Source organism: Hymenobacter ruricola, from assembly GCF_015694525.1.
GTDB classification, from domain to species: domain Bacteria; phylum Bacteroidota; class Bacteroidia; order Cytophagales; family Hymenobacteraceae; genus Hymenobacter; species Hymenobacter ruricola.
Window position 1 is genome coordinate 1 of record NZ_JADQDM010000007.1, and the last position, 230,686, is coordinate 230,686.

The window sequence follows — 230,686 nt, forward strand, 5'->3', positions numbered from 1 at the left end:
GGTCGAGCGGGGTGGTTTCGATGTCCACTTCGTAGCCCAGTGGCTCGAAGAGGCGGCGCGGCCAGTCGGGGCCGGGCGCTGACACTACGGCCACTTTCACGGCTAGCGGCAGGGCCTGGGCGGGCAGGTCGGGCTTGTCTTTGCAGGTGCCGTTCATGGCCGTGCCGTAGGCTTTGCTCAGGGCCGCGCTCAAGAAGGACGAGGCCACGTAGGGCCGGTCGTTCACGTACTGCTCCAGGGCAAAGCCCTCGCCGGATGCGCCGCCCTTGCCGCGCACGAGGCCCACCGGGTCGAGGTCGAGTAGCAGGGCGGCGGTGCAGCGCTCGGCGGTGGCTTCGGGGTAGAAGACGTGAGCCTGGCCGCCAGCTACTTCGATGCTTTGCAGGCGCGCGGGGTTCTTGTGCAGCAGGTAGCCGAGGTCGGTGGCGGGCCGGTAGGTGGTGGAGATGGTGAGGAGCATGGATTAGGTGCAAATAAGCGCCTAAAGCTACACCACAACCGTGGTGGCTTGTCGCAGGCCGTGCTGCGAAGCAACACACTCAGGCGATGTTTAAGTGACGCCGCTTGAAGAACCGACTTTCCAATATTATTGAAAATAATTCTACCAATAACGCCATTTACATTCGCGCAGCGCTATATTTACTCAGCACCTTTTCCTTTCTCCATACGCTGCTATGAAGCTCTTTTCCCGCACCATCTTCCTGCTAGTATTGGGCCTGGCTACGGCTTGCGAGGCCCAGCCCACCAAATCCACCCCGCCCGCCAAAGCGCCCGCAGCCGCCCCAGCCGCGCGGCGCGCGGCCGCGCCCGCCGCGCCCAAAACGCCGGCCTACGAGGTGCACGGCGTGCTCGACCCCGGCCTCAACAACATGGTGGCCTTTGCCTTCAAAGCGCCGTGGGCCTGGAAAATACAGCAGTCGTTCACGCGCCTGTGGAACGGCTCGGCGCCCGTCAACCAGGTGTATTTTCGGCTGACTTCGCCTGATGGCCGCGAGATGTTCGAGTCGCTGCCCTCCAGCATCTACCACTTCAACGACGGCCCCACCAGCCGCAGCCTGCGCCAAACCAGCCTCTCGATGGGCCTGCAGCAGCCCAGCAACCCCGGCGAGGCGGCGCCCGTGCCGCCGCTGGCCTACATCAAGCAGGCGTTGCTGCCGCAGCTGGCCCAGCGCGGCCTGCAGTTCCGGCCCACCGGCGAGCACGCCGAGCCGCCGAAAGCCACTGGGCCCGGCAAGTCGACGGCCGGGGCCTACGTGGATGGCGTGCTGCCCAGCGGCCAGAAGGCGCGGGTGGCCTGCGGCATCAGCTACAGCACCACCAACATGAACGGCGAAACCTACACCACCTGGGAAGTGTCGCCCACGGTCACGCTCAGCGCCCGCGATTTGGCCGCCTGCTACGCTTATACAAAGCTTGCTCTCAACTCTATCGTGCTAAACCCGGCCTGGCTGCAGCAAACCGCGCAGCTGGCCCGCAACGGATACCGCGCCAACGACGAAATCACCCGCCGCACCGCCGAGCAGAACCGCGACTACCGCGAAAATCAGCGGCGCGTGAACGACGAGGTGACCCGCGACCGCAACCGCTCCACCGACCAGCGCAACGAAGCCTTCCGCGACGCGCTGGGCAACGAGGGCAAGTTCGACGACCCCACCACCGGCCAGCGCACCCAAACCACCGACCAGTACGCCCACGTCTACAAAGACCGGCAGGGCAACGTATACGGCAGCCACACGCCCCTCGACGCCGGCCGCCTCGACTGGCAGGAGCTGCAGCGCGTGGAAACGCGGAATTACTGAGGACACAACAGTTGCGGAAGGGCCTTGGGGCTTTCCTAACCGGGGATGCGCAGTAGTTTTGCGGACCGAAAAGCCGTTTCCGCTCCTCCTTTACCAGCGCTGTTTCCTCGTGCCTGATTCCGTTGCCCCTGCCGGCCCCACCGGGCCTTCCCTGAACGATTTCGCCAGCTTTTACCTCTACGGCCTCACCAACAACCCCTACCAACAATCCACGGATGCGGAGAAGTTTGGCGAGCTGTACAACCTGGTCATCGGGGCGCACGGGGGCTTTAGCATCGCCAGCTCTTTTCACCCCTACCAGCTGGTGAACCCGGCCGGGGTGACGGTGTGGTACGCGGCCTACGCCCAGTTCTACGCCCAGCCCAACCGCATCGAGATGTTCGGCGAAATGACCCTGGAGCACGCCCGGTTCGTGGTGACGCCGCCGGCCTCGTTTGCCGAGTACCACGTGTGGCCCGACACGCGCCTTACCCACGCCGAAAACCCGGTTTTCAGCCAGTACATCCCCTTCGTGCTGCCGTTTTTGGTGCGTAAAGACCCGGCCGCCCTGCGCTGGGACGCCGAAGTATCGGCCGCAACTGACGACCGGGAGCGCCTCGGCTGGTACCACGACGCGGTGAACGAAGCCATCAAATTCGTGCAGCCCTCCCCTTCCTTCGTGCTCGGCTTTGAGGAATTCGACGAGCAGCGTCCAGAACTAGTTATTGAACGGTTTATGAGCTGCCGCGACATGCTCAAAGCTCTTTAAGCAATACGTTCGGGGCAAAAGGCCGGTCATGTCTCGGCTGCGCTCGACATGACCGGCCTCATCATCACGTAGGCCGCCTATTGCTGACGCGTAACAGCCGCCTGAACCCGCCCGTCCTCCAGCACACCGCCGCCCAGAAACTGCTGGTACCAGCGGCCCGAGTCTTTCATGGTGCGCTCCTGGGTTTCGTAGTCGACGTGAATGAGGCCGAAACGCGGGCCGTAGCCCTCGGCCCATTCAAAGTTGTCGGTCAGGCTCCAGGCGAAGTAGCCGCCCACGTCCACGCCCTCGCGCCGGGCCCGCAGCACCTGGCCGATGGCGGCCTGCAAATAGGCGCGTCGGGCGGGGTCCTGCACGCGGCCGTTGGCCACGGCATCGGGAAAGGCCGAGCCGCTTTCGGTTATCAGCAGCTGGGGCGCCTTTTTGTAGGCCGAAAACTGCTTCAGTATGTGGTAAATCGACTCCGGATAGACCTCCCAACCCATGTCGGTATAGGGCACGCCGCGTTGCCGGGCGGGCACCAGCGCGGCCCACTGCAGCGGCAGCCAGGGCGAAAACTTCACCACTTCGCGGGTGTAGTTCTGGATGCCCCAGAAGTCGAAATCGAAGGCCATGCGCTGCTCGTCGCCGGGTTTCTGGTAGCGTTCCAGCAGCCAGCGCAGGGCGGGCAGCTCGGCCGTGGGGTAGCCCAGGCCCAGGGTTGGCTCCACAAAAAAACGGTTCAAAATGGCATCGGCGCGGCGGGTGGCGGCTTCGTCGGCCGTGCCGGGCCGATGCGGCGTGAGGTAAGAGCACGAAAACGTGGTGCCGATGCGGGCCGAATCCGGCAGCAGGGCGCGCAAGGCGCGGCCGCCCTCGGCCTGGGCCAGCGTGGCGTGGTGGGCCGCCGCCAGAAACGCCCCCAGGTGCCGCCGCCCCGGCGCGTGGATGCCCAGCAGGTGCCCGGCGCCCACAAACACCATGGGCTCGTTGAGCACGGCCCACTGCGGCACCCGGTCGCCGAGGCGGCGGGCCATGAGCTGGGCATACTCCGAAAACCAGCCCACGATGCTGCGGTTGGTCCAGCCGCCTTTGGCTTGCAGGGCGCTAGGCAGGTCCCAGTGGTAGAGCGTGAGCAGGGGGCGCAGGTCGCGCTCCAGGCACGCGTCCACCAACCGGTCGTAGAAGTCAAGGCCGCGGCGGTTCACGGCGCCGGTGCCTTCGGGCAGCACCCGCGCCCACGCGGCCGAAAAGCGAAAATCGGTCAGGCCCAGAGCGCTGGCCAGGTCCAGGTCGGTCTCGTAGCGGCTGTAGAAATCGGCGGCCACGCGGCCGTGCTCGCCGCGCCGGATGGCCCCCTTGCGCCGCGTAAAATCGTCCCAGATGCTGGGGCCCTTGCCCTGGTGCTGCCAGGCGCCCTCGGTCTGGTAAGCCGCCGCGGAGGCACCCCATTGGAAACCGGGGCCGAAGTCGAGCCGGGAAAACGGCAGCGGCGCGGTGGACGGAAAAAACGCCGGGGGCAGCGGCTCGTCGTAGCAGGGGGTCAGCTTCATCATGCGCGGGGCGCGGAAGGTCAAACGGAGAAATTCATTTCACGACCGGCCGCTCGTGTTTCCGGGCGGGGCAGTTGCTCGCGGAGCAGCTGGTCGAGCACCGCCGCGGTCTGGTCGGGGTAGTCAACGGGAATTGCCTCGTTCTGGTGCAGCCACTGGTCTATTTTGTCGAGGTTTTTGTCTTTAAAGTTTTTAATGACGGGCACGCCCATCGTGGCGAGGGCCGCGGCGTTGCACTGCTGCTCGTATTGCTGCTTCATGGGCATCACCAGCAGCTTCTTGCCCAGAAACAAGGCTTCGGCCGGGGTTTCAAAACCCGCGCCGCACAGCACGCCGGCCGCCCGGGCCAGGCTGTCGAGAAAAGCCGCGCCGCTCACCGGCCACACGCGCACGTTGCCATGAGTGGCGGGCCGCTGGCTGTGCTTGCTAAACACCTCCCAGCGCACGCTGCGGCTCAGGTATTGCAGGCGCTCCACCAAAATGGCCTCCTCATAAGCCGGCAAATACACCGTGTAGTGCCCTTGGTTCACGGGGTTCAGCTCGCGCACCTGCTGCCGAATGACGGGCGTGAAAACCCCCGGCGCATACGCCTGAAAATGAAAGCCGTACTGCGCCGTGCTCGGCGCGTAGTGCCTGAGCACAGCCCGCCCGGCCGGGTCCTCTTTGTCGGGCCGCGGCGCGGCCGGGTTTAGCACGGCGCTTTGGTGGCTGAGGGCCACGCAGGGCACCTCGCGCAGCTTGCAGGCCCAGCTGCTCACCGGCTCAAAGTCGCTGATGACCAAATCGTAGCTTTCCACCGGCAGGTGGCGCACCTCGTGCAGAAACGTGGCCGACTTGAATTGCCAGAACGTTTTTACGAAGTTGATGCCGCCCTTTTTGCCAAACAAAAAGCCCATGCCCTGGGCCCGGTGCTTCACCTCAAACGGCAGGGGCAAATCGGCCGGCGGGCCGCTCACCAGCACGTCGAGCTGCTCGCAGCGGGCCTGCAGCAGCGGCACTACGTCGAGGGCCCGGCTGAGGTGGCCGTTGCCGGTGCCCTGGATGGCGTAAAGAATTCGGGACATTGCTTCTATTTTAGCACGTCCTGCTGAGCGCAGTCGAAGCATCTCTACCGGGAGAGCAAATAGTTACTGCTGCGGTAAAGCTGCTGCGGCTGCGCTGAGCAGGACGCTCTTTCAATTTATTGTCAGGTACGTTACGCCTTAATCTTAAACTCTGCCAGCAGCCCCTCTAGCAACGCTGCCGGATTGGCATTGGCCAGCACTTCGGCGGCATCGGCCACCTCGGTTTCGGCCATTTGCTGCACGGCCGGGTCTTCATTATAATAATAGAGTTGCCAGCCGGCTTCAGGGGTGTACTCCAGGGCGGTCAGGTTCTCAACCCAGTCGCCGGAATTGAGGTAGACCACCTCCCCTTTTTCGGTGGCGAGGGTTTTGATTTCGGGCTGGTGAATGTGTCCGCAGGCCACGTAGCGGTAGCCTTCGTCGGCGGCAATGGCGGCGGCGGTTTCCTCAAAGTTGCTCACGGCGGCCACGGCGGTTTTCACCCGCTCCTTCACCCGCTTGCTCAGCGCCACGCGGGGCCGGCCCAGCTTAGCCAGCAAGTAGTTGACGAAGCGGTTAAGCAGAATCAGCAGGTCGTAGCCCTGCCCGCCCAGCCGGGCCAGCCAGCGCGAGTGCCGCATGGTCAGGTCGAACACGTCGCCGTGAAACAGCCAGGTGCGGCCGTGCGGCAGGTCGAGCACCAGCTTGTTGTCCAGCCGAAAATGGCCCAGCTTCAGCCCGGCAAACTTGCGCAGCAGCTCGTCGTGGTTGCCGGTGAGGTAATGGATTCGGACGCCCTTGGCCGCCAGGCCCGCCAGGTAGCGCACCACCCGCATGTGGGCCGGCGGCCAGTAGTTTTTGCTGAACTGCCAGATGTCCACGATGTCGCCGTTCAGCACCAGCACCTGCGGCCGGATGCTCTTAAGGTAGCGCAGCAGCTCCGCGGCGTGACAGCCGTAGGTGCCCAGGTGCACGTCGCTAATCACGGCCACCTGCACCCGGCGCTTGCGGCGGAGTTTCGATTTTGCTGGCACTTCTACAGGAATTTGGCCCGGCCCGGGCATTTTGGTGGTAGCCTTGCTCATGCCGCCGACGGGGTGAAGCGGCTGCCGCGGGCCGGGCCCGCACTGCGCCGGGGCCGCACGGCCGGCCCGGGCCGGCGGCTGGTGGCGCCCCCAAAGGCCGAGCGCAGGCTGCCCAGCGTGCGCAGCGCATACGCCGCCCACAGCGCCACCTGAAACAACTCGTACACGAGCCAGCGCCCCAAACGGCGCAGCCCCGAAATCAAAGCCGGAAAGTACATGGCAGGACAATTGAAGGCGTGAAAATCCTGCTCTCAAAGTTCGGCCAATACTGTGAAGCCCTGATTACCGCCTGGTTACGCTTAAATCAAGCCTTGCCGGGCGCAGCGGCGCGTTGGGTACTGCATTCTTTTGTTTGGGAAGAATGGCCGCGCGTGCTGTTTATTTGTTGATTCAAGTATCTGAGATTCAGCAGTAATTTTCTTTTCCTTAGTTCTATTTGCACTCCCCCTTTATGCCCACTTTTTCTCACTCGCTCCGTCGTTTTCTGCCGCTGGTTTTCTTTGGTTTGTGTGCCTTCGGCGCCGCGGCCCAGCCCACGGGCAAAGCCGCCAAGGGCCGCAAGCGCTACACCTTCGCCCAAAAGGACGCCGTGTCGCCCTACGTGCAAAACGTGACCAAAAACACCGACGAGGAGCAGGACGTCGACGGCTCTTTCACCCGCCTCGGCTACCGCTCCTACGCCGACATGCTCACCGAAATCGAAGCCCTGCGCAAGCTCAAGGACTGGGCCGATACCACCTACCAGCGCCGCCTGGCCGCCATTCCGCCCGGGGGGGCGCTGCTGGTCACCGTGCATCGCCAGGGCCCCACGGGCGTGCAGCTGGCCAACCTCACGCTCACCGTCACCGACAAAGCCGGCAAGGAAGTCTTCGCCCAAACCCTGGCGCCCGGCACCGGCCGCTTCATGGGCCGCGACCTCTACCAGGCCCAACGCCTCATCCCCTTCCCCAAAATGGACCCGCAGGAGCTGACCGTCAGCATCCGCGACGCCAAGCTCTACCAGACGTTTGACTACATCCTGACGCTGCCGCGGGCAACTGCTGAGTAAGCAATTCCTTGCGGCTACCTTCGTCCGAGCGGGGCGGCATTCGCAGTTGCGGGTGCCGCCCGTTTTTTAGTCGATTATTTCCGGAGCCGCGCCCACTGCACGGCCAGCACCGTCTTGGCGTCCTGCAGCGGCTCGGCCAGCAGCGCGTCCCAGGTGAAGTCCAGCATTTCGATGTTCTCGTTTTCTTCGGCCAGTCCGCCGCCCTGGCCGGTTTTGCGGCTCACTTCGGCGTAATACACGGTGATGGCCTCCGCGCTGTTGCCCGGCGAGGGCCACATCTGCACGATTTCCTCCAACTGGTCCACCTCGTAGCCCAGCTCCTCGTGAATCTCGCGGCGCACGGCCGTTTCGGGGGCTTCGTTGCCGTCAATCATGCCGGCGGCTATCTCGGTGATTTCCGCTTCGGGGCCGATGCGGAACTGGCGGGTGAGGACGTACACCTGCCGGGCCGTGTCGTACACCAGGGCGGCCACGGCCTTGCCGGGCGCGAACTGCTCGCGCTTGAGTTGGTGCTCGCCGTCCTGCACGATGAGCTGGTTGACTTTGTAGTGGCCGTCGAAAACGCGGCTGCGTTGCACTATCTGCATAGCGGAAGGGTTGTGTAGTATCTTTGTGAAACCAGGGCCGCCGTCGGAGCAGCCCGCTGCCCGGCCGCGTCGGGCAAAGCCCCGCGCCTCGGCTGCCTCCGCAAGTAAGCGCACCTCACCCCAATTTCTCTTCGTTCAGGGAATCGGACGGCCTCCGACGAGCCGCCCAACCCCGCCCACGCCCGGCCCCGTCCGGCGTGGCCATGCCCGCCTGTGCCACACCGCAGGCTCAACCAATTTCTGCACAGCCCATTGGCTGCCAGCACCGTACCAAACTTTCGAGTACCACACCCCCACCTATGACGTTTGACGATTTAAACCTGATTGACCCCATCCTTAAAGCCCTCAAAGAGGAAGGGTATACCACCCCCACCCCCATCCAGGAGCAAGCCATTCCGCACGTGCTGGAAGGCAAAGACCTCCTCGGCGTGGCCCAGACCGGCACCGGCAAAACGGCGGCCTTCACCGTGCCCATCCTGCAAGTGCTGCACCGCACGGCCCAGGTTTCCAACCACGCGCAGCGCGCCATTCGCTGCCTCGTGCTCACGCCCACCCGCGAGCTGGCCATCCAAATCAACGAAAGCTTCGGCGCCTACGGCCGCCATCTGAGCCAGATTCGCCACACCGTCATCTTCGGCGGCGTGAGCCAGGGCTCGCAGGTAGCGGCCCTCAAGCGCGGCGTGGAAGTGCTCATCGCCACCCCCGGCCGCCTGCTCGACCTCATGAACCAGGGCTTCGTGGACCTGCGACAGGTCGAAGTGTTTGTGCTTGACGAAGCCGACCGCATGCTCGACATGGGCTTCATCAACGACATCAAGCGCATCCTGCCCAAGCTGCCCACCAAGCGCCAGACCCTGTTTTTCTCGGCCACCATGCCCGGCCAGATTCAGGAACTGGCCAGCACCATCCTGCGCCCCAACCCCGTGCGCGTGGCCGTGACGCCCGTCAGCAGCACCGCCGACACGGTGACGCAGTCGGTGTACCTGGTGGAAAACAACGACAAGCCGGCCCTGCTCCGCCACATTCTGCAGGACAAGGACATCAAGCGCGTGCTCGTGTTCACCCGCACCAAGCACGGCGCCGACAAAGTGGTGAAAGCCCTGGCCGCCAACGCCATTCCGGCCGAAGCCATCCACGGCAACAAGAGCCAGAACCACCGCCAGCGCGCCCTGTCCAACTTCAAAGCCGGCAGCACCCGCGTGCTGGTGGCCACCGACATCGCCGCCCGCGGCATCGACGTGGACGAGCTGACCCACGTCATCAACTACGAAATCCCGAACGAGCCCGAAACCTACGTGCACCGCATTGGCCGCACCGGCCGGGCCGGGGCCTTCGGCACTGCGTTTTCCTTCGTTGAAGAAGAGGAGCGCGCCTACCTGCAAGACATTCAAAAGCTCATCAGCCGCCAGATTGACGTGGAAACCGAGCATCCGTTCGTGTCGGGCCGCATTAAGCCGGTGATGCTGCACGGCAACGAGCGCATCATCCGGCCCAAAGGCCCGGCGGGTCGTCCGGCCCGGTCCGGCCCCCGCGAGGGCGGCCAGGGCGGTGGCGGCCGTTCCGGCGGCGGCCAAGGCGGCGGTCGCTCGGGCGGCGGCCAGGGTGGCGGCCGTCCCAGCGGCGACCGCAACGCCAATGGCCGTTCCGGCGGCGAGCGCAGCCGGCCGGCGGCTCCGGCCGGCAACGGCCAGTCGGATACGGCTCGTCGCTTTGGCAGCGGCGGCGCCCGCGTGAGCGTGGGCGGCAACCGCGAAGGCGGCGACCTGGGCGGCCGTCGGCGCGGCGACGCGGGCGGCTCGCGGCGCGGCTCGTTTTAAGCAGGTTTAGATAGCCAACGGAACATCCTGCTGCCCGCGACAAGACGTTTCGTTGGAAAGTATACAAACAAGAAGAGGCCCCGGAAAACTTTTTTCGGGGCCTCTGGCTTTTTAACCTGATTACTTGCTCGCATCGCGAATAATTTTTGCTTCTTATGGCTCAGCCCACGCTTCCCGTCATCCAGGCCCTGCGCGCCACGGCCCAACGCCTCACCACCCAAGCGCCCTATCAATGGGGCCACATGGGCAGCTGCAACTGCGGCCACCTCGCCCAAACCGTCACGCGCCTCACCAAAGCCGAGATTCACGCCCGCGCCATGCAGCGCTACGGCGACTGGGAGCGGCAGCTCATCGACTACTGCCCCACCAGCGGCCTGCCCATCGACCAAACCATCGACGAGATGCTGGCCCTCGGCTTCTCCCGCGCCGACCTCACCCACTTGGAAAAAATTTCGGACCCCGCCATTCGGGCGGCAATTCCGTTTGAGCGCCGCAACGCCCTCCGCCACAACCAGCGCGACGACGTGGTGCTTTACCTCCGCACCTGGGCCGACTTACTGGAGCGCGACCTACTGGATGGCATCGAATTGCCGGGCTTCGCAGTTCCCGCGCCTGTGCTTACTCCCGAGCCGGCCGTGGCCCATTAAGCCAGCGATAGCAGCCCAAACAGCAAAAGTCCCCGCCAACTGATTGGCGGGGACTTTTGCTGTTTGGGCTGTTGGGAGGTTCGTTGTAGGCCGGACTCTCATCGAGTCCAGCCGATGCTTAGTTACGGGTGACGTTGGAACGCTGAGCTTCCCGGTAGCCCTCGGCGCGATGCTCGCGCTTGTAGGCGGCGTCGGCAGAAGGGTCTTTTTCAGCGTCGGGGGCGTGTGAGCAGGAAGCCGTCAAGGACAAAGCCGCTACAGCGGCCAACCAGATAGTTGCGCGGGTCAGTTTCATGCTGCGAAGGTAGCCCAGCGCCGCCAAATGAACAACCGCCCGGCCTATCGATTGCCGGGTCTCTTCTCTGGTGTCCGAATAAATCCAGGCCGCGCACCAGGCGGAAACGTAAATCTTTCACTGGAAACGAGGCTAACAACCGCCATTTACATTTGACAATGCACCCCTTTTATGCTTGCCATGCCAGCAGGCCCAACCCGAAGCTATAGTCTTCGCCTCAGGGCTAAGGCAATGCTTCATCCTAACTGCAAAGCAACCCGTTTAATATAGAAGGCGCTTCCGTTAACCGGCCTTTGGCTGTGCTCAAACGCGCTCAGATGCTTAGCATGGCACCAATCCTACACTTTTCAAGGTTATCACTATTCAAACAGCGTGCGGTGTCAACCCAATTAGCAAGGCTCAGCTACAAACGCAGGCTTCAGCTACTTTGCGAATTCCTGAAAACCCAGGAAAGAAGCAGATAAAAAACGGTAGCCTAATGATGACAAGCCCTCACTTAAACCTTAATTCCATTGTTTGGTTAGTATCATTTAAATCCTTGATAAAAAGCATTATAAATTTAAAATTCACCTGCCTTACAATCACGTTTAATGTTTCTACAGGAATTAGCATAGGAGAGAAATGAATATAGAGCTCATTTTGATATTAATTAGCATCTGGCAACCCGAACTACAGGGCCATTAATTGAACATTAGGAATCACTGCCAAATTGAACTTTACAATAATAGCGCTCAACCACCTCGTGCGCATGCCTCAGACCTCGTGCGCATGCTTCAGCAGGATAAGCTCCCCCCTGAAGAAGTAAGCACTGGACTGCATTGCCGCCCCGATTTTAGGGCCACGATTTGCCATCAGTAGTCACGCAGTACGTACGGCTTAGCCCTACGGCAAGCCCACAATCCATGGTACCCATGTCTTGGCTAGACGCGGCTTTCTGCTATGTATAAGCCAGCCACGCGGCGGCAATGCTCGACCTCACATCGCTGACAACGAACTCATGCGGTTGGCAAAACTTACTCGGGCTGGTAATCGGCGAAAGACCCGTCCCGATAGAAAATGACGATGCGGCGAATCGGCTTTTCAGAACCAGCCAGCAGTTGCGCGGCAGTACCGGATTCGGGGGGATTACTCGGCGCGTCGGTAACCTCAGCAGTGAGCAATGCAGCCGGCCCAGGTGGCCGTGCGGTTGCTTCTTTATCCATCTCCGGCGCAGGAGCAGCGCCATGGCCAACCGGAGTAGTGTGCTTGGGAGTGAAGCGCTTGAGAGCAGGAATGTTACTGAACGAACTGGCCTTACGCGGTTCACTTCGCTCTGCGACGGCAGGTTTGCCGCTAGTTGCGGCGCTTTCGGCTTGCTTTGCAACCATTTGCGGGCTGGTGGTGGGCAGTTCGGCAGCTGGCGGGGCAGGCTCCTGTAGCGGAACGGTCGGAGCGGCAGCCGAGGCGGCCAGCATAGGGCCTGTGCCGAACAGGAGCCAGGGCATGGACAAGTCCGGCATGGCAGCCAGGATGCGCTGGACCACCTCCAGGCTGGGCTTGTTGCGGCCCGACAGGATATGGCTGACAATAGGGCGCGCGACGCCAATGGCATCGGCAAACTGAGTGGGGGAAAGTTGCCGGACTTCCAGTAGCTGCCTGATGCGCTCGACTATTTGCATTGTTTTTAATTACAAATGTAGCAAAACACAACGGTACTTGCTTGCCCAACCTAAACAAGCATGTTTACATAAAGAAACAACAGGTATATAAGGAATTTATAACAATAGTAAACAAAGCATTGGAATTTGTCCATTCATCCTCATTGCAAAACATTTGTAACGTCAGCATTAATGCCTGTATCCCGATTCAAATAATAGCAGAAAGCCCGTCTGCCATGGCAAACGGGCTTTCCTGTTTTGGTTTTCGGTAACCTGTCGCGCGCGGAGCGTAAAGGTGGCTACCAGCCGAGTTAACCGCTAATCAAAATACTCCTTAGCGAGGGCCTTGTCGTGGCCGTAGATGTCGTCGCGGAAGTGCGGGTGCCCGGCGGCATCGGCCCACGCGGTGAAATACACCAGGTAAACGGGCAGCTTTTCCTTCATCGAAATGTACTTCTCGCGGTGCGTGGCAATGGTGTCAAGGATGGTTTGCTGGTCCCAGCCGGGCTTGTTTTTCAACAGGTAAGTGGCCAGCTTGATGGGTTCTTTCACCCGCACGCAGCCATGGCTGAAGCTGCGCGCACTCTGCGAAAACAGCGCGTCGTGGGGCGTGTCGTGCAGGTAGATGTCATTCGAGTTTGGGAAAATAAACTTCACGTCGCCCAGGTCATTATCGGGCCCGGGCCGGCGGCGCAGAGTGTATTTAAAGGTTTCCTGCGTCACGTTGGCCCAGTCGACTGAGGTCGGGTCAATGACCTTGGCCTTGCGGCCAACGCCCTTCACCACCTCCATATCGAGGCGGTCGAGGGTGCCGACGGGGTCGGCCGTGAGCTTGCCGCGCAGTTCGTTCTGGATGATGCTGAAGGGCACGTTCCAGTACGGCGCGAGCACCACGTACTCCATCTTGTCGCTAAAGATGGGTGTTTCGTGTAGCACCTTGCCCACGATGACAGGCATGGAAAAGGCCTCTTTGTCGTTCTCCACCACGTGCAGTGTGTACTCCGGAATGTTCACCAGCAGGTAGCTCGGCTCGAAGCGTTTGGGCAGCCAGCGCCAGCGCTCCATGTTCAGGATGAGCTGGTCGATGCGCGTGCCGATGGGCACGTTGAGCTGGCGCAGGGTTTCGCCGCCCACCACGCCGTCGGGTCTCAGGCCGGCATCCTGCTGAAAAAGCTTGACGGCGGCCACCAGCTCGGGGTCGTAGGTGTAGGCCGCCGGGGCGGTGCCCACGCGGGCCGAATCGGCCGGCGGGGTGCTGGCCGCCTCGCCGCCGGAGCTATCCAGCAGGCGCTTGCGCAGAGCCGCCACGGCCGGCGACGACTGCCCCGGCTTGAGCTTCAGCCCGGCCGGCAAGGCGGGCCAGCCACCGGCCCGCTCTCGGTCGCGGTAGGTGGCCAGCGCCTTTTTCAGCTGGTCGTACTCGGGGTGTAGCGGGGCAAATTCGTAGTAGTTGTAACGGCTTTTGCGCTCGCCCAGAAAGGTCATCAGGGCTTTGTTGAGCTTGATTTTATTGGGTTTTACCTGCCACGTCGTGCTCTTCTTGTCGCGCGGGTTGGCCACGCCCCGGTAGTAATCCGAGGCCCATTTCATGTAGGTACCAGTCAGCGCCACGTCAATTTCGCGCTCCAACGCCGTGCGTTTGACGGAGTCAGTACGGGCCTTTTCCAGCTCACCAAACAGCGACTTAAAATCCTTAATTTTATAGTCTTTAGGGTCCAGGCCTTCATCTGTAGCTTTAGCAATAATGTTTTGCAAGGTTTGCACCTGCGAAACGGGCTGATGGTCTTTGAACCAGCCCAAACGGAATTGTCGCTCCCGGTAAAAGCGGCGGGCCTGCAGCAGTTGGGCCTTGAACCGCGGCTCGGCCCGAAAGGCGTTGATGACGTAGGTGCTGTCGATGAGGGGCTGGGGGCCTAGCTCGCGCACAGCCGCAGACGCCGCGCTGGTGCCAGCCGACTGGCCGCTATCGGAACCGCAGCCCTGCAGGGCGGTGCCCCCAATGGCGGCAGTGAGCAGCACCCAAAGCAGCGAAGAAAAACGAAGGAAGAATGTCATTGAGAGGGATGAGGCGAACGAAACAAAGGCCCCGCGCAACTGCCGGAAGCCGGGCGTTGTACTGCCAAGCGGAAGGGGAAGTTGCGCCGAAGCGGCCGCTGGCCGTCCGGCTGCAAATTACGCCCCGGCGAGGGATGGCCCGCTGCCGCCGTGCCCGAAATCGTGCCACATTCGTACCCGGGAAGGCCGGATGAAACACCACATGAGGAGAACGTGCCGGCTAAACCCCTTGCCTTCAAAGCCCTCAGTCGAACTCATGCTCAAAGGCCGAGCCGTCGGATTGGCCTGCTGAATTAACCAAACCCTTCTGTCCGGCAGCAAATACACTTGGCAGAAGCCTTGTTTTCCAGTGCTTCGCCGCCGGGATTTCTGTTTTCAACCTTTCTTTCGAATACTGTTCTGCTTACTCGCTTGCTTATGGCTTCTTCCCTTTTTACGACTGCCGCCTTGCCCGCCGACCCGCATAGCTACGCCGGCACCGGCCTCGCGCGGGTCCGTCATCTGGACCTCGACCTGGAGGTAGATTTTGCTACCCGTACCCTGGCCGGCACGGTCACCTGGCAGTTGGCCGACGCCACAGCGGCAGCCGATGTGGTGCTGGACGCCCGGGACCTGACCATTGAAACCGTAGAAGGCCTCGACGCGGCCGGTAACGCCACGCCAGCGGCCTTTGACCTTGGCCCGGCTGATGCGGTGCTGGGCCAGGCCCTGCGCGTGGCCCTGGCCCCCGGAATTTTGGCCGTCCGCATTCGCTACCGCACGGCGGCCACTGCGGCGGCCCTGCAGTGGCTGGCGCCCGCCCAGACCGCCGGCAGCCAGCCGTTCCTCTTCACGCAGTCGCAAGCCATTCTGGCGCGCACCTGGCTGCCGTGCCAGGACTCGCCCGGCATCCGGTTCACCTACGACGCCACGGTGCGGGTTCCCGCCCACCTGCTGGCACTGATGAGCGCCGGCAACCCCCAGCAGCTCGACCCCAATGGCGAGTACCACTTTCGGATGGCCCAGCCCATTCCGGCTTACCTGATGGCCCTGGCGGTGGGCGACCTGCGCTTTGCGCCGCTGAGCGAGCGCACCGGCGTTTATGCCGAGCCCGCTACCCTACCCGTGGCTAAGCACGAGTTTGCCGACCTGGAGAAAATGGTGGCAGCCGCCGAGGAACTGTACGGCCCCTACCGCTGGGAGCGGTACGATTTGCTGGTGCTCCCACCCAGCTTCCCCTTCGGCGGGATGGAAAACCCCCGATTAACATTTGTAACACCTACCATTCTGGCTGGCGACCGCAGCCTGACAAGTTTGGTGGCGCATGAGCTCGCGCACTCTTGGTCGGGCAATCTGGTTACAAATGCAACGTGGAATGATTTCTGGCTGAACGAAGGCTTTACAGTCTATTTCGAGCGGCGCATCATGGAACATTTGTATGGGGCCGAATACGCCGACATGCTGCAGGTACTGGGCCGCGCCGCCCTGCACCACACCATCGAGGAAATCGGCGTGGCCAGCCCCGACACGCATTTGCACCTGGACCTGACTGGCCGCGACCCCGACGAGGGCCTTACCGAAATCGCCTATGAAAAAGGCTGCGCCCTGCTTCTGACCCTAGAGTCGCTGGTGGGCCGGCCGCGACTCGACGCCTTTATTACGGAGTACTTCGCTCGCTTCAGCTTTCAGGCAATGGACACCGCCACCTTCCTGCACTACCTCCGGGCCGAGCTGCTGGACCCGGAGCCGGGCCTGGAGGCCCGCCTGAACCTGGCGGCCTGGGTGGAAGGCCCCGGCCTGCCCGGCAACGCGCCGGTCCCCGCCTCCCGGCGCTTCGAGGCAGTGGACCAGGGGCTGGGGCGCCTGAGTGGCGGGGCCGCGCCGGCTTCCCTCCTGCCGGCCACGGCCGACTGGAGCAGCCACGAATGGGTGCACTTCCTGCATGGGCTCCCGACCTCGCTTTCGGCGGAGCAGCTGGCGGAGCTCGACGCGGCGTTTCACTTCACCGATTCTGGCAACGCTGAAATTCTGGCGGCCTGGTTTCCGCACACGTTGCGGGCCGAATACGCGCCGGCCGAGGCGGCGCTGGAAAATTTTCTGCGGCACGTGGGCCGGCGCAAGTTTCTGGTGCCGCTGTACCGGGCCTTGCTGGCCACGCCGCATGGCCCGAAACGCGCCCGCCAAATTTATGCGCAGGCCCGGCCCAACTACCACTCCGTGACCACTGGCACGCTTGATGCACTGCTGACCGAGCGCACATAAGCCCGCGCGGCCCCAACTTTGCAGCAGATTGCCTGAAACCTCTCGTGGCAGCGGCTGTTTTGCATTTTCCAGCTATATTAAATAAGATATCCATTGAAATCCATCATTCCGCTCGGTAAGCTCATCGCCGTGGGTGGCAACGAGGACAAGGGCACGTACCCCAACCCCCGAACCCGCCGCAAGTACTACCTCAACTTTTTCGAGTTGGGCATCCTCAAGCGCATCGTGCTCGAAACCGGCAAAACGGACCCGCGCATCGAAGTCGTCACCACGGCTTCCATGATTCCGGAGGAAGTGGGCCCGATTTACACGGGTTCCTTCGCCATGCTCAACTGCCTGAACGTGGGCATCATGGACATTCGCACGCCCGAAGACGCCCGCCAGCCCGAGTACCTGGAGCGCCTGCTGGCCGCCGACGTCATCATGTTTTCGGGCGGCAACCAGTCGCGCCTGCGCGAGATGTTCGGCGAAACCGACTTCCTCGACCGCATGATGCAGCGCTACTACGCCGAGCCCCATTTCGTGATTGCGGGCACCAGCGCCGGCGCCATGGCCATGTCGCAGCACATGATTCGCGGCGGCTCGGTGCCCGACGCACTGCTGAAAGGCGCCGTGAAAATGGGCACCGGCCTGGGCCTGCTGCCGGCGGCCATTGTCGACTCGCACTTTGTGAAGCGCGGCCGGTTTGGGCGCCTGATTGAGTCGGTGGCCCTGCATCCCAAGCTCATCGGCATCGGGCTGGGCGAAGATACCGGCGTGCTCATCACCCAGGGCAACTGGGTGGAAACCATTGGCTCCAACCTCGTTATCATCCTCGATGGGCACGAAATCCAGCACAACAATGCCGCCGCGGCCAAAAAAGGCACGGTGCTTTCCATCGAAAACGTGACCATGCACGTGCTGGCCAAAGGCAACGTGTACGACATGCGCGAGCGCAAATTTTACGTCAGCAAAGACGCGCTGCCCATTCCAGCCACGACGGCCGTTAAGTCTGTCTCGGCGACCACGGCTGGCTAGCGTCTGGTTTGGCAGTTTTGAGAAGCCCATTCCTTACTAATAAGGAGTGGGCTTTTTACTATCTAAATTGCCCATGCCCGGTAGCTTACGTATGGCTATCAGGCTTGCCGCTCAAGCCATTCAACGCTTTTCTTTCCTCCATCAGCATTTTTGATATGAACCAACGCAAGCTGGGCAAAACCGGCCTTTCCGTTTCCGAAATCAGCCTGGGCACCTGGCAAGTCGGGGGCAAGTGGGGCGAGCCCTTTAGCCACGCCAACGCCGACCAGATTCTGAACGCCGCCGTGGACGCGGGCATCAACTTCATCGACACGGCCGACGTGTACGGCGACGGCGAAAGCGAAAAAGCCGTGGGCCGGCTCGTCCGCGCCCGCTCCGAGCGCATTTTCGTGGCCACCAAATGCGGGCGCCGCCTGCAGCCCCACACGGCCGAGGCCTACCAGCCCGCCGCCCTCCGCCGCTTCGTGGAAGACAGCCTGCGCAACATGCAGCTCGAAACCCTCGACCTCATCCAGCTGCACTGCCCGCCCACGGAAGTATATTACCGCCCCGAGATTTTTGAGCTTTTTGACCGGCTGCGCGAAGAAGGCAAAATCCAGCACCTCGGCGTGAGCGTTGAGAAAGTGGAGGAAGGGTTGAAAGCCATTGAATTCCCGAACGTCACCACCCTGCAGCTCATCTTCAACATGTTTCGGCAGCGCCCGCCGGAATTGCTGTTCAAAGAGGCCGCCCGGCGCGACATCGGCCTCATTGTGCGCGTGCCGCTGGCCAGCGGCCTGCTCACCGGCAAGTTCTCGCCCCAAACGGCCTTCGCGCCCGACGACCACCGCAACTTCAACCGCCACGGCGAGGCCTTCGACAAGGGCGAAACCTTCTCCGGCGTCGACTACGCCACTGGCCTCGCCGCCGTGGAAGAATTGAAGCAGGCTTTCCCCGACCAGCCGCTGGCCGACATTGCCCTGCGCTGGATTCTGATGTTTGACGAAGTAAGCTGCATAATTCCCGGCGCCTCCCGCCCCGAGCAGGTCCTGCAAAACCTGCAGGCCGCCGAGCTTCCGCCCTTAACCGCCGAGCAAATGCAGACGGTGCGGGATATCTATGACCGCCGCATCAAGCCGCTAGTGCATTATAGTTGGTAAGTTAAGAAATCGTCATAAAGAACAGAACGTCATGCAGAGCGCAGCGAAGCATCTTGCCCGCAGCAAGTAATCCAATCATCAGGAGTTACTGCTGCGGTAAAGATGCTTCGCTGCGCTCAGCATGACGTTCTTTTTTGCCACGGCCTCCAAACTTACTCCTTATATATAGCCACCAGTGCCTCGCCGCCTTCGGTGCGGCTGGCGCGGTACATGCCTTCGGAATTAAAGGGCAAAGTCACATTCCCGGCCGCGTCCACGGCGATGAGCCCCCCCTCGCCGCCGGCCGGCGCCAGCTTGTCGTGCACCACCACGCGGCAGGCTTCTTCCAGGCTCAGGCCTTTGTATTCCATCAGGCAGGCGATGTCGTAGGCCGCCACGGCGCGGATAAAATATTCGCCGTGCCCGGTGCAGCTGATGGCGCAGCGCTCGTCGGCCCAGGTGCCGGCCCCGATGAGGGGCGTGTCGCCGATGCGGGCGTAGCGCTTGTTGGTCATGCCGCCGGTGCTGGTGGCGGCGGCCAGGTGGCCGTGCTGGTCGCGGGCCACGGCGCCCACGGTGCCTTTTTTCCAGTTGGGGTCGGCGCCGTCCACGAATTTAACGGGCTCGTCGAGCGGGGCAGTGGCGGGCAACGCGGGGGCAGCGGCGCGGGCCTGGCTGTGGTCGAGGCGCATGCGGCCTTCGCGCAGGGCTTCCTGCAGTTGGTTGAAGCGGTGCTGGGTGAAAAAATATTCGGGCGGCTGCAGCGGCAGGCCGTGCTCGCGGGCCAGCTCGTCGGCACCGGGGTAGGCCAGCAGCACGTGTTCGGTCTGCTCCATCACAAGGCGGGCGGCGCGAATGGGGTTTTGCACCTGCCGCACGCCGGCCACGGCCCCTGCCAACTTGGTGTGTCCCTGCATGATGGCCGCATCCATCTCGTGGTGGCCCTCGTGGGTGAACACGGCCCCGCGGCCGGCGTTGAACAGCGGGCAGTCTTCGAGGTGGCGCACGGCGGCTTCCACGGCGTCGAGGGCCGCGCCGCCCCCTTGCAGAACGGCGTAGCCGGTGTTCAGGGCCGTTTCGAGGGCCGCGCGGTACTCGCGTTCAGCATCGGGAGTGAGGGAGGCACGGGCAATGGTGCCGGCCCCGCCGTGAATGGCGAGTGCAAACATTTTTTATGGGAAATAAGCGGCGAAAAGCGGTTGCAAAGGTAGCCGGAGGGAACGGCTAGTGGGCTGCTAGTGTTTTTTTTCGTAGGTTTGATGTTCAAGTTTATTACTACCAAAACACCCCCACTTTTATGGCATACGACGTAACCGGCCGGCTGCACGAAATCTTTGACGAACAGCAGGTAAGCGAGAAATTTCGCAAGCGCGAGTTCGTGCTGGAAGTCCAGGATGGCCAGTATCCCGAGCATATTAAGTTCCAGATGGTTCAGGACAAAACCAGCCTCATCGACCCGTTCAAAATGGGCGACGAAGTGAAGGTGACGTTCAACCTCCGCGGCCGCGGCTTCAACAAGAACGGCCAGATGCTGTACTTCACCAACCTGGAAGCCTGGAAGATTGAGCCCGCCTCGGCAGGTGGCAATGCCGGCAACAGCTACGGCGGTGGCCAGCAAGCCGCTCCCCGCCCCGCTGCGCAAAACCAGAACCCCACGCTGCGCGCCCAGCCCTCGGCGGCCCCCATCGCCAGCGACGACGACAACGACTTGCCTTTCTAAGGTCAGTTCAACGAGCCAACGGCTCGGTTGCATTAGCAGCTGAAACTTCGTAGAAATGCCGTACCTGAGCTTCAGGTGCGGCATTTTTTGTGCCCGCTTTTCGTTTGAATAGGGTATGGATTTACACGAACTGATTAAGCGGGGCGAAGGCGAAGAGCTGGAATTCAAGCAGAAAACCACGCACCCGCACCGCATTTCGCGCACCCTGGCTTCACTGGCCAACACCCGCGGCGGGCTGGTGCTGGTGGGTGTGGATGACGCCGGACGAATCCTGGGCGTGCGCGACGCGCAGGAAGAAGTATTTGTGCTGCTCGAAGCCGCCACGCACTACGTGGACCCACCCCTGACGGGGTTGCAATTCCGCGAAATCGAGGAAGACGGCCGCACCGTCCTCGTCGTGACCGTGCCCGAAAGCCTTAACAAGCCCCACCGTGCCCAGGTGGCCCCCGACGACTGGCGCGGCTACGTGCGCGTGCGCGACTCCAGCGTGCAAACCAGCGGCCTCACCGAGAAACTATTGGAGCGCCAGCAGCCCGAAGCCCGCTTCGAACACCTGCCCCTCAACAAGCAGGAGCTGGCCGTCATCGACTACCTCAAAATCCACCCCCGCATCAACCTGGCCCAGTTCATGAAGTTGGTGAACTTCGGCAAGCGCCGCGCTTTCCAGACGCTGATAAAGCTGGTGCTGCACGGCTACATCCGCCACCACGACAAGGAAAAGGAGCCCTACTACACGCTCTGATTATCTTCTTGGTGCCGTTCAAACGCTTTTGCCACCATTTCATATACTTGCTGATAGAGTGCGCTATTCAACAAAGGGTCTAACCCTTCGCCCCTATACACAGCTTCAGCAAACTTTTCAACCGTCATGGGTGGGTTATTTACAATCCGCTTCTGCAATGGCACCGGCAAGCAAAAACCCAGTTTCACACACAAGTCATAGAGCAGCCCTTCTGTTTCAGTATCAGCAAGTCTTATTTTCATTACAATCAAGCTATAAAAAACGGATGCCTTCAGCACAATGCTGAAGGCATCCGTTTTTTTGGATTATTGGATTAATAAAAGGCGTTACTCCTGCTTGCGGGCGCGGGCGACTTTCTTTTCCTCCTTCTCCGCTTTTTTCTCCTTCATCGATTTGGTGGGTTCTTTCTTTTTTTCTTTGCGGGCGTCCTGGGCTTTGGCCATGATTGAAAAGAAGTTAAGTGAGGGGTTGATTTCGGGTAATTCAACGCGCGGCCGGGCCGGCGTGTTGTGGCGGGCGAAGGTATAAACTTTGCCTCAACCTTGTAGAGAAGGCAGATACCGCTCGCGAATGATGCGGAGGTGATGCAGCTCGTGCCCGGCCGTAATGAAGAGCAAAGCGCGCACGGTGACCGGGCCGTTGTTGGCCGTGCCGCGGCGGTTCAGCTGTTCCTCGGTGAAGCTTTCGGCCAGGGCCACGGTGGCGGCGCGCACGGCGTCGTATTCGGCCAGCAGGCTGGCGAGGGGGCGGGCGTTGGCGCCGCTATAGGGCACATAGTCGTCCTGCTCAAAACCGGTCAGGTTCTGGCTGTCGCCGCGGGCAAAGCGCAAGGCCCGGTAGGTGAAGATGCGCTCGGTATCAATCTGGTGCAGGAGCATTTCCTTGAGGGTCCATTTGCCGGGCGCGTACCCCTGTTCGGTTTGCGCTTCGCTCAGGCCGGCAAATACGGCGTGGATTTCCTGCGGCTGGCTGCGCAGTGCGGCTAGTGGGTCCGTGCCCTCGGGCACCATATTGATGTAGGTGCCGAAATAAGGTATAAAATCTCCCTCGGCGGGGCGCGTGGTAGGCATGGCGAATTCGGGCAGGTGAGCAATAAAGTCGGCAATGGCGGACTCGGGTTGCGCATCGGGGGCCGCGTCTGCCGGCAGCACCAGGGCCACGGGCTCGGCCACGGGCGGGGCATCCGGCAGCACCAGGGCCGGCGCCAGTTCCGGGTCGAGTTGCAGCCGCACCACGGGCAGCGGGGCCGGCAGCGCGGCGCTGGCCTGCGGCTGCCCGAAGGCCCACACCAGGAAATCGGGCATGATGTGGCCCCAGGTGTTTTGGTGGTGGCGGCCGCCTTCCAACTGCACGTAACGCAGGGCGCGTTGCGTATCGAGCCCCTTTTTAACGAGCTCTTCGATGAGGTCGAGGCAGTCTTCGACCGAGTCGATGACGCCGTTTTCGTTGCGGTCGTTGCGCTCGTCGAGGGTGCCGGTTTGCAGCCAGAACCGGTGGCTGGGGTGCAGCTGCCCGGCCCGCACCAAGCCGTGCATGATGCGGTCGGCGGGCGTGTAGCCGGCGCCCACGGCCCGCTGCCGCCACCAAAACGAGCCCGAAAACACGCCCGCCCGCGCCAGCGCTTCCGGGTGGTGCCACACCATGTCGAAAGCCGACAGCCCGCCGAGCGAAAAACCCGCCATCACCGCTTCCAGCGGATTGGGCGACGCCTGGAACGTGGCCTGGGCAAAGGGCAGTAGCTCCTGCAGCACGAAATCAGTGTAAGCGCCGGCCCGGCTGCCGCGGCCGTTGAAATCGGCAGACGCGGCCGTGCCGTATTCCTGGGTGCGCAGTTCGTTGGCGTGCGGCGCTACGATTAGGAAGGGCCGGACGGCCTGGCGGGCGTAAAGGCCATTCAGGGTGGCTGCCAGGTTCAGGCGCTCGAAATCCTGCCCGTCATTTAAATATAATACCGGGTAGTTTTCGCCGGCTTCGGCGCCTTGTGGCGGCAGGGCAATGGTGATTTCTACGTCGCGCTCCAAGAAGCTGGACGCCAATACTTCCCGAACAATTCGGATGCTGGCTGGAGACGTAGGCGGGCTGAGGGTGTCGGGAAGCATAAAACAAAGTAACGCAGCCCGCCGGAGTTGAGTTGGAAAGTTGAAAAATCCAATCAAATATGGCAGGGCAATTATTTATGACTAGTTTGCCGTACAGCTTAAAAACTTTCGCCTTCCACCCCACCCTTTTACGCCACCCGCCGTGCAGGAACAACACCGCCGCTTTTACTCGCACCACCTCGGCCAAGACATCGACATGCTGGTTTTCGGCACCTGGGGCTACCCGGTGGTCGTTTTTCCTACTTCGGGAGGCCACGACAACGAAGCGCGCGACTTTAAGCTCATCGAGGCGGCCCGCCCGCTGATTGAAGCCGGCCGGGTCAAAATCTTCTGCATCGACAGCATCGACCAGCACTCCTGGTACGCCAAGCACTTGGAGCCGCGCATCCGGGTGCAGAACCACGTGTTTTACGACCAGTTTCTGAGCGAGGAACTGGTGCCCATGCTCCAGCAGGAATGCAACGTGGACAAGATTGGGGTGGCCGGGTGCAGCTTCGGCGGCTTCCACGCACTCAATTTTGCCTTTCGCCACCCCAACCAGGTGGCCCACCTCTTCACGATGGGCGCGGCGTTCGATATTCGCCAGTTCGTGAACGGCTACCACGACGACAACGTGTATTTCAACAACCCGCCCGAGTTCATGCCCGGCGCCCAGAGCGAGCATTTTCAGTGGATGAACATCATCTTGGGCACTGCCGAGCACGACTTCTGCAAGGATTCCACCTTTGAGATGGCGCGCATTCTCAGCGAGAAAGGCATCCATTACACGCTGGACGTGAAGCCCTTTGGCAACCACGACTGGCCCGTGTGGCGCGAAATGTTTCCGCAGTACCTGAGCACTATTGGTTAAGCATCTCCCTTTTTCTTCTCCTCACCAACAAACTTTCACACCCGCCTAACGGCAACCAATCACCCCGCCATGAAAAAAATCGGCATCCTTTTCGGACAAGAAAACACCTTCCCGCAGGCCTTTGTGGACCGCGTGAATCAGAAAGCCGTGGACGGCATCACCGCGGAGTTCGTGAAGATTGAGCAAGTAGAGCAGGCCGTGCCCTGCGGCTACGACGTCATCATCGACCGCATTTCGCAGGACGTGCCCTTCTACCGCGCCTACCTCAAAAACGCCGCCCTCACCGGCACGGCCGTGATTAACAACGCCTTCTGGTGGAGCGCCGACGAGAAGTTCTTCAACAACGCGCTGGCCGTGCAGTTGGGCGTGCCGGTGCCCAAAACGCTGCTGCTCCCCAGCAAGCACCGCCCCGACGACACCACCGAGCAATCGTTCCGCAACCTGGCCTTGTTCGACTGGGATAAGGCCTTCGCGCACATCGGCTTCCCGGCGTTTATGAAGCCCCACGCCGGCGGCGGCTGGAAGAGTGTGTATAAGGTAGACAACCCCGAGCAAGCCTGGCGCGCCTACGACGAAACCGGCCAGTTGGTGATGCTCTACCAAGAAGCCATCGAGTTCGAGGACTACTTCCGCTGCTACTGCCTGGGCGGCAAGCACGTGCTCATCATGCCCTACGAGCCCCGCAACGCCCCCCACGAACGGTACCAGACCACGATGAAAACGGAGGGCGAGGCCGGCCAAAAGCTGCTTGACACCATCAAGGACTACACCCTGCGCCTGTGCCAGGGCCTGGGCTACGACTTCAACACGGTGGAATTTGCCGTGCGCGGCGGCGTGCCCATCGCCATCGACTTCGGCAACCCCGCCCCCGACGCCGACGTCAATTCCGTGGGCGCCGAGAACTTTGAATGGGTGGTGGAGCACGCCGCGCTGCTGGCCATCGAGCGGGCCCAGGCCAGCCGGGCCGGCCGCACCAACCTGACCTGGGGCACCTTCGTGCAGGACTCCGTGCGCGCCGCCCCCAAGGGCTCGCCTACCATCGGCTCCAACGTGCAGATGGGCCAGGCCGTGCGCGAAACCAACGACCTGGGCGCCACCGGCGCCCCCTCCGCTACGGCCAAAAAGGCGGCGCCCAAAAAATCGGCCAGCGCCCCCAAGCCCGAGCCGCCCACCGGTGAAGTGTCGTCCAGCGAGCAGTCGGCCAAGAAAGCCGCGGCGCCGGCCAAGAAACCGGCCGCGGCCAAAGCCGCCCCCGCCGCCAAGAAACCCGCGCCTAAGAAAGCATAACGGGCGTTTAAGCCATTAAACCCGGTCCGGCGCGCCATCGGGGCGCCGGACCCTGCGGTTTCCTTCCTCTATTTTTCTTTCGCTCCTTCATGGCCATGCCCACGTTTACCCTCGGCATCGAGGAAGAATTTCAGACCATTGACCCCGAAACCCGGGAGCTCCGCTCCCACCTTTCGCAGATTGTGGAGGGCGGCAAAGTCATCCTGCAGGAGCAGGTGAAGGCCGAAATGCACCAGGCCGTGGTGGAAGTTGGCACCAACATCTGCCACAACATTGACGAGGCCCGCACCGAAGTCCTGCACCTGCGCCGCCAGGTGATTGAGCTGGCCGACAAGCAGGGGCTAAAGATTGGCGCCGCCGGCACGCACCCGTTTTCGCGCTGGCAGGAGCAGCCCATCACGCCCGACGCCCGCTACGACAAAATCGTGGAGGAGCTGCAGGAAGCCGCCCGCTCCAACCTGGTTTTTGGCATGCACGTGCACGTGGGCATCGAAAACCGCGAAATCGGCGTATACATGATGAACACGCTGCGGTATTTCCTGCCGCACTTGTTCGCGCTCAGCACCAACTCGCCGTTTTGGGAGGGCCGCGAAACGGGCTACAAGTCGTTCCGCACTAAGGTATTCGAGCGGTTTCCGCGCACGGGCATCCCGGGCTTCTTCCACAGCGCCAGCGACTACGACGAGTTCATCGAGCAGCTCATCAAAACCGGCTGCATCGACAACGGCAAGAAAATCTGGTGGGATATTCGCCTCCACCCGTTTTTCGACACCATCGAGTACCGCATCTGCGACATGATGATGCGCGCCGACGAAACCATTGCCGTGGCCGCCATCATGCAGGCGCTGGTGGCCAAAATCTACAAGCTCAAGGCCCAGAACCTCAATTTCCGCATCTACCGCAGCGCCCTCATCAAGGAAAACAAATGGCGCGCCGCCCGCTACGGCATTGATGGGCAAATGATTGACTTCGGCAAGCAGGAAGAAGTGCCCACCCGCAAGCTCATCCTGGAACTGCTCGATTTTATCGACGACGTGGTGGACGACCTCGGCAGCCGCCACGAAGTAGAATACGTATTGAAGATGATGAAAATGGGCACCGGCGCCGACCGCCAGCTCCAGGTGTTTCGCGAAACCGGCGACCTGAGCAAAGTGGTGGACTACATCTTAGCCGAAACTACCCACGGGCTTTACTAAACCAGTATCTTTGCCGTTGCAACGCCAGCCGCCCGGTTGGCGTTGCTTCTTTTTTCACGGGGTTCAACGCCAGGCTTTTCGCTTTGCTGACCTCCCCCGTTTATCCCGCTTTATTTGATACTTATGGAGGCTATTCGCATCGCCATTCTGGACATGTACGACAACGCGCGCAACGAAGGCATGCGCTGCATTCGGCAGCTGCTGGCCCGCAGCGCGGCCGAAAACGGCGCGGCTTTCGACGTTGACACCTTCAATGTGCGGGCCGAAAACGTGGTGCCCGGGCTGGACTACGACATCTACATTTCCAGCGGCGGGCCCGGCAGCCCGCTCCCGTCCGACGAGCCCTGGGAGCGGCAATACTTCGATTTCATTGATGCGCTGCTGGCCCACAACCAGACCCAGGACAACAAGAAGCACCTGCTGCTCATTTGCCACTCGTTTCAGTTGGTGAGCCGGCACCTGGGCCTGGGCACCGTGAGCCGACGCAAGTCCACTTCGTTTGGGGTGCTGCCGGTGCACCTCACCCCCGCCGGCTTGGCCGAGCCAGTGTTGCAGGGCCTCCCCGAGCCGTTCTACATTGTGGACTCGCGCGATTTCCAGCTCACCAACCTCGACCTGGACCGCCTGAATGCCTACGGCGCGCAGGTGCTGTGCCTGGAGAAAGAGCGCCCCCACGTGCCCCTGGAGCGCGCCGTGATGGCCATTCGCTTCACGCCCGAGGTCATCGGCACGCAGTTTCACCCCGAGGCCGACGGCGAAGGCATGCTCCGCTACATGCTCACGGATGAGCGCAAGCAGCAGGTCATCACGGCCTACGGCGAAACTAAATACCACGAAATGGTGCGCCTGCTGGCCGACCCCACCACCATCGAGCACACCGAATCGGTGGTCGTGCCTACTTTCCTGCGCCGGGCACTGGCCGAGCTGGGCCAGTTCGCCACTGCTTAACCCACTGCCTGCTCCACGCCGCCCTGCCCATGATTCCGGAACCCCGCCGCGCGTTCAACGCCGCCTTCACCCCCGCCCGCTACCAGGAAATGCTGGCCGACATCGACCAGCAGCTGCCCGGCCAACTCGATTTTCGGGTGGCCGAAACGCCGGTTTTTGTGCCGGCGGTGCTGCGCGACAAGTTGATTGCAGCCGGCGAAAGCATCATCCGGGTCATCGAGCAGCCAAATTTCAAGCAGCTAACCGAGGCCTCGATTCCGCCCCACCAGCGCGTGCCCAACGAAGATGCGCGGCCCGAGTTTCTGACGTTCGACTTTGCCGTGTGCCGCGATGCCCACGGCGAGCTGGAACCGCAGCTCATTGAGATGCAAGGGTTTCCTTCGCTGTATGCGTTTCAGTCCTGGCTGCCCGGCGTGTTTGCCCGGCATTTCCCAGTCCCTGATTCGGTGACGCCGTTTCTGGGCGTTCCAGATTTTGATTCTTATCAGGAACGGATGCGGGCCTTTATTCTGGCCGGCGAACCCGCCGAAAACGTCATTCTGCTGGAGCTATTTCCGGAAAAGCAAAAAACGCGCGTCGACTTTGCGCTAAGCAAAAAGCTCTGGGGCATTGAAGCCGTTTGCATCACCGACATCCGGAAGCGCGGCCGTCAATTGTTCTACCAAAAGGATGGCCGCGAAATTCCAATAAGGCGCATTTATAACCGCATCATATTTGATGAGTTGGCCCGCTACCCGGAATTAAACACCGAATTTCAGCTCACTGATGACGTTGACGTGACGTGGGTGGGCCACCCCAACTGGTTTTTCCGCATCAGCAAGTTCACGCTGCCGCTGTTGCAGGGACCGTTTGTGCCGCCCAGCTATTTCCTGCACGAGCTGGCGCAGTACCCGAGCGACCTGGAAAATTACGTGCTGAAGCCGCTGTTTTCCTTTGCCGGCGCCGGCGTGCGGCTGCACGTCACGGCCGCGGAGCTGGACGCATTGCCGGACAAGCAGCATTATTTATTGCAGCGCAAAGTGAGTTACGAGCCCGTGGTGCAGTCGCCCGACGGCCTGGTGAAATGCGAGATTCGCCTGCTCTACATCTGGCCCAAGGGCGAAGCCCGGCCGCAATTATTAACGGGCCTGAGCCGGCTGAGCCGGGGCGAAATGATTGGGGTCGACTTCAACAAAGACAAAGACTGGGTGGGCGGCACCACGCCGCTTTTCGAGCGCTAGCCCAACCGGGCACGCCATTTGAAAGGGGGCCGAACAACGCCCGGCAAAGCTTGCGCGTAAAGCGCAACCTCACCACTTGTCCCCGCCATTCATGTCTTCCCTCTCCGAAAAAGGCCTCAAGCTCTCCAAGAACGCGCTGTTCAACGTGTTTATCGGCCGCGCCACCAAGCTGCTCGGCCGCCCGTTCAAGGTGGTTACGGTGCTCAACGAAGCCGCCGACAAGCTCGCCGACAAAGAAAGCAAGGACAATAAGTTCCGCCAGCTTTTTGAGGTAGCCCGCACGCTGGTGCGGCTGGTGCGTAGCTACATCAGCGGCGATTACCGCGAGATTTCCAGCAGCACCATCGTCTCGGGGCTGGCGGTGCTGCTCTACGTGCTGTCGCCCATCGACCTGGTGCCCGATTTTATCCCGGTATTGGGCTTTCTCGACGACCTGAGTCTGGTGAGCTGGTTTGTAGGCAAATTCCAGGTGGAAATCACCAGGTTTCGCGAGTGGGAAGAAACCGGCCGCGGACGTGCGCTTGGCATCGAAGGCTCGTTTTCGGGCCCCGATGCAGCCGCTCGGCCCGCCCGGGGCGATGCCGCCCTGCCCAGCGTGGCCGAGTTGGGGCACTCGTAACGCCGAATGGCGCCCGGCTTCTTCGTTTGCATGCTTAACTTTCCGGCCCTGGCCGGCGTTGCCACACCGGCCTTTTAGCCTAACCGTTTTCTATGCCCACGTTCGTCGTTTCCATTCGTTTGCCGGAAACCTTCGATGAGGAATTTATTTCCCTGATACCGAGCCACCGGGCTTTCATCAACCACCTGCTGAGCGAAAAAATTGTGGAAGTGTACGCCATCAGCAGCGACCGCAGCCGCGGCTGGGTGACCATGAACGGGGACGACGCCGCGGCCGTGCAGGCGGTGGTCGAGCAGTTTCCGCTTTACCATTTTTTGCAGGGCGTGGAAATTGACGAGCTGTTCATCTTCGACAGCACCGCCTCGCGCTTTCCTCACATCAGCTTAAATTAATTACGGAGCGGCCCCGCACGTTCGGGGCCTCGTTTATTCATTATGGGCACTTTAGTATCTGGCTTCTCCTCTCTCCGGCTGGCTGGTGCCGGCGCGGCGCTGACGGCCATCACGGCGGCGTTCATAAGCCCGCCCCCTCCCCCGGCCATTACCACCGAGCAGCTTACGAGCCGGATGAGCGCGGCCATCGAGGGCCTGAAGTATTTGCGCTGCACGGTGAAGGCACAGGAGCGCATTGGCGGCAACATCAACCAGGCGCGCAGCATCATGAAGCTGACGTATAAGCCGTTGCGCATCTACATTAAAAACCAGAAAGGCGTGGAAGTGCTCTGGCTGCAGGGCCAAAACGACGGCGATGCCTGGGTGTACCCGGCCAGCTTTCCCTACGTCACGCTCAGCCTGGACCCCAACGGCAAGCTGATGCGCAGCAACCAACACCACACGGCTTTGCAAGCCGGTTTTGGCACCATTGCGGACCTGCTGCGCACCACCGGCCTGCGCCAGGACAATGCCTACAGCAAGTCGTTTCGCTACGCCGGCGACACCACCGTTCAGGGCCGCACCAGCCACGTGCTGCGCTCCGATTTCCCGCAATTCCGCTACGTGACCTACAAAGCCGGCAAAAACGAAACCATTGAAACCGTGGCCGAGCGGTTTGGCTGCGGCACCTACCGCGTGGTGGAGCGCAACGGCCTGACCATCGGCGAAAAAATCCCCGAAGGAAAAGTGCTGCAGGTGCCCAACGCCTACGGCCGGCGCACGGTGCTGTGCGTGGACCCCAAAACCTACCTGCCCACCATGGTGCAGGTGAACGACGACAAAGGCCTGTTTGAAAAATTCGAGTTCCTGGACGTCGTGCCCAACCAGCCCATTCCCCTGGAGGAGTTTACCAAGGACTATAAGGACTACAAGCTGTAGCGTACAGCCCCGTCATCCTGAGCACAGCGAAGGACCTTCTCACGCATGAACGGAAAACGTTCCGCCGAGAGAAGGTCCTTCGCTGCGCTCAGGATGACAGGAGGAGTTATCTCCGCATCGTTTTTTCGATTTGTTCCCACATGTCCGGGGTCAGCATTTCCAGCTTGTTGAACTCGCCGGCGCCGTTCAGCCACTCGCCGCCATCGATGGTGACGACTTCGCCATTGACGTAAGCCGAAAAATCCGACACCAGGTACGCCGCCAGGTTGGCCAGCTCCTGATATTGGCCCACGCGCTTGAGCGGTACGCTGGCGGCCGGGTCGAGCTTGCTGGCCAGCGGCTCGGGAAACAAGCGGCTCCAGGCGCCCTCCGTCGGGAACGGGCCGGGCGCAATGGCGTTGGAGCGGATGCCATACTTGGCCCACTCCACGGCCAGCGAGCGGGTGATGGCCAGCACGCCCGCCTTGGCCGCCGCCGACGGCACCACGAACGCCGAACCCACCGAGGCGTAGGTGGTGACAATGTTGAGGATGGTGCCGGGCTTTTTGTCGGCAATCCAGCGCTTGCCCACGGCCAGCGTGCAGTTGTAGGTGCCGCGCAGCACGATGTCCACAATCACATCAAAAGCCTTGTGCGACAGGCGTTCCGTGGGGCTGATGAAGTTACCGGCCGCGTTGTTGAGCAGCACATCTACCCCGCCAAACTCCTGAACGGTGCGTTCCAGCATGGCTTCTACCTCGTCGTACTTGCGCACGTCGCAGGCAATGGCCAGCACCTTGCCGCCGGTTTGCTGGCGCAGCTCTTCGGCGGTTTTTTCCAGCACGTCGAGCTTGCGGCTGCTGATGGTGACGTTGGCCCCCAGCTGCAGGAAATAGGTGGTCATGGCCCGGCCCAGGCCGGTGCCGCCGCCGGTCACGATGATGGTTTTGCCGGCCAGCGCGTTGTCGCGCAGCATGGGCTGGGTGTAGGGAGTGTTCATGCGGAGGTAACAATGTGGGTGCGAAGCGCGGCTCCGGCCGCCGCCCGAAGGTACTAGAAGCTGGCTCGACGGGCCACATGGCGGGACGGAAGCGGCTCATTTCGGTTGCCGAATATAGTATTTCGGCATTTTTTGCTGACCTTCGTGCTTTGTAAGCCGAATTAGTGGTTGAGGACAAGATGACAAGTTCCATTTCCGGGGGCTCCGCGAGCACGACATCGGGAGCGGAACTCCCCAAAGTATTGGTGATGGGCTGTGGGTGGCTGGGCCTGGCTCTGGCCCGCTCTCTGGCCGCCGACGGCCACCAGGTGCTGGGCACCACCACCACGCCCGAGAGCATCGCCATCATGCAGCAGGCTGGCATCGAGCCGCATCTGTTGCGCCTGGGGTCCGATTTTGGCGCCCCAGCCGAAGCGCTTCTGCTGCGCCTGCTCCAATCCGCCGACGTGCTGGTGCTGAACGTGCCGCCGCGCGCAGCGGCGGCCGGCGCTTATCCCACGCTGCTGCGCCCCGTGCACCGGGCGGTGGCCGCGGCCGGCACGCGCCACGTGCTGTTCGTGAGCTCGACCAGCGTGTATCCCGACGAGCCGCGCGTGATGCACGAAACCGACGCCCTAAGCACCCGCGATGCGGCGTCGGACGTGCTGCGGGCCGAGGGCCACTTCGTGCCGCGCTACGGGCAATGGAAAAGCACCGTGGTGCGCCTGGGCGGCCTCATCGGGCCCGACCGGGCACCCGGGCGCTTCCTGGCCGGGCGCCGCGACCTGGGCCAGGGCAACGCCCCCGTCAACCTCGTGCACCTGACCGATGCCGTGGGCGTGTTGTCGGCCATCATCAAGCACGGGGCCTGGGGACACACGTTCAACGTGTGCGCGGTGCAGCACCCGCTGCGGCGCGACTTTTATCCGGCCGCTGCCCGCTACCTTAAATTGGAGCCGCCCACGTTCAAGGACGAAACCGGCACCAGCGGCAAAACCATCGACAGCAGCCTGGTGCGCTCGGTGCTGCCGTATAAATTCCAGCACGACGATGTGCTGGCTGCATTGGAGCACTGCTAACTGAGGGCCTGGCAAAGACGCCGGCCGTACCTTTGCGCCGTGAATATTGACGCGTCCAAACCCCTGGTGGCCGTGATTGGCGGCGGGGCGGCTGGCTTCTTTGGTGCCATTGCCTGCGCCGAAGCCAACCCCGATTTGCAAGTGTTGCTGCTGGAAAAAACGGGCAAGCTGCTCAGCAAAGTGCGCGTGTCGGGCGGCGGGCGCTGCAACGTGACCCATGCCTGCGAAAGCCCCGCCCAGTTGGTGGCCCACTACCCACGCGGCAGCAAGCAGCTGAAAAATGCCTTCCAGCAGTTTGGCGTGGCCGATACCATTGCGTGGTTTGCCCGGCGTGGCGTGACGCTGAAGACCGAGGCCGACGGCCGCATGTTTCCCACCACCGATTCCAGCGAAACTATTGCCCGCGCCCTGGAAGACGCCGCTCGGCAGGCGGGCGTGCGCATCCTCACCAATGCCAGCGTTGACGAAATTCAAGCCGAGGAACGCGGTGGCTTTAGCTTAAAACTAAGCGGTGCCAATGCTCCGTTGCATGGCCCTTTGCTAGCTCAGAGCGTGCTCATTGCCACCGGTGGCAACCCCAAAAGTGCCAACTATGAGTGGCTGCGCGCCCTGGGCCACGCCATTGCTGAGCCCGTGCCTTCCCTTTTCACCTTCAACGTGCCGGAGTCGCCGCTGAGTGAGCTGATGGGCGTGAGCGTACCCTACGCCCGCGTGGTGCTGGCCGGCGAAAAGCTGCAATACGAAGGCCCATTGCTGGTGACTCACTGGGGCGTGAGTGGGCCGGCCGTGCTGAAACTTTCGGCCTGGGGCGCCCGCCGGCTCAGCGAGTTAGGCTACGTGGGAACGGCGCTCATCAACTGGATTCCGGCCCATACCGAGGAAACTTTGCGGCCCTGGCTGCAACAGTTTCGGCAGGAGAACGGCAAGAAAACGGTGGCCTCCAACCCCCAGTTTGGCCTGCCCCAACGCCTGTGGCGCAACCTGACCGAACAAGCCGGCATCGGCCCCGAGACCCGGTGGAGCGACCTGCCCGCCAAAGCCCAAAACCGCTTGTTGGAACTGCTGCTGCGCTCGCCCCTGGCGGTGCGCGGCAAAACGACCTACAAAGAAGAGTTTGTGACCTGCGGCGGCGTCGTGCTAAGCGAAGTGGACCTCAAAACCATGCAAAGCCGGCGCGTGCCGGGCCTGTACTTTGCCGGCGAAGTGCTTGATATCGATGGCATCACCGGCGGCTTCAACTTCCAGGCAGCCTGGACCACCGGCTTTCTGGCGGGCCAGGCCATGGCGCTTAGGAATCTGGAATAAAACAGAACGTCATGCTGCGCGCAGTCGAAGCATCTCTACCGCTGTAGCTCTACCAATTGCGAGGAATAGTTGCGCGGTAGAGATGCTTCGGCTGCGCTCAGCATGACGTTCTTCTGTTCTCCGGCTCCGTTCATAGTCCAGCCGCCGACGTCTGTAACCTTCCCACAACTCAGGCAGTAAAGAGAACATACTTTCCAACTTACATTTCTCTTTCCCCAATGGAAGCCAAAGCCACCACCGCCCTCCTCAACGAATTGGTTGAAACCCTCAAAGATGGCCAGAAAGGCTACGCCGACGCCATGACCGACGTGGAGGACAGCAGCCTGAAAGACACGTTCAAGAAATACGCCGCCCAGCGCGCCAGCTACATCACCGAAATCGAGGACCAGATGTTCAAGCTGGACCTCAAGCCCGACGAAAGCGCCTCGGTAACCGGCACCGTGCACCGCGCCTGGATTGACCTGAAATCGGCCCTCACCAGCAAAGACAACAAAGCCGTCCTCAACGAGTGCGAGCGCGGCGAAGACTACGCCGTGAAAGCATATCAAACTGCCCTGAAAGCTCAGGACCTGCCTTCCGCCCTCAAATCGGTGATTGAAAAGCAGTACCAGGGCGTCCAAGAAGCGCACAATACCATCAAAGGTCTGCGTGATTCTTCGAAGTAAGTTCTTCTTTCTGACTTGTTAAGGCAACAAAAAAGCCGCCCAATGGGCGGCTTTTTTGTCTTCTAACCTTCTTCTAAATTAACACACGTAAAATCGTCACCTAATCTGGATAGCCCAGTTAACCAACCGGTAATCGGCTATTCGTCGAAGCTCTCGTTGCGCGGGGCGCGGGGCGTGCGGGGCGTTTCGTACTCGCGCGGGGTGCCGTAGCTAGGCTTGTTGCCATAGCTGGGCTTGTCGCCGTAGCCGCCTTTGTTGCCGTAGCTGGGCTTGTTGCCGTAGCCGCTGCCGCCTTCACGGTTGCCGTAGCTGGGACGGTTGCCATAGCCGCTGCCGCCGTCGCGGTTGCCTTTGTAGCCCCCGCCGTAGCCGCCTTCGCGGCGCTCGCCCCCGCCGTAGCTGCTGCCACCGCGGTTGCCACCTTTATAGCCGCCCTCGCGCCGCTCGCCGCCGCTGAAGGGACGACGCTCCCGGTCGCCGCCGAAGCCGCCCGGGCCACCGCCGCTGCGGCTGAAGCCTTCCTGCTTGGCCTCGCCCTCCTGCACCGGCGTGGCAATGCTGAAGCTCACCGGCGAGCCCTGGATGCTGGTGCGGCCCAGCTTGCTCACAATCTCATCGGCAAATTCCGACGGCACTTCCACGAAGCTGAACTTATCGTAGAGGGCGATGTCGCCCACTTTGGCACCGGTCAGGTTGGTCGACTCCGAAATTAAGTCCACAATGTCGCGGGGATGAATCCGGTCCTTTTTACCCATGGTCACGAACAAGCGCGTGTAGCCGGGGCGGGCCGAGCCGGCCGCCTTGCTGGCGTCGAGGCTCTGCTGGGCGCTCTTGTCCTCCTTCATCGTCATCTTCAGCAGCGCGGCGGCGATGTCGAGCGAGGTGATTTCGTCGCCCTGGTCGAGCAGGCGCTGCACGCGGCCCACGTACTTGTCGAGGTTGCCCTTCTCGATGATTTCCTTAATTTGGTTCAGGAACAGCGTGGTTTTCACCTCCGACACGTCGGCAAACGACGGCACCTGCTCCAGTTTAATCTGCGCCTTGGTGAAGCGCATGATGTCGCGCAGCTTATAAATGTCGCGGCCGCTCACAAACGTGAACGCCTTACCCGACTTGCCGGCTCGGCCCGTGCGGCCAATGCGGTGCACGTAGTACTCCTCGTCGGCGGGCAGGTCGTAGTTCACCACGGCCTCCACGTTGTCCACGTCGATGCCGCGGGCGGCTACGTCGGTGGCCACCAGCACTTCCAGCGTCGACTTGCGGAACTTGTCCAGCGTGTTCTGGCGCTGCTGCTGGCCCATGTCGCCGTGCAGGCCTTCAGCAAAATAGCCTTTGGCTTGCAGGTCGGCCACGATTTCGTCCACCATGCGCTTGGTGTTGGCGAAAACGATAGTCGACTTCAGGTTGTACATGTCGAGCAAACGGGTCAGCACGTCCTTTTTCTGAGGGCCGCGCACCTCGTAGTAGCTCTGCTCGATGTTGGTCACCGTCATGGTCTGGTGGTTCACCTTCACAATCTGCGGCTCGCGCTGATATTTTTTGGTGAGCTCCATGATGGGCTTGCTCATCGTGGCCGAGAAGAACACCGTCTGGCGGTCCTCAGGCATCTTGGTCAGGATGAACTCAATGTCGTCGCGGAAGCCCATGTCGAGCATTTCGTCGGCTTCATCGAGGATGATTTTCGTAGTTTTATCGAGGCGCAGGGTGCCGCGCTCGATGTGGTCCATCACCCGGCCGGGCGTGCCAATCACAATCTGCACGCCGCGCTCCAGGGCGCGCAGCTGACGGTCGTAAGGGCTACCGCCGTAGATGGGCACCACCATCAGGCCGCGCTTATACTTGCCCAGCTTCTGGATTTCGCCCGACACCTGCACCGCGAGTTCGCGGGTGGGGCAGAGCACCAATACCTGCACGTCTTTGCTCTCGGTATCGATGTTGTCGATGGCGGGAATGGAGAAGGCGGCGGTTTTGCCAGTGCCCGTCTGGGCCTGGCCGATAACGTCTTTGCCGGCAAGCAGCACGGGAATAGCAGCGGCCTGAATGGCCGAGGCTTCCTCGTAGCCCATCTCGGTGATGGCGCGTTGTACTTCTTCGGAAAGGTTTAGCTCGTCAAAGCGAACTACAATTTTTTCAGCTTCCATGAATGTGGAATTGGTAAGGGGGTAAGAGACTCGCTCCGAAAACAGCCGTACTCAGCGACGTTTCCCCTCCTTCTACCTTGTCACAATCAGGCGGGAAAAACAACCAAAAAACTATGCGGCCAATGCCTTATGCCTCTATTGGGCTAGCGCGGACTTAGGGCCGTCCTCAAATGCGGGTGCAAAGGTACGGATTTTATTTCGGGAAAGCTAGGATGAGGCAAAAAGAACGTGGTAAGCAAGAACGTCATGTCGAGCGCAGCCGAGACATCTCGCGTGCAGTACTAGAGTGTGTGGACAGTTAGCGTAGCCAATCAAGTGCGGCGAGAAGGTGCGCCGCAGCCAAGAAGGATACGGCCGTCTTGTCGTAGCGCGTGGCCAAGCCCCTGGCTTCCTTGAGCCGCCCAAAGAAGCGTTCGGCTTTGTTGCGGTCGGCGTAGAGGTTTTGGTCGTAGGCGCGGCGCTCGTTGCGGCTGGATTTGGGCGGAATAACGGGCTCGGCGTGACGGCCGGCAATGGCCGCGAGCACCGCGTTGGTGTCGTAGGCTTTGTCGGCCACGACGGCCCCGGGCGCGTGGCGCAAGGCCGCCAACAACCCCGGCAACTGGGTGCAATCGGCCCAGTGGCCCGGCGTGAGCACCAGGTGCAAGCCGTTGCCCAACGCGTCGACCACGGCGTGCAGTTTGGTGGAAAAGCCGCCCCGGCTGCGGCCTAAGCTTTCGGCGCCCGGCGTGCTTTTTTTTGCCCGGCCGCCGCTTTGTGGGCCTTTGCCGTGGTCGAATCGACCAGCACCCAGGCGTAGTCGGGCTCTTGCACGGCCTGAAACAAGGCCTCCCACACCCCGGCTTGTGCCCAGCGCCGAAAGCGCCGGGCCACCGTGTTCCACGGGCCGAACCGCTCGGGCAAGTCGCGCCAGGAAATGCCGGTTCGAACGCGGTAGAGCACCGCGTTGACAAACAAGCGGTTGTCGCGCCCTCGACTCAGCCGGCCCAACGTGTGGGGTTCGACGGCTTTCCATTCAGGTTCACTTAATTCGTGGCGGCGCATGGGCCAAAACTACTGCTTACTGTCCACACGCTCTAACTCAAGTGATTGGATTAGTAATGGCACGCGAGATGTCTCGACTGCGCTCGACATGACGTTCAAAGAAGCTTTGACAAACCTTCCACCAACCACAAAAAAAAGCCCACCAAAGGCGGGCTTTCTTAGAGTTGCAAAGCTGCGGTTGGACTAAACCAACGATACTTTTACTGCGTTCGGGCCTTTTTTGCCTTGGGCTACTTCGTATTGAACTTTGTCGTTTTCGCGAATCGAGCTAACCTGGAGGTCGCTGATGTGAACGAAGATGTCTTCGCCAGTTTCGTCGTTTTTGATGAAACCAAAACCTTTGGTGTCATTAAAGAATTTTACCGTTCCGGTGGGCATGGTGGTTGGTTGTGGAGTTTCCCTAAGCGTTTGGGCCACCGTGGCTTGGTTTCTTAGGTTGCGTCAAAGATAAGCAGAATTTCCAATTGACCAAGTCGATAGGTATTTTTTTGAATGACGACGTCTGAGCCTAAGTGGAACGTCATGCCGAGCGCAGCGAAGCATCTTTACCGCGCAACGCAATCCAATCGATTGAGTCACTACTGCAGTAAAGATGCTTCGCTGCGCTCGGCATGACGTTCTAGTGGTATGACGTTCTTTCGGATGGCTGCCGACCTTTGTGCGCCCCCCTCCTCTCTATTCAGTATGCCCCACGCGCCCGCCCACGCTTTTTCGCACGAATTTCAAGTGCCGGCCGGCGCCATTGATGCGCTGGGGCACGCCAACAACGTGGAATACGTGCGCTGGGTGCAGGACGTGGCCGGGGCGCACTGGCAAACCATCTGCCCGGCTGAGGCGCAGGACCGGTACATTTGGGTGGTGCGCGAGCACCGCATCCGCTACCTGCAATCGGCCTTCGCGGGTGAGACGCTGCGGGCCACCACCTGGGTGGGCGAAACCAGTGGGGCCACGTCGCTGCGCTACACCCGCCTCACCCGCGCCGCCGATGGCGTGCTGCTGTGCGAGGCCGAAACCACTTGGGTGCTGCTCGACCCCAAGAGCGGCCGGCCCGTGCGCGTGACGGCGGAGATGGTGGAGTGGCTGAAGCCTTGATACCACTGAATTATTTTTAATACCAATAAAAAAGCACAGCACAATGACTAATAGAATACTTCTCCTATTAATTCTTGTCGGCTGCATCAGTATTACTGAAGCGACTGGCCAGAAGTCAAGCGAGGCATACCCCCTTACTGCTACCCAAGACACCTTAGTTAGCCAAATAGCAAAGGATGGAACGGTTAAAGGTCAATATGTATCAAGAATAGCTTTCACACCACAACAGTATATCCGTTTTGACTCACTGCGAAGAATATCGTCTCTGCAAGAAATGATGTCTTTAGCGAACCATCCGTCAGCGGCAGTAAGAATTTATGTCTTTAATTTCTTACTGGATAACAAGGATTGGGAAAGGGCTTTGCAAGTGCTGCAGACAAATTACAAAGATGAAACTGCATTCTACCATCTATATGGATGTATAGGTTGGGTGCATACAGTTGGCTATTTTATGGGGCTTAATTTGAAGCTGCGGCTTCAGAAAGAGAATGTTGTGCTCGACAATAAATCCCAAAAAGTATTTGAATCCATCTTAGCAAAACTTCCAAGCTATGATAAAGAGGAAAAAATTGCTAAACGCCAAATGAAGAAAGTAATGGCACAAGCAGATAAAGTTGATGGTATTCTTAACTGATTCTTGCTTATAAATTCTACTCAATGCCTCCCTCCTTCCGCATCTACTCCTCCTCCGCCGGCTCGGGCAAGACGTACCAATTAACGAAAGAATACCTGCTGCTGGCGCTGGGCGCCGACGACCCGGCGTATTTCAAGCGCGTGCTGGCCATTACGTTTACCAACGACGCGGCGGGGGAAATGAAGGAGCGCATTGTGGGGGCGTTGCGGCGGTTTGCGTACCCGGAAAGCGGGAAGACCGACGGGCTGCTGGCCGAAATCGCAGCCGAGTTGCACCTGCCGGACACGGAAGTGCGGCGGCGGGCGGCGGAGACGTTTCGACTGGTGCTGTACCACTACGCCGATTTTGGGGTGAGCACGATTGACTCGTTTGTGCAGCGGATTGTGACGGCGTTTACCCGGGAGCTGGGCTTGCCGGCCACGTTTGAGGTGGAGCTGGACACGGATGCGGTGTTGCAAAGCGCCGTGGCCGCGCTGCTTGACAAGGTGAACCGCGACCCGAACAGCAAGCTGCTCTCCCAGACGCTGGCGGAATACGCGCTGGGGCAGGCCGACGAAGGCAAGAGCTGGAGCCGGCTGCCCGAGGAGCTGGCGGGCTTCGGGCGGGCGCTGTTCAACGAAACGGTGCAGGAGGCGGTGACGCAGCTGGGCCGGCTGACGCTGGCCGATTTCCGGCGGCTGGATAAGCAGATTCGGGCGAAGCGGGCGGAGATTGAGGCGGCCTTTGCCCAGACGCGGGAGGCGGCGCTGGCGGTGCTGGAGCAGGCGGGCGCCACGGAGGGCGACTTTTTCCAGGGCAAGCGCGGCATTTTTGGCTACGTGCAGAAGGGCGTGGACTTGCTGGCCCCGGAGGCCGGGCCGAACAGCTACGTGACCGCCACGCTCAGCGACGATAAGTGGTACAGCGGCAAAATCAAGACGGCTGCCGACCGGGAGCGCATCGACGCGGTGAAGGAGCCGCTGCGGGCCGTGGTGGCGGCCGTGGGGCAGCTGCGGGCGGCGTATTTGTCGAGCTACGTGCTGCTGGCGGCCATGCAGCCCTACTTGTTTCACGCCTCGCTGCTGAGCGAGCTGAACAAGGTGGTGGAGCAAATCAGCCGGGAGCGCAACGTGGTGCTGATTTCGGAATTTAACCGGCGCATTGCCAGCATCGTGCTCACCGAGCCGGTGCCGTTTTTGTACGAGCGGCTGGGCGAGCGGTACGAGCACATTTTGATTGACGAGTTTCAGGACACCTCGGTGCTGCAGTGGAACAACCTGCTGCCGCTGGTGGAAAACACGCTGGCCAACGGGCACAGCAGCTTGGCCGTGGGCGATGCCAAGCAGGCCATCTACCGCTGGCGGGGGGGCGAGATGGAGCAGATTCTGCGCCTGCACCAGAACAACACGGCCGCCCTGGTGGCGCGGGCCCGCGAACCCGAGATGCGCGAGCTGCTGCGGCTGCGCTACGAAACCCTCGACCCCGTGCTCGAACCCAAAGCCCTGCAGGTGAACTACCGCTCGGCCCGCGAAATCGTGGATTTCAACAACGCGTTTTTCAAGGCGGTGAGCGACCGGCACGCCACGCTGGGGCTGGTGGCGGGGATATTTGATGCGCATTTTGGGCAGCAGGTGCCGGGGGGAGTTAAGAGTGAAGAGTTAAGAGTTAATACAGGCGATAATTCACAACTCTTAACTCCTAACTCTTCACTCTTAACTCCTTCCGGCCACGTCGAACTCCTTTTCACCCAAAAAGACGCGCCGGCCCTGCGTTACGACGCGGCCACCGGCGCCTACACGGCCGAGGCCCTCCCCGGCCACCTGCCCGAGGCGGTGCTGGGCTACGACGAAAGCACCTGCTACCTCACGCTTCAATTAATAGAGCAGGCGCTGGCCGAGGGCTACGCATTGGAAGACATTGCCGTGCTGTGCCGCACCCGCTACGCCAGTAAAATCATTGCCAAGTTCCTGAAAGAGCGGGGCTACGCCATCATCTCGGCCGACTCGCTGGCGCTGGAATTTGCCGAGGTGGTGAACCTGCTGGTGAGCATCCTCAGGGTGCTGCACCAGCCGGCCGATACCCTGGCGCGGGCCGAGGCCCTGCTGCTCGTCGACAAGGTAGTGCGCGGGCTGGCCCCCACGCCGGCGCGCGCCCGGCACATTGCCGAGGTGGCCAACACGGCCGGCGGCCACTCGTTTTTCGACGAGCTGCGGGCGCTGGGCTACGACGTGCGCGAGCAGGAAACCGGCAACCTGGGCCTCTACGAGCTAGCCGAGCGGCTGCTGAACCTCTTCGGCCTGCTGGGGCGCAACGGGGAGAGCGACTACCTGTTCCGCTTCCTCGATTTGACGCTGGAATACAGCCTGCGCTTCGGCAACAACCTGGGCAACTTCCTCACCTATTGGGAGGAGCGCAAGGGGCGCATCAGCATCAACGCGCCGGGCGGGCGGGCGGCCATCACCATCACCACGGTGCACAAGGCCAAGGGGTTGGCCTACGGCGTGGTCATCGTGCCCTTTGCCGACTGGAGCCTGGAGCCGCACCGGGGCACCCTGCTCTGGGGCCACCTGGAAGCCGGCGAAAAGCCCCTCGAAAACATGCCGGAAGTGGCCGTGGTGAGCCTGCAAAAAGGCATTCAGCAGACGGCGCTGGCGGCCCAATACGACGAGGAGCGCGAGAAAACCTTCCTCGAAGGGCTCAACACGCTGTACGTGGCCTTCACCCGGCCGCGCCACCGCCTCTACGTCATCAGCAAAAAGCCCGACGACAAGAAGGCCGCCAAACCCGCCGACGAGCTGGACCCCGCCGCCCCCACGGCCGCCGCCCGCTCCGTGGCCGACCTGCTGCACGGCTACCTCCTGGGCCAGGGCCAGTGGCAGGAGGAACAAATCTCCTTCGTCCTCTCCCAAGGCTCCCAGGCTAAGGGTAGAGCTCAGAACGTAGAGCCTAGAGCTCAGAATTATGAGCTAACGAACCTCGCCGCCGCGCCCTGGGAAGACCGCCTCAAGCTGCGCCGGCACGCCACCACGCTCTTCGATTTTGACGAGCAAAAGGAGCTGAGCGAGTGGAACCGCAAGCTGCACTTCGGCCTGCGCCGCCTGCTCACGGCCGCCGACGTGGGCCGCGTGGCCAGCCAACTCGTGGCCGAGGGCATCCTCAGCGCCCGCGAGCGGCCCCGCCTCGTCGACAGCCTCGAACGGCTGGTGCTCGACCCGCGCCTGGCCCCCTACTTCGCCCCGCACCTGAGCGTGGAAACGGAGCGCGAAATCCTGGTGGGCGGCGTGAAGCTGCGCGACTACAAGCCCGACCGCATCGTGCTCGAACCCTCCCTGGAAGAACACCACCGCCTCGGCGGCCGGGTCACGCTGCTCGATTTCCGCCTGCCCCCGCCGCAAGAGAAACACCGGCGCCTGCTGCGGAATTACGCCACGCTGTTTGAGCAACTGGGGTACGCGGAGGTGAAGGGCCTTATTTATTATTTCGGGACGGGGGAAGTGGTGGAGGTGTGAGTTATTTTCTAAATTAATTTGCCTTTAAATCAATAAATCATGAGTACGCGAATAGAAATCAATGGGGGTTTAGCAATTGTTAGCATTAGCGAAGGATACAGCACTGAGGATATCGGGGTAGTTTTCGATTTCTATCATAGTGACGTTATCAAAACCGTGCGTCACTTTCTAATTAATTGCAAAGAATGGAAATGGGTTGACAGTATGGGAGCCGAATTGTGCATACTACAAGACAAATCGATGAATAAGGACAGTCATACTGTTTTTTGCGGATTGGATGAAAGTATAAAGACCATCATAACAGTGTTAAATGAGGGGAATACCTCTCGGGAACCTATCTTTTTTGATACACTAGAGGAAGGCTTGAGTTTTATCGGGAGAAAGCTTAGCTGAAGCCCACTGTGGCCCCCGCAACTTTTCGCCGCCCCGGCGTGTATATTTGCCATACCCGAAAAAATAAGGGGCCGGGCACTCGGCCCAACCCCTTACCAAAGCTACCGGAGTAGTTGCGAGATGAGCAGCAGGCCCAAGCCTTTTGCCACACCTTTCAAGAACTCCAGCAAGAGCGGGTTACCCAGCACTTGCAGTAGCTTTTTCGCGCGTTCCCTTTTCATTTGGACTGAAGTAAGGGTTCCTATAAACCCCGCTTCATGAACCCTCGGTGTGTCGCAAACGCCGGGGGTTCGCCTTTTTAGGGGCAACCGCTGGCCGGGGACTACCTACGCGTGCGGCGAAGATAGCCGGCCGCGCCACCCGGCTCGGAAAATCCCCCACTGCCCTGGTCACCGGGTGCCGGGAGCAGTGCGGAGTCCCCGGGGCCGTCGGCACGGGATGACGGAAGCCGCGGGGAGCCCCCGGGGCCGCGAAACCGAGGTGCCAGGGGCAGCGGGGAGCCCCCGGAGCCTCCGGCGCACCGGGCCGGAGCCGGTGGGGACTCCGCCCGGCCAACGGCTGCGGCACCCCGGCCCGGCGTCGAAATACGAGGCCTTCCCAAAATTTTACGCACCTTAGCCGGGCCGTAGTCCTACGGTGCTTTCCAACCCTCATTCTTACTTGTTTACCTCATGGCAGACCAAGCTACCACGCCCGCTACGGCCGGCGCTCCTACCCCCACGCCCGCCGCCGACGCGGTGGTGAACCCCAAACTGCTCATCCCCAAAAAAGACGGCCCATTGGCCGAGGTAGCGCGGCTCGTGGCCGAGGCCTGGGGCAAGGAAACCTGGTTTGCGCTGCGCTGGAAAACGCAGGCCGATTTCGCCAAGCTGGTGTTGGAGTTTTCTGCCAGCATCACCGAGAAACGCAGCGCGGCCACGGCCCGCACCCCGCAAAGCCAACGCCTGCAGGAATTGGACGACCAGTTTGACGAGGGCCTGCGCATTCTGAAGAAGTACATCAACGAAGACAGCGGCTACGACAAGGCCCGCACCGATGCCCGCCTGCCCGGGTTCGGCCTGCTGGCCAATAAAAACGGCGGTTTTAATCTGAGCCGCGACCGCGACGAGCGCCTCAAGGCCCTGCGCGACCTGCTGCTGCCCGCCGTGGCCGCCGCGCCCTTCGCCGCCCGCGAATTCGGCACCGCCTACTGGCAAACCCGCTTCGCGGAATACGCGGACCTACTGGGCAAAGCCGACGGCCTGGCCGGCAAAGTCAGCAAGTCGGTGAGCCAGAAAGACACCGCGAAGCAGGAGCTGCGCAAGGTGCTGCAAGCCGTGGTATACGCCCTGAAGGCCAACTACCCCGACACGTTCGAAGCCGAGTTGCGCGCCTGGGGCTTCCGCAAGGAGAGCTATTAGGTTGTAGCGCGGACTTTGTAGTCCGCGTCCCCGCGCCGTTCGGCGTCATCGTTCAACGCCAAGGCGCGAATACGCGTCTCTACCCCCAAACAGGCCCCGCCGGAACGGTTCCGGCGGGGCCTGCTGCCTTCTGGCATTCCCTTATTTACTCAGCCAGCCGTTGGCATCCAGCCAATTGCGCAGGCGGTCGGTCCACACGTCTTTGGTGGTTTTGTTGTTCAGGCCGAAGCCGTGGCCGCCTTTGGGGTAGAGGTGCAGTTCGGCGGACACGCCGTGGCGCAGGCAGGCCTGGTAAAACACGATGCTGTTGTTCACGGGCACCGTTTTGTCGTCCTGGGCGTGCACCAGAAAGGTGGGCGGCGTCTGGGCCGTCACCTGCAGCTCGTTGGAATACTGCCGGATTTGGGCCGGCGTGGGGTTTTTGCCCAGCAGATTATCCCGCGAGCCGCCGTGCTTGAGCGTGTCGCTGAAGCTGATGACCGGGTAGAGCAGCACCAGAAACGCGGGCCGCACCGACTCCGGGCCAGCCTTCTCCCCCACCGGCCGCGCAAACTGGGTGCCCGCCCACGCCGCCAGGTGCCCGCCGGCCGAAAAACCCATCAGGCCAATGCGTTCGGGGTTGAGATTGTACTTGGCCGCTTGCCGGCGCACCAGGCGCAGGGCCTGCTGGGCGTCGAGCAGCGGCGCGATGGACTTGTCGGGCTGGGTTTGGTCGTTGGGCAGGCGGTATTTCAGCACGAAGGCCGTGATGCCCATCTCGTTCAGCTGCTTGGCCACGTCGTAGCCCTCGTGGTCGATGGACAGGCGCGTGTAGCCGCCGCCGGGGCAAATGATGACGGCCGTGCCGTTGGCCGTGCCGGCCGGCGGCAGGAAGGCCGTGAGGTTGGGCTGCACCACGTTGGAGACGCGCACGCCGCCGTTGGCCAGCGTGAGGCTGGTTTCCTGCACCTGGCTGGGCTTGGAATCCGGGATGGTGCCGGTGTAGAGCGGGAAGGTTTGTTGGGCCTGCACGCGGAAAGCCGGCGAAGCGGCGAGGGCCAGAAGGCCGAGGAAGAGGGTCTTTTTCATAAGCTGGGCAATTGTACGCAACGTTTCGCTTACTGGCCAAACGCTGGCACAATATGACAGTGAAGTAGAATTATTCGGCGAATTTACCCCGATTTGTAACCTAAAGTGAACCATGCCGTAGCCGCCGGGGTCTGGGTAGCATGCGAAAGACCACTCTGCTGGCCGCCGCCGCCCTGCTGGGCAGCCCCGGCCTCACCCTGGCCCAAAACACCGCCGAGGAAAACAACCCCAACGTGGACGCCCCCTTCGTGCGGAACATTCGCGCCGACCGTCCCGGCCAAACCATCACCGCCCAGGTCCTGCAGCCCGGCCGCATTCAGCTCGAAACCGGGTTTCAGCGCCGCTCCGGCGGCCCCGACTTCGCCCAGAGCCTAACCGCCGCCACCCTGCGCATCGGCTTCTTCAACAGCATGGAGCTGCGCGTGACGCAGGGCTACGCGCACAACGGCCCCACGGCGCTCACCGAAACCGGCGCCGTGCAGGCCCGGGGCTACGCGCCGGCCGTCATCGGCACCAAGCTGATGCTGTCGCCCAACTACGACACCCGCACCCAGGTGGCCCTCCTGGTCGAGTCGGCCGTGCCCGGCACGGGCAGCGCCGCCCTGCGCGCCACCACCTGGGCCCCCGCCGGCCGCCTGCTCGTGAGCGAGCAGCTCGGCGAGCGGTTCGGCCTCGAAGCCAACTTCGGGTTCAGCCAGCCCGGCATCACCACCGCCGACATCAGCAAAGGCCAGTTCCTGGGCACGCTGGCCCTGAACGGCCCGCTGAGCCAGAAAGCCGGCTTCTTCGTGGAAGCCTACGGCTACGGCCGCGCCGGCCTCAACACCGGCACCACGGCGGGCCTCTACCTCCGCCCCGTGCCCGCCGTGCGCGTCGACGTAACGGCCGGGCAGGTGCTGGGCGGCCTGGCCGCCGGCACCAGCACCGTGGGCGCCGGCCTCACGTTCAAAGTGGGCCGCTAGCCCGCGCCGCGCGCCTACGGTTCAGCAACACTTAGCAAAAAGCCTGCGTACTTCACGCAGGCTTTTTGTCGTTAGCAAGAGCTTTTCACCCAGAAATACATGCGCGCTTCCCTTGTGCTTTTTTGCTTGCTGGCCGCCAGCTGCCAAACCCGGCCGGCGCCGGAAACGGCCACCACGGCCCCGCCCGCCCGCACCGTGCCCGATGCTCCTCTGCGCGAAACCCGCTGGGTGTTGCGCCAGCTGGGCACCCAGGCCGTGAGCGTGCCGGCCAATACCGCGGAGGCCTTTCTGACCTTGCGCGCCGAGGGCCAGGCCGAGGGCAACGGCAGCTGCAACCGCTTCCGGGGCAGCTTTTTCAGCGAAAAGCCCGGCGAGCTGCGCTTTAGCCCCCTGATGAGCACCCGCATGGCCTGCCCGGCCCTGGACACCGAGAACGGATTTACCCGCGTGCTGGCCCAGAGCAGCCGCTACCGCATCAGCGGCGACACGCTGCGGCTTTTCGACGCCGCCGATGCGCCGCTGGCCCGGCTGGAAGCGGTGTACTTGCACTGAACCAAATGAAATTCTTCTACCTTTAGCTAACCATGGCAACAAACACTGGAAAAGGCCACCGCGTAGGAGCCGTCCGGGGCAAAACCCAGACGTTTAACCCCAGCACCGGGCAGTACATCAAACGGGACGCCGACACCGGACGGTTTGAGGCCGTCAAAAAAGACGGCACGCCCTTCAAAGGGGTTACCAAAGAGAAGCTGGCCGCGCGGCTGAACCCCAACATTCCGCCGGAAACGCTGCTCAAAGCCCAAAAAGCGGTGGCGTTGGTAATGAAGCGGCGCGCGGCCTGAGCGAGCAACGATGGCCGTTTCTGCGTCTGCCCCTTACTTCCGCAGCGTCTTCATCAATTGCCCTTTCGACGCCGATTACCGCCTTTTATTCAACGCCATTGCCTTTGCCGTGGCCGATTGCGGCTTCATTCCGCGGTGCGCGCTGGAAGCAGAGGATTCCGGCGACATCCGCATCCTCAAAATCCTGGACATCATTGAGCAGTGCGGCTACGGCATTCACGACATTTCCCGCACCGAATCAACCCCATCGGCCAAACGCGACGGCACCACCGAACTGCTTCCCCGGTTCAACATGCCCCTGGAGTTGGGCTTGTTCATCGGCGCGCAACGCTTCGGCCACGGACAGCAGAAGCGCAAAAACTATCTGGTGTTTGATGTGGAGCCGCACCGCTATCAGCGGTTTATTTCCGATTTGGCGGGGCAAGACATCAAGGCGCACCACTGGCCGGGCATGGCGGCCACGGCCGAAGCCCGCGACCGCGCGGTTAGCCAACTGATTCTGGCCATTCGCAACTGGCTGACCACTAAAATCGACGGCGACCTGCTGCCCGGGGGCAACCGGCTCACGGCCCGGTTCGGTCAATTTCAGGCGGAGCTGCCCGACATGGCCACCGAATTTGGCCAGCAGGTCATGGATTTATCGTTCTACGACTTATTGGCCCTGATTGCGGGCTGGCAAAAAGCCAACCCGCATTCGTAAGCAACGGTATGGGTGGGCTAGGAACCCATTTAAACGGTCATGCTGAGCGCAGTCGAAGCATCTCTACCGCGCAAGTATCATTTACTATTGCGGTAGAGATGCTTCGACTGCGCTCAGCATGACCGTTGCCAGTCGCTGGTGAGCACCAGCGGGCACAATCTATCTTTTGTCGTCGGTGAGGGGTGGAATGCGCTTGGGGGTTTGCTTGCCGGAGACGATGCCGGTAGCGCTTTGGGCAATGGCCTGGATAACGGCCGTCATGTTGTTCAAATCGAGGGTTTCCACTTCGTCGTCCACCGAATGGTAGAGGCCATCGGTGGGAATCTGGTCGGTGCTAATGGTGTGGGCGGGCACGCCGAGGCGGGCCAGGGTGGCGTTGTCGGAGCGGTAAAACAGGTTTTGCTCGGGGTACGGGTCGGGCTCGAAGCGAAACTTGCTGCCGGCTAGGCTGGCTTGCAGCAGCTGGCCGAAATCGGATTTGTCGTAGCCGGTGATGAAGGCGGTGTTCGGGCCAAACTTGGCTTCCTTGCCAATCATCTCGATGTTGAACATGGCCGCCACCTGCTGCGGGTCGAGCTGTTTGGAAAAATACTGCGAGCCGAACCCGCCGATTTCCTCGGCCGCGAAGGCCACGAAAATAAGCGGCCGGGCGTTGTCGTTGCGCTTCTTGAAGTACTCGGCCAGGGCCACCACGGCGGTGGTGCCGCTGGCGTCGTCGTCGGCCCCGTTGGCAATGGAATCGCCGGACACGGACTTGAGGTAGCCCAGGTGGTCGTAGTGGCCCGCAAAAACGACGTTTTCCTTGGCCCGCTTGGGGTCGCGGCCCGGCAGCTGGCCCACGATGTTGCGCAGCTCCACGGGCGCCACCACGGTGCTGGTGCTGATGCGGTAGGTCAGCGTGGCCGGGCGGGCGCCCAGCACAAACACCGTGGCGAACGGCTTGGGCGGCTCGGGGCTGGTGGTGCCACGGCCCAGGTAGCCCGCCAGTTGGCGGAAGGCTTTGGTTTGGGCCGTATCGACGAACACCAGCGTGTTGGCCGTGGGGTTGGCGTAGCCAAATAGCTTGCGGCGCTCGGCCGGGTCGGGGCCGATGACGGCCACGGCCGGCGCCTGAGCGTCTTCGCTCGACCAGTTCAGATTGGGCTGGCCGGAAACGGCCACGACTTGGGCCGGGGCCTGGGTCTGGCCGTTGATGGTAGCAGCCACCGGGCTGGTCAGGGTTTGATAGACAGTAAGCTTTTGCTCGAAACCGGTCTGGCCCGGTAGCGGCTTCAAGCCAATGCGCTTGAACTCGCCGGCCAGGAAATCGGCGGCGCGCTGGCCGCCGGGCTGGCCGGTGCCGCGGCCCTGCATGTCGTCGGCGGCCAGGGTTTGCACCACCCGCTTCACGGTGGCGCTGGAAACGGCGGCCACTTTGGCGGCCGGCTTGGGGGCGGGTTTGGCGGCTTTTTTCTGGGCGGCAACGGGCAAAGCGGCCAGTACGCAGCCCAGGAGCAAGAATGACTTCATGTGCGTTAAAGAAGATTGTGGGGCTAAAAATAGCGCGGACTTGTAGTCCGCGTCTCCGAACGTCTGGCTGACAGTGCGGGGACGCGGACTACAAGTCCGCGCTACGGGTTGGCTTAGCTCAGGGTCAGCACCAGGTCGTCGGCTTGCACGCGGGTGCCTTCGGGCAGGTTGATGTCGGCCACGGTCAGGTCCTGCGGGGCGGTGATGGTGGTTTCCATCTTCATGGCCTCGATGACGAAGAGCGGCGTGTTTTTGGGCGCGGCCTGGCCGGGCTTCACTAGCACTTTGCTGAGCATGCCCTGCAGCGGCGCGCCCATCTGGCGCGGGTTGGCTTTGTCAATTTTGGCGTTGCTCACTTTGGTGACTTCCACCGACTGGTCGCGCACCTGCAGGTTGCGGGTCTGGCCGTTCAGGCTGAAGAAGATGGTGCGGCAGCCCTCCTCGTTCAGCGGGCCCACCGATTCCAGGCGCACAATCACCGACTTGCCGCGCGCGATTTCGATGATGGTTTCCTCGCCCGGTTTCAGGCCGTAGAAGAAGACGGACGTGGGCACCTTGCTCACGTTGCCGTACTTCTCGCGGTGCGCCCAATATTCCTCAAACACTTTGGGATAGAGCAGTGAGGAAAGCATGTCGGTGAACTTTGCGCCGGGGAATTTCTCCTGAAAGCCCGCCCATTCCTTGTCGAAGTCGATGGGTGCAAGGTGGTCGTTGGGCCGGTCAGTGAAGGGCGTTTCGTTTTTCAGAATGAGCTTTTGCAGCTCGGCGGGCCAGCCGCCTTCGGGCTGGCCAATGTCGCCGCGGAACAGCTCGCGCACCGATTCCGGGAAGTTCAGGCCTTCGCCCTTTTCCATCACGTCCTGCGGCGTGAGGCCGTTGCTAACCATGAACAGGGCCATGTCGCCCACCACTTTGCTGCTGGGCGTCACTTTCACGATGTCGCCAAACATCTGGTTCACGTCGGCAAAACGCTCCTTCACTTCCTCAAACTTGTCGAGCAAGCCCAGCGAAGCCGCCTGCGGGCGCAGGTTGGAGTACTGCCCGCCCGGAATCTCGTGCTGAAATACCTCCGAAGTGCCCGCTTTCAGGCCCGACTCAAACGGGTAGTACATCTCGCGCACGGCTTCCCAGTAATTGCTGAACTCGTTGAGCGAGTGCTGGTCGAACTCGCGGTGGCGCGGCGTGCCCCGGAACATTTCCACCACCGAGTTGAAGTTGGGCTGCGAGGTGAGGCCCGAGAGCGAGCCAATGGCCACGTCGATAACATTCACGCCGGCTTCCACCGCTTTGGCGTAGGTGGCGGGCTGTAGCGACGACGTGTCGTGGGTGTGCAGGTGGATGGGCAGCTTCACCGTGTCGCGCAGGCCCTGGATGAGTTCGGTGGCGGCGTAGGGTTTGAGCAGGCCAGCCATGTCCTTGATGCAGAGAATGTGGGCACCGGCATCTTCCAGCTGCTTGGCCAGGCGCAGGTAGTAGTCGAGGGTATATTTGGTGCGGTTGGGGTCCATAATGTCGCCCGTGTAGCAGATGCAGGCTTCGGCCAGCCGGTCGGTTTTGTTGCGCACGAACCCGATGCAGGACTCCATACCTTTCAACCAGTTCAGCGAGTCGAAAATGCGGAAGACGTCGATGCCGGTTTCGGCGGCCTGCTGCACAAACCGCTCGGTGAGGTTATCCGGGTAAGCCTTGTAGCCCACGCCGTTGGCCCCGCGGATGAGCATTTGCAGCAGGATGTTCGGGATGGCTTCGCGCAGCTTGGCCAGGCGCTCCCAGGGGTCTTCGTGCAGGAAGCGCAGGGCCACGTCGAAGGTGGCGCCGCCCCACACCTCCATGCTGAAGGTTTGGGGGTGCTGCTGGGCGTAGGCACGGGCCACTTTCAGCATGTCCCAGGAGCGCATGCGGGTGGCCAGCAGGCTCTGGTGGGCGTCGCGCAGGGTGGTATCGGTGTAGTGCACCAGGGGCTCGTTGCGCAGCCACTGGGCAAATTTCTTGGGGCCCAGCTTGTCGAGCTTCTGCTTGGTGCCGGGCGCGGGGGCCGTGTGGTCGGAGTGCGGAATGTGCGGCCGGCGCGGGTTGGCGCGCGGGTCGAGCTGGTTGCGCACGTCGGGGTTGCCGTTCACCACCACCTCGCCGATGAAGCCGAGCAGGCGCGTGGCCCGGTCCTGCCGGGTTTCGAACTTGAACAGCTCCGGGTGGTCCTTAATGAAATCAACGGTGGCTTTGCCCTGCTGAAATTCCTCGTTGCCAACGATGTTCTTGAGGAACTGAATGTTGGTTTTCACGCCGCGCACCCGGAATTCGTCCAGCGCCCGCAGCATTTTCTGGGCCGCGCCATAGAGCGTAGGCGCGTGAGCCGACACCTTCACCAGCATCGAGTCGAAAAACGGCGACACCACCACGCCCTGGTACACCGAGCCCTCATCGAGGCGGATGCCGAAACCGCCGGCCGCCCGGTAGGCCACGATGGTGCCGTAGTCGGGCTTGAAGTCGTTTTCGGGGTTTTCGGTCGTCACGCGGCACTGCATGGCAAAGCCGGCACGCAGCGGCTTTACGTCGGGCCCGAGGCCGATTTCGGGGTCGCTGAGCTGGTAGTTGGCGGCGATGTAAATCTGGGTTTTAATCAGGTCGACGCCCGTAATCATCTCCGTTACGGTGTGTTCTACCTGGATGCGGGGGTTCACTTCGATGAAGTAAATGCGGTCCTGCTCGGGGTTCACCAGGAATTCGACGGTGCCCACGTTGTCGTAGCCCACGGCCCGGCCGATGCGCAGGGCGTACTCGTACAGGAGGTGGCGCTGGTGGTCGGGCAGGTTGAGAGCGGGCGCTACTTCCACCACTTTCTGGAAGCGGCGCTGCACTGAGCAGTCGCGCTCGTAGAGGTGCACGAGGTTGCCGTGGTGGTCGCCCACGAGCTGCACTTCGATGTGTTTGGGCCGCTCCACGAATTTCTCCAGGAACACGGTGTCGTCGCCGAAGGCGTTCAGCGCTTCGTTGCGGGCTTCGAAAAAGCCTTTTTCCAGCTGCTCGTCGTCGCGGATGACGCGCATGCCACGCCCGCCGCCGCCCGCCGCCGCTTTCAGCATCACGGGATAGCCAATGCGCTGGGCCTCGGTTTTGGCGGTTTCGAAGTCGACCAAATCAGCCTCGCTGCTCTCGATTTGGGGCACCTGGCATTGCATGGCCACTTCCTTGGCGCGCACCTTGTCGCCGAGGGCTTCCATCACCTCGGGGCGCGGGCCGATGAAAATGATGCCTTCTTCGGCGCAGCGGCGCGAAAGCGTGGCGTTTTCGGACAGGAAGCCGTAGCCGGGGTGAATGGCGTTGGCGCCGTTTTCCTTGGCCACGCGCAGAATGCCCTCGATGTCGAGGTAGGGCTTGAGCGGGTCGTCGTCGCGGCCGATTTGGTAGGCTTCGTCGGCCTTGTAGCGGTGCAGCGAGTACCGGTCCTCATAGGTGTACACCGCCACCGTGGGGATGTTGAGCTCGGTGGCGGCGCGCATGACGCGAATGGCGATTTCGCCGCGGTTGGCGACCAGGAGTTTAGTTATGTTCATAGATGCGAATGGTGGGATGAGCGCGCTTACGGCGAAACTACGCGAAAGGCTGCTAGAACGCTATTTTTTGATTCTTTTGCGCAAGTGGCCAGCGCAGCAGCCCGCTCATTGCCCGCTGATTAGCTGCCGGCAACGTCGGCCAGGCTATTTGCAAAGGCCAGCCATGAAACGGCCAAACCTTCGGGGAGTGTGGGCGTTGTGCAAAGACATTTCTTCGTTTCAGCACTCTTTCGCATGAATTTTACCGACAAGAACATTCTCCTCGTGGGCGCCTCCTCGGGCATTGGGCTGGCCACGGCCCGGCTGCTCAGCGGCCTCGGGGCCCACCTGTTCACCGCCTCGCGCCACCTCTCGCCGGAGCTGGCCGGGTTGGGCACCACCCACGTGGCCTACGACGCCACCCAGCCCGTGGGCGCCGCCTTCGAGGCCCTGCCCGAGGTGCTGCACGGCGTGGCCTACTTCCCCGGCAGCATCAAGCTGCGGCCCTTCGAGCGCATCCCCACCGAGGATTTTCAAGCCGATTTCGACCTCAACGTGCTGGGGGCGGTGCGGGTGCTGCAAGCCACCATCAAGCGCCTGAAAAAAGCCGAAGGCGGCGCCTCGGTCGTGCTGTTCAGCACCGTGGCGGCCGACACGGGCATGAGCTTCCACGCCAGCATTGCCACCGCCAAGGCGGCCGTGGAAGGCCTCGCGCGGGCGCTGGCGGCCGAATACGCCGCCAGCGGCGTGCGCGTGAACTGCATCGCGCCCTCGCTCACCAACACGCCACTGGCGGCGGCGCTGCTCAACTCGCCGGAGAAGGTGGAGGCCGGCGGCAAGCGCCACCCCTTGCAGCGCATCGGCCAGCCCGAAGATTTGGCGTACACGGCGTCGTTTCTGCTGTCGGACCACAGTTCGTTCGTAACGGGCCAAGTGTTGGCCGTGGACGGCGGCATGGGCAAACTGAAATAGCAGCAGCCCGTCATGCAGCGCGCAGCGAAGCATCTTGCCCGGCACCGGTAATTAGCATTAGCACGCGAGAGGCTTCGCTGCGCGCTGCATGACGTTTCATCTGGAATTACCTCTTTTGACCCCATGAAAATCTGCCTCTTCTGGCACCGGCGCGACCTGCGCATTCACGACAACGCGGGCCTGGCGGCGGCGCTGGCCAGTGGCCTGCCGGTGGTGCCGCTGTTTATTTACGACCAGGACATTCTGGATTATCTGCCCAGCAAAGCGGACGCCCGGCTCACCTACATTTTCGATGCGGTAGAGCGGCTGGCGGAACAAACCGCAGCGGCCGGCGGCACTTTCCTGGCGCGCTACGGCCAGCCGCGGGCGGTGCTGGAGCAACTGGTGCAGGAATTTGAGGTGGCTGCCGTGCACACTAACGAGGACTACGAGCCTTACGCCCGCGAGCGCGACACGGCTGTGGGCGAAATGCTGGCCGCGCACGGCGTGGATTTTTTCCTCTATAAAGACCAGGTCATCTTCGCCAAAGACGATATCATGACGAAATCGGGCACCGTGCCCAAAGTATTTGGGGCTTACCACAAAAGCTACCTGGCCAGGCTGACGGACGAGTTGCTCCTGCCCTACCCATCGGCGGATGGTTTCAAAGCCGACAACCTGCACCGGATTTCCGCCGCGCAAGCCGGCCCGCGCCCCACACTGGCCGACATGGGGTTTGAGCGGTTGGCGCAGTACGTGCCCACGGCCGACCTGCCGGCCGACGCCGTGGTGCGCAACTACCACCACACCCGCAACACGCCCGCCCTGCAAAACGGCACCACGCGCATCTCGGTGCAGCTGCGTTTCGGCACCCTGAGCGTGCGGCAGGTGATGCGCCAGGCCAAAGCCCTAAACCCCAAGCTGCTGGCCGAAATCATCTGGCGCGACTTCTTCATGATGCTGCTTTGGCACTACCCCAACACCGCCACCGAGGCCTACGACCCCAAGATGCGCCACGTGCCCTACCGCAACCAGGAGGACGAATTCCGGGCCTGGTGCGAGGGCCGCACCGGCTACCCGCTGGTCGATGCCGGCATGCGCGAGCTCAACGCCACCGGCTACCTGCCCAACCGCGTGCGCATGACCGTGGCGGGCTTTCTGGTGAAGCACCTGTTCATCGACTGGCGCTGGGGCGAAAAATATTTTGCCGACAAGCTGCTCGACTACGAGCTGGCCAATAACGTGGGCAACTGGCAGTGGATGGCCGGCACCGGCGCCGTGGCCGCCCCCTGGTTTCGGGTCTACAGCCCCGAAAGCCAGCTCGCGCAAGTCGACCCCGAGCTGAAATACGTGAAGCGCTGGGTGCCCGAAGTCGGCACCAACCGGTACCCGGCGCCCATCGTCGACCACAAATTTGCCCGCGACCGCGCCGTGGCGGCCATTCGGGCCGCCCGCATTGCCGCGTCGTAGCGTGGACTCTGCGAGTCCGCGCCGGAGTGAACGTTTTATCAACACGCGGACTCGCAGAGTCCACGCTACGGCTCGAACCTACCGTGCACACAGGCGGTTGTACAGCTATGGAAAAGGACCGCATCAAACAAGCCTACCTCAGCTTCGTGCTCGGCGAAGGCCACCCGCCGCAATCGGTGTTCAAGCTCACGCAGCAGTTGGGCCTGGCCGAGGAGGAATTTTACCGGCACTACCCCAATTTTGAGGCCATCGACCGGGAATTGTGGGCCGATTTTGGCCGGCAGGCGCGCAGCACCGCGGCCGCCGAGCCGGTGTGGGAAGGCTACGGCAGCCGCGAAAAGCTGCTGGCTTTTTATTACACCTTGCTGGAAATTCTGAAGCAAAACCGGTCTTATGCCCTGATGAGTTTGCGCCGCTCGCTGCACCGCATCCCGGCCCTCTCGCCGCGCGTACTGGATGATTTCCGGCAGGATTTCGAGGTTTTCGTGACCGATATTCTGGCCGAGGGCCGCGTGAGCGGCGAAATCGCCAACCGCCCGCTGGTGCAGGACGGCTACCCGCGCTTCTTCTGGCAGCAGGCCCTGTTCGTGCTCGGCTACTTCGCCAAAGACGACACCGTGAACTTCGAGCGCACCGACGCCGCCGTGGAAAAAGCCGTCACGCTCAGCTTCGATTTGGTGGGCCGCAACTCGCTCGATTCGGCCGTGGATTTTGTGCGGTTTCTGGTCAGGAAATAGATGTAGGGGCGGGGCTTGCCCCCGCCCGGAAAGTCGCGCCATTTCCAAAGTACCGTTCACTGACGGGCGGGGGCATGCCCCGCCCCTACCCCTTATGTCCGACGAACCCCAAACTTCGCTGCCGACCACCAAGGTGGCCCGTGCCGCCCGCTTCGCCAAAACCGGCCTCAACGTGGGCGCCAACTACATCAAGCACTACGCCCGGAAGGCCGTGGGTGCCGACTCGACCACCGAAGACCTGCACGCCGCCAACGCCGCCGAGCTCTACGGCACGCTGAGCGAGATGAAGGGCTCCGTGCTGAAAGTGGCCCAGATGCTGGCCATGGAGAAAAACATGCTGCCCACGGCCTACGCCGAGCAGTTTGCCCAGGCCCAGTACTCCACGCCGCCGCTCTCCGGCCCGCTGGTGGTGAAGGCGTTTCGCGATGCGTTTGGCCAGTCGCCGTTTCAGCTGTTTGACGAGTTTGAGCCCGAGGCGCGGCAGGCGGCCAGCATCGGACAGGTGCATTTTGCCCGTCAGGCTGGCAAAGCGCTGGCTGTGAAGGTGCAGTACCCCGGCGTGGCCGACAGTATCAAGTCCGACATCCGCCTGGTCAAGCCCATTGCCCTGCGCGTGATGGGCCTCAACGAAGCTCAGGTGCGCCCCTACCTGGAGGAAGTGGAAACGCGCCTGCTCGAAGAAACCGACTACAAGCTAGAGCTGCGCCGCGGCCAGGAAATAGCGGCTCAGTGCGCCGGATTGGCCCATTTGGAATTCCCGGCTTATTACCCAGAATATTCCACCGCCCGCATCCTGACCATGGACTGGCTGCCGGGCCAGCACCTGAAGGAGTTCCTCGCTACCAACCCGCCCCAGGAAGTGCGCAACCAAATCGGCCAGGCGCTGTGGGACTTCTACCAATTTCAATTTAATACCCTGCACCGCCTGCACGCCGACCCACACCCCGGCAACTTCCTGCTGCGCGCCGACCACGGCGGCACCCTGGGCGTGCTTGATTTCGGCTGCGTGAAGGAAGTGCCGGCCGACGTGTACCAGCTCTTCACAGCCCTGCTGGCTTCGGAAACCCTGGCCGACGAAGCCCGCCTGACGGCCCTGCTCACCCAGGGCGGCGTGCTGCGCCCCACCGATGCACCGGCCATGCGGGCGCTCTACCTGCGCACCATGCACGCGTCGCTGGAGCTGGTGGGCCGGCCCTTCCGCCAGCCCACGTTCGATTTCGGCGACCCGGCCTACATGGCGGCCCTCTACGCGCTGGGCGACGACCTGATGGCCGACCCCGAGCTGCGCAAGCAGCGCGAGCCGCGCGGCTCCGAGCACTTCATTTACCTCAACCGGACCTACGTGGGGCTGTTTGCGCTGCTGACCGAGCTAAAAGCAGCAGTGCAGACGCAGCCCGCGGCCTAACTTAGGGCGGCCTTCTAAAACCGCCCGCCCGTGTCCCTCTTTTCCTACTTCCGCCCCAAGGATATCCCGTCAGCCCTTCCCACAGCCCAGCATCGATTTGACCTGAACTTAGTTAGGGAAGTTGCGCAGCATGGTTCCGGCAATTTCACGGTATCGCCGCTGGGCGTGCTGGCAGCCCTCTCCTTGGCCATGAACGGGGCCGGCGGAACCACCCACCAGGAATTTGGGAACGTGCTATTTGGCTCGCTAGGCGATGCTTCGGGGGCCGTTGCCGCCGTTGCGGCCTGGCTTCGGCAACTGCTTACGAAAGATGCACGCGAAAGCGCCGAGCTGACGCTGGCCACGAGCTTGTGGGCCAACCAGCACTTTACCCTTGCGCCTGCGTTTATCGAACAAGCCCACGCCTTGTACGAGGCCGAAGCGGGCACGCTCGATTTCACCACGGCTGAAGCCGCTTCCACCATCAACAACTGGGTTCGGGAGCACACGCAGGGCCGCATTCCGACCATGGTGGAGGCCCAGGCGCTGATGAATGCCCCGCCAGCGGTGCTGCTCCTCAACGCCGTGTACTTCCGGGCGAAATGGGACAGCCCATTTTATGAAGGGAACACGCGGCCAGGCCCGTTCCGCCTGGCCGATGGCCGCCAGCAGGAAGCCCAGCTCATGCACCAGGTCAGCGCGCACTTTGGCTACCTGGCGGGCCAGGGCTGGCAGGCGGTTTCGCTGCCGTATTTCGGGTATCCGTCCCGGTTTGCGATGCTGGTTTTCGTGCCCCATGCGCCCAGCGGCTTGCCCGCTTTTCTCACCGCCCTCAACGCCACAACCTGGGCCCAGTGGCTCCCCTCCTTTTCTGAGCGCGATGAGTTGGAGGTCGACCTGACCCTGCCGCGCTTTCGCGTGGAGTGGGAAGCTGATTTGGTGCCCGTGCTAGATGCAATGGGCCTGCGCGCGGCCTTCGCCCGCGGCGCTGATTTTGCTCCCATGGGCTTTCGCGCCGAAGACGGCGGGGGCTTTGTCTCGGCGGTGCTGCACAAAACTTTTCTGGAAGTTGACGAGGAAGGGACCGAGGCGGCGGCCGCCACCGCGGTTCTGATGATGGCCGGCGGGGCCCCGCCGACGCCCAAACGACGCGTAGAAGTCAAAGTTGATTCGCCCTTCTTCTATGCCATTGTTGACCAACAGGATGGCGCAGTGGTTTTTGCGGGCACCGTCAACGAGTTAGTTTCGGATGGAGCTCGGCCATGATGAACCTCCGCGAGGAATTACTGCGTGAACATTCGGCCCGCCAGACCCGGCGGCTCACCGACTATGCCTGCGCGCACCCGGCTCAGCTGGCGGAGCTGCTGCAGCTGTTTTGGTACGGCACGCCGCGCGAGCGCCAGCTGGCCGCCGACGTGCTGGGCTGGGCCGGCCAGCGCAAGCCGAAATGGCTGCTGCCGCACCTGCCGGGCCTGCTCGCCGCCGGGCAGCCGGGCCAGGGCCAGCACCCGGCCATTCGGCGGGCCGTGGCGCGGGTGCTGCAGTTCGTGCCCGTGCCCGAAGACTGGCAGGCCCTCGCCTTCGACACCTGCCTGGGAATGCTCACCAACGCTACCGAGCCGGTGGCCACCAAGGCTTATGCCATGAGCGCGGCGGCCCGGCTGGCCGCACCCTACCCCGAGCTGGTGCAGGAGGTGCTGACGGCCAGCGAAAACCTGTTGAGCACCACCCGCTCGGCCGCGCTGCACGGCCGGGCCGCCCGCGAGCTGCCGAAACTTCGCAACGTATTGCGGGAAGTTTTGCCGGATTAGCTGTTGAGGTTGCTCATTCGTTTCAATCCTCACAACTTCCATGAAAAAACTCCTTACCCTCGGCGCCGCGCTGCTGAGCCTGACTTTTTCCGCGTCGGCCCAAAAAATGGCCAGCTGCTGCGCCCGGCCCGCCGGCAACCTCTCGGCCTCGGCCACCGAAGCCTTCGCCATGCTGGCGGCCGACAAAGATTTTTCGGGCGGGCACGACGCGCCCCTGCCCTTCACGTTTGAAGGCGAAGGCAAGGCCATTACGTTTAAAACCCCCGACGGGCAGACCGGCCGCGGCTACGAAATCAAGAGCGCTACGCCCAGCACCAAGTACTTGTTCGTGATTCACGAGTGGTGGGGCCTGAACGACTACATCAAGAAGGAAGCCGCCACCTTCGCCAGCGAAATGCCGGGCGTCAACGTCATCGCCGTGGACCTCTACGACGGCAAAGTGGCCACCACGCCCGAAGACGCTGGCAAATACATGGGCGAAGTGAAAACCGAGCGCGCCGCGGCCATCCTCAAAGGCGCGCAAATGTACGCCGGGCCCAAGGCGCAGCTGGCCAGCATCGGCTGGTGCTTCGGCGGGGGCTGGAGCCTGCAGGAGGCCCTGCTGGGTGGCAAGCAGACGGTGGGTTGCGTGATGTACTACGGCATGCCCGAGAAGGACGTGGCCAAACTCAAAACCCTGAACACCGACGTGTTGGGCATCTTCGCGGCGCAGGACAAGTGGATTAACCCCGAAGTGGTGGGCCAGTTCCAGAAAGACATGGCTGCCGCCGGCAAAAAAGTAACCATCGAGAGCTACGACGCCGACCACGCCTTCGCCAACCCGTCGAACCCCAAATTCAACAAGGAATACGCCGCCAAAGCCCACGGCCAGGCCCTGGCCTACCTGCGCGGCAAGTTCAAGGTGAAAGCCTAGCCCCGCCGGCCGTGCGGGCCACCGCTGTTCGGTCACAGAAAAAGCCTTCCTCCTGCGAGGAAGGCTTTTTTGCTAAATTGTGGGCCCGATGCTCTTCATCCCACCCGCCATGGCCGCCGCCCTTGCTTCCCTCCTCGCCGAGTACGGCGAAAGCCACCAAAACCCCGCCAACAAGCTGGTGCACTGGGTGTGCGTGCCGCTGATTATGTTCTCGCTCATCGGCTTGCTGTGGTCCATTCCGGTGCCGATGCCCGTGCGCGGCATCAGCCACTTGTTCAACTGGGGCAACCTGGTGATGCTGCTGGCCTTGGTGTACTACGTGCGCCTGAGCCCGCGCCTTGCGCTGGGCATGGTGCTGGTGTGGGTGGCCATGGCAGCCGCGCTGAGCCTGGTGGTCAGCTACGCGGCCCTGCCGCTGTGGACCATTTGCCTCATCATTTTCGCCCTGGCGTGGGTGGGGCAGTTCTGGGGGCACAAGGTGGAGGGCAAAAAGCCCAGCTTCCTCAAGGACCTGCAGTTCCTGCTCATCGGCCCGCTGTGGCTGCTGCACTTTGTGTACCGCCGGCTGGGCTGGGGGTATTGAGGCACAACCCAGGGATGGCCCGTTTCAGGAGCCAGGCGCCCAAGCAGTAAAACGAAGGGCCACGTTTCTCCTGTCGTCCGGCGGGCTGCGCTCCAGCCCATTATTTGGGCCGCGCAATTTCTCCCGGGGTGCGCCCTGTCAGCTTTTTGAACACCCGGTTGAAGGTGGATTTCGAGTTAAACCCCGACTCTAACGCAATGCCAACCAGCGAGTAATGCGCCAGCCGCGGGTCTTGCAGCTTGCGCTCGGCCTCGGCCACGCGGTAGCTGTTCACGAAGTCGTTGAAGTTCTGCCCGCAGCCGGTATTGATGACGTGCGAGAGCAGCGAAGTGTTGGTACGCAGGCGGTGGGCCAGCTCGGCCAGGGTTAGTTCGGGCTCCAGCCAGGGTTGGTCGTCGGCCATCAGGGCCAGCAGCTTGTCGCGCCACGCATGAAGCTCGGGCGCCAGCGAAGCAGCGGGCGCGACGGGGCTGGAAGCGGCTGCCGGCGACTCCGGCGGCGCGCCGGGCAACGGGGACGGCGCTTCGGCAGGGGTTGTTTCGGCCGCTGCAAGGGCAGGCGCGGGAGTAGCGGCCGGGGCAGCTTCGGGGCCGGCAGCATCCGGGGGCAGCGGCAGCGCTTCGGCGGTTTCGGGCTCGAAGCGGAGCGGCGTGACGGCGGCAAAATTGGCCTGCAGGCCCACAATGCTCAGGTAGTAGATGAGCGCGCCGTTGGCGAAATAGGCGTACCAATAGTCGCCGTAGCCCAGCGGGCCAATGGCCCGGTTCACCACCTCAAAGCTCAGCCACAGCACCAGGCCAAGCAAGGCAACCACCAGCAAATCGCGCAGCCCCCGAAACCGCAGCCGCGCCGTGTCGGAAAAGTTGTCGTCGAGGTAGCGGCGGTAGCGGCGGAAGAGCCGGAGCGTGGCCAGCCCGTAGCCCAGCATAAGGGCGTAGCCGAGCCAGCCGGCGGGTGCCCCCAGCATATCGAGGAAGTTGGCGGCTTCGCCCTTGGTACCGTAGTGATGCGGCAACGCCTGCCCGTGCAGGGCGCGGCTCCAGCCCAAATCATAGAGGGCCGCCCCGGCATAGAGCCCCGCATACAGCAGCCCCGGCAACAGGTGCAGCCAATGCTTGCGCAAGGCAAACTCCCGGTTGGTCAGGCTGCGGAAGTACAGGTAGAACGTTGGCCCCCAGGCCAGCCAGGGCTGCCACGGCACGTAGAACATGGTGGTGGAATAGCCGTCGTGGCTGTCGTACCACCCGGCGTAGCCCAGCATCCACTGCGCCACGGGCAGCACGTTCAGCAGCAGCAGCACCGCCAGCAGGCCGTCGGGCAACGAGCTTTGGCGCGCGGCCCGCACGAATAAGTGCGCAGCCAGCGCCGTGCCCGGCACCACAAAAGGCAGCAGCAACCCGCTGTAAGCGTTGAAATCGAAGAACACGGCGCGAAGCTACGCACCGCCGCCGTCCGCATTGCCCTGAAGGCCAGCGCTTGCTACGCGGTGGCCAGCAGGCCCGCCAGCTCGGCCACGCAGTCGTTGAGCTGCTCCCAGGCGGGCAGCACAAAATACTGGTTTTGGTAGCGGGCGCCGGTGACGGGCGTGCGCAGCACGGTGGCCAGGTCGAACACCGGCCGGGGCGTGTTCTCGTTCACGCAGTGGTGGATTTCGCCGGCCGACGACAGCAGGCCCGCGCCGTAAAGCAGCGGCTGGCCCTCGTGCTGCACCAGGCCAAATTCGGCCGTGAAGAAGTACAGCGCCCACAGCTGCTCGCGCGCCGGCGAGCCCTCGGGCTGCGCGCAGTAAGCCTGCCCCAGCCCGTGCAGAAAATCGGCCAGGCCCTCGTCCAGCAGCATGGGCACGTGCCCAAACAAGTCGTGGAACAGGTCGGGCTGCGGGCTGAAGTCGAAGGCGTGCATGGGCCGGATGCGCGTCACAATCGGAAACTGCCGTTCGGCCAGGAGCTCGAAAAAGTGGTTGGGCTCGAAGGGCCGGCCCACCGGGGCCAGGCGCCAGCCCGTGTGCGCCTGCACGGTAGCGCTGAGCGCGGCAATGTCGGGAAGGGCGTCGCGGCGCATTCCCAACCGGGCCAGGCCCTGGCCGAAGGCCGGGGCGGCGCGCTTGTGCAGCAACGCAGTTTGGCGGTCAAACAGGATTTTCCACACCAGTTGGTCCTGGCTGGCAGTGGCGGCGATGGGGCGTTTGGTGAACATAGCAACGGGTCAAAAAAAAGCCCGATATCCTGACGGATTCGGGCTTTTGGAGGTTTCTAGTGAAGAGCGGGTTTCATGCCTTGTTCTTCCTTTTCGCCAATGGCAGCCCGTGCCCGCCCGGTTTGGGGCAAGTATACAGGGTGCTAAAATTGACGAGTTGGTGACGCATGATGGAAACGAATGTAAGGCTTGATTTTTAGAAAACAAGTCAATCGGGGCATTATTTTTTTACTTCTCCAGCTCACCGCGGAGCTTATACACGCGCCGCAGGTTGCGAATGAGCTTGGCCGACTCGTCGAAATTGAGCGTCTGCTGCCCGTCCGAGGCGGCCGTTTCAGGCGTTTCGTGGGTTTCGTACACGATGCCGTCGGCGCCGGCCAGCACGGCGGCCAGCGCCATGGGCGGCACGTGGTCGCGGATGCCGATGCCATGCGACGGGTCCACGATGACTGGTAGGTGGCTTTTCTCTTTCAGGATGGGCACCGCGTTCAAATCCAACGTATTGCGGCTGGCCGTCTCGAACGTGCGAATGCCCCGCTCGCACAAAATCAGCTTCTCGTTACCGCCCGAAAACACGTACTCGGCCGACGACAGCAGCTCCTCAATGGTGCCCGAAATGCCGCGCTTCAGCAGCACCGGCTTGTCCACACCGCCCAGGGCGTCGAGCAGGTTGAAATTCTGGGTGTTGCGGGCGCCCACCTGAAACACGTCCACGAAGTCGTGCATTTCCTCCACCTGCGACACCTGCATGACTTCGGTCACAATTTTGATGCCGCGCGCCCGGGCCATCCGGTGGAAATCCTTCAGCCCCTCCATGCCCAGCCCGCGGAAAGCGTAGGGCGACGAGCGGGGCTTGAACACGCCGCCGCGCATGAGTTGCACGCCGTTTTCCAGCAGGTGCGTCATCACCTTTTCCATCTGCGCCTCGCTCTCGATGCTGCACGGGCCGGCGCACAAGGCCAGGGTGCCCTCGCCTATTGTCACGCCGTCGCCGAGGTCGAGCACGGTGGGCTGCACGCGCCACTTGCGGCTCACCAGCTTGTAGTCGTCGCTCACGCGGTGCACGTCGCGCACGCCGGGCAGCTGGCCGATGGTGCGGATGTCAAAGTCCGCCTTCCCAATGGCCACCAGGTAGTGCGCGTGCTGGGTCGTGACTTCGGTGGCTTTGTAGCCCTGCTGCTTCAGGTGCTCGGTGATGGGCGGCACCGCGGCGTTTTTTTCGAGTTGAATTATCACTGTGTTGTTCGGAAATGGGATTCAGCACGTCATGCAGCGCGCAGCGAAGCATCTTTACCGCGCAAGTAATTTAACTAGCATCGAGGTAAAGATGCTTCGCTGCGCTCGGCATGACGGTATTATTTGTAAGAATCAACCTTGATGCCCCGTACAAACCGGACGGCCGTGCCGGAGGCATCGCCGTCGGCGTCTTGCAGCGCGCGAATGAGCGCGGAGCCGATGATGGCGCCCTGCGCATGGCCGCAGGCACGGTCGAAACCGGCCTTATCGGCGATGCCGAACCCGATGAGGCGCGGCGTTTTCAGGTTCATACTTTCGATTCGCTCGAAGTAGGCTTGCTGAGCGTCGGCGTCGGGCAAGGTGGTGCCGCCGGTGGTGCCGGGACCCGAAACCAGGTACAGAAAAGCTTCCGACAGAGAATCGAGCCGACGAATGCGGTCCTCCGAGGTTTGCGGCGTGATGAGAAACACCGCTTTCAGCCCGTATTGCCGGAACAGCGCGTGGTACTGCTCCTCGTATTCGTCCAGCGGCAAATCGGGCAGAATCAGGCCGTCGACGCCCACGGCAGCAGCTTTTCGCAGGAAATTCTCCATGCCGAACTGCAGCACCGGGTTGAGGTAGCCCATGAGCAGCACCGGCGTTTCGGGCACTTCGGCGCGCAGGCGCTCCAGCTGCCCAAACAGCACCGGCAGGTTCATGCCATTGGCCAGGGCGGCGGCGCTGCTGCGCTGAATGACCGGCCCATCGGCCAGCGGGTCCGAAAACGGCATGCCGATTTCGAGGATGTCGGCCCCGGCGGCCACCAGGGCTTTGGCCAGCGGCAGGGTGTCGTGCAGGCCAGGGTAGCCGGCGGTGAAGTACATATTGAGCAGGTTTTTTCTGCTCTGGAAGGCTTGGGCAATTCGGTCCATACGAAGGTTCCCGCAGAGGGCGCAGAAGGTTTTCGCTGAAGTCGCAGAACGTTCTGCGTCCTCTGCGAATGCTTCTGCGCCCTCTGCGGGCTAAAATTTTAAATCAGCTTATCCAGGTTCTTGAGGTAAGTTTCCAGGTCCTTGTCGCCGCGGCCCGAGAGGTTCACCACCACCACGTCGTCGGGCCCGGTGCCCAGCTGGCCCAGGGCGGCCAGAGCGTGCGCCGTTTCCAGGGCCGGGATGATGCCTTCGAGCCGGCTCAGTTCCGAAACAGCGGCCAGGGCTTCGTCGTCGGTGATGCCGATGAATTCGGCCCGGCCCGAGGCCCCCAGGTGCGCGTGCAACGGCCCAATGCCCGGATAATCCAGCCCCGCGCTCAGCGAGTACGGCTCCGTAATCTGGCCGTGCTCGTCCTGCATCAGCAGCGTGCGGCTGCCGTGGATGATGCCCGGCGTGCCCAGCACCGACGTGGCCGCCGAATGCCCGGAGTGGATACCGTGGCCGGCCGCCTCCACGGCCACCAGCCGCACCGTGGGCTCATCCAAGAAATGATAAAAAGCCCCCGCCGCGTTGGAGCCGCCGCCCACGCAGGCCACCACGTAATTGGGCAGCTCCGAGCCGGTTTTTTCCAGCAATTGCGCCCGCATTTCTTCGCTGATGACGGCCTGCAGGCGCGCCACCAAATCCGGGTACGGGTGCGGGCCCACCACCGAGCCGATGATGTAGTGCGTATCTACGGGGTTGGCAATCCAGTCGCGGATGGCCTCGTTGGTGGCGTCTTTCAGGGTTTGGCTACCACTTTCGGCGCGGCGCACCTCGGCCCCGAGCAGGCGCATGCGGGCCACGTTGGGCGCCTGCCGCTCGATGTCGACGGCGCCCATGTACACCACGCAGGGCAGGCCCATGAGGGCGCACACGGTGGCCGTGGCCACGCCGTGCTGCCCGGCGCCGGTTTCGGCAATGATGCGCTTCTTGCCCAGCCGCTGGGCCAGCAGAATTTGCCCCACGGTGTTGTTGATTTTGTGGGCGCCGGTGTGGCACAGGTCCTCGCGCTTCAGGAACACGCGCGTGCCGTAGCGCGCCGACAGCCGCCGGGCCTCAAACAGCGGCGTGGGCCGGCCCACGTAGTCGCGCAGCAACAGCTGCAGCTCGGCCCGAAAGCCGGGGTCGGCCAGGATATCCAGGTAGCGGGTGCGCAGCTCTTCCACGTTGGGGTAAAGCATTTCGGGGACGAAGGCGCCGCCGAATTCGCCGTAGTAGCCGCGCGCGGTGGGGATTTGATAAGAAGTCATAAATCAGGAGATTATATAAAAAGGCTTACACGGCCTGCCGGCTGTTGCGCCCGCTACGGCCCTGCCGCAGCCGGGCCAGCGCCGTGCGGAGCCGCTGCGGGTCTTTGAGGCCGGGGGCGGTTTCGAAGCGGCTGTTCAGGTCCACGCCCACCAGGCCGGGCAGGTGCAGCTCAGTTAGTTCGACGGCGTGCTCGGGGCCCAGGCCGCCGGCCAGTAGGTAGGGCGTGGTTAGGGTGTAGTTGCGCAGCAGCTCCCAATCGAAGGTGAGCCCGTTGCCGCCCCGCGCGGGACCGTGCGTGTCGAAGAGAAAATAGTCGCAGGAACCCTCGTAGGGGCGCAGGCTTTCGAGCTCCAGCACCTTGCCCACCGAGAAGCTTTTGATGACCAGATAGCCGGCCGCGCGCAGCTGGGCGCACTGCGCGGGCGTTTCCTGCCCGTGGAGCTGGGCGCCGTCGAGCCCGAAGCTGGCCAGCGTGGCCAGCACGCGGCCTATGGGCTCATCCACGAACACGCCGATGGTGCGCACGCTGGCCGGCAGCGCCCGCAGCAGCTCGGGCCGCAGCGTGGCGCCGGCGTAGCGCGAGGAAGGCGGATAAAAAATGAACCCCAGGAAATCAGGCTCCAAATCGGCCACGGCGGCGATATTGGCGGATTCGCGCATGCCACACACTTTAATAAGCAACGATTTAGAAGAAACCTGAGAAGTCATGGGGCTGAACTGTTGAAATTTAGCTTCCAACGGCGACCTGCGTACGCGGGGTTTCGGCCAGCGCCTGCACCAGCGCCGCGCAAGCGCGCTCGGGCCGGGCGTGCCGCATGAAGGCTTCGCCCAGCAGGAAGCCGCGGTAGCCCGCTTCCCGCAGCTGCAGAATGGCGGCCGCGCCGGAAATACCGCTTTCCGAGACTTTAACGAAGTCATCCGGAATGGCGGCGGCCAGGCTCAGCGAGGTGTCGAGGCTAAGGCTGAAGTCGTGCAGGTTGCGGTTGTTGACGCCGATGAGGTCGACGGCGTCGGCAGTGGCGGCGCGGGCCAGCTCTTCGGCGTCGTGCACTTCGAGCAGCACTTCCAGGCCCAGGGAGCGGGCCAGCGTGCCCAGCGCCGTGATTTCGGCAGGCGTGAGCACAGCGGCAATCAGCAGCACGGCATCGGCGCCGATGCTTTTGGCTTCGATAATCTGGTACTCATCCACCACGAAATCTTTGCGCAGAATGGGGCAGAAGTTGAAGCGGCGGGCGGTGGTCAGGTCCTCGTTTTTGCCGCCGAAAAACTCGGCGTCGGTGAGCACCGACAGCGCCGCCGCCCCGGCCTGCATGTAGCCCAGCGTGGTGCGTTCCACGGGCGCGTACTGGTTTATCCAGCCCCGAGAGGGCGACTTGCGCTTGAACTCGGAAATGAGGCCACTGCCATTTTCGCGCAGCAGGTACTGGCGCAGCGACAGCGGCTTGGCCTGAAAATACAGGCTGTTTTCGAGCAGCTTCACAGGCACCAGCTCGCGGCGCGTGGCCACTTCTTTCCGCTTGTGCGCGACGATGGTTTGCAGGATGGTGGACATTTTTTGAAAGTGAGATGGGAAAGAAGTGCCGACGCCTTCTCCTTAATTGATTGAAAGCATGACCTCAAAGGCCCGGCGGGCGGCGCCCGAATCCAACGATTCGCGGCTGTGAGCCAGGGCGTCGTCCCAGCTCAGGCCGGGGCCGGCGCACTGCAAGGCCAGCGCGGCGTTGGCCGTCACCACGTTGCGGTGGGCGGGGCGGCCCGCGCCGTCCAGCACGTGTTTGAACAATTCGGCCGCCTCGGCCACGGTGCTGCCGCCGGCCAGGTCGTGGGCGGCGCAGGCGGCCAGGCCCAGGGCTTCGGCGGTCAGCAGGCGTTCGCCTTCGAAGGAGGAAACCACTTTGGCGGGCCCGGTGAGGGCCAGTTCGTCGTAGCCGTCCAGGGCGTGCACCACGGCGTAGCGCGTGCCGGTGGCCTGCATCAGGTAGTGGTACACGCGCTGCAATTCGAGGCTGAACACGCCCAGGAGCTGGGCCGCGGGCCGGGCGGGGTTCACCAGCGGGCCCAGGATGTTGAAAAACGTGCGCAAACCAAGCTCCCGCCGCACGGGCCCGGCGTGCCGCATGGCCGGATGAAAAGCCGGCGCGTGCAGAAAGCAGATGTTGGCCCGGTCCAGTTGCCGGCGCAACTGGTCAGAGGAAACCTCAAAATCGTAGCCAAAATGCGCCAGCACATTGGAGGCGCCCGACACCGACGACACGCCAAAGTTGCCGTGCTTGGCCACTTTCACGCCGGCGCCAGCCACCACAAAACACGCCAGCGTGGAGATGTTGAGCGTGTTTTTGCCGTCGCCGCCGGTGCCCACAATGTCCAGCACGTCGCGGGTGCCCAGTTCCGGGTCGCGGCTCAGGTCCAGCAGCGCCTGCCGGAAGCCGGCCAGCTCGGCTACGGTAATGGGCCGCATGCGGTACACGGCCAGGAAGGCCGCCGTTTCGGCCGGGTTGGCGCCGCCTTCGCCCAGCTGGCGCATGGCGGCGTGGGCCTCGGCGTGGGTCAGGGGCTGGTGGTCGAAAAGCTTGGTGAGAATCTGTTTCATGTTTACCTATTTCCAGACCGTCATGTCGAGCCTGTCGAGACATCTCGCGTGCAAAAACTAATTAGTTGCCCCGAGCGAGATGTCTCAGCTGCGCTCGACATGACCGCCTTTATTTTATTTCTATGCCCCGGCGCAACTAGCTCAACCAGTTTTCCAGCATGCGGGCGCCGTGCTCGGTCAGAATGCTTTCGGGGTGAAACTGCACGCCGCGCACGTCAAACTGCCGGTGGCGGAAGGCCAGCACTTCGCCGCGGGCGTCGCGGGCAGTGGTTTCCAGCGCGGCGGGCATGGTTTCGGGGCGCACGGCCCAGGAGTGGTAGCGCCCCACCTGAAAGCGCGGCGGCAAGCCGGCGAACAGCCGCTCGTCGGGCGCCGTCACCTCAGCTTCGTTGGCCACGCCGTGCAGCACGGCGGGCAGGTTGTAGAGCGTGGCCCCAAAGCTTTCGGCCAGGCCCTGGTGGCCCAGGCACACGCCCAGGATGCGCTTGGTGGGCGCGTAGGCATTGATGATTTGCGGCATCAGGCCCGCTTCGGCCGGCACGCCGGGGCCGGGCGAAAGTAGAATGGCATCGTATTCGGCCACGGCTTCGAGGGCCAGATGGTCGTTGCGCGTCACCGTCAGGTTGGGGCCGTGGCCCAGCTCGCGCAGCAGGTGCACGAGGTTGTAGGTGAAGGAATCGTAGTTGTCGAGAACGAGGATTTTCATGGGTAATTTATCTTGTAGACATTCGTCATCCTGAGCGCAGCGGAGGACCTTCTCATGGCTACAGTTGCAAGTAGTTACTGCCAGTCGTTCAGTGGTGAGAAGGTCCTTCGCTGCGCTCAGGATGACAGTTCCTTTCCCTCCGCCGCGCGCAAGGCCGCCCGCAGCGCGCCCAGCTTGTGGTGCACCTCTTCCAGCTCCGACTGCACGCTGGAGGCCGCCACCACCCCCGCACCGGCCTGGAAATAGAGCTGGTTGCCGGTGCTCAAAAACGAGCGAATCATGATGGCGTGGTTGAAATCACCATCAAAGCCCAAGTGGCCGATGCAGCCGCCGTAGTAGCCGCGGGCGGTGGGTTCGAGACCGTCGATGAGCTGCAGGGCACGGTGCTTGGGCGCGCCCGAGAGGGTGCCGGCCGGAAAGGTATCGGCCACTACTTGCAGGGTGTCGGTGCCGGCATCGAGTTGGGCCGTGACGTGGCTCACCAGGTGAATGACATGGGAATAAAACTGGATTTCGCGCAGCGTGCGCACCTGCACCTGGCTGCCGTGGCGGGCCAAGTCGTTGCGGGCCAAGTCCACCAGCATCACGTGCTCGGCGTTTTCCTTGGGGTCGGCGGCCAGGCGCTGGGCGGCGGCGGCATCGGCCGCGTCGTCGCCGGTGCGGCGGTAGGTGCCCGCTATGGGGTAGAGGCTGGCTTCGCGGCCCTGCACCCGCACCTGGGCCTCGGGCGAAGAGCCGAAGATTTTGTAGTCGCCGTAGTCGAAGTAAAACAGATAGGGCGAGGGGTTGATGGAGCGCAGGGCGCGGTACACGTTGAACTCGTCGCCCGAAAACCCCTGCTGGAAGCGCCGCGAGAGCACAATCTGAAACACGTCGCCGCGGCGGCAGTGGGCCTGCCCCTGCGCCAGCCGCGCCAGAAACTCGTCGTCGGTCTGATTGCTGGCCTCCTCGCCCACCGTGGCAAACCCAAAAACCGGCACGCTGGGGTGGCGCACCAGGTTTTCGAGGCGGTCAAGGCCGTCGGTTTCATTGGTTTCTTCGCCCGCCACGCCGTGCTCGAACAGGTGCAGCTCCTGGCGGAAATGGTTGAAAGCGATGACGTAGCGGTACACGCCGTAGCGAATGAGCGGTACATCGCCGGCCGGCACCTTGGCCGGGTCAAAACTCACGTCTTCAAAGATTTGTACCGCCTCGTAGCCCATGTAGCCAAACAGGCCCGTGCTGATAAACGGCATATGGGCCGCTGTAGGGTCGGGCACGAAGGCTGCGGCAAAATTGCGCAGCTCGGCCAGGGCCTGGCGCGGCTGGCTGAGCTGCAGCGTGGCGGGCGGCTGGCCTGGCAAGGCCTGCCGCAGCTCGCCGGCTCGGCGCAACTCGAAGGTGGCCAGCGGCTCGCAGGCCAGGTAGCTGAAGGCGTTTTGCTGGCCGTGGTAGTCGGCGCTTTCCAGCAGCAGGCAGTTGGGGTACTGGTCGCGCAGGCGCAGGTACAGGCCCACCGGCGTCACGGTGTCGGCCAGCAGGCGGCGGTGGCGGGTACGGAGTTGATGAGGCACGGAAACGAAGCGGAAACGAGGCCATTAGTGCCTCGGAGTAAATGAAAAAAGCCCGGCGGACGGCCGGGCTTTCGCGTTCAGAGGGGAAGTCCTGAGGACTTCACCAGGCACGCAGGCAGGCCGGACCGAGGTTTCGGAACTGCCACCACCAAGCCTGAGAAGTATGCTGAAAAGTCATGTGAACTATGCGCTTTGTGAAAGCACGCCGCAAAGATACGCGGCCATTATTGAAACAGCAGCAATTTACTGGCGCATTTTATACAATTGTCGTGGATAAAAAGTTTTAGCATCGACATTTCCGCAAATAGCCTAGCCTGATTTCTTCACTTACATTACCGCTGGTGGACACCTGGCGAATCCGGCAACGCTTTGAGGCCGAACAGGAAACGGTAAGCCGCCGGAAACTCGCGCCGCCAGAACCATTCGCGGTGCTCGCCGTTGGCCGGGGCCGAGAACGCCAGGTTGGCCGCGGGCACGCCTTCGGCCCGCAGCTCGTCGCGCCACTGCGTCATCAGCGGCAGCATGGTTTCCGACTCTTTGGGGCCGCACACGAAGTAGAAGCGCGCCGTGCGGGCCGCCGGGTGGGTTTTGGCGTAAGCCCGCAGCGAGTCATTGCACACCCAGAAAGCCGGCGAAAACGCGCCGACTCGCCCAAACACCCTCGGGTACTTCAGGGCTGCGTACACCGAAATCAGGCCGCCCAGGCTGGAGCCGGCGATGCCGGTGTGCGCCGCGTCGGGTCGGGTCCGGTAGTGAGCGTCGACGTAGGGCTTGAGGGTTTTGGCCAGGAAATCGACGTACTGGCCGCCCTGGCCCCCGCCTTTAACCTCGGCGTTGCGCCAGGGAATGTACTCGTCGGCGCGGTGCTGGCTGTCGTTATCGATGGCCACCACGATGCTGCCGCTGGCATCCTGGCCGGTTTGCCGCAGCCGGTCCAGGGTTTCGTCTACGCCCCACTCGCCGCTGAAGCTGGTGGCTTCGTCGAACACGTTCTGGCCGTCGTGCAGGTATAGCACGGGGTACCGGCGCTGCGGCTGCCGGGCATAGTCGGCGGGCAGATACACCAGCACCCGGCGCGTGCGCCCGAGCTCGGGCATGGCGAAGGCCTGGCTCAGCACCCGCACCTGGGCCGAGGCGGTGTGCTTGCGGGGGGCGGCCGGCGCGCTCCAGGCCGCCACCTGGTGCAGGACCAGGGGCGTTTGGGCCAGGTCGGCCCGGCGGTTGGCCAGGGGCTGCTGGTTGGCGCCCGCCTCGCCGGTGGCCCAGCTGCCGCGGGTAAACTTGTACTCAACAAGTCCCAGGGTGGCCGGCAGGCTGATTTGGTAGCTGCCGTCGGCGGCGCGGGTCAGGGCGTGCGCGGCGCTGTGGGGGTTCCAGCCATTGAAGCTGCCCGCCACGAAAAGGGTGTCGGCCGGCGGCGTGTCGGCGGGCACGCGCGTGATTTTCAGCACGCTCTGGGCCGCGGCCGGGCGGGCCAGCAGCGCCGCCGCGCAGGCCAGGCCGTAGAGGGATGCACGCACGCGAACTCAGCGAATGGTTTCGCCCGAGCCGGCGCCGCGCTCGGCCGCTTCCATTTTGCGCAACGTGTACACGGCCCGCACCGAGTCGACCCCGGGCAGGCCATTGGCCTGAAAGTCAAGAAACGAGCCTTTTTTCTGCGGCCCTTTGATGAAATGGCGGTATTCTTCGGCCGATTCGAGCACCACGTACAGAAAGCCCGACGAGGGCACCTTCAGCCGCGAGTAGAAGTTGCGGCCGTCGCCCACGGGGCGGCGCGTGTCCTCGGCCACGGCACTGGTGCCCAGCAGGCGGTACTTGTTCACGTCGCTGCCCGGCAGGGCCATGTTGCCCAGGCCGTCCACAAACACCTCGCGCCGCATCATGAGGTGCTCCAAATCCAGGGTTTTGAGCAGGCCCAGGTTTTCTTCGGACATGATGAGCTGCTGCACCGATTTGCCGGGCGCGGGCTCTTCGTAGTACACCAGCACCGGTTTTTTGAGTTTCACCTTGCTCACCACCGTGGGCAGGGCGGCGGGTTCGTCGTCGCCGCCGGCCCCGGTCTGGATGGGCGAATACACGGGCGGCGGCTTGGGCGCCCCCTTGGTGCCGGCCGGCTGCTTGCTTTTGCCTTTGGGCACGGGCTTGCGGGAGCCGGGGCGCGATTGCGCTGCGGCGTCGAGTCCGGAAGCCAGCAGTAGCAGGGCCACGAGCAGAAGGTGCTTTTTCATTTTCTAAGGAAAAGCCAAAAGTAACGAGGAGGGCGTGGTGTTGCAAGGCCGCTGGCGGCCCGGTACCGCCCCTGCGGCCCGCGCCAACCGCCGCCAGAATTCAATTTGACCGGCAGCCCGGCCCGGGAAGGCCAAGTTAGCAAACGGAACGCATTCCCCGGCCGCTCCTGAAAAAGGCCCCGGTCCCGAGGCGCGGATGTGGCCGGTGCTGCCTTTCAATTTTTCAGCTGAAATCTACGTGAATTTTCTGGCGCGGCTTTCACTTTTTTCAGCAAAAAAAATTACTTTTCCAGCCCTTGTGCAATCGTTTGCTATGAAGTAATTTCGGTCCACGAAATGAGGCTCGTGTCAAAATCATTCGCATTATCTATAAATTTTTCATAATCAGATTCTTGCCTACAATAAAGCCGGCTTCTATTCGCGCTTTTGCACATTTTTCCGAAACCGGCAGCTTCCCGCAATATTGGGCTCACAAAGCTGTCATACATAGGCGTTAATGCGATTTTTAGGATAAAATACACCCCCGTTTTCAGCCAAAACGATTTCACTTCCCAAAGCTTACTTTTTATACACTTACCAACCCGCTCACTTTTTCCCACCAAATCCCTGTTTCCATGAAACACCCCTATCTAGCGAAACTACTGTTTCTGCTACTGTTCGCGGCCTTCGGCTTGCCCACAATCGCCCAGGCCCAGACCGGCACCGTCAGCGGCCGGGTGACGGACGGCAAGAACGAAGCCATTCCCGGCGCCACGGTGCTGATTGAGGGCACTTCCGTCGGCAGCTCGTCGGGCGTCGACGGCAGCTACACCATTGCGAACGTGCCGGCGGGCAATCAAACCGTCGTGATTTCGTTTGTGGGCTACAACTCCGTGCGCCGCCCGGTGACGGTGGCGGCCGGCCAAACCGCCGAAGTAAGTGCCTCGCTGTCCGAAAACACCACCCAATTGTCCGAAGCGGTGGTGGTGGGCTACGGCACGCAGCGCCGGCAGGACGTGACGGGGTCGCTGACCACGGTGTCGTCCAAAGATTTCGTGCAAGGCCAAATAACCAACCCCGAGCAGCTGATTCAGGGCAAAGTGGCCGGCGTGCAGATTACGACCGGCGGCGGCGCTCCGGGCGCGGCCACCACCATTCGCATCCGCGGGGGCTCGTCGCTGAACGCAAGCAACGACCCGCTCATCGTGATTGACGGCGTGCCCGTGGACAACACGGGCATAACCGGGGCCTCCAACGCGCTGAGCCTCATCAACCCGAACGACATCGACACCTACACGGTGCTGAAAGACGCCTCGGCCACGGCCATCTACGGCTCGCGCGCTTCCAACGGCGTTATTCTCATCACCACCAAGAAAGGCCTGGCGGGCGAAAAGTTCACCGTCACGCTGAACTCCCAAACCTCGCTCTCGCGCCGCTATAACTCGGTGCCGGTGCTGTCGGCCGGCGAGTACCGCGCCACCGTGGCCCGGGTGGCCCCTTCCCAGGTGAAGCTGCTGGGCACGGCCAACACCAACTGGCAGGACGAGGTGTTTCAAAACGCGATGACGTACGACAACACCGTGAGCCTGAGCGGCGCGGTGGGCAAGCTGCCGTTCCGCGCCTCCTACGGCAACCTGTCGCAGGAAGGCATCCTCATCACCAACCGCCTCATCCGCAACACGGGCTCGCTGAGCCTGAACCCGGTGCTGTTCGACAACACGCTGCGCATCAACCTGAACCTGAAAGGCTCGTGGGTTGATAACAACTTCGCCGACAACGGCGCCATTGGCTCGGCGGCGGCCTTCGACCCGACGCAACCGGTAACAAGCAACGAATCGGCCTTCGCCGGCTACGGCGGCTACTTTGAGTACCTGCAAGGCAACGGCACGCCGCAAAAAAACGTGCCCGTCAACCCGGTGGCCCAGCTCCGGCTGACCCGCGACCGTAGCTCGGTGAAACGCAGCATCGGCAACATCCAGCTGGATTACGCGCTGCCGTTTCTCCGTGACCTGCACGCCAACGTGAACCTGGGCTACGACGTGACGCGCAGCAACGGCTACAAGCTGATTGACGCGCGCTCGGCGGGCTCGTACTTCAACAGCCCGCTCGACCCGACCAACACCACCTCGCGCGGCGGCTCGTTTGGGCCCTATTCGCAGAACCGCGACAACAAGCTGCTGGAAACTTACCTGAACTACACCAAACAGTTTGGGGGCAACAACCGCCTGGAGCTGCTGGGCGGCTACTCCTACCAGGACTTTACTGTGGACGCGCCGGCTTACAAGACCTTTCTGGCCGACGGCACCGTGTCGAAAGAGGCGGCCACGCCGTACTTCACCCAGTACACCATTCTGTCCTTCTACGGCCGGGCCAACCTGACCATTAAGGACCGATACGTGTTTACGGGCACGCTGCGCGACGACGCCTCGTCGCGTTTCCCCACCACCAACCGCCACGCGCTGTTCCCGGCCGCCTCGGTGGCCTGGCGCGTCAAGGAAGAGTCGTTTCTGAAGGACGTGGCGGCGGTTTCGGACCTGAAGCTGCGCGTGGGCTACGGCATCACGGGCCAGCAGGACGTGGCCGGCATCTCGGGCGACTACCCGTACCTGCAGCGCTTCGTCATCAACACGCCCACGGCGCTGTACCCCTTCGGCCCTAACTTTTTGGTGCCTTACTCGCCGCAGGGCTACAACCGCAACCTGAAGTGGGAGCAAACCACCACCTACAACGCGGGCTTGGACTTGGGCTTCCTGGGCGGGCGCCTGAACGGGTCGGTGGACGTGTACTACCGCAAGACCAAGGACTTGCTGGCGGTTATTCCTGTGCCGGGCCTCATCAACTTCACCAACCAGCTGGTGTCGAACGTGGGCTCGCTCGAAAACAAGGGCATCGAGTTTAACCTCAACGCCAACCCCGTGCAGGGCGAGCATTTCCAGTGGACCCTGAACGCCAACGCCACCTACAACGAAAACAAAATCCTCTCGCTCGGACCGCAGGCACCCGGCTTTGTGGGCATCGACGTAAACCCGAACGCCGGCACCATCAGCGGCGGCACCGGCACCACCATCGGCGTGTACACCGTGGGCGGGTCGTCCTCGGCCTTCTACGTGTATAAGCAGGCCTACGCCCCGGATGGCAAGCCGATTGACGGCGTGTACGCCGACCTCAACGGCGACAAGGTGGTGGACACCAACGACCGGTACCTCTACAAGCAGGCGGCCCCGAAAGTCATTCTCGGCTTCAGCTCCAACCTGAGCTACGACCGCCTGAGCCTGGCCTTCACGCTACGCAGCCAGCTGGGCAACTACGTGTACAACAACATCAACTCGAACAACGGCAACTACCAGGGCATCCTGGCCTCGAGCAACTTTGTGTCGAACGTGACCAAGGACGCCAACTACACCATGTTCACCGCCACGGCCCAGCAGCGCTTCTCCTCGGACTACTACATCCAGAACGCTTCCTTCCTGCGGATGGAGAACATCACGCTGGGGTATAACGTGGGCAAAGTCTTTAACAGCCAGGGGAATCTTCGCCTCACCGCCGCCGTTCAGAACGTGTTCCTGGTGACGAAATACACCGGCCTGGACCCCGAGGTTTTCACCGGCATCGACAACAACGTGTACCCGCGCCCGCGCACGTTCACCTTTGGCTTGAACCTGAGCCTTTAATTTTTGCTTCTCTGCTATATGAAAAAGAATATTCTTCGCCCCGTGGCGGTGCTGGCCGTGGCCGCTTCCGCCCTGGCCATTGCTCCTTCCTGCACCAAGGACCTCGACCGCCTCCCCAAATACGACCTGAACACCGAGTCGGTGTACAAGGACGTGGCCGGCTACCGGTCCGTGGCGGCCAAGGCTTACGCCGGCTTCGCCCTCACCGGCTCGCAAGGCCCGTCGGGCACCAACACCGGCGACATCAAAGGCATCGACGAAGGCACGTCGGACTACATTCGCCAGCTGTGGAGCGCCCAGGAGCTGACCACCGACGAAGCCGTGGTGCAGTGGGGCGACCCCGGCATTCAGGACTGGCACCTGATGAACTGGACCTCCAGCGGCATCCTCATCCGCGGGCTCTACAGCCGCATTCTGTACGAAGTGACCGTGTGCAACAGCTTCCTGGCCGAAGCCACCGACGACAAGCTCAGCGCCCGCGGCATCAGCGGGGCCGACGCGGCCACGGTGCGCGCGCTGCGGGCCGAGGTGCGCTTCCTGCGGGCACTGGCGTATTACCACGCCATGGACTTGTACGGCAACGTGCCCTTCGCCACGGAAAAAGACGAGATTGGCGGCACCACTCCGCCCCGGCAAATCAAGCGCGCCGAGCTGTTTTCGTACATCGAGGGAGAACTCAAAGTCATCGACGCCGACCTGGTGGCGCCCCGCCAGAACGAGTACGCCCGCGCCGACAAAGCCGCGGCCTGGGCCCTGCTGGCCAAGCTTTACCTCAACGCTGAGGTGTACACGGGCACGGCCCGCTACACCGACTGCGCCACGTACGCCAAAAAGGTCATCGACGCGGGCTACAGCCTCACCCCGCAGTACCGCAACCTGTTCCGGACGGACAATAACACCAACCCGGAAATCATTTTCCCGATAGCCTTCGACGGCAAGAAAACCCAGGGCTACGGCGGCACCACCTTCCTGGTGCACGCCTCGGTGGCGGGCACGGCCGATGCCAACTGGAACCCCGCCCGCTACGGCATCGACGGGGGCTGGGGCGGCATTCGCACCACGCCCAGCCTGTTCCAACTGTTTCCGGACACGGCGGCCGACAACCGCGGCAAATTCGTGACCGGCGGCCAAACCCGCGACGTGACCTCGCTCACGAACTTCAACAACGGCTACGTGCCCATCAAGTTCAAGAACGTGAGCTCGACGGGCGCCCCGGGGCAGGACCCCACGTTTGTCGACACCGACTTTCCCATGTTCCGCCTGGCCGACATGTACCTGACGTACGCCGAAGCCGCCCTGCGCGGCAATGGCGACAAAACCTTGGCGCTGACCTACGTGAACCTGGTGCGCACGCGGGCCTTCAAGAACACGGCGGCCGGCAACATCGGCGCCGCCGACCTCACGCTGGACTTCATCCTGAACGAGCGCGCCCGCGAGCTGTTCTGGGAAGGCACCCGCCGCACCGACCTCATCCGCTACAACCGCTTCACGACGGCCGACTACCTGTGGCAGTGGAAAGGCGGGTCCTTCAACGGCACGAGCGTGGCGGCCACCCGCAACCTGTTTCCGTTGCCCGTGGCCGACCTGAGCGTGAACCCCAACCTCGTGCAAAACCAAGGCTACTAAGCGGCCGCCGCTTCTCCGCGCCGGCGCTCGCCTGGCGCGGAGAAGCCCTGCCTTCTGATTCCCACCTCATCATCCCCATTCCCATGAAAAATTGGCTTACCCAAGCGGCAGCGGCCTTGTTCGCTGTGGCTGCTCTCGCGTCTTGCGAAAAAGACGAAGTAAAGGCCACCCTCACGCCGTCTAACGCGCCCATGCTCAGCGCCTCGACCTCGGCGGTGGTGCTGACCCAACCCAACAGCGGGCAACCGGCCGTCACCTTCACCTGGACGCCCGTTAAATCGCTGGCCTGGAGCAATACGAACTCCTCCTACGCCCCTTCGGTGACCTACCAGTTACAGGTTTCGACGCCGGAAGGGGGCTTCGCTGGCCCCGCCTCCATTCCGGCCGGTGCCGGCCCCACCACGGTCGTAACGGTGGAAGCCCTCAACGCCGCCCTGACCAGCCTGGCGCTGGCCCCCGGGGTGGCCACCAAGGTGCAAGTTCGGCTGGCGGCTGTTGTGGGCGCCGACAAGCAAGCCTTTCACTCCGCCCCCGTCGACCTGACCGTGACGCCGTATAAAGTGTGCATTGCGCCGAACTCGGACACGTGGTCCATCATCGGCCCGGCCGGCGTGGACTGGAACACCGACGTGCCGCTGACCTACGACTGCGACACGCGCACCTACAAAGTGACCCGCACCCTGAACGCCGGCGAATTCAAATTCCGCAAAAACAACGACTGGGGCGTTAATTACGGCTCGAACGTGCCGCGTTCGGGCAGCGGCTCGGCAGCGCTGGCCTCGGGGGGCAACAACATCGCCGTGCCCACGACGGGCACTTACACCATCTCGCTGGACTTGAACGCCCTGACCTACACGCTGACCCAATAGCACAACGGGTTACAACCTGGCAGCAGCCTAACGGCCCTGGCCCCTGTTGGAGCAATCTGGCAGGGGCCTTTTGGTTGAACGGCCGGCCAACTGCGCCGTGCCGCGGCGAGCATGGCCGGCTACGGTCAAGGCCGCTTCGCACGCTGCTTGCTACTTTCGCCCTTCCTCCTAACACCCCTTTGACTCTATGATTTTAATTGCCGATGGCGGCTCCACCAAATGCAGCTGGTGCCAGCTCGACGACGCGCGCAACCGCGTGTATTTCAACACCGAAGGCTACAACCCCGATTTTATCGACACGGCCGGCATCGTGGCCTCGCTGAACCAGCACCTGCCCGCCACGCTGCCGCGCGACCAGGTGCGCGACGTGTATTTCTACGGGGCCGGCGTTTCGTCGCCGGAAAAGGCGGAAGTCATTGCCAGCGCCCTGCGCCAGCTGTTTCCCAACACCACGGCCCACGTGACGGAAGACCTGCTGGCGGCCGCCCGCGCGGTGCTGGGGCGCAAGCCGGGCTTTGCGGCCATCCTGGGCACGGGCACCAACTCGTGCCTGTACGACGGTGAGAAAATCACCTACAACGTGGATTCGCTGGGTTATTTCCTGGGTGATGAGGGTTCGGGCTCGTTCTTCGGCAAGCGGCTGCTGCGCGACTACCTGCGCGGCCTGCTGCCCGACGGCCTGCAGGAAAAGCTGAAGGAAGAATACAAGCTGGGCACGCGCAACGAAATTCTCGACCGCCTCTACAACCAGCCGCTGCCCAACCGCTTCCTGGCCAGCTTCGCCAAATTTGCCTACGACCACAACAACGTGCCCTACTGCCGCGACATCGTGCACGAAGGCTTCGAAACCTTCTTCCAGAACCTGGTGCTGCACTACCCGCGCTACCAGGACTACAGCTTCAACTGCGTGGGTTCGGTGGGCTACAATTTCCGCGACGTGCTGACGCAGGTGGCCAAAAGCCACGGCATGGAAGTCGGCAAAATCATCCGCTCCCCCATCGACGACCTCGTGGCCTACCACGAAGAAGACTTGTAAACAGGTTGACTTCGACTCAAACAACAACAGAAAAAGTATGGTCATGCTGAGCTTGTCGAAGCATCTCGCGTGAATGGCAAATGAATTACTGCCCCAAGCAAGATGCTTCGACAAGCTCAGCAGGACGGGCTGCTAGTATTGCCCAACAAAAAGGCCGCTCCCTGATGGGAAGCGGCCTTTTTGTTGGGCGGAATTTCTGCCGCTAGTGTTGCACGACCAGCCGGATGGTCTGGCTGAGCTGCGGGGTGCTGAGGCGCACGAGGTACACCCCCGCCGCCAGCCCTTGCACGGGCAGGCTCAGGCTGTGCGAGCCGGCGGCTTGCGGCGCGGCGGCGCTCAGGGTGCGCACGGTGGCGCCCAGCAGGTTTTGCACGGTGAGGGTGACGGCAGCGGGCGCCGGCAGCTCGTATTGCAACTGGGCGGTGCTGCTGCTGGGGTTGGGCGCGGCCGTGAGGCGCAGCACGGCCGCGGCGGCCTGGGCGCGGGTGGGCAGCAGCGTGGCTTTCCGGATGCGGCGCGAGGTGTAGATGGCGTACTGGCCGGGCTGCAGGGTGAGCAGGGCGTTGGGGTTGGCGACGGTGATGCTATCGCCGCTGAGGTAGTTGTACCACTTGCCGGCGTTCTGGAAAGCCGGGTCGAGGGTGGTGGCCGTCACGCCGAAGTTGCCGACGATGGTGACGTTGGTGGTGGCGTCGCTCAGGTGAATGGTTTTGCCAGCGTCGGCCAGCGACTGCGTGTAGCTGGTGGGGTTTTCAAACACGGGCTCCTTCTTTTTGAGCGCGATGAGGGCCCGGTACACGTCGTAGAGCTGGCGGCGGTTGGCGTTCTGGTAGTAGGGCCACACGGCGGGCTTGGCGCTGAGCTTGCACTGGTCGTTGCCGTAGGGCAAGGGCAGCGTGCCGTTGGAGCAGATGAAGATGGACCGGTCGTAGCCCAGCTCGCCGAACTGCCACACCATTTTGGGGCCCGGCACGGTGAAGAAGAAGGCCGCGGCCAACTCCTGGCGGGCCAGGGCGGTGTTGAGGTTTTTGGTGTCGTAGCCGCCCGCGGCGTTGCCGAAGGCCAGGTTTTTGTACATCAGCCGCTCCTCGTCGTGGCTTTCCATGTAGGTAATCAGGTTGGGCTGGTTCCAGCCGCGGCCGCCCTGGGCGGTGCTGCCGTAGTAGCCGTAGCTGAAGTTGGAGCCCGGGATGTAGCCCATGGTGGCCTCGTTGTAGTTGTAGTTGGCATTGCCCCAGAGCATAAAGCCGTTGTTGGCCAGCACGGTGCCCTCGGAATTGTCGGGGAAGTGCTCCAGGATGGGGTACATGCCGGGGTCCACGCTCATCAGGTGCTGGTAGTAGTCCATCCAGATGTTGATGCGCGACTGGTCGTAGTTGGGGTAGGTGCTCTGGGTGGTGGGTTTCTGGCTGAAGCCGCCGGCCAGGTCAAACCGGTAGCCGTCCACCTTGTACTCCTGCACCCAGAACGACATCACCTGCTTCGAGAAGTACTTCGTGAAGACGCTTTCGTGGTTGAGGTCGTTGTAAACGCTGTAAGGGTGCGGGGCCGTTTGGTTGAACCAGGGGTTGTTGGCCGCGGGCGCGCCGTTGGCGTCGGCGTACAGCTGCACCATCGGGCTCTGGCCGGTGGAGTGGTTCAGCACCACGTCGAGAATGATGGCAATGCCGCGGCGGTGGGCCTCGTCGATGAACTGCTTCAAGGCCGTCTTGGTGCCGTAATACTTGTCGGGCGCGAAGTAGAAATCGGGGCTGTAGCCCCAGTTGTCGTTGCCGTCGAACTCGTTGATGGGCATCAACTCGATGGCGTTCACCCCGAGGCGAGAGAGGTAGTTGAGCGTGTCGCGCAGGGTCTGGTAGTCGTGGTAAGCCAGGAAATCGCGCAGGTGCAGCTCGTAAATCACCAAGTCGGCGCGGCTGGGGCGCTGGAAGTTGGGCGTCGTCCACACAAACGGCGCCTGGTTGGTTTGCAGCACCGACACGATGCCCGTGGTCAGGCCCGTGGGGTAGGCCTTCAGGTTCGGATACGTCGCGGCCGGGATGAATCGGTCATCGTTCGGGTCCAGTATTTTCTCGCAGTACGGGTCGGCCACGCGCAGGGCGCCGTCCACGAGGTACTGGTAGGCGTATTCCACGCCCGGCGTGAGGCCGTTGATTTGCACCCACCAGTTGTTGCCGTCGGGCGTGCGGTTCATGAACGCCGAGTTGAGCGTCTGCCAGTTGTTGAACTCGCCGATGGCGTACACGAACTGCTTATTTGGCGCCGTCAGGTTCAGAATCACCGACGTGCCCCCGTTCAAATACGTGATGCCGTCCTTGGCGCCGGCCGGCAGGGCCGCCGTCACCACCTGGGGCCGCACCACCAGCACCAACGAATCGATGGCCTGCGAAGCGCCGCTGGTGGCCGTGAAGCGCACCACGTTGCGGCCGGTTTGCGAGATGGTGATGTTGGAAGTGAGCGTGGTAGCACCGGCCTGCTGGGCCACTTGCGTGCCGTTGAGGCTAAACGCCAGGTTGGCCGCAGCCGAAGCCGTGCCGGTCACGCTCACCTGCGAGTTAAGGTTAACAAACAGCGGGTTGCCGTTGGCACCGGCCGTGGGACTGGTGATGCGGGCCGAAAGCGCCGCCTGCGCCGCGTCCACAAAAATGTCGCCGCCGCCCGCCGCGCGGCCTACCACGGAGCCGTCGGCATTCTTGAAAATCATGCCCAGGCGCAGCAGCGTTTCGCCAGCCGGAATCGGGTAGTACGTGCGCGGGGTGATGGTAATGTGGTAGAGGTTGGGGTTGCTGGCGTCGCGCGTCATCAGCGCCGTGGGGTCGGCGGCGTTGAAGCTGGGACTGTGCACGTTGCGCCAGTTGGTGTTGCTGGAACTCAGGTTGGTGACGGTGCCGGTCCAGATGTAGACGTTGCCCGGGAAGTTGTTCAGCGCGCCGTTGCCCTGGCTGGCGTCGAAGTTGATGGTGACGGGCGTGGTGTCGGTGAAAAACACCGGCGTGGTGGTAACGACCTGGGCCTGGGCCGTCCAGGCCAGCAGGCTGCAGAGCAGGATGGTAATGCGGGTAAGTGTTGGCATTGGGGGAATTTTTGGATGGTTGGAAGAAGGAACAACCAGGGCTGAGCGAGACCCTGCGCAATCGTTAGCGCAAGATACGTCTTAGCGCCTTAAAGTGAGGCAAAACCGCCTACCTTTACGGCCACTTTAGGCCCGCATGACGTTTATTCCCCGCTTTTTTGTTGCCCTGCGCCGCTGGCTGCTGTTGGGGCTACTGGCAGGGTGCGGGCTGGGCCAGGGGCCCGCGGCCCAGGCACAAACCCGCACCCGCGCCGACAGCGCCGGACGGCCCGCTCCGCCCCGGCTGCCCGGCGCCCCGCTGTTGCGCGATTCCGTGGCCGAGCGCCGGCGGCGCCTGCGCTGGCTGGTGGGCGGCTCGGCGGTGGGCTACGGCGTCATCTACACGGGCCTCACCACCGCCTGGTACACCGGCGAAAAAGTGCCCCTGCACTGGTTCAACGACTTGCCCGAGTGGCAGCAGCTCGACAAGGCCGGCCACTTCTGGGGCTCGTTTCAAGAAAGCCGCGCCGCCGTCGACATGCTGCACTGGGCCGGCCTGAGCGAAAAGAACGCGCTGTGGTACGGCTCCTTCGTGGGTTTCGCCATTCAAAGCCCGCTGGAATTGCTGGACGGCCGCGACCCGGAATACGGCGCCTCGGCCACCGACTTGGCCGCCAACTTCCTGGGCTCGTCGGCCCTGCTGGCCCAGCAGCTGGCCTGGCACGACATCCGCATCATGCCCAAATGGTCGTTTCACCTCACCGGCTACGCTCAGCGCCGCCCCAACGTGCTGGGCAGCAACGTGCCCGAGCGCTGGCTCAAGGACTACAACGGCCAGACCTACTGGCTCTGCACCGACGTGGGCGCTTTCCTGAAGCCCGGCAACCGCTGGCCGCGCTGGCTGCAGCCCGCCGTGGGCTACGGCGGCGAAGACATGGTGTACAACGACGACGGCACCAATGCCGCGGCCGGCCTGCGCCCTTACCGCCAGTTCTACCTGTCGCTCGACGTGGATTTGCGGCGCATCCCGACCCGCAGCCTTATGCTCAAACGCGTACTCTACACCCTGAGCATCTTTCACTTGCCCGCGCCGGCCCTGGAATACAACGGACGCAACGGTTTCGGCTTCCACGCGCTCTATTTGTAGGGCGCGGCCAGCTAAAATCCGACGCGGCAACCCGTTCGGCCCTCGCCGCCCGTACTTTTGACGAACCCACCCGGCCCGGGCTGCTGTTATCTATAGCCAGCATAACTAGCCCCGCGTAGGCAAAAACCTGATATTATGAACGTAGGAGATAGAGTCCGGCTGCTCACCGGCACCGAAGAAGGAATCGTTACCCGCCTGCTCGACAGCGAGTTGGTGGAAGTAGCCATCGACAACGATTTCACCATTCCCGTGCTGCGGCGCGAAGTAGTGGTAGTGGCCCAGGAAGAAGGCAAGTCCTTCGACCGCGCCGCCCCCGACCTGGGCCCCGGCCAGGTCCCCGGCCGCAACGCCAACGCCAGCAAGAAAGACAAAAGCAAGCGCCCCGGCCAGGCGCCGGCCGGCCCGCCCCGCCCGCCCCAGCCGTCGTTGCAGGAAGCCCTGGCCGCGGCGGCATCCAGCGGCGCGGGCATGGCCAAACCGGCCGGCATCGTGCCCGGTGCATCTGGTGCCAAGCAACCCGCCGCGGCCAAAGGCCTTTTCCTGGCCCTGGTGCACCAGTCGCCCGAGCTGCTGGGCGTCACGCTCATCAACAACACCGAGGCCGACGTGCTGTATACCTACGGCGAGGAAACCAGCGCCCGCCCCTACCGCGCCCTGGCCGCCGACAAGCTGGGTCCCAAGTCCAGCACCAAGCCCCTCTCCTTCCTGCACCTCAAGGACTTTGAAACCTGGCCGGCCGTGGTATTCCAGCTCCTGCCCACCAAGCCCAACGGCGATGCTGCTTACGAGCTGCTCACTAAGCGCCAGGCCTTCAAGGCCAGCACGTTCTACAGCAGCCAGCGCCCGGCGCCCGTGATTGGCAAAGACGCCTACCTCTTCCAGCTGGACGAAAAAGCGGCCGCCGCCATCGCGCCCGAGCAGTTGGCCCAGGAAACCCCGGCGCCCGCTGCTGCGCCCGCCAAACCCGCCGGCGTGGATGCCGCTGCCCTGAAAGCCCAGCTCAGCGGCGACGCGCCGGCCAAGCCCGCTGCGGTAGCTGCTGCGGCAGCCCCGGCGCCGGCCGCGCCCGTGGTGGCCCCGCCCCACGAAGTCGACCTGCACTTGGAAGCCCTGCGACCCGACAATAAGGAAGACCTTTCCAACACCGCCATTCTGCGCCTGCAGCTTGATGCGTTTGAGGACGCGCTGAGCCGGGCGCTGGCCACCAACATGCACGAGATTGTCTTCATCCACGGCATGGGCAACGGGGTGCTGCGCAAGGAAATTCACCGCCAGCTGAGCCGCAACAAGGACATCAAGTTCTTCGAGGACGCCCGCAAGGAGAAGTTCGGCTTCGGCGCCACGCTGGTGCGGCTGAAGTAGCTGGTTGGCACATTTGCAGAGAGACAGACAGTAAGTCATGCAGAGCGTGAGCGAAGCATCTTTACCGTAGCAGTAAATCAAATTACCTGCGCGGTAGAGATGCTTCGCTCACGCTCTGCATGACGTTCTTGTTTTGTTGTTTCCTTCCCCAACACTCCTCGCCACCAGGCGGCACCAGTTGCCGCCGAAACGGACCTCTGCGGCCGGTACTGGTCAGAAATTGAAGTCGCGCGGTTCGCCGGCCAGCTCGCGGCCGCGCAGGATGAACTTGGGCTGGTAGGTTTCTTCCTCGGCCCAGTTCAGCTCCTCAAAGGGCTTGCGGTCGCCGTACACCTTTGGGCCCGTGACGGACAAGCCCAGGGCGCGGTTTTGCTCCTGCTCTTGCCAGACCTCGGCCAGCACGTCGGCCAACTGGTGCCCCCACGCGCGTTTCCCGGCCGCTATTACGGCATGGCGCCAGTCGGCATGGGCGGCGATGGGCCACGGTGCCGCCTGGTGTTCCAGCGCGCGTTCCATCCAGTTAATGGCATCGAACAGGTAGCCGCGGCGGCGCTCCCCGTCGGCGCGGTCGGCCTCGTACCAGCGCAGCAGGCGCGGCAGCTCGGCCGGGTCCTCAAACTGCCGGAAATACGCGGCAAAATCATCGTGGTTCAAAATGAGCGGGTGCCACGGCAAGCTGGCGGCCATGTCGCCGCGGGCGCGCTGGGCGGCCAGCTTTTCCGCTTTGTCGGCTTCGGTGAGGCCGATGTAGTACGCCTCTTTCTCGCCGCGCACGTCGGGCAGCGCCAGCGGGGAGCCCCCGCCGGTGGCCGCGTCGTGGAACCCGTACCAGGCCGGCGGCACGGAGTACGCCCGGCGCTCAGCAGCTTGGTAGCCCTCGTCCGCGTTGTCCGTGGCTTCCGCGTCGTCCTCGCCACCTTCGGCGGTGCGCCGGAAGGCCTCGTAGTTCTGCCACGCCCAGTTGCGCTCGGGCTCGTAGTCGTCGGAGCGCAGGTAGGCTTCGTAGAGGGCCACCTCATCGGCCGTGACGGGCGGCAGCCACGGGCAATACTCAATGTAATTCTCCCACTGCCGAAACTCCTGGGTGTGGCGCACGCCGGGCAGCGTAATTTGTTCGGCCCGCCAGCGGCATTGCAGGTCGAAGAGCTTCTTCTGCTGAATTTCCCACAGGGCGTGGGCCGCCGCCTCGCGGATTTCCACGAACCGCGCCCCCGCCTGCTTCAGCAGCATGGGCCCTTTGAGGTAGGCGCCGGCTTTGGCGTTGGCGTACATGCGGGCCACGAGCGGCGGGCTCTGGGCCAAGTACGGCGTCATGGCTTCCGCGAACGCGGGCAGCGCCAGCAACTCGGCCTCAAACAGCCGCGCCAGCCCGGCAAAATCGGGCTTCGCCTGCGCTGCTTTGATGTAGGCCGCCCGCGCCTCGGGCGTGTCCGGCAGCGTGGGGTCGGCGGAGGGGGGCGGCAAGTCTTCCATGAGGAGCGGAGGCGCTGCTGGTGAAGCGCCGCTAAATGTAGGGGTTAGCCTGCGGAATGCGGGGCCGTGGATAGGGCTCCCGCTCTGGGCATGAGCCGCCAAAACGTGGCATTCAAATTTTATATTGCGCTGCTGACTTTTAATGGCAAGCGCCACTCCTGCCGGACCGCGCCGACGCTGTCCCTGCTGCTACGTCCTGCGTGCTTTCGCAGCTATCCAGCCCTTCGACCCCGGCCCGGCCCCACGCGGCAGTCATGGTGCGACCTGCCGCCCGTGAGCCGCGCGCAGGTAATGCAGCGGTGTGGTGGTAGTATTGCGGGCAGGCGCCGCCGAGGGCGTGCCGCGTTGCGTAGTTACACTTTTCTTCTCTGTTTCTCCCATGTACGACCTCATCGGCGACATCCACGGCCACGCCCCCGAGCTCCACCAGCTGCTGCAGAAGCTCGGCTACGTGCCCAACGCAGCCGGCATCTACCGCCACCCGGCGGGCCGGCAGGTCATCTTTCTCGGGGATTTCATTGACCGCGGGCCGGCCATCCGCGAGACGCTGCAAGTGGTGCGCGGCATGGTGGACGCCGGCACCGCCCTGGCCGTGATGGGCAACCACGAGTACAACGCCCTCGCCTTTTGGGCCTTCGACCCCACCGGCGGGCACCTGCGGCCGCACTTGCCCCACCACATTCTGCAGCACCTCGAAACCATCAAGGCCTTCAGCACCAAGGAGCTGTTTGCCGAGTGGCGGGACTACCTGGCGTGGTTCATGCGGCTGCCGCTGTTTCTGGAGCTGCCGGGGCTGCGCGTGGTGCACGCCTGCTGGGACGCCCGCTACATTGCCTACCTGCGCCGGGAGCTGCCCGATGCCCGCCTCACGCCCGACTTTCTGCTGCGGGCCAGCCGCGCGGGCTCCGAGGAGTTCAGGGCCATCGAAATCACGCTGAAAGGCCAGGAAACCGACCTGCCCGACGGCCGTCATTTCTTCGACAAGGACGGCCACCGCCGCACCCGCGTGCGCACGGCCTGGTGGCGCGACCCGGCCGCCTCCACCTACCACGACTACTTCCTCGAACGCATTGAGGCCCTGGCCGACCAGCCGGTGGACGCGGCCGCCCTGCCCGACGCCAGCTACTACCAGGACGAGACGCCGGTGTTCTTCGGCCACTACTGGCTGCGCGGCGAGCCCCGGATTCTCACGCCGCACTCCGTGTGCCTCGACTACAGCGTGGCCAAGGGCGGCGAGCTGGTGGGCTACCGCTGGCAGGGCGAGCCGGCCCTCACGCCCGAGGGGCTGGTGCGCGCCTAGCCCGGCGCGGGCTTGCCGGTGCAAAAACAACATCTTTATGTCATGGCGCCGTGTTGGTTTGCGGCGGAACTTTGCCCCATGACATTCCCCATGGCCCTGGCCATTATCGAAGACCAGGCCCCCATCCGGGAAACCCTGAACGAATACCTCTGCGCGCAGCCCGAGTTTCAGTGCGTGCTGACGGCGGACTCCGTGGAGGGCTTTTTGCACGCGCTGCCCGCGGCTGCGCGGCCGCCGCAGCTCATCCTCTCCGACATCGGCCTGCCCGGCCTCACCGGCATTCAGGGCCTGCCCCTCATTCAGGAGCGCCTGCCCGAGGCCCAGATACTCATGCTGAGCGTGTACGCCGACGCCGAGCGCGTGTTCCAGGCGCTGCGGGCCGGCGCGGTGGGCTACCTGCTCAAGAACACGCCCCTGGCCCAGCTCAAGGAACACCTGCTGCAGGTGGCGGCCGGCGGCTCGCCCATGAGCCCCGGCGTGGCGCGCTACGTGGTGCAGGCCTTTGCCGGGCACCCCGTGCCCCCGCCCATGCTGCCGCTGGAAAGCCTGCTGCCGGAAACCCTCACCTCGCGGGAGATGGAAATCGTTCGCGGCATCGAAGACGGCCTCAGCTACAAACTCATCGCCGAGCGCCACCACATCAGCCTCGACACCGTGCGCAACCACATTCGGGCGGTGTACCGCAAGCTGCAAGTCAACTCCAAGGGCGAGCTGATGGCCCACGCCCTTAAACGCCGGCCCCACTAGCGCCGCGTGCACGGCGGCGCCCCCCTCCCGCCGGCGCCGCCACCCCCGCCGGTCCCGCTCCGAGCCCTCTCATGGGCCGGCTAAACGCGCTGAGTCACCGGTTGACTGCTGGGCCCGCCGCCGACGGGCCCGGCTGGCCCCGGGCGTGTGCCGCGCGAAAAGCGGGGCCCCGCCCGGCAGCTGAGCGCGTGGTAAGGCGGCTGCCGAAGCCGGCGGCACCGGCCCGTGTACCCTGTTTAGGGTACACGGCCGGCTTGGCGCGGGCCGACGGCGGCCGGTTCTTTGCGGACTTACGCATTTTCATGAGTCTTCCTTCTTTCTTCGCCGGGTGGCGCGGGGCCGCGCGGGGCCGCGCGCAGCGCCCCTGGCTGCCGGGTTCACCGGCCCCCGGCCCGGCAGGGAAGCTGGCATGCTCGCTTTTTCCGGCACGTATGCTTCTTTTTACTCTGTTCTCCGGCCTTGCCGGGCGCGCGGGCGCGGTTGGCCGTTTGGGCGGGCTGGCCGGCGGGCTGGTGTTGCTGGCCGGGCTGCCGGGCACGGCCCAGCCCGTCACCCTCACGGGCCCCGCCGGCTCCGGCCTGTTCGGTAGCACCGTCATGGTATTGCCCAACGGCAATTACGTGGTGGCCGACCCCGGCTACGACGACGGCGCCATTCAGAACGTGGGGGCCGTGCACCTCTACAACGGCAGCACCTTCGCCCTCATCAGCACCCTCACCGGCTCCCAGGCCCAGGACAAGGTGGGCAGCTCCATCGTGGCACTGCCCGGCGGCAACTACCTGGTGAGCAGCGGATTTTGGGCCAACGGCACGAGCATGTATGCCGGGGCCGTGACCTGGGGCAGCGGCACGACGGGCGTAAGCGGCATGGTAAGCGCGGCCAACTCCCTGGTAGGCACCAGCACCGGCGACGGGGTGGGCACCATCACGGTGCTGGCCAACGGCAACTACGTGGTATCTACCAGCAGCTGGACCAACGGAACCGCGTACAATGCCGGGGCCGTGACCTGGGGCAGCGGCACGGCCGGCGTCAGAGGGGCGGTGAGCGCGGCCAACTCCCTGGTGGGCACCAGCACTGGCGACGGGGTGGGCCGGGGCGGCGTGACGGCCCTCACCAACGGCAACTACGTGGTGAACAGCTACAACTGGTCCAACGGCGCGGTGACCAGCGCCGGGGCCGTGACCTGGGCCAACGGCGCCACTGGCACCACGGGCCCGGTGAGCACCGCCAACTCCCTGGTGGGCACCGCCGCCTACGACCAGGTGGGCCTTTACCAGTTCAACAAAACCACCATCGCGGCGCTGGCCAACGGCAACTACGTGGTGAGCAGCAGCAGCTGGGACAACGGAACCACGGCCACCGACGCCGGGGCCGTGACCTGGGGCAATGGCACCAGCGGCATCAGCGGCGTGGTGAGCGCGGCCAACTCCCTGGTGGGCACCAAAAGCAACGACCAGGTGGGCTACGACGGCGTGACACCCCTCCCCAACGGCCACTACGTGGTGAGCAGCCACTACTGGCGAAACGCGGCGGGCAACAGCGTGGGGGCCGCGACCTGGGGCAGCGGCACTACCGGCATCGCGGGCCCGGTGAGCGCGGCCAACTCCCTGGTGGGCGGCAGCGCCAACGACCGGATTGCCAACGAAGGGGTGACGCCCCTCCCCAACGGCAACTACGTGGTGCTGAGCGCCAGCTGGAGAAACGGGTCGAGCGCCAGCGCCGGGGCCGTGACCTGGGGCAACGGCACGACGGGCATCAGCGGATTGGTGAGCGCCGCCAACTCGCTGGTGGGCACCAACGCCAACGACAAAGTGGGCTACTACGGCGTGACGGCCCTGGCCAATGGCAACTACGTGGTGAGCAGCTGGGAGTGGAAAAACGGCGGCAGCGCCCTGGCCGGGGCCGTGACCTGGGGCAGCGGCACGGCCGGCATCGCGGGCCCGGTGAGCGCGGCCAACTCCCTGGTGGGCACCACCGCCAACGACCAGATAGGCCGCGTGACCGCCCTCACTAACGGCAACTACGTGGTGAGCAGCAGCACCTGGGACAATGGGACGGCCACCGACGCCGGGGCCGTGACCTGGAGCAGCGGCACGGCCGGCATTGTGGGCGCCGTAAGCGCCGCCAACTCCCTGGTGGGCACCAAAAGCAACGACCAGGTGGGCTACGGCTACGGCGCCGCGGCGCTGGCTAATGGCAACTACGTGGCCATTAGCCCGAACTGGGCCAACGGCGCGGTGACCAATGCCGGAGCCGTGACCTGGGGCAGCGGCACGGCCGGCATTGTGGGGCCCGTGAGCACGGCCAACTCGCTGGTGGGCACCAACCCCGGCGACCAGGTGGGCAGCACCGTGGTGGCGCTGGCCAACGGCCACTACGTGGCGGGCACCCCCAACTGGGCCAACAGCGCGGCCACCAGCGCCGGGGCCATCACCTGGGGCAACGGCAGCACCGGCACCACGGGCCCGGTGAGCGCGGCCAACTCCCTGGTGGGCAGCACCACCAACGAGCAGCTGGGCCGCGATAACACCATCAGCCCGCTGGCCAATGGCAACTACGTGGTGAATGACCTGGATTGGAAAAACGGGGCGACCACCCGGGCCGGGGCCCTGGTGCTAGGCAGCGGAACGGGGGCCCTGGTGGGCCCCGTCAGCGGGTGCAGCAGCATTGTCGGGAGCCGGTCCGGCCTGGGGTACACCCTGGTCATTGCCAAAAACGTCCCCGCCGGCGTGCTGGTGGGCGGGGTGCCCTACGAAAACAAAGTCGTCATCGGGGTGGGGCCGCCGGCCGCGCCCACCGGGGCGGCCAGTCAGAGCGTCGCGGCCGGGGCCACGGTGGCCAGCCTGGTGGCCGCCGGCACAGCCGTGCAGTGGTACGCCACGCCCGGCGGCGGCGCGCCCCTGCCCACCACCGCCCCGCTCACGGACGGCACCACCTACTACGCCTCCCAAACCGTGGGCGCCTGCGAAAGCCTGACCCGCCTGGCCGTGCTGGCCACCCAGCCCCTGCCGGTAGTGCTGACGCAGTTCACGGCCACGCCCGCTGGCCCAGCCGCCGTGCGCCTGGCCTGGGTCACCGCTTCGGAACAGCACAGCGCCGCCTTTGAGGTGCAACGCAGCCCGGACGGCCACGCGTTTGCCGCCATCGGCACGGTGGCCGCCGCCGGCAGCAGCAGCGCGGCCCGCCGCTACGGCCTGCTCGATGAGCACCTGCCTGCTGGCGCCGCCGTGCTCTACTACCGCCTCAAGCAAGTGGACGCCGACGGCACGTTCCGCTACTCGCCCGTGCGCACGGTGGCCCTCACGGGCGCCGACGCGGGCCTGGCCCTCTACCCCAACCCCGCCCCCGGCGGCACGGCCACCCTCACGGGCGTAGCACCCGGGATGGTGGTGACGGTGACCGACGCCCTGGGCCGCCCGGTAGCTACCGCCACGGCCGACGCCACCGGCACGGCGGCGCTGGCGTTGCCGGCCAGTACCCCGGCGGGCGTGTACGTGGTGCGCGCCGGCACCCGCGCCGTCCGGCTCACGGTGGAGTAGGGCCGCTGCATCTGGCGCCGCTACAGCTACGCCCCACGGCATATTAGGACAGGGCGCGGGGCGCCGTACTTTTACTGGGATTCCCCCCTTCTGTCTTATTGGCTCCATCTCTTTTTTGTAGTGTCCTTCACTCGATGAAACACATCTTCTCTCTTGGCCGGCTGCTGCTGGCCGCCCTGCTGCTGGCCTGGCTGCCGTTGCTGGCCGCCGCCACCATTATTGTTGATGCCGGCCGGAACCACTCGTTGAGCATTCACCCCGACGGCACGCTCTGGGCCTGGGGCCGCAACCAGTACGGCCAGCTGGGCGACGGCACCACCGCCCCCCAGCGCGCCCTCCCAGTACAAATTGGCATGGCCACCACCTGGCAAAGCGTGAGCGCGGGCACCCTGTTCAGCTTTGGTATTAAGAATGATGGCACGCTTTGGGCTTGGGGCGATAACTTCTACGGCCAGCTTGGCGACGGAACCAACACCCAGCGCAATGCGCCGACGCAAGTCGGCACGGCCACTACTTGGCAGAGCGTGAGCGCAGGCAGCTACCACAGTTTGGCCGTGAAGGCGGACGGCACGCTTTGGGCCTGGGGTGAGAATAACTACGGCCAGCTCGGCGACGGCTCCACCACCAGACGCAACGCCCCGGCGCAAGTTGGCACGGCCACTACCTGGCAGAGCGTGAGCGCGGGGAACAGTCACAGCTTGGCCGTGCGCACCGACGGCACCCTGTGGGCTTGGGGAATCAACAGCAGCGGCGAACTCGGCGACGGCACCACCACCAACCGCTACACCCCGGTGCAAGTTGGTACGGCCACTACCTGGCGTAGCGTAAGCACCGGTCGTGGGCACACCCTGGCCCTGCGCACCGATGGTTCGCTCTGGGCCTGGGGCAACAATCTGTTCGGCCAAGTGGGCGACGGCACCTCCGCCAACCGCCCCGCCCCGGTGCAAATCGGCACGGCCACCACCTGGCAGAGCGTGAGCGCGGGAGACGTGCACAGCGTGGCCGTGCGCACCGACGGCACACTCTGGACCTGGGGCGAAAATTTCGAAGGACAACTCGGCGACGGCACCACCGCCCCCCAGCGCAATGCGCCGGCGCAAATCGGCGCACTCACCACCTGGCAGAGCGCGAGCGCGGGGGACGAGCACACCCTGGCCGCACGCACCGACGGCACGCTCTGGGCCTGGGGCAGCAATACCTTTGGCCAAGTGGGCAGCGCTTTGGTCAGCAGCGTACTAAATCTCGTTTCGGTGCAGGTCGGAACAGCTACCACCTGGCAAAGCATAAGCGCGGGCGACGCGCACAGCCTGGCTCTGCAGGCCGACGGCACCCTCTGGGCCTGGGGGCGCAATCTGTATGGCCAACTCGGCGACGGCACCACCAACGACCGCTATACGCCGGTACGAATCGGCGCGGCCACCACTTGGCGCGGTGTGAGCGCAGGCAGCTACTTCAGCCTGGCCGTGAGGACGGATGGGACCTTGTGGGCCTGGGGCACCAACGCCAATGGCCAGTTGGGCGACGGCACCACCGCCGACCGCTATACCCCAACGCAAATCGGCACGGCTACCACCTGGCAGGACGTAAGCGCGGGAAGTTTCCACAGTCTGGCCGTGCGTACCGATGGCACTCTTTGGGCCTGGGGTTTCAACCAGAACGGCCAAGTGGGCAATGGCACTATCATTGACCGCCTCGCCCCGGTGCAAATCGGTGCAGGCACCACTTGGCGCAGGGTGAGCGCGGGTGAGCGCTACAGCCTGGCCTTGAAGGCCGACGGCACCCTCTGGGCCTGGGGCACCAACGCCAACGGCCAGCTCGGCGACGGTACCATCGCCCAGCGCATCATCCCGACGCAAGTGGGCGCGGCCACTGACTGGCAAAGCATGGATGCCGGCGACCTGCACAGCCTAGCCGTGCGCACCAATGGCACGCTCTGGGCTTGGGGTATCAACGCCAATGGTGAGCTCGGCGACGGCACCACCACCGACCGCAATGCGCCGGTGCAAATCGGCACGGCCACCACCTGGCAGGACGTAAGCGCGGGGGGCGCCCATAGTCTGGCCCGGCGCACCAACGGCACCCTTTGGGCTTGGGGCGGCAATGCCAGCGGCCAGCTCGGCGACGGCACTACCACCGACCGCTTCGCCCCGGTGCCAGTTGGCGTGGCCACTACCTGGCAAAGCTTGAGCGCGGGTGGCGCGCATAGCCTGGGCCTCCGCCCCAGTGGTACCCTCTGGGCCTGGGGCAGCAATAGCAGCGGCCAGTCAGGCCTGCTCATCAATACCGCGGTTCCGCTGCTCATCTTTCCTTCCACCGTCGTTTCGGCCGCTTATCCGGCGGCCTTGGAAGCGGCCCGGGGTTTATTTCTCTACCCCAACCCCGCCCCCGATGGCGCGGCCACCCTCACGGGCGCAGGACCCGGGACGGTGGTGACGGTGACCGACGCCCTGGGCCGCCCGGTAGCTACCGCCACGGCCGACGCCACGGGCACGGCGGCGCTGGTGCTGCCGGCCAGCACCCCGGCGGGCGTGTACGTGGTGCGCGCCGGCAGCCGCGCCGTCCGGCTCACGGTGGAGTAAGCGCCAGTTCCTGCGCAGAGCCAATAGCCCCCGTGCCCCCGGCGCGGGGGCTTTTTGCTGCGCTCACGCCGGGGGCACGGGGGCTGCAAAATGACATATTCATGTCATACCGCCGTGTTGCCGACGCGGGGACCTTTGTGGAATTGCCGGGGGCCGGCTTTTAGCGCCCGGCCCGCGGTGGGCTGGCGTAGGCGCCGCCGGCCTTCCACATGCTTCAATCCACGCTTGTTTTCATGAAAAACCTCTTCCCCGCCTTCGGGCACCCCGGCCGCGTGCGGCCCCTCGCGTTGCTGCTGGCCTTGCTGGCCCTGCTGCTGGCCGGCCGCGCCGCCCGCGCCCAGGCCCCGGCCGCCGGCGCGGCGCCTTCGGTGGGCGCGGCCCTCAACCCCGACGGTACCCTGCGCCGCGGCCAGGCTGGTTCGTTCGATGCCAAAGGCTATCGCATGACGCTGGACCCCAAAACCGGCGGCCCGGTGTTTCGCACCACCGGGGCCGGCGACGAGAACTGGTCGGACAACTTCGCCCTGAACGGCCCCAACAGCACGCTCAGCGCCGTGGCCGTGGCGGCCAACGGCGACGTGTACGTGGGCGGGCAGTTCACGGCCGTGGGGGCCGTGCTGGCCAACAACATCGCCCGCTGGAACGGCAGCACCTGGCAGGCCCTGGGCAATGGCACTACCCCCGCCACCGCCGGCAACAACGGCACCAACAACTCCGTGTTTGCGCTGGCCGTGCTGGGCACCGACCTCTACGTGGGCGGCTCCTTCACGGGCACCATTACCCCGGCCGGCCAGCAGTCGCTGCGCTACGTGGTCCGTTGGGACGGCACGGCGTGGAACGGGCTGGGCAACGGCACCGCGCCGGCCGCCACCACCAACAACGGCACCAATGACGTCGTATTTGCGCTGGCCGTGCAAGGCACCGACGTGTACGTGGGCGGGCAGTTTAGCGCCGCCAACAGCGCGGCCGGCGCGCAGCCCCTGAGCCGCGTGGCCCGCTGGGACGGCACGGCCTGGAATGGGTTGGGCAACGGCACCACCCCCGCCACCACCACCAACAACGGGGTGAGCAGCAACGTGTACGCGCTGGCCGCATCGGCCACCGACGCGTACGTGGGCGGCAGCTTTACGGTCGCCAACACCGTGGCCGGACAGCAGCCCCTGAGCCGCGTGGCCCGCTGGGACGGCACGGCGTGGAACGGGCTGGGCAACGGCGCCACCCCCGCCGCCACCACCAACAACGGCACCAGCGCCCCCGTGCAGGCGCTGGCCGTGCGGGGCACCGACGTGTTCGTGGGGGGGCAGTTCACGAGCACCAACAGCCCGGCCGGCACGCAGCTGCTCAACTACGTGGCCCGCTGGGACGGCACCGCCTGGAATGGGCTGGGCAACGGCGCCACCCCCGCTACCACCACCAACAACGGGGCAAACTACATCGTGCAGGCGCTGGCCGTGCTGGGCACCGACCTCTACGTAGGCGGGCAGTTCACCCTGGCCTACACCACCGCCAGTTCGTCGGTGCTCACCCGCGTGGCCCGCTGGGACGGCACCGCCTGGAACGGGCTGGGCAACGGCGCCGCGCCGGCCACCAACACCAACAACGGGGTGAGCAGCACCGTGAACGCGCTGGCCGTGTCGGGCACCGACGTGTACGTGGGCGGGCAGTTTAGCTCCACCTATGCGGCCGCCGGCCAGCCGCCGCTCAACCGCCTGGCCCGCTGGGACGGCAGCGCCTGGAACAAGGTAGGCCCCCTGCAAAACGGGGCCAGCGGCACGGTGAACGCCGTGGCCGTGGCCGCCAACGGCGACGTGTACGTGGGCGGCACCTTCACGAGCGTGGGGCTGGTGGTGGCCAACAACGTGGCCCGCTGGGACGGCACCGCGTGGAGTGGGCTGGGCAACGGCACCGCCGCGCCCACCGCCACCAACAACGGGGTGAGCGCCCCGGTATACGCGCTGGCCGTGCGGGGCACCGACCTCTACGTGGGCGGGCAGTTTGGCGCCACCTACACCCCGGCCGGCCAGCAGTTGCTGCGCTTCGTGGCCCGCTGGGACGGCACCGCGTGGAACGGGCTGGGCAATGGCGCCGCCGCCACCAGTACCAACAACGGGGTGAACAACATCGTGTACGCGCTGGCCGCGTCGGCCACCGACCTCTACGTGGGCGGCAACTTCACCACCGCCAACACCACGGCTGGTGGGCAGGCGCTCACCCGCGTGGCCCGCTGGGACGGCACGGCGTGGAAGGGGCTGGGCAACGGCGCCGCCGCCGCCACCAGTACCAACAACGGGGTGAACAACATCGTGTACGCGCTGGCCGTGTCGGGCACCGACCTCTATGTGGGCGGGCAATTTACGGGCGCCTACACCACCGCCATCGCGCAGTCGTTGCGCTGCGTGGCCCGCTGGGACGGCACGGCCTGGAACGGGCTGGGCAACGGCACCGCCGCCGCCAACACCGCCAACAACGGGGTGAGCAGCAACGTGTACGCACTGGCCGTGCGGGGCCCCGACCTCTACATGGGCGGCAGCTTCACTACCGTCTACGCCGGGGCCGGCACGCAGCCGCTCAACCGCGTGGCCCGCTGGGACGGCACGGCCTGGAACGGGCTGGGCAACGGCACCGCGCCGGCCATCACCGCCAACAACGGGGTGAGCAGCACCGTGAACGCGCTGGCCGTGTCGGGCACCGACCTCTATGTGGGCGGGCAGTTTACGGGCGCCTACACCACCGCCATCGCGCAGTCGTTGCGCTGCGTGGCCCGCTGGGACGGCACCGCCTGGAACGGGCTGGGCACCGGCCTCAGCAGCACGGTGCAGGCGCTGGCGGTGGCCGGCAGTCAGCTGGTGGCGGGGGGCGCGTTCACGACCGTGGGCGACGGCAGCAAGCAGCTGAGCCGCGTGGGCTTCTACGCGCCGCCGCCGCCGTCCGCGCCCACGCTCACGGCCGTGGCCCCCACCCCCGGCGGGCTGGGCCAGGCCATCACCCTCACCGGCACCAGCTTGGGCAGCCCCACGGCCCTCACCATCAACGGAGCCAACGCCTTGGCGGGCATCCTCAGCAACACCGGCACCAGCCTGGTGGTGCGCGTGCCCGCCACGGCGGCGCCGACCGGCAACGTCGTTATCACCACGGCCACTGGCACGGCCAGCGCAGCGTTTGCGGTAATGCCTCCTCCCGGCAACGCGCTGGCGTTTGACGGGGTGGACGACCACCTGGCCCTGCCCCTGAGCACGCCCGTGCCGGTGGGCAACAGCGCCTACACCATCGAGGCCTGGATTAAGCCCAACCAGATGGGCGTGTACGGCATCATCGGCTGGGGCACCTACGGCACGAGCAACCAGGTGAACGCCCTGCGCCTGAGCCCCACCGGCATCATCAACTACTGGTGGGGCCCCGATCTCATCGTGAACACGCCCGACCTGAGCGGGCGCTGGCACCACGTGGCCGCCACCTTCGACGGCACCACCCGCACCATCTACCTCGACGGGGCGGCCGTGGGCAGCGACCAGCCGGGCGGCCACACCGTGCCCGACGCCCGCAACCTGCGCATCGGCAGCACCAACAACCCCGGCTCGGGGGCCAACTACGAGTACTTCCCCGGCAGCATCGACGAGGTGCGCGTGTACTCAGTGGCCCTGACCCCGGCCCAGCTGCGGGCCGACATGACCAGCCCGAACGCCGCCGTGCCCGCCAGCCTGGTACTCCATTACAACCTGGACCAGGGCACGCCCGCCACGCCCAGCACCGGTGCCAACGCCGGCCTGACCACGCTCTACGACCTGGCCAACGGTACCCCCGCCATGCTCACAAACTTCGCCCTGGCCAGCGGCAACACCGCCAGCAACTACGTGCAGAGCTATGCCCTGGTGGTGCCGGTGGCCACCACGTCCACCGCCCGCAGCGCTACCGGCTTCACGGTGAACTGGACGGCTCCGGCTTACGGCACCGCGACGAGCTACCTGCTCGACGTGTCGACCACGGCCGACTTCACGGCCCCCATTGCCGGCTCACCCTTCGCCACCACGGCCACGAGCTACGCCCTGACGGGCCTGAATGCCAGCAGCCCCTACTTCTACCGCGTGCGGGCCCTCAATAGCGCCCTGGCTCAGCCCGACCAGGGCGCCTACTCCAACGTGGTAAGCCAGGCCACCCCGCTGCCCGTGGAGCTGACTACGTTCACGGCCACGGCTCAGGGCAACAGCGCCGTGCGCCTGGCCTGGGCCACGGCCAGCGAGAAGAACAGCGCTGCCTTTGAAGTGGAGCGTAGTACCGACGGGCGCACGTTCGGCCGCCTCGGCACGGTGGCCGCGGCCGGCAGTAGCAGCAGCGCCCGCCGCTACGAGCTGCTGGACGCGAAGCTGCCCGCCGACGCGGCCCTGCTCTACTACCGCTTGAAGCAGGTGGACGCGGACGGCAGCTTCCGCCACTCGCCCGTGCGCGCCGTGGCCCTGACGGGCGCGGCCGAAGGGCTGGCCCTGTACCCCAACCCCGCCCACGGCGCGGCCACCCTCACGGGCGTAGCACCCGGTACGGTGGTGACGGTGACCGACGCGCTGGGCCGCACGGTGGCCACGGCCACGGCCGACGCCACCGGCACGGCGGCGCTGGCGGCCGGGCTGCCGGCGGGCGCGTACGTGGTGCGCGCCGGCGCGAAGGCCGTGAAGCTGACGGTAGAGTAGAACTTCTTTCCTGCCACTAAAGCCGCCGTTGTCCCGCCGGGGGCAGCGGCGGCTTGCGCGTTAGCAGGGGCCGGGTTCCCGGCCCTGGCCGGCGCCATCGTGTACCCTGATTAGGGTACACGCCGTGGGCATCCGATGGCCTTCGGCCCCGCTATTTTTGTTGCCCGCCGCCACTCGCTGGCCAGTCCACGGAGGGCTGGGGGCGGCTATTCTCCCCATGACTATTACTCTTTACGGGCGCCGGGCACTGCTGGCGCTGCTGCTCCCCTTGCTGCTGCCCCTCGCCCTGGCGGCCCAGATACTGCCCGGCACCTTGGCCGCCGGCCAGACCAGCAGCCTGCTGCTGACGGCCGACGGCCGCCTGCAAGCCTGGGGCGGCAACGCCTACGGCCAGCTTGGCGATGGCACCACCACCAACCACCCGGCACCCGCCCCGGTGGGCACCGCCACCACCTACGCCCAGGTGGCCAGCGGCGACTACCATGCCCTGGGCATCCGGGCCGACGGCACGCTCTGGGCCTGGGGCCTCAACACTTACGGCCAGTTGGGCGACGGCAGCACCACCGACCGCACCAGCCCCGTGCCGGTGGCCACGGGCACCAGCTGGCGGCAGGTGGCGGCGGGCTTTCGGCACACCGTGGCCTTGGCCGCCGACGGCACCCTCTGGGCCTGGGGCTACAACGTTTACGGCCAGCTCGGCGACGGCAGCACCACCAACCGCCCCGCACCGGTGCCGGTGGCCGCCGGCAGCACCTGGCTGAGCGTGGCCTGCGGCGAAAACTACACGCTGGCCGTGCGCGCCGACGGCACCCTCTGGGCCTGGGGCCGCAACGACGACGGCCAGCTCGGCGACGGCACCACCACCGGCCGCAACACCCCCACCCAAGTGGCCCCCGGCAGCACCTGGCTGAGCGTGGCCTGCGGCACCGCCCACACGCTGGCCGTGCGTACCGACGGCACCCTCTGGGCCTGGGGCGATAACGCCCTCGGCCAAGTCGGCGACGGCAGCACCACCGACCGGCCCAGCCCGGTGCAGGTGGGCAGCGCCCAACTGTGGCGGCAGGCAGCCGGCGGCCGGGCCTACAGCGCCGCCCTGGCCGCCGATGGCACCCTCTGGACCTGGGGCGACAACACCTACAACCAGCTCGGCGACGGCACCACCACCAGCCGCAGCAGTCCCGCCCAGGTAGGCAGCGCTACCAGTTGGGTAAGCCTGGGGCTCGGCGGCTACCACGGCCTGGCCCTGCAGGCCAACGGCAGCCTCTGGGCCTGGGGGCGCAACGGCAACGGCCAGCTCGGCGACGGCAGCACCACCAACCGCCCCGCGCCCCAGCGGGTGTTCGGCCCGCTGGGGCTGCCCACCCGCGGCCTGGCCGGCGGTGACCAGTACAGCGGCGGCATCCGGCTCACCGGTCAGCTGCTGATGTGGGGCCTCAACAGCTTCAACCAGCTCGGCGATGGCAGCTCCAGCGACCGCAGCACGCCTAGGCTGCTGGGTGCCGCCACCAGCTGGGTGCAGGTGGCCGGGGGCACCTACCACACGCTGGCCGTGCGCGCCGACGGCACGCTCTGGGCCTGGGGCCGCAACGACCGGGGCCAAATCGGCGACGGCACCAACTCCAGCCGCAGCACCCCCGTGCAGGTGGGCAGCGCCCGGCTGTGGCGGCAGGTGTGGGTCGGCCGGTTCCACAGCGTGGCCCTGGCCGCCGACGGCACCCTCTGGGCCTGGGGCTACAACGCCTACGGCCAGCTCGGCGACAACTCCTTCACCAACCGCAACAGCCCCACGCTGGTGGTGGGGGGCCAGCGCTGGCGCAGCGTGGCCACCAGCGACTACCACACGCTGGCCGTGCGGGCCGACGGCACCCTCTGGACCTGGGGCAACAACGACTTCGGCCAAATCGGCGACGGCACCACCACCGACCGCAACACCCCCGGCCAAGTGGGCAGCGGCAGCAGCTGGCTGGCCGTGGAGGGCGGCTTCAACCACAGCCTGGCCCTGCAGGCCGACGGCACCCTCTGGGCCTGGGGCCTCAACACCGACGGCCAGCTCGGCGACAACTCCACCACCAACCGCGCGCTGCCCGTGGCCGTGAGCGGTGGCGGCCGCTATACCCAGCCGGCCGCCGGCGCCACCCACAGCCTGGCCCGGCGCGCCGACGGCACGCTCTGGGCCTGGGGGCGCAACGCCGACGGCCAGCTCGGCGACAACACCACCACCGACCGCCTGGTACCCACCCAGGAAGCCAGCGGCGGCACCGCCTGGCTGGTGGTGGCGGGCGGCGGCAACCACTCGCTGGCCCGCGCCGCCAACGGCTACAATTTCTTCTCCACCGGCCTGAACGACGTTGGCCAGCTCGGCGACGGCAGCAGCACCCGCAGCCTCGTGTACACCCGCACGGGTGATACCGACGGCAAGCCCCTGCCCGTGGAGCTGGTGGCTTTCACGGCCCGCCGCACCGGCCCCGCCGCCGTGGCCCTGGCCTGGGCCACGGCCAGCGAAACCGCCAATGCCGGCTTCGGCGTAGAAGTAAGCACCGACGGGGAGCGCTGGGCCCGCCGGGGCTTTGTGGACGGCGCGGGCAGCCGCAGCGGCGCCCGTAACTACGCCTACACCGTGCCCGAAACCGCCGCCGCCTATTACCGCCTGGCCCAGACCGACCAGGATGGCACCGTTGGCTACTCGCCGGTGCGCTTTGTGGCCGGCGCCGAGCAGGCGCCCGGCTTATTCCCCAACCCCGCACCCAGCGGCGCGGCCACGCTACGGGGCGCGGCCCCCGGCGCCACCGTGACGGTGACCGACGCGCTGGGCCGCCCGGTAGCCACCGCTACAGCCGATGCCACCGGCACGGCCGCGCTGGCGCTGCCAGCCGGGCTGCCGGCGGGCGTGTACGTGGTGCGGACCGGGACCCGGGCCGTGAAGCTGACCGTGGAGTAGGGACGGTCGGCAGCTCCCAGCATTGGCTACCGGCCCGGCGGGCGGAAGGGGGCTTCACCCTCTCAGCCGATTACCCGCGCCTCCCCCGAATGGGGGATGCGGTCGACTTGCCAAGCGCGGCCGACGGCCGGAGCTTTGAGTGAGCTATAGCCAACCCCCTATCCCATGCTACACGTCTTCCGCCACCTGCCGGGCTGCCGGCCCCGCCCCGCCACTTATCGCCCGCTGGCTGGGTTGCTGGCCGCGCTGCTACTGCCCGCCGCCGTGGCGGCCCAGGCGCCCACCATCAGTAGCCTCAGCCCCGGCAGCGGGCCGCTGGGCACCACCGTCACGCTGGCCGGCAGCAACCTGGGCGGCGCCACGAGCGTGCTGGTGGGCGGGGTGCCGGCCGCCTTTGCGCCGGGCAGCGCCGCGCAGCTCACCTTTACCGTGCCGCGCCAGGCCGTGAGCCAGCGGGTGCGGGTGAGCAGCGCCGGTGGTACGGGCCTGAGCGCGGCCACCTTCCAGGTGACGCGGCCCAGCGCCAGCACCGTGCTGCCGGCCCAGGGCAACGTGCTCACCAATACCCTGAGCGTGGTCTCCGACGCCGCCCCCGCCGTAACGGACGTGGACGGCGACGGGCTGCTCGACCTGCTGGTGGGCACCTATTATGGCAACGTCGTGCGCTACGAGCAGACGGCGGCCAACGCGACCACCTTCACGCTGCTAGGCAACCTGACCACCAACGGCACCACCGCCCTAAGCGTGGTCACCGGCGCGGCCGCCCCCGCCGTAACGGATGTGGACGGCGACGGGCTGCTCGACCTGCTGGTGGGCAACTACCAAGGCAACGTCGTGCGCTACGAGCAGACGGCGACCAACGGGGCAGTATTCGCGCAGGTGCGCTACCTCACCACCGACAGCACCACCGACCTGGATGTGAGCTACTTTGCCACCCCCACGGTGACGGACGTGGACGGCGATGGCCGGCTCGACCTGCTGGTGGGCAACGACGCCGGCACCGTCGTGCGCTACGAGCAGACGGCGACCAACGGGGGCGTGTTCGCCCTGGTGGGCAACCTGACCACCGACGGCACCACCGCCCTGGATGTGGGCTACTTTGCTGCCCCCACGGTGACGGACGTGGACGGCGACGGCCGGCTGGACCTGCTGGTGGGCAACATAGACGGCACCGTGCAGTGCTACGAGCAGACGGCGACCAACGGGGCAGTATTCGCGCAGGTGGGCGACCTCGTCACCAACGGCAGCAATCCCCTGGGACACGCCAGCCCCGCCGTGACGGACCTGGATGGCGACGGCCGGCTGGACCTGCTGGTGGGCTACAACGAAGGCAGCGTGCAGCGCTACGAGCAGACGGCCGCCAACGGGGCCACCTTCGCGCCGCTGAGCAGGCTGACCACCGACCCTGCCACTGCCTTGAACGACAACGCTGCTTCCGCCGTGACGGACCTGGACGGCGATGGCCTGCTCGACCTGTTGGTGGTCCACGCCTACTCTGACTATAACACCGGCGACCGCAGCTACGTGCGCCGCTACGAGCAGACGGCGGCCAACGGGGTAGTCTTTGCCCTGGTGGGCACCCTGACCACCGACGGTACCACCGTCCTGGAATCGGGCGCCAGCGCCGCCCCGACGGTGACGGACGTGGACGGCGACGGCCTGCTCGACCTGCTGGTGGGCGAAAGCCACGGCAACGTGCAACGCTTCGAGCAGACGGCGGCCAACGGCGACACCTTCACCTCGCGGGGCCTCGTCACCTACAACGGCAACATCGGCCTGGACGTGGGCGCCAGCGCCACCCCGACGGTGACGGACCTGGACGGCGACGGCCTGCTGGACCTGCTGGTGGGCAACACCGCCGGTAACGTGCGCCGCTACGAGCAGACGGCGGCCAACGGGGCGGTATTTGCCGTGGTGGGCAACCTGACCACCGACGGCACCACCACCTTGGACGCGGGCGCCAGCGCCGCCCCGACGGTGACGGACCTGGACGGCGACGGCCTGCTGGACCTGCTGGTGGGCAACGACGCCGGCAACGTGCTGCGCTTCGAGCAGACGGCGACCAACGGGGCAGTATTTGCACCGATGGGCAACCTGACCACCGACGGCGTCACCGCCGTGGCTGCGAATACTGCCGCCCTTCCCACCGTGACGGACCTGGACGGCGACGGCATACTCGACCTGCTACTGAACAACGCCGCTGGCAACGTGCTGCGCTATGAGCAGCTGCCGCCGCCCGTCATCACGGGCATCAGCCCCGCCAGCGGCCCGCTGGGCACCACCCTCACCCTCACCGGCACCAACCTGACGGGCCTGAGCAGCGTGCTGGTGGGCGGGGTGCCGGCCGCCTTCACCCCGCAGAGCGCCACCCAGGCCACGGCCGTGGTGCCCCGCCAGGCCGTGAGCCAGCGGGTGCGGGTGAGCAACGCCATCGGCATGGGCCTGAGCGCGGCCGCCTTCCAGGTCACGCGCCCCAGCCCGAGCCTGGTGCTGCCGGCCCTGGGCAACCTGACCACCGACGGCACCGCTGCCCTCAACGCGGGCACCTATGCGGCCCTGGCCGTAACGGACCTGGACGGCGACGGCCTGCTCGACCTGCTGGTGGGCAACAATCCCGGCAGGGTGCTGCGCTACGAGCAGACGGCGGCCAACGGGGGCGTGTTTGCGCTGGTGGGCAACCTGACGACCGATGGCAGCACGGCGCTGGACGTAGGGCAATTTGCCACCCCCACCGTGACGGACGTGGACGGCGACGGGCTGCTCGACCTGCTGGTGGGCAACATAGACGGCAACGTGCTGCGCTACGAGCAGACGGCGGCCAACGGGGGCGTGTTTGCGCCGGTGGGCAACCTGACCACCGACGGCACTACCACCTTGAATGTGGGCACCTACTCTGCCCCCACCGTGACGGACGTGGACGGCGACGGGCTGCTGGACCTGCTGGTGGGCAACAATCCCGGCACCGTGCTGCGCTACGAGCAGACAGCGGCCAACGGGGGCGTGTTTGCGCCGGTGGGCAGCCTGACGACCAATGGCAGCACGGCGGTGAAAGTGATTCAATATTCCCGCCCCACCGTGAGCGACCTGGATGGCGACGGGCTGCTGGACCTGCTGGTGGGCGACGCCCAAGGCGACATGTGGCGCTACGAGCAGACGGCGGCGGGCGGGGACATGTTTGCCGGCCAGGGCTACCTGACGACCAACGGCAGCGCACCGCTGAACGTGGGCACCTTTGCCGCCCCGGCCGTAACGGACGTGGACGGCGACGGGCTGCTGGACCTGCTGGTGGGCAATGAGTACGGCAACGGGCTACGCTACGAGCAGGCCCCGGTGCCCACCCTCACGGCCCTGAGCCGGGCGGCCGAGCTGCCCGGGCAGGCCGTCACGCTCACCGGCACGGGCTTCGTGGCGGGCAGCACCGTGCGCTTCGGCGGGGTGGCGGCGGCCAGCGTCAGCTATGTATCGGCTACGCAGCTCACGGCCGTGGTGCCGGTGGGGGCCACCCCCGGCAGCAGCGTCCTCACGGTGGGCAGCTACGACGTGAGCAGTGCGGCCGGCAGCAGCCCAGCCTTCGAGGTGTTGCAGGTGTACCGCACGGCCACGGCCAGCGGCTGCCTGGCCACCGCCAGCCTGACGGTGAGCGGCACGGGCGGCGCGGGCGTGTGGCGCTACCTGCGCCTGCCCGGCACGGGCGGGGCCGTGGTGGCCGCCATTGAGGACACCCGCAACCTGGGCACCGTGACGGCGGGCGTGCTGGCCCTGGGCACCGGCACCAGCAGCGCCGTGCGGGCCGACGGCCGGGCCAACCGCCGCTACCTCGACCGCAACTTCTACCTCACGGCCACCAACGCCAGCTTTACCGGCCAGACCGTGCGCGTGCGCCTGTACGGGCTGACGAGTGAGCTGGCCCGCCTGACGGCCGCCGACCCGGCCGCCACGGCCGCCACGCTCAACGCCTCGCAGTACGACGGCGCCAACGTGAACTGCGCCCTGGCCGACAACAGCCCCGCCGGCCAGCGCCGCCTGCTGCCCGCGCCCGCCACCGTCCTGAGCGGGGCCGACTGGTTCACGGCCGAGCTGGCCGTGGCCGACCACTTCTCTGAATTCTACCTCACCGGGGCCAGCACCCCGCTGCCCGTGGAGCTCACGCAGTTTACGGCCGTGGCGGCCGGCCCGGCCGCCGTGCGCTTGGCCTGGGCCACGGCCACGGAAAAGAACAGCGCCGCCTTCGAGGTCGAGCGCAGCTTGAACGGCGAGACATTCGCGCCCATTGGCACGGTGGCCGCGGCCAGCAGCAGCACCAGCGCCCGCGCCTACGGCTTGGTGGACGGCAAGCTGCCCACCGACGCGGCCCTGTTTTACTACCGCTTGAAGCAGGTGGACGCCGACGGCGCCTTCAGCTACTCGCCGGTGCGCACGGTGGCCCTGACCGGCCTGGCAGCCGGGCATTCCTTATTCCCCAACCCGGCCCGTGGCGGGGCGGCCACGCTCACCGGCGCGGCCCCCGGCACACGGGTGACGGTGTACGACGCGCTGGGCCGCCCCGTGGCCACTGCTACTGCTGACGCGGCGGGCACGGCCGCGCTGGCGCTGCCGGCCGCGCAGCCAGCGGGTGTCTACGTGGTGCACGCCGGCAGCCAGGCTATCCGGTTAGTGGTGGAGTAGACACCCCGAGTGTGGTTTGTCGCCGTTTTAAATGTTACGGCAAACCCGTTGAAAAGCCTCCGGCTAGTGGCCGGGGGCTTTTTGCGTAGCACCCGGGCGCCCGGGTGGTGCGCTAAGCCAAGGCGCAGGTAGATAAACCAAGCCGATGCCACCGACTGGACAGTCGTTTGGCTTCGCGCTGGCTGCGGCAAGCGCACCGCCAGTCACGGAGAGCGCACCATCGTGAACGGGAAGCGCACCGCCGTGAATGGGGAGCGCACCGCCGTGCACGGAGAGTGCACCGTTGCGCGCGAAGAGCGCACCCCCGATTGCGGGGAGTGCACCGACGGTTACGGGGAGCGCACCGTCACGAATAGGAAGCGCATCGCCGCGCGCGGAGAGCACACCCCCGATTGCGGGGAGCGCACTCTTGCTGAAGGAGAGCGCACGCTGGCGCAATGTCGAGGCACTAGTGGTGCCCGGGCTGCGGCGGTGGCGGCCGGGCCGGGCGTCGTTTTGCGCGGCCCGCAGCGCCCAGGCAGCGGCGTTGGCTCCGCAAATCAGGTAGAAACCCCTGTATAAACCAGGGGATTATACGGGTATCAATGGGCGGGGCGGCCCCCTAGTTTTGGGGTAGCCTTCGGGTAATTCATTTTCTCACTTTTTTAATTGTAGCTCACCATGCCCATTGACTGGTACCCCCGCCGCGAAGCCGAGCGCCGGCTGTTTCTCCAAAATTTCGTCGACAACATTGCCGACGCCACCACCCTGCTCAAGCAGCCCGCCGGCACTTACCAGGAAGCCGCCGACGCGGCCCAGGCCGAGCTGGACCTGTTTGGCTTGCGCGATGCCGCCCAAAAGGCCTTCGACACGGCCCAGCGCAACCTCGTGGCCCAGGAAACGCTGACCTCGACCGCCGTGCGGGCCGGCGTGAAGCAAATCAAAAACACCATGAACGTGCCGCCGGAGGTGCTCGACCTGCTGGAAGTGAGCACCACCCCGGCCAAGCCCACCGAGCGCGTGGCCGCCGAGGCCCCCGTGCTCAAGGTGAAGATGGAAGGCGTGCACCCCAGCGTTGGCTGCCTGAAGAAGGGGTTCGACGCCGTGGAAATCTGGGGCTGCCGCACCGGCGAGAAGGAATTTACCCGCCTGACCACCGTCACGCACCTGCCCTATTATGACAACCGCCCCAACGTGGACCCCGCCGTGGCCGAGCAGCGCGACTACTACGCCTACTACCTGCGGAAAAACGTGGTGGTGGGCAGCCAGGGCGCCACCTACAGCCTGCTGGTGCCGGGCGGCAGCCACGCATAGTTCTTTCGGACGGGCCTTGCGGCTTCGGTGCTTCAAAAGGCGGCCCCCGCGGGGCCGCCTTTTTAGTGGGCGGTCCACCGCCGGGCTTATCTTTCGGAGTTGTCCGGCCCGGCCGGGCGTTCTTTTTTACCCGCTGCTTTTGTGTCTGCTTTTTTCTTTCGTGCGCTGCTGGGGCTGGGGCTGTTGCTGAGCGTCCGGGCCTGGGCCGGCCCGCCCGCCGACACCACCCGCTGGGTCGACGCCGACGACACGCCCTGGCTGCGCGAAATCCGGCGCCAGCCCCGGGCCCACGAGCGCAGCCGGGCCTACTGGCGCGCCCTGGTGCCGGCCCGCCCCCGCCCCACCCTCGCCGATGTGGTGCTGGTGGACCGCCTGGCCGACGCCACGGCGGCCCAGGACGTGAGCGCGGCCTACCCCCTGCGCCAGGCCGCGCTGCGCCTGGCCCTGCAGCTGCCCTTCCCCCAGGTCCGGGCCGAGATGCTGCTGAACATGGCCGACTACCACACCCAGCTGGCCCACTACGACTCGGCCGCCACCTACCTGCCGGCCGCCGAGCGCCAGTTTCGCCTCGACCGCAACCTGGGCGGCGTGGTGCGCTGCCTCCTCCGGCTGGGCCGCATTGCCGAGCAGCAGGGCCGCTACGCCGCCAGCCTGGCCCACCACCAGCGGGTGCTGGAGCTGGCCACCACCGGCAACACCCGCCGCTACCACACCGACGCCCAGATTCAGCTCGGCGCGCTCTACGCCCGGGTGGGCGAGTACGCCACCGCCCGCCGCTACCTGCTGGAAGCGCAGCGGGCCGCCGCCCGCTACACCTACCCCGACCGCATGAACCAGGCCCTGGGCGAGCTGGGCGAAATCTGCCGCCGCCGGCGCCAGTGGGCCGCGGCCCGCGTCTATTTCACGCGCAGCATCGCCATCAGCCAGCAAATTCAGGACGTTCCCTACGCCCTGGCCAAGCAGCTCAGCCTGGCGCTGCTGCTGGAAGACCAGGGCGACGACCCGGCCGCCGCCCGGGAAGGCCGGCGGGTGCTGGCCCGGCTGCAGGCGGCCCGGCTGCCGCTGCTGGTGCCGCTGGCCCAGGCCCTGCTGGCGCGCGTGGCGCTGCGGGCCGGGCAGGTGGGCCCCGCCCTTGCCTACGGCCGCCAGGGCCTGGCGGGCAGCCAGCGCACGCTGCTGGCGGGGGTGAGCGAGGCCAGCGCCGTGCTGGCCGAGGCCTACGCCCGCCAGCGCGCCTACGGCCCGGCCCTGGCCGCCCTGCGCCAGTACAACGCCGCGCACGACAGCCTGGCCGGCGACAACATCCGGCGGCGCGCCGCCCTGCTGCAGTTCGGCCACGAGCGGCAGCAGCAGCAGGCCCAAATCCGGCTGCTCACCCAGCAGAACCGCCTGCAGCACCAAACCCAGGAGCTGGCCCAGCTCCGCGCCGAGCGCATTATTGGCGGGCTGGCCGGCCTCACCCTGCTGGTGGGCAGCGTGGCCGCGGCCCTGGTGTGGCGCGCCCGCCACCGCCAAGCCCAGCGCGAGGCGGCCCTGCGCCAGCGCATTGCCGCCGACCTGCACGACGACGTGGGCTCCTTGCTCACCCAAATCAGTCTGCAAAGCGACCTGCTGCGCGAGATGCCCGCCGCCCCCGACCTCACCCGGGCCCGGCTCGAACGCCTGAGCGACACCAGCCGCCGCGCCAGCCGCCACATGGCCGACGTGGTGTGGAACCTGCACACGGCTTCGGCCGAGCTGCCCGAGGTGCTGGCCCACATGCGCGACCACGCCCACGAGGTGCTGCCCCCCGCCGGCCTGGTGGTCGACTTTGCGGTGACCGATGAGGCCGCCGCCCTGCACCCCAGCGTGGCCGTGTGCCAGACGCTCTACCTCATCTTCAAAGAGGCGCTGCACAACGCCGTGAAGCACGCCCACGGCGCCGGCCAGGTCACCATTCGGCTCAGCCGCGACGCCGGGCAGCTCTGCCTTTCGGTGCGCGACGATGGCTCCGGGGCCACTACCGCCCCCCGCCCCGGCGGCCACGGCCTGGCCAACATGCGCCGCCGCGCCGAAGCCGTGGGCGGCACCCTGCACGTGGCCGCCGAGGCCGCCGGCTTTGTGCTCACGGCCTGCCTGCCCGGCTAGGAGCTTCGTGAGGTTGTAGGGGTGGGGCTTGCCCCTGCCCGGGCGCTTGGGCGCGAACGGGCGAATGCCCGCGCGCAGGCAGGCCCGGCCCCGACTGCGGCCAGTGCCTTGCCAACGGCTCTGCTTGCCGGCCCGGGAGGGGCTAACCGAAGCCCGGCAGTAGCCAAGAAAACAAATAGTGGTTTAAATAGACTGTTCTTTGTTTTTCGGGAGAATACGCCGGGTAAATTTGCACGTTTATTTGTTGAGACATTTCTTAACACCAGTGTCTGTGCGTATACCTTCATTTATCCGGCGTGTGGTGCTACCGGCCGGGCTGCTGGCCGGCGCGGGGCTGGTGCCTGCCCGCGTGGCGGCCCGCCCCCTGCCGCCGCTGCCCGACAGCCTGCGCCCGGCCGCGGCCACCGCCCGCACCCCGGCCGCCCGGTTGGCGCTGTACCTGCGCGCCGCGGCCGCCTACGCCACCGCCATCGACTCGGCCGGCACGGCGGCCTACGCCCACGCGGCCGAAACCCTGGCCCGGGGCCGGGCCGACTCGGCCGCCGTGGGCCGGACCCTGAGCTTACGCGGCTTCGTGCTGGTGCAGCAGGGCAGCCCGGCCGCCGCCGCCCCCCTGTTGCACCGGGCCGAGCCCCTGCTGCGCACCGCGCGGCTGGCTTGGCGTGCCGACAACCACAACTACCTGGCCTGGCTGCTGGGCGACACCAACCAGCCCGGCGCGGCCCTGGCCTACCTGCGCCGCGCCTACGCCGAGTACGGCCGCCTGAGCGACCAGGCCGCGCAGGCCAACCTCTCGGGCACGGCCACCGTGGTGTACCTCTACCAGGGCCGGCCGGACTCGGCGGCTTTCGTGCTGCTGCGCGCCGCCCGCCAGCAGCACCGCCTGGGCCGCGCCGACGACGAGGCCAACACCCTGGGCAGCCTGGCCACCGTGCTGCACCAGATGGGCCGCCTGCCCGAAGCCGACCGCTACGCCCGCCAGGCCCTGGCCGCCCTGCAGCGCCTGGGCAACGAAGACAACCAGGCCCCCGTGTACCAGACGCTGGGCAACATTGCCTGGGCCCGCCACCGCCCCGCCGAGGCCGTGCCCTACTACCGCGAAACCATCCGGCGCCTGCGCCGCCAGCACCAGGAAGGCAACCTGACGCCCTGCTACGGCAGCATTGCGGGGGCGTTTTCGGACCTGGGCCGGGGCGACTCGGCCATTTATTACCAGACCCTGGCCCTGCGCCTGTGCCAGCAGCTGGGCCAATCTACCCAGGCGGCCATCGAGATGAGTTCCCTGGCCTACATCTACCTGCACCAGCACCGCCTGGCCGAGGCCGAGCACTGGGCCCAGGCCAGCCTGGCCGCCCAGGGCACCAAGCGGCTGCAAGGCAGCCGCGCCGTGGCCGTGCTTGAGAAAGTGGCCGAGGCCCGGGGCGACTTCCGCGAGGCCCTGCGCCGCGAGCACCAGTTGCGCAAGCTCGACGAGGCCAGCTTCAAGCGCCAAAGCGAAGAGACGGTGCAGCAGGAGCGCGCCCGCTTCGAAACCGACCGCGCCGAGCAGCAGGTGGCCCTGCTCACGGCCCGCGCCCGCGTGCTGGCCCAAACCCAGGAGCTGGCCCAGCTGCGCAGCCGGCAGCAGTTGGTGGGCATTGGGGTGCTGGTGGCGCTGGCGGGGGCCCTGGGCGGCTGGCTGTTTTGGCGCTACCGGCAGCGGCAGGCCGCCCGCCTGCTGGCGCGCGACCAGGAGCTGCGCCAGCGCCTAGCCGCCGACCTGCACGACGACGTGGGCGCGCTGCTGACCCAAATCAGCCTGCAAAGCAACCTGCTGAGCGAAACCGCGGCCGCCCCCGCCCAAACGCTGGAACGCCTCAACCGCCTGAGCGAAACCAGCCGCCGCGCCGCCCGCCAGATGGCCGACGTGGTGTGGGGCCTGCACACCGCCGCGGCCGGGCTGCCCGAAGTGCTGGTGCACATGCGCGACCACGCCCACGAGGTGCTCGAACCCGCCGGCCTGGCCGTCGACTTCGCCGTGACCGACGAGGCCGCCGCGCTGCGCCCCGGCGCGGCCGTGTGCCAGCACCTGTACCTCATTTTCAAGGAGGCGCTGCACAACGTGGTGAAGCATGCGCCCGAAGCCACCCGGGTCACCATCCGCCTTTCCGCGCTGCGTGGCCAGCTCTGCCTTTCGGTGCGCGACAACGCCCCGGGCCCGGCCCAGACCGCCCGCGCCGGGGGCCAGGGCATGGGCAGCATGCGCCAGCGCGCCGCGTCGGTGGGCGGCACGCTGGAGGTGCAGCCCGAGGCCCACGGCTTCGGGGTGGTGGCGTGCCTGCCGGGGTAGGGCGTCGGGCGGGCGGTTGCGCAGTACGGCCCTTCTGTCATCCTGAGCGCCGCGAAGGACCTTCTCACGTTGGAGGCGGTAATTACTTCCAGCTATTCAGCGGTTAGAAGGTCCTTCGCGGTGCTCAGGATGACAGACGGGGCGCCGTGCATTGTCCTCGGCAGGCTTTCGGTCGTTCTTTTGCAGGCTCTCCCCGCCAGCCCCGCACCCTACTTCATGCGTTTTCTTCCTTTCCTCCCCCTTCTCCTCGCCCTGCCGGCCCTGGCCCAGCAGCCGCTGCCCGTGCCGCGCAACCTGCAGGCCACCTACGCCAACGGCACCCGCGCCGAAAGCGGCCAGCCCGGCCCCACCTACTGGCAAAACACCGCCGACTACAACCTGGCCGTCACCTTCGACCCCGCCACGCGCCGCGTGGCCGGCACCGTCGACATTACCTACCAGAACAACAGCCCCGACTCGCTGCGGCAGGTCTGGTTCAAGCTCTACCCCAACCTGTACCGGAAGGGGGCGCCCCGCGACAAGAGCTTCGCGCCGGAAGACATTGGCGAGGGCGTCAAAATCTCGGCCCTGACCATCAACGGGGAGGTGTTTGACGTGAAGAAGCTGGCCATTGACGCCACCAACCTGGCCGTGCCGCTGCGCCGGGCCATCGGGGCGCGCCGGGCAGCCACGGTGCGGGTGGCGTACTCCTACATCCTCAACAAGGGCTCGCACCAGCGCACCGGCGAGATTGAGCCGGGCGCGGCATTCGTGGCTTATTTCTTCCCGCGCATTGCCGTGTACGACGACATCGACGGCTGGAACCGCGTGCCCTACACCGGCGACCAGGAGTTCTACAACGACTTCTGCAATTTCAAGGCCGCCATCACCGTGCCCAAAAACTTTGTGGTGTGGGCCACCGGCGACCTGCAGAACGCCGACCAGGTGCTCACCAAAAAGTACGCCCAGCGCCTGCGCGACGCCGGGCAGCAGGACGCCGTGGCCTTCGTCGTCTCGGCCGAGGACGCCCAGCGGCGCGACATCACCGCCCCAAGCCCGCAGAATACCTGGCGCTTCGAGGCCCGCAACGTGACGGACTTCGTGTTTGCCACCAGTGACCACTACGTGTGGCAGAGCACCAGCCTGGTGGTGGACCCCGCCACCAAGCGCCGCACCCGCGTCGACGCCGTGTATAACCCCAAGCACAAGGACTACGCCGAGGTCATCGACTTCAGCCGCAAAACGGTGGAAGCCATGAGCTACACCTTCCCGAAATGGCCCTTCCCCTACGCCCACGAAACGGTGTTTGACGGGCTGGACCAGATGGAGTACCCGATGATGGTGAACGACAACCCCACCGACACCCGCGACGACGCCATCACGCTCACGGACCACGAAATCTTCCACACGATGTTCCCCTTCTACATGGGCATCAACGAGACGAAGTACGGCTGGATGGACGAGGGCTGGGCCACCATCGGCGAGTGGCTGATTTCGTCCCTCATCGACCCCAAGCTGGACGACGACTACGGCATCAAGCCCTACGCCGACCACGCCGGCGAGGAAGGCGACCTGCCCGTCATCACGCCCAGCACCCAGCAAAACGGCGGCGCATTCTTCCTCAACTCCTACCCCAAGCCCGGCATGGGCTACCTCTACGTGAAGGACCTGCTCGGCGACGAGCTGTTCACCAAGACCCTGCACACCTACATCCGCAACTGGAACGGCAAGCACCCCATGCCCTACGACTTCTTCAACAGCATGAACGCCGGGGCGGGCCGCAACCTCAACTGGTTCTGGCGGCGCTGGTTCTTCGACGACGGCTACCCAGACCTGGCCATTGCGGCCGTCACCAAAACCGCCGCCGGCTACGACCTCACCGTGCAAGCCAAAGGCAGCAAGCCCGTCCCCGTCGACCTCACCCTCACCTTTGCCGACAACTCGACCCAAAAATTCCACCGCAGCATCGCCGTCTGGGAAACCGGGGCTACTACGGTCACCATCCCCGTGCCCACCAAGCAACCCCTGACGCGCGCGACGCTGGGCAGCACGCTGGTGCCCGACAGCTACCCGAAGGACAATGCGTGGGAGGGGAAGTAGATGTCCAGGCCAGTTCAAATAAGTTGGATGACAAAAAAGCAGGGGCTTTATGTTGCTTTAACCTGTCTGTTGCTTTTTGTAATCTTGGTAATCATGGTCAGCGCTTTCAGCATTTTAACAGAGCCAATTCATGACATATTATTCTCAATCAGTTTGCTTCTTATTGCCGCGTATCAATACTGGTTTAACTACTATGTTTCGGTTAATGGAAGCCATATTATTATCGAGAATGGCAGAGGAAAATTCATTAAATCCATAGATGAAGAATTCAAAGTAGAATCCGTAGGCGGTTTTACATACAAGATTCGTTTTAAAAATGGACAAGCATTCAACTTCAACTGCGCTCCCGATTTTCATTTTGGGGTAAATCGGGATAAGGCTAGTGTGCTGGAACACATAATTAGGACAGAAGGCGAAAAAGGAAAGCATTGAGTCCTACCTTTGCCCGCAGTGATGGGTCGCCCCACCGCGGCGCCCAACGCAAGACGGGCGACGAGGAAAGTCCGGGCAACGCAGAGCACCCTGCTTCCTAACGGGAAGGACTGGCCAGTATAATGCGAACCAGGACAGCCAGTGCCACAGAAAACTACCGCCGGAAGGTGGAGTGGCGGAATGGTGGATTGTTGTTCAGACAACTCACCACCCCACCAATCCGCCATCAGGTAAGGGTGAAAAGGTGCGGTAAGAGCGCACCAGCGGGCGGGTGACCGTCCCGGCTGGGTAAACCTCAGGGGTTGAAAGACCAAATAAGCTGGCACGCCGGCGCGGCTTCGGCCGCTTCGGCACCGGGCGGCTCGTCCGGCGCCAGCGGGTAGGTTGATGGAGCCTTTCCGCGAGGACTGGCCTAGATAAATGGTGGGGACGCGGCTTCGGCCGCGCACAAAACCCGGCTTACAGACCCATCACCTCACATCAAAAAGGCCACTCCCGCGCGGGAGTGGCCTTTTTCGTTGGTTTGGCCCGGCAGGGGTCCCTGCTGGCCGGTTCCGGCTTCGGGTTGGCCGGCAGGGACCCCTGCCACCCCAAAGGGAGTCGGAGTTGAGCGGCAGGGGTCCCTGCTGGCTCAGCGGGAGCCGGGGTTGACCGACAGGGGTCCCTGCCGGCCAAGGCTACTTCTTGCCCGCTGCCCGCACGGCTTTCACTTCGCCCACGGTCACGGCGCTGGCCTTGTTGCCGAAGCTGTTGCGCACGAAGGTGAGGACATCGGCCATTTGCTGGTCGGTGAGGTGGGTTTGGGCGGGCATGGCGTTGTGGTAGGGCTCGCCGTCGATGTCGACGCCGCGCAGGCCGTTGACCAGCACGTTTATCAGGCGGGGCTTGTCGCCGAGCACGTAATCAGTTTTGCTGAGCGGCGGGTTCAGGCCGTCCACGCCGCCCCCGTCGGCCTGGTGGCAGCTCAGGCAATTCTGGGTGTACACGGCCTTACCGGCGGCCAGCACCGCGGCCGAAACGCCGGCCGCAGGCTGCTTGGCCGGGGCTTTGGCAACCGGTTTTTTCTGGGCAAAAGCGGCCCCGCTGCTCAGCAGCAACAGGACCAGCAGGGCACTACGCTTCTTCACAAACACACTTATTTCTGGTTGTAGACGATGCGGTAGATGGTGCCGGCCTTGTCGTCGGACACGTACAGGGAGCCGTCGGGGCCCTGGGCCAGGCCGCAGGGCTTGTGGTCGGCGCGGCCCGAAGCCACCTTCTCCGCCGAGCCGGCGAAATTGTCGGCAAACACCTCCCAGGGGCCGCTGGGCTTGCCGTTCTGGAAGGGCTGGAACACCACGTAATAGCCTTTCTGGGGCTCGGGCGCGCGGTTCCAGGAGCCGTGGAAGGCGATGAAGGCGCCGTTGCGGTACTTGGCCGGAAACATGGTGCCGGTGTAGAACAGCAGCCCGTCGGGCGCGGTGTGGGCCGGGTAGGCGACGGCCGGGTCGAGGTACTTGGCGTCGGCCAGCTTCTTGCCGTCGCCGCCGTACTCCGGGGCCAGGATTTTTTGTTTCTTCACCGGGTCGTAGTACAGGTAGGGCCAGCCGGCGTTGGCGCCTTTGGTGAGGGCGTAAAGGCACTCGGCGGGCAGCTCGGCCGATTGCTTGGTGTCGTACAGGGCCGGGAAGATGTCGTGGAGCTGGTCGCGGCCGTGCTGCATCACGAAGAGCTGGTTGTTCTGGGCGTTCCAGTCGAGGCCCACCACGTTGCGCAGGCCGGTGGCGAAGCGCGTGCCGGTGCCGTAGGTCTGGTTCGCCTTGTCGGCCCGGAACTGCCAGATGCCGCCCGCCGAATCCAGAATCGGGCAGCCCGGCCGGCCCATCGAGCCTTTTTCCCGGTCCTTCTCCTGGCAGGAGTTGGAGTAGGCGCCCACGTTCACGTAGAGGTTGCCGGCGTTGTCGAGCACGATGGATTTGCTTTCGTGCTCGCCCCGGTTCAGCAGGCCGCTGATGATTTTTTCGGGCTGCGCGGGGTTGGTCACCTCCCCTTTCGCGTCCAGCTGGTAGCGGTACACGTCCTCATCCGAGGAGGCGTAGAGGTAGCCGCCCTTGGCATAAATGCCCGTGCCGCCGTAGCTGCCGAAGCCGCCCGTCACGGTGGCCTTGCCGCCGGCGCCGGGCTTCAGCGCCAGGATGCCTTTGCCGTCCTTGGGCCGGTTCAGCTTCACGTAGATGGTGCCCTGGGGCGTCACGGCGAGGTGCCGGGCGCGGGCGCCGGTTTCGGCCACCACCAGCGCGCCGAAGCCGGCCGGCAGCTTCAGACCGGCGTTGTCCGCGTCGGGGGCTACCACAGCCGGGCGGGTGGTGAGGGAGTAGAGGCCCAGGCTGCCGACCAGGGCGGCCGCCAGCAGGAAAGGGCGGGATAGTTGGTTGTTCATGTGGGAAATTGAGATTGGATGGGGCGAAGGTAAAAACGACTGTCGTGCCTGGATACCTGTCATCCTGAGCGCAGCGAAGGACCTTATTCCGTTTCAACAACTTGTTCTGACGGGATATGGTCCTTCGCTGCGTTCAGGATGACAGCCGACCGAAAACGCGTTGGTCGAGGCAATGGCTACTTAAACTCCTAGCGCCGCTTTTCGTTACCTTCGCGCCGCTCCGTTTGCATCCATATCCGTTCCCGCCCCTATGCCCCGCATTCTCATCATCGACGACGAAAAAGCCATCCGCAACACGCTGAAGGAGATTCTGGAATTTGAAAGCTACACCGTCGACCAGGCCGAAGACGGTCCCGCCGGTCTCGATTTGCTCATTCAGCAGAAGTACGACGTGGTGCTCTGCGACATCCGCATGCCCAAGATGGACGGCCTCGAAGTGCTGACCCGGGCCCAGGCCATGGGCACCGACGCCGCCTTCATCATGGTGTCGGCCCACGGCAGCATCGACACGGCCGTGGAAGCCACCAAAAAAGGCGCCTACGACTTTCTGCCCAAGCCCCCCGACCTCAACCGCCTGCTCGTGACCGTGCGCAACGCCCTGGACCGCACCAAGCTGGTGAGCGAAACCAAAACCCTCAAAAAGAAGCTCTCCGTCACGAAAGGCTCCGAAATGGTGGGCTCCTCGGCCGCGCTGGCCACCGTGCGCAAAGCCATCGAAAAAGTGGCCCCCACCGATGCCCGCGTGCTCATCACCGGCCCCAACGGCGCCGGCAAGGAAATGGTGGCCCGCCAGCTGCACGAGCTCAGCCAGCGCAACCAGGGCCCGATGGTGGAAGTAAACTGCGCCGCCATCCCGTCCGAATTGATTGAAAGCGAGCTGTTCGGCCACGAAAAAGGCTCGTTCACCTCGGCCGTGAAGCAGCGCATCGGCAAGTTTGAGCAGGCCGACGGCGGCACGCTCTTCCTCGATGAAATTGGCGACATGAGCCTCTCGGCCCAGGCCAAAGTGCTGCGCGCGCTGCAGGAAAACAAAATCACCCGCGTGGGCGGCGAAAAAGAGATTTCCGTGAACGTGCGCGTGCTCGCCGCCACCAACAAAAACCTGATGCAGGAAATCGCCGAGCGCAATTTCCGCGAAGACCTCTACCACCGCCTCTCGGTCATCCTCATCCAGGTCCCCGCCCTCAACGACCGCCGCGAAGACATCCCCGAGCTGATTCAGAAGTTCCTCAGCGACATCGCCGCCGACTACGGCACCAAGCCCAAGAAAATTGACGCCGATGCGCTGGAATATTTGCAGGGCCTGGACTGGCGCGGCAACATCCGCGAGCTGCGCAACGTGGTGGAGCGCCTCGTGATTATGAGCGACGACACGATTTCGGCAGATGACGCGAAGGCGTTTGCGGGGAAATAATATCTTCAGGTATTTTATCAAAAGCAGTTGCGCCAACCCTACGTAAAGGTTGGCGCAACTGCTTTTTATTTTTTTATCTCACAATTGCTAATTAAAATCCTACTGTGTTTCCCTTTGTTGATAAAGTCTAAGGTCAATTCATCAATGTCACAGTAGTTATTGATGTTTTGTTTAAGTGCTTTGTTTATTTCAGAAGCAATTAGGGCGTGTCTGACAACTTCCGCACCTACAACTTCGAAATAAGCGGTGGATTCTCCTCCCATATTATCCTCATAACTTAATAGACGAACATCATCGCAGTCACAGTTGGCTTGAATCACCTCAGTCATTTTATTGGTTTTACTCATCAATTCTTCCAGTGTACAACTGGTTAAAAAAAGACTTAATAAACCTATAATAGAGAGCTTTTTCATTCTTTGAATTCTTGAATACAGCTAAAGTATCACTTCTTTTTAACAAATCAATGGTATCCATTCGTTGGATACAAACTGCATTTGAATCACAGGTTATGCACTGGCGCAGGAGCTACAATGTCGCCTATACCATTTGATTGCACCCCCGCACGTCCGAATTATCCATCCGGCCCAGCACCTCAAATCCACCCTCCTCGTGCATCCGGGCCAGGTCCTTCGTTTCGATGAAAGCGCAGGAATCAATATTAGCCAGGTCAATGACATTAATGGCCCCGTCCTTTCTATCGCCAATTGAAAACGGGTCTGACGGGTCGCGCAGCAGCACGCGCAGCGGCGCGGGGCAGTGGAAACGACCGTCGCCCAGCGAATAGGCCTGGCTCAGCAACTCCGTCATGCCGTACTCGGAGTGAATGCCGGCCGGGCCGAATGCCTGCTGCAGTTCGGTGTGCAGCTCTTCCCGAATCATCTCGCGGCGGCGGCCCTTCATGCCGCCGGTTTCGAGCACGGTGAGGCCTTGCAGTTCCGGCGCGGGGCCGGCTTCAGCGGCGAAATCCAGCAGCGCGTAGCTCACGCCGAGGAGCATGACGCGGCGGTTGGGCACTTGTTTGGCGGCGGCCAGGGCGGCGCGCAGGGCGGCATGGTCGTGCAGAAAAAAGGCCGGCTGGGCCTGGCCCGATTGCCGGGCGAAATGGTCGACCATGGCCACCAGCGAGGAATTGCCCTGCTCCAGATACGAGGGCAGCAGAGCCAGGAAAATCCAGCCCGGGAGCGGGCCGTAATACTGCTCAAAGATGCGCGCCGCGTTTTCGCGGTACAGCGCCGGGTCGCGCACCAGGTGGCGGCTGCGCTGCTGCAAGGTGGTGCCGCTGCTCAGGAAAAGCTCCTGCGGCGCCCACCCGTTGGGCTCGGTGCGCACTTCGTGGGTTTTGAAGAACTCGATGGGCAGAAACAGAATGTCGGCCAGCCGGGCCACGGCGGCGGGGCGGCGTCCCAACTGCTGCAAGTACTCGGCGTAGGGCGGGCAGTGCGCGGCCTGGTGCCGGAACAGGGCCAGGGCCGCCGCCTCAAACTCGTCCTCATTTAACGTCGGCAGGCGACGCAGAAAATCATTGCGGAAACTCATGGGCAAACTTGGTGGTTAGCAACGCAAGCCGAACCAACCGGCGCGGCCATTCGTTGGGAAAAACGTACTTTGGCGGCGCATTCGCCGTTGTGCTGCTGTCTTTTTATTTCCTGCCTTTATGAACCTGTTTCGTACCTTTTCCATGGCGGCCGCGGCGCTGGCCGGCCTAAGCCTCAGCAGCTGCCTCAATGCCCCCGAATACCCGGTGGAGCCGTCCATCGACTTCAAGTCGCTGACGATGGTGCGCAACAAGCCGGCGGGCCAGACAGAAATTGATACGCTGAAATTCGCCCTCGATTTCCGCGACGGCGACGGCGACCTGGGCCTTTCCGACGACGACATCAAAGTGGCCCCTTGGAATTCTACCACCGACGGCCCCAACAAGCGCGGCTACAGCTACAATTACATCATTCAGCCATACAAGAAGAACCCAGTCACTAAGCAGTTTGAGAAGTTTATCAACGTTGGAGGCGTGCAGGGCGAATACGACGGCCGCTTTCTGCGCCTCGACGAGGCCGACGCCCGTCCCGCGCCTCTCAAAGGCACGCTGAATTACAAGCTGCCCATCAACATCGATGGGTCGCCCTTCTTCCCCGGCGACGTGCTGAGGTTTGAAATCAGCATCCTCGACCGCTCGCTGCACCAAAGCAATACCATCACCACTACTGAAGTAACGCTGGGCCAATAGCCCAGCGTTTTCTTTTTATCCTAATAAATTTCGGGGAATTTCTCCGGCGCGGTTTCGCTCATCAGCTCGTACACCGTATCGAAGACGTCCTCCACGTTGGGCTTGCTGAAGTAGTCACCGTCGGAGCTGTAGGCCGGGCGGTGGGGCTGGGCTGCCAGGCAGCGCGGCTGCGAATCGAGGAAACGGTAGGCGCCCTGCTCGTCCAGCACGTGCTGCAGCATGAAGGCCGTGGCGCCACCGGGCACATCTTCGTCGGCAAATACCACGCGGTTGGTTTTCCGCAGGCTGTCGGCAATGAGGTGGTCGGTGTCGAAGGGCAGCAGGGTCTGCACGTCGATGACTTCCACCAAAATGCCCACTTCGGCCAGCTGCCGGGCGGCGTCCAGCACAATGCGGCACATCGAGCCGTAGGTCACCACTGTCACGTCGGTGCCGGTTTGCAGCACCTCGGGGCGGCCCAGCGGCAGCGTGAACTCACCCACGTTGCTGGGAATGGTTTCCTTGAGGCGGTAGCCGTTCAAGGGCTCTATCACCAGCGCGGGTTCGTCGCTGCGCAATAGCGTGTTGTAGAAGCCCGCCGCCTGCGTCATGTTGCGCGGCACGCACACGTGCATGCCCCGGATGCTGCCCAATATCATCTGCATGGGCGAGCCCGAGTGCCAGATGCCCTCCAGCCGGTGGCCGCGAGTGCGCACAATCAGCGGGGCTTTCTGTCCGCCTTTGGTGCGGTATTGCAGGCAGGCGAGGTCGTCGCTCAAAATCTGGATGGCGTAGAGCAGGTAGTCCAGGTACTGGATTTCGGTGATGGGCCGCAGGCCGCGCAGGGCTGCGCCAATGCCCTGCCCCACGATGGTGCACTCGCGAATGCCGGTGTCGGTGATGCGCAGCTCGCCGAATTTCTCCTGCAAGCCGGCAAACGCCTGGTTCACGTCGCCAATCTTGCCCACGTCTTCGCCAATGGCGAAAATGGTGGGGTCGCGCTGGAAATTGGCGTCGAAGCAGGCCTGCAACACTTCGCGGCCGTCTACCTGGGTTGCGCCGGGCGCGAAGGTGGCCGGAACTTCCTCGATATTGCCCACCGCCAGCTCGCTCTGGCTGAACAGGTTGGAATTGTAGCGGTCGGCGTTTTCAGCCAGCAGCTGCTCCAGGTGGCTTTGGATGGCGCGGCGGCCGGCGCTGCGCTTCTCGTGGCGCACCTGGCGCAGGGCGCGGCGCAAGGTCCGCACAATGTCGGCCCGGATGGGCGTGGGGTTGGCTTTCAGCTGCTCCACCAGCTCGCGCATGGTGTTTTCGGTGCCGTGGTCGGCCACCAGCTTGTCGAGCAAGGCCACAGCCTCGTCGCGCTCGGCCTTGATGGGGTCGAAGAAGGCCGTCCAGGCGGCGGTGCGGGCCGCTTTGATGGTGGCGGCGGCGGTTTTCTCGATGTCGTCGAGCTCCAGCTCGGTGGCGTGGCCCTCGGCCAGTAGCCACTCGCGCAGCTTGTGCAGGCAGTCGTGGGCTTCTTCCCAGCTCAGGCGGTCCTTGCTCTTGTAACGCTCGTGCGAGCCACTGGTGCTGTGGCCCTGGGGCTGGGTGAGCTCCGTGACGTGGATGAGCACGGGCACGTGCTGCTCGCGGCACACGGCGGCGGCGCGCTGGTAGGTGTCCATCAGGGCGGCGTAGTCCCAGCCGCGCACCACGTAAATCTCGAAGCCCGGCTCCCCTTCGCCCTCGCGCTGCAGGCCCATCAGGATGGCCGAAATGCTTTGTTTGGTGGTCTGGTACTCGGCCGGCACCGAGATGCCGTAATGGTCGTCCCACACGCTCATCAGCATGGGGACTTGCAGTACGCCGGCCGCATTCAGCGCCTCGAAAAACATGCCTTCCGACGTACTGGCGTTGCCAATCGTGCCGAAGGCTACTTCGTTGCCGTTGTTGGAAAGCTGCGGGAACTGGTGCAGCTCGGGGTTTTGGCGGAACAGCTTGGAGGCGTAGGCCAGGCCCAGCAGGCGCGGCATCTGGCCGCCGGTGGGCGAAATGTCGGCCGAGGAATTCTTGGTCTGGGTGAGGTCGCGCAGGTTGCCGTCTTCGTCCAGCATGCGGGTGGCGAAGTGGCCGTTCATGGCGCGTCCGGCCGTGGCAGGTTCGGCTTCGGGGTCGGGGTTGGCGTAGAGCTGGGCGAAGTACTGCTCCCAGGTGAGCTGGCCGATGGCCACCATGAAGGTCTGGTCGCGGTAGTAGCCGGCGCGGAAGTCGCCGTTCTGGAAGGCGCGGGCCATGGCCAGCTGCGGCACTTCCTTGCCGTCGCCGAAGATGCCAAACTTGGCCTTGCCCATGAATACTTCCTTGCGGCCGGCCAGCGAGGCGTGCCGACTTTCCCAGGCCAGGCGGTAATCGGTGAGAAAATCAGCCTTGGAAAGCGTGGTGGCTAGCGCAGGCAGGGCGGTTTCGGCGGAGGACATAGGCGACTAAACAAGTGGTGGGAATTCGGGAGGGAAGGGCGAGCGGCCGGAGCCGTGGGCAAAAATACGGAATCGGGGCCGGCTAGGTGGTGCGGGCCGTTTGGCCGTATATTTGGGGTGACAACGTTGAGCGGAGTTTACGGCAGCGTCGCGTCCCGGCAAGTAACTGATTGCTCAGCGAAAACGGGATGCCTCAGGAAGCTCAACCGGACGTTATTTGTTGTACGCACGTTATTTTTCATCCATGAAAAAGCTTCTTACCCTCTGCCTGCTGGCTTTTGCCGTGGCGGCCCGCGCCCAGGGCGTGATGCAGTTCGAAACCGACAACCACGACTTCGGCAACGTGCCCGAGGGCACCATGGCCACCCACGAGTTCAAGTTCAAGAACACCGGCAACCAGCCCGTGGTCATCGCCAACGTGCAGGCCAGCTGCGGCTGCACCACCCCCGACTGGACCAAAACGCCCGTGCTGCCCGGCAAAACCGGCATCATCAAGGCCATGTACAGCAGCGCCGGCCGCCCCGGGGTGTTCAACAAGACGGTGACCGTGACCAGCAACGCCGCCGAAGGCAGCAAGGTGCTCAGCATCAAGGGCACGGTGCTGACCAAGGACCAGATTAAGCCCATGCTCACCCCGGCCCAGCTCGCCGCCTCGCCCCATATGGTGGTGGACCAGAGCAGCCACGACTTCGGCAAAATGGAAGCCGGCCAGCAGCCCTCGGCCCGCTTCGTGGTGAAAAACACCGGCAAAACCGAGCTCGTGCTCGGCGCCCTCACCTCGGGCTGCTACTGCGTGGGCTACAAGGCCACGCCCAAGCCCATTGCCCCCGGCCAAAGCGAAGTGGTGGAGCTGCTTTACACCCAGCGCCAGCTCGGCCAGGTGAGCGACGTGGTGACCATTGCCTCGAACGACTTGAGCGGCGACGCCAAAATCACGCTCAAAGCCAACATCGTGCGCGACCTCAGCGGCAACAGCATGGTGAAGGAAAGCGCCACGGCCGTGCCGTTTAAGTAGTCTGAACCGCGGATTTTTCGGATTTAGCAGATTCGTCGGATTTTGTGGAATTTGATTTAAGAAGCCCTGCCATTGCGGTAGGGCTTCTTTTTTGCTTGCGTCAAAAAATAATGTACATACATCATTCATGCGTATCTTTGTTGCATGGAAAATCCCACAACCAGCGGCTCCCCGGCCGCCAATGACGCCTACGTAGTGCCGGCGCAGACGCGCATTGGCCACGTCCATTTGCAAGTAACGGATATCGACAAATCCCTGAGTTTCTACCGCGACATTCTGGGTTTTCAGGTGGTGCTGCGGTTTGGTAACCAGGCGGCCTTTATTTCGGCGGGCGGCTACCACCACCATATTGGGCTCAATACCTGGAACAGCCTGGGCGGGCCGCCCGCGCGCAAGCACGGCGCGGGGCTCTACCACACGGCCATTCTGTACGCCACGTGGGCCGAGCTAGCGGGCGCGCTGCGGCAGCTGGCGCGGGCGAAGTACCCCATCACCGGCTCGGCCGACCACGGCGTGTCGGAAGCCATTTACCTCGACGACCCCGACGGCAACGGCGTGGAGCTGTACTGGGACCGGCCGCGCGAGCAATGGCCCCTGACGGCGGCGGGCGAGGTGCAGATGTACACCCGCGCGCTCGACCTGAACGCGCTGCTGGCGGAAGCCCCGCAATAAGGCCGGAATCCTGCGATGAGGAAGGGAACCGGGCGCCTTATCTTTGCGTCTCGAACACTCACCTCCTGCTTTCACCTCCACTCCCACCTCCTCTTTTATGATAATCGGCGTTCCCAAGGAAATCAAAAACAACGAAAACCGCGTGGGCCTCACGCCCGCCGGCGTCGCGGAGTTGCGCAAGCACGGCCACACCCTGCTGGTGCAAAGCACCGCCGGCGAAGGCTCGGGCTTTGCCGACGAAGAGTACCAGACGGCCGGCGCCACCCTGCTCCCCACCATCGCCGATGTGTACGAGCAGGCCGAGATGATTATCAAAGTAAAGGAGCCGATTGCGGAGGAATACCCGCTCATTAAGGAGAACCAGCTGCTGTTCACCTACTTCCACTTCGCCAGCGGCGAGGAGCTGACCCACGCCATGATTGAGCGCAAGGCCATCTGCCTCGCCTACGAGACGGTGGAGCTCAGCAACCGGGCCCTGCCCCTGCTCATCCCGATGAGCGAAGTGGCCGGCCGCATGGCCCCGCAGGAAGGCGCCAAGTACCTGGAGAAACCCCTGAAAGGCCGCGGCATTCTGCTGGGCGGCGTGCCCGGCGTGAAGCCGGCCAACGTGCTGGTGCTGGGCGGCGGCGTGGTGGGCACGCAGGCCGCGAAAGTGGCCGCCGGCCTCGGCGCGCAGGTCACCATCATGGACATCAGCCTGAACCGCCTGCGCGAGCTCGACGACTTCATGCCCAAGAACGTGATTACGCAGTACTCCAACGAGTACAACATCCGCGAAGCCATCAAGACCTCGGACCTGATTGTGGGCGCGGTGCTGATTCCGGGCGCCAAAGCCCCGCACCTCATCACGCGCGACATGCTGAAGACCATGCGCCCCGGCACCGTGGTGGTGGACGTGGCCGTGGACCAGGGCGGCTGCATCGAAACCTGCCACCCCACCACCCACGAAAACCCAACTTTCATCATCGACGACGTGGTGCACTACTGCGTGGCCAACATGCCCGGCGCGGTGCCCTACACCAGCACCCTGGCCCTGACCAACGCCACCCTGCCCTACGCCGTGAAACTGGCCAACCTGGGCTGGCAGGAAGCCTGCCGCCGCGACGAGGCCCTGCGCCTCGGCCTGAACGTGGTGCACGGCGAAGTGGTGTACAAAGGCGTGGCCGAAGCCTGGGGCCTGCCCTTAGTGAGCGTGGACTCGGTGCTGGAAGGCGCGACCGTTTGAGTTAAGCGTTAAGCGTTAAAAGTCAAGAGCCTTCCCGACCGTGCGTTGGGAAGGCTTTGCTTTGTTGCTCTTGTTTTCTAACTCTTGACTTCTAACCCTTAACTGTTAACTGACCTTGTTTCCCTCTCCTGCCATTCGCCTGCTGCTGCGCCGCTTTGCCCTGCTCATGGGCGTGTACACGTTGCTGCGACTGGGCTTTTACGCGCTGAACTTCAGTCCTTTTCGCAATATTGGCGCGGGCAGTGTGCTGAATGCGTTTGTGCACGGGCTGCGGTTCGACGTGGCCGCGCTGCTGTGGCTGAACCTGCCGCTGGTGCTGCCCTCGCTGCTGGTGCCGGTGCGCGCGCGCCGGGGGCAGCAGTGGCTGCGCGGGCTGTTTGTGCTGCTGAACTTCCCGGGGTTCCTGCTAAACATCATTGACTGGCAGTACTTTAAATTCATTGGCAGAAGGCTCAGCAATGAGTGGAGCACCATTGGGGAAGACATTGCGCAGCAAGCCGGGCAAATCGGGCTGCACTACTGGTATCTGGCCATTCCGCTGGCGGCGCTGGTGTACCTGCTGTGGTGGCTGTGCCCCATGCCCACGGCGGCCGAGGCGGCGTTTCGGCCCGGCCGCCGGGCCTGGGTGTTGCGCGTGCCGGAGGCCGCCGTGGTGGTGGTATTGGTGGTGCTGGGCCTGCGCGGCGGCTGGCAGCTCAAGCCCTTGCGCACGGGCACGGCGTTTGAGCTGCAGCCGGCCGTGCTGGGGCACCTGGCGCTCAACAGCACGTTTACGGTGCTGAAATCCATTGACGAAGTGCCGGTGGAGCGCAAGGGCTATTTTGCTTCGGCGGCGGCGCTGCGGCCCAGCCTGGGGGCGGTGCCGCTGCCGGCCCGCGCCGCGCCGCCCACCCCCGACAATGTGGTAATTCTGCTGCTGGAAAGCTTCAGCTCGGAGTACACGGGCGTGGACAACGGCGGGCTGGGCGGCTACACGCCTTTTTTTGATTCGCTGGCCACGGCACCTGGTTCGTTGCTGATGCGCGAAAACTACGCCAACGGCCGCCGCTCCATCGAGGCGCTGCCGGCCGTGCTGTCGGGCCTGCCTTCGCTCATGGACGAGCCCTTCATCACCTCCAGCTTCCAGACGGCCGAGCTGCACGGGCTGGGCGAAATTCTGGGGCGGCACGGCTACGCCACGGCCATGTACCACGCCGGCGCCAACGGCACCATGGGCTTCGACATGTTTGCCGGCATCGCGGGCATGCAGCGCTACTACGGCCTGAACGAGTACCCCGGCGGGGCCGCCAGCCCCGATTTCGACGGGCACTGGGGCATTTTTGACGAGCCCTACCTGCAGTATTTCAACCGGCAGCTGACGGCCACCAGGCAGCCGTTTTTTGCCACGCTCTTCACCCTCAGCGCCCACGACCCCTTCACGGTGCCGGCGCGGTACAAGGGGCGGTTTCCGGCGGGCACCCAGCCCATCCACCCCACCATTGCCTACACCGATTTGGCATTGCGCAACTTCTTCCGGGCCGCGCGCCGGGAGCCGTGGTTTGCACACACGCTGTTTGTGCTCACGGCCGACCACACCTCCCAATCGGACCAGGCCAGCTACCAGAACACGTTGGGCTACCACAAAACGCCCCTGCTCCTGCTGCGCCCCGGCCAGCCGCTGCCGCCCGCCAACCCGCACCGCATCAGCCAGCAGGCCGACGTGCCGGCGTCGGTGCTCGACGTGCTGGGACTGGCGCAGGAGCAGGGGCGCCTGCTGCCGTTTGGCTCCTCCGTGTTTGATGCGGCCAGCCCCGGCCGCGCGCTGTTTCGCGACGGCGACTCGTACTACCTGGTGCACGCCGACTTTGTGACGGAGCTCACCAACACCAACCAGGTGCGCCTCTACCCTTACCAAACGCACCTTATGCCCGTGGCGCCCGTGGCCTACCCCGACCCGGCGCTGGTGAAGAAGTACGGCGACGAGCTGCGCGCCTGCGTGCAGTTTTACGTGAATGGCCTGCTCGACAACCGGCTGTATAAGTAAACCTTCCGCCTGGCCACGGACAGGGCCGGCGGGCTGATGCCTTTGCGGGATGAGCTCGTGCGTTTGTTCTTACATTCGCTCGCTGCTAGTTGCTATGGAAATTTTAAAGCGCCTCAACGTCACCGTTTCGGGCTCCGGGCCCCGGGCCCTGGTTTTTGTGCACGGCTTCGGCTGCAACCAGCGCATGTGGCGGCTGGTGGCCCCGGCGTTTGCGGACCGGTACCGCGTGGTGCTGCTCGATTTGGTGGGGGCCGGCCAGTCGGACCTGACGGCCTACGACCCCGCCCGCTACAGCACCCTGGAAGCCCACGCCGACGACGTGCTGGCCGTGCTGCAGGCCCTGGACCTGCGCGACGCCGTGCTGGTGGGCCACTCGGTGAGCGCCACCATCGGGCTGCTGGCTGCCATTCGGGAGCCCGCGCGCGTGGCCCGGCTGGTGCTGGTGGCGCCCTCGCCGCGCTTCCTCAACGACGTGGGCTACACCGGCGGCTTCGAGCCGGCCGACATCGAAGACCTGCTCGACACCATGGACAACAACTACCTAGGGTGGTCGGCGGTCATGGCGCCCGTCATCATGGCCCAGCCCGACCGCCCCGAGCTGATGGCGGAGCTGCACAACAGCTTTTGCAGCACCGACCCGGCCATTGCCCGGCACTTTGCGCGGGTCACGTTTCTGGCCGACAACCGGGCCGACCTGCCGCGGCTGCGCGCGCCGGCCCTCATCCTGCAATGCGCCCACGACGCGCTGGCGCCCCGCGCCGTGGGCGACTACCTGCACGCCCACCTGCCCGACAGCCAGCTGGTGGTGCTCGACACCTCGGGCCACTGCCCGCACCTGAGCGCCCCGCAGGCCACCATTGCCGCGATTAATCATTTTCTGAAGCCCGTGCGTACAGCATGACCATGAGCGAGGCCGACGACATGCTGCCGGGGCTAGACCTGCGGTTGACCGAAGAAGACCCGGACGACCTGTATGAGCACGCGCCCTGCGGCTACTGCTCCTGCCTGCCCGACGGCACGCTGGTCAGAATCAACCAAACGCTGCTCAGCTGGCTCGGCTATGCGCGCCAGGAGCTGCTGGCCCGCCAGAGTCTGTCCCAGCTGCTCACGGTGGGCGGCCGCCTGCACTACGAAACCCACTGCGCGCCGCTGCTGCTGCTGCAGGGCGAGGTGCGCGAAATGAGCTACTCCCTGCGCCGCCGCGACGGCGGCATCCTGCCCGTGCTGCTGAACGCCACGCTGCGGCGCGACGCCGCCGGCGAGCCCTTGGTGGTGCGCATCACCCTGTTCGACATCACCGAGCGGCGCAAATACGAGCAGGACCTGCTGCGGGCCAAAGAGCAGGCCGAGGCCCAGCGCGAGCAGCTGCGCCTCCAGAACGAGCAGCTGACCCGCACCAACCAGGACCTGGACAATTTCGTGTACACGGCCTCGCACGACCTCAAGCAGCCCGTCAACAACCTGGCCGGGTTGTTTGGGGAGCTCCGGCGCACCGCCACGTTCAACGACCCCGCGGCGGCCGCCATGATGGGCATGGTGGACGAAGCCCTGCAGCAGATGCTCAGCACCATCGACGGGCTGACGGAAGTGGTGCAGCGCCAGCGGCAGCCGGAGCCGGCGCCCACCGAAACCACGGCCCTGCAGGCCCTCACCGAGGAAATCATCCGCGGCCTGCCCCCGCAGCCCCGGGGCCAGGAAGCCCATTTCACGCTGGACTTTGCGGCGGCCCCCGCCCTGCGCATGGCCCGCACCGCCCTGCACAGCGTGCTCGCCAACCTGCTCAGCAACGCCCTGAAATACGCCCAGCCCGGCCGGCGCCCGCGCATTGCCGTGAGAACCGCACGGGCGCCGGGTGCCACGGTGCTGCGCGTGCAAGACAACGGCCGCGGCCTCGACCTGGCGCGCCACGGGGCCGAGCTGTTTCAGTTGTTTCGCCGCTTCCACCCCGACGTGCCCGGCTCCGGCGTGGGGCTCTACTTAGTGCACCGCCTGGTGCACCAGGCCGGCGGGCAAGTGGAAGTGAGCAGCGTGCCGGGCGAAGGCACCACGTTTCAGCTGATTTTGCCCGAGTAGCGACCGGAACGGCCGGTTTCGGCCGAAATTAAGGCCCCTTATGGCGCGTCGCCTCGGCAAAGGCTGGAATTTCCGCCAGCCGCTCGTTTGTGCGCGTCGCAAAATTCACCCGCCAGCAATAGTGCACCAGCCCATTCGTAAGCAGCAGCAGCGGCGCGCCAATGGTTTGGTTGTAGGTGGCAGCCTGCCGGGCCACGGCCGCGTCGATGGCCACGCTGGGCGCCTTGCATTCCACCAGCAGCAGGGGCTGGCCGGCCGGGTCGAGGGCCAGCAGGTCGGTGCGCTTCTGGCGCTGGTTGTAGCGCAGGCCGCGCTCCAGGGCCAGCAGGCCGCGCGGGTAGCCCAGGTCGTTGATTAGATAGTGCACCACGTGCTGGCGCACCCACTCCTCGGGCGTGAGCACCACGTGCTTGCGCCGGAGCACATCCCAGATGAGGGGCTGATTTGTGGCCGATTGCGTAAGTTTGGCCTCGAAAGGCGGCAGGTCCAGGGCTTGCATCACCTCCAAAAATAGTGCTTGGTGCTTTGTGCCTGGTGCTTGGTGTTCTTCGCCTGGTGCCAAGGGAACGACAAAGCGGGCTTTTCAGCAGCCAAGCACCGGCGAACGGAGGCTGTTGTTTCATCACAGCCAAGCACTAAGCACCAACAACCAAGCACCAACCCATGAAGACCAAAGAAGAAATTGTTAATAACTGGCTGCCGCGCTACACGGGCGTGCCCCTGAACGAGTTTGGGCAGTACATCCTGCTCACCAACTTCAGCAACTACGTGTACATGTTTGCCGAGCAGTTTGGCACCGAAGTGCGCGGCCTCGACAAGCCCATGCAAACGGCCACGGCCCACGGCATCACCATCATCAACTTCGGCATGGGCTCGCCCATGGCCGCCACGGTGATGGACTTGCTCTCGGCCATCAAGCCCAAGGCGGCCCTGTTTCTGGGCAAGTGCGGCGGCCTGAAAAAAACCAAGCTCGGCGACCTGGTGCTGCCCATCGCCGCCATCCGCGGCGACGGCACTTCCGACGACTACCTGCCGAAGGAAATCCCGGCCCTGCCCTCCTTCCGCCTGCAGCGCGCCGTGTCATCGATGATTAAAAAGCACGAGCTGGACTACTACACCGGCACGGTGTACACCACCAACCGCCGCGTGTGGGAGCACGACCAAGAGTTCAAGGACTACCTGCGCCGCGTGCGCGCCCTGGCCGTGGACATGGAAACGGCCACCATTTTCGTGTGCGGCTTCATGAACGACATTCCCCACGGCGCCCTGCTGCTGGTGAGCGACAACCCGATGACGCCCGAAGGCGTGAAAACGTCCGAGTCGGACTCGAAGGTGACCACCAACTTCGTGAAGCAGCACCTGCAAATCGGCATCGAGTCGCTGCAGGAGCTGCAGTTCTCGGGCGAGTCGGTGAAGCACATGCGCTTCGAGTAAGGACCGCAGATTCTGCGGATTTAACGGATTTCGCAGGTCCTGACGGAGCATCCTCTCCGCACGTCATGCTGAGCGCAGCCGAAGCATCTCGCTTGCGGTAGTAATCCAATCATCGGGTTTACTATTGCACGCAAGATGCTTCGGCTGCGCTCAGCATGACGTGCTATTTTACGCTTTTCCGGTTCCAATTTTCATTTCCCCTCTCTCCCGCATGGCCCACATCTCCCCTCAGCTATTTCCAAAGCTTACCGCTTCCCTCCTGTCCCTGGCGCTGCTCAGCAGCTGCGGCGCCAAGCGCGAAGCCGTGGATTTGCTGGTGACCAATGCCACTGTTTACACCGTCGATTCGACCTTTTCGAAAGCTGAGGCCTTTGTGGTGAAGGACGGCAAGTTTGTGGCGGTGGGTTCGGCGGCTGACCTCAAAGGCAAGTACCAGCCGACGCAGGAGGTGGATGCGGGCGGCAAATTCATTTACCCCGGTTTCTACGACGCGCACTGCCACTTCTATCGCTACTCCCTCGGCCTAAGCTACGCTGATTTGGTGGGCACCACCTCCTGGGAAGAAGTGCTGCAGAAGCTGCAGCAGCACCGTCGGCAGCATCCGCAAGCGGCCTGGCTGCTGGGCCGCGGCTGGGACCAGAACGACTGGCCCGACAAGCAATTTCCGACCAAGGACAAACTGGACCAACTGTTTCCGGAGGTGCCGGTGGCCCTGATTCGGGTGGACGGGCACGCGGCCATTGTCAACCAGAAAGCCCTGGACCTGGGTGGGGTTACGGCCCGCACGCCCATCAGCGGGGGCACCATTGCCCGCGATGCCCAGGGCCGCCTCACGGGCTTGTTGGTGGACAACGCCACCCGCTTGGTGGGCAATAAAATTGCCGAGCCGTCGGAGGCCGAAGCCACGCAACTGCTGCTGCAAGGCCAGCAGAACTGCCTGGCCGTGGGCCTCACCAGCCTTGCCGACGCTGGCCTCGACAAAGCCAACATCGACCAGCTGGCGGCCTTGCAGCAGCAAAAGAAGCTCAAGCTGCGGCTCTACGCCATGCTCACCCCCACGCCCGAAAACCGCGCCTACTACCTCAAAAATGGCCCGGTGCTGACCGACCAGCTCACCGTGAGCTCCTTCAAAGTGTACGCCGACGGCGCGCTCGGTTCGCGCGGGGCCTGCCTGGTGAAGCCGTATGCCGACAAGCCCAAGGAAACCGGCTTTCTGCTCTCTACCGAGAAGCAGTTCCGCGACCTGGCGAAGGAACTGGCCGCGTCGAAATTCCAAATGAACACCCACGCCATCGGCGACTCGGCCAACCGCATCATCCTCAACATCTACGGCGAAGCCTTGAAGGGCCAGCAGGACCGCCGCTGGCGCATCGAGCACGCCCAGGTCATCACCCCGGCCGACATGCCCAAGTTCCGGCAGTTCGGCATCGTGCCCTCGGTGCAGCCCACCCATGCCACTTCCGATATGTACTGGGCCGGCGAGCGGCTGGGCGCCGAGCGCCTGAAAACCGCTTACGCCTACCAAGGGCTGCTGAAGCAATACGGCCAGCTGGCGCTGGGCTCCGACTTTCCAGTGGAAAACATCAACCCGCTGTTCGGCTTTCACGCTGCCGTGGCCCGGCAGGATGCCAAGAACTACCCGGCAGCCGGCTTCCAGATGGAAAACGCCATCTCGCGCCCCGACGCCCTGCGCGGCATGACCACCTGGGCCGCCCACGCCGCCTTCGAGGAGAAGCGCAAGGGCCAAATCCGGCCCGGCATGCTGGCCGATTTCGTGGTGCTGGATACGGACCTTTTGACGGCCCCGAACGAGAAGCTGCGCGGCGCCCAGGTGCAGCAAACTTGGATTGGTGGAAAGAAGGTGTTTGAGAAGAAATAAGGCTGGAACTGTCATTGCGAGGCCGCAGGCCGTGGCAATCCGTCCTCCCAACGCGACCAGCCTTGAGGCGTGACGAAGCCTGTTGTGAAACAGAAAAAGCCCCGGCTCTAAGCAGAGTCGGGGCTTTTTCACACTAGAATACTGGTCGCTGAGAACAGGACGGATTGCCACGGCCTGCGGCCTCGCAATGACAGTTCCAGCCTTATTTCTCGTCAGCGCTGGGACCATACAGGCCAGGCACCGGGATGTCGAGCATCCGCAGGTATACCGTGAGCTGGCCGCGGTGGTGAATGCTGTGGTTCAGGCCCATGATGCGGATGGCCGTGCCTTTGGGGTAGTCGAACACCACGTGCTCGCCGCGGTGCAGTTTGAAGTTGTGGGTCAGCTTTTCGTCGTCGCTTTCGCTCAGGGCCTGGCGCAGGGTGGCGCTGTACTCGTCGAAACGGGCCAGCAGCTCATCCAGGCTGGTGGGCGTGGGGCCGGGCTTGGGCGCGTTGGGGTCGAGGAAGTCGCGCGAGTCGTGAGTAACGAACAGCGTCTTGAACGCCAGCAGGTTCACCACGTGAGTGGCCAGCTGCCACAGGCTCATACTTTTGGGGTGGGGCTTGTAGTCGGCCCGCTCAAAGGGCACGCGCTCGATGGTTTTGCGGGTCTGGGCCAGCTCGTGGTTGAGCTCGGCGAGAATGTTCTTCTGAATGGAAGAGGTGTACATGAAAGGTGGGATAAGAAGATGTAGCGCGGACTTTTAGTCCGCGGGCCAAAGCTATTCCATTTAATCCAACTCGCGGACTAAAAGCCCGCGCTACCGCGCCACGGGCGCCCCCATTTCCGCCCCGGCCGAGGCGGGCGGCGGGGCCGGCACGGCCACCGGGCCCAGCGAGTCTTCGCGCAGCTTCTTGCCGCGCAACGTGAGCAAGAAGATGAAGCCCAGGATGAAGAATACAATGAGCGAGAGAATGCTGTTGCGCATCGAGCCCGTGATTTGGGCAATGACGCCGAACACGGCCGTGCCGATGACGATGCTCAGTTTCTCCGTCACGTCGAAGAAGCTGAAGAAGGCGGCCGAGTTGGGCGTATTCTCCGGGATAATTTTCGAGTAGGTGCTGCGGCTCAGGCTCTGGATGCCGCCCATGGTGAGGCCGATGACCGAAGCCAGCGCGTAGAAGCTCCAGCCGGCCTGCACGAAGTAGCCCGCCACGCAAATGCAGCCCCAGATGGCCACCGACCAGCTCAGGGCCCGCGTGTTGCCGATGGCTTCGGAGAGCTTGGCAAACAGGTAGGCGCCCAGAATGGCCACCACTTGCAGCAGCAGAATGGTCACGATGAGGGCCGTGCTTTCGAGGTGCAATTCTTTGTCGCCGAAGATGGTGGCCACGTACATCACCGTTTGCACGCCCATGTTGTAGGTGAAGTAGGCCAGCAGAAACTTCTTGAGGTTGGGCAGCTGGCTGAGCTGGTCCCACACCTTGCCCAGCTCGCGGAAGCCGTTCAGCACCCAGCCGCCTTCAGCGGCGGGGGCATCGGCGGGGCGGCCGGTGTCGGGCGGCAGGGTGAAGAAGGGAATCTGCGCGAAACCGGCCCACCAGATGCCCGTGAGCAGGAAGCTCAGGCGGGTGGCAAAGCCCTTCTCAATGCCGATTTCCTTGTTGAAGGTGACCAGCACCAGGCAAATAACCAACAGGATAACCGAGCCGATGTAGCCCATCGAAAAGCCCTTGGCCGAGAGCGAATCGAACTTCTCCTCCGAACTGATATCGGGCAAATACGAGTTGTAGAACACGATGCTGCCGCTAAAGCCCACCGTGGCCGCGATGAACACGAACGTGGACAGCGTGAGCGTGCCCTTGGTGAAGAAGAACAGCCCCGCGCAACTGATGGCCCCGATGTAGCAGAAGATTTGCAGGAACAGCTTCTTGCGGCCCGAGAAGTCGGCCAGCGAAGTCAGAAACGGGCTGACCAGTGCAATGAGCAGGAAAGAAAACGAGATGGCGTAGGTGAGCAGCGACGAGCCCGGCACCTGGAAACCCAGGAAATCGACGGTGTTGCCCTCGGCGGGGTTGATGTCGGCCGTGACGGCGCCCCAGTAGATGGGGAAGATGCTGCTCGTAATCACCAGCGGGTACACCGAGTTGGCCCAGTCGTAGAAGGTCCAGCCGGTGGTGATGCGCTTGTTGTCTTTTTCTACCGCTCCAGCGGCGGCAAGAGGCGTCGGGGTTGGGGTCATAAGGGGGCGCGCGAAGAGTGAAGGGGATTGCGCCGGGGAAGGTAACGGGTTTTTAGGGTTCTGGTTGGGCGGGCGTCGGGCAGCTATTGGGATTGTTGGGCCACCCGCCGAAAATATGCACGCGCCATACCGGCAAACTCGGCCGAATCGAGCGCCGCGGTATCCCAGATGCGTTGGGCTTCGGCTACCATCTCCACGGCATCCGCATAGCTTAGTTTCAACTCCCGAAAGAAGCCAGCAATGGCCGGCGCCAGCGGCCGGCTCATATCGAGCCCGGCCAGCAGGCGGGCCTGTTTGATGGACTTCAGGCGTTCGGCCCGGCGCTTGATTAGTTCGGGCCGGTCGAGGCCAAAGACCCAAATGCAGCCGGCCCCGCGCTCATCCAGCGCCTGCGCCGCATCATCGACAAAGGACAGATGGGCGGCGGGGTCTTCCGTGGCCGGGTCGGGCAACAGCGGCTGCTCATCGCTCAGGAAATCGGCGTGCGACTGGGCGCGGTCGGCCGGGTTTCGCAAAGGAAAATAGTTGCCCTTGAAACGCTGGTTGCACAGCTGGCAAGCGAAATACAGGTTATGCCAGTTGTAGGCCAGCCAGTAATAGCCGGGCTTGTGCAAGGCATCGGCCGCGTCTTGCCGATAGCCTCCTTTGGGCCGGAAATGCTCCACATCGCCGTAGCTGGTGCTGCTGAAATACGATTCGCAGTAGCAGCATTTGTCGTGCTGGTCGGCCCGGAGCCGCTCCTTCACCCGGTTGTCGTTGTAAATGCCGTCCCGCGACTCCAGCAATTTATTGTCGGCTACCCGACAGGCCGCCGGGTCGGCTTCCTGAGTTTCCTGCAGCTTCTTCAAATGGCGGGCGCCGCGGGTGCCCAACGGCGCCGGCACGGCCGGGCTCTTTGCAATCCGAATCATGGCCGGCTATTCCAGGATGTCGGCTTTGCCCAGGTTGCGGGCCAGTTGGGTCAGCAGGTCCTCGGCCCGGCGCTCGGGGCGCGTGGTGCCCACGGGCTGGTCGGCGACGCTGGCATTAAGGCCCGCCAGTTCTTCCTTTTCCTTGGCCGTTAGCCGCTTCTTCAGCAGCAGCTCGTTGCGGCGCTTCAGGTCGGCTTCGGTTTGGGGCGAGAGCGGGGGCGTGTCGTCGAATAGCTCGCTGCTCAGGATTTGCTCCAGGCGCCAGTGGCGCACGTCGGGCAGGTCGCGGCCCTGATGCACTATCGTCTGGTCGCCTTCCCTCTTTAGAAGCACCACGTTAGCATCGGCATCCGTAGCCGCCTGCACCACCAGCGGGCTGTGCGCCGTGGCAATGAACTGGGTGTTCTTGAAGATGCCGCTGAGGAAGCCGATGAGCTTGCGCTGCCAGCTGGGGTGCAGGTGCAGGTCGATTTCATCGATGAGCACAATGGCGGGCATTTCCAGCGGGTTCTTGCTGTCGGGGTAACGGATAAAGAGCTTGCTGGCGAAGTCGGTGAGCCACACCACCAGGGTTTGGTAGCCCAGGCTCATGTCGCGCAGGCGCACCCAGCCGTAGGGGGTTTCTACCTCTACAAACTGTTGGTGGCCTTCACTGATGATGATGATATTTGTTATATCCGGCAAAACTTTTAATAAAGTTTGCCGCACTTGCTCTAGTGACTTTGCAGCTTGCTTATCACCTTTAAGCGAACTATACTCCATTCGCAAAAACCACTCTTCAGGGTTCACCAAATCAGCTCGGTCATCAAAAAGGCTAGCGCATGAGTAAGAAGAATGAGACGCGTCTCCAAGAGCAGAATTACCAGTCGTACGGCCAGCACCGTAACCATAGCATACAAGTCCAATTAACTCTTCGGTACCTCCATAACTGCTACCGATTATTCCATCTCTCCTTGCATTTTCTCTACTTGCACGATAAAGAAACGTTTCGTGTAGAACTTCAATCGAAGGGTCTGCTGGGTTTGATAATAGTGTCCCTGTTTTTGTAACACAATCAATGCGTGTATCAGTATGCGCTGTGTTTCTAACGAAATACCAATTGTATTTCAAATCGGAAAGCAAACCCACAGCCCCATACTTTGATTGTGGCTGAAATTCCGGCATCATCGCCGCCAACGCCTTCAACACCGTCGTCTTCCCCACCCCATTATCCCCGAGAATAATCGTCCACTGCGCGGGTCTTCCATCGGGGCGGGTGAAGGAAATGGTTTGCTTCTCGCCGAAGCTGCGCACGTTTTCCAGGCTCAGGGAGAGGAAGTAGGCGGGCGGCGGGGCGGTGGTTTTGTCGGGCATCACGAGGGGAAAGGAGGCGGGGCGCGGTGGGCCCAAAAGTAGCAGGCCCGCCGGGTTTCGGCGGGCCTGCGGGGCCAGAGGCAAAACATCGGGACCTTTTGCCCAACTCATCGGGACCTTTTGGGCAAAAGGTCCCGATGAGTTGGGCTGGGGCGCCGGGCGGCCTTTTTACTTGGCGGCGCGCCGCAGCTCGGCGCCTTGCATGGCCAGGGAAAACAGCTTGCCGGGCCGGAACTGTACCTTCACGGTGTTGATGAGGGCCCGGGTAAATTCCTTCTCCGTGGGCGCCCCCGTCCCCTGCACGGAGGTAGAAAACGAGCCAAAGTCGCCGAAGCGCACGATGCGGCCCTCGGCCAATTCGGCGGGCACCACCTGGAAAAAGGCTTCGAGCACGGCCATCACGTCCACGGTGCTCACCGTGGAAATGTCGCTGATGCGCTTGGCCAGGCCGCGTACGGTGGTTTCGCCGGTGCTTTTGGCTTGGGCGTAGAATTTCTTGGGAGCCTTGGCGTCGCCAGGATTGCCACGTTCAATCAGGGAGTACTCAATGGGCATGGTGCAAAACGGTTTGGGTGATAGATGGGCGGAAGATAGGCGAAACCGGCTGATTATCCGGCCCAATGGCTGACGTTTGGGGTGCCTTGGCTAAAAGTATCGGCCGAAGGCGCGTAGCTTGCTCCTGACTTCTGCTCCCCAGCCCACTTCCCGCCCATGACCAAATTCCTCTCCCACTTGCTGTGGCTGCTGCCCGGCGCGGCCGCGGCGCAAGGCCCGGTGGCTTTCGTGCTGAAAGGCCAGCTCGACCCCAGCCTCCAGCCGCCCGCCAAAGTATACTTGTACCGCAACGGCGAAATCACTGATTCGGCCGGTGTCCGGGGTGGGCAGTTTGAAATCAAGGGCCTCTCGCCCGGCCCGGACCGCGCCTACCTGATACTGGACCGGCAAGGCCGCCACCCGCAAAACGTGTGGGAGGCCGACCTGAAACACGGGTTTTACCTCGAAGAAGGCACCGTCACGTTCACCAGCCCCGACTCGCTGAAGCACGCGCGCCTCGCGGGGCCGCGCCTCACCACCGAATGGCAGCAGCTGCTAAAATCGACCGAGCCCATTGTGCAGCGCCTCAAGCAGCTGGAAGCCGACGACCGGGCCGCCACGCCCGAGGTACGCAAGTCGCATACGTTTCAGGATATGCGGGCGGAACGCCGGGCCGCCATCGACCGCGACCGCAACGCGTTGTATTCCGACTTTGTCCGGGCGCACCCGGCCTCCCTGGTCAGCCTGTACCAGGTCGACCTCATGAGCAATGCGAAGGCCGACAAGCAGCTGGCCAAGCAACTCCTGGCCGGGCTCTCGCCGGAGCTGCGCGCCAGTGCGCTGGGCCAGAAAGTAGCGGCCAAGGTGCAAGCCCCCGACGCGCTGACCGTCGGCATGCCGGCGCCGGACTTCACCCTGGCCACGCCCGACGGCCGGGCCGTGGCCCTGCGCAGCTACCGCGGCAAGTACGTGCTGGTCGATTTCTGGGCCAGCTGGTGCGGGCCCTGCCGGGCCGAGAACCCCAACGTGGCCCGGGTGTACCAGGAATTTAAGGGCCGCAACTTCGACGTGCTGGGCGTGTCCATCGACCAGCCCACGGCCCGCGCCAAGTGGCTGAAAGCCGTGAACGACGACCACCTGCCCTGGGCGCAGGTGCTGGATTCGGAAGCCGCCACCGGCAAAGTAGCCGCCCGCTACTACGTGGACGCCATTCCGCAGAACTTCCTGGTGGACCCCACCGGCAAAATCGTGGCCATGAACCTGCGCGGCGAAGCGCTCAAAACCGCGGTGGCGCAGTTCATCAAATAACCGGCGCGGACGGGTGAAATAGAAGTTATCAAATCACGAAGCTGAGCGATATATCCGGTATTTCGCCGGAACTTTGCTCCCGGAAAGCTAGGCCCTGCCCCCAGCGGGGCCTTTCTGTGTCCGGTTGTGGTTCTTTTTTCTTCTCTTCCCCCCTTTTCATGCGCCGTATCCTTACGCGTTGGCTCTGCCTCGGCAGTGCGTTATTTTCTGGTTTGCCGGCCGTGGCCAGCCCCGCTCCGGTGGCCCCCTTGCCGGCCGATGCCCACCCCCTGCGCTTCGTGCCCAACCAGCGGCAGTGGGAGCAGCCCATTCTTTTCGCCGCCGACGTGCCCGCCGGCCGCCTCTTTCTGGAGCGCGGCCGCCTGCTGGTGGCCCGCTACGACGCCCCGGCCGTAGACCGCGCCCACCACACGCCCCGCGGGAAGGGGCAACCGGTTCGCATCGGCGGGCACGCCTATTCGGTGAGCTTCGTGGGGGCCAACGCCCGGCCCGAGGTGCGCGGCGAACAGCCCACGGGTGAGCGGTTCAACTACTTCCTCGGCAACGACCAAAGCCGCTGGGTGAGCGGCGTGCCGGCCTACACCGACGTGCGCTACCAGCAGCTCTACCCCGGCACCGACCTGCGCTTTTACTCGCGCGGCCCGGTGATGGAGTACGATTTTGAGCTGGCTGCCGGGGCCGACGCCGGCCGCATCCAACTGCGCTACGAGGGCCAGGAGTCGCTCACGGTGGTGGACGGCGCCCTGCACATCGGCACCAGCGTGGGCCGCGTGACCGAGCAGAAGCCGGTTGCCTACCAACTGATTGAGGGCCGGCGCGTGGCCGTGCCCTGCCAGTACGTGCTGGGGCCGGGGCACACGGTGAGCTTCGGCCTGCCCAAGGGCTACGACCACTCCAAGCCGCTCGTCATCGACCCCGTGCTGGTGTACTCGACGTATTCCGGGGCTACGGCGCGCTTCAACTGGGGCTACACCGCCTGCCCCGACACGCTGGGCAACCTCTACGCGGCGGGCATCAACTTCACGGCCGGCTACCCCACCACCACGGGGGCCCTGACCTACCGCGGCGCCAAAGACATTGTCATCAGCAAGTACAACCCCGCCGCGCCGGTGGGCACTAGCAGCCTGGTGTACGCCACCTACCTGGGCGGCACCGACGACGAGTACCCCCACAGCCTGGTGGTGAACCGGGCGAATGAGCTGGTGCTGCTCGGCAGCACGGAGTCGACCAACTTCCCGGTCACCACGGCCTCCTACCGCCGCACCCTTGCCGGCGGCACCGATTTGGTGTTGGCCAAGTTCGACGCCACCGGCACCCGCCTGCTGGGCTCGACCTACATGGGCGGCACCTCCGACGACGGCCGCCTGCCCACCAGCAGCAACCTTTACAACAACTACGGCGACGACTTCCGGGGCGACGTGATAACCGACCGCCAGAACAACATCTACTTCACCTCGGGCACGCTGTCGAGCCTGTTCCCCACCAGCGCCGGCGCCTACCAAACCAGCCGCCGCGGCACCCAGGACGCGGTGGTGGTGAAGCTGAACCCCAACCTTACGGGCATGATTTGGAGCACCTACCTGGGCGGCACCCGGGAGGACGCGGCCTACAGCATCCAGCTCGATAGCCTGAACGGCGTGTTTGTGGCCGGCGGCACCACCAGCACCGACTTCCCCGGCACGGTGGGCGGCCTGCGCGCCACCTCCGGCGGCGGCCCGGCCGATGGCTTCGTGGCCCACCTCTCGCCCACCGGCACCACGCTGGTGCAAAGCACCTACCTGGGCACCAGCAGCTACGACCAGGCCTACTTCGTGCAGCTCGACCGCAAGGCTGCGGTGTACGTGCTGGGCCAAACCAACGGCGCCTACCCCGTGACGGCTGGCACCTACCGCAACACGGGCAGCCGCCAGTTTATTCAGAAGATGAATTACGGGCTGTCGGCTTCGGTGTATTCGACGGTGATTGGCAACGGGCCGGGTACCAGCAGCTCCGCCAATCCATACCCGTCCAACCTCGCGCCCACGGCATTTCTGGTCGATAACTGCGGGCAGATTCTGCTCTCGGGCTACGGCGCGGCCAGCATCGCGGGCATGCCCACCACGCCCGACGCCCTGCGCCTGACGGCCACCAACAGCACCGCCAGCTCGGCCGCCAATGCCAATACGGACACCTACGGCTACCTCTACATCATGCAGCTCTCGGCCAACGCGCGGCGGCTGGTGTACGGCACCTACTTCGGCACCGGCACCACGCACGTCGACGGCGGCACCTCGCGCTTCGACAAGCGCGGCATCATCTACCAGGCCATCTGCGTGCGCGCCCAGCCGAATGGCAACCCGCCGCCGGCCATTACCACCACGCCCAACGCCGTGGCCCGCACCATGGTGGGCAATGGCGAAACCACCAGCGCCGCCCTCAAGCTCGACATCGTGCGCCTCGACGCCAGCTTCGTGCCGGCCGCCAACGGCGCGCCCAACACCCGCACCGGCTGCGCGCCGCTCACCGTCACTTTCACCCGCGCCAACCCGTCGAACAACGGCACTACCTGGACCTTCGGCAACGGCCAGACCTCGACCCAGCCCAACAACGTGAGCGTGACCTACAACGCCCCCGGCCGCTACCCCATCAGCCTCACTGCCTACGACTCGACCAGCTGCCAGGCCGCCGTCATCAGCCGCGATACCGTGACCGTGTTCGGCCTGCCCCGCGCCGCCCTCGGCCCCGACCAGACCGTGTGCCCCGGCGCCTCGGCCACGCTCACGGTGGCGGGTGCCTCGCCGGTGCAGTCGGCTATTTACAGTTGGAGTCCGGCCACCGGCCTCAACACCACCAGCGGCCCCCGCGTCATCGCTACGCCCACGGCCACCACGCAGTACATCGTGACGGCCACCACGTTTGGCAGCGGCTGCATCAGCCGCGACACCGTGGTGGTGAACGTGCGCAGTGCCCTTGCGGTGGCCATTGCGCCGGCCCCGCCCCTGTGCCCCGGCGCTTCGGCCACCCTCACCGCCACCGATGCAGGCGCGGGCGCCACCTACGCCTGGAGCCCGGCCGTCGGCCTGAGCGGCACCAGCGGCCGCACCGTCACGGCCAATCCTTCGGCCACGACCACCTACACTGTGCAGGTGACCACGGCCGCCGGCTGCACCGGCAGCGCCAGCATCGTGGTCAACCGCCTGGGACAGGACGTGGTGGTGCTGCACGCCACGCCCACCCTGGCCATCGCGGGCCAGCCAGTGGCTTTTGCTGACACTTTGCAGAGCGTGTTTCCGCTCACCAACCGCGTGTGGGACTTCGGCGACGGGCAAACGGCCACTGGCCTCACGCCCACCCACGTGTACGCCGCGCCCGGCACCTACACCGTGCGCCTGAACGCCAACTCGCGCGGCGGCTGCCCGATTAAGGCCGTCCTGCAACTCGTGGTGGCCCCCGACCGCGTGCCCAACATCATCACGCCCAACAACGACGGGCAAAACGACGACTTCCGCCCCCCCGTGCCCGCCGAGGGCGCGGCCCTGCAAATCTTCGACCGCTGGGGCCGCAAGGTCTTCGAGCAGAATAACTACACCACCGGCTGGGGCCCCGGGGCCGGCGTGGCCCCCGGCGTGTACTTCTACCAGCTGCGCGACGCCGCCGGCCAGACCCGGAAAGGCTGGCTGGAAGTGGTGAAGTAGCCTCACTCTTCGGCCGCAAAATAGGCCCGTCCCGGACTGGGGGCGGGCCTTTTTTGCGGCCGAAGAGCAACGAAGGGCCCGGGCCTGGTGCAGCCCATCACCCAACGCCGAAGGGCCCGGGCCGTTAAATACCGGCGGCGGTTGTCATTCCCGCCGGTGCCCAGCCATGCACAAAATGCTGTCCCTCCTGCTCTCGCCGCTGCTGGCAACCGCCGCGGCCTGCGGCGACTGCGTGCCCGTGGAGCTAACGGCCGAAGAGCGAACCTGGGTCGAGGTGTACCACCCCGGCCAGCAAATCACCTTCCGCAGCAACCGGGGCGCGACCAACGTGCTCACGGCCCAGGCCCTGCGCGAGTTTCACGACAACCAGAACTGCAACCAGCTGGAAGCCGGCAAGTACCAACCCCTCCGCGCGACGCTGGCGCTGCAATCGGCCACCAACTACGGCGGCCCCGACAACCCCGGCTTCTCGCTGCTGGTGGAGAAAACCTCCCCCAAGCACCCCGCTACGCTGCTATTCATGCTGGCCGGGCTGCTCGGCACCAAGAGCGACGTGCCCGGCGGCCCGGTTTTCAAGCTGCTGCCCGCGCCCCTGACGTTGGCCGGCGGCCGTAGCTTTCCGAAGGCTTACGCGCTGCGCAACGAGCAAAACGCCATCTACCTGCGCGGCAGCCAGCTGCGGGCCGCGTTCTGGGACCAGCGGGCCGGCCTGCTGCGCTACGAGCTGGCCAGCGGCGAAGTCTTCGACCTGGTGCCGTAGGCCACACAGCGGGCGGGACCGAAAACGCCCGCTGCGGCCTCCTGCAATAAAAAGAAAAAGCCCGTTTCCTGCTTGGAAACGGGCTTTTCGCTGAGAGGATGGGATTCGAACCCACGATGACCTTTTGAGCCATACACACTTTCCAGGCGTGCTCCTTCGACCACTCGGACACCTCTCAAGGTTGGCGGTTGATGGGGCAAAGATAGGGGTGGAATTGAGTTAGGAGTTAGGAGTTAAGAGTTAAGAGTTGATGTTTTGTGGACTCCTAACTCTTAACTCCTAACTCTTAACTCATTTTCAAAGCGTTATCTCGCCCCTTAAATCCTGCATCAGCAGCTGGCGGGTGCGCTCCTCGCCCAGCCCCAGGCCGAGCACGAACATGAGCTTGGTCACGGCCGACTCGGTCGTGAGGTCGTCGCCGCCCACGATGCCCATTTCGGTAAAGGCAGCGCTGGTTTCGTACTTGCCCTGCACCACACGGCCTTCTTCGCACTGGCTCACGTTCAGCAGCCACACGCCGCGCTGGCGGGCCTCGGCCAGGCAAGCGAGAAACCACGGCGCCGTGGGCGCATTGCCCGAGCCGTAGGTTTCGAGCACGCAGCCGCGCAGGCCCGGCACGCCCAGAATGGCCGCCACCACCGCCTCCGTGATGCCCGGAAATAGCCGCAGCACGGCCACCCCGGTTTCGAGGTTTTGGTGCACTTTGAGGCGGGCGCCGGGCAGCAGGCGGATGCTTTTGTCGTCGAACTCGAGGCTGATGCCGGCGCGGGCCAGCGGCGGGTAGTTTTCGCTTTTGAAGGCGGCAAACTGCTGGCTTTCGACCTTCTTGGCCCGCGTGCCGCGGATGAGGACGTCGTTGAAGAACACGCACACTTCCGGCACCCGCACGGTGCGGGCGCGCGGGTGGCGCGCCGCCGCAATTTCCAGGGCCGTGACGAGGTTGCGCTGGGCGTCGGAGCGGTTGGCGCCCACGGGCACCTGCGCCCCGGTGAACACCACCGGCTTGCCCAGATGCTCCAGCAAGTAGCTCAGCCCGGCGGCCGAGTAGGCCATGGTATCGGTGCCGTGCAGCACCACGAAGCCGTCGAAATCGGCGTAATGCCGGCCGATGAGCTGGGCCAGAAACAGCCAGTCGGCCGGCGTCACGTTGCTGCTGTCGATGGGCGCGGGCAGGCTCAGCATCTCCAGCCGGAACGGCAGCCGGGTCAAATCGGGCATCTTGCGGTCGAGGCGGCCGAACTGCATGGGCACCAGCTCGCCGCTGCGGTTCAGGGCCATGCCCACCGTGCCGCCGGTGTAGATGATGAGCAGGCGCGGCGCGGCGGCGTCGGCGCGGGTGGGCAGGGGCAGCAGGGGCAGGTCGAGGTCGGGCATGGGCGGGAATAACGGAGACGCAAGAACGGCATACTCCCCTCCTTTTTTAAGGAGGGGACGCTGGTGCAAAGCGCCAGCTGGGGTGGTAAAATCGTTGAACGATGTCAGAACTACGCCAGCGCAAGTCGTTCGCCTATCGTTCAACGACTGCAACCACCCCCGTCCGAGCCTGCGGCTCGAACATCCCCTCCTTCAAAAAGGAGGGGAGTTGGCGTTCTGCTGTGCAAGGTAGGCGCGCCGGTTTTTTTGCCCGCGGGCAGCCCGGCGCGGGCATCTGCCGTATGGCGGAAGGTCCTCCCCTTTCGTTTTGCTATGACTCCCAATTCCTCAAACCCCGATAAACCCGTCACCGACGTCATCGTTATTGGCGCGGGCATCATGAGCGCCACCCTCTGCGTGCTGCTCAAAGCCCTCGACCCCACCCTCACCATCGCCGGCTACGAGCGCCTCGACGCCGTGGCCGCCGAAAGCTCCGACGCCTGGAACAACGCCGGCACCGGCCACTCGGCCTTCTGCGAGCTCAACTACACCCCCGAGCGGCCCGACGGCTCCATCGACATCAGCAAGGCCGACAAAATTGCCGAGCAGTTTGAGCTAAGCAAGCAGTTCTGGGCCTCGCTGGCTCTGGAAGGCATGCTGCCCGACCCCGCGTCCTTCATTCGCACCATTCCGCACATGAGCTTTGTGTGGGGCGCCGAAAACGTGGAGTACCTGCGCAAGCGCCACACCGCGCTGCTGCACTCGCCCCTGTTCCAAGGCATGGAATTCAGCGAAGACCCCGAGCAGATTGCCCGGTGGATTCCGCTGGTGATGGAGGGCCGCGACCGCAGCGTGCCCGTGGCCGCCACGCGCATGACCATCGGCACCGACGTCAACTTTGGCGCCCTCACCCGCGCGTTGTCCAACTACGTGAAGAGCCTGCCGGGCGTCGAGTTCAACTTGAACCATGAAGTCGAAGATTTCCGGCACAAGCCGGACGGCATCTGGCGGGTGAAAGTCCGCGACCTGGCCACTGGCGAAAGCAGCAAGGTGCGGGCGCGCTTCGTGTTCATCGGGGCCGGCGGGGGCTCGCTGCCGCTGCTCGAAAAGTCGGGCATTCCGGAGGCCAACGGCTTCGGCGGTTTCCCCGTGAGCGGGCAGTGGCTGAAGTGCCGCAACCCCGCCGTGATTGCCCGGCACGAGGCCAAAGTGTACGGCAAGCCGGCCGTGGGCTCGCCGCCCATGTCGATGCCCCACCTCGACTCGCGCCAGATAAACGGGCAGAAAGAGCTGCTGTTTGGGCCATACGCGGGCTTCAGCACCAAGTTTTTGAAGAAGGGCTCTTACACCGATTTGTTCCGTTCTATTGAGCTGGGCAACATCCGGCCGCTGCTCTACGCCGGCGCCCGCAACCTGGGCCTCACCAAGTACCTTATCGGCCAGGTGCTGCAGTCGCCGGAAGACCGCACCGCCGCCCTGCGCGAGTATTACCCCGAGGCCAACCCCGCCGACTGGCAGCTGGAAGTGGCCGGCCAGCGCGTGCAGGTCATCAAGAAAGACAAAAAGCAAGGCGGCGTGCTGGAATTCGGCACCGAAATGGTGACTTCGGCCGACGGCTCCATTGCCGCGTTGCTGGGCGCCTCGCCCGGCGCCAGCACCGCCGTGGCCATCATGCTCGATTTGGTACAGAAATGCTTCCCCGAGCGGGCGAAGTCCCCGGAATGGCAGGCGCGGTTCAAGGAGTTGGTGCCATCTTTCGGCAAGCGCCTGGCCGACGACCCAGCCCTCACGGCCGAAGTGCGCGAGCGCAGCCACCAGGCGCTGAAGCTGGACGCGTAAGGCAACTAAGCAAACGTATATTAATGAACGGTCATGTCGAGCTTGTCGAGACATCTCGCGTGCCGCAGTAATCCAACCGTCAGGATTAGTGGTGGCATGCGAGATGTCTCGGCAAGCTCGACATGACCGTTCTATGTATTGTCGTTCAATTACCGCTTGTTCATCAGCCGGAACCGCTCGTCGAGCTCCGCTCGCGAGGCAAGCCGTGCCTGCTCCGACGTGCCATAGCCCACTTCCTCCTCCCCGGCCGCCAGCCGGGCCATGACGGAATCGGCGAAGTCATCGACGGGCACGCCGAAGGTGTGCAGGCCGGGCCCGCCCAGGTCGGTGTTCACGGCCGGGGGCACGATTTCGAGCACCGCAATGCCGGTGGGCTGAAGCTGGTGGCGCATCGAGAGCGTGAAGGAATGCAGCGCCGCCTTGGTGGCGCTGTAGATGGGCGCAAAGGCGGCCGGCGCAAACGACAGCCCCGACGTCACGTTGATAATAGCCGCGTTCGCCTGCTCGCGCAGGTGCGGGATGAGCAGCGTGCTCAAGTGAATGGGCGCTTCCACGTTGATGACGATTTCCTGGCGCAGGTGGTCCCAGTCGGCCCCGGGCGCGGCCAGTTGCACGCGGTTCTGGATGCCGGCGTTGTTGACCAGCACGTTGAGGCCGGGGTAAGTGGCGGTGGCCCAGCGCACCAGCTCGGCGCGTTCGGCGGCGTCGGCCACGTCGCATTGCCGCGTGATGAGGGCGGGGTGCAGTTGCTGGGCTTCGGCAAGCTTGTCGGCCCGGCGGCCCACGGCGATGACGGTGCTGCCGGCCCGCAAAAAGCGCACGGCCAGCGCCAGGCCGATGCCCGAGGCGCCGCCGGTGAGAAGAAGGGTGTTGGTGGCGAGATTCATGGAAGCAAACAGGAAGAAAAGACCGGCGCTAACAAGCAATGCGCGCCGTTGGTTGACGAAATTGCGCCGCATCCGGCCCAGTTCAGGGCCGCGGTGCTGGTAGTACGCCCCGTTTCTCTTCTTGTTTATGATTGTTCTCGAACCCTTCACCGCCGACGATTTCTCCCAACTCATGGAATGGGTCGACGACGAGCGGCTGATGAAAGAGTGGAGCGGCTCAATGTTTTCCTTCCCCCTCACCCAGTCCGGCCTGGCGTGGTACGTGGAAGGCGCCAACGACATGAACGACCCCGATGTGTTCATCTACAAAGCCGTGGAAACGGCCACCGGCGTCACCGTGGGCCACATTTCGCTCGGCGGCATCAGCCAGCGCGACCGCGCCGGACGCATCACGCGCGTGCTGGTGGGCAAGAGCACGGAACGCCGCCGCGGCATCTGCCAGGGCATGGTGAAGGCCCTGCTCCGCATTGGGTTCGAGGACCTGAAACTGCACCGCATCAGCCTGGGCGTCTACGACTTCAACACGGCCGCCATCAAGTGCTACCTCAAGTGCGGCTTTCAGCAGGAAGGCGTCCTGCGCGACGTGGTGCGCCACGACGACGACTACTGGAGCCTGGTGGAAATGGGCATTCTGGAAGACGAGTGGCGGGCGCTGCAGGCAGGCTAGTGCAGTAGGGTGCCGTTCAGAAAAAAGAGTAAATTGCCGGCCTACACTTCCCCGCCTGTACTCCCATGAAAATCAACCACCTACTCTTCGGCCTGGGGCTCATCAGCGCCGGCGCGCAGGCCCAGCAGGCCCCCGGCATCCAGAACCTGCCCGTGGCCCAGCGGGACTACAGCAAGGTGACCGGCAACGAATACGGGAGCCTGACCGAGCTAACCAACGGCGCCAGCCACCTGCTGACGCGCCGCCCCAACACCGTGGGCTCGCCCTACGCCGACGACCGGTGGCTGCCCGCCCGCCTCACGCTGACCAACACGGCGCCCCTGGCCCCCATCCTGCTGAAATACAACGTGCTGGAACACGGCCTGGTGATGCGCAGGCCGGCCCCCGTGCAGGATTCCGTGGCCCTGGACGACCACCGGGTGGCCTCCTTTGTGCTCATGGAGCCGGCTTCGGCCCTGGGGCCGGGGCGCGAGCGGCTGTTTCGGCGCTTTCTGGAAGGCCCCCCGGCCCGGCAGGGCGACTACGTGGAGGTGCTGCACGAAGGCCGCTACACGCTGCTCAAGCACCACGAGAAGCACATTAAGAAGGAAAGCTTTCAGGGAATGTACAGCAACGGCGCGCCCACCGACGAAATCGAGGACATCTCCGAGTACTACCTTCGCGCGCCCGAAGGCGCGCTGACCCCGGTCAAGCTCACGCTGAAATCCCTGCAAAACGCCGCCCCGCCGCTGGCCGATGCCCTGAAAACCGCGGCTGCTACCCAAAAGCCCCGCACCGAAGCCGCCTGGGCCACCGTGCTCCACGCCGCCGACCCGGCAGCCAAGTAGCCCGCTGCCCCGGCTACTCCAGAAACCGGGCGCCCGTCAGCGCCTCGCTCAGCTCCCATAGCTGGCGGGCGTGCTCCGGCGTGTTGAAAGGATGCTTCACGGCTTCCGGTTTTTTCTTGGCAAAAAAGCCGCCGCTTGTAGCCGCAACTTCGGGCGCCGAAGCCAGGAAAATGCTGGTTTCGGCGCCTTTCTCCACCGAAACCATGAACGGCCGGCCCAGGGCCAGCAGCACGCCGGCCCAGCCTCCGGCACTGGCCCCGAAGCCAGTGGCCACCACGCCGGGGTGCACCGCATTGGCCGTGACGTTGGCGATGCCGTGCGCCCGCAGGCGCCGGGCCAGTTCCTGGGTGAATAGGATGTTGTAGAGCTTGGTGTTGCCGTACACCCGCATGGCGCTATAGCTTTTCTCCGACTGAAAATCAGCCAGATTGGGCTGGGCCACGCGGTAGGCGGCCGAAGCCAGGTTGACCACGCGGGCGGCCGGGCTGGCGCGCAGCTTCTCCAGCAGCAGCGCCGTGAGCAGGAAGGGCCCCAGGTGGTTGGTGGCCACGCCCAGCTCGTAGCCGTCGGGCGAGAGCTGGCGCTGGGGGCCAAAAAGCAGGCCGGCGTTGTTCACCAGCACATCGAGGCGCGGGTAACGGGCGCTGAACTCGGCCGCGGCCCGGCGCACCTGGCCCAGGTCGGCGAGGTCGGCCAGCAGCACGTCGACGCGGGCATGGCCCGCCGCAGCCCGGATTTCGCGTTGGGTGGCGTCGGCTTTTTCGGCGTTGCGGGCCAGGATGACGACGTGCGCGCCCATTTTGGCCAGGGCGGTGGCGGTGGCTTTGCCGAGGCCGGAGGTGGCGCCCGTGACGAGGATGATGTGCTGCTGCAGGTTGGGGGACATGGGGCGAGGCATTTTGGGAAGATTACGGCGGCGGTTCGCTCGTAAACGTAACTCCCGGCGTACTGCTTGGTTTATTCCGGTGTAACCCTGACTTTAGTTTGCATGAAAGCCCTCCTTCTCATCGACATTCAGAACGACTTTTTGCCCGGCGGCCGCCTGGCCGTGCCCGACGGCGACGCCATCATCCCGCTGGTGAACGACTTGCAGCCGCGCTTTGAGCTGGTGGTGGCCACCCAGGACTGGCACCCGGCCGGCCACCAGAGCTTTGCCAGCAGCCACGCCGGCCGGCAGCAGTTCGAGGAAATTGACCTGCACGACCTGCCCCAGGTGCTCTGGCCCGACCACTGCACCCAGGCCAGCGCGGGCGCCGACCTGGCCCCGGCCCTGCGCCCGGAGCGCATCGAGGCCATTTTCCGCAAAGGCACGTCGGTGGAAATCGACAGCTACAGCGCGTTCTTCGACAACGGCCACCGCAAAAGCACCGGCCTGGCCGACTACCTCCGCGGCCGCGGCGTGACGGAGGTGTACCTCGCCGGCCTGGCCGCCGACTACTGCGTGTACTTCAGCGCCAAAGACGCCCTGGCCGAAGGCTTTGCCGCCACCGTGCTCACCGACGCCACCCGCGCCATCTCGGCCGAGGGCTGGGCCCGGGCCCAGGACGACCTGCGCCAGCTCGGCGGGCGCCTGCGGGCCAGCACCGAGTTGTTTGCGGTTTAATTTTTCGCTATTCCTTTTTCCGTCTTGCCATGCCCTTCCGAGCGTTTGCGTCCATGCTGTTTTTCCTCGCCATTGGGGCGCTGGTGGTATTTTTCGGCCTGCACTGGCTGCACGTGCCGGTGGGCAGCCTGGTCGACTGGCTGATTGGGGTCGGCATTGTGTGGTGGCTGGCCACGGTGACCACCCTGCCGTGGAACGCGCATTTCGCCGCCCTCGGCGTGGTGCAAGAGGCCCAGGCTTCCCGCGAAAAGGGCATTGCCGTGAACGAAGAGCACGTGGCGTATGCCCGCCGCATTGCCGCGCGGTTTCGCACGCTGGCAGTAGGCCTGCACGTGCTCACGGCGGCGGTGCTGGCGGGGCTGGCTTATTTTCATGTTACGGCGCTGGGCTACCCGGCTGCCGTCGCGGCGCTGGCGCTCACCTTTGCGCGCCCCGCCGCCCGGGCCTACGAGCACTTGGCCGAGCGCCTGCGCCTGATGCAGCACCAGGTGCACTACCCGCGCGAAGACGTGCTAGAGCTGCGCACCCGCGTGAGCGAGCTGGAAACCCAGCTCCACACCGTCCTCGCCACGCTCGACGCCACCGAAACCGACTCGTGGGCGCACGCCCTGGCCCAGCAGCAGGCCACCGACCAGCGCCACTTCGACCGCCTCGATTCGCGGCTGGAAGAGCTGACCCGCCAGAACGCCCGCGACCACGAAGCCCTGGCCCGCCAAACCAGCCAGGAAATTGCCAAGCTGTCGGAAGACGCCCGCTTTCTCAACCAAGTTCGGGAGCTCATTCGCTTCGTAAAAACCGCCTAACCTGCAGTCCTGCCTCGCAATCAGCGCGGTTTCGGCGGACATATTCAGTGAAAAGCAAAAGCGGAGGGGTAGCAGGCAAAACCGTGATGAATCGGTTTTGCCTGCTACCCCTCCGCTTTTAACGCAGCCTAAGCCGGTGGCAACAGCCTAGGGCTTCACCAGCTTGGTCGTAGCCGTGCGGGCGGACGTGCTGGCCCGTAGCACGTAGAGGCCCGCCGCGCTGGGCACGGGCACGCTGGCCCGGCCGCCGGTGGCCGGCACGCGCTGCTGCCACATCACGGCGCCCAGCAGGTTGCACAGGCTCAGCGTCACGGGCTGGCCCTGGGCGCCGCTGATTTCAACTTCGGCCTGGCCGCCCAGCACAGGGTTGCCGAGCACCTGCACCTGCAGGCCGGGGGCCAGCGCCACGCCGGGCACCGTGGCGGTGGGGATGAAGCACTGAGTGGGCACGTTGGTCGACCAGTCGGTGGCCGTCATGCCGGTGAGGGTGCCGGTGTGGCCGTGGCCCGTCAGGTCCTGCGTGGTGAGGCCGGTGCCTTCGTTCAGGCGCCAGTAGGCTTCCAGGCCCGTGGCGGTGGGGCTCACGGAGCAGGCGTTGGCCACGATTTCGGCCACGGTCAGGGCCCGGGTCCACACGCGCAGCTCGTCGAGCGAGCCGTTCAGGGTGCGCAGGGCCTCGTAGTTGCGGCCCAGCGAAAACGCGCCGGTGGCGGCGGCCGTGCCCGTCACGCTGGTGGTGTTGTCGAGCGCGCCGTTGACGTAGAGCTTCATGGCCGTGCCGTCGAAGGTGCCGGCCACGTGGTACCAGGTGTTGGTGCTGAAGGTGGCCAGCGAGGTCACTTTGTATTGCGTGGTGCCCACGGTGAGCACAAACTGCATTTTGTTGGCCGGCACGGTGGCGTCGCCGAAGCGCAACATGGCCGCGGCGTTGCCGTCCTCGATGCCCATGACGCTGGTGATATACGGGAAGGCGGTTTTAAACGCCGTTACCTTCACCCATCCTTCCATGCTGAGGGCGCTGGTGTTCAGCGTCACGGTGTTGGCCTGCACGTATTTCGTGGTGCCGTTGAACAGCAGGGAGCTGTTGGTTTGGGCGTGCGCGCCGAGGGTGCCGCCCAGGGCCAGCAGCAGGCCCAGCGCCGACCGCCGCGCAAAACGAGGGAAAGAGTACGGTTTTTTCATAATGGGTTGGAGGTTAGGGGTAAAAAGGTTGAGGAATTGACACAAAGCTTAGCCAGCGAGGCGGACGCGCATAACCCGGCTTCAAAAAAGCCGCTGCCTACTTAAAAACAGCGGCTTTTTTGAAACCAGAGAGTTATTGCTTCAGCAGCTTCACGGTGGTGCTGCCGGCCGGCGTGCTGGCCCGCAGCACGTAGAAGCCCGAAGCGCCGGGCAGCGGCACGCTGGTGCGCAGGGCGGCGCCGGCACTCGGCACGGTTTGCTGCCACACCACGGCGCCCAGCGCGTTGCTCACCTGCAGGGTGAGGGGCTGGTTGCGCAGGCCGCGGATTTCCACTTCGGCCCGGCCGCCGGGCACGGGGTTGCCATACACCAGCACCTGCAGCTCGGCCGCGGCCCGACCTGGCAGCGTGGCCGTGATGTTGGCGCAGGCCGTCGGCACGTCGGCCGACCAGTCGGCGGCGTTCATGCCGATGAGGGTGCCGGTGTGGCCGTGGCCGGTGAGGTCGTTGGCCACGAGGCCGGTGGCTTCGTTCAGGCGCCAGTAGGCTTGCAGGCCGGAGGCGGTGGTGGGCACGGTGCAGGAATTGGCCGCGATTTCGGCGGCGCTCAGGGCGCGGTCCCACACCCGCACCTCGTCGATGGAGCCGTCGAGGCAGCGGGAGTTGGCGTAGTTGCGGCCGAAGGAGAAGGCGCCCGTCACCGAAGGCGTGGTGTTGGCGGTGAGCGAGGCGCTCAGCCCGCCGTTGATGTAGAGCTTCATGGCGGCGCCGTCGTAGGTGGCAGCCAGGTGGTACCAGGTGCCGGCCGTGAGGGCGGTGGGCGAGGTCACTTTGCGCGACAGCGAGCCGGTGTTCATCACGAACTGGGGCCGGTCGCCGGTGATGTTGGCGTCGCCGAGGCGGATTTGGGCCGTGTTCGAGCCGCCGTCTTCCATGCCGATGACGCTGGAAATGAACGGCGAGCCCACCTTAAACGAATTCGCCTTCACCCAGCATTCCAGGCTGAAATCGCGGGGGTTGAGGGCGATGACGCCGGCGTCGACGTACTTGCCCACGCCGTCGAAGAGCAGGGCCGTGTTGCTGCCCGCGGGCGGCGGCGACACCACCCGGATGTAACTGGTGCGGGTGAGCGAGTCGCGCCCCACGGCGTTCTGGGCGCGCAGCTTCACGGCGTAGGTGCCCGGCGCGGCGAAGCTCACCACGGGGTGCACGTCGGTGCTGGTGGCCGGGGTGCCGCCCACAAAAGTCCACACGTAGCTGGCGGCGTTGGTGGAGGAATTGGCGAAGGTGATGGGCTGGTTGGTGGTGACGGTGGTGGCGTCGGCCGTAAAGTTGGCCGTGGGCCGGGTGGTCACCAGCGCGCCGTTGTAGAGGCTCAGGCGGCCCAGGTTGACGCGGTAGTTGCGCACGGTGGTGCTGCCCATTTGCACGCCGATGATGGCCAGCTCGCGGTTGGCATAGGTGGCCAGCGGTAACGTGGTGGTGTGCCACAGCGTGTCCGTCACGGCGGGCAGGTCGAGCAGGGCGGGCGCGGCCAGGTTGTCGCTGAAATACAGGGCCAGCTTGGTGCCCGTGGGCCCGGCCGTGGCCGACTTATAGGTAATGTCGAGCTGGGTGGGGGCCGTGATGGCCAGCTTGGTCTGGTAAAGCTTCACGCTGGCGCTGGTGGTGCCGTTGAGGTTGCCGGCCAGCTTGACGGACGTGCCGCCGTAGTAGGCGCGGTCAAAGTCGAAGCCCACGGTGATGGGCGCGGTGCCGGTTTTGGCCCACTGCCAGGAGGGCATCAGGCTTTGCTTGGCCATGTCGGTCCAGCTTTTGCGCACCTGCACGCCGTTGTTGGCGAACACCTGCCCCTGCCCCACCGAGAAATACGTGTCGAAGGGCAGCGTGTTGATGACGCTGCGCACGGGCAGGTAGTTGCCAAAGCCCTGCCAGCCGGTGGCGTCGGCGGTGGTCACGTCCAGGTCGTCGCCGGAAAAGAGGCGCTGCTCGGTGCGGTAGAAGTTGGCGTAGTCGGCGGGGTTGGTGTTGAAGTTGTTCTGGCCGCCGTTGTAAGTCATGTTGGGGGCAAACACGGCCAGCGAGGTGCGGGGCTGGGCGGGGCTGCCGCCGGTGTAGTAGTCGCTCAGCCAGCTCGTGTTCGTGAACAGCCGCTGCGGGTTGCGGCCGGGCCAGATGTCGGCCCCGGTGTAAATGTCGAACGGGCTGCGGCCCAGGCTGGCCGCCGTGCTCACCACCGAGTTGAAGGTGGCCGCGCCGGTCCAGAAATAGTTGGTGAACATGGCGTCGCTCACGCGGGTGGCGCCGCTTTGCAGCAGCGGGGCGTTGGCCGCGTTCAGCGTGTTTTGGTACGACACCGACCCGTTGGGCAGCATCGAGTCGTACCAGTGAATTTCCATGCCGGCCGGCCGGATGGTTTGCAGTTGCTTGAGCAGGTTTATCAGCTCCGTGGCTTCGGCCGGGGAAAGGGCCGCTTCCTCGTTGAAAAACCAGCCGTCGAAGCCGTAGTAGTTGGCCACGTCCACCAGCTTCTGGGCGCCGAGGTAGTTGCCGGCGGCGTCCTTCTGGCAGAGGGCCACGAAGCCGGCCCGGTCGGTGAACACCGTGCCGATGATTTTGACGCCGTTGCGGTGGGCCGTTTCCACCCAGGGCCGGCACGGAATGCCCACGGGGCTGGCAAACCACGTCAGCACGTCCACATACTGCCAGTGGGTGAAGTTGTAGAGGTTGAACTGGGGCTGCTCGTTGAGGTAGCCCGAGAAGTTGTTCATGCCGTCGGGGCACCAGTTCACCTTGGCGCTGAAGCTCTGGGCGGGGTTGAGCTGCGGGGCCAGGGAGTTTTGGCGGGTGGCCAGCGGCACGGTGCTGATGTTGGCCGGCACGGCCGTGGGGCCGGTGGGCGTCCAGGCCATGAGCTGGGCCGGGGTGAGGGTGGTGTACTGGGCGGCGGGCTCAATCTGGGCCTGGGCCGCCCGCGCGCCGCCCAGCAAGGCGAGCAGCAACAGGCAGAAACGCGGGTAAAACTGGGTCATGGGCAACGGGCTTGAAGGGGGTGAAGAGGGAACTGAATGGCTACCGGGTGGTAAATTTTGGTCAAGGTACAACCCGCACCCCCCGCGCGCAAAGCCAATCGGCTATAATGCGTTCCTTGCCGTTGCGCCCTAGCTTTGCCCCATGAACCGTACCCTCACCGCCGTGCTCCTCGGCGCCGCCGCGGCGCTGGCCAGCTGCCAGCAAACCCCGCCCGCCGACCAGCCCGCCCAGGCCCCCGCCGCCACCGCCCAACCCGAAGCCGCTCAGCCCACCGCTCCGGGCAAAACCGAGGCCGACGCCCGCGCCCTCGTAGCCGCCTATATCAAAACCCAGCGCAACGCCGAACTATACGTGCCGGACTCGGCCCGCGTGAACGACAACGGCGTTACCTGGCAGGTGCTGGTGCCGCGCCGCGACTGGGCCCGCCGCATGCCCAACGCCGCCCGCTTCGAGGTCGACAAAGCCAGCGGTACCGTGAATTCGGCCCCGGTGAAATAGCTGATTTCGGATTCTTTTCCCGGCTACAGCTTTTTATTAAGCATCAAGCCGCTGTAGGCGTAGCCGTTCACGTTCAGGCCCTGCACGGGCAGCACCGACAGGCCGGTGCGGCGGCTGGTTTTGTGCAGTTGGGGCACCACGATGCCCATGGTGGCGCCCACCGTGTAGCCCACCAGGTTGTCGGTGAGGAAGTGCTTGCCGGCCTGGATGCGGTAGTAGGCCACGGCGGCGGGCACCACCGCGGCGGCGGCCCACACGTAGGGCTCGGCCCGGGAGCCGGGGTTGAAATCGTGGAAAACCTTGGCCGCGAAGAAGGTGGCGGTGGCGCTGTGGGCCGTGTGGCCGGCAAAAAACGAGTTGGTGGCAATTTTGCCGCTGCGCCCGCTGCCGCCTTCGGTGCCGTAGAGGTAGGGGCGGTAGCGGTACGTGTTGCCCACGGTCATGGTGAAGGTGGCGTCGGTGGCCAGCACGGTTTCGAGGTAGAGGGCGGCCACCTGGCCGTAGCGGGCCTTGGCGGCGGGGTTGAACACCAGCAGGCCCGGCGCCACCAGCATGGAACCGTAGCAGAGGAAGTCGCTGGCCGTTTGGGCGCTTTCGCTGTAGTAGCCGGCCGAAAACCGGTCGATTTTGGGCACGTCTTCCTTGCGCAGCGCCGCCAGCTCCACGTCGCTGAGGCCGTGCTTTTGCTGCACCAGGTACAGGCCCGTGACGCTCACGGCCGCCAGGCCGGCCGTGATGCCCCCGTCGACATATAAGTTGGTGCGGTACGGCGAAGGCGCCGGCTGGTCCTGGGCCAGGGCCGCGGTGACCGGGGCGAGCAACGCGCCCGAAAGAGCAATGGTACGGATGAGCTTCATCAGGAAAAGACTAAAATGAACCTCAACGAAAATCGCGCCTCCGGGGTTAGCCCGGGCCATTTGCAGGAGTTTTGGCCGCGCGAAAGGGCGCTTGTTTGCTTGCCGATTCAGGCTGACTCGGCGAGCAAAACAGCCTGCGGCACGACTGCGGAAATCCCCGGGCCGCCCCACCCCTACTCTTTCACGGTGGCGCCGTGCACGGCCAGCGCCTGCCCCAGCAGCCAGCGCCGGATGAAGGCATCGTCCTCCGACACTTTGCCCACCACGCGGTACTTCGAGGGCAGGGCGTCGCTGGTGGCGGCGGCTTCGCGCACCACCGTGCCGGGGCCCACGTACGACGAATGCACCATTTGCACGGCCCCGCCCTCGCTCACCCGCAGGAAGGCCACGTGAAAGTCGAGCCCCAACACGTAGAGGCCCGGCCCCAGCGCCTGCACCTGCCGCACAAAATCGGCGGGCTCCACGCCCCAGTAGCGCGTGATGTGCGCTTCCGACGTCAGGTTTTTGATGATGACTTCCGAGGCCTGCTTGGCCAGCAAAGTGCGTTGCAGGTGCAGGCCGGCGTCGTGCAGCGAGGTGGTGACGAAGTAGCCGCAGGCGATGCTGCCGTGCCGCGGCTCCCAGCTGGTGCCGTAAAACGCCCACGGCGTGCCCTCCCAGGCCGGAAACACGGTGCTATCGAGGGTGGCGAGGAACAGGCGGCGGGCCTGCTCCAGGCGGCGGGCGCGGGCCGCCGGGGTGGCCGCCTGCCGGTACTGCCCGGCCAGCTGCTGCCGCCGCGCGGCCAGCCGCCGCAGCGTGGCCCGGTAGGCCGGCGCCGAGTAGCCGGCCAGCTCCGCCGGCCGGGCCGCCGGGGCGGCAGCCGAGTCAGAGGCGGCGTTTTGGGCAAAGCAGCCCCGCAAGCCGGCCAGCAGCAGCACGGCCAGAACACTTATTTTCATACCGAAGGAGGCGCCCAGGGCTTCAGTGCCCGGCTGGCCGCACAACGCTGCTATGCCGGTATATTATTGTAGCACATGGCGCGCTACGCGCAAGACTGCTCCACGCCGCCCGTCCAGCCGCTCGCAACGCCCGCCGTGAACCGGCCTGGCCGCCCCGCCGGGCCAACCTTTCGGCGCGGCGGCGGGTACACCGGGGGCCGCCCGCTTCGTCCGGCGGCTCCCCTGCCCTGTTGCCATCATGAAAGAACTCAAGCAGTACCTGGCGCAATTCCCCGACGTTTTCGCTTCGCTGGGCGTGGTGCTGAGCGGGTTCCTCATTGGGCTGGTGGCGAATTTTCTGGTGTTTGGGGTGGTGCGGGCCGTGGCCCGGCGCGACGCCGCCGGCTGGGCCCGGTCGGTGGTGCGGCACCTGCGCAGGGCCAGCGCGTGGTTTCTGCCGCTGCTGGCCATTTCCTTCCTGCTGCCGCTGGTGCAGCTGCCACCGAAGCCTTTTGAAGTGCTGCGCCGCGGGGTGGAAATGGCGCTCATCCTCGCCTTCACCTGGGGCCTCATCAAAACGCTGGACGTGCTGCAGGACCTGGTGCAGCATCGCTACCAGCTCAGCAGCCCCGACAACCTGCGCGTGCGCAAGCTGTTCACGCAGCTACAGTTCATCAAGAAGCTGGTGGCTTCGCTCATCGTGTTTGTGGGCGTGGGTTTGGTGCTGATGAGCTTTGAGACGGTGCGACGGCTGGGCACGGGCCTGCTCACCTCGGCCGGCATTGCCAGCGTCATCGTCGGCTTTGCGGCCCAGCGCTCCATCGGCAACCTGCTGGCAGGCTTCCAGATTGCCTTCACCCAGCCTATTCGCATTGATGACGTGCTGGTGGTGGAGGGCGAGTGGGGCCGCGTGGAGGAAATCACCTTCACCTACGTCGTGCTCAGCATCTGGGACGAGCGCCGGCTGGTGCTGCCGCTCAACTACTTCATCGAAAAGCCCTTCCAGAACTGGACCCGCAACAGCTCCCAAATCCTGGGCACGGTGCACCTGCAAACCGACTACACGGTGCCCGTGGAGGCCGTGCGCGCCGAGCTGCGCCGCATCGTGGAAGGCAACCCGCATTGGGACGCGCGGGTGTGCACTCTGCACGTCACCGACGCCAAGGAGCGCACCCTGGAGCTGCGCTGCCTGGTGAGCGCCGCCAACGCCAGCGCGGTGTGGGAGCTGCGCTGCGCCGTGCGCGAGCAGCTGGTGGCCTTTTTGCAGCGCGAATACCCCGGCAGCCTGCCCCGCACCCGCGCCGTGGTAGAGGGCAGCGCGGCCGGAGCCCCGGCGCTCGGGGCGGCTTCGGTTAGCGGCTAGGGGCGCCCAGGGCGGTTTCGGGCCCGGGCTGCCACTGGGTGGCGGTGGCCCACAGGTCGGCGGCCTGGTAGAGGAGGTGAAAAACCGGTTCTTTCAGGTGGAGGTAGCCGTCGATGTTGTCGGGAAATACCTCGCTGGCGCGGCGTTTGGCCATTTCGTAGGCGTCGCGGGCCACCGGGTGGGCGCGCAGGTAGTCGCGGCACAGCAGGGCAAAGCGGGCGTTGAACCGGCCGGCTTCCCGCACGTGGATGTGGGTGCGGCGCCCGCCCAGGGGCTCGCGCAGGTAGAGCTTGCGCAGTTCCACCGACTGGGCCGGCAGGCCGGGGTAGAGGTCGTACTCGAAGGCGCCCTGCCGGAAGCCGGCCTGCCACAGCGGGTGCGTGAGCTCGGCCACGTCGTCGAGGCTGGCCACGGTCACTTGCAGGTCGATGACGTCTTGGGCGCTCAGGCCGGGGACGGCGGTGGAGCCGATGTGGTCGATGCGCAGGATGGCCGGGCCGGCCGCCGCCCGAATGCGGCGGGCTATTTCGGCAAATTCTCCGGCCCACTTCGCCTGGTGCGGCACCAGCACCACCGGCCTGGGTTTATTGGAATCCTCCGAAGAAGCAAACATTGATACTTTTTTTACGCAAATTTATATATTGAAACCAATATATCACATGCCTGAAGCCAAACGCCTGGTCTGCGGCGGCCGGCCCGGGGTTAGTGCTCCAGAAACTGCGTTACGGCTTCGTTCATTTCCTGTTTCTGGGCCTCGGTGGCGCCGTCCCACATGTCGTTGTGGATGGTGTGGGCCAGCGGCACGATGACGGTGCCGAACCGGCGCTGCTCGGCCGGGGTGGGCAGCACGCCGGGGTCGGCCACCTGGTCGCTGGAGCGCAGCGTGAGCACGCGGGGGCGGCGGGCCCGCGGCAGCGGCACCCGGCGGTTGTCGAGCGAAATCACGCGTTCCACCCGGTCCGGGTAGTGGGCGGCGTAGAGCACCGACACGTCGCCGCCGTTGGAGTGGCCGGCCAGCAGCAGGTGGTTGAAATCGAGGTGGGGGTAGCGCTGCCGCAGCTGCTGCCGGGCAAACTCAATGTTTTGCACGCCCCGCTCCCAGCTGGGCCGGCGCACGACGCTGACCACGCCCGTGGTGGGCATGGGGGCGTCGGTGGGCAGCTCGTGCTGCACGCTGGCCACGAGGTAGCCGTGGGCCACCAGGCAGCGGGCCAGGAAGGAATAGCCCGTGCAGCTGCCGCCGTAGCCGTGGCTGAGGATGGCGACTTTGCGCGGGGCGTTGGGGTTGCTGGTAGCGGGCTGGTACACCACCACCGGCACGGCACGCTGGCGGGCATCGTCGTACAGTTCGAGGCGGGTGGTGAGGAGGCTGTCGGCGGTGACGGGCGCCGCGAGCGGTGGGGCGGCAGCCTGCCAGGCGGGCGGGTGGCTGCTGGAACAGGCGCTGGCCAGCAGGGCCAGGAGGGCCCAGGCGGGTCGGGTCAGCAAGCGGCGAAAAGGCGGGGGCATGAAACGGGCATCGGAAGGGGTTGGTGGGTGGCCAAGCCGTGGGCTGCCGGCAAGCAAACCAGTTGGGGGGCCGGGCCAGGCCCGCGCGCAACCGCCGCTACGCCCGCTGCCAGTGGTAAATAGGGCCTGCGCCTGAAAACATGGCAATATACGGCCGCGTCCCACGGGCCCCGCGCGGCCACTGTCCAGGCGGGATGATTTGCGAAAGGAAAAGGGGCCGCCCGGTGACCGCCCGCTCATGCGCCAGAAAAGCGGGGCGCGGTGGGAGAAATACGCCGCCAACGGCAACAAGCACGACTTGGGCACCGGCTACGACAACCTGGAAGTGCACCTCAACGGCCTGGTGCAAACCATCACGGAGGGGCCGCTGAAGTAGCGGCGGCGTGGGCGGCGGGGTCGTCACGGGTTTCGGCCTGCTTTGCCGCTCGCGGCGGGCCGCTTTGTTTGGGAGGGACTACGGGTTGTAGCGCGGACTACAAAGTCCGCGCTACGACGGGCGGCGCGTTGCCGGTGCAGACTCTTTTCGTCCGCGCAGCCTATATGTGGCCTGCGCAGGGTGTTTGGGCCGAAACAGGGCCTATGAACGGGTTTGCAAGGCCTATGGGCGGTTTCGCAAGGCCTACGCACGGTTTTGCAGGGTATGTGCGGGGTTTTGCAAGGCCTATGCGCGGTGTTGCAGGGTCTATGAGGGTTTTTGCAAGGGCAAAGTACGGGTTTGCAAGGCCTGCGAACGGTTTGGCAGCGCCTCTGCAGGGATTTGCAAGGCCTCGGTGGCGGGCGGGGGCGGCGGGCTTGCTTACTGCCGCGCTTTCGCTACATTTGGCGCGGCCGGGCTACGGTGGCCCGGACGCTAACACTCAGTGGAATTATGGCAACTACTACCCCCAACCCGGCCCGGCAATTCCGGACCCGGCTCGACGAACTCGGGCCCCTCGACGACATGGTGCAGGCCATGTTCAACACCGACCGCGCCGACTTCGGCAAGGCCTCGCCCGACTACGCGGCGGCGGACTACCTCACCGACTGGCAGGCCCGGCGGGTGGCGTTCGATAAGCTGGTGCCGGCGGGCGCGCGGCGGGCCTCTTCCAAGGAAGTGACCAAAACGATGGGCCAGGTGGCCAAAAGCCTGCGCGACCCGCTGAACTGGCTGAACATCCGGCTGAACCGGGCCGCGAAAAAGGGCGGCCTCACGGCGGGCGTCGAGGCGTTTGGGCTGGGCAAGGTGCGCAGCGAAATCTCGACCAAGGACATGGAAGGCCTCGACGGGGCCCTGAGCAACCTGCTCAAGCTGCTGGCCGCGCCCGCCAACCAGCAGGCCCTGGCGGCCCAGGGCCACACGGCGGCCGACACCAAGGCCTTCGCCGACGCGCAGCAGAAGCTCAGCACCCTCAACACCGCCCAGAACACCGACCAAAACGCCACCGTCGAACTCACCGACGAGAACATCCGGGCCGGCAACGCCCTCTGGGAATACATCGCGGACGTGCTGGGCACGGGCGCGCTGATGTACAAGGAAACCAATCCGAAAAAAGCCAAAACCTACACCGTGGCGACGCTGCTCAAGCGCATGCGCCAGGAGCACAGCGGCGGGGAGGCGGCGAAGGCGTAGCGTTTGGGATGGAAAAGGGACGGCCCCGCTGCGGTTGCAGCGGGGCCGTTTTTTTGTAAATTGATGCTATCAAATCATTCTGAAGGATACTCCTTTTCTTCCCAATGTGTACGTCTCATTTCCTGTAAGAAACCATTTTGATGAAAGTATTCAGCTTGCTCTTTTTCCCCTTCCTCCCAACTTCCTCCAAACCGAACAACAAAATCATACGTGGTAATAACATCATAACCACCTCCTTCAGCAGCGATTCCTACAATGTAATCCACTTGATTATAAAACAAATATTTCACAACTAGACAGTATGCCTGTAACATCTCCTGCCTTATTTTATAATAGGACTCTGATAGGTCGTCTTGTTCTCTTAGTAGCATAAAGACATACGCTTTCCTATCGTCACGGATAGGCTCTATTACTCGCACTGACCTCTGCTCATACATTGAGCGCTTTATCACCTCGATGAATGCTTTTGACAGGAACCTCCGGTTTATCCTCGATTCCTTGGCAAGCAGTCTAAGAATGCTTTCTTCTTGCCATTGTTCCTGTGGAATTTTCATTCGCTTTTTTCGGGTTCTCTCCCACACATGTTCAATAAGCTTATCCCAAGAGTAGCTAACTCTATCTGCTTCACGCTTTCGCTGAAACTGTGGACTATTAATAAAATCATCCCAAAAGCCTTTACGAAGCCCCAGTCCCTTGCTCCCCTCTTTTACAGGGAAATAATGTTGGTCTATCTGCTTATCAATATTCCTCAAATAATAAGCAAGCAAATCATCTTCACCCGATGCCAATACAGCAAAATTGGGCCTCTGAAATAGCTCTTCTTTTTTATGTAAATAATTTATAAAATCACTGATTGTATCTAAGCTTTGTAAGACTGTAAATAATGTGGTATCATCTAACACATGGACAAAGCCTTTTTCTGGGTTGATTTGACCAATTGCGAATGGCACGGCTTCCGATGAAGAGTGAGCGCTACCAATAATTCGTGAATCAATTAACAAAGCACCTGTTCCACCATGAGCGTCATAACAGGCTTGTGAAGCGCCATGTGCTACCGCAATGCGATGAACGCGCATGTCAACATCAGTAGGTAATGGTACAGGTAAGCGATGCTGGCACGTTTTATCTAAATACACTTTATGTGGCTGTGTTCTTAGCCAATGCTCAGCACCGTATAATTGCTTTACACTATCCGCAACTGCACTGCGATACCATCTGGTCCAATTAAGAATAGCATTGTCATTCGACTTATATGCACATTCTTTACTAGAGAATATAACAACATGATTATCAAAAATCACTAGAAGGTCACATAATTCCTTACCGTCTGCTAATAATGATTTACGCCCTTGGTCTTTATATGGACTTGGATAACTCCATAGGGACAAAAAGGAACGTTCACATAATTCAGCTAACAGCTCCTCGGCACGAGTCATAATGTTTAATCTAATTTAAAAAAACCGCGTTATTAAATAGAAAAACGGAAGTAGGCTGCGGCACTAAGCTACCAAAGTTTCTCAAGAAGCAGCTAGGGGGCGGGGGCGCGGGGCTAGCAGGGGCTGAAAAACTCCACCGCTTGCAGGTGGCCGTGCTGGAATTGCAGCTCCAGGGCGCCGTCCATCGGCACGCCCTTGTCGTAGAACGGCAGGCTCATGACTTCGCCCGGGCGGCCGTGGCCGGCGGGTTCGTCGGCCTCCTTGGCGGCTGCCGGGAAGAAGCGGCGCACGTCTTCTAGCGTGGTGTTTTTATCGAGCACGAGCTTCCCAATCTTGCCCCGGAACTTGCCCGACGTGACGTCAAAGCTGCTCAAGATGGCCTGGGTGCCACTCACTTCATACACCGTTTTGCCATAGTACCAGAGGTCGCCATCGGGGCGGTCGATGGGGCTGGAAAGCCGGCTGCCGCACTCCACGGCGCCTTTGGCGATGCGGTCGGGGCGGCCCAGCTGGCGGATGAGCTGCTGGGTGGTCACTTCCTCGTCGGGCAGGCCGCTGACTGTGACCATGCTCGCCTCGATGTGCTCGGGGGTGGCGGGGGCTGGTCGGGGTGGCGTGGGTTTGGCGGCCGCCGGGGGCGTGGCAGCGGTGGCGGCGGGGGTGCTGGGGTTGCTTTGGCAGGCGGCCAGGCAGAGCAGCAGGAAGGAGGGCAGCGAGGACAGTTGTTTCATAGGCAGGTAGGCGCGGGGCAATCAGGGCGACGGCACGGCTTCGTGCAGGTTGAGGACCGCCAGGCCGGCAAGCGCCTGAAAGTCGCTGGTGTTGCGCGTCAGGAGCGGGAGGCCGTGGGCAAGGGCCGTGGCGGCAATGATGGCATCGGGCAGCTTCACGCGGTGCTGCTGGCGCAGTCGGATGGTTTGCTGGATGACATTTTCGCTCAGCGGCAATTCGACGCAACTGGCAATGAACTGCCGCAAGGCAGCCTCTTCCGCGGCATTACCGGGCCGCACCAGTAGCTCAATGCGGTTGATAACCGATAGGTAGCCGTGTCCGCTATCCACCTGCTGTATCAGCCATTGGGCGCTGGGCACTGGCAGGCTGCCATTTTGAAAGTCAATGACAACGTTGGTATCGATTAGAACTCCCGCTCCCATTCGTTGCGCATCTGAGTGGTTTCCGTTCGCATCCGCTGGGCGGTTTCGTCCGACAACGAACCAACAAGGCCAGCAATTGAAGGCTTGTGCACTGGCGTGGACGTCACCGCATCAGCCGATTTCACAACCCGCAAAATATTCAGGGCTTCCAACTGCTGGAGCAGTTCGTAAGCTTTTTCGCTGAGGGGTTCGATGAGGACAGGAGCCATGACTGGAAGTAGTTAGGAAGATTCTAAAGATACGCAGGCAACAACCGCAGCGGCGGAAGCATTGCGCAAAGTGGGAAAAAGGAACGTCATGCCGAGCGGAGCGAAGCATCTTTACCGCGCCGTCTGTCAGGCTGAGCAAAGCGAAGCATCTTATCACGTTCGAACGGCATGTTCTGACTTGGTAAGGTCCTTCGCTACGCTCAGGATGACAGACGGCGCGGTAGAGATGCTTCGCTCCGCTCGGCATGACGCGCGGGCTTTCCTCCCCTCCCCCGCTACTTCATCCCCGGAATCTTGGCGCCGCGCTCGCGGGCCACGTCCTGGGCCAGCTCGTAGCCGGCGTCGGCGTGGCGGAAGATGCCCATGCCGGGGTCGGTGGTGAGCGAAATGTTGGCGTCCAATATGTTGACTTTTGCCCGTTGCTTTAAATCGCACTGGTGCTTAGTCGGTTCTTAACCTTAAAGCTCTACCCGAACCGGGTTAGCCCTTAATCTGCCGGCTTGCCATTCACCAACAGGATTAGCAATGCGGATTACAGTAGCATGAGGCAGAAAAACCCCACGCACCAGCCACAGTTCAAAACTTTTGCCGTTCTGTTGTTCATGTAATTGTCGGGCTAGCTGCCATTGCAGTTCACTTATATCAAACCAAGTTTTGCTAACATCTTCACTAGCTTTCACCTCGTGGTAATGCACGTCGTGAAAAACCGTTTCGTTCGGCAGACAGCGTCGCACCACAAAATCGCACCCTGTAGAAGTCCGCTGCGCATCATTGCCCCATTCTATTTCGTAGCGCACGCTGCCGGAGTCAAGATAGCGCCGGCGGGTTTCGGTTTCTTCCTCTAAATGAAAATCTTCTTTGGCAGCCCACTCCCGCCCCAGTTCGGCCCATACCAGCGCCTCGCCCCGTTGCCCGATGCGCTGGCGCATCTCTGCACTTGGCGGGGTATAAGCACCTTGTACCCCAGTTGTAGACTCACTGCTTATGGAGCCACCCGCAACCCGCGACCCGGCCCCTACGGAACCGGCCAAATACGGCTGAAACGGGCGTATTTCTAACTGCTGTGTTCCTATTTCAGGGGCTTGCTCCACCCGAAGTTCTTCGGCGCGCAGTTTGGTCTGTTGCGCTAGTTCATGTTTGCGTAGCTCTTCGCCTACATCTATTCCAAGTTCCCGCATGCGTTTCGCATAGTCCAGGTCCTGACGTTGCTCTGGAGTAAGCAGTTGTTCTACTTGGACCCAATTTGAGGGCTTCCAGCGCAGGGTGGTGGCGAGGCGCCGGGCGCCCTCACTAGCTTGCTCATACTCTGCCGGCAAGTCGGCAAACACGGTTTCGGGCACGGTTTGCCAGCGCCGGGTGCCATCTACTCCGGCAGGGCCCAGCAGCCAAGGCGTGGTTTCGAGCAACTTGCGAACGCTGCTGTCGAATGTTGCTTCATATTCAGAGTAGTATTTCCATCTGTATTTGCCATTCGACCAGTTAATCGACGAAATTTTTCCCAAGACACCCCACAGTAACTTCGACTTTTCTTCTATTAGCGGAACTCCTTTTAACAAAAAATCTTCTAAGCCATCAATCCGATAATCTATCAGGTTTATTTCATTTGAATAAGCGTTGTTTCCCTGCTTTTGCACACGCAGTTTATCACGTTTCTCGCTACTTAACGCGTTGAAATCAGAGATTGACCAAACTTGGGGTCGGTCAGTTTTAATACCGCAGCCATCTAATAGTCCCCGCCATGGCCCATGATTGCCCGCATTGTAGAAATCCTCGTCTACATAGTACACCGCTGCTTGTCCAATACTAAAGAAATTCCTCAGTTCAGCAGTGGGTAAATACACATTCGGCAAAGCCATATAAGTTGCTTTCCCGGCAATGTTTGCTGGTATAGCACGTATGAATTTTGGCCAATCCTTCTGCAACAAGTTTCTTAGCTTGAGTTTTTGGTCCTCGGTGCCTTGCGTGTACACCTGCACAAGTTGGGCCATGTGCTGCCGGTGCAGTTCCGGGCCGGGCGGCGTTGGCCCGGCATAGGTGGGCAGGATGCGCCGCTCTATTTCGTCGAACACATCCGGTTGCTTCAAACCCAGGCTAACCAAGAACGTCTTGGCTCGTTCATTGGCCAATACGTCGGGCGCTACGCACCGCTCATTCCACAACGCCGCTCCGGGGCCTTCCACTGGCAGAAACGCCTGCGGCTGTTGCTGCGCATCGAACGGGGCCACGTGGCGCGCTGGGGTGCCCGCCAGTCGAATGATGGGTTCGGTCCGCAAAAAACCGGCCTTTTCATACCGACTTCCCACCCGCCACAGCGCACCCAGATTTTGCAGAAAAGCATAAAATCGGCCCATCCATTCGGCGGTGGCATTGTTCAATAGGCCCGCTTGCAACAGTCGCCGCACCCCGTCCTCAGCGCTGATTTCGGGCACCTTCAACTCTTCTTTGAGGTATTTATATAGCGCAGGGTGTTTGGCTTCCGACAGGTCTGCGCTAATCCAATGCGTGCGGTTATTATCCAAAGCCCGCAGTTGCTCCTTGTTGGCCAGCAGTGCCGTCAACTCGGTGCTGCGGGCCAACAGCACGTGGTCAGCCGCTGCCAACCGGTTGGGGCGGTTCGTCGGCAAATACGCTTCGGGTGAGGCCAGTTCGGTTCGTGCAGCCGCAAATAGGTGCCGATATACCCACTGGTTTTGGGCTTTGTCCTCAGGCTCCACCGGCAGGAGGGCAAGCAACTCCACAGTAAGCATGTTTTGCTGCCGAAAATGTCTCAGAACTACCCGTAGCAAACTGCCTAATTCGGCCGCCAGCGCTGCGTTGAGCGGCACCTCCTTGATATCACCCCGGTCGGGAGTGGGCAGAAACGGCGCATGTACCAGAAACTTCAGGTATGATTCGTGATTGGTGCGAAAAAACACGAATACCTGGCTACGCTCGGCGCGCACCAACCGCCCTTCGGGACCGCGGCTGAACGCCAACATCAATCGATGGGACAAGTGGGAAAAATCCGGGTGCGCCACGCTGGCGCCGAACAGTAAATACTGAAACTCGCTTTCGTCGGCGCTAATGCACACATCGGCGACTAAATCCGGGGCAGCCGCTACAGGAACAGACGTTTTACGCAGCGTTCGGGTACGACCTTCTCCCCACGCGACATGTATCTCGGAAAGGCTTCGAAGGAATAAAAGGTTGTGGGCCTCAAAACCAGCGAGTCGACTGTGAAGACGCGCCACCCACCCGGGCGATGCCTGCAACAAGGGTTTGAGCGGCAGTTCAAGCAGCGTGTCAGCGAAGTTCTCCGTTTCGCTGTGAATAACCGGCAAAATCAGGTATTCGATGCTAAAGTCAAACTGCCCGGAACGAATGCGAGGCCGTTCTGTGATATTAAATACCGACTTGAACCCAATACCGAAGCGGCCAATGGCACCGCTGTCCTGCTGTTTCTTATGATTATCCAGGTTACTGATGCCCGTCACGGCGTCCACATCCTGTACGCTAAAGACTCGTCCGTTGTGGCGGGAGCGGAAGCAGTCGTTCGTAAGCTCTAGTTCCAACCTGGTTGCGCCAGCATCCTCCGCATTTTGAACCAATTCGTACAAATAATGAAATTCATCAGCATAGGTATCGGCCAGAAAAGCTGTGAAATCAAATTTATTTTCGCGCTGCGTATCCAAGAACCGTTGCCGTCGGTCGACCAATTCTGAGAGCTTCATTACCTGCTACGTCGTTGATTTAAACTTGCTTCATCCCCGGAATCTTGGCGCCGCGCTCGCGGGCCACGTCCTGGGCCAGCTCGTAGCCGGCGTCGGCGTGGCGGAAGATGCCCATGCCGGGGTCGGTGGTGAGGACGCGGCGCAGGCGCTCGGCTTTTTCGGGGGTGCCGGTGGCTACTATCACCATGCCGGAGTGGGTGGAGTTGCCGATGCCCACGCCGCCGCCGTTGTGCAGGCTCACCCAGTCGGCGCCGCTGGCGCAGTTGGCCAGGGCGTTGAGCAGGGGCCAGTCGGCCACGGCGTCGGAGCCGTCCTTCATGCCTTCGGTTTCGCGGTTGGGCGAGGCCACCGAGCCGCAGTCGAGGTGGTCACGGCCGATGACGATGGGGGCCGAAACTTCGCCCCGCGCCACGAGGTCGTTGATGACGAGGCCGAACTTCTCACGTTCGCCGTAGCCCAGCCAGCACACGCGGGCCGGCAGGCCGATGAAGGGCACTTTGGCCTGGGCCTTCTCAATCCAGCGCGCCAGGAGCTTGTTGTCGGGGAAGGTTTCGAGCAGGGCGCGGTCGATGCGCAGAATGTCCTGCGGGTCGCCGCTGAGGGCGGCCCAGCGGAAAGGCCCCTTGCCCTCGCAAAACAGCGGGCGAATGTAGCCGGGCACGAAGCCGGGGTACAGGAACTGGCCGGCTTCGTCGCGCACGTTCAGGCCGCCTTTTTCGGCCTGGCCGCGCAGGTTGTTGCCATAGTCCACGGCGATGGTGCCGCGGCGCTGCATCTCCAGAATGGCCTCCACGTGCTTCACGATGGCGGCCAGCGCCTGGCGCTTGAACTCCTCGGGATTAGCTTCACGCAGGGCCAGCACCTCCCCTATTTCGCCTTCGGGAATGTAGTCCATCAGGTCGTGGGCCGAAGTTTGGTCGGTGACGATTTCGGCCTGGAAGCCCAGCTCCAGCAGGCGCGGCAGGATGGTGGCGGCGTTGCCGGTGAGGCCCACCGACCAGCCTTTGCCGTCGGCTTTGGCGCGCTCGCACAGCTCCAGGGCGTGAGTCAGGTCATTGGCCTGCTCGTCCACGTAGCCTTCGCGCACTTTCTGCTTCACTCGCTCGTCAATCGGCTCGATGACGAGGCAGACGCCGTCGTTCATGGTCACGGCCAGGGGCTGGGCGCCGCTCATGCCGCCCAGGCCGGCCGTGACGGTGATGGTGCCGCGCAGGCTGCCACCGAAGTGCTTGTCGGCCATGGCCGCAAACGTCTCATAAGTGCCCTGCAAAATACCCTGGGTGGCGATGTAAATCCAGGAGCCGGCCGTCATCTGGCCGTACATCATCAGGCCCATTTTATCGAGCTCGTCGAAGTATTCCTGGGTGCTCCAGGCGGGCACGATGTTGCTGTTGGCGATGAGCACGCGCGGGGCGTGGGGCCAGGTTTTGAGCACGCCCACGGCCTTGCCCGATTGCACGAGCATGGTTTCGTCGGCTTCGAGCTGCTTCAGGGTTTTGACGATGGTCTGGTACTCCTTCCAGTTGCGGGCCGCGCGGCCGGCACCGCCGTACACAATCAGCTCATCGTAAACGAGTGAAACGGCGGGGTCGAGGTTGTTTTCCAGCATCCGCAGGGCAGCTTCGGCCTCCCAGGTTTTGCAGCGGAGGGTGGTGCCGTGGGCCGCTTTCACGGTTTCCGTGGGCTTGAACTCGTAGAACATCGGGCGCTTGCCGTCGTTCGGTTTGGGCGTGCTGGGGTCGCTGGACAGGGAGTTGGCTTCGAGATTGAGCTCGGGGGCCGAAGTTTCGGCGGCGGTGAATGAGGACATGAAACGGGGGTGGGTTTGGGTGGTCCGGCGAAGATAGGAAAGTGCCGCCAAGCAGCCTCGTTAAAACCTATATTCGCTTGTGACTTGTTATCATTCCTCCCATTCCCTCACTGCCATGAGCCCCGACTACAAACCCATCGACTGCAATTTCTATGACGAACTGGAAGCCGCCGCCACCCTGCGCCGCCGCGTAGAGCTGCAATATTTCAACGACCTGCGCGAGCTCTGCCTCGGCTCCGGCATCATCGACACGCTGTTTATCCGCGACAAAGTGGAGTACATGCGCCTGAAATCGGGCGAGGAAATCCGGCTCGACCACCTCATCCGCATCGACGACAAGCAGGCCCCGGGCTACTCGGGCTACCCGGATTTCAGCTGCGGCTGCTGACGCTGCTAGTTTAAAAAACGTCATGCCGAGCGCAACCGAGGCATCTCGCGTGCTTAAGTAATCCCATAGACAAGATTTACTGCTGCACGCGAGATGCCTCGGCTGCGCTCGGCATGACGGCCTATAAACCGGCTCTTTACGGTGCTTAGTCGCGGCCGGCTTGCTCCACGCTCACGCCGCCGTTGGTGGTCACGGCTTTCACCGGAGCGCCGCCTTTGCCCAGGTTGGCGGCCAGCTCGCGGCGCAGGAAGCCGGTTTTCGTCACCGGAATGTTTGCCCGGATGTTGCCCATGTTGGTGCTCGTGAACAGCTGGGTCGAGTAGTCCTGCGGCACGCGCCAGCGAATGCCGCCGTTGGTCGTTTCCACGTCGAGGCCTTTGCCGTCCCACTGCTTGCCGCTGAGGTTGATGGTGAGGCCGCCGTTCACGGTTTGGCCCGTCACCTGGCCGCCCATGTTGCTGAGCGACACGCCGCCGTTGGTGGCGTGAAATTTCACGTCGGCCAGCAGGTTGTCGAGGCTGATGCCGCCGTTGGTGGTATTGAGCACCAGGGCCGTTTGGCGGGGCACGAACACCTCGTAGCTCACGCTGTAATGGTCGCTTTTGTCCGTGGAAGTGGCGCGCAGGGTGTTGTTGGCGCTGGCAATGCTCACGGCTTTCACGCGGCTTTGCGCTTCGGCTTCGGTGGTGGCCCAGCTCGTCACCCTGGCCCGTACGCGCACGTTGCTGCCGGCCCAGCCGTGCACCGTGATGCCGCCGTTGGCCCCGCCCTCAATGGAGAGCGGCTGCCCGGCGGGGGCGTTCAGGGTCAGGTCGCGGGTTTCGCAGAAGCGCTTGTTGTCGCCGTCGTTGCGGCCCCAGTTGCCTTCGTCGCAGCTGGTTTTGAACTGCGGCTCGGCCGCGGTTTGGGCGGTGGCCGAAAGCGCGGCCAGGGTCAGGGCGAATGCAGAAAGAAGGGTTTTCATGGGAATGATTGGGGTGATAAGGTGAGGGCTGAGTTGAAGTCGCGAAGCCGAACCAATCCCGGCCAACGGGCTTCCGGCAAGGGCTTCTGGGTCGATTACCGGGCTACGTCGGATTCGTTACAGGGTCCGGCATTTTTATTTAAGCTCCGCCCTGCTCACCTACTTTCTGCCGGCTTTGCCGTATGCTTTAACTCATTCTTTTCTTCTCCCAAACCCTTTTCTATGGATACTGTAGCCGCCGGCGTCACCCAGCTGCGCATTCAGCGCTTCGTTAATGTCTATTTTGTCGAAACCGGCACCCCCGGCGAGTGGGTGCTGATTGACACCGGCCTGCCCGGCAGCGAAAAAACCATCATTGCCGCTGCCGACCAGCTGTTTTACCCCGGCACCCGGCCCGAGGCCATCCTGCTCACCCACGGCCACCTCGACCACCTGGGCTCGGCCCGCGAGCTGGCCGACCACTGGAAGGTGCCCGTCATCGTGCACCCGCTGGAGCTGCCTTACGTGACCGGCCAGGCGCTTTATCCGCCCCGCGACCCCACCGTGGGCGGCTCGCTGGCCTTCATGAGCCGGTTTTTCCCCACGCAGCTGCCCAACCTGGAAGAACGCGTGCAGGCCCTGGATGCCAACGACCCGTCCACGCCCTTCCTCATGAACTGGCGCTGGCTGCACGTGCCCGGCCACGCCCCCGGCCAGCTGGCTTTCTTCCGCGAAGCCGACGGCGTGCTGCTGGGCGCCGACGCCTTCGCCACCTGCCACCACGACTCGGTGCCCGCCGTGCTGCTGGGCCTGCCCAAAATCAGCCGGGCCGGCACCCCGTTTAACTATGACTGGGAGGCCGCCCGAAAATCGGTGCAGACCCTGGCCGATTTGGCGCCCAAAGCCATTGGCTGCGGCCACGGCCCGGTCATCAAAGGGCCGGAAGCGGCGGCTGGCCTGCGCGCCCTGGCCGATAATTACCCCGTGCCCAGCCACGGCCGCTACGTGCACGAGCCCGCCCGCACCGACGCCAGCGGCGTCGAGCACCTGCCGCCCGCGCCCAAAGACAAGCTGCCCATGCAGGCAGCCCTCATCGGGGCCGGCGTGCTGGCGGCCGGGGCCGCCTGGCTGCTCACCGGCGGGCGGCGCAAAGGGAAGAAATCGACCGGCAACTACCAGCCGGCCGCTTATAAATCAACCAACTACCAGTCGGGCTCTGCTAGCCCGAAAGGCTACCAACATCCCGACAACTACCAGTCGCCGCCCATTCCGCCGCTGTACCGGGGCGGCGTGGGCGACTAAATCGATTTTAATTGACTCGCCACGCCGGTTAAATACGCCGTGATGATGGTGGCGCACAAGCGCGCGGTCTGGTTGTCGCGGTCGTAATGGGGATTGAACTCCACGACTTCGAACAGCCGGACCGCCTCGTATTGGCCCGCCAGGAAAGCGGCTTCCACAGCCTGTCGGGGCGTAAAACCGTCGGCGCTGGGCGCCGATACGGCGGGCGCAAACGCCTCGGCGCAGCCGTCAATGTCAAAGCTCACAAAGGCGGGGCCGGCGTTGGTGGCGCGGCTCAGGGCGCGGCCGGCGTAGAGGTCCATGCCGTCCTTTTGCACGTGGGCCAATGGCACGATGTGGGCCTGCTGCTGGTGCAGAAATTCGATATCTTCCAGGGTATTGAGGTTGGAATGTAGACCGATTTCAGTGAACCGCTCGCCCTGCAAAAAACCTTCGCGCAGCAGCTTACCAAAGGGTGTGCCGCTGCTGATGAGGCCGGGCTTGTCCTTCACGTCGGCGTGAGCGTCGAAATTGATGCCGCCGATGGGCTGGCCGCCGGTGGCATCAAAGAGGCCGCGCACAGTAGAATACGTGCCATCGTGCGAGCCGCCCAGCACCACCACGCGCGGGTACTGGCGCAGTAGCTGGGCCAGCTGCTCCCGGATTTCGGCGTGGTTGCGGGCGTGGTCGGCATGGCGCAGGTCGAGGTTGCCAGCGTCGGCAATGCGCAGGGCTTTGAGGCTGACGTTATGCTCCAGGTTGTAGGTTTTGTGGTAGCGGCGCAGCTCGCGGCGCACGGCATCGGCGGCGCCGGCGGCGCCGGCCCGGCCGCCCTCCAGCACGGTGCCGAAATCGAGGGGCAGGCCCACGAGGCACACGTCGGCGGCGGGCAGTTCGGCGGCGGGCCGGATGAGTTCGCGCAGAAATTGCGGGGCGGCCGGCGGCTGAGCAGCCAATTCGGTGGGGGCATGAGGCATGGCGTGGGTGGGCGCAGGGTTCGCCACAAAGGAACGCCACCGACGAATTTTTCCGGCACCCTAGTGCCGCGAGTAGGCCGTGCCATTAAAGTTGAAGAGGTCAACCTTGGCCGCCGTGCCCACGGGGTAGGCGATGTCGCGCACGCTGCGGCCCTGCGCGTCGGTGAGGGTGAGGAACCAGCCGTCGAGCTTCCAGCGGCCGCCGGCCTGGCTGGAGCCACCGGTTTCGGCCACGCTGCGCTCGGTTACGGACGTGACGGTGGCCACCCCGCCGCTGGAGTAGGTGCCGTCGGGCCGGAACGTGAGCGACTTCGACACCACGGCGCCGCCCATCGGCGTGTACGTGCTGCTGCCGCCCTCAAACGAGCCCACCAATTGCGCCGGGCCGCGAAACGGCCCCACCGCCGAAAAAATGCTACCCAGGCTCCAGCTAAAGCCCCCTTTGAGAGGGTGCATCTCGGCGCTTTCGGGCTTGGGGCTGCCGGTCCAGGCAATGATAAGTGTGCTGCCCGAAACCGAGTAGCGGCCCTTGTTGGAGGCGCGGGTAGCGGCCAGCTCAGCCGCGCTTAGGCCGGGCGGGTTCTCGTAGGCCATGCCGTTGGGCGCGAAGTAGTAGCTCAGGGTGAAAAAGTTGCCCAGCACCGATTTCGTGACGAAAAACAGGCCCACGGGCTTGTTGCCCTCCATGCGGCCGGCCAGCGGGGCCGCGCCCGCGGGCGCCGGGGCTGCCTTCCCCGCAACCGCCGGCCGTGCCGCCGCAACTGAGCGCGCAGCCGACGCTGCCCCTGCGCCGCTTTCAGCGGCTTTTTTTCCGGCCAGGGCCGCCGTCATGCCGTCGGAATCATCCACCGAAGTGTAGGCCAGATACGCCCGCTGAAAGGTGGCGACGGCCCCGGCACGGTCACCGGCGGCTTGCTGCTGCCGCGCTTTTTGCATGAGCACGCTGCCGGTGGGGCCGCTGTAGGCCAGCTGGGCGTCGGCGCGGGGCGTGGCTAGGCCGCCCGTGAGCAGGGCGCACAGGCCCAGGCGAAAGAAAATGGAGGGCATGAGCTTGAGCGGGATTAGGAATGAAACGAATGGAGCCAACTGTAGCGGCGCTACAGCCGCTTGTAGGCCACGTTGTTGAAGTAAAACCGCGTCACTTGCCCGGTTTTTTCGTCTTTTTCGATGGGATAAGCCACGCCGCTCGTGCTGCGGCCGGCCCCATCGGTGAGGGTGAGCATCCAGCCGCTGAGGGTCCAGCGGCCCGCGGCGCTGCCGCTGCTGCCGGCCGAGTAGGTTTTGGCCCCGGCCTCGCTGCGCCCGCCGAAGCTGCTGGCGCTGCCCCCGCTGTAGGTGCCATTGGCCCGAAACGTGAGTCCGCTCACGGCCGCCGCGCTGCCGCTGCTCGTGCTGATGGAGTTGCCGCCCTCGAAAGCGCCTACCAGCTGGCTGGGGCTGGCAAAAGGCCGCCCGGCCAGGAAAATGCCCATGTCCCAGGCAAAGGTTTCGGTTTGGGGCTCCACCTCGGAGCTCTGGGTCTGGCCATCGGCCCAGCGCACGGTAAGCTTGTTGCCGGCCAGCGCGTAGCGGCCCCGCGAGCCGGCCGGCAGCGCCGCCAGCTGGGCCGTCGAAAAGCCGGTGGGGTTTACGTACACCTGGCCCGTGGGGGCAAAGTAGTAAGTCGCTTTTTCCAGCGAATGCGTGGCCATCCAGTACTTCGTCATGAAAAATAGCCCTAGAGGCCGCCCGCCCTTCACGGAGCCGGCCACGGGCTGGTTGGCGTCGGCCGGGACAGAGGCGGCCGGCCGGGCCAGCAGCCCGAACCCGGCAGCGGCGGCACCGGTCAGGGCCGCCGCGGTGGCAAGTAAACGCAGCTTTTTCATACTGAAGCGAAGAGTAAGGTGAGTAAAAACCGCCGGTATCGCGGCCGGCGCGCTGGTCGTTGGGGCATGCGCTGGCTGCGGCGGGCTATTCAATCTCCCCGTCGGTGGGCACCGTGGCCGGCAAATGGGGAGTATTCAATGGAAAACCGTGAAAACAGGAACCCCGGGCCGATTTCGGGCCCGTTTGCAAGGCGAAAACTAGCGGCACCCTACCTTGCGCAGGCAACGAAGTCGAGCAAGCCCGCCGAGAAGTCGACGGACCTGCGCCCCCGTCGATGAAACCCGTGCGCCGCTTCCCGGCGGGCCTTTTTTCGCTTCCTTTTTTCATGCTCCCCGCCGCCTCTCCGCCTTTCAGCTGCCTCGTGCTCGACGACGACCTGCTGGTGCGCGACCTGGCCAGCAGCTTCGTGGCGCGCATTCCGGCCCTGACGCTGGCCGGGCAATACGACGACGCCCTGCAGGCTTTCGAGCACCTGGCCCGCGCGCCCGTCGACATTCTCATCACCGACATCGAGCTGCCGCAGCTCAGCGGCCTGGAACTGGTGCGGGCCCTGCGCGAGCCGCCGCTGGTCATTTTCATGACCTCGCACCCCGAGTACGCCCTGCCCACCTACGACCTCGACGCCGTCGATTTTCTGGTGAAGCCCCTGCGCTTCGAGCGCTTTCTGCGGGCCATCGACAAAGCCCTGCTGCACCTGCGCGCCCGCGCCGCCGAAGCCGCCGGCCGCCTCGAAGCCGCCCCGGCCCCGCCCGATGCCAACGATACATTCTTCATCCGCACCGAGCTGCAGTTTGTGAAGCTGCGCTACGCCGACGTGGCCTACGTGGAAGCCATGCGCGACTTCACCAAAGTGCATCTGCTCAACGGAACCGTGCACATCACGCTGGTCAGCCTCAAGCAGATGGAAGCCCAGCTGCCGCCCGCCCTGTTCGTGCGCACGCACCGCTCCTTTCTGGTAAACACCGGCCAAATCGAGGCCGTGACCGGCCAGGACGTGCGCGTGGGCACCGTGGACGTGCCGCTGGGCCTCACGTTTCGGGACGCCGTGCTGGCCCAGGTGGTGCAGCAGCGGCTGCTGAGCCGCCACCCCTCCAGGCCCGCTTAAACCGGCACCTCCACCGTCTCGGCCACCGGCACCTTCAGGGTGAAGGTGGTGCCCTGGCCGGGGCCGGCGCTGGCCACCAGCAGCTGGCCGCCGTTGCGGGCCGCCGCGTCGCGGCTGAGTTGCAGGCCCAGGCCGGTGCTGCGCGCCTGGCCGCCCTCGCCGGCGCGGCGCGGCAGCGTTTCCGGACGCAGCTCCTGCAAAGGCGTTGGCGCGGGCAGGCCCCGGCCGGTGTCGGCCACCGCCAGTTGCCAGACGGCGCCCGTGCGCCGGGCCGACACCTGCACCGTGCCGCCCGCGGGCGTAAATTTGATGGCGTTGGCCAGCAGGTTGCGCAGCACCAGGCGCACGGCGGCGGGGTCGGCCCAGGCCTGCTCCTCCCCCGTCAGGCTATGCGCGAGACTCACCTGTGCGGCTTCTGCCGCGGCGGTCAGCAAGCCGATGTTTTCATTGGCCAGCGCCGCCAGGTCCAGGTTTTCGGGCCGGGGCGGGCCGGCGGCGCCCATTTGCAGCGCGGCCCAGTGCAGCAGGTTTTCGAGCAGGGCCAGGGTGTGGTCGAGGGTGTGGGTGAGGCGCTGGGTGTAGTGAGCCAGCTTGTCGGGCGGCAGCGGCGGGCCGGCCAGCAGCTCCACAAAAGCGTGCAGCGAGTGCAGCGGCCCGCGCAAATCGTGCCCGATGATGGAAAACAGCCGGTCCTTGGTGGCGTTCAGCTCGGTCAGCTCGGCCCGCTGCCTCTCAATCTGCTGGTTTTTGCGGCCCAGCAGGCGGTTCAGCCGCCACAAGGCCAACCCGGCCAGCGCCGCCGCGGCCAGCCCGAGGCCGAGGCCCCAGAGCTGGCGCTGCTGGGCCTGCAGCCGCTGCTGCTGCCGCTCGCCGGTGCGGGCCAGCGCCTGCGCCCGCTCCCGCTCCTGGCTGAGCTGGTAGTCGCCCTGCAGGCGGCCCATTTCCTCGGCCTTGGACTGCGTGAACAGGGTGTCGTGTGCCGCCTGGGCCAGCTCGGTGTAGCGCAGGGCCTCTTTATAATCGCCGCGCCGCTTGCGCAGGCTGGCCAGCAGGCCGCCCGCCGACTCCTGCACGCTCCAGTCCTTGATGGGCGTGGCCAGAGCCAGGGCGCGGTGGGCCTGCGTTTCGGCTTCGGCCCCGTGGCCCAGCTGCTGGTGCAAGTGCCCCAGGGCCACCAGCGTGGCCGCCAGCGTGCCCACGTCGCCGGATTTTTCCAGCAGGGCGCGGGCGCGCTCCAGCGTGGTTTGGGCGGCGGGCAGGCGCTTGAGGTCGGTGAGCAGCTGGGCGTAGTCGCTCAGCACCACGCCCAGTTGGGCCTGCTCGCCGGCCCGCTCCGACACGGCAATGGCCTGCTGATAGAAAGGCTCGGCCTGCCGGAATTCGCCCAGCTGCTGATGCGCGACCGCAAGGTTGGTCAGGCAATCGGCCAGGGCGCCCTGGTCGGGCTGCCGGCGCACCAGCGGCAGGGCCTGCCCGAAATAATAGAGGGCTTTGCGGGCATCATTATTTCGGAAATAGACTCCGCCCAGGTTGGTGAGGCAGTTGGCCTGCAGGGCACTATCGCGCAATTGCTGGGTTTGGTGCAGGGCGGGCAGCAGCATGGCCAGCGCCCGTGGGAAGTCGCCGCGGCTGCTGTAAATAATGCCCAGGCCGTTGCGGGTGCGGGCCTCGTCGCGCAGCTTGCCTTGGTCGTGGTAGAGACGCAGAGCTTCCTCGCAGGCGCGCAGGGCGCCGGGGTAGTCGTCCTGCTCGTTGGCCACCTGGCCCAGGGCGAGGAGGACATCGGCCAGGCCGGGCTGGCCGGGGGTGCGCCGCGCCAGGGCCACGCCCTGCGTGAGGAAGGCGCGGGCTTCGGCGAAGCTGCCGTGCACCAGCTCAGCCTTGCCCAGCACGCGCAGGGCCTCGATTTCGCCGGCCTCGAAGTGCACTTTTTGCGCCAGGGTACGGGCTTGCAGCAGCAGCGGGCGGGCGGCATCGTTCTGGCCGGCGCGCAGCAGGTCCTGGCCCTGGTGCAGCAGGGCCCGCACCTGAGTGGTGTCGGCAGCGGCGGGCGGGCCGGCCGCCAGCAGCAGTAGCAAGCTCACCAGCACGGCCGCCACGCCGAGGAGCCGGGCCCCGGCACCGGCCAGTCCGGCTCGCCTGATTTCTGGGGTAAAGCTGATTTCCATACGCGCGCAAAGAATTGTGCTCTTGCTGATTCCCGTAAATTAATGGCCCGGCATTGCTTTTGCAAAATCTCCGGACCGCGCCTCCTGCCGTGCGGGGCGTTACTTTCGTTTTTCGTGGTCCTGCCGAAGTTTACCGGTTGTTTCCCTCGCCCTTTGTCCTCAAATATGCGAATTCTCCTTTGCCTTGGCGCCCTGCCTGCGCTCCTGCTGCCCTTGGCCGGCCGGGCCCAAACCTCGGCGCCGCTTCCCTCCTTCTACAACACCTATACCTACACAGCCTACACCGTGTACGACACCACCAGCGCCGAGCCGCCCACGCGGGTGAGCGGCGTGGGCGGCACCCTCACGCTGCGCGCCGACGGCCGCTACGAGAAGCGCCTGAGCATCGTGGCCGCGGGCAGCCCGCACTATTTCAACCAAACCGGCACCTACGCGCTGGCCGGCGACAGCATCCGCTTCGCGTTCACCGACCTGAAAGGCGCCGACGTGCAGCGCGGCACGTTCCGCTTCGACCCCGCCACCCAGCGCCTGCGCATCACCATCGAGGGCTACCCGGCCGGCAACCGCGGGGTGTACGACCTGGTGGCGGCCGCGCCCAAGGTGCCCACCAAGGTGCCGAAGCCCCGCCCCAAAGCGGCCGCCCGGCGCAAGTAGCCCCCGAAGCGCCCGGCATTTGGCCGCCCCCGCCCATTCTGGCTAACTTGCGGCCCGTTTCACCGATTGCGCCCCGTGGGCGCTTCGGCGGAGCCGTTCACTGCTCACCGTTAACTGAAAACTGACCCCTATGGGACGCGCGTTTGAATTTCGTAAAGGCCGCAAAATGAAGCGGTGGGACCGGATGTCGAAAGACTTCACCCGCATTGGCAAAGAAATCGTGATGGCTGTGAAAGAATCCGGCCCCAACCCCGACACCAACGCCCGCCTGCGCACCGCCATGCAGAACGCCAAAGGCGTGAACATGCCCAAGGACCGGGTGGAAGCGGCCATCAAGCGCGCCACCGGCAAGGACGAAAAAGACTACCAGGAAGTGGTGTACGAGGGCTACGGCCCCCACGGCGTGGCCATTGTGGTGGAAACCGCTACCGACAACCCCACCCGCACCGTGAGCAACGTGCGCCTGTACTTCAACCGCAACAACGGCGCCCTGGGCACCGCCGGCTCTTCCGACTACACCTTCACCCGCAAGGGCGTGTTCAAGCTCGACGCCGCCGGCCTCGACCGCGACGAACTGGAGCTGGAGCTGATTGACTTCGGCGCCGAAGACGTGTACGAAACCACCGAGGAAGACGAGCACGGTGCCGAGCAGAAGTACATCGTGGTCGAGTCGGCCTTCACCGACTTCGGCCAGCTCCAGAAAGCCCTCGAAGCCAAGGGCCTGAACGTGCTGAGCGCCAACCTGCAGCGCGTGCCCAACACCACCGTGACCCTGAGCGACGAGCAGGCCGAAGAAGTGCTCACCCTCATCGAAAAATTCGAGGAAGACGAGGACGTGCAGGCCGTGTACCACACCATGGGCTAGTGGCCACGGCAGCGGTGGGCGCGGGCCCGCACCCTCTGGCCTACCGCCCCGGCCTGGACGCGGTGCGGGCCGTGGGCATTATGCTGGTCATTCTGGGCCACTGGACGCACCCCGTGTTCCCCATCAGCAACATGGGCAGCATGACGTTTTTCGTGCTCAGCGGCTACTTCATTTCCGGCATCATCTGGAAGCAGCAGGTGTACGTGGGCGCGCCCGGCGGCTGGCGGCGCCGGCTGGGCATTTTCTATCTGCGCCGGCTCACGCGCACGCTGCCGCCCTACTACGTGGCGCTGCTGGTGGGGGCGGCCCTGCCCCTGGCCACCCTGCACGAGTACCCGCTGTGGTTCATTGTGCCGGTTTCCAACCAGCTCTTCTACCACCTTGGCCATTGGGGCGAAGGCGTGGGCCACTACTGGACCATGGCCGTCGACGAGCAGTTTTACCTACTCTGGCCCGTGGCGCTGGCCGTGCTGCCCAAGCGCCTGCGCTGGCTGAGCCTGGTGCTGCTCAGCGGCCTGGCGTTTCGCTACGCGTGGGGCTACTGGGTGGCGCCGGGGGCGCCGCTGGTGCTGGCGCTTATGCCCTCCTGCCTCGATATGTTTGCGGCCGGCGCCATGCTGCGCCACGCCGAGCAGCAGCCCTGGGTGCGGCGGCTGGCGCATTTCCGCTGGGTGGCCGTAGGTTGGCTGGGCTGGGCGGCCGTCTGGCTGGCCTTGTATCTGAACAATGCCCACGAGCTGTGGGCGCTGCTATACCCCACCGCCGGGTGCCTGCCCGCTGCCCTCACCCTCAACTGGGCCCTGCACCAGCCCACGCGCCCGCCCTCCGAAAACCGGGCTCTGGAGCTACTGCGTTGGGTGGGCCAGCGCAGCTACGGCATTTATTTATACCACCTGATGCTGCCGGTATTTTACCAGCGCGCCGTTTATAAAGTGTTTCCCACCGCCGAGGCGCGGCATTTCTGGTTGGGGCCCTTGCCGACGGCTTTTTTCCTTCTGCCGCTGGTTTTCGGGCTGGCCTGGGCTTCCTGGGTGTGGCTGGAGGCGCCGCTCAACCGTTGGAAGAACAAGCTGGAGTACGAGCGCGCGTAGTGCGTGTCTGCACCTGCCGGTAGCAAGCCTGTTTCCCAAGTCACTTAAGCCGCTATTGCTGCCTGGACGCAAACACGTCGGTAGCAACCCTGAGCCGCAAGGCCTGCACGTTGTGGCCCACCCGCACCGCCGAATATCCCAGCCAGGCCACCAAGACCACCCGTTGGGCCCACTTGACCCAGCGCCGGTGGGCTGCGGGCCAGGCTGCCAGGGCCAGCAGCAGCACCGGCCCGCTCAGCACCGCGGCGTAGCGCTCGGCATCGTAGAGGCCCGTTGCGCCGCGCGTCATGTTCACGGCCAGCAAAAGTCCCAACAGATACACCAGCGCCGTAATCCACAGCAGCTGCAACCCGGCGCTGGTTTCGCTTTCGGCCCGGCCGTTTTTAGCCGCGCCACGCCACAGCAGCGCCAGCCCAACCGGCAGCGCCACGGCAAAAAGAGCTTCGCCCAAACTGCGCCACGCGGCTGGCAGCGGCAAAAACCAGCGCAGCAACACGAAGCCATAATCGGAAAACGAGCCCCACAATTTGGTCCACGTGCCAAAACCGCGGTCGGGGCGCGTGCCGGCTATTCGCTCGGCGTAGTAGTTCCAGGCCAATCCACCGGCTGCAGAAGCCACCCAGTGCAGCAGCAATAGCCGCCACTGCCGCAGCCGGCCCGGGTAGAACAGCAGCCCCAACCCCGCGCCCGCCAGCAAGGCCATGCCCGCCGTGCGCTGCAAGGGTATCAGGAAAGCCGCCAGCGTGGCCACCCCCAACCAGCCACGATGGTCCGAACGGCACCATTGCAGCAGGGCGTAGCAATAAGCCGCCAACAGGAGCGCAAACACCGTTTCGGACCACACAAACGCCGCGGGCACCATCATGGCCGTGCTCAGGGCCAGCGCCCAGGGCAGTACCCGGGCCCGGCTTGGGGCCAGCAGTTGCCTTCCCAGCAGCGCCCACAGCCACAGGTTTCCCGCCAAGCCCAGGCCGTGCAGGCAGCGCGTAGCCCCCGTGCTTTGCCCCACCGCCAGCAGCAGCGGATACAACGGGCCCCAGTAGCGGTACAGGCTGCCATCGGGGTGCAGCAGGCGCCCGGTTTGCCCCCAGCTGCGGGCGGCCGCCAGGTAATAAAGGGAGTCGCTGGTGGTGTGCAGCCCATTGCCCGTCATGTACCAAAGCAAGACCAGCAGCAACATGACCGCGCCCGCCGTGCCCCACGCAAAAGCCCGGCGGTGGAGCTCGTTTCCGAAGTTCGGCTTGTGGCTGAGCACTAGTTGCCAGAAAGGGTTATAAAAAAGCCGTCGCAGCGGGGCTGCGACGGCTTTTCCACGAAATGAAAAAGATTAGTCGACGTTGTCGTGCAGGAAGCGGTTGTCGCCCAGCAGTTCGTTGTCGTCCGAGAGGTTAAACCGCGAGATGTTCTGGGCCGAGCTGGGCTCCACGTTTTCCAGCTTCACCTGCCGGCGCAGGTACGCGGGCGTATCGTACTGGCTCACAGCCTCGGGCGGCAGGCCATTGCTCAGCTCCTGCAGGCGCCGACGGCGCTCCAACGCCTGGGCGTCCATCGCCGGGCGCGGACGACCGGAAGCCGCAGGCTCTGGCGCCGGAGCAGGCGCATTCGAAGTCAGTACGGGCTCGCCGGGCGCCGTAGCCGGAATGCCGGCCAGCGGCGGCGCATTGTGCGCCGAAGGGCCGTTCAAATCAAACGTGACGCGGGCGGGCTCGGGCGCCCCAAAGCTGGGCACGAACGGTGCCGCCCCCGAAGTGGCAGCCGGGGCCGTAGCCTCCGGCCGGGGAGCCTCAGCTACCGGAGTGGCCGCTGGTGCAACCGGCTCGGCCGCAGCCGCACCGCCCATGGCGGGCGTGGTAATGGAATGTGCGTCGCGGGCAAAGCCCGTAGCAATCACCGTCACGCGGATGCTCTGGCCCAGCGACTCGTCGATGCCGTGGCCAAAAATCATTTCGGCGTCCTGCCCGGCTTTCTCCTGGATGTACTCCGTGATTTCGGTCAGCTCGTCCATCTCCAACTCGTGCTCGGCGCCCGACATGATGGAGAGCAGAATGCGTTGCGCGCCGTGGATGTCGGTGTTGTTGAGCAGCGGCGAGTTCAGAGCTTCCTCGGCGGCGCGGCGGGCGCGATTTTCGCCTTCGGTCACGCTGCTGCCCATCACGGCGGCCCCGCTGTCTTTCATCACCGTTTTCACGTCTTCAAAGTCGACGTTCACATCGGCCGTCACCGTGATGATTTCGGCGATGGACTTGGCGGCCGTGGTCAGCACCGTATCAGCCTTGGCAAAGGCAGCGCCCATCGTCAGGTTGCCGTAAATCTGCGGCAGCTTGTCGTTGAGAATCACCAGCACCGTGTCGCAGTGCTCGCTGAGGGCTTTGATGCCCTCTTCGGCCTGCTGGCGCTTTTTCTTGCCTTCAAACATGAAGGGCGCCGTCACGATGCCCACCGTGAGGATGCCCAGTTCCTGCGCCACCTGCGCAATGACCGGGGCCGCACCCGTGCCCGTGCCACCGCCCATACCGGCCGTGATGAACAGCATTTTGGTGCCCTGATTGAGCAGGTCGCGGATTTGCTCCTTGCTCTCAATAGCCGCCTGACGGCCGCGCTCCGGCTTGGCGCCAGCCCCGAGGCCTTCGGTCAGGTCAACTCCAATCTGGAGCTTGTTGGGCACCGTGGAGCTTTGCAGCGCCTGGTGGTCGGTGTTGCAGATAATGAACTCCACGTCCTTGATGCCCTGCTTGTGCATGTGCTTCACGGCATTGGAGCCCCCGCCCCCGACGCCAATCACCTTGATGATGGACTTGTTCTGGGCTGGAATGTCGAATTTGTAATTCATAATAAAGTTGTCATGTTGAGCGAAGCGAAACAACTTATCGCGCCCGCGCCGCAATGGTTAGTAGTAACTCTGATAAACGCCGCCGTGATAAGATGCTTCGTTCCTCAGCATGACAGTCGGATTTAGTAAGATTTATCGTCGTAATCGTCAATCAGCAACCCTTTGGTGCGGGTGATGATGTCTTTGAAGAAGCGGCTGGCGGCGCCGGGCTCTTTCTGCTTCACCGGCTGCGGCGCGGGGGCCGGAGTGGCGGGCACGGTAGCGCGCGTTTCAACCGGCGCTGCGGGAGCCGGTGCAGGTGTAGCAGCCGGCAGCGGCGCGTAGTACGCCGGCGATACCGGGATTTCCTCCTGCTCGTAGGGCGTGCGCGACAGGTTGCGCTCGTCCAGCGAGTGGTAGCCCGACAGCACCAGACCCACCGTGGTGGCGTACATCGGCGACTTTACCGCCTCGATGCGGCTCTTGCCAAGGTGCTGGTTGGGGTAGCCGATGCGGGTGTCCAGGCCGGTGATGTACTCGGTGAGCTGCTCCAGGTTTTGCAGCTGCGAGCCGCCACCCGTCAGCACGATGCCGGCCGACAGCTTGTCGTGCAGGCCCATGCGGTAGATTTCGGCATACACCAGCTCCATGATTTCCGACATGCGGGCCTCGATGATGTACGCCAGGTTTTTCAGCGACACCTCCTTGGGCGGACGGTTGGGCAAGCCGGGAATGCTCACGATTTCGTAGTCGCTGGCTTCCTGGGCAATGGCTTTGCCGAACTTCACCTTCAGCTGCTCGGCCTGGCCGGGGGCCACGTTGCAGCCGGCTTTGATGTCCTGCGTGATGATGTTGCCGCCAAACGGCAGCACCGCCGCGTGGCGGATGATGCCATCTTTGAACACGGCCAGGTCGGTGGTGCCGCCGCCGATGTCAATCAGGGCCACGCCGGCCTCCTTCTCCTCCTCCGAGAGGATGGACATGGAGCTGGCCAGCGGTTCCAGAATCAGGTCGGCGATTTCGAGGCCGGCCTTGGTCACGCACTTGTTGATGTTGTTGATGGCCGTGCTCTGGGCGGTGATGATGTGGAAGTTGCCCTCCAAGCGCACGCCTTCGTAGCCCACGGGGTCGGCGATGCCTTCCTCGTAGTCCACTTTGTAGTCCTGCGGCATCACGTGGATGATTTGCGAGCCGGGCTGGGTCACCAGCCGGTACATGTCCTGCGTGAGGCGGTTCACGTCGTCCGGACCGATGGTATCGTGCGAGTTGCGGGTGATGCTACCGTTGTGCTGCAGGCTCTTGATGTGCTGCCCGGCAATGCCCACGTTTACCACTCCAATGCTAATTCCGGACTGTTCTTCGGCCTGCCGAATGGCCCGTTTAATGGCGTCTACGGTCTTGTCGATGTTGAGCACGATGCCCCGCGAAACCCCCTCCGACACGGCTTTGCCCATGCCCAGAATTTCGAGTTTACCAAACTCGTTTTTGCGGCCCACCAGGGCGCAGATTTTTGTGGTACCAATGTCGAGCCCGACGACGATTTTGTCTTGTTGCATAGGAGCGGTGCTGGCGAGCAGTGAAAACGCGAGAGTTGTGAACGGTGGGATTTTCGACCTTACGGCCTATGTTTCAGCGAATTATTATTCGCAAATAATTTGATTTTGGTATTCGACGTTTACGCGGTGGTAGGTGTCCCACCCCAAAACTGACGGAATTTGCCGGTAAAATACCATCAGCTTGGCGAATTTTTCGGAAATATTTTCGGGCAGCCCGAATTCAATGCGCTGGTCGCCCACTTGCTGGGTAAACGAAAGCTTGCCGCTCGGCTCAATGAACACCTCCGAAACCTGGGCTTTCCAGAACTCGTGCTCGTCTACGTAGCGCAAAAACTCAAGGTAACGGCGCCCGACACTATCTTGGAAAAATGCAGTTGGCAGGTTGGCGCCGTTGGGCCGGGCCACGGTGGCTACACGGGCCGTGAAGAGGGGCGAAAGCGGCAGCAGGTGCCCTTCGGCGTCCACGTAGGCATCGAGGCGGGTGTCGGGGTGGGTGAGGCGGGCAATGGGCCGGTTCTGGCGCACGTCGGCGTGCAGGTTGCCGGCCAGGTCGCGGTACACCTGGGCGTCGCGCACGAAGGGGTGGGCCTTGAGGCGCGCTTCGAGCACCCGCAGGCGCGGGCCTTCGGGCACGGTGCCCAGCACGGGCTCGGCGCCGCCCTTGGTGAGCAGGGCCGTGACGCCGCGCTCGCTGATGAAGTAGTTATCGAATTCGTTGGCGATGTTGACGCGCACTTCGCTCACGGGCCGGGAGGCCTGGCGGATGGCGGCAAAAACGCCCAGCCCGCCCAGCACCAGGAGGCAAGCAGCGGCAACAAGCAGGTTTCGAACGGTGCGGTCCAAGAGTCAGGGAATGAAGTATTATGAGTTGAACGTCAGGAGGTCTGTTTACTACTTCCAGCGTTCGGTGAGGATGGTTTTCAAGCGGGGCACCAGCGTGTCGATGTCGCCCGCGCCCACCGTGGCCAGAACGTCAAACGTGGCGTCGGATTGTGCCGCCGCCAGCACTTGTTCTTTGGTCAGGATGGCTTTGGTGGGCGCGGTGATGTTGGCCAGTAGAATGCCAGAGGTGACGCCCGGCAGCGGCTGCTCGCGGGCTGGGTAAATATCCAACAAAAATACCTCATCTGCAATACTTAAGCTTTGGGAAAAGCCCTCGGCGAAGTCGCGGGTGCGGGTGAACAGATGAGGCTGGAAGATGACGCGCAAACGCTTGCCCGGATACAGGGCCCGCACCGAGCGCAAAAAGGCCTCGATTTCGCGCGGGTGATGGGCGTAGTCGTCCAGATAGACGTTTTCGGGGGCCGTCACCACGAATTCAAACCGCCGCTTCACGCCGCGGTAGGCAGCTACGGCGGCGCGCAGTTTTTCGGGCGCTACGCCCTGCAACTGGGCCACGCTGGCGGCGGCCAGCATGTTTTCCACGTTGTGGTAGCCGGGCACGGCCAGTTGCAGGCCGGCCACGGTGCCCTGGGGGCCGTGCAGGTCGAAGTGAAACTCGTGGCCTTTGGCGGAAATATTGGCTGCAAAAAGCTCCGGCCCCTGTTCAGCGTTGAGGCCGTAGCGAATGACGCGCACGCCGGCCGGCACCGCAGCCGCCACGCTGGCATCGGCGGTGTGGTTGATGATGAGCGTGCCGCCGGGCTTAATCTGCTTCACGAACTGCCGGAACGACTCCACCAACGACTCCTTGTCGCCGTAGATGTCGAGGTGGTCGGCGTCGGTGCTCGTCACGATGGCCACGTCCGGAAACAGGGTCAGGAAGCTGCGGTCGTACTCGTCGGCTTCCACCACAATGGGCGCTTCGGGCGTGGCGGGCAGCAGCAGGTTGCTGCCCAAGTTCACGGCGATGCCGCCGAGAAAGGCGCCGGCGTCGAGGCCGGCGTGGTGAAGCAGGTGGGCCACCATGCTGCTGGTGGTGGTTTTGCCGTGGGTGCCGGCCACAGCGATGGTGTAGCGGCCCTGGGTGAGCACGCCCAGCACCTGGCTGCGCTTGCGGATGTCGTAGCCTTCGGTGCGCAGCCAGGCCCACTCGGCGCTGTCGGCCGGGATGGCGGGCGTGAGCACGACGAGGGTTTGGCTGCGGTTTTCGCGCACGGCGGCCGGGATGTTGGCCACGGCGTCGGCGTAGTGCACTGCGATGCCTTCGGCGGCCAAGGCCTGCGTGAGCGGGGTTTCGGTTTTATCGTAGCCGCTCACCTGGTGGCCGTTGGCCCGGAACCAGCGCGCCAGCGCCGACATGCCGATGCCGCCAATGCCGAGAAAGAAAACGTAGGGAAACTGGTTCAAGTTTGTAGGATTTAGCGTCTCTTGAACGTCATGCAGAGCGGAGCATTTTTACTACGCAATGTCATTAATTGCTATTGCGGTAGAGATGCTTCGCTCCGCTCTGCATGACGCTCGTGTTGTATTCAGTGCATTCGGCATCACTTCTTTAGCAAGCCCAACAGCTCGTCGACAATGGTGGCGGTGGCGTGGGGCCGGGCCAGCTCGCGCACGCGGGCGCTGAGCTGCTGCTGGCGGTCGGGGTCGGCCAGCAGGCGCAGGGCTTCGTCGTAGAGGCGCGTGGAGGCGTGCTCGTCGGTGATGAGCACAGCGGCGCCTTTGCTCATCAGGGCGAGGGCGTTCTTGGTTTGGTGGTCTTCGGCCACGTTGGGCGAGGGCACCAGGATGCTGGCTTTGCCGGTGAGGCAGAGCTCCGAGACGGACAAGGCCCCCGCGCGGCTGATGACGACATCGGCCGCGGCGTAGGCCAAATCCATGCGCTGAATGAACTCCAGGGCGTGCAGGTTGTGGGGCTGGTCGGCCTGCTGGCGGGCTTCGGGAAAGTAGAGCTTGCCGGTTTGCCAGAGCAGCTGGATGCCGGCCTCGCGCAGACGCGAGAGGGCGGCGGCCGTGGCCAGGTTGAGGGTGCGGGCGCCCAGGCTCCCTCCTATCACCAGCAAGGTTTTCTTGACGGGGTCGAGGTCGAAGAATTTCAGGGCTTCGGCGCGGTCGCCGCTGGCTATTTCGGTGCGCACGGGGTTGCCGGTGAGGACGAGCTTCTCCTTGGGAAAGAACTTTTCCATGCCGTCGTAGGCCACGCAAATTTTATTCACGCGCTTGGCCAGCAGTTTGTTCACCAGGCCGGCGTAGGAGTTCTGCTCCTGAATGAGCGAGGGAATGGCGCGCGAGGTGGCCGCCAGCAACACCGGCGCCGAGGCGTAGCCTCCTACCCCCACCACGGCATCGGGCCGAAATTCCTCAATCAGCTTGCCGGCCTTGCGCACCGAGCGAAACACGCGCACCGGAAACAGCAGGTTTTGGGGCGTGAGGCGGCGCTGCAGGCCGGTGATGTCGAGGCCCACGATGTGGTAGCCAGCTTCGGGCACGCGGGTCATTTCCATGCGGCCGTTGGCGCCCACGAAGAGGATTTCCGCATCGGGCAAGCGCCGGCGCAGCTCATTGGCAATGGCCACGGCCGGGAAAATGTGGCCGCCGGTGCCGCCGCCGGAAATAATAAAACGGAGAGGAGTATTGCTCATTGGTACACAAAGCGACGGGCAGGCCGGCGGTCGGCAGTCGGGCGGAAGGACTTAATAGCTCGGCCCTAGTTTGGGAATGCGCGGGGTGTCGTCGTCCTCGCCGGTCATGGGGCGCACTTCGCGCTCGCCGCGGCTCACGGCCAGGATGATGCCGATGCTGAGGCCGGTGAAGATAAGCGAAGTGCCGCCCATGCTCAGCAGCGGCAGCGGCAGGCCGGTGATGGGGCCCAGGCCCACGGCCACGCCCATGTTCACCAGCGCCTGCAAAACGAGGCTGAAACTCAGCCCGGCCGAGAGCAGCCCACCGAACGCCCCGTAGCTGTTCATCACCGTTTTCAGCCCCCGATACAGAAAGGCCAGGTAGAGCAGCAGCACCACGGCACCGCCCATCAGGCCGTATTCTTCGATGATGATGGCGTAGATGAAGTCGGAATACGGGTGCGGCAGGATGTTGCGCTCGGTGCTTTTGCCGGGGCCTTTGCCCGCAATGCCGCCGGTGGCAATGGCAATGAAGCTGTGTTCGAGCTGAAACGGCGTTTTCTTGGTTTTGTCGGTGAAGTTGGTGACGCGCGACACCACCGTGCCCAGGCGCTGGCCCGCCGCCAGGCCCGCGCCGCCCAGCACCACGCCGATGCACACCATCACGGCCATGTGCTTGAGCGGCACCCGCCCAATGAACATGAGCAGCAGGCAGGTGGCAAACAGCAGCAGCGCCGTGGAAGCATTACTCAGAATGATGAGCCCGCAAATGACGCCCACCCACAGCATCACCGGCAGCAGCGTGGTTCTGAAGTCGTTGACGTGTTGCTGGCGCCGGCTGAGCATGCTGGCCAGGTGCGAAATCAGGGCCAGCTTGGCCAGGTCGGAAGGCTGAAACGTTTGGTTGATGACCGGAATGGTGAGCCAGCGGGAAGCGTCGTTATAGGTGGTGCCGCCCATGAAGTACGTGAACAGCAGCAGCGGCACCGAAACCAGCAGCGCGTACAGCGACAGGCGCGAATAATGCCGGTAATCGATGCGGTGAGCCGCCCACATAAAGCCCAAACCGAGCAAAATCAGGCCCGAATGCTTGAACAGGAAGGCTTCCGTGTTGCCGTTGGATTTTCGGTAGGCCAGCGTGCCCGTGGCCGAGTACACCACGGCAATGCTGATGGAGGAAAGCACCAGCACGATGGCCCACAGGATGGGGTCGCCTTTGAGGTTGCGTTGCAGCCAGTTTCTCATAATTTTCGATGTTTAGCTGAAGTCGTTGATTACGCGGGTTCGGCCGTTTGCCGGCGGCTCAGTTCCTGCACGGCGGCGGCAAACTGCCGGCCCCGGTCCTCGTAATTTTTGAATAAATCGAAGCTGGCGCAGCAGGGCGAGAGCAGCACCACGTCGCCGGGGGCAGCCAGAGCGGCGGCGCGGGCCACGGCGTCGGCCATGCGTTGGGTTTCTTCCAGGTGCGGCACCACGTTGCCGAAGGCGGCGCGGAGCTTGCTATTGTCGACGCCCAGGCAAATGAGGGCTTTCACGCGGCTTTCGGCCAGGCCCAGCAGGCTGCTGTAGTCGTTGCCCTTGTCGGTGCCGCCCGCAATCCAGACGATGGGCTGGCGGATGCCGTCGAGGGCGTACCAGGCGGCTTCCACGTTGGTGGCCTTGCTGTCGTTGATGAAGCGCACGCCGTTGATTTCGCCCACCAGCTGCAGGCGGTGGTCGGCGTTCTGGAAGGTGGCCAGGGCGGCTTCAATCTGCTCCGGCTCCAGGCCGGCCACGCGGGCGGCGAGCACGGCGGCCAGGGTGTTCTGGCGGTTGTGCTGGCCGATGAGCGGCGAATGGGCGGTGCTGATTTCCACGCCGCTTTCCTCATCGAAGCCGGGCGCGAGGTTGGTACACAGCTGGTGCTCCGCGGTGTAGTAGCCGGCCAGGTGCACGTCGCGGCGGTGGTGCAGGCTGAAGGGCAGCTGGCGCGTTTCCAGAAAAGCCGACTGGAAGTATTGGCCGGTCACCTCGTCGTCGGCATTGTAGACGAAGGCGCCGCTGCTGTCCAGGTTGCGGGTGATGCGCAGCTTGGCCTGAGCGTAGCTTTCGAGCGAGTAGCCGTAGCGGTCGAGGTGGTCGGGGGTGATGTTGAGCAGCACGGCAATCCAGGGCTGGAAGTCGTGCGTGTCGTCGAGTTGAAAGCTGCTGAGCTCCACCACATAATAGTCGTGCGCGTCGGCAATCACCTGCTCGGCCAGGCTGAAACCCACGTTGCCGGCCAGGCTCACCTTCAGGCCGGCGCTTTTCAGCAGGTGGTAGGTGAGCAGCGTGGTGGTGGTTTTGCCGTTGGTGCCGGTGATGCAGATGGACTTGGACCGGGTGTAGCGGCCGGCAAACTCAATTTCCGAAATGATGGGAATGTTCCGCTCCCGCAGGGCCTGAATAACCGGCGCTTTCTCCGGAATGCCAGGGCTTTTGATGACTTCCCCGGCCTGCAGAATGCGCTCCAGCGTGTGCTGGTTTTCTTCAAATTCGATGCCGGCCGCCGTGAGTTTGGCTTTGTACTGCTCCTGAATCGGGCTGCGGTCGGACACGAACACGGCGTGGCCTTTCGCCTGTGCCAGCAGGGCCGCGCCCACGCCGCTTTCGGCGCCGCCTAGAATTACTATATTCTTCCGGTCTGTCATGCTGAGCATCGCGAAGCACCTTACCACGTTGATTATTATACTGAGTAGAGCGACCGTGATAAGGTCCTTCGCTCCGCTCAGGATGACAGCCATTTTTTACCGAAGCTTCAACGTAACCAAGGTAATGACGGCCAGCAGGATGCCCACAATCCAGAAGCGCGACACGATTTTGGACTCGTGGTAGCCCAGCTTCTGGTAGTGGTGGTGCAGCGGCGACATGCGCAGCAGGCGCCGGCCCTCGCCGTATTTCTTGCGGGTGTACTTAAAATAGCCCACCTGCACCATAACCGACAGATTTTCAATCAAAAACACACCGCAGAGAATCGGAATCAGCAGCTCCTTGCGCACGATGAGCGCCAGCACGGCGATGATGCCGCCCAGCGCCAGCGAGCCCGTGTCGCCCATGAACACCTGCGCCGGGTAGCTGTTGTACCACAGAAACCCGATGCAGGCGCCCACGAATGCCGTGCAGAAAATGACCAGCTCACCGGAATCCGGAATAAACATGACGTCCAGGTAATCAGCCAGTAGCGCGTTGCCGCTCACGAAAGCGAAGATGGCCAGCGTGATGCCGATGATGGCCGAAGTGCCCGCCGCGAGCCCGTCGAGGCCGTCGGTGATGTTGGCGCCGTTGCTCACGGCCGTTATCAGGAAGATGACGATGGGGATGTAGAGCAGGCCGTAGAGGCCGTTGAACAGCGAGCCGGCGGTGGCGAATAAGTCGCCGTAATTCAGCTCATTGTTCTTCATAAACGGCACCGTGGTAATCATCAGGTGCACGTCTTTGAAGAACTTAGTGGCCTCGATGGCGGAATACTGGCCGTTGGGCAGCAGGTACTCGCGCACCGTGATTTCGTTGCTGTAAAATAGCACCCAGCCCACCGTGATGCCCAGCCCCACTTGGCCCAGCACTTTAAACCGGCCGCTCAGCCCTTCCTTGTTCTTGCGAAAAACCTTGATGTAGTCGTCCAGAAAGCCAATCAAGCCGAGCCACACCGTGCTCAGAATCATGAGGATGATGTAGATGTTGCGCAGGCGGGCCAGCAAAATCACCGGCACCAGAATGGCCAGGATGATGATGAGGCCACCCATGGTGGGGGTGCCTTTCTTCTCGTTCTGGCCCTGCAGGCCCAGGTCGCGGATGCTCTCTCCCACCTGCTTTTTCTGGAGCAAGCGGATGAGGCGGTGCCCAAACGTCTGGGCAATGAGCAGGGAAATGACCACCGCCAGCCCGGCCCGGAACGTGGTGTACTGAAACACCCCGGTGCCGGGCAGGTGGAAATGGTCGTGCAGGTAACGGAAAAGGTAATAAAGCATTCGGGGAGTCTGGTAGGCGTTTAGTTGGCTGCGCCCCGTCTGTCATCCTGAGCGGAGCGAAGGACCTTATCACGTTAGAACATTTTTCGTTCATCGGTGATAAGGTCCTTCGCTTCGCTCAGGATGACAGACGGGTTACAGTGTACATAACGGACTACTTATTCAATTGAGCAAAAATTTCGGTGAGCACCAGCTTGTCATCGAAAGGCGACTTGACGCCGCGAATTTCCTGATAATTCTCGTGGCCTTTGCCGGCCACCAGCACGATATCACGCGGGCCAGCCAGGCGCACGGCGGTTTCGATGGCGGCGCGGCGGTCGGCCACGGTCTGCACTTTGGCCGAGTCGGGCGCGGTGACGCCGGCCTGCATCTGGGCCAGAATCTCGTGAGGGTCCTCAAAGCGCGGGTTGTCGGAGGTGAGCACGACCTGGTTGGACAGCCGGGCCGCGAGGTTGGCCATGATGGGGCGCTTGGCCGCGTCGCGGTTGCCGCCGCAGCCCACCACAGTGATGATTTGCTGGCTGGGCTGGCGGATTTCGTGCAGGGTTTGCAGCACGTTTTCCAGCGCGTCGGGGGTGTGGGCGTAGTCGACAATGCCCGTGATGGCCTGCGTGGGCGACACCACCGGCTCGAAGCGGCCGGGCGCCGTGGTCAGGCCTGAGAGGATGGTGAGCACCTCGGTAGGGTCTTCGCCGAGCAGCACGCCGGCGCCGTACACGGCCAACAGGTTGTAGGCGTTGAACACGCCAATGAGGCGGAACAGGATTTCGCGGCCGTCGATTTCGAGGTGCAGGCCGTGCACTTCGTTGGCCACCAGCTTGGCTCGGAAGGTGGCGGCCCCGCGCAGGGAGTAGGTTTCGCGGCGGGCGGCGGTATTTTGCAGCATCACCGGGCCGCGCTTGTCGTCGGCGTTGGTGAGGGCGAAAGCGGTTTTGGGCAAGCCGTCGAAGAAGGCTTTTTTAGCCTTCAGGTAGTTGTCAAACGTGCCGTGGTAGTCGAGGTGGTCGTGGGTGAGGTTGGTGAACACGCCGCCCGCAAAGCGCAGGCCCGTGATGCGGTGCTGGGCCACGGCGTGGCTGCTCACCTCCATGCAGGCGTGGGTGCAGCCGGCGGCCACCATGCGGGCCAGCAGCGCGTTCAGCCGGATGGCATCGGGGGTGGTGTGAGTGCTGGGGATGACTTCCTCATCAATCTGGTTCTGCACCGTGCTCAGCAGGCCGGCGTGGTAGCCCAACTCGCGCAGCAGCTTGTGCAGCAGCGTGGCGCAGGTGGTTTTGCCGTTGGTGCCCGTCACGCCAATCAGTTGAAGTTGCCGCGACGGGTGCCCGTGAAACGCCGCCGCCATGTGGCCCAGGGCTTCGGCCGAGTCCTTTACCAGCACGTAGGCCGTGGCCGGGTTGAGCATGGCGGGCAACTCTTCGCAAACCACCGCGGCCAACCCCTTTCCCACCGCGCCCTCAATGAACTTGTGTCCATCGGTGGCGGTGCCACGCAGGGCGCAGAAGGCCACGCCCGGCCCGGCCTCCCGCGAGTCGAGGGTAAGGGCGGTGATGGGCACGTCGGTGGGGCCGTGCTGGGCGAGCACGGCTACATCGGTGAGCAGAGAGAAGAGCGGAAGGGAAATCATGTTTTGAGTTACGAATTAGAAGTCACGAGTTAAGAGTTGGGGCTTCCGCTCACAGCTCCTGACGCACAACTTTTAACTTCTTCAGGCGCGGCGAATGGCCGGCTTGGTGGACGCAGCTGGTTTTTTAGGGGTTTTGGTGGGGGCTTTGTCGGCGTTGGCTTTTGCAGCGGCTTTGCTGGCGGACTTTGCCGTTGGCTTGGCGGCCGCGGGCCTGGCCGTGGCCACCTTATTCTTTGGAGTCGCGGCCGGCGCTACTTTGGCTTTGGCCGAAGCGGCGAAGGGCTTGGCCGCAGCCTTGGCCTGCGGGTCCGTTTCGACGGGCACCAGCAGCTTGTTTTCGGCCAGCTCGGTGTGTTCCGGCTCGGGCAGGGCCTGCGGGGCGGCCAGGCGCGGGCCCGATTCGGCCAGCGTGAGCGTGACAATGTCGCCGCGCTTGATGGGCGTGCCCACGGCCAGCGACTGCTCGCGCACGCGGCCCGTGCCCACCGCGCGCACGTACAAGCCCTTATTTTCGAGCAGGAACAGTGCGTCGCGCAGCGTGAGGCCGCGCACTTGCGGCACCCGCCCGGTGCGCACGGGGTTCACCACCAATGCCACGGTGCGGGCGTGGAAGGCCGTGTCGGAAGCGGCGCGCACCCATTCCTCGCCGCCGGTGGCCTGGGTGTTGCCGGCCAGGCCCAGCTTTTGGCACACCAGGGCCAGCTCGTCCTGCATGCCGGCGCGCACCAGCGGCACGTGGCTTTTGTTGAGCCGCGCTTTGGCCAGCAGCGGGCGCTGGCTGAGCAGGTCGCGGGCCATGCACTTGTCGGCCACTTCGCGAAAGACCGGGGCGGCCACGTCGGCGCCGTAGATGCGGCCGTTGCGGGGCGAGTCGACCACCACGATGCAGCTGTACTTGGGCTTGTCGGCCGGGAAATAGCCGCAGAAGCTAGTCGAATACGTCCTGGTGTACTGGCCGTTCTTGAACTTCCAGGCCGTGCCGGTTTTGCCGGCAATGCTGTAGTCTTTGGGCCGGATGCTGCGGGCCGTGCCTTCCAGCACCACGCCCTCCATCATGGCTTTCACCTTGGCCAGCGTGGCATCGGAGCAGATTTTGGGATTCAGCACCCGGGGCTCGTTGCGTTGCATCACCTGGTCGGCCACCTTGATTTCCTTCACAATCATGGGCTGCACTTTCACGCCGCCGTTGGCCACGGCGTTGTAAAAGGCCAGGGTTTGCAGCGGCGCCAGCTTCAGCTCGTAGCCGATGCTCATGGTGGTGAGCGAGGTGCGGCTCCAGCTGCGGTCGGTGGGGTCTTTCACGTAGGGCCGGGCCTCGCCGGCCATCTGGAAGCCCAGCGGCTTGTCCAGCCCAAACTTCTTCAGGTAATTGGTGTATTCGGTGGGGTTGCCAGCGAAGTATTTGTCCACCAGCTTGGCCACGCCGATGTTGCTCGACTTCTCAAACACCTGCTGCACCGTGATGCGGCCGTAGCCGTGCGAGTCCGACTTCACGGCCCCGCCCACGTACATGCGGCCGTTGCCGGTGTCCACCATGTCGTCGAGGGTCACGTTGGGCCGGGCCTCAAACAGGGCCATCATCGAGGCCAGCTTGAACGTGGAGCCCGGCTCGGTGCGGCCCTGGTCGGCAAAGGCGTAGTTGTAGTCTTCCTTATAGGTGTCGTCGGACGCCTTGCCCAGGTTGGCCACGGCCTTGATTTCGCCGGTGGCCACTTCCATCAGAATCACGCAGCCGTACTGAGCGTTGTTGTCGACCAGCGACTTGTAGAGGGCGTTTTCGGCCACGTCCTGCAGGTTGATGTCGAGCGTGGTTTGCACGTCGTAGCCCGGCTGGGGCTTGATTTCGGTGCCGTCGTACACCGGTTTCACGCCGCCCGGCACCCGCTCAAACAAAGCCTCGCCGGGCTTCCCGGCCAGGCTTTGCTCGTAGGTGTACTCCAGCCCCGCGCCGTGGCGCTCCTCGTTCACGAAGCCGATGGTGCGTTGCGCCAGGCCGCCAAAGGGCCGGAAGCGCTTGTCCACCTTCTCAAAAATGGCCCCGCCGCGGTTGCGCTTGGCCCGGAAAATGGGCCAGCTGGCCAGCGCCTTCTTCTCCTGAAAGTTGATTTGGCGCGAGTTGAGGCGGATGTAGCGGGCCTTGCCTTCGTGGGCATTTTTCAGGCGGCGCTTGTACTCCTGCACGCTGCGGTCGCCAAAAAAGTGCGACAGGTGCCACGCCAGCGAATCAATTCCGGCATTAAACAAGTCGTCGTCGACCACGCCCGGGTCCCACGCCACCCGGTAAAACGGCAGCGACGTGGCCATAATACTCTTGCCATCGCCCGCATAAATGGTACCCCGGGTGGCCGGCACCGGCAGGTAGCTGATGCGCCGCTCCTGCTCCAGGGCCCGCCACTTGTTGCCTTCCTGAAACTGAATTTTGGTAGCCTTCCAAAAAATGGCGCACGAAAACACGGCGACGCCCAGAAAGGCCAGCCGCACGCGCGTGACGATGGATTTTTTAACGCTGCCTTTCATCGGGAATGGCTTCTAACGGTTTGTTTTCCTGCACCCTTGCTTTTGTGCGGACTTGTACCAGTTTGTGCCTTTGTCTTACGGTCGGGCTTATTGGTTGAGTGGCTGGCCTTGCGGCCTTTTGGTGCCTTGGCAGCCGTCGGTTTTGCGGGTCGCGGGGCAACGTGCGAAGCCGCGGGCGCAGCCGGCATCTCCGTGGCCATCGAGTCGCCGCTCAGCGGCTGCGGCGGCGCGATGATTTCCGGGCCCGAGTCCACGTCGTCGCTGATGGTGCCCCGTTTGCGGCCCGCCAGCACGTCGGCCCGTTGGGCGGCCGCCGAGTCGCGGGCCGCCCGCGCCGCCAGGGTATCGGCGGTGAGCACGGGCATTAGCTCCAGTTCGGCCGCGTCGAGGTGGCCGCTGGGCACCGTAATGCGGAACGGCGGCGAAGAGCTTTCCACCAAGCCAAAAGCCGCCACCTTCCGGGCCACTTCGCTTTGCTTGCTGGCCTCCATATAGTCCGATTTCAGCGTGGTGTAATCGGCCCGCAGGTCTTCGGTTTCCTGCTTGAGGCGCTGGATGTTGCGGTTCATGCGGTTGCCGTAGTGCGTATTGCCGATGTAAAGCAGCGTCAGCGCCATGATGAACAGCAGGTTGGGCAGGTAGCGCACCGGCAGCCCCTCCCGGAACAGCCCGTCCACGCTCGTCACCCGGTCGAGCAGCGAAAACAAGCTCCACGAGCTGCGCGGCCGGGCTTCGGGCGCGGGCTTGCGGGGGCGTTTCACGGGCTCGGGCTGGGGCTCGGGCACCGGCGGCAGCTCTTCCTCCACGGCAGCCGGAGCCACCGGCTCGGGCAGGGCCATTTCGCGCGGCACGTTGGCGCGGCGCGGGCTATCGGAGGGTTTTAGCGTGTTGGTAGCCACTTTGACACTGCTTTATCGTTTTTACATTCCAATTTCTACATCCTCACGGCAACCCGCAATTTAGCACTTCTGGCGCGGCTGTTCAGGGCTACTTCGGCCGGGTCGGCTTCTTCCGGCTTCCGGTTGAGCGCCTCAAAAGGCTTAGTCTCATTGCCGAAGAAGTCTTTTTCCACGTTCCCGAAAAACTTGCCTTTGGCTATAAAATTCTTCACCAGCCGGTCTTCCAGCGAATGGTAGCTGAGCACAACCAGCCGCCCGCCCGGGCGCAGCACGTCGGCCGTTTGCAGCAGCATTTCCTGCAGGGCCTGCATCTCCTGGTTCACTTCGATGCGCAGGGCCTGAAAAACCTGGGCCAGGTACTTGTTCTCCTTGCCGCGCGGCGTGCAGGGCTGAATGGCCTGCTTCAGCTCCGCAATGGTTTCGAGCCGGCGGCCGCGCCGGGCCGCGCCCACGGTCTGGGCAAGGGTGCGGGCGTTGGTCACTTCGCCGTACATGCCGAAGATGCGGTGCAGGTCAGCCTCCTTGTAGTCGTTGAGAATGTCGGCGGCCGTCAGGGGACCGTCCGGGTCCATGCGCATGTCCAGCGGGCCATCGAAACGGGTAGAAAACCCCCGCTCCGGCGTGTCGAACTGGTGGGAGCTCACGCCCAGGTCGGCCAGCAGGCCATCTACCGGCAAAGCTTTATATGCTTCTAATTCAGCATATAACTGCCGGAAGTTGGCCTTTACAAATGTAAACTGGGGCCGCGCCAGCTTCCCGGCTTCGGCCTCGGCGTCGGCATCCTGGTCGAAGCTGTAGAGGTGGCCGGTGGTCAGCTTTTCGAGGATGCGCGCCGAGTGCCCTCCCCCACCGAAGGTCACGTCCACGTAGCGGCCAGCGGGCTGCAGGTCGAGCGCAGCCAGGCACTGGGCCAGCATCACCGGACGGTGGTAGGCGCTGTCGTTGGCATAGTCGCTCATGCGGTGGGGCCGCCAAGCAGCGGCGTATCGACGGATAAAAACTTCTGGGCCAATTTGCTAAAGGTTTGCTGGTCCTTAATCAGGAACTCTTCGTAGCGAATGGGGTCCCAGATTTCGCACCGGTTGCCCAGGCCCACGATGATGGCTTCCTTCTCGATGCCGGCGTAGCGCAACATGCTGCGTGGCAGCATAAAACGACCGATAGCGTCAAGCTCTACTTCGGTCATCCCGCGAAAGAAATTGCGCTGAAACTGCCGGTACTCCTCGTTGAACTCGTCCAGGGCCATCACCTTGTCGTGAATAACCCGCCATGCCGCCTGCGGATACAGCACAAGGCAAGGCTCAAAGCCGCGCACCAGCACCAGTTGGTTGCCCGACGGCTCGGGCAGGTTGCTCTTCACCTTGGCCGGCAACACGAGCCGCCCCTTGGGGTCGAGCTTGCATTCGTATTCGCCGGACAGCAGGTTCATAGGCATGGACGCCGGAAGAAAAAGGCGACATAGGCAAATGTACGGGAAGCAACTGAGAACTCAACCACATTTTACCACTTTCTACCACAACGCAAAAACAAGCCTGTGAGTAATTAAATAAGGTTTTTACTCAGTTTAAGGCTGCTAATTAGTGTCCGGCCTGATTTCTAAAATGGTGTAAAGACAAAACGTCAGTCCTGCATCGGCGGGACGAAGAGCCAACAGCAACAAGCTGACCTAAGAAATCAATTTGGTGAAAGGTGCTCCCAACTCCATCCGCGCTGGCCCCTGACCGGGCGGCTATGGATGGCGACGAACTGGCCTCGAACCCTAGCCTGGGGAATGATGCGGAAATGTTGAACACTCACACCCAAGGTTGTGTACCCTCACCAACGTGGCGGCTTTTGTACCTTTGCAATTGTGCAACCCTCCCGCCTTCGTCGCTGCTTCTGCCTGCTGCTGGCCGTGCTGGTGCTCATCACCTCGGTGGGCCTCACGGTGCAGCGGCTCACCTGCCGCATGAGCGGGCGGAGCACCGTGGCCGTGTCGGTGGCGGGGCCCGCCGACTTGCGTGGTTGCACCGGCGAAGCGGCCCCGGCCACCCCGACGGCCAAAGACAACTGCTGCGATTTCAGCAAGCAGCTGCACAAGCTTTCCGCGCCGGCCCACGAGCTGGCGGCCAAAATTCTGGTGCCGGCGCCGCTGCTGGCCGTGCCGGTGCCCGTTTCTACCTGGGCCGCGCCGGTGGAACGGCCCAGCCTGCGTGCCAGCGCCCCTCGCTGGTTTGCGGCCGATGCGTCGCCCCCGCCCAAGGGCGGACGCGGGCTGCTGGTGCTGGTTTGTAAGCTGGTGGTTTAGGCGTTCTGAAAAGCTGGGCCTTCCCTTGGGCAGGCGCTGGGCCCGTCGTGCCAAATCGGGCCGAAGTTTTCAGAATGCCTTAACTTACAGAACTTATGAAACCTATCCGCGGGGCTTTCCCGCTGCTTTTCGCTTTTCTGACCGGAGCTTTTGCGCTTCGCCCCCAATGGGTGCGGGCCCAAACGGCCACCATTGCGCCGGTGCGAGGCGAAATCACTGAAGCCGGCAAGGCCACTCCCCTGCCCGGCGCCCTGCTGCGCTGGCTCCCCGACGCGCCCGATGCCAACGCGCCGGTCATCACGGCCACGGCGGATGCCGGGGGGCATTTCGTGATAACCCGGCCCGCGCGGGCCGCTTCCCGCCTCGTGGTGCAGGCCCTGGGCTACCGCCCCGATACAGTGGCCGTAGCCGCGACCGGGGCACCCTATTTGCGGGTGGCCCTGCGCCCCGGCCAGGAGTTGGGCGAGGTGACGGTGACGGCCCGTACCCTCTCCTACTCGGCCCTGACGCCGGCCAACGTGCAGGTCATTTCGAGCCGCGACCTCACCAAATCGGCCTGCTGCAACCTGGCCGAAAGCTTCGAAACCAACGCCTCGGTGGAGGTCACGACGTCGGACGCCGTGTCGGGGGCCAAGCAGATTCAGCTGCTGGGCCTGGACGGCAGCTACTCCCTGCTGACGGTGGACAACCAGCCGGCCCTGCGGGGCCTGGCCGCCCCCTACCGGCTGGGCTACCTGGCCGGCCCTTGGATTGACAACATCGAAATCATCAAGGGCACGGGCTCGGTGGTGAACGGCTACGAAGCCATTTCGGGGCAGGTGAACGTGAAGCTGAAGGAGCCCGAGAAAACCGACCAGCTGCTGTTCAACGCCTATGCCAACGACCTGGGCAAGTTTGACGTCAACCTGAACACGTCGGCCCGCCTGAGCCCGAAATGGAGCACGGTGCTGCTGCTGCACTCCGACCACCTGGGCAACCGCGTGGACCGCAACCAGGACGGCTTTCTGGACCTGCCGCTGGCCACGCAGTTCAACGCCTTCAACAAGTGGAAGTACCAGTCCGGGCACGGCGTGGTGAGCGAAGTAGGCCTGGGCGCCCTGCGCGAAACCCGGCAGGGCGGCCAGATGGGCTTCCGTGACGGCGGCGAGGCCGCTTACCTGGCTAACTATGGCACCACCCAGGCCACCACGCGCTACACCGGCTACGCCAAAACCTCCTACACCTGGCCCAGCCGTCCCTACCAAAGCCTGGGCCTGCTGCTGAGCGGCACCAGCCACGACTTTACCTCGCGCTACTCCTACGGCTACGATACGTACGACTACGAGCCCAACCTGCCGCCCGTCGCGACCACCACCCGCACCCTGCGCGACTACGACGGCACGCAGCGCACCGGCCTGGGCACGCTGCTGTTTCAGAGCGCCATCGGCAACACGGCGCACGTGTACCGGGCGGGGCTGAGCTTTCTCTACGATGACTACCGGGAGCGGCTGACCGCGGGGCGCACCTATTTGTTTGATGCGCCCTTGGAGAATTTTGCCCGGCGCGAACTGGTGCCCGGCGCCTTTGCCGAATACACCTACCAGAACAGCCGCAACCTGACGGTAGTGGCCGGCCTGCGCGCCGACCGCCACAACCTGTTCGGCTGGCAGGTGACGCCGCGCCTCAACCTGAAGTACGACGCCGCCAAAAACACGGTGCTGCGCCTGGCCGCCGGCCGCGGCTTCCGCGTGGCCAACCCCATTGCCGACAACGCGGCCCTGCTGGCCAGCGCCCGGCAGTTCAACATCAGCCCCGCCCTGCGGCCCGAGCGCGCCTGGAACCTGGGCGGCAGCGCCACGCAGTACTTCAGCGCGCTGGGCCGGCCGGCCACGCTGGTGGTCGACTACTACCATACCGAATTCGACAACCAAGTGGTGGCCGACACCTACACCGCGCCGCGCTACGTGCTCATCGACAACCTGGCGCCCGGCGGCCGCTCCTTCGCCCGCAGCCTGCAGGCCGAGCTGCAGCTGGAACCCCTGAAGGGCCTACAAGTGAAGGGCGCCTACAAATACCTCGACGTGCGCACCACCTACGACGGCGTGCTCCTGCCCAAGCCCCTCACGCCCAAGCACCGCGGCTTCCTGAACCTGGGCTACGCCAGCGCTTTCGATAAATGGCGGGCCGATGCGACGGTGCAGTGGTTTGGGCAGCGGCCGATGGCCCACATCAGCAGCACGCACGCGCACGGCGCCGGGCAGGAATACTCGCCCGAAGTGTCGCCGCGCTACGCCCTGCTCAACGCCCAACTCACCCGCGGCTTCAAGCGGCTGGACGTGTACGCGGGCGTGGAAAACCTGACCAATTACCGCCAGGACAATCCCATCGACAGCGCGGCCAACCCCTTCGGGCCCAACTTCGACGCGGCCATGTCGTGGGGGCCGGTGTATGGCCGGCTCACTTACCTGGGCCTGCGCTACCGCATTGAGTAGCCAAAGCCCGTCTTTTTTGATTTTTTCGGCAGCAATTTTGTTATCGCTGCCTCACCCAAGCATCATTCCTATGAAATTCCTCCTCGTGCTGCCGTTGCTGGCCTTGCTGAGCTTCTCGCCTACCGCCCAGGCCCAAACCGGCCCCGTGGCTTCGGCCAAAACCGCCAACGTTGTCACCACGCAGTTCAAGACGTCGGCCGTTTGCGATATGTGCAAAGCGCGCCTTGAAAAGAGCCTGGCTTATGAGAAAGGCGTGCAGTCGGCCGTGCTCGACGTGCCCAGCAAAGTGCTCACCGTGACCTATAAAGCCGACAAAACCACGCCAGCCGCCCTGCGCACCGCCGTACAAAAAACCGGCTACGATGCCGACGACCAGACCGCCGACGCCCGCGCCTACAACCGCCTGCCCGATTGCTGCAAGAAAACCAACGCGGTGCACTAAACATCCTATTTCCTAAAATAAATAAGCCTGCTCCAAACAGAAGCAGGCTTTTTATTTCGATTTCCAGAGCCGCCACCACGGCAGATAGGGCTGGTCGTGGTGCTCGTAGTGGTACCCAAAGAAGTAGCAGCTCACGAAGGCCCATAAGTGGTGCCGGAACTGGCTGCGCGACTTGTGGGGGTTGTCGGGCGCGTGCTCGCCACGGTGGGGCAAATAGGTGCCGAAAAAAAACAGCTGGAACGTAGCCAGGATGGCGGGTATCATCCAGAAAGCAATGACGTTGGCCTGCAAGAAAAACAGCTTCAACACGTTGTAGGTGGCGGCCATCAGCAGCACCTGCCACCACGTCACGTAGTTCCAGGCGAAGCGCAGAAACCAGGGCAGGAAGCCGGGGTGGCGGCCGTCATGAAAATCGGGGTCGTCCTGGGTGCCCACGTGGCGGTGGTGGGCGTGGTGCTTGGGCAGCTGGCCCGGGAACCAGTTGTAGGCAAAAAGACCGGCCGCCACGGTGCCAATGGCGTTGTTGAGGCGCTTGTTGGGGCTTACGAGGCCGTGCATGGCATCGTGCGCCGTGATGAAGAGGCCGGTGTAGAGGTGCGTTTGGAGCAGCACCAGCAGGTAGGGCGCAGGGCTGCGCCAGTTGGGCGCGTACCCGGCCAGCAAAAAGCCCAGCAGCGTGGCCCAGGCCGCCCCCACCGCCGCCGCTACTGCCACCCCTTTCAGGCCCAGCGGCGCCGGCGCTACCCGGCGGGAAGCAAGCGAAGCCGGCGGGTGAAGAGCGGTTTGCATGGGCAGATAGACCTAAGCCAGGGCGGCGAAACTATAGACTCAGCAACTGGTCGCGCACCTGCTCCATCAGCCACATGGGCGTGCTGGTGGCCCCGCAAATGCCCACCGACTGGCCCGGCCGGAACCAGTCGGCCTGAATTTCGCCCACGTTCGAGATGAAATGCGTTTGCGGGTTGGTTTCGAGGCACACCTGGTAGAGCACCTTGCCATTCGAGCTTTTGGTGCCCGAGACAAACACAATCTGGTCGAACTGCGCGGCGAAGCGCCGCAGGTCCTTGTCACGGTTGCTCACCTGCCGGCAGATGGTGTCGTTGGCGTTCACCTGGTAGCCGCGCCCCTCCAGCTGGTTCTTGATGTTGTAGAAGCTGTTGGTGCTCTTGGTGGTCTGGCTGTAGAGGGTGATGTTTTCGGGCAGCTCGTGGCGCAACAGCTCGTCGAGGTTCTCAAACACCACGGCGTCGCCGCCGGTCTGGCCCAGCAGGCCCAGCACTTCGGCGTGGCCGTGCTTGCCGTAGATGAAGATTTTCTCCTTGCGGTCGTAACTGGCCTTGATGCGGTTTTGCAGCTTGAGCACCACCGGGCAGCTGGCGTCAATCAGCGTGAGGTTGTTTTCCATGGCCATCTGGTAGGTGGCCGGGGGCTCGCCGTGGGCCCGGATGAGCACGGCCTCGTTGCGCAGCTCGGCCAGCCGCTCGTGGCAGATGATGCGCAGGCCGCGGGCTTCCAGGCGCTGCACTTCTTCGTCGTTGTGCACGATGTCGCCCAGGCAATAGAGGTAGCCTTGCTCGTCGAGCAGGTCTTCGGCCATTTGAATGGCGTAAATCACGCCGAAGCAAAAGCCGGAGTTGGGGTCGATGCGGACGCTGAGGTGCAAGTGGGGCATACGTCAGGACAAACCGCGAAAGCACGGTTAAGGTTGTGACCGCCGGTCACGTTTTCGGCAGCAGCCAAAAGCTACGTCAGAACCGCGCAAACCGGTTTTTGGTTTACTCGGCCACGCGGTTCAGGCGCTGGGCCTGCTCGTCGCTCACGTGGCCGCGGTTCACCAAAAAGTGGCGCACCGTGCGAAAGGCTTCGGCGTCCAGCCCCGACTTGGGATGGGCCAAGGCGGCATTGAGCAGCAGCTCTTTGTCTTCGTCCACGTGCTTGCTCAGGCCGAGGAAGGCGGGCAGGTTGCTTTCCACCGAAAAGCGCAGGAAGCGGATTTCGGGGTTGTTGGGGTCGAGGCTCACGGCTTGCTCGAAGGTGCGGGCGGCGTCCTGCACGTAGGTCAGCTTGTTGAACATCGACGCGTCGCGGGCCCGAATGGCCTCGGCCGCGCCTTTGTAGCCCAGCACCAGCGCGTCGCGGTCCTTGTAGTCGGCCAGCAGCTTGTAGAATTTCTCGCCGGCGGCTTTGTCGGCGGCGGCCTGCTCGTAGTGGCGGCGGAGGATGGTGGGGTGGAAAGGGGAATCCAAAGCGGCGAAGGAAAAAGAGAAAGTAAAAGAAGACGGTGCTGCGGCACTCGCCCCGGTGGCCGGCGCGGCGCCCAACGCTACGGGCAGCAGAAACAGGCCCACCCGCCATTGAAACAAACTTTTCATGGGTACAAAACTAGTTTTAGCGGCAACTAATTCACCGGGGCTGGCTACGGGCATACGGCAAACCGCCGCCAACAGCCCACCGGGCCCGTTATAAGCGCGACAGTCGGTAGCGGAAATACGAGCCCAGCAGCAGCAGCACTTTGGTGTTGTCGGGCACGCGCACCCGCTCGCCCAAGATGCGCGCCGCGGGCAGCTTTTTGATTTTGTAAAACAGCTTCAGGTAGTACACATACGCCAGGTACACGCCCAGCTTGGCCGAGCGCGGCAGCTGCTGAATGCCCACGTAAGCCGCCTCAAAATCGGCTTTGATGTCGGCCTCAATCTCGCTTTTGGTGGCGTCGTTGAACCGCTGGTACACCACGCCGGGGAAGTACACGCGGCCCCGCTCCTCGTAATCGGAACGGATGTCGCGCAGAAAATTCACCTTCTGAAACGCCGCCCCCAGCCGGCAGGCCGGCGCCCGCAGCCGCTCAAACAAGGCCTGGTCGCCGTCGCAGAAAATGCGCAAACACATCAGCCCCACCACTTCGGCCGAGCCGTAGATGTACTCATTGTACAGGTCGGAGTGGTAGCTCTGGTCTTCCAAATCGAGCGCCATGCTGTGCAGAAACGCCTCAATAAACTCGCGGTCGATGCCGTAGCGCCGCACCACGTGCTGGAACGCGTGCAGCACCGGGTTAAAACTCAGGCCGGCATCGAGCGCCTCGTAAGTCTGGCGCCGGAAGTCGGCCAGCAGCGCCGCCTTGTCGTGCTCATGAAAGGTATCCACAATTTCATCGGCCCAGCGCACAAACCCATACACGGCGTACACGGGCAGGTGCAGCCGCTCGTCGAGCGTGCGAATGCCCAGCGTGAACGAGGTGCTGTAGCGCCCGGTGATGAGCTTGCTGCACGCCAGGCTGGTGTCGGTGAAGAGTTTAACGTGGTCCATTTTATTGTGTCAGCCCGTCATGCCGAGCGCCGCGAAGCATCTTTACCTCAGTAGTGATTAAAGCTGATGCAACGAAGCGGTAAAGATGCTTCGCGGCGCTCGGCATGACGGGCTATTTGTTCTCCTTAAGCACTTCGCCCGCCACCACCTGGCCCGAAATCAGCGAGGGCGGCACGCCCGGCCCGGGCACGGTAAGCTGGCCGGTGAAATACAAATTACCGACTTTTTTGCTCTTCAACGTAGGCTTCAGAATGGCCGTCTGCTTCAGCGTGTTAGCTAAACCGTAGGCATTGCCCTTGAAGCTGTGGTAATCGGCCACGAAGTCGCGGTGGGCGTAGCTGCGCTTGAACACCACCGCGTCGCGGATGGGGTGGCCGCAGTGCTTTTCCAGCCGGTCCATCAGCAGGTCGTAGTACCGCTCGCGGGTGGCGTCGTCGTCCGTCAGCCCCGGCGCCACCGGGATGAGCAGAAACAGGTTTTCCTGGCCCGCGGGCGCCACCGCGGGGTCGGTTTTGCTGGGCACCGAAGCGTAGTAGAGCGGCCGGGTGGGCCACTGCGGCTGCTCGTATATCTCGCGGGCGTGCTGGTTGAGGTCCTCGTCAAAAAACAGGTTGTGATGGCGCAATTTGTCCAGCTTGCGGTTCACGCCGAGGTAAAACAGCAGGCTCGATGGTGCCATCACGCGGGAGTTCCAGTATTTTTCGTCGTAATGCCGGTATTCGGGTGCCAGTACCTCCTGCTCGATGTGGTGGTAGTCGGCCCCTGCCACCACGGCATCGGCGGCTACGAAGCCGCTGGCGGTGCGCACGCCGGTGCTGCGGCCGTTTTCCACCACGATTTCGCGCACTTCCTCGTTGTAACGGATTTCCACGCCCAGCTCTTCGGCCAGGCGCACCATGCCTTCCACAATCTTGTGCATCCCGCCTTTGGGGTACCAGGTGCCCAGCGCTAAATCGGCGTAGTTCATCAGCGAGTACAGCGCGGGCGTGTTCTCCGAAGTAGCGCCCAGAAACAGGATGGGAAACTCCACCAGCTCCAGCAGGCGCGGGTCTTTAAAAAAGCGGCGCACGTGCTTGTGCATGCTTTGCAGCACGTCCATGCGCACCATGTCCACGAGCAGCTTGGGGTCGGCAAACTCAAATACCGACCGGCTCGGCGCGTACACCAGGCGGTTTATCCCAACTTCGTACTTATAAGCGGCCTGCTTCAAGAACTCATCAAGCCGCGCGGCACTGCCCGGCTCGAAGCGCTCAAACAAGGCCCGCAGCTCGCTCATCCGGGCCGGAATATCCACGGCTTCCGGCCCGCGGAAAACCACCTGGTACGAAGGGTCCAGCCGCTCCAGCTCGTAGTAGTCAGCCACTTTCTTGCCGAAGCGGGCGAAGTACTTCTCAAACACATCGGGCATCCAGTACCAGCTTGGGCCCATGTCGAAGGTGAAGCCCTGGGCGCGGAACACGCGGGCCCGGCCGCCGGGGCCTTCGTTTTTTTCAAGCACCGTGACGCGCCAGCCGGCCTGCGCCAAGGTGCTGGCGGCCGCCAGCCCGGCAAAGCCGGCCCCGATTACAACGGCGTGTTTGGAAGAGGGTGGTTGCAAAGGTGAGTTACTGCTATTCTGGATAAAGGAGACCGTCCTGTCGAGCTTGTCGAGACATCTCGCTCGGGATAATTAATTAGTTCAGCACGCGAGATGTCTCGACAAGCTCGACAAGACGTTCCATGTACGGTGCGCGGTATCATACCCCTGCCCTTAAAACAAGCCGCCGGCCCCGCGCCGCGGATTGCAGCAACAAGGCCGGCGGCCAGGGAACGACGCCGGGCGCCTAGTCTTCAACGGTTTCGGTGGCATCGGCGGCCGAGGCGCCGACGGGGGCATACACCTGCAAGGCCGCTTTCAAGTCCTTGCGGGCAATGTGAATGCGGTTTTTGACGGTGCCAATGGGGATTTGCAGCTTCTCGGCAATCTCCATGTACTTGTAGCCGATGTAGTACATCATGAACGGCGTCCGGTAGTCGGTGCCGAGGCTGGAAATGGCCTCGTTGATGTCACGCACCACGAAATCCGACGTGGCACCGTTGTGGGTGATGTAGTTCTGGTCGGTGTTGAAATACTGGAAATACTCCGTCGAATCAATGTTGGAGCTACGCTTGGTAATCTTGTTGTAGTTGTTGATGAAGGTGTTGCGCATGATGGTATACAACCACGCCTTCAGGTTGGTACCGGCTTTAAACTTGTCTTTGTTGAGCAGGGCCTTGAGGAGGGTTTCCTGCACCAAATCCTTGGCATCATCAGCGTCTCGCGTCAAATTCATGGCGGCGGGCCGGAGGGTGAGCGAAATCTTCTGCACTTGCGAGGTGAATTCTAGCGAAGTCATGCTGTTTAGCTTTTCGTGGCCGATTGTTAAACAAATATACGAGCCCGCCGCAAAATCAGCCAGCCCCCGCCGAAAGAATTTCGTTCGGCACGCCTACTACTTTCTCGCAGGCGCGGCAAGGTACGCCCGGCCAGGGGATTGCCGCGGCGCCGGACCTGCTTTTGCCATTACCAAATTGTGAAGCCGGCTGGCTACCCCAGCCCACCAACTACGCGCCAAACCAAGCCCATGGTTTGCTTTCCAGGCCGCCTTTTTACGCCGCCACCGGCTCGGCGGCGTGCTCCCCCACCAGGGCCAGAAAATCCGTCATCAGCTCCGGCGAAACACAGTTTTTGGGCAACACCAGCCCTTCCTGCCGGGCCAGTTGGCCGTACATTACCACCAGTTTATCGGGGCAGCAGGCCGCCACGGCTTCGGCAAACTCCCCCACCCGGCCGCGCTCCGGCTGGGTGGTTAGCACGGTGGCCACGGCGTCGGGGTGGTAGGTGCGGCACACCGCGTTGAGCTCTTCCAAAGGCAAGTTTTGGCCCAGGTACAGGGTGTGCTGGCCGCGGGCGCGCAGCACGTAGTTCATGAACAGCAAGGCCAGCTCGTGCAGCTCATCGGCCGGCAAAAACAGCACCCAGCGCCGCGCCGTGGCCGGCACGCTGGGCAGCGCATCGGTGGCAGCCAAAATCTTTTGGCGCAGCAAATGCGCAATCAGGTGCTCCTGGGCTGGGTTGACGGTGCCGGCCAGCCACATCAGGCCAATGCGCTGCAGCAGCGGGTAGGCCACAAACAGCATCATTTTTTCAAAGCCCAGCTTGCTGCTGGCCTCGGTTAGCAAGAGGTTGAGGCGCAGCTCGTCGAAGCTGAGCATGGCGGCCAGCAAGGCATTGACCTGCTGGTGGTAGTCGTGCACGTCGTTGCAGCAGGCCAGCACGGCGGCCTGAATTTCGGCGTCGCTCAGGCGGGCCACCTGCGAGATGCGTTGGCCCCGGCTGCACAGCGTGGTCACGTTGAGCAGGCGGCGCAGGTCGCTTTCGCAGTAGGTGCGAATGTTGGTGGCCGTGCGCACCGGCCGCAACAGGCCGTAGCGCTGCTCCCACATCCGAATGGTGTGCGCCTTGATGCCCGAAAGCTGCTCTAAGTCGCTGATGGAGAACTGGCCCACGTGGTTAATTAAAAATTATGAATTATGAATTAAAAATTGAGCGTAGGCGCAACGGCACAGCAACACCTTTTTTACTCATTTTTAGTTTTTTCCTTATTAATTTTTAATTGCCGCTTCCGGGCCAGCTCTAGGTATTTGGGCGACACCCAGAGCAGGCCAAACTCGGCCGAGCCATCGCGGCCCTGGGTTTTGTGGTGGGTTTTGTGGGCCATGTTGAGGGCCCGCAGGTAGGTGTTGTCCGATTTTTTCCAGAAGCGCAAGCGGCCGTGTATCAGCACGTCGTGCACGAAAAAATACACCGTGCCGTAGGCCGCGATGCCCACGCCCACCCAGAACCACCAGCGCCCGCCGTTGTCGCCGGTGATGAACAAAGCGGCCGAAATGCCGCCGTAAATCAGGAAAAACAGGTCGTTGCGCTCCACCGGGTGCGGGTGCCGCACGTGGTGCGAGCGGTGCAAAAACCACAGCGGCCCATGCTGCACAAACTTGTGCATGAACCACGCCCAGAATTCCATGAATCCGAAGGTGGCGAGGGTGATGCCGAGGGCGGCCAATGCTGTCATGCGCAGGTAACCAGAACGGGAAAAGGGATGTTTGGAAATGACGCCAAAACGCCGCTCAGTCTTCGTTAATTCCGAGGACCAAGCGGCGTTTCGAACTCCTAATTTACTTCAGCCAACCGACTTTTCGGTTACCAGCCAATCTTCTCCTTGCTCAAAAAGGCGGCAATGCCGCGGCGGCAGTCTTCCGAGCCGCGGGCTTCGGCATTGCGCTGGGCGGCGTAGCGAAGGCCTTCTTCCAGGTCCATTTCGGGCAGCCGGGCCAGCATTTCCTTGGTCACTTCCATGCTTTGGGCCGAGTTTTCGCGGCACAGGCGCTGGGCGTAGATTTTCACGGTTTCGGCCAGCTCGTCTTTGGGCACCATGAAGGTGATGAGGCCCATGTCGAGGGCGGCCTGGGCCGGCACTACGTCGCCGGTAAGCAGCAATTGCTTGGTGCGCGCCTCCCCGATTTTGCGCACCAGAAACACGCTCACGATGGCGGGCAGGAAGCCGATTTTCACTTCGGTGTAGCCAAACTTGGCTTCGGGCACGGCAAAGGTGAGGTCGCAGATGGCGGCGAGGCCGCAGCCGCCGGCCAGCGCGTGGCCCTGCACTTGGCCGATGACGACCTTCTTGAGGGTATAAATCTGGTGGAAGAGCTGCATGAGGTGCGTCGAGTCTTCCAGGTTGTCGGTGTAGCCGAAGCCTTGCAGGTCCTGAATGTAGGCCAAGTCGGCGCCGGCGCAAAACACGTCGCCGGCCGCGCGCAGCACGATGACTTTCGCGTTTTCGTCGTTTTCGGCAAACTCGAAAGCTTGCTTGAGCTCGGTTACCACGTCGGCGTTCAGGGCGTTGCGCTTGTCGGGCCGGTTGAGGGTGATGTAGCCAATGCGGTCCTGGGCTTCGTAGCGGATGTAGCGAAGGGCTTCGAGTTCGGGGGTGAGCAAGTTTTCCATAAGGAGCGGGAACGGCGCGGACGGATGGTTGTACCCATGATGCCAACCGCCGGGAAATGGTGGCACCTGGTGAGCAATTAACGAAAAAAAGGCGCAGATGGTCGGCTTCCGCTCGACTGAGCTGGCATGCACGCCGACTAAACGGCCTGGCTGCGTGGTTTAATGGCGCTTTGCCATCAACTCGGGCCCGGCCGGCATTGCGGTTGCCTGCGCTCGGCCCGGGGCCTTATGGGTGCGCGGCTACAGCGGCGGCGCGCACCGAAAAGCGCCCTGAGCCGTGACGTCCCAGGTGCGGAAGCCGTGCGCGCGCAACAAGGAATCCTGCCGGGCCACGTACCAGATTTTGCAACTCGAATCAAAAACGACCTGCGTCGTTGGCCCGAACACCGCGGCCACAGTTTCGGGTTTCACGCGGGCGTTGCGGCGCAGCACCAGCACGTCGACCGGCGCGGGTTGCGTGGCCGAGGAAATATGGTTGGAGACAAACCCAATGCGCAGGCCGCGCCACTGGGCCAGCAGCACCGGGCCAGGCTTCCAGTACAGCTGCTCGCGGGCGCTGTCGGCATCGGCCAGCCGCCGCACCGGGACGGTGCTGCCGCGCCAGCCCACGCTGTAGTGGGTGCGGCGGGCAGCCTTGCGGATGATGCCTGGCAGCAGGCGGTAGGTGCGCTCGGTTTCGTTGAGCGCCACGGAATCGGGCGTGACGAACTCGGCGCTGGCGCCCTGCCAGAAGCCCACCGCCGAGCGCCGCGGAATGCTGTACACAATGAATTCTTCGGTGGGCGCCACGGCGCGGGCCTCGGCCACGCGGCTGCCGGCGTAGCACAGGAGCAGCAGCGCCATGCCGCGCAGCCAACTCAGGTGGCGGGTGTTGAGCCAGGCCAGAAACGTGCCGATGAGGCCGAAGATGAGGACCGTTTGCAGGGCCGACACGTGGATGTCGCGCACCACCCAGCCAGAGAAGTAGCGACTGATGAGAAAGATGTATTCGTTAAACATCCACACCATCCACTCAAAAACCCAGGCGAAGAAACGGGGCAGCAAATCGAGCCACCAATCGGCGGCATCCGGCAAAACCATTCCCAGCCCTGCGGCAAGTCCCTTCAACGCCAGCAGTCCCAACCCCACGTACACAGCCATACTCGAAATGGGCACCGCCACGAGGTTGGAGAACAAAAAGCTGAACGGAAACTGGTGGAAATAGTACAGTCCCAGCGCAAACGTGGCCACCTGCGCCGCCAGCGACAACGCCACGGCCTGCCAGACCTTGTCCAGGAACCAGCCGCTGCCTTTCCAGGCCCACTGCACCGGCTTTATGTGCCAGGGCCGGCGCCGGGCGTAGAAATAGCCTTCCACATCGAGCCAGCGGGCGATGCGCGGCTGGATGTACACGATGCTGAGCACCGCCAGAAACGACAGCTGAAACCCCACATCGGCCACCAGAAACGGATTCCAGAGCAGCAGAAAAAACGCCGCCACCGCCAGCGTGTTAAAGATGGAGCTTTGCCGCCCCCAGGCCCTCCCGATGATGAGAAACGTAAACATCACCGTGGCCCGCAGCACCGACGCCGACAGCCCCGTGACGAAGGCGTAGCTCCAGATAACCGTGAGCCCGAGCAGCGCCGACCACAGGCGGAACCCCGGCACCCGCGCGAAAAAGAACTGCAGCACCGCCGTGAGCGCATAAAACAACAGCCCCACCTGCAGGCCGCTCACCGCCATGATGTGCGACGTGCCCGTGCTGCTGTAGGCCAGTTTGGTTTCTGAGTCGACGTCGTCCTTAATGCCCAACACCAGCGCCGAGGCAATGGCATACTCGCGTTTGGCCTTGATATAGTGACGGAAAACGCCGTCGAGCTTTTCGGCTGCATACATGCTCCAGAACACCAAGATATTCGGCGGGTCCGTGCGCAGCACTTTGTACTGGTCGGGGTGAATGTATTGCTGGTGATACACCTGCCGGTAGGCCAGGTACTGGCGGTAGTCGAACTCGCCGGGGTTGAGCGGCGGCTTGCTGGGGTCGGGGTGCCCGCGGATGAGCCAAACCTCGCCGTAGCGCGGCTGCGCAATGCCCGCCACCCGCGGCAGCGACACCCGCACGCCGCCCGTGGCCCGGCGCCAGCGGCCGCCCACCCGCACGGCCCGCACCCGCAGCGTGGTGGCAAACGTGGCCGCGCGCACCACGGTGGCCTCGTCCACCACCGCCTGGTAGCAGTCAACTTTATCGGCGAAGCGGAACAGGTGGTCGGCCCGGCGGCTTTCGGTGGCGCGCTGGGTGAGCGCCCCCCCAAAAAACGCCACCGCCACCAACGCCACGATGCCGGCCGCGTCGGCGGCCGAGGGCCGGCGCTGGCGGATGGCCCAGCTAATGAACCCGATGGCGGCCACCACCAGGCCCGCCGCGGCCGGCCACAGCTCCGGCCAACCCTCCCCAAGGTATAGGCAGGCCACAATGCCTCCAATCAGCGCCGGGGTGTAGCGAACGAACGGAAAAGTGGCCCAGGTAATCATTGGCGGCAGAGGCAGAGGATGTATTGAGTTGGCAATGTAGCCCTTTGCCCCGAAATCGCCCGGTGCTCATATTTCCTATCCTCTCAGCCTCGCTTCGGCAGGGTGCTAGCTAGCGCACCATTTTGAAGTGCTGGATATTGGCCTCCTCAAACATCTCCCCTTCCGTTTTGAAGCCGTGGCGCTCGTAAAACGGCACGGCCCGCAGCTGCGCATTCAAATACACTACGGCTTCAGGCAGCTCGGCCTGCACATCGGCCAGCACGGCGTGGAGCAGCGCGGCCCCGATTTCCTGGTTCCGAAACCCGGGCAGCACGGCGAAACGCTCCAGCTTCACGCCGTTTTCGGTTTCGCGCCAGCGGGCGGCCCCGGCGGGGGTGCCATCGGCGGCCCGGGCCAGGTAGTGGCGGGCATCGGTGCGGTCGTGCACGTCGTGCTCCTTGGCGGCGGGCACGCCCTGCTCTTCCTGGAATACTTTTTCGCGAATGGTGAAGGCGGCGTCGAGGTCGCGCAGGTCGGTGATGCGGTAGGCGGAGGCGGGCATGGGAAATGATTAAAAAGCTGTCATCCTGAGCGCAGCGAAGGACCTTCTCTCGGCGGAACGTTTTCCGTTCATGCGTGAGAAGGTCCTTCGCTGCGCTCAGGATGACAAGTGAGTTTCGGCTACAGTGCCTGCTCGTGGTTCACGGGCAGTTCCACTTCTGGTTCGGGCTGGGCGCTGTCCACGAGCAGGCCTTGCTCGCGCAGGCGGCGCTCGTGGCGCTCGTCGCGGCGCTGGCCGTTGGCGGCGCTTTGCTGGCCCTGGCGGGTTTGCTCGTCGGTGTCGTACTTGTCGTAGGCTTCCACAATTTCTTTCACCAAGCGGTGACGCACCACGTCTTCGGAGGTCATTTCGACGTAGCCGATGCCCTGCACGTTTTTCAGGATGTCCAGCGCCTGCATCAGGCCCGATTTCTGGCGGGTGGGCAGGTCAATCTGGCTGCGGTCGCCGTTCACCATCACCTTGGCGGTGGGGCCCATGCGGGTCAGAAACATCTTCAACTGAGAGGGCGTGGTGTTCTGGGCTTCATCCAGGAGCACGAAAGCATTGTTCAGCGTCCGGCCGCGCATGTAAGCCAGCGGAGCGATTTCGATGATTTTGTTTTCCTGGTAGAATTTCAGCTTTTCGGCCGGAATCATGTCTTCCAAGGCGTCGTAAATCGGGCGCAAATACGGGTCCACCTTCTCCTTCATGTCGCCGGGCAGGAAGCCGAGGCTTTCGCCGGCCTCCACCACGGGGCGCGAGATGATGATTTTCTTCACCTCTTTGTTTTTGAGCGCACGCACGGCCAGGGCCACCGAAATGTAGGTTTTGCCGGTGCCGGCGGGGCCCAGGGTGAAGGTGAGGTCGTGGGCCATCACGGTATCCACCAGCTTTTGCTGGTTGGGCGTTTTGGCTTTGATGACGCCGCCTTTGGCCCCGAACAAAATGACGTCGGGCGAGGCGGCCAGCACCCGGCCCTCGGCCTCTTCGGAGGTGGCGGAGAGGTATTGGTTCACCGTTTTGTCGGTGATGGCGCCGTATTGGTGGTAGTGCTCGATGAGCGACGACAATAAATCGTTGATGCGGGAGATGACCGCCGGCTGGCCTTGAATCTTGATTTCGTTGCCGCGGCTGATGATTTTAGAGCCCGGGAAAGCGGCGGCTAACTGGCGGATATTCTGGTTGTCGGGGCCGAGGAAATCGACCAAGGACATGTTTTCGAGGGTGATGATTTTTTCGACCAAGTGCGGGGAGAGGGGGAAAGAAGGCGAGGGAACAGCCAAAAAAGAAACGAGCCTTTCCGCGCAAACCGGCTACTTTTGCCCCGGTTCGGGCGGACCAACAATACTACGAAAAACTACGGAACGCAGGCATGGGCTTGATTACATTGCTGACCGATTTTGGCTACCGCGACCATTACGTGGCGGCGCTGAAAGCGCGACTTCTGCAATTGGCCCCGGCGACGCCCGTGGTCGATATCAGCCACGGCGTCGAACCCTTTAACATCGCGCACGCCGTTCACGTTCTCCAAGCCGTATTTCGGGAGTTTCCCGCGGGCACGGTGCACGTCATCGGCGTCGACGACCACGGCGCCGGCCCCGAGCCCGGCTGGCAGGTGGCGCGGTTTCAGGGCCACTATTTTGTGGCCGGCGACAACGGCATCCTGGCCCTGCTCACCAACAGCGCGCCCGAGGAACTGGTGGCCCTGCCGGCCGCCGTGACGGCCTCCCCCACCCGCGACGTGCTGCTGCCCGCCGCCGTGGCCCTGGCCAACGGCGAGGCGCTGACTTCGCTGGGCCCCGTCGTCACCGGGTTTCATCAGCTCAACAACCGGCAGGTGCGCATTCAGGACCACCGCATCACCGGGCACGTGGCCCACGTGGACCACTACGGCAACCTGATTACCAACATTTCCCGCACAGCGGTAGAGGCCGTGGGCCACGGCCGCGCCTTCGCCGTGCACTTCGGCCGCGACGTGGTGCGCGAGGTGCACCCGCACTTCTCGGCCGCCCCACCCGGCGAGGCCGTGGCCGTGTTCAACAGCCAGGACTGCCTGTGCCTGGGCATCTGCCAGGGCAACGCCTCCGAGCTGCTGGGCCTGCATTTTGATTCGCAGGTAGACGTGCGCTTTCCGGCGGAATAGCGTCCCAAGGACCAAAGCAAGGCCAAAAAAGAACGTCATGCTGAGCCTGTCGAAGCATCTCGCGTGCAAGTGTAAATCAATCGTTAGACGGTTTTGATTACTTGAGCACGCGAGATGCTTCGACAAGCTCAGCATGACGTTATGGCGTTCTAAGTCAGCTCAGACGGAAGCAAGCGCTTACTTCAGCGCGCCTTTCAAGTCACTCACCACCACGCCCTGCGCGTCTTTGGCTTCGGGCACCACGGCCGCCATGCCGAAGAATTCGTGCGTGGTGCCTTCGTAGAGCTTGTAATTGGTTTTCACGCCGGCAGCGGTGAGGTTGTCGGCCAGGGTTTTGCCTTCGCTTTTCAAGGGGTCGTAGTCGGCCCCGATGATGGTGGTGGGCTCCAGGCCTTTCAGATTGGCCGCCACCAGGTTGATGCGCGGGTCCTTCAAATCGGCCGGGGTGCGCTGGTAGTTCTTGAAAAACCACTCCATGCCGCCTTTATTGAGCGGCGCGGTTTCGGTATTGGCCTGGTAAGAAGGCGTGTTGGTGTCGGAGCCGGCGATGGGGTACACCAGCACCTGGTACTTGGGCAGGGCCACTTTTTTGTCGCGCGCCATGATGCTCACGTTGCAAGCCAGGTTGCCGCCGGCGCTTTCGCCCACCACGGCCACTTTGGCGGGGTCGCCTTTCATGCCAGCGGCATTCTTGAGCACGTATTGGTAAGCAGCAAAGGCGTCGTCGTGGGCGGCCGGAAACTTGTGCTCCGGCGCCTTGCGGTATTCCACCGACACCACCACGGCGCCCACCTGCTCGCACAGCGCCTGGGCCGAGGCGGCGTAGGTGTCGTTGGTGGCAATGACCCAGCCGCCGCCGTGGTAATACACGATGACCGGAAACGGCCCGGCCGCGCCTTTGGGCGTGTAGATGCGGGCTTTCAGGCCGGGCGTAAGCGTTTTGGTGACGGTGTCGCAGTTCAGGGGCGGCGCGGGGATGTTGCTCAAGCGCATTTGTTTTTTGGCGGCATCGGCGGCGCTGGGCTGCTTGCGGGCCTGGGCGGCGGTCAGCTCCGGCAAGGGCTTGTTTTTGAAGCTCATGAGCTGCTCAATCACGGCCTGCATCTCAGGTTTGAGGTTGGGGCCCCAGGCGGGCTTGGCCATCGTGGGCTTCACGGTGCCGGGGGCGCTGGCCGTGGCGGTGCTGTCGGCGTTAGTGCCGGTGGTGGCGCTGTCGGCGGGGGCTCCGGCAGCGGCGGTAGTGGTTTCGCTTTCGGTGGTTTTGCTGTTGCAGCTGCTCAGCAGCGCGCTGCCCGTGAGGGCCGAAGCCAGCAGCAGCGCCAGCGGCAATGAGCGGTAGGCAAGGTGATTCATGAAACTTCTTTTGAATGGTTGGGGATTGAAAGCGTTGTGTTGGTTCTGCTTATTACGTGGGGCCAGGCCCAACAGGACTTGGCGCCTCACCAATTTTTCGCGGGCGTGGCCCGGGCCCGATTCCGGATAAAAAACCTCCCCGCTGCATCACGCCGGGTGATGGCAGCGGGGAGGTTGATAAGGAGCCGGAATGGCTGCGTTATTTGGCCATCGTGGAATCGGTGCCCATGGCGGAACTGTCGGGGCGGGCGGTGACGGCCGCGCTGTCCGAGGAAGCATTCGTTTCGCTGGGAACGACGGTGGCGGTTTTGTCGGCTTCGGTGGCTTTGGGTTCGCTGTTGCAGCTGCTCAGCAGCAGGGCGCCGGGCAAGGTCAGCAGGCACGCCAGGGCAGCGGGCCGGGAGAGGGAAAATTTCATAACCGGAAAAGAGCTAATGTGAAAGAAAGGATTTGCTTTCGTCTACGACCGGTTGAGCTCCAGAGTTGGTGAACCGGTTGCGAGGTCGTGGGCCGGGGCCCTTTGTAATCACCGCTTTCCGGGTTCCACAATCCTTTGTGAGGGGGTGGCAGCAACGTTTTTGCGGCTGCTCATCCGCGCGGGGCGCAGTAAATTTGTGTTCCCGCCCAACCCGCTGATTTATATATGAGAAAACGTTACGCCTTGTTGGCGCTGTGGCTACTGGCTGTACTAAGCCAGTTCCCGGCCGCCGCCCAAACCACCGTGAAGCGCGTGGTGCTGCAAGCTTTCTGGTGGGACTACTACAACGGCAACTACCGCTTCAAGTGGGCCGACTACCTCACCGAGCTGGCCCCGCGCCTCAAAAGCCTGGGCGTTGACGCGGTCTGGATTCCGCCCACGCCCAAAAACAAGAACGCCACTGGCGACGTCGGCTACTCGCCTTTCGACCCCTACGACCTGGGCGATAAATTCCAGAAGGGCGACGTGCGCACCCGCTTCGGCTCGAAGGACGAGTTCCTGCGCATGGTGGCCGTGCTGCACGCCAACGGCATCGAGGTAATCCAGGACGTGGTGCTGAACCACACCGACGGCGCCGGCACCGCCACCGGCGCCGCTGGCCAGGACCCCGAGCCCACCCTCTCGATGGCCACCAACAGCGGCTACAAAACCTTCCGCTACAGCTCCTTTGCCACGCCCGTGCCCGAAGCCGGCGACAACGGCGCCGCCTACGCCGCCCGCCAGGGCCGCTGGCCGAGAAACTACGCCAACTTCCACCCGCACCCGGGCCACAACGACACCGGCACCGACCTGACCGCGCCCTACTTCGGCCCCGATTTCTGCTACGGCCACGACGGCGGCAGCGACGGCTACGGCCCCCTCAGCCCCAACTACCTGGCCCTCTACCCCGGCGCCTTCAACCCGGTGCAAACCCCGGGCTACAGCCAGGCCCAGGCCCGCAACTGGCTGGTGTGGATGAAGAAACAGACCGGCGTCGACGGCTTCCGCTGGGACGCGGTGAAGCACTTCAGCGCCAACGCCCAGCAAGACTGGAGCTACAACCTGAAGTACAACGCCGGCTGGGCCAGCGCCGGCGAAACCATGTACAACGTGGGCGAATACGTGGGCGGCAAATCGGATTTGGACGCCTACGTGACCAACGTGCAGGGCCAGAACGGCGGCCAGGATTTCCTGATGGGCACCTTCGATTTTGGCCTGCGCGGCGCCATCTACAACATGGTGAGCGGGGGCGGCGGCTACGATTTGGGCCAGATTCCGGGGCAGCAGCAGGACCAGCGGGTGGCCTACTACGCCAACTCGAACACCTACGTGCACCGCACGGCGCCCTTCGTGAACAACCACGACACCTTCCGGCCGCAGCTCGACGCCAGCGGCAACTACACCGGCTGGAACTCCAGCGACGAGCTGGCGGCCCACATCGACCCGTTTGATGCGCGCCTGTCGGCCGCTTACGCCATTGCCTTCGCCGTGGACGGCAACCCGCACCTTTACTTCGAAGACCTGTTCAACCTCGGCGGCACCGGCAAGCGCTACACCCACCGGCCCGTCTCCACCGCCGACCTGCCCACCCGCGACGACCTCGTGAACCTGCTCTGGTGCCACCAGCACCTGCATTTCAAGGACGGCGCCTACCGGGTGCGGTACCAGTCGCCCGACCACCTCGTCATCGAGCGCAGCAGCAAGGCCCTTATCGGCATCAACGACCACTACAACGACTGGCAGGAAACCTACGTGGATTCCGACTTCGCGCCCGGCACCGTGCTCAAGGACTATTCGGGCGCCAACGGCACCGCCACCTACACCGTGCCGGCCGACCAGCGCGTGCGCATCAGCACGCCGCCCTGCAACGGCACGGCCCTGCTGGGCCGGCGCGGCTACTCGGTGTGGGCGCCGGTGGGCCAGGACAACTCCGCCTACGCCCCCGCCCACGCGGCCCTAACCACCCAGGAATGGGAAATGGCCAACGACCTCGGCGACCTGAACTGCAGCGGGCTGGGCCAGGGCGGCGCCCTGCCCGACTACTCCACCAACACCCGTTTGGCCGGCAAAATCTACGCGCAGGCCGGCCAGCCCGTCACCTACACCCTCTACCCGGAAGACGCCAGTACCAACACGCGCAGCCTGGTTGTTGGGGTGTACGACTTGCGGGGCAACCTCTTGAGCAGCGCCACCGGCACTGCCGCCGCCAGCGGCACCTGCATCCCCGCCACCACCGGCTGGCTGGCCCTGAAAATCCACAACGCCAGCGCCGCCGACCCCGGCCAGCGCGCCTACGTGCAGGTAAGCTACACCGCCCCGGCCGCCGTGAACACCCTCACCGCCCCGCCGCCCACCAACCAAGTAGCCATCTGGACGAGCAACGACGCCTCGGCCGACCCCACCGATTGCCGCAACTGGGAAAACGGCGTGCCGCCCACCGCCAGCACCGACGTACTGATTCCGGCCGGCACGAGCTTCGCTCCGCAGCTCGGCAGCGGCACGCTGGCAGCCCATCATCTGACCGTGGAAAGCGGCGCCAGCCTCACGCTGGCCGCCGGCACCACCTGGCAGGTGAGCGGCAACGTGATGGCCGCCGGTCCCATCACCGGCCCCGGCACATTGGAGTTGAACGGCAACACCGAGCAGACGCTGAGCGCCGGCAGCAGCGCAGGTCTGGCCATCAATAAGCTCACCATCAGCAATGCCGCCAACGTGCGGCTGCTGAACCCGCTGAGTGTGAACGACGCGCTGACATTCACTGCCGGCCATCTGGTGGTTGATACCCAACCGCTGACGCTGAGCGGCAACGCCACCATTGCCGGGGCCGATGCCAGCCGTTACGTGATAACGCCCGACGTGGCGGCCAGTGGCGGCTACGTGGCCCGGCCTGTGCCCACGGGCGGGGTTCCGGTCACGTTCCCCGTGGGCACGGCCGCCTCTTACACGCCCCTGACGCTGGCCAATTCGGGCGTCAGCACCACGTTTCAGGTGCGCACTTTCAGCGGGCTGCGGGCTAATGGGCGTAGCGGCGCGCCGTATGCCCGGCAGGCCGAATTCGTGAACCGCACCTGGGAGGCTACTCCGGCCCTCGCCACTGGCCCGGTGGTGGACGTGAGCGTGCAGTTCGACGCCGCCGACCAGAACGCCGGCTTCGCGCCGGCCCAGGCCAGCCTGTATGGCAACGCGGGCAGCGCAGGCAGCGTCTGGACGGAGTTGGGACGGGCCAGCAGCAGCGGCACGGGCCCCATTAGCGCCACGCTCAACCGGGTAGGTGCCTTCCCGCTGTTTGCCCTGGGAAATAGCAACACGCCCCTGCCAGTGACGCTGACGCAATTTGGCGCCCAGCGCACGGGGCCGAGCACCGTCCGCATTGCGTGGAATACGGCGCAGGAGAAAGACAACGCCGGTTTCGAGGTAGAAAAATCCGCTGATGGCAAAGCATTCAGCCGCTTGGCTTTGGTGGCGGCGCAAGGCGGCAACCGGCCCGCTGCTTACGGCTACAACGACGTGGAAGCCGCGGCTGCAGCTTTTTACCGGCTGCGCCAACTGGATGGCGACGGCAAAGCCCACTTCAGCGCCGTGGCCTACGTGGCCGGCGCGGGCAGCCCCTACGTGGTGGTGCCCAACCCCAGCCAGGGCGAAGCGCTGCAGCTGCTCGGCGGCCCCATCGCCGCGGAAGCCGCGCCGCTGCACCTCACGCTCAGCAATGTGCTGGGCCGCACGGTGTGGGCCCCGGCCCCGGCACCCCGGACCGAACTCCAGGCGCAGCTCAGCCGCGCGCTCCGCACCGCGGCGCCGGGCATTTACCTGCTCACCATCAGCGGCCCCGACGGGCTGAGCCAGCGCCTGCGCCTGGTGCGCGAATAGCCGCTGACGCCGCTGAGCATCTTTTAACTGAACGTCCCGGCCCCCGCAATGGAGCCGGGGCGTTTTACTTTCGCAGCTTCCAAAACCCCTGACCTGATGCTCATCCGCGTTGTCCGCATGACGTTTGCCCCGGAGCAAGTGCCGGCATTTCTAAACCTTTTTCACGCCACCAAGCACCGCATCCGGCAGCAGCCCGGCTGCCGGCATCTGGAGCTGTGGCAGGATGCGGCGAGCCCGAACGTCTACTGCACCTACAGCCATTGGGAGGACGAAGCTGCCCTCAACGGCTACCGCAAATCCGAGCTTTTCGGCGAAGTGTGGCCGGCCACCAAAAAGTTGTTTGCCGCCCCGCCGGTGGCTTTTTCCTCGGAGTCAGTTGCCGTGGTTGAGTGAAACCGGGCTCCTCCTGGCCCCCTGCCTGCACAAAGCAAGCGGTAACGCCGCAGCATTACCCAGCTGTTCATCAATAAAGTAGCAGAAGTCGGGAGATTGGTCAAAATGAAAGGGTGCCGCCGCCGGGCCCAAACCATACAACAGGTTTGAGGGTAAAAGCAACCGCGCGCCCGCTTGCGCTGCTACCTTCGCCCCATGCCCGACACGCCCGACTACTTCGCCTTCTACGGCCTGCCCGAGTCTTTCCGGCCCGATGAGGCCGCCCTCAGACGCCTCTACTACGCCAAAAGCCGCGAAACGCACCCCGATTTTCACGCCACGTCTTCGCCCGAAAACCAGGCCGACATGCTGCGCCAAGCCACCCTCAACACCGACGCCTACCGCACCCTCGCCGACCCCGACCAGCGCATGGCCTACTTGCTGCGCCAGCACGGCCTGCTCGAAGAAGGCAAGCAGGAACAGCTCCCGCCCGATTTCCTGATGGACATGATGGACCTCAACGAGCAGCTGATGGAGCTGGAAATGGACCCCGCAGGCGCCACCGGCACCCAGGTAGCCACCGAAGTCCAGGCGCTGGCCGACACCCTCGACGCCGGCATCGAACCGGTACTAGCTGGCTATGAGCAGCTCCCCGCCGACCACCGGCCGGCGGCGCTCCAGCAAATCCGCACCTATTACCTAAAAAAGCGCTATCTGTTGCGCATCCAGCAGCAGCTAGCTACCTTTGCAGCCCGCTCCTGATACCGGCAGAGCGGAATTGTTCTGAAAAGGTTCATCCTGCCCGGATGGCGGAACCGGTAGACGCGTTGGTCTCAAACACCAATACCGCAAGGTGTGCCGGTTCGACTCCGGCTCCGGGTACTAGGAAGGTCTAACGACCACCCCAAATTCAAGCCTCAAAAGCTGTAAATCTGTTCGCAGATGCAGTTTTTGAGGCTTTTTTGCGTTCAGCCCAAATTGGATTTACCAGAGCTAATACCTGGACTTACCAATGGGTTTACGCCACCTCCTACGCCACCTCTTTTTTCTAAATCTTATGAAAGTTGTGTTTGAGCTGCGGCATGATAAACAGGATAAGGCGGGCACCGTGCCGGTCTATGTATTGGCGTATTTCGACGGGCTGCGGCTGCGCTGCTCGACCAAAGAGCGGTGCGAGCCGCGGCAGTGGAACGAGAAGGAACAAGAGTTCCGGCGCTCGTTTCCGGGCTTCACCTCGGCCAACCTGGGGCTTGCGGCCCTGGTGCGGCGGCTGGAAGACAAGTACCGGGAATTACGAACGGCGAACATCGCACCGAGCGTGGCGTTGATGCGCGAGGCAGTGAATCCGGCGACCGTTGTGGTGAAGGAAGAGCCGACACTCGTGGCTCGCTTCACGGAGTTTCGGGAAGTGCTGGCCGGGCGCGGATATGCCTTTCACACGTTGCGGCACTACAAAACGGCGTGTAACCACTTGGAGACATTTTTGGAAAAGTCCCGGCGCAAAGGCCTGCTGCTGGCCGGCTATACCTCAGCAGTGCATGACGACTATGTGAGCCACTTGCGGACAGGCTGCGGCTTGTCGGCCAATGGGGTATATACCTTGCTGAAAGACTTGAAAACCTTTTTGCGCCATGCGCAGGATGAGCGGGGACTAACGCTAGGGCTGGACTTGAAGCGCTTCGAAGTGAAGTATACCGACCAGGCCAAAACTTATCTGACCGGGGCCGACCTCGCGGCGCTGGTGGCGGTAAAGCTCTCGAAGACCCTGGAACCGGCACGGGACGTGTTCTTGTTTTGCTGCTACACGGGCTTGCGCTACTCTGACGTGGCGGCGCTACACGCTGGCAACCTGCATCTATTGGGCGCCAATGGTGACGGTGACCGGGTGCTACGGCTGATACAGACCAAGACGCGGGCCACAGTAAGCATCTACCTGAGCCGAGTGGCGGCAGAGATATTGGACCGATACGCAACCCCTGAACGCCAATTTGACGGGGCTCGGCTGCTGCCGGTACTGGCCAACCAGCCGATGAACCGGTATTTGAAGAAAATCACGCAGCTGGCGGGGTTGTCGCGGCCGGTGGAAGTGGTAAGCACGGCCGGTGGACAGGTAGTAAAACAAGCCGTACCGCTGTACGAGTTGGTGACGATGCACACGGCCCGCCACACGTTTGCAGTGCAAAGCCTACTGCGAGGAATGCCGGTGACGGTATTGCAGCGGGTAATGGGCCACGCCAAGATTCAGAATACAATGCGCTACGCACAGGTGGTTGAGGAGCTGCAGCACCAAGCCATGCGGGCGGCGTGGGATGGGCCGGCCACCGTGCCGGCCGTGAGCGCACTGGATGGTTCGGTTTGCACGGTGATGGCGGCATAATAATCAGGCTGCCCTGAATCGAAAATCCCCGGCCGGATTCACTTCTAGGTCGGGGATTTTTTTGGTCGGCGCGGTCTGGCCGCAGTGGGCGCGTGTACGCTTCGTGTACGCTTCGAAGTGCCTTGGAGTACGGTGCGAGCTACCGAGAAACGGGAGCGTTCAGGGCTTCGCTGACCTCGGTGGCATCGAGGCCGGTGAGGCGGCAAAAGTCCTGCACGGTGACAAGGGCTCCGGCGGGTTTGCCGGCGGCCTGGCGGGCGCGGCGCACGAGCCGCTTAGCGGAATCGTAGCTGCGGCCGGTGAGGGCCGCCACGTCTTTGGGGTAAAGGCAGATGCGGGTCACGGCGATGGGGCGGGGTGTATGGGGACTGACCGGGTTATACGGGGCACGGCACTAGGATTGTCAAATTTACTTGAAGTATTTCGACTCCACAAACAGCGCCCTGGCTATGAATGCGGGTTGGCGTGCTGGCCGCTATTGGCAAATCGGCGCATTCCGACAATTTACTTTTCACAATGGCACAACAAACTGGTATTTTGGGCCTGCAGGGGACGGTGGGCGGGCTGGTCTTCCGAAAGGATGGCTCAGTTGCGCAAAAGCCGGCCTCGAACAAGGCTAAATTCATGAACGCGGCCAGCATGGCGCGGACTCGTGAAAACGCATCGGAATTTGGCCTGGCGGCCAGCTACAGCAAGGTGCTGCGCGACTCGTTGCGCGTGGCCATTGCCTCGGCCAGCGATAGCCGCGTGGCCTCGCGCCTGACCAAGGCCATGCGCGAAGTCATCGGCCTCGATGACACGAATGACCGTGGGCAACGGGTGTTCGACTCGACCAACTCGGCTCCGCTGCTCGGCTTCAACTTCAACGCAGGGGCTGGCATCGGGCAGACGATGTACTTCCCCTACGAGGTGACGGGCGCGGGCACGGACGTGACGATGACGATTCCGGCGCTGAATCCGGCCTCGGACATTGCCGCGCCGCAGGGCACGACGCACTTTGAGGTAGTATTTGCCGCTTCGTCGTTGGACATGGAGACGCTGACCTACACCAATGCTGTGGTGGCCGCGCCACTGGGCATCCTGGCGGTGAACAGCGTGGCCTTGGCCAACCAGGCGGTGGTAGCCACTTTCCCAGCTGCTCCGCCCGCGGCTAACCTGGTGGTGGGTGTGGTCGGCATCAACTTCTACCAGCAGGTGAACGGCAAGTTCTACCCGCTCAACAACAACAGCACTAACCCGCTGGCGATTGAGTACGTGGCCTAAGCCGCTGCTGCATGGATAAACGGCCAGCCATTACCGGCTGGCCGTTTTTTCTTCCCTCCCCCCCTCTCCTTCCCATGGCACTCACCGGCTATCAGCTGCAATACAAGCGACGCATGAAAAAGGCGCTGGCGTTACGGGCCAAGGCCGACCGGCAGGCGCGTTTCCTAGTAGCCCGGTTGGCCACGGTGCTGGCACTAGGCGAAACGGCAGCCGACCATATAGAGCGGATAAACACGCTGTACGGCACA

The 230,686-nt window shown here is 64.0% G+C and carries 186 protein-coding genes, 2 tRNA genes, 1 other RNA gene and 3 pseudogenes (1 of these 192 cut by a window edge); 96 read left to right on the forward strand and 96 right to left on the reverse strand.

The genetic code is table 11. The annotated features are described in order from the left end of the window. Positions 1-460, reverse strand: a pseudogene (locus I2H31_RS14325) (3' terminal RNA ribose 2'-O-methyltransferase Hen1); the annotation flags it as partial. Positions 461-674: 214 nt separating this feature from the next. Between I2H31_RS14325 and I2H31_RS14330 the strand changes: the two are divergent. Together I2H31_RS14330 and I2H31_RS14335 are read left to right on the forward strand one after the other, a co-directional pair. Next, positions 675-1,799: a hypothetical protein gene (locus tag I2H31_RS14330; RefSeq protein WP_196293732.1), complete on the forward strand. Its 1,125-nt coding sequence runs from the start codon at positions 675-677 to the stop codon at positions 1,797-1,799. Positions 1,800-1,908: 109 nt separating this feature from the next. Further along, positions 1,909-2,547, forward strand: coding sequence for a hypothetical protein (locus I2H31_RS14335; RefSeq protein ID WP_196293733.1), 639 nt, complete (start codon positions 1,909-1,911; stop codon positions 2,545-2,547). Between the two features lie 77 nt (positions 2,548-2,624). Here the strand turns inward: I2H31_RS14335 and I2H31_RS14340 are convergent, their stop codons facing one another. From I2H31_RS14340 to I2H31_RS14355, 4 genes are all read right to left on the reverse strand, one after another. Then, positions 2,625-4,082: a GH1 family beta-glucosidase gene (locus I2H31_RS14340; RefSeq protein WP_230687801.1), complete on the reverse strand. Its 1,458-nt coding sequence runs from the start codon at positions 4,080-4,082 to the stop codon at positions 2,625-2,627. A gap of 17 nt (positions 4,083-4,099) precedes the next feature. Beyond that, entirely contained in the window at positions 4,100-5,143 is a 1,044-nt protein-coding gene (locus I2H31_RS14345) for a glycosyltransferase family protein (protein WP_196293734.1), read from the reverse strand. Between the two features lie 131 nt (positions 5,144-5,274). After that, positions 5,275-6,207, reverse strand: a complete 933-nt coding sequence (locus tag I2H31_RS14350) for a UDP-2,3-diacylglucosamine diphosphatase (protein WP_230687803.1) — start codon at positions 6,205-6,207, stop codon at positions 5,275-5,277. After that, positions 6,204-6,425 (reverse strand): hypothetical protein, encoded by a 222-nt coding sequence (locus I2H31_RS14355; RefSeq protein ID WP_196293735.1) that lies wholly within the window; start codon positions 6,423-6,425, stop codon positions 6,204-6,206. The genes I2H31_RS14350 and I2H31_RS14355 overlap by 4 nt, the downstream gene beginning before the upstream one ends. Before the next feature lie 18 nt (positions 6,426-6,443). Here I2H31_RS14355 and I2H31_RS14360 point away from each other — a divergent pair, with 18 nt between their 5' ends. Both I2H31_RS14360 and I2H31_RS14365 read left to right on the forward strand, forming a co-directional pair. After that, positions 6,444-6,596, forward strand: a complete 153-nt coding sequence (locus I2H31_RS14360) for a hypothetical protein (protein ID WP_196293736.1) — start codon at positions 6,444-6,446, stop codon at positions 6,594-6,596. A gap of 62 nt (positions 6,597-6,658) precedes the next feature. After that, a complete protein-coding gene (locus I2H31_RS14365; protein WP_196293737.1) occupies positions 6,659-7,255 on the forward strand; it encodes a hypothetical protein in 597 nt (198 codons plus the stop codon). A gap of 74 nt (positions 7,256-7,329) precedes the next feature. On the opposite strand, the gene I2H31_RS14370 is transcribed toward I2H31_RS14365, so the two are convergent. Next, complete coding sequence (locus I2H31_RS14370; protein ID WP_196293738.1) at positions 7,330-7,842, reverse strand: NUDIX domain-containing protein; 513 nt, start codon at positions 7,840-7,842, stop codon at positions 7,330-7,332. Between the two features lie 299 nt (positions 7,843-8,141). On the opposite strand from I2H31_RS14370, the gene I2H31_RS14375 reads away from it, so the two are divergent. Together I2H31_RS14375 and I2H31_RS14380 are read left to right on the forward strand one after the other, a co-directional pair. Next, positions 8,142-9,659, forward strand: a complete 1,518-nt coding sequence (locus tag I2H31_RS14375; protein WP_196293739.1) for a DEAD/DEAH box helicase — start codon at positions 8,142-8,144, stop codon at positions 9,657-9,659. A 155-nt stretch (positions 9,660-9,814) separates the two neighbouring features. Continuing rightward, the gene (locus tag I2H31_RS14380; RefSeq protein WP_196293740.1) at positions 9,815-10,306 is read left to right on the forward strand and encodes a hypothetical protein; all 492 of its coding nucleotides are present in this window, start codon (positions 9,815-9,817) and stop codon (positions 10,304-10,306) included. Positions 10,307-10,424: 118 nt separating this feature from the next. On the opposite strand, the gene I2H31_RS14385 is transcribed toward I2H31_RS14380, so the two are convergent. The 3 genes from I2H31_RS14385 to I2H31_RS14395 form a co-directional block, all read right to left on the reverse strand. Further along, the gene (locus I2H31_RS14385; protein ID WP_196293741.1) at positions 10,425-10,601 is read right to left on the reverse strand and encodes a hypothetical protein; all 177 of its coding nucleotides are present in this window, start codon (positions 10,599-10,601) and stop codon (positions 10,425-10,427) included. Positions 10,602-11,614: 1,013 nt separating this feature from the next. After that, entirely contained in the window at positions 11,615-12,259 is a 645-nt protein-coding gene (locus I2H31_RS14390; RefSeq protein ID WP_196293742.1) for a helix-turn-helix domain-containing protein, read from the reverse strand. 297 nt (positions 12,260-12,556) lie between these two features. Then, entirely contained in the window at positions 12,557-14,293 is a 1,737-nt protein-coding gene (locus I2H31_RS14395; protein WP_196293743.1) for a L,D-transpeptidase family protein, read from the reverse strand. Between the two features lie 417 nt (positions 14,294-14,710). Between I2H31_RS14395 and I2H31_RS14400 the strand changes: the two genes are divergently transcribed. The 3 genes from I2H31_RS14400 to I2H31_RS14410 all read left to right on the forward strand — a co-directional run bounded on the left by I2H31_RS14400 (position 14,711) and on the right by I2H31_RS14410 (position 18,690). Then, positions 14,711-16,534: a M1 family metallopeptidase gene (locus I2H31_RS14400; protein WP_196293744.1), complete on the forward strand. Its 1,824-nt coding sequence runs from the start codon at positions 14,711-14,713 to the stop codon at positions 16,532-16,534. A 93-nt stretch (positions 16,535-16,627) separates the two neighbouring features. Continuing rightward, entirely contained in the window at positions 16,628-17,551 is a 924-nt protein-coding gene (locus I2H31_RS14405) for a cyanophycinase (RefSeq protein WP_196293745.1), read from the forward strand. 155 nt (positions 17,552-17,706) lie between these two features. Continuing rightward, positions 17,707-18,690, forward strand: coding sequence for an aldo/keto reductase (locus I2H31_RS14410; RefSeq protein ID WP_196293746.1), 984 nt, complete (start codon positions 17,707-17,709; stop codon positions 18,688-18,690). 152 nt (positions 18,691-18,842) lie between these two features. On the opposite strand, the gene I2H31_RS14415 is transcribed toward I2H31_RS14410, so the two are convergent. Continuing rightward, positions 18,843-19,838, reverse strand: coding sequence for an isoaspartyl peptidase/L-asparaginase family protein (locus I2H31_RS14415; protein WP_196293747.1), 996 nt, complete (start codon positions 19,836-19,838; stop codon positions 18,843-18,845). 128 nt (positions 19,839-19,966) lie between these two features. Between I2H31_RS14415 and I2H31_RS14420 the strand changes: the two genes are divergently transcribed. Both I2H31_RS14420 and I2H31_RS14425 read left to right on the forward strand, forming a co-directional pair. Further along, on the forward strand, positions 19,967-20,389 hold the full coding sequence (locus tag I2H31_RS14420) for a DUF3127 domain-containing protein (protein ID WP_196293748.1): 423 nt from the start codon (positions 19,967-19,969) through the stop codon (positions 20,387-20,389). A gap of 115 nt (positions 20,390-20,504) precedes the next feature. Further along, positions 20,505-21,131 (forward strand): AlbA family DNA-binding domain-containing protein, encoded by a 627-nt coding sequence (locus I2H31_RS14425; protein WP_196293749.1) that lies wholly within the window; start codon positions 20,505-20,507, stop codon positions 21,129-21,131. Here the strand turns inward: I2H31_RS14425 and I2H31_RS14430 are convergent. Both I2H31_RS14430 and I2H31_RS25200 read right to left on the reverse strand, forming a co-directional pair. Continuing rightward, complete coding sequence (locus I2H31_RS14430) at positions 21,119-21,373, reverse strand: hypothetical protein (RefSeq protein ID WP_196293750.1); 255 nt, start codon at positions 21,371-21,373, stop codon at positions 21,119-21,121. The genes I2H31_RS14425 and I2H31_RS14430 overlap by 13 nt on opposite strands. A gap of 294 nt (positions 21,374-21,667) precedes the next feature. Continuing rightward, positions 21,668-23,230, reverse strand: coding sequence for an alpha/beta hydrolase-fold protein (locus tag I2H31_RS25200; RefSeq protein WP_230687806.1), 1,563 nt, complete (start codon positions 23,228-23,230; stop codon positions 21,668-21,670). 142 nt (positions 23,231-23,372) lie between these two features. On the opposite strand from I2H31_RS25200, the gene I2H31_RS14445 reads away from it, so the two are divergent. The 8 genes from I2H31_RS14445 (at position 23,373) to I2H31_RS14480 (ending at position 30,660) form a co-directional block, all read left to right on the forward strand. Next, the gene (locus tag I2H31_RS14445; RefSeq protein ID WP_196293751.1) at positions 23,373-24,080 is read left to right on the forward strand and encodes an alpha/beta fold hydrolase; all 708 of its coding nucleotides are present in this window, start codon (positions 23,373-23,375) and stop codon (positions 24,078-24,080) included. A 69-nt stretch (positions 24,081-24,149) separates the two neighbouring features. Continuing rightward, on the forward strand, positions 24,150-25,367 hold the full coding sequence (locus I2H31_RS14450) for an ATP-grasp domain-containing protein (protein WP_230687808.1): 1,218 nt from the start codon (positions 24,150-24,152) through the stop codon (positions 25,365-25,367). 95 nt (positions 25,368-25,462) lie between these two features. Next, positions 25,463-26,563 carry a carboxylate-amine ligase gene (locus tag I2H31_RS14455; protein ID WP_196293752.1) on the forward strand — a complete coding sequence of 367 codons (1,101 nt, stop codon included), beginning with the start codon at positions 25,463-25,465 and terminating at the stop codon, positions 26,561-26,563. A gap of 123 nt (positions 26,564-26,686) precedes the next feature. Continuing rightward, positions 26,687-27,511 (forward strand): type 1 glutamine amidotransferase, encoded by an 825-nt coding sequence (locus tag I2H31_RS14460; RefSeq protein ID WP_196293753.1) that lies wholly within the window; start codon positions 26,687-26,689, stop codon positions 27,509-27,511. Positions 27,512-27,540: 29 nt separating this feature from the next. Next, complete coding sequence (locus I2H31_RS14465) at positions 27,541-28,731, forward strand: hypothetical protein (protein WP_196293754.1); 1,191 nt, start codon at positions 27,541-27,543, stop codon at positions 28,729-28,731. A gap of 91 nt (positions 28,732-28,822) precedes the next feature. After that, complete coding sequence (locus tag I2H31_RS25810) at positions 28,823-29,350, forward strand: YkvA family protein (RefSeq protein ID WP_196293755.1); 528 nt, start codon at positions 28,823-28,825, stop codon at positions 29,348-29,350. 92 nt (positions 29,351-29,442) lie between these two features. Further along, complete coding sequence (locus I2H31_RS14475) at positions 29,443-29,742, forward strand: hypothetical protein (RefSeq protein ID WP_196293756.1); 300 nt, start codon at positions 29,443-29,445, stop codon at positions 29,740-29,742. 42 nt (positions 29,743-29,784) lie between these two features. Then, the gene (locus tag I2H31_RS14480; RefSeq protein WP_196293757.1) at positions 29,785-30,660 is read left to right on the forward strand and encodes a DUF1571 domain-containing protein; all 876 of its coding nucleotides are present in this window, start codon (positions 29,785-29,787) and stop codon (positions 30,658-30,660) included. 106 nt (positions 30,661-30,766) lie between these two features. Here I2H31_RS14480 and I2H31_RS14485 read toward each other — a convergent pair whose 3' ends face one another. After that, complete coding sequence (locus I2H31_RS14485; RefSeq protein ID WP_196293758.1) at positions 30,767-31,639, reverse strand: SDR family oxidoreductase; 873 nt, start codon at positions 31,637-31,639, stop codon at positions 30,767-30,769. 179 nt (positions 31,640-31,818) lie between these two features. Here I2H31_RS14485 and I2H31_RS14490 point away from each other — a divergent pair, with 179 nt between their 5' ends. The 3 genes from I2H31_RS14490 to I2H31_RS14500 all read left to right on the forward strand — a co-directional run bounded on the left by I2H31_RS14490 (position 31,819) and on the right by I2H31_RS14500 (position 34,667). Then, complete coding sequence (locus I2H31_RS14490; RefSeq protein ID WP_196293759.1) at positions 31,819-32,697, forward strand: Rossmann-fold NAD(P)-binding domain-containing protein; 879 nt, start codon at positions 31,819-31,821, stop codon at positions 32,695-32,697. A 39-nt stretch (positions 32,698-32,736) separates the two neighbouring features. Beyond that, positions 32,737-34,002, forward strand: a complete 1,266-nt coding sequence (locus I2H31_RS14495) for a BaiN/RdsA family NAD(P)/FAD-dependent oxidoreductase (RefSeq protein WP_317192230.1) — start codon at positions 32,737-32,739, stop codon at positions 34,000-34,002. 218 nt (positions 34,003-34,220) lie between these two features. Beyond that, positions 34,221-34,667, forward strand: coding sequence for a PA2169 family four-helix-bundle protein (locus tag I2H31_RS14500; protein WP_196293760.1), 447 nt, complete (start codon positions 34,221-34,223; stop codon positions 34,665-34,667). Positions 34,668-34,804: 137 nt separating this feature from the next. Here the strand turns inward: I2H31_RS14500 and I2H31_RS14505 are convergent, their stop codons facing one another. The 3 genes and pseudogenes from I2H31_RS14505 to I2H31_RS14515 form a co-directional block, all read right to left on the reverse strand. Then, complete coding sequence (locus I2H31_RS14505) at positions 34,805-36,808, reverse strand: DEAD/DEAH box helicase (protein ID WP_196293761.1); 2,004 nt, start codon at positions 36,806-36,808, stop codon at positions 34,805-34,807. Positions 36,809-37,106: 298 nt separating this feature from the next. After that, positions 37,107-37,825, reverse strand: a pseudogene (locus I2H31_RS14510) (IS5 family transposase); the annotation flags it as partial. 210 nt (positions 37,826-38,035) lie between these two features. Further along, entirely contained in the window at positions 38,036-38,230 is a 195-nt protein-coding gene (locus I2H31_RS14515) for a cold-shock protein (RefSeq protein ID WP_068239330.1), read from the reverse strand. Between the two features lie 306 nt (positions 38,231-38,536). Between I2H31_RS14515 and I2H31_RS14520 the strand changes: the two genes are divergently transcribed. The 4 genes from I2H31_RS14520 (at position 38,537) to I2H31_RS14535 (ending at position 44,859) form a co-directional block, all read left to right on the forward strand. Then, entirely contained in the window at positions 38,537-38,944 is a 408-nt protein-coding gene (locus I2H31_RS14520; protein WP_196293762.1) for an acyl-CoA thioesterase, read from the forward strand. A 43-nt stretch (positions 38,945-38,987) separates the two neighbouring features. After that, complete coding sequence (locus I2H31_RS14525; RefSeq protein ID WP_196293763.1) at positions 38,988-39,578, forward strand: hypothetical protein; 591 nt, start codon at positions 38,988-38,990, stop codon at positions 39,576-39,578. Between the two features lie 23 nt (positions 39,579-39,601). After that, entirely contained in the window at positions 39,602-43,066 is a 3,465-nt protein-coding gene (locus tag I2H31_RS14530; RefSeq protein WP_196293764.1) for a UvrD-helicase domain-containing protein, read from the forward strand. Positions 43,067-44,130: 1,064 nt separating this feature from the next. Further along, a complete protein-coding gene (locus tag I2H31_RS14535) occupies positions 44,131-44,859 on the forward strand; it encodes a hypothetical protein (RefSeq protein WP_196293765.1) in 729 nt (242 codons plus the stop codon). 141 nt (positions 44,860-45,000) lie between these two features. On the opposite strand, the gene I2H31_RS14540 is transcribed toward I2H31_RS14535, so the two are convergent. After that, positions 45,001-45,927, reverse strand: coding sequence for an alpha/beta hydrolase (locus tag I2H31_RS14540; RefSeq protein WP_196293766.1), 927 nt, complete (start codon positions 45,925-45,927; stop codon positions 45,001-45,003). A 140-nt stretch (positions 45,928-46,067) separates the two neighbouring features. On the opposite strand from I2H31_RS14540, the gene I2H31_RS14545 reads away from it, so the two are divergent. From I2H31_RS14545 to I2H31_RS14560, 4 genes are all read left to right on the forward strand, one after another. Next, positions 46,068-46,889 (forward strand): transporter, encoded by an 822-nt coding sequence (locus I2H31_RS14545; protein WP_196293767.1) that lies wholly within the window; start codon positions 46,068-46,070, stop codon positions 46,887-46,889. Between the two features lie 99 nt (positions 46,890-46,988). Next, complete coding sequence (locus tag I2H31_RS14550) at positions 46,989-47,441, forward strand: META domain-containing protein (protein ID WP_196293768.1); 453 nt, start codon at positions 46,989-46,991, stop codon at positions 47,439-47,441. A 32-nt stretch (positions 47,442-47,473) separates the two neighbouring features. Further along, the gene (locus tag I2H31_RS14555; RefSeq protein WP_196293977.1) at positions 47,474-47,731 is read left to right on the forward strand and encodes a hypothetical protein; all 258 of its coding nucleotides are present in this window, start codon (positions 47,474-47,476) and stop codon (positions 47,729-47,731) included. 10 nt (positions 47,732-47,741) lie between these two features. Continuing rightward, entirely contained in the window at positions 47,742-48,431 is a 690-nt protein-coding gene (locus I2H31_RS14560) for a hypothetical protein (protein WP_196293769.1), read from the forward strand. A gap of 159 nt (positions 48,432-48,590) precedes the next feature. Here I2H31_RS14560 and I2H31_RS14565 read toward each other — a convergent pair whose 3' ends face one another. Together I2H31_RS14565 and I2H31_RS14570 are read right to left on the reverse strand one after the other, a co-directional pair. Further along, on the reverse strand, positions 48,591-49,940 hold the full coding sequence (locus I2H31_RS14565; protein WP_230687810.1) for a M20/M25/M40 family metallo-hydrolase: 1,350 nt from the start codon (positions 49,938-49,940) through the stop codon (positions 48,591-48,593). A gap of 113 nt (positions 49,941-50,053) precedes the next feature. Beyond that, positions 50,054-53,494 (reverse strand): pyruvate carboxylase, encoded by a 3,441-nt coding sequence (locus tag I2H31_RS14570; protein ID WP_196293770.1) that lies wholly within the window; start codon positions 53,492-53,494, stop codon positions 50,054-50,056. 234 nt (positions 53,495-53,728) lie between these two features. Between I2H31_RS14570 and I2H31_RS14575 the strand changes: the two genes are divergently transcribed. From I2H31_RS14575 to I2H31_RS14610, 8 genes are all read left to right on the forward strand, one after another. Next, positions 53,729-54,445, forward strand: a complete 717-nt coding sequence (locus I2H31_RS14575; protein ID WP_196293771.1) for an SDR family NAD(P)-dependent oxidoreductase — start codon at positions 53,729-53,731, stop codon at positions 54,443-54,445. 123 nt (positions 54,446-54,568) lie between these two features. After that, positions 54,569-55,894 (forward strand): cryptochrome/photolyase family protein, encoded by a 1,326-nt coding sequence (locus I2H31_RS14580; protein WP_196293772.1) that lies wholly within the window; start codon positions 54,569-54,571, stop codon positions 55,892-55,894. A 107-nt stretch (positions 55,895-56,001) separates the two neighbouring features. After that, positions 56,002-56,631 (forward strand): TetR family transcriptional regulator C-terminal domain-containing protein, encoded by a 630-nt coding sequence (locus tag I2H31_RS14585; RefSeq protein ID WP_196293773.1) that lies wholly within the window; start codon positions 56,002-56,004, stop codon positions 56,629-56,631. Positions 56,632-56,725: 94 nt separating this feature from the next. Then, the gene (locus I2H31_RS14590; protein ID WP_196293774.1) at positions 56,726-58,036 is read left to right on the forward strand and encodes an ABC1 kinase family protein; all 1,311 of its coding nucleotides are present in this window, start codon (positions 56,726-56,728) and stop codon (positions 58,034-58,036) included. Between the two features lie 30 nt (positions 58,037-58,066). After that, positions 58,067-59,281, forward strand: coding sequence for a serpin family protein (locus I2H31_RS14595; RefSeq protein ID WP_196293775.1), 1,215 nt, complete (start codon positions 58,067-58,069; stop codon positions 59,279-59,281). Further along, complete coding sequence (locus I2H31_RS14600; RefSeq protein ID WP_196293776.1) at positions 59,278-59,826, forward strand: hypothetical protein; 549 nt, start codon at positions 59,278-59,280, stop codon at positions 59,824-59,826. The genes I2H31_RS14595 and I2H31_RS14600 overlap by 4 nt, the downstream gene beginning before the upstream one ends. Before the next feature lie 40 nt (positions 59,827-59,866). After that, the gene (locus I2H31_RS14605; RefSeq protein ID WP_196293777.1) at positions 59,867-60,739 is read left to right on the forward strand and encodes a dienelactone hydrolase family protein; all 873 of its coding nucleotides are present in this window, start codon (positions 59,867-59,869) and stop codon (positions 60,737-60,739) included. 109 nt (positions 60,740-60,848) lie between these two features. After that, the gene (locus I2H31_RS14610; protein WP_196293778.1) at positions 60,849-61,322 is read left to right on the forward strand and encodes an Mpo1 family 2-hydroxy fatty acid dioxygenase; all 474 of its coding nucleotides are present in this window, start codon (positions 60,849-60,851) and stop codon (positions 61,320-61,322) included. A 100-nt stretch (positions 61,323-61,422) separates the two neighbouring features. Here the strand turns inward: I2H31_RS14610 and I2H31_RS25660 are convergent, their stop codons facing one another. The 12 genes from I2H31_RS25660 to I2H31_RS14670 all read right to left on the reverse strand — a co-directional run bounded on the left by I2H31_RS25660 (position 61,423) and on the right by I2H31_RS14670 (position 74,035). Next, a complete protein-coding gene (locus I2H31_RS25660) occupies positions 61,423-62,748 on the reverse strand; it encodes a helix-turn-helix domain-containing protein (RefSeq protein ID WP_196293779.1) in 1,326 nt (441 codons plus the stop codon). A gap of 53 nt (positions 62,749-62,801) precedes the next feature. Then, the gene (locus I2H31_RS14620; protein ID WP_196293780.1) at positions 62,802-63,518 is read right to left on the reverse strand and encodes a phenylalanine-4-hydroxylase; all 717 of its coding nucleotides are present in this window, start codon (positions 63,516-63,518) and stop codon (positions 62,802-62,804) included. Positions 63,519-63,746: 228 nt separating this feature from the next. Beyond that, positions 63,747-64,754: a 3-deoxy-7-phosphoheptulonate synthase gene (gene aroF / locus I2H31_RS14625; RefSeq protein ID WP_196293781.1), complete on the reverse strand. Its 1,008-nt coding sequence runs from the start codon at positions 64,752-64,754 to the stop codon at positions 63,747-63,749. Positions 64,755-64,873: 119 nt separating this feature from the next. After that, a complete protein-coding gene (gene trpA, locus I2H31_RS14630) occupies positions 64,874-65,665 on the reverse strand; it encodes a tryptophan synthase subunit alpha (RefSeq protein ID WP_196293782.1) in 792 nt (263 codons plus the stop codon). Positions 65,666-65,763: 98 nt separating this feature from the next. Next, positions 65,764-66,957, reverse strand: a complete 1,194-nt coding sequence (gene trpB / locus I2H31_RS14635; RefSeq protein ID WP_196293783.1) for a tryptophan synthase subunit beta — start codon at positions 66,955-66,957, stop codon at positions 65,764-65,766. Positions 66,958-66,982: 25 nt separating this feature from the next. Next, positions 66,983-67,618: a phosphoribosylanthranilate isomerase gene (locus I2H31_RS14640; RefSeq protein ID WP_196293784.1), complete on the reverse strand. Its 636-nt coding sequence runs from the start codon at positions 67,616-67,618 to the stop codon at positions 66,983-66,985. A 67-nt stretch (positions 67,619-67,685) separates the two neighbouring features. Then, entirely contained in the window at positions 67,686-68,510 is an 825-nt protein-coding gene (gene trpC, locus I2H31_RS14645; RefSeq protein ID WP_196293785.1) for an indole-3-glycerol phosphate synthase TrpC, read from the reverse strand. Between the two features lie 42 nt (positions 68,511-68,552). Beyond that, the gene (gene trpD / locus I2H31_RS14650; protein WP_196293786.1) at positions 68,553-69,548 is read right to left on the reverse strand and encodes an anthranilate phosphoribosyltransferase; all 996 of its coding nucleotides are present in this window, start codon (positions 69,546-69,548) and stop codon (positions 68,553-68,555) included. 136 nt (positions 69,549-69,684) lie between these two features. Further along, the gene (locus I2H31_RS14655; RefSeq protein ID WP_196293787.1) at positions 69,685-70,254 is read right to left on the reverse strand and encodes an anthranilate synthase component II; all 570 of its coding nucleotides are present in this window, start codon (positions 70,252-70,254) and stop codon (positions 69,685-69,687) included. 116 nt (positions 70,255-70,370) lie between these two features. After that, entirely contained in the window at positions 70,371-71,807 is a 1,437-nt protein-coding gene (locus tag I2H31_RS14660; RefSeq protein ID WP_196293788.1) for an anthranilate synthase component I family protein, read from the reverse strand. 332 nt (positions 71,808-72,139) lie between these two features. Continuing rightward, on the reverse strand, positions 72,140-73,327 hold the full coding sequence (locus I2H31_RS25665) for an alpha/beta hydrolase (protein WP_196293789.1): 1,188 nt from the start codon (positions 73,325-73,327) through the stop codon (positions 72,140-72,142). A gap of 6 nt (positions 73,328-73,333) precedes the next feature. Further along, a complete protein-coding gene (locus I2H31_RS14670; RefSeq protein WP_196293790.1) occupies positions 73,334-74,035 on the reverse strand; it encodes a hypothetical protein in 702 nt (233 codons plus the stop codon). 614 nt (positions 74,036-74,649) lie between these two features. Here I2H31_RS14670 and I2H31_RS14675 point away from each other — a divergent pair. The 4 genes from I2H31_RS14675 (at position 74,650) to I2H31_RS14690 (ending at position 81,216) form a co-directional block, all read left to right on the forward strand. Continuing rightward, complete coding sequence (locus I2H31_RS14675) at positions 74,650-77,685, forward strand: SusC/RagA family TonB-linked outer membrane protein (RefSeq protein WP_196293791.1); 3,036 nt, start codon at positions 74,650-74,652, stop codon at positions 77,683-77,685. A gap of 18 nt (positions 77,686-77,703) precedes the next feature. After that, positions 77,704-79,311 (forward strand): RagB/SusD family nutrient uptake outer membrane protein, encoded by a 1,608-nt coding sequence (locus tag I2H31_RS14680; RefSeq protein WP_196293792.1) that lies wholly within the window; start codon positions 77,704-77,706, stop codon positions 79,309-79,311. A gap of 83 nt (positions 79,312-79,394) precedes the next feature. After that, complete coding sequence (locus I2H31_RS14685) at positions 79,395-80,180, forward strand: SusE domain-containing protein (RefSeq protein WP_196293793.1); 786 nt, start codon at positions 79,395-79,397, stop codon at positions 80,178-80,180. 187 nt (positions 80,181-80,367) lie between these two features. Beyond that, positions 80,368-81,216 carry an N-acetylglucosamine kinase gene (locus tag I2H31_RS14690; RefSeq protein WP_196293794.1) on the forward strand — a complete coding sequence of 283 codons (849 nt, stop codon included), beginning with the start codon at positions 80,368-80,370 and terminating at the stop codon, positions 81,214-81,216. A 202-nt stretch (positions 81,217-81,418) separates the two neighbouring features. Here the strand turns inward: I2H31_RS14690 and I2H31_RS14695 are convergent, their stop codons facing one another. After that, positions 81,419-84,289 (reverse strand): DUF4961 domain-containing protein, encoded by a 2,871-nt coding sequence (locus tag I2H31_RS14695; protein WP_196293795.1) that lies wholly within the window; start codon positions 84,287-84,289, stop codon positions 81,419-81,421. A 136-nt stretch (positions 84,290-84,425) separates the two neighbouring features. Between I2H31_RS14695 and I2H31_RS14700 the strand changes: the two genes are divergently transcribed. Both I2H31_RS14700 and I2H31_RS14705 read left to right on the forward strand, forming a co-directional pair. Then, entirely contained in the window at positions 84,426-85,415 is a 990-nt protein-coding gene (locus tag I2H31_RS14700; protein ID WP_196293796.1) for a DUF2279 domain-containing protein, read from the forward strand. A 135-nt stretch (positions 85,416-85,550) separates the two neighbouring features. Then, positions 85,551-86,777, forward strand: a complete 1,227-nt coding sequence (locus tag I2H31_RS14705) for a Smr/MutS family protein (protein WP_196293797.1) — start codon at positions 85,551-85,553, stop codon at positions 86,775-86,777. A 213-nt stretch (positions 86,778-86,990) separates the two neighbouring features. Here the strand turns inward: I2H31_RS14705 and I2H31_RS14710 are convergent, their stop codons facing one another. Further along, positions 86,991-88,250: a hypothetical protein gene (locus I2H31_RS14710; protein ID WP_196293798.1), complete on the reverse strand. Its 1,260-nt coding sequence runs from the start codon at positions 88,248-88,250 to the stop codon at positions 86,991-86,993. A gap of 379 nt (positions 88,251-88,629) precedes the next feature. Between I2H31_RS14710 and I2H31_RS14715 the strand changes: the two genes are divergently transcribed. The 13 genes from I2H31_RS14715 to rnpB all read left to right on the forward strand — a co-directional run bounded on the left by I2H31_RS14715 (position 88,630) and on the right by rnpB (position 117,438). Beyond that, the gene (locus I2H31_RS14715; protein ID WP_196293799.1) at positions 88,630-89,550 is read left to right on the forward strand and encodes a metallophosphoesterase; all 921 of its coding nucleotides are present in this window, start codon (positions 88,630-88,632) and stop codon (positions 89,548-89,550) included. A gap of 78 nt (positions 89,551-89,628) precedes the next feature. Next, the gene (locus I2H31_RS14720; protein WP_196293800.1) at positions 89,629-90,297 is read left to right on the forward strand and encodes a response regulator; all 669 of its coding nucleotides are present in this window, start codon (positions 89,629-89,631) and stop codon (positions 90,295-90,297) included. Between the two features lie 431 nt (positions 90,298-90,728). Further along, positions 90,729-93,836, forward strand: a complete 3,108-nt coding sequence (locus tag I2H31_RS14725; RefSeq protein WP_196293801.1) for a beta strand repeat-containing protein — start codon at positions 90,729-90,731, stop codon at positions 93,834-93,836. A gap of 134 nt (positions 93,837-93,970) precedes the next feature. After that, the gene (locus I2H31_RS14730; protein ID WP_196293802.1) at positions 93,971-96,415 is read left to right on the forward strand and encodes an RCC1 domain-containing protein; all 2,445 of its coding nucleotides are present in this window, start codon (positions 93,971-93,973) and stop codon (positions 96,413-96,415) included. 233 nt (positions 96,416-96,648) lie between these two features. Continuing rightward, a complete protein-coding gene (locus tag I2H31_RS14735; protein ID WP_196293803.1) occupies positions 96,649-101,097 on the forward strand; it encodes a LamG-like jellyroll fold domain-containing protein in 4,449 nt (1,482 codons plus the stop codon). A 217-nt stretch (positions 101,098-101,314) separates the two neighbouring features. After that, on the forward strand, positions 101,315-104,035 hold the full coding sequence (locus I2H31_RS14740) for an RCC1 domain-containing protein (protein ID WP_196293804.1): 2,721 nt from the start codon (positions 101,315-101,317) through the stop codon (positions 104,033-104,035). A 165-nt stretch (positions 104,036-104,200) separates the two neighbouring features. Continuing rightward, positions 104,201-108,700 (forward strand): FG-GAP-like repeat-containing protein, encoded by a 4,500-nt coding sequence (locus tag I2H31_RS14745; RefSeq protein ID WP_196293805.1) that lies wholly within the window; start codon positions 104,201-104,203, stop codon positions 108,698-108,700. A gap of 660 nt (positions 108,701-109,360) precedes the next feature. Next, the gene (locus I2H31_RS14750; protein WP_196293806.1) at positions 109,361-109,993 is read left to right on the forward strand and encodes a hypothetical protein; all 633 of its coding nucleotides are present in this window, start codon (positions 109,361-109,363) and stop codon (positions 109,991-109,993) included. 141 nt (positions 109,994-110,134) lie between these two features. Further along, entirely contained in the window at positions 110,135-112,120 is a 1,986-nt protein-coding gene (locus I2H31_RS14755; protein ID WP_196293807.1) for a sensor histidine kinase, read from the forward strand. 271 nt (positions 112,121-112,391) lie between these two features. Next, complete coding sequence (locus tag I2H31_RS14760; protein WP_196293808.1) at positions 112,392-114,449, forward strand: tetratricopeptide repeat protein; 2,058 nt, start codon at positions 112,392-112,394, stop codon at positions 114,447-114,449. Positions 114,450-114,665: 216 nt separating this feature from the next. Beyond that, entirely contained in the window at positions 114,666-116,528 is a 1,863-nt protein-coding gene (locus I2H31_RS14765; RefSeq protein ID WP_196293809.1) for a M1 family metallopeptidase, read from the forward strand. Between the two features lie 27 nt (positions 116,529-116,555). After that, positions 116,556-116,960, forward strand: a complete 405-nt coding sequence (locus I2H31_RS14770; RefSeq protein WP_196293810.1) for a hypothetical protein — start codon at positions 116,556-116,558, stop codon at positions 116,958-116,960. 18 nt (positions 116,961-116,978) lie between these two features. After that, an RNA gene (gene rnpB / locus I2H31_RS14775) (RNase P RNA component class A) lies at positions 116,979-117,438 on the forward strand. Positions 117,439-117,637: 199 nt separating this feature from the next. Here the strand turns inward: rnpB and I2H31_RS14780 are convergent. Both I2H31_RS14780 and I2H31_RS14785 read right to left on the reverse strand, forming a co-directional pair. Further along, complete coding sequence (locus I2H31_RS14780) at positions 117,638-118,087, reverse strand: c-type cytochrome (RefSeq protein WP_196293811.1); 450 nt, start codon at positions 118,085-118,087, stop codon at positions 117,638-117,640. 8 nt (positions 118,088-118,095) lie between these two features. After that, on the reverse strand, positions 118,096-119,379 hold the full coding sequence (locus tag I2H31_RS14785; RefSeq protein WP_196293812.1) for a PQQ-dependent sugar dehydrogenase: 1,284 nt from the start codon (positions 119,377-119,379) through the stop codon (positions 118,096-118,098). A gap of 250 nt (positions 119,380-119,629) precedes the next feature. Between I2H31_RS14785 and I2H31_RS14790 the strand changes: the two genes are divergently transcribed. Then, on the forward strand, positions 119,630-120,793 hold the full coding sequence (locus tag I2H31_RS14790) for a sigma-54-dependent transcriptional regulator (RefSeq protein ID WP_196293813.1): 1,164 nt from the start codon (positions 119,630-119,632) through the stop codon (positions 120,791-120,793). A 65-nt stretch (positions 120,794-120,858) separates the two neighbouring features. Here the strand turns inward: I2H31_RS14790 and I2H31_RS14795 are convergent, their stop codons facing one another. Next, positions 120,859-121,206, reverse strand: coding sequence for a hypothetical protein (locus tag I2H31_RS14795; RefSeq protein ID WP_196293814.1), 348 nt, complete (start codon positions 121,204-121,206; stop codon positions 120,859-120,861). A 124-nt stretch (positions 121,207-121,330) separates the two neighbouring features. Then, the gene (locus I2H31_RS14800) at positions 121,331-122,329 is read right to left on the reverse strand and encodes a long-chain-fatty-acid--protein ligase (RefSeq protein WP_196293815.1); all 999 of its coding nucleotides are present in this window, start codon (positions 122,327-122,329) and stop codon (positions 121,331-121,333) included. 118 nt (positions 122,330-122,447) lie between these two features. On the opposite strand from I2H31_RS14800, the gene I2H31_RS14805 reads away from it, so the two are divergent. Continuing rightward, a complete protein-coding gene (locus tag I2H31_RS14805) occupies positions 122,448-123,017 on the forward strand; it encodes a hypothetical protein (RefSeq protein WP_196293816.1) in 570 nt (189 codons plus the stop codon). Between the two features lie 20 nt (positions 123,018-123,037). Here the strand turns inward: I2H31_RS14805 and I2H31_RS14810 are convergent, their stop codons facing one another. Next, positions 123,038-125,458 carry an alpha-ketoacid dehydrogenase subunit alpha/beta gene (locus tag I2H31_RS14810; protein WP_196293817.1) on the reverse strand — a complete coding sequence of 807 codons (2,421 nt, stop codon included), beginning with the start codon at positions 125,456-125,458 and terminating at the stop codon, positions 123,038-123,040. A 244-nt stretch (positions 125,459-125,702) separates the two neighbouring features. Here I2H31_RS14810 and I2H31_RS14815 point away from each other — a divergent pair, with 244 nt between their 5' ends. From I2H31_RS14815 to I2H31_RS14840, 6 genes are all read left to right on the forward strand, one after another. After that, the gene (locus I2H31_RS14815; protein WP_196293818.1) at positions 125,703-126,473 is read left to right on the forward strand and encodes a DUF1573 domain-containing protein; all 771 of its coding nucleotides are present in this window, start codon (positions 125,703-125,705) and stop codon (positions 126,471-126,473) included. Between the two features lie 144 nt (positions 126,474-126,617). Continuing rightward, positions 126,618-127,145 (forward strand): VOC family protein, encoded by a 528-nt coding sequence (locus I2H31_RS14820; RefSeq protein WP_196293819.1) that lies wholly within the window; start codon positions 126,618-126,620, stop codon positions 127,143-127,145. A gap of 97 nt (positions 127,146-127,242) precedes the next feature. Further along, the gene (gene ald, locus I2H31_RS14825; RefSeq protein ID WP_196293820.1) at positions 127,243-128,370 is read left to right on the forward strand and encodes an alanine dehydrogenase; all 1,128 of its coding nucleotides are present in this window, start codon (positions 127,243-127,245) and stop codon (positions 128,368-128,370) included. Positions 128,371-128,485: 115 nt separating this feature from the next. Then, on the forward strand, positions 128,486-130,393 hold the full coding sequence (locus I2H31_RS14830) for an LTA synthase family protein (RefSeq protein WP_196293821.1): 1,908 nt from the start codon (positions 128,486-128,488) through the stop codon (positions 130,391-130,393). Between the two features lie 94 nt (positions 130,394-130,487). Beyond that, the gene (locus I2H31_RS14835; protein WP_196293822.1) at positions 130,488-131,294 is read left to right on the forward strand and encodes an alpha/beta fold hydrolase; all 807 of its coding nucleotides are present in this window, start codon (positions 130,488-130,490) and stop codon (positions 131,292-131,294) included. A 2-nt stretch (positions 131,295-131,296) separates the two neighbouring features. Continuing rightward, on the forward strand, positions 131,297-132,466 hold the full coding sequence (locus I2H31_RS14840) for a PAS domain-containing sensor histidine kinase (protein ID WP_196293823.1): 1,170 nt from the start codon (positions 131,297-131,299) through the stop codon (positions 132,464-132,466). Between the two features lie 28 nt (positions 132,467-132,494). Here I2H31_RS14840 and I2H31_RS14845 read toward each other — a convergent pair whose 3' ends face one another. Further along, positions 132,495-132,965, reverse strand: a complete 471-nt coding sequence (locus tag I2H31_RS14845; RefSeq protein WP_196293973.1) for a type I restriction enzyme HsdR N-terminal domain-containing protein — start codon at positions 132,963-132,965, stop codon at positions 132,495-132,497. 164 nt (positions 132,966-133,129) lie between these two features. Here I2H31_RS14845 and I2H31_RS14850 point away from each other — a divergent pair, with 164 nt between their 5' ends. Continuing rightward, positions 133,130-133,900 carry an AMP nucleosidase gene (locus tag I2H31_RS14850; RefSeq protein WP_196293824.1) on the forward strand — a complete coding sequence of 257 codons (771 nt, stop codon included), beginning with the start codon at positions 133,130-133,132 and terminating at the stop codon, positions 133,898-133,900. A gap of 211 nt (positions 133,901-134,111) precedes the next feature. Beyond that, positions 134,112-135,779 (forward strand): amidohydrolase, encoded by a 1,668-nt coding sequence (locus I2H31_RS14855; protein WP_196293825.1) that lies wholly within the window; start codon positions 134,112-134,114, stop codon positions 135,777-135,779. A 202-nt stretch (positions 135,780-135,981) separates the two neighbouring features. Here the strand turns inward: I2H31_RS14855 and I2H31_RS14860 are convergent, their stop codons facing one another. From I2H31_RS14860 to I2H31_RS14880, 6 genes and pseudogenes are all read right to left on the reverse strand, one after another. Continuing rightward, positions 135,982-136,491 carry a DinB family protein gene (locus tag I2H31_RS14860; protein ID WP_196293826.1) on the reverse strand — a complete coding sequence of 170 codons (510 nt, stop codon included), beginning with the start codon at positions 136,489-136,491 and terminating at the stop codon, positions 135,982-135,984. A 90-nt stretch (positions 136,492-136,581) separates the two neighbouring features. Beyond that, positions 136,582-138,003 carry an MFS transporter gene (locus tag I2H31_RS14865; protein ID WP_196293827.1) on the reverse strand — a complete coding sequence of 474 codons (1,422 nt, stop codon included), beginning with the start codon at positions 138,001-138,003 and terminating at the stop codon, positions 136,582-136,584. Positions 138,004-138,086: 83 nt separating this feature from the next. After that, positions 138,087-138,914 (reverse strand): HNH endonuclease family protein, encoded by an 828-nt coding sequence (locus tag I2H31_RS14870; protein ID WP_196293828.1) that lies wholly within the window; start codon positions 138,912-138,914, stop codon positions 138,087-138,089. A gap of 6 nt (positions 138,915-138,920) precedes the next feature. Beyond that, positions 138,921-139,598, reverse strand: coding sequence for an AAA family ATPase (locus I2H31_RS25220; protein ID WP_230687815.1), 678 nt, complete (start codon positions 139,596-139,598; stop codon positions 138,921-138,923). A 489-nt stretch (positions 139,599-140,087) separates the two neighbouring features. Then, positions 140,088-140,378, reverse strand: a pseudogene (locus I2H31_RS25815) (AAA family ATPase); the annotation flags it as partial. A 57-nt stretch (positions 140,379-140,435) separates the two neighbouring features. Next, on the reverse strand, positions 140,436-140,822 hold the full coding sequence (locus I2H31_RS14880; RefSeq protein WP_196293830.1) for an HU family DNA-binding protein: 387 nt from the start codon (positions 140,820-140,822) through the stop codon (positions 140,436-140,438). A 156-nt stretch (positions 140,823-140,978) separates the two neighbouring features. Between I2H31_RS14880 and I2H31_RS14885 the strand changes: the two genes are divergently transcribed. From I2H31_RS14885 to I2H31_RS14895, 3 genes are all read left to right on the forward strand, one after another. Continuing rightward, entirely contained in the window at positions 140,979-142,109 is a 1,131-nt protein-coding gene (locus I2H31_RS14885; RefSeq protein ID WP_196293831.1) for a TlpA disulfide reductase family protein, read from the forward strand. A gap of 158 nt (positions 142,110-142,267) precedes the next feature. Next, the gene (locus I2H31_RS14890) at positions 142,268-145,783 is read left to right on the forward strand and encodes a DUF7948 domain-containing protein (RefSeq protein ID WP_196293832.1); all 3,516 of its coding nucleotides are present in this window, start codon (positions 142,268-142,270) and stop codon (positions 145,781-145,783) included. Between the two features lie 175 nt (positions 145,784-145,958). Next, the gene (locus tag I2H31_RS14895) at positions 145,959-146,543 is read left to right on the forward strand and encodes a hypothetical protein (protein WP_196293833.1); all 585 of its coding nucleotides are present in this window, start codon (positions 145,959-145,961) and stop codon (positions 146,541-146,543) included. Positions 146,544-146,633: 90 nt separating this feature from the next. On the opposite strand, the gene I2H31_RS14900 is transcribed toward I2H31_RS14895, so the two are convergent. Beyond that, a tRNA-Ser gene (locus tag I2H31_RS14900) sits at positions 146,634-146,721 on the reverse strand. Positions 146,722-146,840: 119 nt separating this feature from the next. Continuing rightward, the gene (locus I2H31_RS14905) at positions 146,841-147,917 is read right to left on the reverse strand and encodes an asparaginase (protein WP_196293834.1); all 1,077 of its coding nucleotides are present in this window, start codon (positions 147,915-147,917) and stop codon (positions 146,841-146,843) included. A gap of 312 nt (positions 147,918-148,229) precedes the next feature. On the opposite strand from I2H31_RS14905, the gene I2H31_RS14910 reads away from it, so the two are divergent. After that, positions 148,230-149,735: a malate:quinone oxidoreductase gene (locus tag I2H31_RS14910; protein WP_196293835.1), complete on the forward strand. Its 1,506-nt coding sequence runs from the start codon at positions 148,230-148,232 to the stop codon at positions 149,733-149,735. Between the two features lie 149 nt (positions 149,736-149,884). Here the strand turns inward: I2H31_RS14910 and I2H31_RS14915 are convergent, their stop codons facing one another. Continuing rightward, positions 149,885-150,622 (reverse strand): SDR family oxidoreductase, encoded by a 738-nt coding sequence (locus tag I2H31_RS14915; protein ID WP_196293836.1) that lies wholly within the window; start codon positions 150,620-150,622, stop codon positions 149,885-149,887. Positions 150,623-150,749: 127 nt separating this feature from the next. Between I2H31_RS14915 and I2H31_RS14920 the strand changes: the two genes are divergently transcribed. Together I2H31_RS14920 and I2H31_RS14925 are read left to right on the forward strand one after the other, a co-directional pair. Then, the gene (locus tag I2H31_RS14920) at positions 150,750-151,289 is read left to right on the forward strand and encodes a GNAT family N-acetyltransferase (RefSeq protein ID WP_196293837.1); all 540 of its coding nucleotides are present in this window, start codon (positions 150,750-150,752) and stop codon (positions 151,287-151,289) included. Between the two features lie 65 nt (positions 151,290-151,354). Continuing rightward, complete coding sequence (locus I2H31_RS14925; RefSeq protein ID WP_196293838.1) at positions 151,355-152,116, forward strand: hypothetical protein; 762 nt, start codon at positions 151,355-151,357, stop codon at positions 152,114-152,116. 13 nt (positions 152,117-152,129) lie between these two features. Here the strand turns inward: I2H31_RS14925 and I2H31_RS14930 are convergent, their stop codons facing one another. Further along, on the reverse strand, positions 152,130-153,002 hold the full coding sequence (locus tag I2H31_RS14930; protein ID WP_196293839.1) for an SDR family oxidoreductase: 873 nt from the start codon (positions 153,000-153,002) through the stop codon (positions 152,130-152,132). Between the two features lie 102 nt (positions 153,003-153,104). On the opposite strand from I2H31_RS14930, the gene pncA reads away from it, so the two are divergent. Further along, positions 153,105-153,719, forward strand: coding sequence for a bifunctional nicotinamidase/pyrazinamidase (gene pncA / locus I2H31_RS14935; RefSeq protein ID WP_196293840.1), 615 nt, complete (start codon positions 153,105-153,107; stop codon positions 153,717-153,719). 29 nt (positions 153,720-153,748) lie between these two features. Next, positions 153,749-154,522 carry a hypothetical protein gene (locus tag I2H31_RS14940; protein ID WP_196293841.1) on the forward strand — a complete coding sequence of 258 codons (774 nt, stop codon included), beginning with the start codon at positions 153,749-153,751 and terminating at the stop codon, positions 154,520-154,522. A 147-nt stretch (positions 154,523-154,669) separates the two neighbouring features. On the opposite strand, the gene I2H31_RS14945 is transcribed toward I2H31_RS14940, so the two are convergent. Beyond that, positions 154,670-155,704, reverse strand: a complete 1,035-nt coding sequence (locus I2H31_RS14945; RefSeq protein ID WP_196293842.1) for a LamG-like jellyroll fold domain-containing protein — start codon at positions 155,702-155,704, stop codon at positions 154,670-154,672. A gap of 133 nt (positions 155,705-155,837) precedes the next feature. Beyond that, complete coding sequence (locus I2H31_RS14950) at positions 155,838-158,735, reverse strand: endo-beta-N-acetylglucosaminidase (RefSeq protein ID WP_196293843.1); 2,898 nt, start codon at positions 158,733-158,735, stop codon at positions 155,838-155,840. A gap of 142 nt (positions 158,736-158,877) precedes the next feature. On the opposite strand from I2H31_RS14950, the gene I2H31_RS14955 reads away from it, so the two are divergent. After that, positions 158,878-159,234 (forward strand): hypothetical protein, encoded by a 357-nt coding sequence (locus I2H31_RS14955; protein WP_196293844.1) that lies wholly within the window; start codon positions 158,878-158,880, stop codon positions 159,232-159,234. A gap of 23 nt (positions 159,235-159,257) precedes the next feature. On the opposite strand, the gene I2H31_RS14960 is transcribed toward I2H31_RS14955, so the two are convergent. Both I2H31_RS14960 and I2H31_RS14965 read right to left on the reverse strand, forming a co-directional pair. Then, a complete protein-coding gene (locus I2H31_RS14960; protein WP_196293845.1) occupies positions 159,258-160,091 on the reverse strand; it encodes a phosphatase PAP2 family protein in 834 nt (277 codons plus the stop codon). A 173-nt stretch (positions 160,092-160,264) separates the two neighbouring features. After that, positions 160,265-161,032, reverse strand: a complete 768-nt coding sequence (locus I2H31_RS14965) for a hypothetical protein (RefSeq protein ID WP_196293846.1) — start codon at positions 161,030-161,032, stop codon at positions 160,265-160,267. 238 nt (positions 161,033-161,270) lie between these two features. Between I2H31_RS14965 and I2H31_RS14970 the strand changes: the two genes are divergently transcribed. Next, a complete protein-coding gene (locus I2H31_RS14970) occupies positions 161,271-162,374 on the forward strand; it encodes a mechanosensitive ion channel family protein (RefSeq protein WP_196293847.1) in 1,104 nt (367 codons plus the stop codon). On the opposite strand, the gene I2H31_RS14975 is transcribed toward I2H31_RS14970, so the two are convergent. Beyond that, positions 162,364-162,987, reverse strand: a complete 624-nt coding sequence (locus tag I2H31_RS14975) for a GrpB family protein (protein WP_196293848.1) — start codon at positions 162,985-162,987, stop codon at positions 162,364-162,366. The genes I2H31_RS14970 and I2H31_RS14975 overlap by 11 nt on opposite strands. Positions 162,988-163,076: 89 nt before the next feature. Then, positions 163,077-163,883: a serine aminopeptidase domain-containing protein gene (locus tag I2H31_RS14980; protein WP_196293849.1), complete on the reverse strand. Its 807-nt coding sequence runs from the start codon at positions 163,881-163,883 to the stop codon at positions 163,077-163,079. A 238-nt stretch (positions 163,884-164,121) separates the two neighbouring features. On the opposite strand from I2H31_RS14980, the gene I2H31_RS14985 reads away from it, so the two are divergent. Together I2H31_RS14985 and I2H31_RS14990 are read left to right on the forward strand one after the other, a co-directional pair. Further along, a complete protein-coding gene (locus I2H31_RS14985; protein ID WP_196293850.1) occupies positions 164,122-164,259 on the forward strand; it encodes a hypothetical protein in 138 nt (45 codons plus the stop codon). A gap of 492 nt (positions 164,260-164,751) precedes the next feature. Then, entirely contained in the window at positions 164,752-165,492 is a 741-nt protein-coding gene (locus I2H31_RS14990) for a hypothetical protein (RefSeq protein WP_196293851.1), read from the forward strand. 74 nt (positions 165,493-165,566) lie between these two features. Here the strand turns inward: I2H31_RS14990 and I2H31_RS14995 are convergent, their stop codons facing one another. The 7 genes from I2H31_RS14995 to hutU form a co-directional block, all read right to left on the reverse strand. Then, positions 165,567-166,928, reverse strand: a complete 1,362-nt coding sequence (locus tag I2H31_RS14995) for a hypothetical protein (RefSeq protein WP_196293852.1) — start codon at positions 166,926-166,928, stop codon at positions 165,567-165,569. Between the two features lie 113 nt (positions 166,929-167,041). After that, entirely contained in the window at positions 167,042-167,659 is a 618-nt protein-coding gene (locus tag I2H31_RS15000; RefSeq protein ID WP_196293853.1) for a hypothetical protein, read from the reverse strand. 21 nt (positions 167,660-167,680) lie between these two features. Then, the gene (locus I2H31_RS15005; RefSeq protein WP_196293854.1) at positions 167,681-168,082 is read right to left on the reverse strand and encodes a type II toxin-antitoxin system VapC family toxin; all 402 of its coding nucleotides are present in this window, start codon (positions 168,080-168,082) and stop codon (positions 167,681-167,683) included. Next, the gene (locus tag I2H31_RS15010; RefSeq protein WP_196293855.1) at positions 168,064-168,291 is read right to left on the reverse strand and encodes a hypothetical protein; all 228 of its coding nucleotides are present in this window, start codon (positions 168,289-168,291) and stop codon (positions 168,064-168,066) included. Before I2H31_RS15010 ends, I2H31_RS15005 begins: the two co-directional genes overlap by 19 nt. A gap of 275 nt (positions 168,292-168,566) precedes the next feature. Then, entirely contained in the window at positions 168,567-168,692 is a 126-nt protein-coding gene (locus tag I2H31_RS15015; RefSeq protein WP_230687817.1) for a hypothetical protein, read from the reverse strand. Between the two features lie 57 nt (positions 168,693-168,749). Continuing rightward, positions 168,750-172,001 carry a sacsin N-terminal ATP-binding-like domain-containing protein gene (locus I2H31_RS15020; RefSeq protein WP_196293856.1) on the reverse strand — a complete coding sequence of 1,084 codons (3,252 nt, stop codon included), beginning with the start codon at positions 171,999-172,001 and terminating at the stop codon, positions 168,750-168,752. A gap of 19 nt (positions 172,002-172,020) precedes the next feature. Next, positions 172,021-173,811, reverse strand: coding sequence for a urocanate hydratase (gene hutU, locus I2H31_RS15025; protein ID WP_230687820.1), 1,791 nt, complete (start codon positions 173,809-173,811; stop codon positions 172,021-172,023). Between the two features lie 115 nt (positions 173,812-173,926). On the opposite strand from hutU, the gene I2H31_RS15030 reads away from it, so the two are divergent. Then, a complete protein-coding gene (locus I2H31_RS15030) occupies positions 173,927-174,199 on the forward strand; it encodes a hypothetical protein (RefSeq protein ID WP_196293857.1) in 273 nt (90 codons plus the stop codon). 145 nt (positions 174,200-174,344) lie between these two features. On the opposite strand, the gene I2H31_RS15035 is transcribed toward I2H31_RS15030, so the two are convergent. Next, positions 174,345-175,163, reverse strand: coding sequence for a DUF4097 family beta strand repeat-containing protein (locus tag I2H31_RS15035; protein WP_196293858.1), 819 nt, complete (start codon positions 175,161-175,163; stop codon positions 174,345-174,347). 222 nt (positions 175,164-175,385) lie between these two features. Between I2H31_RS15035 and I2H31_RS15040 the strand changes: the two genes are divergently transcribed. Beyond that, positions 175,386-176,444, forward strand: a complete 1,059-nt coding sequence (locus tag I2H31_RS15040) for an MBL fold metallo-hydrolase (protein ID WP_196293859.1) — start codon at positions 175,386-175,388, stop codon at positions 176,442-176,444. Here I2H31_RS15040 and I2H31_RS15045 read toward each other — a convergent pair. Genes I2H31_RS15045 through I2H31_RS15055 form a run of 3 tightly spaced genes read right to left on the reverse strand, consistent with a single transcriptional unit; the run spans position 176,441 to position 179,265 of the window. After that, the gene (locus I2H31_RS15045) at positions 176,441-177,400 is read right to left on the reverse strand and encodes an arginase family protein (RefSeq protein ID WP_196293860.1); all 960 of its coding nucleotides are present in this window, start codon (positions 177,398-177,400) and stop codon (positions 176,441-176,443) included. The genes I2H31_RS15040 and I2H31_RS15045 overlap by 4 nt on opposite strands. 60 nt (positions 177,401-177,460) lie before the next feature. After that, positions 177,461-178,447: a hypothetical protein gene (locus I2H31_RS15050; protein WP_196293861.1), complete on the reverse strand. Its 987-nt coding sequence runs from the start codon at positions 178,445-178,447 to the stop codon at positions 177,461-177,463. 50 nt (positions 178,448-178,497) lie between these two features. Further along, entirely contained in the window at positions 178,498-179,265 is a 768-nt protein-coding gene (locus tag I2H31_RS15055; protein WP_196293862.1) for a hypothetical protein, read from the reverse strand. A 326-nt stretch (positions 179,266-179,591) separates the two neighbouring features. On the opposite strand from I2H31_RS15055, the gene I2H31_RS15060 reads away from it, so the two are divergent. After that, entirely contained in the window at positions 179,592-180,371 is a 780-nt protein-coding gene (locus I2H31_RS15060; protein WP_196293863.1) for a LytR/AlgR family response regulator transcription factor, read from the forward strand. Here I2H31_RS15060 and I2H31_RS15065 read toward each other — a convergent pair. Continuing rightward, the gene (locus tag I2H31_RS15065) at positions 180,368-182,539 is read right to left on the reverse strand and encodes a tetratricopeptide repeat-containing sensor histidine kinase (protein ID WP_196293864.1); all 2,172 of its coding nucleotides are present in this window, start codon (positions 182,537-182,539) and stop codon (positions 180,368-180,370) included. The two genes, I2H31_RS15060 and I2H31_RS15065, sit on opposite strands and share 4 nt — an antisense overlap. A gap of 165 nt (positions 182,540-182,704) precedes the next feature. Between I2H31_RS15065 and I2H31_RS15070 the strand changes: the two genes are divergently transcribed. The 3 genes from I2H31_RS15070 to I2H31_RS15080 all read left to right on the forward strand — a co-directional run bounded on the left by I2H31_RS15070 (position 182,705) and on the right by I2H31_RS15080 (position 185,149). Next, a complete protein-coding gene (locus tag I2H31_RS15070; protein WP_196293865.1) occupies positions 182,705-183,193 on the forward strand; it encodes a hypothetical protein in 489 nt (162 codons plus the stop codon). A 130-nt stretch (positions 183,194-183,323) separates the two neighbouring features. After that, positions 183,324-184,058 carry a YebC/PmpR family DNA-binding transcriptional regulator gene (locus tag I2H31_RS15075; RefSeq protein ID WP_196293866.1) on the forward strand — a complete coding sequence of 245 codons (735 nt, stop codon included), beginning with the start codon at positions 183,324-183,326 and terminating at the stop codon, positions 184,056-184,058. After that, on the forward strand, positions 184,058-185,149 hold the full coding sequence (locus I2H31_RS15080) for an acyltransferase family protein (protein ID WP_196293867.1): 1,092 nt from the start codon (positions 184,058-184,060) through the stop codon (positions 185,147-185,149). Before I2H31_RS15075 ends, I2H31_RS15080 begins: the two co-directional genes overlap by 1 nt. A gap of 52 nt (positions 185,150-185,201) precedes the next feature. Here the strand turns inward: I2H31_RS15080 and I2H31_RS15085 are convergent, their stop codons facing one another. The 14 genes from I2H31_RS15085 to mraZ all read right to left on the reverse strand — a co-directional run bounded on the left by I2H31_RS15085 (position 185,202) and on the right by mraZ (position 203,475). After that, positions 185,202-186,329, reverse strand: coding sequence for a hypothetical protein (locus I2H31_RS15085; protein ID WP_196293868.1), 1,128 nt, complete (start codon positions 186,327-186,329; stop codon positions 185,202-185,204). 147 nt (positions 186,330-186,476) lie between these two features. After that, complete coding sequence (gene ftsZ / locus I2H31_RS15090) at positions 186,477-187,979, reverse strand: cell division protein FtsZ (RefSeq protein WP_196293869.1); 1,503 nt, start codon at positions 187,977-187,979, stop codon at positions 186,477-186,479. A 122-nt stretch (positions 187,980-188,101) separates the two neighbouring features. Further along, entirely contained in the window at positions 188,102-189,514 is a 1,413-nt protein-coding gene (ftsA, locus tag I2H31_RS15095) for a cell division protein FtsA (RefSeq protein WP_196293870.1), read from the reverse strand. An 84-nt stretch (positions 189,515-189,598) separates the two neighbouring features. Further along, positions 189,599-190,357 (reverse strand): cell division protein FtsQ/DivIB, encoded by a 759-nt coding sequence (locus I2H31_RS15100; protein WP_196293871.1) that lies wholly within the window; start codon positions 190,355-190,357, stop codon positions 189,599-189,601. 48 nt (positions 190,358-190,405) lie between these two features. Next, entirely contained in the window at positions 190,406-191,803 is a 1,398-nt protein-coding gene (murC, locus tag I2H31_RS15105; protein WP_196293872.1) for a UDP-N-acetylmuramate--L-alanine ligase, read from the reverse strand. 137 nt (positions 191,804-191,940) lie between these two features. Beyond that, complete coding sequence (gene murG, locus I2H31_RS15110; protein WP_196293873.1) at positions 191,941-193,038, reverse strand: undecaprenyldiphospho-muramoylpentapeptide beta-N-acetylglucosaminyltransferase; 1,098 nt, start codon at positions 193,036-193,038, stop codon at positions 191,941-191,943. A 51-nt stretch (positions 193,039-193,089) separates the two neighbouring features. Then, positions 193,090-194,262 carry an FtsW/RodA/SpoVE family cell cycle protein gene (locus tag I2H31_RS15115; protein ID WP_196293874.1) on the reverse strand — a complete coding sequence of 391 codons (1,173 nt, stop codon included), beginning with the start codon at positions 194,260-194,262 and terminating at the stop codon, positions 193,090-193,092. A 29-nt stretch (positions 194,263-194,291) separates the two neighbouring features. Beyond that, complete coding sequence (gene murD, locus I2H31_RS15120; RefSeq protein ID WP_196293875.1) at positions 194,292-195,686, reverse strand: UDP-N-acetylmuramoyl-L-alanine--D-glutamate ligase; 1,395 nt, start codon at positions 195,684-195,686, stop codon at positions 194,292-194,294. Between the two features lie 96 nt (positions 195,687-195,782). After that, positions 195,783-197,003 carry a phospho-N-acetylmuramoyl-pentapeptide-transferase gene (gene mraY, locus I2H31_RS15125; RefSeq protein ID WP_196293876.1) on the reverse strand — a complete coding sequence of 407 codons (1,221 nt, stop codon included), beginning with the start codon at positions 197,001-197,003 and terminating at the stop codon, positions 195,783-195,785. Positions 197,004-197,157: 154 nt separating this feature from the next. Beyond that, positions 197,158-198,630, reverse strand: coding sequence for a UDP-N-acetylmuramoyl-L-alanyl-D-glutamate--2,6-diaminopimelate ligase (locus I2H31_RS15130; RefSeq protein ID WP_196293877.1), 1,473 nt, complete (start codon positions 198,628-198,630; stop codon positions 197,158-197,160). Between the two features lie 81 nt (positions 198,631-198,711). Next, positions 198,712-201,147 carry a penicillin-binding protein gene (locus I2H31_RS15135; RefSeq protein WP_196293878.1) on the reverse strand — a complete coding sequence of 812 codons (2,436 nt, stop codon included), beginning with the start codon at positions 201,145-201,147 and terminating at the stop codon, positions 198,712-198,714. Continuing rightward, a complete protein-coding gene (locus tag I2H31_RS15140) occupies positions 201,144-202,046 on the reverse strand; it encodes an FtsL-like putative cell division protein (RefSeq protein ID WP_196293879.1) in 903 nt (300 codons plus the stop codon). Before I2H31_RS15140 ends, I2H31_RS15135 begins: the two co-directional genes overlap by 4 nt. A gap of 35 nt (positions 202,047-202,081) precedes the next feature. Next, positions 202,082-203,005 (reverse strand): 16S rRNA (cytosine(1402)-N(4))-methyltransferase RsmH, encoded by a 924-nt coding sequence (gene rsmH, locus I2H31_RS15145; RefSeq protein ID WP_196293880.1) that lies wholly within the window; start codon positions 203,003-203,005, stop codon positions 202,082-202,084. Next, positions 203,002-203,475 (reverse strand): division/cell wall cluster transcriptional repressor MraZ, encoded by a 474-nt coding sequence (gene mraZ, locus I2H31_RS15150; RefSeq protein WP_196293881.1) that lies wholly within the window; start codon positions 203,473-203,475, stop codon positions 203,002-203,004. Before mraZ ends, rsmH begins: the two co-directional genes overlap by 4 nt. Positions 203,476-203,895: 420 nt before the next feature. Between mraZ and I2H31_RS15155 the strand changes: the two genes are divergently transcribed. From I2H31_RS15155 to I2H31_RS15165, 3 genes are all read left to right on the forward strand, one after another. Further along, positions 203,896-204,333, forward strand: a complete 438-nt coding sequence (locus I2H31_RS15155; RefSeq protein WP_196293882.1) for a hypothetical protein — start codon at positions 203,896-203,898, stop codon at positions 204,331-204,333. 95 nt (positions 204,334-204,428) lie between these two features. Beyond that, positions 204,429-206,804, forward strand: coding sequence for a TonB-dependent receptor (locus I2H31_RS15160; protein WP_196293883.1), 2,376 nt, complete (start codon positions 204,429-204,431; stop codon positions 206,802-206,804). Positions 206,805-206,874: 70 nt separating this feature from the next. After that, a complete protein-coding gene (locus tag I2H31_RS15165; protein WP_196293884.1) occupies positions 206,875-207,246 on the forward strand; it encodes a heavy-metal-associated domain-containing protein in 372 nt (123 codons plus the stop codon). 51 nt (positions 207,247-207,297) lie between these two features. On the opposite strand, the gene I2H31_RS15170 is transcribed toward I2H31_RS15165, so the two are convergent. From I2H31_RS15170 to I2H31_RS15225, 12 genes are all read right to left on the reverse strand, one after another. Next, complete coding sequence (locus I2H31_RS15170) at positions 207,298-208,035, reverse strand: fatty acid desaturase (RefSeq protein WP_196293885.1); 738 nt, start codon at positions 208,033-208,035, stop codon at positions 207,298-207,300. Positions 208,036-208,066: 31 nt separating this feature from the next. Further along, positions 208,067-208,918, reverse strand: coding sequence for a 4-hydroxy-3-methylbut-2-enyl diphosphate reductase (locus I2H31_RS15175; protein WP_196293886.1), 852 nt, complete (start codon positions 208,916-208,918; stop codon positions 208,067-208,069). A 103-nt stretch (positions 208,919-209,021) separates the two neighbouring features. Further along, a complete protein-coding gene (locus tag I2H31_RS15180) occupies positions 209,022-209,618 on the reverse strand; it encodes a hypothetical protein (protein ID WP_196293887.1) in 597 nt (198 codons plus the stop codon). Between the two features lie 88 nt (positions 209,619-209,706). Then, entirely contained in the window at positions 209,707-210,549 is an 843-nt protein-coding gene (locus I2H31_RS15185) for a phytoene/squalene synthase family protein (RefSeq protein WP_196293888.1), read from the reverse strand. Positions 210,550-210,661: 112 nt separating this feature from the next. Beyond that, positions 210,662-212,146, reverse strand: a complete 1,485-nt coding sequence (locus tag I2H31_RS15190) for a phytoene desaturase family protein (protein WP_196293889.1) — start codon at positions 212,144-212,146, stop codon at positions 210,662-210,664. Between the two features lie 226 nt (positions 212,147-212,372). Further along, entirely contained in the window at positions 212,373-212,924 is a 552-nt protein-coding gene (locus tag I2H31_RS15195; RefSeq protein WP_196293890.1) for a sigma-70 family RNA polymerase sigma factor, read from the reverse strand. A gap of 253 nt (positions 212,925-213,177) precedes the next feature. Further along, a complete protein-coding gene (locus I2H31_RS15200) occupies positions 213,178-214,077 on the reverse strand; it encodes a MerR family transcriptional regulator (protein ID WP_196293891.1) in 900 nt (299 codons plus the stop codon). Between the two features lie 71 nt (positions 214,078-214,148). Then, positions 214,149-214,640, reverse strand: a complete 492-nt coding sequence (locus I2H31_RS15205; protein ID WP_196293892.1) for a sterol desaturase family protein — start codon at positions 214,638-214,640, stop codon at positions 214,149-214,151. 128 nt (positions 214,641-214,768) lie between these two features. Beyond that, positions 214,769-215,575: an enoyl-CoA hydratase/isomerase family protein gene (locus tag I2H31_RS15210; protein ID WP_196293893.1), complete on the reverse strand. Its 807-nt coding sequence runs from the start codon at positions 215,573-215,575 to the stop codon at positions 214,769-214,771. A gap of 240 nt (positions 215,576-215,815) precedes the next feature. Beyond that, a complete protein-coding gene (locus I2H31_RS15215; protein WP_196293894.1) occupies positions 215,816-218,086 on the reverse strand; it encodes a ComEC/Rec2 family competence protein in 2,271 nt (756 codons plus the stop codon). Positions 218,087-218,195: 109 nt separating this feature from the next. Beyond that, entirely contained in the window at positions 218,196-218,627 is a 432-nt protein-coding gene (locus tag I2H31_RS15220) for a GNAT family N-acetyltransferase (RefSeq protein WP_196293895.1), read from the reverse strand. Positions 218,628-218,746: 119 nt separating this feature from the next. Beyond that, a complete protein-coding gene (locus I2H31_RS15225) occupies positions 218,747-219,850 on the reverse strand; it encodes a PhoH family protein (protein ID WP_196293896.1) in 1,104 nt (367 codons plus the stop codon). A 128-nt stretch (positions 219,851-219,978) separates the two neighbouring features. On the opposite strand from I2H31_RS15225, the gene I2H31_RS15230 reads away from it, so the two are divergent. Further along, positions 219,979-220,749 (forward strand): SAM hydrolase/SAM-dependent halogenase family protein, encoded by a 771-nt coding sequence (locus I2H31_RS15230; protein ID WP_196293897.1) that lies wholly within the window; start codon positions 219,979-219,981, stop codon positions 220,747-220,749. A 177-nt stretch (positions 220,750-220,926) separates the two neighbouring features. On the opposite strand, the gene I2H31_RS15235 is transcribed toward I2H31_RS15230, so the two are convergent. Both I2H31_RS15235 and I2H31_RS15240 read right to left on the reverse strand, forming a co-directional pair. Continuing rightward, a complete protein-coding gene (locus I2H31_RS15235) occupies positions 220,927-222,102 on the reverse strand; it encodes an alpha/beta hydrolase (protein ID WP_196293898.1) in 1,176 nt (391 codons plus the stop codon). 199 nt (positions 222,103-222,301) lie between these two features. Next, positions 222,302-222,520 (reverse strand): hypothetical protein, encoded by a 219-nt coding sequence (locus I2H31_RS15240; RefSeq protein WP_196293899.1) that lies wholly within the window; start codon positions 222,518-222,520, stop codon positions 222,302-222,304. 225 nt (positions 222,521-222,745) lie between these two features. Here I2H31_RS15240 and I2H31_RS15245 point away from each other — a divergent pair, with 225 nt between their 5' ends. From I2H31_RS15245 to I2H31_RS15265, 5 genes are all read left to right on the forward strand, one after another. Then, positions 222,746-226,426 carry an alpha-amylase family glycosyl hydrolase gene (locus I2H31_RS15245; protein ID WP_196293900.1) on the forward strand — a complete coding sequence of 1,227 codons (3,681 nt, stop codon included), beginning with the start codon at positions 222,746-222,748 and terminating at the stop codon, positions 226,424-226,426. A 96-nt stretch (positions 226,427-226,522) separates the two neighbouring features. Further along, positions 226,523-226,819 (forward strand): putative quinol monooxygenase, encoded by a 297-nt coding sequence (locus I2H31_RS15250; protein WP_196293901.1) that lies wholly within the window; start codon positions 226,523-226,525, stop codon positions 226,817-226,819. Positions 226,820-227,014: 195 nt separating this feature from the next. Continuing rightward, complete coding sequence (locus I2H31_RS15255) at positions 227,015-227,560, forward strand: iron-sulfur cluster co-chaperone HscB C-terminal domain-containing protein (RefSeq protein WP_196293902.1); 546 nt, start codon at positions 227,015-227,017, stop codon at positions 227,558-227,560. Between the two features lie 38 nt (positions 227,561-227,598). Further along, a tRNA-Leu gene (locus I2H31_RS15260) sits at positions 227,599-227,680 on the forward strand. A 175-nt stretch (positions 227,681-227,855) separates the two neighbouring features. After that, positions 227,856-229,175 carry a site-specific integrase gene (locus I2H31_RS15265; RefSeq protein ID WP_196293903.1) on the forward strand — a complete coding sequence of 440 codons (1,320 nt, stop codon included), beginning with the start codon at positions 227,856-227,858 and terminating at the stop codon, positions 229,173-229,175. Between the two features lie 139 nt (positions 229,176-229,314). Here I2H31_RS15265 and I2H31_RS15270 read toward each other — a convergent pair whose 3' ends face one another. Beyond that, on the reverse strand, positions 229,315-229,518 hold the full coding sequence (locus I2H31_RS15270; RefSeq protein WP_196293904.1) for a hypothetical protein: 204 nt from the start codon (positions 229,516-229,518) through the stop codon (positions 229,315-229,317). Positions 229,519-229,691: 173 nt separating this feature from the next. Here I2H31_RS15270 and I2H31_RS15275 point away from each other — a divergent pair, with 173 nt between their 5' ends. Both I2H31_RS15275 and I2H31_RS15280 read left to right on the forward strand, forming a co-directional pair. After that, entirely contained in the window at positions 229,692-230,438 is a 747-nt protein-coding gene (locus I2H31_RS15275) for a hypothetical protein (RefSeq protein ID WP_196293905.1), read from the forward strand. A 74-nt stretch (positions 230,439-230,512) separates the two neighbouring features. Further along, positions 230,513-230,686, forward strand: partial view of a hypothetical protein gene (locus I2H31_RS15280; protein ID WP_196293906.1) — the 5' portion only. 171 nt of this gene lie beyond the right edge of the window; only the first 174 of its 345 coding nucleotides appear in the window; its start codon is at positions 230,513-230,515; the stop codon falls past the right edge of the window.

Excerpts from the sequence above, each read along its gene's own strand:
- I2H31_RS14970 (WP_196293847.1), top strand. The coding sequence starts at position 161,271 with ATGAAAGAACTCAAGCAGTACCTGGCGCAATTCCCCGACGTTTTCGCT.
- I2H31_RS14420 (WP_196293748.1), top strand. The coding sequence starts at position 19,967 with ATGGCATACGACGTAACCGGCCGGCTGCACGAAATCTTTGACGAACAG.
- I2H31_RS15255 (WP_196293902.1), top strand. The coding sequence starts at position 227,015 with ATGCCCGACACGCCCGACTACTTCGCCTTCTACGGCCTGCCCGAGTCT.
- I2H31_RS14460 (WP_196293753.1), top strand. The coding sequence starts at position 26,687 with ATGGAGGCTATTCGCATCGCCATTCTGGACATGTACGACAACGCGCGC.
- I2H31_RS14530 (WP_196293764.1), top strand. The coding sequence starts at position 39,602 with ATGCCTCCCTCCTTCCGCATCTACTCCTCCTCCGCCGGCTCGGGCAAG.
- I2H31_RS14555 (WP_196293977.1), top strand. The coding sequence starts at position 47,474 with ATGGCAACAAACACTGGAAAAGGCCACCGCGTAGGAGCCGTCCGGGGC.
- I2H31_RS14410 (WP_196293746.1), top strand. The coding sequence starts at position 17,707 with ATGAACCAACGCAAGCTGGGCAAAACCGGCCTTTCCGTTTCCGAAATC.
- I2H31_RS14540 (WP_196293766.1), bottom strand. The coding sequence starts at position 45,927 with ATGAAAAAGACCCTCTTCCTCGGCCTTCTGGCCCTCGCCGCTTCGCCG.
- trpC (WP_196293785.1), bottom strand. The coding sequence starts at position 68,510 with ATGTCCACCATCCTGCAAACCATCGTCGCGCACAAGCGGAAAGAAGTG.
- hutU (WP_230687820.1), bottom strand. The coding sequence starts at position 173,811 with ATGTCCTCATTCACCGCCGCCGAAACTTCGGCCCCCGAGCTCAATCTC.
- I2H31_RS14745 (WP_196293805.1), top strand. The coding sequence starts at position 104,201 with ATGCTACACGTCTTCCGCCACCTGCCGGGCTGCCGGCCCCGCCCCGCC.
- I2H31_RS14925 (WP_196293838.1), top strand. The coding sequence starts at position 151,355 with ATGAAAATCAACCACCTACTCTTCGGCCTGGGGCTCATCAGCGCCGGC.
- I2H31_RS14640 (WP_196293784.1), bottom strand. The coding sequence starts at position 67,618 with ATGCGCGAATCCGCCAATATCGCCGCCGTGGCCGATTTGGAGCCTGAT.
- I2H31_RS14915 (WP_196293836.1), bottom strand. The coding sequence starts at position 150,622 with ATGAATCTCGCCACCAACACCCTTCTTCTCACCGGCGGCGCCTCGGGC.
- I2H31_RS14365 (WP_196293737.1), top strand. The coding sequence starts at position 6,659 with ATGCCCACTTTTTCTCACTCGCTCCGTCGTTTTCTGCCGCTGGTTTTC.
- I2H31_RS14855 (WP_196293825.1), top strand. The coding sequence starts at position 134,112 with ATGGCCCACATCTCCCCTCAGCTATTTCCAAAGCTTACCGCTTCCCTC.
- I2H31_RS25810 (WP_196293755.1), top strand. The coding sequence starts at position 28,823 with ATGTCTTCCCTCTCCGAAAAAGGCCTCAAGCTCTCCAAGAACGCGCTG.
- I2H31_RS14790 (WP_196293813.1), top strand. The coding sequence starts at position 119,630 with ATGCCCCGCATTCTCATCATCGACGACGAAAAAGCCATCCGCAACACG.
- I2H31_RS14505 (WP_196293761.1), bottom strand. The coding sequence starts at position 36,808 with ATGGAAGCTGAAAAAATTGTAGTTCGCTTTGACGAGCTAAACCTTTCC.
- I2H31_RS14520 (WP_196293762.1), top strand. The coding sequence starts at position 38,537 with ATGCCCCACGCGCCCGCCCACGCTTTTTCGCACGAATTTCAAGTGCCG.
- I2H31_RS14380 (WP_196293740.1), top strand. The coding sequence starts at position 9,815 with ATGGCTCAGCCCACGCTTCCCGTCATCCAGGCCCTGCGCGCCACGGCC.
- murD (WP_196293875.1), bottom strand. The coding sequence starts at position 195,686 with ATGACAGACCGGAAGAATATAGTAATTCTAGGCGGCGCCGAAAGCGGC.
- I2H31_RS15250 (WP_196293901.1), top strand. The coding sequence starts at position 226,523 with ATGCTCATCCGCGTTGTCCGCATGACGTTTGCCCCGGAGCAAGTGCCG.
- I2H31_RS15070 (WP_196293865.1), top strand. The coding sequence starts at position 182,705 with ATGCGAATTCTCCTTTGCCTTGGCGCCCTGCCTGCGCTCCTGCTGCCC.
- mraY (WP_196293876.1), bottom strand. The coding sequence starts at position 197,003 with ATGCTTTATTACCTTTTCCGTTACCTGCACGACCATTTCCACCTGCCC.
- I2H31_RS14710 (WP_196293798.1), bottom strand. The coding sequence starts at position 88,250 with ATGGAAGACTTGCCGCCCCCCTCCGCCGACCCCACGCTGCCGGACACG.
- I2H31_RS14575 (WP_196293771.1), top strand. The coding sequence starts at position 53,729 with ATGAATTTTACCGACAAGAACATTCTCCTCGTGGGCGCCTCCTCGGGC.
- I2H31_RS14590 (WP_196293774.1), top strand. The coding sequence starts at position 56,726 with ATGTCCGACGAACCCCAAACTTCGCTGCCGACCACCAAGGTGGCCCGT.
- I2H31_RS14585 (WP_196293773.1), top strand. The coding sequence starts at position 56,002 with ATGGAAAAGGACCGCATCAAACAAGCCTACCTCAGCTTCGTGCTCGGC.
- I2H31_RS14475 (WP_196293756.1), top strand. The coding sequence starts at position 29,443 with ATGCCCACGTTCGTCGTTTCCATTCGTTTGCCGGAAACCTTCGATGAG.
- I2H31_RS14730 (WP_196293802.1), top strand. The coding sequence starts at position 93,971 with ATGAAACACATCTTCTCTCTTGGCCGGCTGCTGCTGGCCGCCCTGCTG.
- I2H31_RS15010 (WP_196293855.1), bottom strand. The coding sequence starts at position 168,291 with ATGGCTCCTGTCCTCATCGAACCCCTCAGCGAAAAAGCTTACGAACTG.
- I2H31_RS15060 (WP_196293863.1), top strand. The coding sequence starts at position 179,592 with ATGCTCCCCGCCGCCTCTCCGCCTTTCAGCTGCCTCGTGCTCGACGAC.
- I2H31_RS15210 (WP_196293893.1), bottom strand. The coding sequence starts at position 215,575 with ATGGAAAACTTGCTCACCCCCGAACTCGAAGCCCTTCGCTACATCCGC.
- I2H31_RS14990 (WP_196293851.1), top strand. The coding sequence starts at position 164,752 with ATGGCAACTACTACCCCCAACCCGGCCCGGCAATTCCGGACCCGGCTC.
- I2H31_RS14685 (WP_196293793.1), top strand. The coding sequence starts at position 79,395 with ATGAAAAATTGGCTTACCCAAGCGGCAGCGGCCTTGTTCGCTGTGGCT.
- I2H31_RS14620 (WP_196293780.1), bottom strand. The coding sequence starts at position 63,518 with ATGTTCACCAAACGCCCCATCGCCGCCACTGCCAGCCAGGACCAACTG.
- I2H31_RS14895 (WP_196293833.1), top strand. The coding sequence starts at position 145,959 with ATGCTGTCCCTCCTGCTCTCGCCGCTGCTGGCAACCGCCGCGGCCTGC.
- I2H31_RS15160 (WP_196293883.1), top strand. The coding sequence starts at position 204,429 with ATGAAACCTATCCGCGGGGCTTTCCCGCTGCTTTTCGCTTTTCTGACC.
- I2H31_RS15000 (WP_196293853.1), bottom strand. The coding sequence starts at position 167,659 with ATGAAACAACTGTCCTCGCTGCCCTCCTTCCTGCTGCTCTGCCTGGCC.
- I2H31_RS15005 (WP_196293854.1), bottom strand. The coding sequence starts at position 168,082 with ATGGGAGCGGGAGTTCTAATCGATACCAACGTTGTCATTGACTTTCAA.
- I2H31_RS14535 (WP_196293765.1), top strand. The coding sequence starts at position 44,131 with ATGGCAGACCAAGCTACCACGCCCGCTACGGCCGGCGCTCCTACCCCC.
- I2H31_RS14455 (WP_196293752.1), top strand. The coding sequence starts at position 25,463 with ATGCCCACGTTTACCCTCGGCATCGAGGAAGAATTTCAGACCATTGAC.
- I2H31_RS15230 (WP_196293897.1), top strand. The coding sequence starts at position 219,979 with ATGGGCTTGATTACATTGCTGACCGATTTTGGCTACCGCGACCATTAC.
- rsmH (WP_196293880.1), bottom strand. The coding sequence starts at position 203,005 with ATGAGCGACTATGCCAACGACAGCGCCTACCACCGTCCGGTGATGCTG.
- I2H31_RS14880 (WP_196293830.1), bottom strand. The coding sequence starts at position 140,822 with ATGCCCATTGAGTACTCCCTGATTGAACGTGGCAATCCTGGCGACGCC.
- I2H31_RS14515 (WP_068239330.1), bottom strand. The coding sequence starts at position 38,230 with ATGCCCACCGGAACGGTAAAATTCTTTAATGACACCAAAGGTTTTGGT.
- I2H31_RS15180 (WP_196293887.1), bottom strand. The coding sequence starts at position 209,618 with ATGAAAAGTTTGTTTCAATGGCGGGTGGGCCTGTTTCTGCTGCCCGTA.
- I2H31_RS14655 (WP_196293787.1), bottom strand. The coding sequence starts at position 70,254 with ATGAAAATCCTCGTTCTCGACAACTACGATTCCTTCACCTACAACCTC.
- I2H31_RS14465 (WP_196293754.1), top strand. The coding sequence starts at position 27,541 with ATGATTCCGGAACCCCGCCGCGCGTTCAACGCCGCCTTCACCCCCGCC.
- I2H31_RS15235 (WP_196293898.1), bottom strand. The coding sequence starts at position 222,102 with ATGAATCACCTTGCCTACCGCTCATTGCCGCTGGCGCTGCTGCTGGCT.
- I2H31_RS14785 (WP_196293812.1), bottom strand. The coding sequence starts at position 119,379 with ATGAACAACCAACTATCCCGCCCTTTCCTGCTGGCGGCCGCCCTGGTC.
- I2H31_RS14670 (WP_196293790.1), bottom strand. The coding sequence starts at position 74,035 with ATGAAAAAGCACCTTCTGCTCGTGGCCCTGCTACTGCTGGCTTCCGGA.
- I2H31_RS14860 (WP_196293826.1), bottom strand. The coding sequence starts at position 136,491 with ATGTACACCTCTTCCATTCAGAAGAACATTCTCGCCGAGCTCAACCAC.
- ftsA (WP_196293870.1), bottom strand. The coding sequence starts at position 189,514 with ATGCAACAAGACAAAATCGTCGTCGGGCTCGACATTGGTACCACAAAA.
- I2H31_RS14490 (WP_196293759.1), top strand. The coding sequence starts at position 31,819 with ATGACAAGTTCCATTTCCGGGGGCTCCGCGAGCACGACATCGGGAGCG.
- I2H31_RS15185 (WP_196293888.1), bottom strand. The coding sequence starts at position 210,549 with ATGGACCACGTTAAACTCTTCACCGACACCAGCCTGGCGTGCAGCAAG.
- I2H31_RS14690 (WP_196293794.1), top strand. The coding sequence starts at position 80,368 with ATGATTTTAATTGCCGATGGCGGCTCCACCAAATGCAGCTGGTGCCAG.
- I2H31_RS14355 (WP_196293735.1), bottom strand. The coding sequence starts at position 6,425 with ATGTACTTTCCGGCTTTGATTTCGGGGCTGCGCCGTTTGGGGCGCTGG.
- I2H31_RS15040 (WP_196293859.1), top strand. The coding sequence starts at position 175,386 with ATGGATACTGTAGCCGCCGGCGTCACCCAGCTGCGCATTCAGCGCTTC.
- I2H31_RS14810 (WP_196293817.1), bottom strand. The coding sequence starts at position 125,458 with ATGTCCTCCGCCGAAACCGCCCTGCCTGCGCTAGCCACCACGCTTTCC.
- I2H31_RS15030 (WP_196293857.1), top strand. The coding sequence starts at position 173,927 with ATGAGCCCCGACTACAAACCCATCGACTGCAATTTCTATGACGAACTG.
- I2H31_RS15130 (WP_196293877.1), bottom strand. The coding sequence starts at position 198,630 with ATGATTTCCCTTCCGCTCTTCTCTCTGCTCACCGATGTAGCCGTGCTC.
- murG (WP_196293873.1), bottom strand. The coding sequence starts at position 193,038 with ATGAGCAATACTCCTCTCCGTTTTATTATTTCCGGCGGCGGCACCGGC.
- I2H31_RS14865 (WP_196293827.1), bottom strand. The coding sequence starts at position 138,003 with ATGACCCCAACCCCGACGCCTCTTGCCGCCGCTGGAGCGGTAGAAAAA.
- I2H31_RS14890 (WP_196293832.1), top strand. The coding sequence starts at position 142,268 with ATGCGCCGTATCCTTACGCGTTGGCTCTGCCTCGGCAGTGCGTTATTT.
- I2H31_RS14430 (WP_196293750.1), bottom strand. The coding sequence starts at position 21,373 with ATGAAAATAAGACTTGCTGATACTGAAACAGAAGGGCTGCTCTATGAC.
- I2H31_RS14885 (WP_196293831.1), top strand. The coding sequence starts at position 140,979 with ATGACCAAATTCCTCTCCCACTTGCTGTGGCTGCTGCCCGGCGCGGCC.
- I2H31_RS14400 (WP_196293744.1), top strand. The coding sequence starts at position 14,711 with ATGGCTTCTTCCCTTTTTACGACTGCCGCCTTGCCCGCCGACCCGCAT.
- I2H31_RS14735 (WP_196293803.1), top strand. The coding sequence starts at position 96,649 with ATGAAAAACCTCTTCCCCGCCTTCGGGCACCCCGGCCGCGTGCGGCCC.
- I2H31_RS14450 (WP_230687808.1), top strand. The coding sequence starts at position 24,150 with ATGAAAAAAATCGGCATCCTTTTCGGACAAGAAAACACCTTCCCGCAG.
- I2H31_RS14950 (WP_196293843.1), bottom strand. The coding sequence starts at position 158,735 with ATGACCCAGTTTTACCCGCGTTTCTGCCTGTTGCTGCTCGCCTTGCTG.
- I2H31_RS14955 (WP_196293844.1), top strand. The coding sequence starts at position 158,878 with ATGAACCGTACCCTCACCGCCGTGCTCCTCGGCGCCGCCGCGGCGCTG.
- I2H31_RS14395 (WP_196293743.1), bottom strand. The coding sequence starts at position 14,293 with ATGACATTCTTCCTTCGTTTTTCTTCGCTGCTTTGGGTGCTGCTCACT.
- ftsZ (WP_196293869.1), bottom strand. The coding sequence starts at position 187,979 with ATGAATTACAAATTCGACATTCCAGCCCAGAACAAGTCCATCATCAAG.
- trpA (WP_196293782.1), bottom strand. The coding sequence starts at position 65,665 with ATGGACCGAATTGCCCAAGCCTTCCAGAGCAGAAAAAACCTGCTCAAT.
- I2H31_RS15020 (WP_196293856.1), bottom strand. The coding sequence starts at position 172,001 with ATGAAGCTCTCAGAATTGGTCGACCGACGGCAACGGTTCTTGGATACG.
- I2H31_RS15165 (WP_196293884.1), top strand. The coding sequence starts at position 206,875 with ATGAAATTCCTCCTCGTGCTGCCGTTGCTGGCCTTGCTGAGCTTCTCG.
- I2H31_RS14820 (WP_196293819.1), top strand. The coding sequence starts at position 126,618 with ATGGAAAATCCCACAACCAGCGGCTCCCCGGCCGCCAATGACGCCTAC.
- I2H31_RS14965 (WP_196293846.1), bottom strand. The coding sequence starts at position 161,032 with ATGAAAATAAGTGTTCTGGCCGTGCTGCTGCTGGCCGGCTTGCGGGGC.
- I2H31_RS14840 (WP_196293823.1), top strand. The coding sequence starts at position 131,297 with ATGAGCGAGGCCGACGACATGCTGCCGGGGCTAGACCTGCGGTTGACC.
- I2H31_RS14600 (WP_196293776.1), top strand. The coding sequence starts at position 59,278 with ATGATGAACCTCCGCGAGGAATTACTGCGTGAACATTCGGCCCGCCAG.
- I2H31_RS14550 (WP_196293768.1), top strand. The coding sequence starts at position 46,989 with ATGCGCGCTTCCCTTGTGCTTTTTTGCTTGCTGGCCGCCAGCTGCCAA.
- I2H31_RS15075 (WP_196293866.1), top strand. The coding sequence starts at position 183,324 with ATGGGACGCGCGTTTGAATTTCGTAAAGGCCGCAAAATGAAGCGGTGG.
- I2H31_RS14560 (WP_196293769.1), top strand. The coding sequence starts at position 47,742 with ATGGCCGTTTCTGCGTCTGCCCCTTACTTCCGCAGCGTCTTCATCAAT.
- I2H31_RS14385 (WP_196293741.1), bottom strand. The coding sequence starts at position 10,601 with ATGAAACTGACCCGCGCAACTATCTGGTTGGCCGCTGTAGCGGCTTTG.
- I2H31_RS14695 (WP_196293795.1), bottom strand. The coding sequence starts at position 84,289 with ATGCCAACACTTACCCGCATTACCATCCTGCTCTGCAGCCTGCTGGCC.
- I2H31_RS14610 (WP_196293778.1), top strand. The coding sequence starts at position 60,849 with ATGGCCGCCGCCCTTGCTTCCCTCCTCGCCGAGTACGGCGAAAGCCAC.
- I2H31_RS14740 (WP_196293804.1), top strand. The coding sequence starts at position 101,315 with ATGACTATTACTCTTTACGGGCGCCGGGCACTGCTGGCGCTGCTGCTC.
- trpB (WP_196293783.1), bottom strand. The coding sequence starts at position 66,957 with ATGACTTCTTATCAAATCCCCACCGCGCGCGGCTACTACGGCGAATTC.
- I2H31_RS14800 (WP_196293815.1), bottom strand. The coding sequence starts at position 122,329 with ATGAGTTTCCGCAATGATTTTCTGCGTCGCCTGCCGACGTTAAATGAG.
- I2H31_RS14415 (WP_196293747.1), bottom strand. The coding sequence starts at position 19,838 with ATGTTTGCACTCGCCATTCACGGCGGGGCCGGCACCATTGCCCGTGCC.
- I2H31_RS14705 (WP_196293797.1), top strand. The coding sequence starts at position 85,551 with ATGAACGTAGGAGATAGAGTCCGGCTGCTCACCGGCACCGAAGAAGGA.
- I2H31_RS14580 (WP_196293772.1), top strand. The coding sequence starts at position 54,569 with ATGAAAATCTGCCTCTTCTGGCACCGGCGCGACCTGCGCATTCACGAC.
- I2H31_RS14330 (WP_196293732.1), top strand. The coding sequence starts at position 675 with ATGAAGCTCTTTTCCCGCACCATCTTCCTGCTAGTATTGGGCCTGGCT.
- I2H31_RS15240 (WP_196293899.1), bottom strand. The coding sequence starts at position 222,520 with ATGAAATTTTCCCTCTCCCGGCCCGCTGCCCTGGCGTGCCTGCTGACC.
- I2H31_RS14845 (WP_196293973.1), bottom strand. The coding sequence starts at position 132,965 with ATGCAAGCCCTGGACCTGCCGCCTTTCGAGGCCAAACTTACGCAATCG.
- I2H31_RS14995 (WP_196293852.1), bottom strand. The coding sequence starts at position 166,928 with ATGACTCGTGCCGAGGAGCTGTTAGCTGAATTATGTGAACGTTCCTTT.
- I2H31_RS15055 (WP_196293862.1), bottom strand. The coding sequence starts at position 179,265 with ATGAAAAAGCTGCGTTTACTTGCCACCGCGGCGGCCCTGACCGGTGCC.
- I2H31_RS15205 (WP_196293892.1), bottom strand. The coding sequence starts at position 214,640 with ATGACAGCATTGGCCGCCCTCGGCATCACCCTCGCCACCTTCGGATTC.
- I2H31_RS15035 (WP_196293858.1), bottom strand. The coding sequence starts at position 175,163 with ATGAAAACCCTTCTTTCTGCATTCGCCCTGACCCTGGCCGCGCTTTCG.
- I2H31_RS14715 (WP_196293799.1), top strand. The coding sequence starts at position 88,630 with ATGTACGACCTCATCGGCGACATCCACGGCCACGCCCCCGAGCTCCAC.
- mraZ (WP_196293881.1), bottom strand. The coding sequence starts at position 203,475 with ATGAACCTGCTGTCCGGCGAATACGAATGCAAGCTCGACCCCAAGGGG.
- I2H31_RS14765 (WP_196293809.1), top strand. The coding sequence starts at position 114,666 with ATGCGTTTTCTTCCTTTCCTCCCCCTTCTCCTCGCCCTGCCGGCCCTG.
- I2H31_RS14375 (WP_196293739.1), top strand. The coding sequence starts at position 8,142 with ATGACGTTTGACGATTTAAACCTGATTGACCCCATCCTTAAAGCCCTC.
- I2H31_RS14525 (WP_196293763.1), top strand. The coding sequence starts at position 38,988 with ATGACTAATAGAATACTTCTCCTATTAATTCTTGTCGGCTGCATCAGT.
- I2H31_RS14905 (WP_196293834.1), bottom strand. The coding sequence starts at position 147,917 with ATGCCCGACCTCGACCTGCCCCTGCTGCCCCTGCCCACCCGCGCCGAC.
- I2H31_RS14815 (WP_196293818.1), top strand. The coding sequence starts at position 125,703 with ATGAAAAAGCTTCTTACCCTCTGCCTGCTGGCTTTTGCCGTGGCGGCC.
- I2H31_RS14345 (WP_196293734.1), bottom strand. The coding sequence starts at position 5,143 with ATGTCCCGAATTCTTTACGCCATCCAGGGCACCGGCAACGGCCACCTC.
- I2H31_RS15220 (WP_196293895.1), bottom strand. The coding sequence starts at position 218,627 with ATGCCCGCCTCCGCCTACCGCATCACCGACCTGCGCGACCTCGACGCC.
- I2H31_RS14700 (WP_196293796.1), top strand. The coding sequence starts at position 84,426 with ATGACGTTTATTCCCCGCTTTTTTGTTGCCCTGCGCCGCTGGCTGCTG.
- I2H31_RS15065 (WP_196293864.1), bottom strand. The coding sequence starts at position 182,539 with ATGGAAATCAGCTTTACCCCAGAAATCAGGCGAGCCGGACTGGCCGGT.
- I2H31_RS14940 (WP_196293841.1), top strand. The coding sequence starts at position 153,749 with ATGCCCTTCCGAGCGTTTGCGTCCATGCTGTTTTTCCTCGCCATTGGG.
- I2H31_RS14750 (WP_196293806.1), top strand. The coding sequence starts at position 109,361 with ATGCCCATTGACTGGTACCCCCGCCGCGAAGCCGAGCGCCGGCTGTTT.
- I2H31_RS14910 (WP_196293835.1), top strand. The coding sequence starts at position 148,230 with ATGACTCCCAATTCCTCAAACCCCGATAAACCCGTCACCGACGTCATC.
- I2H31_RS14805 (WP_196293816.1), top strand. The coding sequence starts at position 122,448 with ATGAACCTGTTTCGTACCTTTTCCATGGCGGCCGCGGCGCTGGCCGGC.
- pncA (WP_196293840.1), top strand. The coding sequence starts at position 153,105 with ATGAAAGCCCTCCTTCTCATCGACATTCAGAACGACTTTTTGCCCGGC.
- I2H31_RS15215 (WP_196293894.1), bottom strand. The coding sequence starts at position 218,086 with ATGATTACCTGGGCCACTTTTCCGTTCGTTCGCTACACCCCGGCGCTG.
- I2H31_RS14370 (WP_196293738.1), bottom strand. The coding sequence starts at position 7,842 with ATGCAGATAGTGCAACGCAGCCGCGTTTTCGACGGCCACTACAAAGTC.
- I2H31_RS14835 (WP_196293822.1), top strand. The coding sequence starts at position 130,488 with ATGGAAATTTTAAAGCGCCTCAACGTCACCGTTTCGGGCTCCGGGCCC.
- I2H31_RS15135 (WP_196293878.1), bottom strand. The coding sequence starts at position 201,147 with ATGAAAGGCAGCGTTAAAAAATCCATCGTCACGCGCGTGCGGCTGGCC.
- I2H31_RS15085 (WP_196293868.1), bottom strand. The coding sequence starts at position 186,329 with ATGTTGCTGCTGGTCTTGCTTTGGTACATGACGGGCAATGGGCTGCAC.
- I2H31_RS14770 (WP_196293810.1), top strand. The coding sequence starts at position 116,556 with ATGACAAAAAAGCAGGGGCTTTATGTTGCTTTAACCTGTCTGTTGCTT.
- I2H31_RS14980 (WP_196293849.1), bottom strand. The coding sequence starts at position 163,883 with ATGCCCCCGCCTTTTCGCCGCTTGCTGACCCGACCCGCCTGGGCCCTC.
- I2H31_RS14485 (WP_196293758.1), bottom strand. The coding sequence starts at position 31,639 with ATGAACACTCCCTACACCCAGCCCATGCTGCGCGACAACGCGCTGGCC.
- I2H31_RS14930 (WP_196293839.1), bottom strand. The coding sequence starts at position 153,002 with ATGTCCCCCAACCTGCAGCAGCACATCATCCTCGTCACGGGCGCCACC.
- I2H31_RS14675 (WP_196293791.1), top strand. The coding sequence starts at position 74,650 with ATGAAACACCCCTATCTAGCGAAACTACTGTTTCTGCTACTGTTCGCG.
- I2H31_RS14605 (WP_196293777.1), top strand. The coding sequence starts at position 59,867 with ATGAAAAAACTCCTTACCCTCGGCGCCGCGCTGCTGAGCCTGACTTTT.
- I2H31_RS15045 (WP_196293860.1), bottom strand. The coding sequence starts at position 177,400 with ATGCCTCATGCCCCCACCGAATTGGCTGCTCAGCCGCCGGCCGCCCCG.
- I2H31_RS14500 (WP_196293760.1), top strand. The coding sequence starts at position 34,221 with ATGGAAGCCAAAGCCACCACCGCCCTCCTCAACGAATTGGTTGAAACC.
- I2H31_RS15115 (WP_196293874.1), bottom strand. The coding sequence starts at position 194,262 with ATGAGAAACTGGCTGCAACGCAACCTCAAAGGCGACCCCATCCTGTGG.
- I2H31_RS15245 (WP_196293900.1), top strand. The coding sequence starts at position 222,746 with ATGAGAAAACGTTACGCCTTGTTGGCGCTGTGGCTACTGGCTGTACTA.
- I2H31_RS14680 (WP_196293792.1), top strand. The coding sequence starts at position 77,704 with ATGAAAAAGAATATTCTTCGCCCCGTGGCGGTGCTGGCCGTGGCCGCT.
- I2H31_RS15175 (WP_196293886.1), bottom strand. The coding sequence starts at position 208,918 with ATGCCCCACTTGCACCTCAGCGTCCGCATCGACCCCAACTCCGGCTTT.
- I2H31_RS14795 (WP_196293814.1), bottom strand. The coding sequence starts at position 121,206 with ATGAAAAAGCTCTCTATTATAGGTTTATTAAGTCTTTTTTTAACCAGT.
- I2H31_RS14425 (WP_196293749.1), top strand. The coding sequence starts at position 20,505 with ATGGATTTACACGAACTGATTAAGCGGGGCGAAGGCGAAGAGCTGGAA.
- I2H31_RS15265 (WP_196293903.1), top strand. The coding sequence starts at position 227,856 with ATGAAAGTTGTGTTTGAGCTGCGGCATGATAAACAGGATAAGGCGGGC.
- I2H31_RS14985 (WP_196293850.1), top strand. The coding sequence starts at position 164,122 with ATGCGCCAGAAAAGCGGGGCGCGGTGGGAGAAATACGCCGCCAACGGC.
- I2H31_RS14340 (WP_230687801.1), bottom strand. The coding sequence starts at position 4,082 with ATGATGAAGCTGACCCCCTGCTACGACGAGCCGCTGCCCCCGGCGTTT.
- trpD (WP_196293786.1), bottom strand. The coding sequence starts at position 69,548 with ATGAAACAGATTCTCACCAAGCTTTTCGACCACCAGCCCCTGACCCAC.
- I2H31_RS14960 (WP_196293845.1), bottom strand. The coding sequence starts at position 160,091 with ATGAAGCTCATCCGTACCATTGCTCTTTCGGGCGCGTTGCTCGCCCCG.
- I2H31_RS14545 (WP_196293767.1), top strand. The coding sequence starts at position 46,068 with ATGCGAAAGACCACTCTGCTGGCCGCCGCCGCCCTGCTGGGCAGCCCC.
- I2H31_RS14945 (WP_196293842.1), bottom strand. The coding sequence starts at position 155,704 with ATGAAAAAACCGTACTCTTTCCCTCGTTTTGCGCGGCGGTCGGCGCTG.
- I2H31_RS14720 (WP_196293800.1), top strand. The coding sequence starts at position 89,629 with ATGACATTCCCCATGGCCCTGGCCATTATCGAAGACCAGGCCCCCATC.
- I2H31_RS14350 (WP_230687803.1), bottom strand. The coding sequence starts at position 6,207 with ATGAGCAAGGCTACCACCAAAATGCCCGGGCCGGGCCAAATTCCTGTA.
- I2H31_RS14390 (WP_196293742.1), bottom strand. The coding sequence starts at position 12,259 with ATGCAAATAGTCGAGCGCATCAGGCAGCTACTGGAAGTCCGGCAACTT.
- I2H31_RS14725 (WP_196293801.1), top strand. The coding sequence starts at position 90,729 with ATGCTTCTTTTTACTCTGTTCTCCGGCCTTGCCGGGCGCGCGGGCGCG.
- I2H31_RS14480 (WP_196293757.1), top strand. The coding sequence starts at position 29,785 with ATGGGCACTTTAGTATCTGGCTTCTCCTCTCTCCGGCTGGCTGGTGCC.
- I2H31_RS15050 (WP_196293861.1), bottom strand. The coding sequence starts at position 178,447 with ATGCCCTCCATTTTCTTTCGCCTGGGCCTGTGCGCCCTGCTCACGGGC.
- I2H31_RS15275 (WP_196293905.1), top strand. The coding sequence starts at position 229,692 with ATGGCACAACAAACTGGTATTTTGGGCCTGCAGGGGACGGTGGGCGGG.
- I2H31_RS15195 (WP_196293890.1), bottom strand. The coding sequence starts at position 212,924 with ATGACTTCGCTAGAATTCACCTCGCAAGTGCAGAAGATTTCGCTCACC.
- I2H31_RS15170 (WP_196293885.1), bottom strand. The coding sequence starts at position 208,035 with ATGCAAACCGCTCTTCACCCGCCGGCTTCGCTTGCTTCCCGCCGGGTA.
- I2H31_RS14920 (WP_196293837.1), top strand. The coding sequence starts at position 150,750 with ATGATTGTTCTCGAACCCTTCACCGCCGACGATTTCTCCCAACTCATG.
- I2H31_RS14975 (WP_196293848.1), bottom strand. The coding sequence starts at position 162,987 with ATGTTTGCTTCTTCGGAGGATTCCAATAAACCCAGGCCGGTGGTGCTG.
- I2H31_RS14870 (WP_196293828.1), bottom strand. The coding sequence starts at position 138,914 with ATGATTCGGATTGCAAAGAGCCCGGCCGTGCCGGCGCCGTTGGGCACC.
- ald (WP_196293820.1), top strand. The coding sequence starts at position 127,243 with ATGATAATCGGCGTTCCCAAGGAAATCAAAAACAACGAAAACCGCGTG.
- I2H31_RS14565 (WP_230687810.1), bottom strand. The coding sequence starts at position 49,940 with ATGAAGTCATTCTTGCTCCTGGGCTGCGTACTGGCCGCTTTGCCCGTT.
- I2H31_RS14570 (WP_196293770.1), bottom strand. The coding sequence starts at position 53,494 with ATGAACATAACTAAACTCCTGGTCGCCAACCGCGGCGAAATCGCCATT.
- I2H31_RS14850 (WP_196293824.1), top strand. The coding sequence starts at position 133,130 with ATGAAGACCAAAGAAGAAATTGTTAATAACTGGCTGCCGCGCTACACG.
- I2H31_RS25200 (WP_230687806.1), bottom strand. The coding sequence starts at position 23,230 with ATGCTTCCCGACACCCTCAGCCCGCCTACGTCTCCAGCCAGCATCCGA.